The organism is Streptomyces sp. NPDC002809, from assembly GCF_040295435.1.
GTDB lineage: Bacteria > Actinomycetota > Actinomycetes > Streptomycetales > Streptomycetaceae > Streptomyces.
In genome coordinates this window covers 1-206,611 of record NZ_JBEOVJ010000005.1, presented here as the reverse complement: position 1 = coordinate 206,611, position 206,611 = coordinate 1, and the positions used below count along the sequence as shown (strand labels likewise).

Here is a 206,611-nt window from a genome sequence, read left to right as displayed (position 1 = left end):
GTCCCCCCCCCCAACCCCCCCCCCGACTCTCTCCGCCCACCCCCCCCCCCCCCCCCGCCCCCCCCCCCCCCGCCCCCCCCCCCCCCCCCCCGCCGCCCCCCCCCGGCGTTCGCCGTTCCCGGAGCTCCGACCCCGTAACCCCGCTCCCCGATCACCGCAAGGGCTTGATCCGCGTCCCTTCCATCGAACCGGTGACAGCACAGGTGAGTTCCCCCACAACGACACTCCCCAGAGGAGCGACCAGCTCTTTCGCGCCTTACGCTCAACAAACCGCTCCACGAACCGCACGAACCCTCCCCGTTCCCACGTCTCGGAGGTTCACGCTCCATGAAGCTCACCGTCGTCGGCTGCTCCGGCTCGTTCCCGTCCGCGGGATCGGCATGCTCGAGCTACCTCGTAGAGGCCGACGGCTTCAGGCTGCTCCTCGACATGGGCAACGGCGCCCTCGGCGAGCTGCAGCGCCACGTCGGTCTCTACGACCTCGACGCCATCTTCCTCAGCCACCTCCATGCCGATCACTGCATCGACATGTGCGCGTACTTCGTCGTCCGGTACTACCCGCACGGCGGCGGACGCCCGGCCCGCATCCCGGTCTACGGCCCCGACGGCACGGAGCAGCGGCTCACCACCGCGCACGCCGACACCCCGTCCGACCACGCGATGAGCGAGGTCTTCGACTTCCACACCCTGAAGCCGGGCTCGTTCGAGATCGGCCCCTTCTCGGTCCGTACGGAGAAGCTCTGCCACCCCGTCGACACGTTCGGCATCCGCATCGAGCACGGCGGCAGCTCGCTCACGTACTCCGGCGACACCGGCGCATGCGAGGCCCTCGACGAGCTGGCGGAGGGTGTCGACCTCTTCCTCTGCGAGGCGTCGTTCGTCCACGGCAAGGAGGACATCCCGGACCTCCACCTCAACGGCCGCGAGGCGGGCGAACTCGCCGCCCGCGCGGAGGTGGGCCGCCTGGTCCTCACGCACATCCCGCCGTGGACCGACGCAGCCCGCAACCTCTCCGACGCCCAGGAGGTCTTCGACGGCCCGACGGAGCTGGCGGTGCCGGGCGCGGTCTACGAGATCTAGACCGCACCCGCACCCCACGCACGACGAAGCCCTCACCTTCCGCCGGGAAGGTGAGGGCTTCGAGCTGTCGTCGTACGGGTTATTTGGCCTCGGCCTTGAGGAGCTCCGCGAGCTCCTCGTCGGACTCACGGCCCGGCGTCGGCAGGTTGAACCTGGTGATCGCGAAGCGGAAGACCACGTAGTAGATCGCCGCGAAGCAGAGACCGACCAGCACCAGCAGCCAGGGCTTCGACGCGATGCCCAGGTTCAGCAGGAAGTCGACGAGACCCGCGGAGAAGCCGAAGCCGTCCTTCATGCCGAGTGCCCAGGTCAAGGCCATCGAGACACCGGTCAGCACCGCGTGGATCGCGTACAGCACCGGGGCGATGAACATGAAGGTGAACTCGATCGGCTCGGTCACACCGGTGACGAACGAGGTGGCGGCGAGCGAGAACATCATGCCGCCGACGACCTTGCGGCGCTCGGGGCGGGCACAGTGCACGATCGCGAGGCAGGCCGCGGGAAGCGCGAACATCATGATCGGGAAGAAGCCGGTCATGAACTGTCCGGCCTGCGGGTCGCCCGCCAGGAAGCGGGCGATGTCGCCGTGCTTGCCGTCGAAGTCGCCGGCCTGGAACCACGGGAACGAGTTCAGCAGGTGGTGCATGCCGACCGGGATCAGCGCACGGTTGGCGACACCGAAGATGCCCGCGCCGACCGCGCCGGAGCCGACCAGCCACTCGCCGAAGTTGTGCAGACCCGCGCCGAGGACCGGCCAGATCAGACCGAAGACGATACCGATGAGCAGGCCGGCGAAGGCGGAGAGGATCGGGACCAGGCGGCGGCCGCTGAAGAAGCCCGCCCAGTCGGGCAGCTTCGTCCGGTAGAACTTCTGGTACAGCAGGGCCACGACTATGCCCATCACGACGCCGCCGAGCACACCGGCGTTGACCGGGGCGTCGTTCATGACGATCTTGCCGTCCACGACGCTCGCGACCTGCGGCAGGTTGCTGTCGGTGAAGGTGGCGAGCACCTTCTGGAAGACGAGGTAGCCGGTCACCGCGGCGAGCGCGGTCGAACCGTCCGACTTCTTGGCGAAGCCGATCGCGATGCCCACGGCGAACAGCAGCGCCATGTTGTCGAGGAGGGCGCCACCGCCTGCGGCCATGTAGCCCGCCAGCTTCGTGACGAAGGTCGGGAACGACTCGCGGCCGAGCATGTCGGCGTTGCCGAGCCGGACCAGCAGCGCGGCTGCGGGCAGCACCGCGACCGGCAGCATGAGGCTGCGGCCGATGCGCTGCATGACCGCCATCACGCCGGCGCCCTTCGATTTGGTGACCGCGGGAGCGGTGCCAGCCGTGGACATCAACTTCCTCCATTGGGCAAGGCGCCGCCAGGGACAGGGTGTTTGGGTGGGCGACGACTCGAGAAACGCGCCGCAGAAACGGCACGTGGTCTGGACCACTGAGTGGTGTAGACCAGTTGTAGCACGGTGAGGGTTAGATAAGGAACCTGCAAATTCCGACTACTTCGCAGCAGCCGTCACACACGCACAGTGACATGCCGAAGCCCCCGGACCGGAGGTCCGAGGGCCATGGCCGACCAGGGCATAAGCCCTGGTCGGAGCAGCTACTTGGTGAGGTCCTTCTCGATCTCCTCCTCCACCTCGTCGGGCTCACGGCCCGGCGTCTGGAGGTTGAACCTGGTGATAGCGAACCGGAAGATCACGTAATACAGAACGGCGAACGCCAGCCCGATCGGGATGATCAGCCAGGGTTTCGTCGCCAGACTCCAGTTGATGACGTAGTCGATCAGACCCGCCGAGAAACTGAAGCCGTCCTTCACCCCGAACGCCCACGTCACCGCCATCGACACACCGGTCAGCACCGCGTGGATCGCGTACAGAAGAGGCGCGACGAAGAGGAACGAGTACTCGATCGGCTCGGTGATCCCCGTCACGAACGACGTCAGACCGACCGAGACCATCATGCCGCCGACCGCCTTGCGGCGATGCGGCTTCGCGCAGTGATAGATCGCCAGCGCCGCCGCAGGCAACGCGAACATCATGATCGGGAAGAAGCCCGTCGTGAACTGACCCGCCGTCGGGTCACCCGCCAGGAACCGGTTGATGTCACCGTGCACCATCGTCCCGTCCGGCTTGGTGTAGTCACCGAACTGGAACCAGACGAACGTGTTCAGGAACTGGTGCAGACCGATCACCAGCAACGCACGGTTCGCCACACCGAAGATGCCCGAACCCGCCCAGTCCAGGTCCACCAGCCACTTCGAGAAGCTCGTCAGACCGTCACCGATCGGCTGCCACAGCCACGCACACAGCGCCGCGAAGAGCAGACCGACGAACGCCATGATGATCGGAACCAGCCGACGCCCGTTGAAGAAGCCCAGCCAGTCCACCAGCTTCACCCGGTGGTACCGCTGCCAGAACCAGGCCGACAGCAGGCCCATCACGATGCCGCCGAACACCCCCGGGTTCTGGTACTCGGCCGCCGTCACCTGCGCGTCACCCGTGACACACGTACCGAACCACGTACCGCCCGAGGTGAACGTCGAACCGCTGGGGCAATCCACCGGAAACGCGTGCAGCACCGCGTAGAAGACGAGGAACCCCGTCACGGCGGCCAGCGCCGTCGACCCGTCCGACTTCTTCGCCATGCCGATCGCGACACCCACGCAGAACAGCAGCGGAAGACCCAGCCCCGAGTCCAGCAGCGCACCACCGGCCGCCGCGAACACCTTGGCGATGTTGTTCCAGCCCAGACCCTCGTCACCGAACACGTCCGGCTGGCCGAGCCGGTTGAGAATTCCTGCCGCCGGCAGGACGGCGATCGGGAGCTGAAGACTGCGCCCCATCTTCTGCAGGCCTTGGAAGAGGCCGTTCCACCACTTCTTCTGTGGGATCGCTGCGCTGCTTGAGCTCATCGGCGTCCTCCCGGAACAGGCCACGTTTGGCGGGTGTTGCAAACTGGTGTAGACCAGTTGCGGTACGGTGCGGAGCCCAGCCGGAAGACAGGGCGCCGGTGATCGTCATCATTGGTGATGGCCCGACTGCTCGCTCGCGAAGTTGGGCCAACCGTGCGTTACCGTGACGAAACGGACCCATGGTGGGCCGTCACATGTACGTGAAGAACCAGGGAGAAGGCCATGGCCAGCAAGGCTGAGAAGATCGTCGCCGGGCTCGGCGGAATCGAGAACATCGAAGAGGTCGAAGGCTGCATCACCCGCCTCCGCACCGAGGTCATCGACCCGAGCAAGGTCGACGAAGCCGCGCTCAAGGCCGCCGGCGCCCACGGCGTCGTCAAGATGGGCACCGCGATCCAGGTCGTCATCGGCACCGACGCGGACCCCATCGCCGCCGACATCGAAGACATGATGTGACCCACCGCTGAACCCGCACCGCTGAACCTCTCGGGCCCCACCCCGAGCCCCGCAGGCCCCGCCCCACCAGGGCGGGGCCTACGGCGTACACGACACCCCGCACCGGAACGGCCCACACCCGGCACCGGAACGGCCCACACCCCGCACCCGATAAAGTCGACGCCATGTCTCGTATCGACGGCCGCACCCCCGACCAGCTCCGCCCCGTCACCATCGAACGCGGATGGAGCAAGCACGCCGAAGGATCCGTACTGATCTCCTTCGGCGACACCAAAGTCTTCTGCACCGCCTCCGTCACCGAAGGCGTCCCCCGCTGGCGCAAGGGCAGCGGCGAAGGCTGGGTCACCGCCGAGTACTCCATGCTGCCCCGCTCCACCAACACCCGCGGCGACCGCGAATCCGTACGCGGCAAGATCGGCGGCCGCACCCACGAGATCAGCCGCCTCATCGGCCGCTCCCTGCGCGCCGTCATCGACTACAAGGCCCTCGGCGAAAACACCATCGTCCTGGACTGCGACGTCCTCCAGGCCGACGGCGGCACCCGCACCGCCGCCATCACCGGCGCCTACGTCGCCCTCGCCGACGCCATCACCTGGGCCCAGGGCAAGAAGATCATCAAGCACGGCCGCAAGCCGCTGACCGGCACCGTCTCCGCCATCAGCGTCGGCATCGTCGACGGCACCCCCCTCCTCGACCTCTGCTACGAGGAAGACGTCCGCGCCGAGACCGACATGAACGTCGTCTGCACCGGCGACGGCCGCTTCGTCGAAGTCCAGGGCACCGCCGAGGCCGAGCCCTTCGACCGCAAGGAACTCAACGCCCTCCTCGACCTCGCCACCGCCGGCTGCGTCGACCTCACCACCTTCCAGAACGACGCCCTCGCCCGCACCCTCGGCGAATAGCCGAGCAGGAACGCAGCCAGGTAAAAAAGCAACCAAGTCCCCACGCACAGCGTCGATACGAATACGGGCGCACGGGTCGAACCGTGCGCCCGTCCACGTGTCCGCACCCGGGGAGGGACCCACCATGGCCACACGCCACCGACACCACCGCACCGCACTGGCCATCACCGCAGCGCTGCTCACCGTCACCGCCGCAGCCGGCTGCAGCGCCCTCGACAAGACACTCGACTGCGTCCGCACCGCCGACGCCATCGCCACCAGCGTCGACAACCTCCAGCAGGCCGTCGCCAACGCCTCCAGCGACCCCACCCAGGCTTCCGAAGCACTCGACGAGATCGAGAAGGAACTCGGCAACCTCGGCGACAAGACCGACAACGCCGACCTCAGCAAGGCCGTCGACGACCTCCAGTCGGGCGTCGGCAACGTCCGCGACTCCATCGACAAGGGCGACGCCACCCCCGACATCACCCCGGTCACCGACGCGGCCGCGGAGATCGGCAAGGTCTGCACTCCGTAACAGCCTCACCCGGGCACGGCGATAATCGACCCATGACCCGCCTCATCCTCGCCACCCGCAACGCCGGGAAGATCACCGAACTCCACGCGATCCTCGCCGACGCAGGCCTCACCCACGAACTCGTCGGCGCGGACGCGTACCCCGAGATCCCCGACGTCAAGGAAACCGGCGTCACCTTCGCCGAGAACGCCCTCCTCAAGGCCCACGCCCTCGCCCGGGCCACCGGCCACCCCGCCATCGCCGACGACTCCGGCCTCTGCGTCGACGTACTCGGCGGCGCCCCCGGCATCTTCTCGGCCCGCTGGTCCGGCACCCACGGCGACGACCGGGCCAACCTGGACCTGCTCCTGGCCCAGCTCTCCGACATCGACGCCCCGCACCGCGCGGCCCACTTCGCCTGCGCCGCCGCCCTCGCCCTGCCCGACGGCACGGAACGCGTGGTCGAGGGCCGCCTGCTCGGCACCCTGCGCCACACCCCGTCCGGCACGGGCGGCTTCGGCTACGACCCGATCCTCCAGCCGGAGGGCGAGACCCGGACGTGCGCGGAGCTGACCCCGGCGGAGAAGAACGCGATCAGCCACCGGGGGAAGGCGTTCCGGGGGCTGGTGCCGGTGGTGCGGGAGTTGGTGGGGTGAGCGCAGCGGTGCCCGGCCCCTCGGGAGGGGCCGGGCACCATACTGTCGGGTGCGCCCGGTCGGATTCGAACCGACATACACGGCCACCTAAAGACCGCCGCTCAAACCAGTTGGCGTGCGGGCGCATGCCGCCTGCAAGCTTACCGCCTCAGGGTAACTGGACGGGTGCGATTGGAGAACGTAGCTGTTTGGCTGTGACATGAAGGGCAGAGGTAACGAAGGTTCTGGAGACGGTTGTCCAATCTGTCGCCATTGATGTGGTCGATCTCCAGGACAAGATGCTGGCCCTGCCACACGTTGCCCAGACCGCACTCGTCGCAACGCGGCGGTACTCCGGTCTCATCCAGCGCCCGCCGCAGCAGAACCGTCTTCGTGCGCGACGATCCCGGTGGGAGCCGCCGGAGAATCGCCGCAGTTGTCTTGCGGGTGAGCGATGGGCGGCCGGAGTTGTGCCCCTGGCCGACAAAGTGGTCGGTGGAAAGCCCGTACGCTGCGATGCTGCGCCTGGCCTTCGCTCTTCCTGCCCCGCCGAACGGGTGCAGACTCATAGCCCGCATTACTCCGGCCATGCTTTGTGATTCCGCGACAGCCCTGGACAGTTCCTCCCTGGGGAAGAACTGGTCGCATCTTCGGTTGACCGGCCTGCTGAAATGAGTGACGTCGATTCGGAAGGCGTCGAGCCTTCGGGCGATATGGGAGTACAGGCTGTCGTAGGGCGCGACCTCCATGTAGTCCAGCATTTCTCGGATGCTGTGGGAATTGGCTGCTGCCTCGCTGAGTATCTCCCGTGTGTAAGTGCGTGGCGCCCGCGTGGGAAGTTGCTCATTCTCGAAATGCGAGCAGTCGACTCCGTAATGTCTCAGCCTGATCCGCAGATATCGGAGGGCGCTCCTGGTAAGCGGAGTGTCGAGTCGGCGCATCAAGTCGACGAGGCTGTTCGCCTCGGATGCCTTCTGGGTCAGCAGTTCGCTGGTGTACCGAGGCTTGGTCATCGCACTGTCCGCCGCTTCCGACCTCGGTATGTGTCGGTGATCGCATGGCAGTTCGGACAGAGAAGGCGAAGATTCGCCGGTCGATTGTCCCACCAGTCACCGTTCACGTGGTCGACCTGGAGCCGGAGAGGTCTGCCGTTCCAGACGGTGGCGGTGTCGCACATCGCACATTCTTCCGCTGTCCCCAGGGCGATGAGTTCCCGACGGAGTATTTCCCCGGATGTACGCCCATGCTCAGGCGAGTTCAGGACGAGAAGGTCTTGAGTGCCCCTTCTCGGCTGACGGGCAGGTGCCGTGAAGTGTGTGGTGGTGATGCCCAAGGCGGAGATCCGGCGGCTGATGTGTGTGTGGTTTCCCCCGACCGGGCTGATTCCCAGGTGGCGGAGAACGCCTTTGATGCTGGTGGACTCGCTGACGGCCTTCCGTAGTCGCGCCTCGCTGTGGCGTGTTCCCCCAGGCGCGAAGTGGGAGACATCAATGTTCCAGTTCGCCGCCCTCATACGCAGGTAGCTCCGGCTCCCCGGCGTAGGCGTCCCCCCGCACCACCGCACAGCATCATTGGTGTTCGTCGTCTCGCGCGCTGCCTCTTCGAGCAGTTCGCGCGTATACCGAACCGGCACTTTCCCCTCCGCATCCGGCCGCCCGTTCGCGGCCTCGTACGGAGTAACGAACTGTTTATCGGAGAGTCACGTCCGATATCCGACAAGATGCGGAATGGCCCGCCCCGCTTCGGTGACAACCGAAGCGGGGCGGGCCATTCCGCATACAGGACTGGACATGACGGGACGGGTCAGAACTTCGGGTCCGGTGTCTGGGCCGCGACCAGTTCCTCCGCCTCCGCGCTCGTCTCCACCGACGGAGGTGACCCCGCCAGCGGCTTGTTCGCGGTCTCCTTCATGCAGGCCACCGCGATCACGCCCACCAAGGCCGCCGCCATCGCGTAGTACGCCGGCATCAGGTTGCTGCCCGACCAGCTGATCAGGGCCGTGATCACCAGCGGGGTCGTACCGCCGAAGATCGACGCCGACAGGTTGTAGCCCACCGACAGGGACCCGTAGCGGACGTTCGTCGGGAACAGGGCCGGGAGTGCCGCGGACATCGTGCCGAGCATGCAGACCAGGGAGAGGCCCAGCATCAACATGCCGATCGTGATGGCCGGGATGCCGCCCTGGCGGATCAGGAGGAAGGCCGGGAGGGAGAGGACCAGGAAGCCGACCATGCCGGTCATGAGGAGGGGCTTGCGGCCGAAGCGGTCCGAGAGCTTGCCGACCTGGCTGATGATCAGCATCAGGAACACCATCACCGCGAGCAGGATCAGCAGGCCGTGGGTCTCGCTGTAGCCGAGTTCGTCGGAGAGGTACGTCGGCATGTACGACAGCAGCATGTAGTCGGTGATGTTGTACGCGCCGACCAGGCAGATGCAGAGGATCAGCGTCGGCCAGTAGTTGCGGAAGATCTTGGCGAGGTCGCCCTTGGCGGTGGTCTCGACGCCGTCCGCGGCCTCGGTGGCGTGTGCGGTGCCGCCCTCCAGTTTCTGGAAGGCGGGGGTCTCGTCGAGGCGCAGTCGCAGGTAGAGGCCGACGAGGCCGAGGGGTCCGGCGACGAGGAAGGGGATGCGCCAGCCCCAGGCTTCCATCTGGGTGTCGTTGAGGAGGGCGTAGAGCGCGGTGACGAGGCCGGCGGCGCCGACGTAGCCGGCGAGGGTGCCGAATTCGAGGAAGCTGCCGAAGTAGCCGCGTCGTTTGTCGGGGGCGTATTCGGCGATGAAGGTGGAGGCGCCGCCGTACTCGCCGCCGGTGGAGAAGCCCTGGAGCATCCGGAAGAGGATGAGGAGGACGGGGGCTCCGACGCCGATGGTGTCGTGGGAGGGGATGACACCGATCGCGAAGGTGCCGACTGCCATCAGGATCATGGTGAGGGCGAGGACCTTCTTGCGGCCGATCTTGTCGCCCATGGGGCCGAAGAACATGCCGCCCAGGGGCCGTACGAGGAAGGCGACGGCGAAGGTGGCGAAGGAGGAGAGGAGCTGGGTGGTGTCGTTCCCGGACGGGAAGAAGACGTGTCCCAGGGTGGCGGCCAGGTAGGAGTAGATGCCGAAGTCGAACCACTCCATGGCGTTGCCGAGCGACGCGGCCTTGACTGCGCGCTTGACCGCCTGGTCGTCCGTGATGGTGATGTCCGTCCGGCGCAGCTTCGGGTTCTGGCGCTTTCGGATGGCACGGAAGAGGGCGGGGTGGCGTTTGACCGCTTCGGGGTCGGCCGCCTGGTGGGGGTCGGAGGCCGCCATGGCCGGGTCCTTTCCTCGGTGGGTGTTCCAGGAAAGGCTTCTGCGCGGTCATGGCGGGTGCAAACCGATTCGCCCGGGGATTGGGATGTCCATCACATGATTTCGGTCGTTCGGCCCAGTCCCCGGGTGGATTCCTGTCGGTTCGGCCGTGGGTCAGATGCCGAGGTCCTTGATGATCTTGGCGACGTGTCCGGTGGCGCGCACGTTGTAGAAGGCGTGCTCGACCTTGCCGTTCTCGTCGACGACGATCGTGGAGCGGATGACGCCCATCACCGTTTTGCCGTAGTTCTGCTTCTCGCCGTAGGCGCCGTAGGCCTCCAGGGTCTCCTTGGCGGGGTCGCCGACCAGGGTGACCTTGAGGTTCTCCTCGTCGCGGAACTTCGCCAGTTTCTCCGGCTTGTCGGGGGAGATGCCGATGACGTCGTAGCCGGCGGCGGTCAGGAGGTCGAGGTTGTCGGTGAAGTCGCAGGCCTGCTTGGTGCAGCCGGGGGTGAGGGCGCGCGGGTAGAAGTAGACGATGACCTTGCGGCCCTTGTGGTCCGCGAGCGAGACGTCGTTCCCGTCGGCGTCGGGGAGGGTGAAGGCGGGGGCGGTGTCGCCGGGCTTGAGTCGCTCGCTCATGGTTCTCCTCGTTGGTACGTGGGGTGTACGGGACCGAGGGTAATAGGGGTGCCGCCGGGTGCGGGAGCGGTCGAGCTGACAGACTGTCGATGAAGGTTTACCGGACGAGGACCACGGAGGCGGCGCAGTGTCGGATGCCAGGAGCCCTGCGCAGATCGAGGCGGACATCATCAGCAGGCGCGAGCAGCTCGCGGTGGTGCTCGATGAGATCGGGGTGCGGGTGCACCCGAAGACGATCGTTGGTGACGCGAAGGCCAAGGCGGCCGAGGTGGTGGACCGGACGGCCGGGCGTGCGTTCGTCGCGGTGAATCGGACGGTGTCGGATGTGAAGGCGCAGTTCGTGTCCGAGGACGGTGCGCCGCGTCTGGAGCGGGTGATTCCGGCGGCGTTGCTCGCGGTCGGTGTGGTGGGTCTGGTTGTCGTGTCCCGGCGGCGCGGGAAGCGTTGACCCCCGAGGGCGCGCGCCCGCCTCGCGGCCAGGTAGGTTGCGGGGCGTGAGCGAGAACACCGACGACAAGTTGCCCATTCGGATGCTGCACGACCGTGTGCTGGTCCGGTCCGATTCGCCCGAGGGTGAGCGGCGTTCCGGCGGCGGCATCCTGATTCCGGCGACGGCCGCGGTCGGCCGTCGGCTGGGCTGGGCCGTGGTGGTCGCGGTGGGGCAGAACGTGCGGACGGTGGAGCCGGGTGACCGGGTGCTGTACGACCCGGAGGACCGTGCCGAGGTCGAGGTGCGGGGCGTGGCGTATGTGCTGATGCGGGAGCGGGATCTGCATGCGGTGGCCGCGGACCGGTTCGAGGGTTCGGTGGATTCGACGGGGCTGTATTTGTAGCTCCGGTGGCTCCCTCGTTCCGGTGGCTCCCTCGTTCCGGTGGCTCCCTCGCTCCGGTGGCTCCGGTACGGGTGGGCCGGGTGTGCGGGGCCTTGGGGGAGTGCCGTTCCCGTATGTGCGGTCCTGGCACGTGGGGCCCTGGCACGTGGGGTTCCGGCTTGTGGTGCGCTGGGCCTGGTGACTGTTGTCACCAGGCCTTTTGCCTGTTCTTTGCTACGGTGGTGGGACCCCGACGAGACGCGCCGTACCGGGTTTCCGTAAAGACGACGCACCCGTGTTGTTCGTGTGTTCTGTGTCGTCGGAGGTGCTGTCGTGGCGTGGGTTCTGTTGGTGGTCGCGGGTCTGCTGGAAGTGGCCTGGTCGATCGGGATGAAGTACACCGAGGGGTTCACCCGGTTGTGGCCGAGTGTGTTCACCGGGCTGGGGATTGTCGCGAGCATGCTGTTGCTGTCGCATGCGGCGCGGACTCTGCCGATCGGTACGGCTTACGGGGTGTGGGTCGGTATCGGTGCGGCGGGTGCGGCGGTGCTGGGCATGGTGGTGCTGCATGAGCCGGTGACGGCGGCGCGGATCTTCTTCGTGTGTCTGCTGTTGGTGGCCGTGGTGGGGCTGAAGGCGACTTCGGGTCACTGACGGCCGGTGGCGGTGGGGGCCCGGGTGCCGCGGGCGCCTTCGAGGAAGCCTCCGCCGCTTCCGTTGTCGCCTCCGTCGTTGTTTCCGCCTCCGTTGTTCCCTCCGCCGGTGAAGCCTCCGCCGGTGCCGGTCCCGCCGGACGCTGTTCCGCCGGTACCGGTGCCGGTGCCGCCGACCGGGCTGTCGGTGGTGCCGGGGGTGGTCTGTGGGGTGGAGGGGGTGGTGGGCGGTGTGGTGGACGGGGTGGTCGGGGGTGTGCTGGAGGGGGTCCGGGAGGGCTGTCCGGTGTCGCCGGGTGTGGTGCTCGCCTGGGTGGGCAGCTCGGTCTCGTCGGTGCCGCTCTCCAGGTCGAGGTGGAAGTTCTCGACGGGGGTGCCGCGCAGGGCGGTCCTGGTGTACTGCGCCCAGGTCTGGGCGGGGGCGCCGCCGCCGTTGATGCGGGGCAGGCCGAGTGCTCCGTAGAGCGGCTTCTGGGCGCCGGTGTCGGGGTCCTGGCCCATGACGGCGATGACGGTGGCGAGGTCGGGGGTGTAGCCGGCGAACCAGGCGGCCTTGTCCTCCTCGGCGGTGCCGGTCTTGCCGGCGGAGGGGCGGCCGGACCCCTGGGCCGCGGTGCCGGTTCCGCCGTCGACGACGCTCTGGAGGATCGAGGTGGTGGTGTCGGCGGCTTCGCGGGTGACGGCTTGTTCGGTGGCGCGGTCGGGGAGTTTGATGCTCTCGCCGTCCTTGGTGACCTTGTCGACGAGGGCGTGGGCGCCGTGCTTGCCGTGGTTGGCGAGGGTGGCGTAGGCCTCGGTCATGTCGAGGACGCTGGCGGTGGCGGGGCCGAGGGCGATCGACGGGGAGGCGGTGAGGTCGGGGGTGTCCTCGGGGATGCCGAGGTCGATGGCGGTCCGGCGGACCTTTTCCGGGCCGACGTCCTCGGCCATCTGGGCGTAGACCGCGTTGACGGACTTGTCGGTGGCGGTGCGGACGGTGATGGGGCCGTAGCTGACGTCGTCCTCGTTGGCGGGGGCGTATCCGGTGGGTCCGTCGGGTCCTTGGACCATGCGTTTGTTGGTGCCGTCGTAGATGGTGCTGGGGGTGATGCGGCGGCCGTCCTGGGTGGTGGAGCGGTTGGCGACGGCGGAGGTGAAGACGAACGGCTTGAAGGTGGAGCCGACCTGGTAGTCGCGGCGGGTGGCGTTGTTGACGTACTGCTTGGTGTAGTCGATGCCGCCGTACATGGCGAGGACGCGGCCGGTGGCGGGGTCGATGGAGGCGCCGCCGACGCGGACGTTGCGGTCGGTCTTGTTCTTCTTGCTGGTCTTGGACATGACGTTGTCGTCGACTGCTTCGACGAGGGCGTCCTGCTTCTTCTTCTCCAGTGTGGTGGTGATGCGGTAGCCGCGGGTGGCGAGGGTCTTCTCGTCGAGGATGTCGTTCTGGACGAGATAGTCCTCGACGGCCTGGACGATGTAGCCGCGCTGTCCGGAGAGGCTGTTGGCGGGCTTGACGGGGCCGGGTTCGGGGAAGGTGAGGGCGGCGCGTTCGCCGGCTTCGAGCCATTCCTCCTTGACCATGCCGTCGAGTACGTAGTTCCAGCGGGCGACGGCGGCGGGTTTGTTCTCGGGGTGGGTGACGACGTCGTAGGCGCTGGGGGCGTTGAGCAGGGAGGCGAGGTAGGCGCCTTCGGCGGTGGTGATGTCGCCGATGTCCTTGCTGTAGTAGGCCTGGGCGGCGGCCTGGATGCCGTAGGCGTTGCGGCCGAAGTAGCTGGTGTTGAGGTAGCCCTCGAAGATCTGGTTCTTGGACTCTTCGCGGTTGAGCTTGATCGCGATGAAGAATTCCTTGATCTTGCGGACGACGGTCTGCTCCTGGCCCAGGTAGTAGTTCTTGACGTACTGCTGGGTGATGGTCGAGCCGCCCTGCTTGCCCTTGCCGGTGAGGGTGTTCCAGCCGGCGCGGACCATTGCCTTGATGTCGACGGCGCGTTCGGAGTAGAAGTCGCGGTCCTCCGCGGCGAGGACGGCGTGCTGGACGGTGAGGGGGACCTGGGCGAGTTTGATGTTCTCCCGGTTCACCTCGCCGTCGCGTGCGATGACGCTGCCGTCCTTGTAGAGGTAGACGTTCGACTGGGCGGTGGCGCTGGCGTTGGCGGGCGGGATGTCGACGAGTTGGTAGCCGGCGATGAAGCCGCCGATCAGGACCAGTGCGATGAGGAGGAGGCCGCCGAGGACCATGCGCCAGGTGGGGATGGCGCGGCGCCAGCCGGTGCGTTTGGGGCGCTTGGGCTTCTTCTGCTTCTTGGTACCGGTGTCGCCGGTGCCGGCCGTGGTGCCTTGTTCCGCGCGGGCGGCAGCGTCGGCAGACAGGTCTCTGGGATTCCAGCCTCGGTCGCCCGGGTCCCCGTTCTGCTGCTGTGGCTCGTCGCTCATGTCGGTGCAGACTCCTCGGCCGCGGTCAGTTCCCCCATAGTGCACTTTTGTGCCGAATAACCATCGGATCGACCTTCGTAAAGCGGTCGCGGCGGTTGCCCCGGCTGGACTAGGCTCCTGCGCTTTGGTGCCCGCGCGCGGCGGGGCAGCCGATCTCGGGGGGTGATTGCTGTGCGGCTCTATGCGGTGGTGGCGGCGGGCGGGTTCCGGCGCTATGCCACGTACCGGATCGAGACGGTCGCGGGGGTGTTCACCAACACCGTCTTCGGGTTCATCCTCGCGTACACGTATGTGGCGCTGTGGGACGAGCGTCCGCAGCTCGGCGGTTACGACATGTCGCAGGCGCTCACGTACGTGTGGCTGGGGCAGGCGCTGCTGATGACGTGCGTGATGATGGGCGGCGGCTTCGAGGACGAGCTGATCGAGCGGATCCGTACGGGTGATGTCGCGGTGGATCTCTACCGGCCCGTCGATCTGCAACTGTGGTGGCTGGCCGGTGACTTGGGCCGGGCGGCGTTTCAGCTGCTGGGGCGCGGCATCGTGCCGATGGTTTTCGGCTCGCTGGCCTTCGATCTGGTGATGCCCGCGTCGCCGGGGACCTGGGTGGCGTTCCTGGTCGCGGTGGCGCTGGGTGTCGTGGTGAGTTTCGCGATCCGCTACCTGGTGGCGCTGTCGGCGTTCTGGCTGATGGACGGGGCGGGGGCGGCGCAGATGGCGTTCCTGGCGGGGATGTTCTTCTCGGGCCTGCTGCTGCCGCTGAATCTGTTCCCGGGGCTGTTGGGCGAGGTGGCGCGGGCGCTTCCGTGGTCGGCGCTGCTGCAGGTGCCGGCCGACGTGTTCCTCGGCAGGCACACGGGCTGGGGGCTGGTGCGGGTGTACGCGTTCCAGGCGGGCTGGGCGCTGGTGCTGCTGCTGGCGGGGCGGTTGCTCCAGTCGGTGGCGACACGGAGGGTGGTGGTCCAGGGTGGCTGAGCTGGTGCACGCGGGGGACGCGGCCGTGGAGGAGGCGGCCGGGGCGGCGTTCGTCCCGCGGTCGCGGGTGGTCGAGGGGGTCCGGGCGTACGGGCTGATCGTCGCGATGTGGCTGCGTTCGACGATGGCGTACCGGGCGTCGTTCGTGATGACGACGTTCGGGAACTTCCTGGCGACGGCGTTCGACTTCGTCACGATCCTGCTGATGTTCTCGCACGTCGACGCGCTGGGCGGTTACACGCTGTCGGAGATCGCCCTGCTGTACGGGGCGGCGGGTACGTCGTTCGGTCTGGCGGATCTGCTGATGGGTTCGATGGACCGGTTGGGCCGCCGGGTGCGGGACGGGACGCTGGACACGTTGCTGGTGCGGCCGGTTCCGGTGCTCGCGCAGGTGGCGGCGGACCGGTTCGCGCTGCGCAGGCTGGGCCGGGTGACTCAGGGGTTGCTGGTGCTCGGCTATGCGCTGGTGACGCTGGACATCGACTGGACGGTGGTGAAGGTGCTGCTGGTGCCGTTGATGCTGCTGAGCGGGGCGGCGATCTTCGGGGCGGTCTTCGTGGCGGGGGCGGCGTTCCAGTTCGTGGCGCAGGATGCCTCGCAGGTGCAGAACTCCTTCACGTACGGAGGAGCGACGCTGCTCCAGTACCCGCCGACGGTCTTCGCGACGGACCTGGTGCGCGGGGTGACGTTCGTGGTGCCGCTGGCCTTCGTGAACTGGCTGCCGTCGTTGTATGTGCTGGGCCGGGAGTATCCGCTGGGGCTGCCGGACTGGGTGGCGTTCCTGCCGCCGCTGGTGGCGGGCGTGTGCGGGGCGGTCGCGGGCCTGGCGTGGCGGGCGGGGCTGCGGGCGTACCGGAGCACGGGAAGTTGACGGGGTTCGAGGGAGAAGGGGCAACGGGCATGGACACGGAAACAGACACGGGTACGGGCACGGGTACCGGCGCGGACACGGGCACGGACTTCATCGAGCTCGACGGCGTCGAGAAGGTCTTCGACGTCCGCCGCAGGACGGGCTTCCTGCGCAGCGAACGGCGTGAGGTGCGGGCCGTCGACGGGATCAGCTTCCGCGTGGCGCGCGGTGAGATGGTCGGCTACATCGGCCCGAACGGGGCGGGGAAGTCGACGACGATCAAGATGCTGACGGGAATCCTCACCCCGAGCGCCGGCACGTTGCGGGTGGCGGGCATCGATCCCTCCCGGGAGCGTACGAGGCTGGCGCAGCGGATCGGTGTGGTCTTCGGGCAGCGCACCACGCTGTGGTGGGACCTGCCGCTGCGTGACTCGTACCGGCTGGTCCACCGGATGTACCGGATTCCCGACGCCCGCTTCCGCGCCAACATGGACCGCTGCATCGAACTCCTGGATCTGGCCGAGCTGTTGGACGTGCCGGTGCGGCAGCTTTCGCTGGGGCAGCGGATGCGCGGCGACATCGCGGCGGCGCTGCTGCACGATCCGGAGGTGCTGTACCTGGACGAGCCGACGATCGGCCTCGATGTGGTGTCGAAGGCCAAGGTCCGTGGATTCCTGCGGGACTTGAACGCGGAGCGTGGCACGACGGTCCTGCTCACCACGCACGACCTGACCGACATCGAGCAGCTGTGCAAGCGGGTCATGGTGATCGACCACGGGCGTCTGATGTACGACGGTGCGCTTGCCGGGCTGCACGAGGTGGGCGAGAGCGAGCGGATGCTCGTGGTGGACCTGGAGCGTGAATTCCCGCCGATCCGGCTGGAGTCGGAGCCTTCGGTGCGCACGGTGAAGGTGGAGGGGGTGCGGCAGTGGCTGGCGTTCCCGGCGTCGGCTTCGGCGGCTCCGCTGGTGGCTCGGATCGCCGCGGACTACCCGTTGATGGACCTGTCGGTGCGGGAGCCGGACATCGAGGCCGTGATCGCGAAGATGTACGCGTCGGCGGGCGGCCTGTAGCCCGGTGACGGGAGCGTACGGGGCGGCGAGCGGCCTGTCGGCCGATGACGGGAGCGTGCGCGTTCAATAGGCTGCGGGCATGACAAGCGAACTTCCGGATATGCGTGCCTCCGACAGCGAACGTGAACGGATTGCCGAGATTCTGCGCGAGGCGGTGGCCGAGGGCCGGTTGCAGATGGAGGAGTTCGAGCACCGGCTCGACGCCGCCTACAAGGCACGTACGCATGGTGAGCTGGAACCGCTCGTCCGTGATCTCCCCGCCCCCGGCGGAGCCGTGGCGCCGGTGGCCGGGGGGCAGCCCCGGACGGGTTCGATGGCCCGCTGGTCGGACCGGATCGGCAAGCCGGCGACGTCCGGCGGCGGCTTCGCGCTCTGGGGCGGGTTCCGGCGGCAGGGGAACTGGACCATCGGCCGGGTGTTCACCGCGTTCGCGATGTGGGGCGGCGGCAACATCGATCTGCGCGAGGCGAATTTCGAGGCTCGTGAGGTGGTCATCCGCTGCTTCACGATCATGGGTGGCATCAGTGTGACGGTTCCCCCGGACCTGAACGTGGACGTCCGTGGCATCGGCGTCATGGGCGGTTTCGGGGAGCACTCGCATGACGCCGGGGACGCCGCGCCGGACGCTCCCCGGGTGCGGATCACCGGCTTCGCGCTGATGGGCGGGGTGGGGGTGGAGCGCAAGCGGAGCAAGGCGGAGAAGCAGCGCCTGAGGGACGCCGAGAAGCAGCGCCTGAGGGACGCGGAGCGCCCGCGGTTGGTGAAGGGCGACGACGGCCCGTAGGGCCCGGCCCCTGGAAACCGCCGACAGGCCCGGGGCCGTTCCTGGGCCCCCGCGGGGCTCACCTGCCGGCCCTGCCGCAGCCCCGTCCGGGGCTCCCGCAGTCCTGCCGCAGCCCTTCCCGGCCGCCGCTGCGCCCCTGCCGTCTCCTGCAGCGCGCCCGCGAAGGCGGCGGCTCCGCCGTCCCCTACAGCGCGCCCGAAGGCGGCTGTACGCGCAGCAGGTCGGCCACGTCGGCCAGGGAGCCCAGGCGCTGGTAGCCGGCGTCGTTCAGGTGGACGTGGTCGCCGGAGTCGTAGGCGGGCAGCAGCCGGTCCGGTCGCGCCGGGTCGCGCACCGCGTTCTCGAAGTCGAGCACCTGGTCGAAGACCCCGCCGGCCCGGATCGTCTCGTTGACCCGGGCGTGCACGGCGTTCTGGGCGGGGGTCCAGTTGCGGTAGCCCTCGTACGGCATCAGGGTCGTGCCGATGACCCTCAGGCCGCGGGTGTGCGCGCGCTGGGTCAGGGCGCGCAGGGCGTCCGTGATCCGTGCGGGGTCCGTCTCCTGGGGGAAGGCCTGGATGTCGTTGATGCCGAGGGCGATGACGACGGTCTTCGCCCCGGTGACGCTCAGGACGTCCCGCTCGAAGCGGTCGAGGGCGCGTGGCCCGGTGCCGTTGCGCAGGATGCGGTTGCCGGCGATGCCCTGGTTGACCACCGCGTACCGGCCGTGCAGCCGGTCGGCGAGGACGTCGGGCCAGCGGCTGTTCGCGTCGGTGGTGGAGCCGCTGCCCGCGGTGAGCGAGTCGCCGAACGCCACGAGGGTCCCGGCGGCGGTCCTGCCCCGTACGTCGACGGCGGTGAGGTAGCGCCAGTCGGTGGTGCTCCGGGTGCCCTGCGGATCGTCGGTGAAGGACGTCTGGTGGCTGTTGGGGTGGACGGTGACCGGGCCCCGGGCGGTGGGGGTGCGCAGGGTGACGACGAGATCGGTGTCGGCTGCGACCGGGACGACGACGGGGTCGCTGACGATCTGCCCGCCGGCGGCGACCGTCACGGAGGGTGCGCTGCGGAACGTGACCGGGACGGAGTTCACGGTGACGCGGTCGATGAGCAGCGGATGCGTACCGAAGAGGTTGGAGAGGGTGATGCGGGCCCCGTCGCCGCCGACGCTGGTGTGCACGACGTTACGGATGGTGCGCAGGGCCGGGTGTGTGCCCTGGTCCGGTTCGATCTCCCCGCGAACGGGGGCCGCGGCCCAGGTGGCGAGCCAGAGGCCGGTGGAGTGGGCGGGTGCGGCGGGGGTCCGGGCCACACCCTGCGGGCCGGGGGCGGCGGCCGTCTTCACCCGGGGCGGCCCGGAGAACAGCAGGGAGCCGGCGAACGCGACGACGGCGGCGAGCGCAGCGGTGCCCACCATGAGTGCTATGAGCAGTGCGTACTCGTGGCGCCTGGGCATGGACGGTGTGTCTCCTCGTGTGGTGGTGGGCCGCAACCATGATGCGGCAGGGCGCGGGGAACTCGACGTGCGGCCCGGGAGTAGGTCAGGTAGGGACAATGCGTACGGGGCGCCGGGGGCGACGGTTACGCGGACGGGTGGAGCGGATGGAACGGATCGAAGGCACGGCCGAGGAAGCGGCGGCCGGCGGGGCGGACACCGGTACGGGCGCGGGTGACCCCGGGCCGGGGCCGGGGCAGGGGCCGGGGCAGGGGGCGGCCCCCCGCCCGTCGGCGTCCCTCGCGTCGTTCGCGTACACCGCGGCGGATGAGGAGAAGCGTCGCGGCGTACGCCGTATGAAGACCACGGCCACCGGCCTCCTTCTGCTGGTCGCGCTGGTGTACGTCCTCGCCACCTGGGCGAAGAACGAGGGGGTGGGCGGCTGGCCGGGCTTCGTCGCAGCGGCCGCCGAGGCGGGAATGGTGGGTGCGCTGGCCGACTGGTTCGCCGTCACGGCCCTCTTCAAGCGTCCGCTCGGACTGCCGATTCCGCACACCGCCATCATTCCCACGAAGAAGGACCAGCTCGGGGCCTCGCTCGGTTCCTTCGTCGGCGAGAACTTTCTGTCGGGCGGGGTCGTCCGTGACCGGATCCACTCGCTGGCCATCGGTGGCCGGCTGGGTGCCTGGCTCGCGGAGCCGGAGCACGCGGACCGGGTCACGGCGGAGCTGTCGACCGCGCTGCGGGGTGCGCTGACCGTGCTGCGCGACTCGGACGTGCAGGCGGTGGTCGGTGAGGCGATCACCCGGCGGGCGAACGCGGCGGAGGTCGGCCCCGGCCTCGGGAAGATGCTGGAGAAGGTCGTCGCGGACGGCGGCCACCGCAAGGTGGTGGACCTGATCTGTGTGCGGGCGCACGACTGGCTGGTGGAGCACAACGACTCGGTGATGGACGCGGTGCAGGGCGGGGCGCCGGGCTGGACCCCGCGGTTCGTCGACAAGCGCGTGGGCGAGCGGGTCTACAAGGAGCTGCTGCGGTTCGTCACCGAGATGCGTGACATGCCGGGGCATCCGGCGCGCGGCTCGATCGACACGTTTCTGACGGACTTCGCGGCGGATCTCCAGACGGATTCGGAGACCAGGGCCCGGGTGGAGCGGCTGAAGTCGGAGATCCTGGGGCGCGGCGAGGTCCAGGACGTCATCGCCTCGGCCTGGTCGTCCGTACGCACGATGGTGATCGCGGCTGCGGAGGACGAGCGGAGCGAGCTGCGGCTGCGGGCCCGCGCCTCGCTGATGGCGCTGGGCGCCAGGCTGGCGACGGACGGGCGGCTCCAGGCGAAGCTGGAGGGCTGGGTGGAGGACGCGGCGGTGTATGTCGTGACGACGTACCGGGCGGAGATCACGTCACTGATCAGCGACACGGTGGCCGGCTGGGACGCGGAGCAGACGTCGAAGAAGATCGAGGCCCACATCGGCCGTGACCTGCAGTTCATCCGGATCAACGGCACGGTGGTGGGTGCGCTGGCGGGGCTGGTGATCTATTCGGTGTCGCGGGCGCTGGGGGCGTGACGCACGCGGTTCGGACGGTTCGGCGCACCGGACACCCGGCGACCGGTGCGCCCGCTGGCGGCGCCGCCTCCGGCCGCCGGACGCACCCAGCTTCGGGGCGGGCGCTCCGCGGGGACCTTCTGCGGACTTCTCTGCGGCCTTCTGCGGGTCTTCCGAGGACTGCCCCTGACGCGGACATCTCCTGAAAACGGCGTCTGCCGGTGACCGAGGGGCGTCTTCAGGCGGCTGAAGCCGGTGACTGAACGGCGTAGGCCAGTGACTGAAGCCAGGTGACTGAAGCCGGTGACGGACGGCGTCCGCCGCCGACCGCATCCGGTGACCGAACGGCGTCACCGGTGACTGAAGAGCGTCTGCCGGTGGTGCAGGCCGGGTGCGTGTCCGTCCTGTCGATCGGTTCGGACACGCACCCGGGTTACGCGGGGGAGTACCTCTCAGTACGGACCCCGCCCCGTCGGCGTTCAATCCGGCGGGAGGAACTTCTCCTCAGGCCGCGCGCCGGGTGACCGCCCACGACGCGGCGGCCACCGTGCCCGCCACGGTGAAGACGGCGGGCCAGGCGCCGATCTTCTTGGCGAGCGGGTGCGAACCCGCGAAGGCGGCGACGTAGGCGGTGGTGAGACCGACGGCGGCGCGCGGCCCGGCCTGCCGGTTCCACTCGTACGCCGCGACGCCGCCGGCCGCCGCGAGCGCGACCCCGCCCAGCGGACGCTTCCGGGTCCACCGCGCCACGGCGTAGCCGCCGACCAGTCCGCCCGCTGCCACTGCCGCTGCCGGAACCTTCGCCATCGCAGCCACCTCCGCCTGTTCGTCGTCCGTCGTCCGGTACTGCTTCTCGGCTCCGAGGCTAACGCCGCCTTCGGCCGTCCCGTCGCCGAGGGGGTGCACAAGCGTTTACCCTGGGGGTGAACAGACGTGCACCCCCTTCGCTCCCTTGCCGCCGAGCACCGTACGGAGACACATGTCCGCGGACATCCCGGTTCCAGCCGCCCCCGCGACCCCCGACGTCCGGCCCCCGCACCCCCGCTTCGCCGTCGGCGTGCTCGCCTTCTGCGGAGTCGTCGTCGCGGTCATGCAGACGATCGTCGTTCCGCTGCTCCCGCACATCCCCGAGCTGACCGGCGCCACCCCCGCCGCCGCGAGCTGGCTGGTCACCGTCACCCTCCTCACCGGCGCGGTCTTCACCCCGGTTCTCGGCCGGGTCGGTGACATGTACGGCAAGCGCCGGGTGCTGGTGGCCTCGCTCGGGGTGCTGGTCGTGGGCTCGGTGCTGTGCGCGGTCAGTTCGCACATCGGGGTACTGATCACCGGCCGCGCCCTGCAGGGCGCCGCGATCGCCGTGGTGCCGCTGGGCATCAGCATCCTGCGCGACGAACTGCCGCCGGAGCGGGTCCTGTCCGCCGTCGCGCTGATGAGCTCGACGCTCGGGATCGGCGCGGCCGTCGGCCTGCCCGTCGCCGCCCTCGTCGTGGAGAACTTCGACTGGCACACCATGTTCTGGGTCTCCGGCGTGATCGGTCTCATCGACATCGCGCTGGTGCTGCGCTGCGTACCGGAATCCCCCCTGCGCAGCCGCGGCCGCTTCGACGCGCTCGGCGCGCTGGGCCTGACCGCCGCCCTCGTCTGCCTGCTGCTCGCCGTCACCCAGGGCGCCGACTGGGGCTGGGGCTCGACCCGGACGGTCGGCCTGCTCGTGACGGCCGTGGTGGTGGCGCTGCTCTGGGGCGTGTACGAGCTCCGCGTGCCGACGCCCATGGTCGACCTGCGGGTCTCGGCGCGTCCGGCCGTCCTGCTCACCAACATCGCCGCGCTGCTGATCGGCTTCGCGTTCTACGCGAACTCCCTGGTCACCGCCCAGATGGTGCAGGAGCCGAAGGCCACGGGTTACGGGCTCGGCGCCTCGCTCGTCGTCAGCGGCCTGTGCCTGCTGCCGGGCGGGGTGGCGATGGTGGCCCTGTCGCCCGTCTCGGCCCGGATATCCGCCGCGCACGGCCCGAAGGTCAGCCTCGCGCTCGCCGCCGGGATCATCGCCGTCGGCTACGGGGTGCGGTACTTCACCAGCCACAGCCTCTGGCTGATCATCGCCGGCGCCACCGTCGTCGCCTCGGGTACGGCCATCGCCTACTCGGCCCTGCCCGCCCTCGTGATGCGCGGGGTCCCGGTCGGCGAGACCGGTGCGGCCAACGGTCTGAACACCCTCATGCGGTCCATCGGGCAGGCCTTCTGCAGCGCGACCGTCGCCGCCGTCCTGGCCGGCATCACCTTCCGGGCGGGCGGCAGGACCGCCCCCACGCTCCACGCGTACCAGCTGGTCTTCGTCATCGCGGCGGGCGCGGCACTCGCGGCCCTGACCGTCACGTTGTTCCTGCCGGGCAGGAAGCCGGCCCGGACGGGTACGGTCGAGGAGAGCCGCAAGGCGCCGGGCACCCGTAAGGAGGGTGTGCGGACGGCAGAATTCCGGGAGGGCGCATGACCGGCGGCCAGGCCATCGCGACGGCCCCCGTTCCCGCGGACGCGGGCAGTGGCCGGGACGCGATCCTGCGTGCCGCGCGACGGGCGTTCACCCAGCGCCCGTACGCCGAGGTGACGATCCGTCAGATCGCTGCGGATGCCGGGGTGAGCCCGTCCCTCGTGGTCAAGCACTTCGGCCGCAAGGAGGAACTCTTCAACACCGTGGCCGACTTCGGCCCGGCGGCGGCGGAGCTCTTCGACGCCCCGCTGGACGTGCTGGGACGCCACATGGTCGTCACGCTGGTGACCCACCGCCGCGCACTCAAGTCCGACCCTCTCCTGCGCGTCGTTTTCTCCCTCGGCAACCAGGACGAACGCTCCCTGCTGCGCGACCGCTTCCACGAACAGGTCACCGACGCCCTGACCGCCCGGCTCCCCGGACGCGACCGCGCCCTGCGGGCCGAACTCCTGGCCGGCCACCTCCTCGGCCTCGGCGCGACGCTCGGCCTCCACCGCGAGGGCGCGGGTGCGCACGCCACCCCGGAACGCATCGCCGACCTCTACGCGCCCGCACTCCAGAAGCTGATCACGGGCTGATCACCGGTGCGGTGCCGAGTGGAGCGGAGCGGTATGGTCTGGGCCAACCGACGAGGGGGGCCTCACATGTCTGTTCGCATCCGCATCCGCATGTCCACCGCCGCACTGGCCACGACAGCCGCGCTGGTGGGTGCCCTGGCCGGCTGCACCGAGGCGAGTACGTCACAGGGCCCCGGCGGCGATGTCCCGTACGTGGCACCGTCGGTGAACGCCGCGGCGGCGAACAAGGAGATCGAGCGGGACGAGGCCGCCGCGAAGGCCGAGGAGGCGGAGAAGGCGAACGCCGAGCAGCAGGCGGCGGCCGACGCGGCCGCGAGAGGGCCCGTGGACGTACGCGACGCCTTCGCCGGCCTCCAGGCCACGTACCAGGACGGCTGCGCCCCCGGAGGCGCCAACTGCGCCTACTTCCTTGGCCGGGTCAACGACGAACTGGCCCGCCTGGACAGGTCGATGAATGCCGACAACGGCGGGCCGAACCACTTCAAGGAGCCGATGGGCTGGATCGCCGCACTGCGCACCACGCTGGCCGGTGACACCTCCACGGCCAACCTGGAGAAGCACCGCAAGCAGCTGATCGGCACGCGCGACCGCATCAACGTCTGGATGCAGGGCCACCCGGAGGACTACCGCTGACGCGCGGTCACCACCCCGGTTCACCAGATGGCCCGGCCCGTCCCCGGCGCTTGCGGGCCGGGGGACGGGGGTGGACCGTGAGCGGCGCGGCCGGTGAGGTCGTCATGAACGGCGGCGGGCCGGGCTGCCCGGGATCCGCCACCGTCCCGCAGGCGCCGGCTCAGCCCTTCGCGTTGGGCCAGACGGTCACGTCCACCATGATGTACGTGCTGGGTGAGTCGTCGGGAGAGTGGCCCTGGTAGGTCAGCAGGGCCATGTGCCCGGATGCCGTGGTGATGCAGACCTGACGGTCCTTGCCGAGCTGGTTCACGTAGATGCTGTCGGTGAACCGGGTCTCCGCGCGGCAGACGGCGAGCGACCCTTCCTGGCCCGGATCGAGCCGTACCAGGGTCCCGTCGGTTCCCGCGTCGAGGTGTCCGCCGGTGCTGTAGTAGATCAGCTCGGACTCGCTGTCCTGACCGTCCTTCGGCTTGAGCTCGTCGTCCTCGAGCGTCAGGTTGTATCCGGAGGTCAGGTTGATGCCCGTGAACACCTTGGGCTCGGGGTCCGGCCTGGTGGAAGGCGCCGGATCCGTCGTGGTGCCCGCGCCCGTGTCCTCCCCGTCCCCCTCGGTATCGGCGCTCGGAGACGAATCGGCCTGCTGCGGAGTGCTGCCGCCCTTGGGGGAGTCGCTGCTCTGCGACGACTTGCCCTCGTCCTTGAGCATGACGTACGCCGTCCCGCCGCCCGCGATGCCGACGACGAGCGCGACCGCGATGGCGATGGCGGCGACCCGGCCGCCACGGCGCTTCGGGGGCTGGGTCGCGGCAGGACCCTGGGGCGGCAGCTGTCCGGGTTGCGTAGGGGACTGCGCCGGGTACGCGTTCGGGAACGGGGCCGGGGTGTGCGCGTGCGACGGGGGATACGGCTCCGTGGCCTGCCCCTGGACCGGATACGCGGCCTGCGGGTACGGGTTCTGCGGAGCCGGGGTGTGCGGGGCCGGGGTGTGCGGGGCCGGGGTCTGCGGGGCCGGGGTGTGCGGGGCCTGGCCGGGCGGCGGTGTGACCGGCGGTCCGAACCCCGGAGGCGGGGTGCTCGGGGCCGCCTGGGCCGTGGGCGAGTAGGCGACTGCCGGGGCGGCGGCCGGAGGCGGCGGAGTCTGGACCGGGGCGGGCGCGGCCGCCCGGACGGTGATGTCGGCGGCCACCGGGCTCGGCAGCCAGTCCTCGGGGCGCCGCAGCACCGTCTCCGCGTTCGCGGTCTGGCAGAGCGCGATGACCTCGGCGACCGAGGGCCTGGCCTCGGCGTCCTTGGCCAGGCAGCGGCTGACGAGCTCCATCAGCCGTTCCGGCACACCGGTGAGGTCCGGCTCCTCGTGGACGATCCGGTAGAGCACCCCGTGCGAGGTGCCCTCGCCGAAGGCCGGCGACCCCGTGGCCGCGAACGCCGCGACCTGACCGAGCGCGAAGATGTCCGTGGCCGGAGTGACCCGGCGCCCCGCGGCCTGCTCCGGCGCCATGAACGACGGTGTGCCGATGGTGACTCCGCTGCCGGTGAGCGAGGTCGCGTCGGCCGCGTACGCGATACCGAAGTCGATGACGCGCGGCCCGTCCGCGGCGAGCAGCACGTTCGACGGCTTGAGGTCGCGGTGCACGATGCCCGCCCCGTGAATGACGTGCAGCGCCTCCGCCATGCCGGCGATCAGCAGCAGCACGGCCTCGACCGGCAGCGCGCCGTGCGCGACGACCGCGTCCGCGAGAGAGGGCCCCGGCACGTAAGCGGTGGCGAGCCACGGCTGCGCACCGTTGGTGTCGGCGTCGATCACGGGCGCGGTGAACAGCCCCTGCACACGCTGCGCGGACTGCACCTCCTGTGCGAACCGCCGCCGGAATTCCGGGTCTTCACCGAACTCGGGCCGGATCACCTTGATGGCGACGGGCCGGCCGCCGGGCGTGTACGACAGGTACACCTTGCCCATGCCGCCCGCACCGAGCTTGGCGGCGAGGCGGTATCCGGCGATGGTGGCCGGGTCGTCGCCGGCCAGTGGCTGGAAGACCTGGGAGGCGCTGGCCCGGTGTGGCTGCTGACCGCTCATGAACTCGTCACTCCCCCGAAGAACGCTGCTGTCGACAGGGCACCTTACCCAAATCCGGGCGTGCTTCCGTCGCGCACGGGAGCTGTTACCGGTTCCGTACGAAGCGTCGTACGCACAGCCGTTGAGGCCCTGGGGCGGGTGGTTGGTTCAGAGGGGCGTGAGGAACGTGAACCGTACGCCCGTGGCCTCCTCCGACAGTTCCCAGAGCCGCTGCCCGGTCCCGGCGTCGGCCGCCCCGGCTGACAGCTCCACTCGCGTCGGTGCGCCGCGCAGTTCCGCCATGCCGTCCGGTCCGATGAACTCGCCGCTCTGCGCTCCCGGTTCGGTCGCCGCGTACAACTGCGGCAGCGCGCCCCGGTCCGGTCGCTGCGCGAGCGGCGTGAGGACGCGCCCGAACAACACCCTCACCAGGGCTACGGGCCCGTCGGACTGCAGATTGGTCGCGGTGTAGCCGGGGTGGGCGAGCACGCTGCGCACCGGGCTGCCGACTGCGGTCAGCCGACGGTGGAGTTCGTGGCCGAAGACGGCGTTGGCGAGCTTGGACTGGTTGTAGTAGCCCATCGGCGAGTAACGGCGTTCGCCCGTGATGTCGTCGAAGAAGAGCCGGGCCTTGCGGTGATTGGCCGAACTCACCGTGACGACACGGGGGTCGCGCCCTGCCGACAGAAGACCGAGGAGCCGCCCGGTGAGGGCGAAGTGGCCGAGGTGGTTGGACGCGAACTGCGATTCGTGGCCCTGCGGGCTCAGGGACCGGGGCGGAGCCATCACGCCGGCGTTGTTGACGAGCACGTCCAGCCGTGCGCGGTCGGCGTGCAGCCGGTCGGCGAAGTCCCGTACGGAGTCGAGGTCTGCCAGGTCGAGGCGGCGCACCTCGAGGCGCGCGTCCGGCTGCCCGGCGGTGATCTCCGCGACCGCGCGACGGCCCTTGTCCTCGTCGCGTACGGCAAGGATCACGTGCCCGCCCCGGCGGGCGAGCGCCCGGGTGGTGGCCAGGCCGAGGCCGCTGTTGGCCCCGGTGACGACGAACACGCGCCCGGTCTGGTCCGGGATCTGCTCGGAGGTCCAGCGTCGCTGCGGAGTCATGCGGCACAGACTGCCCTTGCTGGCACCAAGTGTCAACATGGCACTCAATGCCATTCAGGGCATGGAGTACCGTGAGGGGGTGAGCAGCCGCCCCGTAGTGACCATGGCCCAGCGCAAGCGTCAGCTCGTGTCCGACGAACTGACCGAATCGGCACTGCAGTTGCTGGCGCTGAAGGGATTCGACGCCGTCACGATCGACGAGATCGCGACGGCCGCGGGCGTGTCCAAGCGGACGTTCTTCCGCTACTTCGCGTCCAAGGAGGACGTGGTCGTCCAGTTCCTGGCCGACATGGGCACCGGCATCCGCGCCGAGCTGGCCGCGCGCCCTGACGAGGAGCGGCCGTCCGTCGCACTGCTCCGTGCCGTATGGGTCCCCCTCGGCGAATGCGCCGACCACGGGGACCGGGCGCTGCGCGTCGTACGGCTGATCCTCGGAACCCCGGCCCTGCACGCCCGCTTCCTGGAGCGCCAGGCGCAGTGGCGCGACGACCTGGCACGGGAGGTGGCGCGGCGTCCGGGGACCGACGCCGCGGCGGACCTCTATCCGGAGATGGCCGCGGGCATGGCGCTCAACGCCTTCGACGCCGTACTGCATCGCTGGAGCGCCGGCGACGGCAAGGAGTCCCCGGCCGAGCTGCTCGACCGCGCCTTCGCGGTGATCGCCCCGGCGCTGGACGCGGCCTCGGGAGGGCGGCGCGAGCCCTCCTGATCCCAGGGTGCATCGAGAGGACGGGGGATCGCGCAGGTGCTGGGCGCATGTCCACCACCCCGCGCGGAAGCGACGATTCCCGTTGCACGGCGGGAACGCCTGCTTGATCATGATCCGACGGTCGCCGGCGCAGCGGCGGCCGGTCAACGGACGGAAGGCCCTTCGTGCGCAAGCTCGTGTACTACATCGCCTCCAGCCTCGACGGCTTCATCGCCGGCCCGGACGGTGCCGACCCCACGGGACCGGACGGATTCTGGCCGGTACCCGAGGACTACATCGGGCACATGATCGCCGAGTACCCGGAGACCCTGCCGGGACCGGCCCGGGCCGCGCTCTCGATCACGGCGGAGGGCACGCACTTCGACACGGTCCTCGAAGGCCGGCGGTCCTACGGGATCGGCATCGCGGCCGGCGTCACCGACGCCTACCCGCACCTGCGGCACCTCGTGTTCTCCCGCACGCTGGGCGAGAGCCCCGACCCCGCGGTGGAGATCGTCGCCACCGATCCGGTGGCGCGGGTGCGGGAGCTGAAGCAGGAGGAGGGCAAGGACATCTGGCTGGTCGGCGGCGGCGAGCTGGCCGGTTCCCTGTACTCCGAGATCGACACCCTGATCGTGAAGCTCAGCCCGATGACCATCGGCGCGGGCATTCCCCTCTTCTCCCACAAGGCCACGTTCGACCCGACCGCCTGGACACTGGCGGATCACACCGTCCTCGGCAGCGGGGCGGCGTTCCTCACGTACGAGCGCGCCACGACCGCCGCCGCCGTCACCGACTGACCCGGGTGAGCTCCGCGAAATGTGGCGGCCGAACAGGGCCGCTTGCGCGAACGCATACCCGTACCCGGACACCCGTACCCCCGCACCCCGTGGACACAGCACGCCGACCGGCCGAGGCGATGGCCCCGGCCGGTCGGCGCTACGCGCTCCGGCGCTGCGGTGTCCTTGTCACGGCGCGGCGTCAGGCCGTGGCGCAGGTGGCGCCGCTGAGGGTGAACGCGGACGGGGCCGCGTTCGTACCGCTCCGGCTGCCGGTGAAGCCGACGGTGACCGAGCCGTTCGCGGCGATCGTGGAGGTGTACGACGCGGGGGCGACGCTCACCGAACCACCGGTCTGCGTGGGGATTCCGCCCCACATGTTGGTGACGGTCTGGCCGTTGGCGAAGGCGAAGCCCAGCGTCCAGCCGTCGATGGTGGTGGTGCCGGTGTTGCGGATGGTGATCTCCCCCTGGAAGCCGCCCGACCACTCGTTGACGACGCGGTAGCCGACGGAGCAGCCGACGCCCGGCGTGGTGCCGCCCTCGGCCGTGGTGACGCCCACCGTCGCCGAGCGTGCCGAACGGTTCCCTGCCGCGTCGCGGGCGTACACGGCGAACGTGTACGCGGTGTCGGCGGTGAGACCGGTGACGGCGACGCTGTTGGTGGTGGAGGCGGCGACGGTCGTCTCCGAGCCGCCGTTGACGCGGACGACGTCGTAGCCGGCCACGGCAACGTTGTCGGAGGCCGCGGCCCAGGTCAGCGAGGCAGAGGTGGCGGTCACCGAGGAGGCGGCCGGGGTGCCGGGCGCGGTCGGGGCCTCGGTGTCCTCGGAGGTGCCGCCGCCGTAGACGGTGGCCTCGTGCGAGGTCTGGGCGATGCCGTTGGTGCCGTGGAAGATGCGCTCACCCCACGAACTGAGCTGTGTGGGGTCGAAGCCGATCGTCAGGTCGAGGATCGGGTCGGTGTTGCCGCTCCAGGACCAGGCGATGTAGCCGAGCTTCAGCTCCTCGGCGGTGGCCATCATGGTGTCCTCGTCGGGGTCGCCGTACTGGTCGGCCGGACCACCGAACTCACCGATGAGCAGGGGCAGTCCGGCGTCCACGAAGGCGTGGAGGTAGTCGGTGACCTTCTGGGCGGTGTTGTAGACGCTGTACATGTGGATCGAGAAGATCAGGTTGCCGGTGGTGTCGGCGTCGTACACCGCCTGGGCGTTGTCCCGCATGACGCCCTGCCAGTCCTGGCCCCAGTTGGGCGCGTCCACCATGATCGTGTGCGCGAACCCGGCGCCGCGCAGCTTCTGGATCGCGGCGGTCGTGGGTGCGGTCCAGCCGGCGGGGTCGGTGTTGCCCCAGGGCTCGTTGCCGATGTTGATGACGACGTAGTCCTCCTGGCCGGCGAGGACGTCCTTCAGGCTGATCCAGTAGTCGGCGGCGTGATCCAGCGTGCCGGCGGCGGAGTCCTCTCCGTACCCCGTGGTGTCGTGCACCTCGAGTACGCAGATGAGCCGGTTGGCCTTGCACTGGGCGATGACGGCGGCCACGTCGGCGGGGCTGTTCCTGCTCCAGCGGAAGCCGTCGGAGAGAACGACGCGGACGGTGTTGGCGCCCGTCGCCTTGATGTCGGCCAGTGACTGGGTCTCGCCGGGGTACCAGGTGTGGGCGTGGTTGACCCCGCGCATGACGAAGTCGTTGCCGTTGCCCTCGACCAGGCGGCCGTCGCTGATGTGCAGCCCGGTCGCGGCGGCACCGGCCGCCTGTGCCGGGGCGAGACCGCCGAGGGCGAGGAGCCCGATGAGGGTGGCCAGGACGGTCAGGAGGACGGTGACGGGACTCTTGTGCCTTGCGCTTCTCGCTGTGCTCCGTGCTGTTCTCACTGCGGCTCCAGGGGGTGGAGGGATCAGGAACTGAGCATCGACAGACGTTCATCGGCTTCGTGGGAGCGCTCCCACGTTTGCGCGCTCCCATGAAGCCATTCAGTCAGGGGCACGTCAAGAGATCGGACAGGGTCGGATGCGGAGGAGTGCGGTCGCGTGTGTCCGATTCCGTGGTCGTGTACGGAAGTTGGGGGCGATGCGCCGCTGCCGTCGGTGCTGCCTCGGTGGCGCCCCGTGGTGCCGGGGCGGGCTCCCTCGTGGGTCGGCTCCCTCGTGGGTCGGCGCTCTCGCCGGTCGGCTCCCTCGCAGGTATGTCCCGCCACGTATTCGGGCGCCGCCCCGTGGGCTCACGGTTTGGTGTGCGGCCCGGGCGGGCCGCACACCAAACGGGCTTCAGGGCACGAGGACCAGCCGCCCCCGAAGTCCGCCCTCGGCCAGCCGGTAGTGGGCCCGGACCGTCTCCTGGAGGGGCACCGTCCCGGCGACGCGCAGGGTGAGCTGCCCGGTCCCGGCCAGTGAGGAGAGCCGGCCGAGGGCGGCACCGTCGGCCGCGACCCACTGCTCGTGCACACGGATCCCGCGGAGCGGGAGGGGCGCGGCACCGGCGACGACGGAGACGAAGGCGCCGCGGTTGCGTACGGCTCCGAGCGCGGGCGGCCCGACGACGGCGGCATCCAGGGCGGCGTCCACGCCGCCGGGAACCAGGCCGCGCACGGCGTCGGCGAGATCGGCCGACCGCGGAACGAACCACCGGGCGCCCGCACTTCGGACGAACGCCTCGTCCTCCGCCGCGGCACTCGCCACCACCCGCACCCCGCGCAGGGCGGCCAGCTCCACCGCGTACCCGCCGACCGCCCCCGCCGCGCCCGTCACCAGCAGGGTCGCGCCCGGCTTCGGATCGAGCAGGTCCAGGGACTGGAGGGCGGTAAGGCCGTTGAGGGGGAGGGTCGCAGCCTCGACGGAGGACAGCCGGTCGGGGGCGGGCGCGACGGCGGACGCGTCCAGCACGACGAACTCGGCATGGGTGCCCAGGGAGACGTCCAGCCGGTCCCGCAACCCGATCACGCGGTCCCCGGGCGCGAACACCCCCGTACCCGCACCCACTTCATCGATGTGCCCGGCGACGTCCCACCCGACGCCGATGACCTCCCGCGGGGCCATCAGCCCGGCCGTGACGAGGTCCCCGGAACGCGTCGCGGCATCCACCGGGTTCAAGGCCGCGGCCTCGACACGTACACGCACCTGACCGACACCGGGCACCGGCACCGGGACCTCCGCCACCTCCAGGGCCTCGGGTCCGCCCACCGCTCTCACCACGACCGCGCGCATGCGCGACTCCTTCCGTTCGGCTCCCTTGGTGTTCACGACCTTATGGAGAGCTACTCTCCATAAGGAAGAAGGCACTTCAAGGTGCCCAACGCACGGAAGGTGCGCCATGTCGACGACAACCACGCCATCCGAGGCGCACGGCGCCCGTGCCGCCTACGACGCCTACCTCGCCGAGTGCCCCGCGAGGCACCTGCTGGACCGGATCAGCAACAAGTGGGTCAGCCTGATAGTCAACGCGCTCGCCGACGGGCCGCAGCGCTACTCCGATCTGGCCCGGACCCTCGCGAGCGTGAGTCAGAAGATGCTCACCCAGAGCCTGCGCGCCCTCGAACGGGACGGCCTGGTCACCCGCACCGTCACTCCGTCGGTGCCGGTCCGTGTCGACTACGCGCTGACGCCCCTCGGCAGGAGCCTGGTCCCGGTGATGCAGACGATCAAGGCGTGGGCGGAACAGAACATGGACGAGGTCCTGGCGGCACGGACGGGCTACGACGCGGCACCCTGACCACCGGACGGGACAGCCCTCAGCGCCCCCGGTCGGGCCCCCACCACGGCTCGGGCCGCTCGGTTCGGGACATCGGGAGCCGCCGCAACTTCACCGGTCCGGGATCAGGCGTGGCGCTCCACGGGCCCGTCATCTCCTCGCCGTTCAGGTAGCGGCGGAGCCATTCGGCGAAACCCATGCGGTACTCGGTCCAGATCCGGTTCTCGTCCTCGACGAGAAGCCGGGGAGTGGTGGATCCGGCGTCGAGGAAGAGCGTGTCGTCGTCGGCCCTCGCCAGCGGCCAGAGCCCGTCGGCGGTACCGAAGCCCAGCGCCCTCGGCGCGACGAGGGGCCGGGGGTCCTCGTCGGCTTCGAGATGGAGCTGCTCCCAGGGGATCTCGGAACAGCTCCGGACCGTCTCCTGGATCCACTCCCCTAGGTTCCATCGGCCGGTCGCCGGATGGGGCAGGTACAAGTTGTCGTTGAGCTCGATCGGCGCGTACGCGTCGACGAGGACCCGGTAGTCGGCGGGCAGCCGGATACCGAGTTCCGAATGGAGCCGGTCCCAGGCGCCCGGGTCGGCGTAGCGGTTCTCGGCCGGGCCGAGCATGGCCAGGACGGCCGTCAGGTGATCGGACACGGAGCTCCCGGTACGGCAGGGCAGAGGCGAAACGGCAGGCAGCGGCGAAGAGGCGAAGAGGCGGTCAGGGTGGCGATTCTCCAGTGGTGGAACCTGGCGGGGCACCTCGGGTGTACCGGGAGGGAAACGGAACCCTGAGCGAATTACCTGGAACCGACCACCGGAAGCGATCACCGGAACCGACCGACGGAACCCACCGACGGAACCCACCACTGTCATCGATCCTCGGAACCGACTGCCTGAATTGATCACCGGAATTCGGACGCGGATCTCGGCTCGGCATCATGGCGTGAGCGAAGCCGTACCGACCGGTCCTTGACTGCTACTGTCGCGCGGCATTGTCCCCCAAGGTTAAGGACCCACGTCGGTGATCAACCAACTGTCGCGATATACCCGGCATATGGCCATGCTGGTCATCCTCGGTGTTCTGATGATTCTGCTTTCCCAGATGGGTTCGTCGTCGTCCGGCTTCCTTCTGACGGGAATCGTCACCGCCCTGGTCGGGGTGGGTCTCATCGTGCTCACGATCGTGGGCGGACGTCGGCAGCGCCGATAGGCGACGCCCGTTGCCCCGTACCGGTCTCCCCCGCAGGGGGATCCAGGGACGGGCGGAGCACAATCGACTTCACGGCCGAGCTCTGACGGAGTCCTTCAATCGCCGTGCGGTGCCGCGCCGTTCCGTGTCCTGCCCTGTCTTGTCCTGTCCGTCCTGCCCTCAGATACGGAGGTCGGGTGGGAACGCCGTCGAGCGAAGCTCTGCGGGCAGATGCCCGGTGTCGTTGTAGAGGAGCACGACGGCGGGCCGGCCGGGTTCGTACTTGATGACGGTCAGGGCGGCGTTGGCGTGATAGAGCCCCATCCAGCGCCACTTCGGAGCGTCGAGGGCGGCTCGGACGAGCCAGCCGACGAGGAAGTTGTGCGTCACGACCAGCTCATGGCGGGGCTCGTCACCGGCCACGGGACCCGTGAACCGGGCGAGGGCTGACCGGGCCAACTCCGGGCCCTGTTCACGCTCTTCGGCCGGGAACTGGGCCAGCCGGCCGAGCATGGCGTCGGCCGGCTCAGGGGGAAGCTCGTGTCGTTGGGGCAGGTAGGGGATGTAGTCCCCTGCCGCCTCGGACACGTGCAGGGGTACGCCGTCGAGCTGCTCGCGGATCAGCTGAGCGGTCCGGGTCGCCCGGGGGAGCGGCCCGTGGTGGATGGCCGTGAGCGGGCTGCGACGGAGCCGCTCACCCAACAGGACGGCTTGCCGGCGGCCGATGCCGGTCAGCTCGCTCTCGTCCGGTGAAGCCTCTCCGTGCCGTGTGAGGTAGAGATAGCGGGTGGCTGTTCCAGTCATCGGGGCGAGATCCTCTGTCTGCATCGGTGATCTTGCGAGTGTCTGGACGGACGCGGACACGTGCCGCGTGGTTCCCGCCGCGGACGGAGGCATCGCGACGAGGAACCCGCCGCCCAGGGCCGGCCGACGACCCCACCCGACAGGGCTTGACGTTGCCCCCGGGGGAAGGGTTTACGGTCGTCGCACCATGAGGATCAGCGAAGTCGCGCGGCGCGCGGGTGTGACGACGAAGACAGTCCGCTACTACGAGTCGCTGGGGCTGGTGGCCCCCGCCCGGCTCGCCAACGGCTACCGGGACTACTCCGAACACGACGCCCGCCTGGTGCGCGAAGCCCGGGAGCTGAACCGCCTGGGGATTCCGGTCGAGCGAACGCGCCCCTTCCTCGAATGCCTGACCAAAGGCCGGGACCACGTGGACGACTGCCCGTCCTCCCTGGCCGGCTACCGCGACGCCATCGACGACCTGACCCTGCGGATCGAGGAACTCACGGCACGCCGATCCGTACTGTCCCGGCACCTGCACGAGGCCGCCCACCGCAACACCGTTGCCGACGGATCCGGCGCCGAAGGGAACACCGTGAACGCTGCGAGTCACCTGGCCGGTCTTCCCGCAAACCTCCCCGTCCCCGAGGACGACGGGGCGGCCGCGCACCTCCCGGGGCGGGCGTTGCCGGACATCGAGCTGCCCGACACCGCGGGCGGTGCCGTCTCGCTGCGCGCGCTGGGGGAGGGGCGGTCGATCGTCTACTGCTACCCGCTCACCGGACGCCCCGACACCGACCTCCCCGAAGGCTGGAACAGCATTCCGGGAGCCAGGGGCTGCACCAGCGAGGCATGCGACTTCCGCGACCACCACGACGACCTCGAAACCGCCGGAGCGACCCACGTGTTCGGCCTGTCCAGCCAGGACACCGCCTACCAGAAGGAGGTCGTGGACCGCCTGCGACTGCCGTTCCCGATGGTCTCCGACACCCGCTTCCGCCTGTCCGCGATGCTCGGGCTTCCGACGTTCGACGTCGGCGGGGTGCGCCTCTACAAACGCATCACCCTCGTCGTCCGTGACGCCCGGATCGAGCACGTCTTCTATCCGGTCTTCCCGCCGAACACCCACGCCCAACAGGTACTTGGATGGCTGCGGGCCAACCCGCTGTAGCCGCGTCCACGTGGACGCGAGGACCTCCTGAGGTGTCGTACGGCGACGTTAGGCTGTGGATCATGCCGGATGACTCCCCTCTCATACAGAGTCTGCGTACCGCGGTCGCCGCCGCACCTGCCGATGTACCCCTGCGGCTCCACCTGGCCGAACTCCTGCTGGATGAGGACCGGTCCGAGGCGGCCGTCGCCGAGGCGGCCGTGGCCCTTCAGCACGCGCCGGGCGACGCCCAGGCCCGAGCCCTGATGGCCCGGGCGATGGGTGCACCGGCCCCGGCCCCCGCGTCGGCCCCGGCACCGGCCCCACCTCCGTCCCCGGCCTCACCTCCGTCCCCGTCCCCGGAACAGCTCCCCGCCCCGTCCCCGTCCCCGTCCCCGGAGCAACCTCCGCGCCCGCGCACCGGGTTCGACTGGAAGGCCGCCGAGGACCAGGTCGGGGACGCAGTACCGCCGCGGTTCGCCGAGACGCCGGTCCGCGCGGATGGCCAGGACGACTCCGCGGACGCCGACGCGTGGGACGTGGAGGAGCCCGGCACCGTACGGCTGGCGGACGTCGGCGGCATGCAGGACGTGAAGGACCGCATGGAGGCCGCCTTCCTCGCCCCGCTGCGCAACCCCGAGCTGCGCAAGCTGTACGGCAAGAGCCTGCGCGGCGGGCTGTTGCTGTACGGCCCGCCCGGCTGCGGCAAGACGTTCATCGCGCGGGCGGTGGCCGGTGAACTCGGCGCCGCCTTCCTGTCCGTGTCCGTGAACGACGTGCTCGACATGTGGATCGGCAACTCCGAGCGCAACATGCACGAGGTCTTCGAGACCGCGCGCCGAAAGGCGCCCTGCGTGGTCTTCCTCGACGAGCTGGACGCCCTCGGCGCCAAGCGCAGCCGTACCGCCCACGGCGGCATGCGCAACGTGGTCAACCAGCTGCTCAGCGAGCTGGACGGCATCGACTCGGCTGCGAACGAGGGCGTGTTCGTCCTGGCCGCCACCAACGTGCCCTGGGACGTGGACAACGCCCTGCGCCGGCCCGGCCGCCTCGACAGGACGATCCTCGTCCTTCCGCCCGACGGCCCCGCCCGGGAGGCGATCCTCCGCTACCACCTGCGGGACCGGCCCATCGAGAACGTCGACCTGGGCAAGCTCGTCAAGATCACCGACGGTCTGTCCGGCGCGGACCTGGCTCATGTCTGCGAGTCGGCGGCCGAGCGGGCACTGCTGGACTCGGTGCGCACCGGAACCGTACGGATGATCGGCATGAAGGACCTGGTGGCCGCCGCGAAGGATGTCGCGCCGTCCGCCGAACCGTGGTTCGCCTCCGCGCGCAACGTGGCGATGTTCGCCAACGAGGGCGGCATGTACGACGACCTGGTGGCGTACCTGAAGAAGAGGCGCAAGCTGTGACCACGACCCTGCACCCCGCCGTGGAGCGGGCCGATCTGCTCAACGATCTCAAGCGGTTCGAGGAGGCCAGGGAGCTGCTGGCCAGACGGCTCGCGGAGGACCCCGAGGACATCCGGGCCTGGGTCGAACTCGCCCGGAGCCATGTCGAGGACAAGGAGGACGGCGCGAAGGCGCTGGAGGCGACCGAGCGGGCTCTCGCCCTGAACGCCGAGGACATCGGGGCGCTTCTCATGCATGCGCGCGCCCTCCGCGTGGGAGGCCGTTTCCCGGAGACCGAGGGCGTGCTCCGGGAAGTGATCCGTCTGGCCCCCGACTACTGGTTCGGTTACGCGCGTCTCGCCGACTGGCTGTGGCGCATCCGGGCGGTCCGGTCCGGACAGGGCAACGGCGGCGAGATCCGGCGCGAGGACCTGCAGGCCGCCCTGCGGGAGGCCGACCTCATCGCCCAGGAGGCCATTCGGCTGGGCCCCGAGAAGGTGTACGCCTACGAGGTGGCGTGGCTCATCGCCGACATGTCGGCCGACCGGAGCGTCGCCGACCGGATGGACGAGGCCATCCTCCGGCTCGACCCGCAGCACGAACTCGCCCTGGCGCGACGGACGAAGAAGGCGGCGACCGCCCCCGGCGTCAAGGCGAAGGAGGCCGCCACCCTCTACGCGGACGCACTGGCCACCGCCCCCGGTTCCGCGCCGATGCAGCGCGGCCTGGACGCGGCTTCCTACCGCCTGCTGCGCGGCGTCCGCTGGCTGGCCCTGCTCTGTCTGGCCCTCGCCGCCGTGGGCATCGACCTGTTCGCGACGGACGGGGAGACCCGGCGGGAGCTGCCACTGGTTGTCGGCCAGCGGCTGTGGGACCTCGTCCCCATGGCGGCCATCTGGGCCCTGGGCGCGCTGCTGCGGTACCGGCGCCTGCGCGCCGGCATCCGGGTCAACCTGCACTCGCTCATCCGGCGTTTCACCTGGTCCCGGGTCGTCCTGGGGCAGGCCGCGTGGGCCATGCTCTGTGCGCTGCTGATCACCCAGATCCCCTGGACGGAACGCACGGTCCCGCTGGTGCTCTTCTGGGCCGGCCTCGTGCCGGCGGTGGCGACGATGTGGTTCGACCGGCCGAAGACCCGCTGAGCCGAGCCGCGATCCTCAGAGCGACGGGAGTTCGAAGAATGACAGTGATGACGACGACCGAGCCCTGCGTCGTCCTCGACATCGGCGGCGTGCTGGAGTTCACACCGGAGACGGGGTGGGTGCAACAGTGGGAAACCCGTCAGGGGTTGCCTCCGGGCACGGTGCACGAACGGATGCACGACGTATGGCAGGCCGGCAGTCTCGGGAGCGTCACCGAACGAGACGTCCACGAGCAACTGGCAGCCCGCTTGCGGCTCGACGCGCCCCAGGTCGACGCCTTCATGGCCGGCCTCTGGACGGAATACCTGGGCACCCCCAACGAGGAACTCATCGCGTATGTGCGAGGACTCCACGGAAAGTGCAGGCTGGGCATCCTGAGCAACAGCTTCGTCGGGGCCCGGGAGCGGGAGACTGAGCTGTACCGATTCGACGAACTGGTCGAGCAGATCGTCTACTCCCACGAAATCGGCATCGAGAAGCCGGACCCACGCGCCTTCGAGGCGACCTGCGCCGCCCTGGGGGTGGAGCCGGAGAGCTGCCTCTTCGTCGATGACGTCGCGGTCAATGTGGAGGCCGCCGAAGCGGCGGGTATGCAGGCGCACTTGTTCGAGGACAACGCCCGGACGATCGCGCGCATCGCGGCACATGTGAGCCGGAACGGCAGCAACGACTGACAGGACGCCAGCCCGGGCGAAGTGGCCGAACCCGGTCCTCCGCCCGCTCGCCCGGCCGGGCGCAGCCCGGGCGCACGAGGAGAGTGGCCCTCGGGTTCCGAGCGGCACGACCGAACGGTAGGTTCAGGCCAGGGGGGGGCATGAGCGATCGCGACTGGTACGACGACAGTGAGTACCACGACGCAGTCCAGCGGGCAGAGCGTGCGACGCGGTTCGGCCGGGCGGCGATCGCCGGTACGGCGGGGGCGCTCGGCTGCGCGCTGGTCGCCCTGGCCGTTGTCTGCGTCGCCGCGCTTGTCGCGTTCTTGTACGTCGTGGTGGCAGCGGACTGGCGGGGCGTGTCCGGCTGACCGTCGTGGGAACAGAGAGCGGCAACTCGCGATCCGTCATGCGCTGCCCTCACTGATCCCCGACACGGCGCGGCGGGACAGACACTCGGCACGCGCCGCGCACGATGCGCACGGCCAACAGGGCCGGCGACCGACGAGGAACAGGAAGGTGCCATGGGGTCCATGTGGACGGGCGAGAAGGTACGCCTGCGAGGCGTCGAGCCCGAGGACTGGGAGGGCTTTCGCGACCTGGCCCAGGACACCGTGGACAACCGCAACGCCGACCTGATCACCCCTCCGCGATCCGCCGAGAGCTTCCGTTCGTGGACAGCCGAGCGGGCGGGGCGGGCGCCGGGCGGTGAGGCGTTCCGCCTGGTGGTCGAGGGGCTGGCCGACCGCGCGTTCGCAGGGTCGGTGACCGTCGGAGAGACCGACGGCCGAGCGGGACGGTTCCGTACGGGCATCGAGATCGCCCGCGATCACCGCCGCAAGGGATACGCGGCCGAGGCGACCCGACTCGTCCTCACCTACATGTTCGCCGAACAGCGCCACAACAAGTGCGAGGTCGAGGTCTACGCCTTCAACGAGGCCTCCCTCGCCCTCCACCTCGGGCTGGGCTTCGTCGAGGAGGGGAGGCTTCGCCAACACGAGTTCTTCGCCGGCAGCTACCACGACGTGGTGCTGCTCGGCATCACCGCCGACGAGCACTGGGCGACGCACCCGCGCCCGTCGGTACGGTGATCCGCGGACGACAGGGCCGCGGGAACACCGCCGTTCAGCTCACCGACCGACGACGTCCGGGCCCCCTGGGCCCTGCGGGTGCCTCAGTAGTGCCACCGGTTCGCGCTTGCTTCGTAGCCACACGTGATCCTTCGCCCGGCCGCGTCCGTGGTCGTCGCCCCGACGTCGGCCTTCCGGCAGAACTGTCCGGCGCGGTAGCAGTTGCCGGCATTGGACCGGATGCTGCAAACCTGCGTCGTGTCGGAACTGCCGCCCGCCGACGTACCTCCGCCCGAGCTGCCGCTGCCACTACCGCTGTCCCCGCCGGACGAGGACGACCCGCCGCTGGTGGACGTACCGGTGGACGAGGCGCGCGGTGGGTGCGCGCATGACTCGTTCGCCTCCACGATCTCGAACGCGAGCTTCGTCGCCGTGCTGTACGTGCCGGCTGACGGCTTCTGCGTGCACACCTTCCAGTTGGAGGTGTGCACCACGGAACGTCCCAGTTCGCTCGCGTCAACGTACGAGACCGACTTGACGTGGTGTCCGCGAGCTTCTGCCACGGCCTTCTGGAGGTTCCACCCGGAGTAGTCGCTCACCGTCTCCATGACGACAGGCTTCTTCGAGGGAGTGGCGGAGGGAGATGCCGAAGCGGTGGCGGGAGGGGCGGACGGCGAAGCAGACGTGCCGGCCGAAGCGGAAACGGACGCCGAAGCGGAGACCGACGAGGCGACCGACGCGGAGTCCGAAGCCGTGTCCTCGTTCCCGCCGGAGCACGCCGAGATGCCGAGGGAGAGGGCCATGAGCCCGACGACCAGGGCTCCGTAAGCCCGGCGCGCTTTCCCCCTGCCCCGCATGTCCTTGGCGCCGTTGGATATGGAAGACCTCGGCGCATTGCGAAGAGACATGCGACCCCCTGGTTCTTGTTCTCGATCACTGCTGTTCGCCCCGCACCGGCATGCGGTGGGGCGCCGTGGATACGGGCCGCCTCTGAGGTGTGACCACTTGGAGTGCCGGACCGGTGAGAGCCGAGCCTAGGCCGGTTGTGAGGATTCTGTGTAGCTGATCTCGATATTTCGTGATGACGTTTTGGCTTCTCCGGTGCTCCAGGTGTCAGCCCCTGCAGGAGGGGCGGTGCCGTGCCGCACGACGGCCCGGCCCCACCGACCCACGGGAGCCAGCTGGACCGTGCCGGACCGGACGGACGGACCGGATCGGACCGGACTGGACCGGACGGATCGGACCGGACAGGACGGTCCGCTGGTCGTTCCGTGACCGAATCGGTCGTCATTCGTGCTCCCCGCCGGCAGCGTGCCGGTACAGGGTGGTGCAGGGGTTCTGATGCGACGCAGGCTGCTGGGTCTTCTGGTACTTCTTCCTCTGTTGGCCGGTTGCTTCGCGCCGTCGCCGCCGCGGATCGAGGCGCACGAGGGCATCGAAGAGGCGTTCCGGGTGCCGTTGCCGGTGCCGACGGACGCCTCGGGCGGTTGGACGCTGGTGAACCGTCGCCTGGGGATCATCGGCCAGGACAGGGTGGCGGCGAAGATCGACGAGGACGGGAAGGTTCTCTGGCGTACGACGCTGCCGGCTGAGTTCGCACTCACCGGACGGGCGGGGCGGCCGCAGGCCGTCGCCACCCCGTCCAGCAGCGGGATCACGCTCGTCGGCGCAGCTTCGTCCGGCCGCTTGCCGCCCCTGGCGACACTCGATTCCGTCACCGGCAGCGTCACGAAGCTCGCCGCGCCTTCGGTCCGTCCCCCCGGGAAGTTGCGGTTCGTCACAGTCATCTCGACAACAGCGAACCCAGGGCAGGCGGTGGCCGCTACATGCCTGCCCGGGGCCACATGCACGGTGACCGCCTGGGACACCTCCACCGGCCTGGTCCTGTGGAAGCACCGCACCCGCGGCCCGGCCGTCTTCGCCGACCCCTGCAACCAGGAGGGGGAGCGGGACGGTGTGGCCGGCCGCTGGGCGTGCGATCCGCTGACCTTCGTCGCCGACGGCCGCCTCGTGCTCCTGCGGCGCGGTGAGGACCGGCTCCGCTCAAGGCCCGTCGACCTGCCCCGAGGTGACATCGGGCAGGTGATCCCCACCCTCTACCGCGTCCTCGTGATGACGGCCCCGCACGGGCCCGGCTGCCGGGCCCAGGCGGCTGCGTACGATCTCACGACCGAGTCGCCCACCCCGGTCTGGCGGCGCAACTTCACCTGGGACCAGCCCCAGGCGGCCCTCCATGAAGGCTGCCGCAGGGATCCGTCGATCCCGCTCCTCATGGCCTACCGACTGACCCTGCCGGACGCGGCGGGCGCCCTGGTCGGTAGCTACTACGACGGCAAGTTTCCGTTGCGTCTGAAGCCCGGCGAGTATCCCGTGGCCGACGCCGGCCGCGTGTTCGCCTGTCGCGGAGACGGCAGTTACCGCGACCCGAAGCCCATGCCGTCTCAGATCCGCCAACGTCACCCGAAGGAACTGGGCTCTACGGCGCGGGAGTTGGGGCAGGGAGCCTGGTACGTCCCCGGGAGAGGCCGGAAGGGCGAGATCATCGCCGTCGACGTCTACGGCGAGATCACCTGGAGGCGTGCCACCAACGGGACGCCGTTCTTCCTCACGGACAACCGCCTTGTATATGCGTACGGTTCGAACCTCATCGCGATCCGCGCCTCCGACTGAGCTCCCCCGGTTCCCGGTACGGCTCGCGCGCTGAAGGAGAACGTTCCTCTTGCTCGATTCGTCGACTATTGAGTACGCGGTATTCCCGAAGGGCAGGACTGCGGCGGAGGAGGATGCCGTCGTGGTTGGTGGAGCGGATGCCGACCGTGACCGGCCTACCCCACCATCCGAGGAATGACCGTCAGCCCACGTGAAAGGCCCCGTTTCTGCCGCGGCAGAAACGGGGCCTTTCACATGGAGCGCTGGGCAGGCCTTGCACCTGCATCTCCCCGCAGGAAGCGGGGCGTCTTTCCTTGGACGACCAACGCACAGGCAACCGCCCCGTCGAAACGGAACGCGCCCTCAAGATCAACTATAGCCCAGGTCTCCGATCGTGGAGCCTGAGCCTGCCGGGGAGGCGAGGACGCCACGACCGCAGGCGGCGCAGTCGGTCACCATCGCGTGTACGAGAGCTGCGGGAGCCTCTCCCCGAAGTGCGCGGGGCGACCGAAGTCCTCGGAGTAGTCGTCGAGCCCGAGGCGCAGACCCGGGCCGTCGGTCTGTGGGCTAAGCATCGGGAAGGTCTGCCTTGGCCGCAGCGGCTGTCCTGCGGGGGATGACGACGATCCGTTCGTCCGGGGCGACGACGAGCCCCGGGGGAAGGCTGGGCAGATAGGAATCGGTGAGGTCGCGGCCAACGACGGCGATGTCCCCGTTCTCCAGTTCCCAGATGTCCGGGCATCCCTGCTCGCCGCCCGTGGTCCCGAGCTCGGAGGGGGATTTGCCCAAGCGGCGCACCAGCGACGAAGAAGGATCGGCTTCCCAGCCCCGAATCATCACGGTTCTCCATTCAGTCCCCCCGAAGGTAACCGAGCTCACACCTGGCGCAATGTCGGGCAGCGGCTTCCGGCCACCCGAACGCGACGGCTGATCCCCCTGCACGTACGGGACAGCCAGGCGGATCACGGTGGAGTCGCCCGACCCTTCGTGCCGTCGCCTGCGACTACGAGGGGGTGGTACCCGGCCGCAGCCAACCGGTGCCGTGCAAGGCGGACCGGGCCGGGGCCGACATCCACACTCACTACGCGAACCTCTCGGCACGACAGAAGCTACTTACGCGTCGGAGTGCTCCGGCAGGGTGAGCCAGTCCGACCAGGAGATCTCTCGGCCGAGGAAGCGCGGCTGCTCGAACGGCCAGTCAGCGGCGATCCACTGCGGCACCAGCTCATCGAGGGCCCGCTCGACCTTGCTGTCCACCAGCTCGTCCACCACCCACCAGCAGATCTCGCCGTCCGCGCCGGCCCTCTCCGGTGGATCGATGTAGACGCAGCCGAGCAGAGCTGTCTCCGCCGCGTCGAACAGCGCGTAGTTGAAGGACTGGTGTGCGGCGATCTCCTTCTCGTGCCGCAGCAGGTCGGCCTGGTCGGCCTCATAAGTCATGGTGGCCGCAGGCCAGCCCCAGGCTGGGCCGAAGATGGTCCACAGCCGCTCGCGCGAACCCATCACAGCCGGATAGTCGAGCGGGGTGTCCGCCTCCCGGATCGGCCGCAGGTGATGACCACTGCCCGGCAGCGGTACCAGGACTGGATGGACGAAGTTATCGGGGAGCCAGCTCATAGCGCCCGACCGTAGCAGCGTGCGGCCTTCCGTTCCTCTGGGTTTTGCTCGCATACCGCCGGGACCGGCTCTCATGCCGGGCAGTACCCGCGATCAGCCGATCGAGACTCCCGTTCGATCGACTGACTCCATGATCGGTATGGCAACGGCTTCTGAAGTCGAGCTCTGAGGACGGCCGGAAACCGGGCAAAATCAGGAGTTGTGGATGAGCCGACTTCAGCTCTCGCTGCGGTGCTTGAGCCCGATTCTCGCTGTGTTGCGAATCCGCTTGGTGCGGCCGTCTTCGGCGAGGATTTTGACGGCTTCGGTGTTCGTCCCGGCGGCGGTCTTGAGCTGGAGCCAGTTGGAAGACGCGAGCAGGTTTGCCGGCTGCCAGGGCAGCTTGAGTGTGATTGCGCGGAACAGTGACCACTCCCGCACGCGCTGAGCCAGGAAGGGGTGGTCGATCGTGGCCGGGGTCAACCTCTGCGCCCACCCCTCGTAGGCGGGACCGCTGAAGAAGCCGGCGGCTCTACGATCCAGATGCCGCAGTACAGCAGACCGGGCCATCGGCAGGTCCGGATCAGTGAGTACGCGGCTGACCAGGTCAACCTCGTTCGCGTCGGCAACGTGTCCCAGCTTGTCGACATAGGCCGCGAAGCGTACGTGCTCGTCCGGGCTCTGCAGGTCGTCGTGGACGTTCATGCGGCTTGCTCCTCGCGATGGACCGGGACGCTGTTCTCGAATCGTGCGCCGGCGCGGACCAGGGATCCTGAGCACTGCCCGGCGCACGACGCTCGGTCGGCCGGTCAGATGTCTGCTTGGACAGGCACAGCATCCGTACGACCGTAGCCGAGCACCTGGGCAAGGGCTTCACGGAAGGGGGCGATGTCCTCGGACGGTGCTTCGATGGCGGCCTCGATCTCGCTGTCGGTCAACCGAAGGTCGTCCAGAGCTTCCGGATCGAGGGAGAGGCGGAGGATATTGCCTGTCAGAACAGCCTTGCGCACACAGCCATATGCGGTGCCTTGCCGAGCAGTGACCAGGCAGTGCGTGTCCATCCCCAGGCCGACCTCTTGGTCATCCGGCTCCTCCTCGCCCGCCATGAACATCAGGATGAAGCCGCTTCCGTCCTCGCCCTCGGCAAGGGCGGCTTCGGTGAAGTAGCCGGCAGGGTCGATCGCGGTGGTGGCCGCGCGGGCGGTGAATCGGAACGTCATGACCGGGTTCTATCAGCACTCCGTGCCCAGCATGAGACGTGTACGGGGTGGTGCTTCATCACAGATCGTGTGATTTCACGACGCGGCCGTCTCACCGCCCTTCCCGATCCTCCGAGGCGCGCTTGACCGCATAGCAGCAAAGACGGGTGCCGTAGAGGTCCAGGGCGTCGTCGGGGCCCGTGGCGTAGTGGTCGGCGATCTCCGCCCAGCGGTCCCAGCCGTAGAGGCGGGCGTGGCGGCGGTCGTCGTCGGTGCGTTGCGGTTCGCGGAGCTCCGTCGCCGTGGCGCGTTGCCGCAGCCATGCCTGCCATGCGGAATTCCCGGTGGGCTCGGCGGCGTGCGGGTGGGCATCGACCGACAGGTCTTCGTTCGGAGCGTCAGTCATCCGGTTACGGAGTTGCGCGGTGATGTACGCGGCGGGACTTGCCGGGCGCCAGGTGAGCCACCAGGACGTCAGCTCGGCGGCGATGTCGTGAGCATCGAGGCCTTGGTCGATCAACGGCCGTAGTGCGTAAGCGAGTCTACGTAACCCTTCGCCCTGGGCCCAAGGGATGTGCGGGCGGACCCGAGCGGCGATCCGGATGTCGGCGGCGACCCGTAGCGGGCTCCTCGGCGTCGAGGTTCTGGGGCGGGAGGAGGGCCGTGACCTCGCGCGCCTGCGCGGGGTGTCTGTACACCTCTCGTCTGCCTCAGCTACAGGTTTGCGGGGGCGGGCAGCGAGAGATTGGGGCTCACGCACCCGACCGCGAGAACCGTCCGCCGCTGAGGTGAGCACGGGCGGCACAGACACCCCGACAACCCGGGCCCGGAACCCCTGACCCTCGAGCCGGTTACCGTGCGCCCTGTCGTAGACGTACGGGATGGTGGCCGCGTAGATCGTTGCCGTACCCGAGTACGGACGTCCCGGAAGCCGCAGATTGCGTCGCGACCCATGCCGCACCCAGGCCAACGCCCCCAACTCCCGCAGATATCCGACGTGTCGCTTTACCGTCGCCCTCGACAGAGCGCAGCGGGCGGCCGTCCCGTCGAGGTCGTACAGAACGGTGCCCGCGGTGTAATCCATCCGCCCGGCCAGGTCCCGCGCGATGCGTAACGTCGCCTCCCCGGCCCTCGGATGAAGCCCGGCCTCCTCGACCAGCCACACCACAGCACGCAACCACGCCCGGGGCTGCGCATGCCGGGCGGCGGTCGTGGACGCCTCCTGGAACGGGCCAGGGACGGGCTGCCAATTCGGGTCCGGGCATGACTGAGAGACGCGGCACGGGGCCGCGTCGAGAACACGGCGCATCACAATCCAGGGAGTGGTGAGAGGGGCAGTCCACGGCAGGAGCGCCGGGTGCATGACGGGAGGTTCGACAGAAGGGCGTTACACGTTCGGCTTCAGCGCAGGAATGACCTCGTGACAAGGTCAAATATGTGGCCGGTCAGGGAGATGAGACAGGAGTGACGCCTCTGTCCTCCTGCGACCTCTCGGTATCTTTGCGTGCACGACGCGGAGGCAAGGGAGACGCATGGACAGCCCATCCGAGCGGTTGCTCGACACCGGGGGCGTCGCGGAGATCGCGGGGATCACGGCAGCCACTGTCCGCCTGTACCTCAAGCGCACCCGCAGGCGAGTGACCGACGGTCTTCGCCTCAGGCCGGCGGATTTCCCTCTCCCCGACGATCAGTTCGGCCGCTCGCCCGCCTGGCGGGAGAGCGCCATCAGGGAATGGCTCGCCGTTCGGCCGGGGCGGGGGCGCGCGACTCCGGGCGTGTAGAGGAGTCGCGGCGGGCTACGGCTCGGTCGGACCGGGCGGGGCTCTGACCCAGGACGGAACAGCTCATCCGCGCCTCAGCGACGTCACGAACGCCGACCAGGAACTGCGGGCCACGGATATGTGAGGTCCTCCTCGTTCCTTCGAATCCCGCACGCCGACCGAGTCGTGCAGCTCAGCCACTTCGACGCACTCGCCCCCCGTACCGTTGCTGTAACTGCTCTTACGCCACTGGGGGAGGGGCGGGGATTGCGTCATCGGTCATGCTCCTTCTGGATCGCACGCATCAACGAGGCCGATCGTTCAGGGCTGAGGGCCAGGGCCCTGAGATGGTCGAACGCCTTGGTGTACAGGCTGACATCCGATGCAGCCTCCAGGTAGACCGAGTCGGTCAGGCCCTCTCGGTAGACGACGTCCGGGTCCTCCTGCTCGGGAAATCCCAGGATGGTGAACGGGCCCGTCGCAGGATAGGCGCCGGCGTCGAAGGGCAGGACCTGCACGGTTACGTTGCGCAGGGCTGTCGTGCCCAGAACATGGCCGATCTGTGCGGCCATGGTGGAGCGGCTGCCCACGACGTGCCTGAGGACACTCTCGTGGATCACCGTCCAAAGGTCGGGTGAGGGGGCGGTGGTGAGTAGCTGCTGCCTGCGCATGCGCACTTCGACGAGGTTGCCGATCTCGTCCTCGGAGTGGTCGGCGGAGGCTCTGCTCAGCTCTGCCGCGTACTCAGGCGTCTGGAGCAGACCGGGGACGAACTCGCCCTGATAGCTGCGCAGGTCGGACGCTGCCTGTTCAAGACCCACGTAGACGGAGAACCAGGCCGGGACCGCATCGCCGTGGCCGTGCCACCAGCCCTTGGTCTTCGACTCCTTGGCGAACGACTTGAGCAGGTCGCGGAGTTCTGTCGTCGTCCCGTAGAAGCGGCAGAGCGCGTCGATGTCTGAAGGTTGCACGCGGCCGAGGCCCGTCTCCAGCCGGTTGACCTTCGATCCGCTCCAATCGAGCTCCTTGCCGACATCGTTGCAGGTGAGACCGCTCTCTTCGCGGAGCTTCTTCAGCTCGATGGCCAGGCGGCGCCGACGCGCTGTGGGGGAACCGGACACTTCAACTCTCCTTGTTCCAGTGAGGGTTCCATCTCATCCCGAACCGGCTCCGGGTGTCATCACTCGTACGAGCGAATCTCTTCGTGCACATTGCACCGCGGGATTTCAAGGCGACATTCTTGGCATGAAGCAACCGTGAGTCACGCTCCATCGCGAAGGGTGATGGACGTGCTCGCTCGGTGGGAGGTGTCGGCTCGTGGTGAGTGGAACCGGAATCGGAGCTTGCATGATGCGAAAGCCCTGGGAGCTGCCGTTCCTGGCGGAGTCCGCTGAGGTGGCCGGTCTGAGGCGCGTAGTGCGGCGGCATCTGCGGCTGTGGGGTCTCTCGGATGTGGTGGACGCTGCCGAGATCTGTGTCAGCGAGCTCGCGGCGAACGTCATCAGGCACGTCGGCGAAGGAACGCCGGTGACACTCGTTGTCGAGATGAACGGCACTCATCTTCGGGTTGCGATTCGGGACCCGGACACACGCGCACTTCCGACGCTTGTGCACGCGGGGCCGGACGACGAGTCGGGGCGCGGCATGTCGTTGCTGAATGCTGTGTCGGACCGGTGGGGCGTCATCCTCGGTGCCGAGTCGAAGCTGGTCTGGTGCGATCTCGCCACGTCGCTCGCCACCCCGGACGGTCATGTCGACGACCGTCGGGTTGCCAAGGGAGAGGCGTGTTTGAGGCTCTACTCGGGCGCCGACGGCGACGAAGGCGGGCGGGCGAGTGTGGCTGTCATGGAAGAGGCGGCGATCAGGCTGATCACCGACCTCCTCCGTTGGCTACGCGTTCACGGCTCCGACGTGGACGAGGCACTTGACCGGGCCCAGAGCCGCTTCGAGGGGGAGACCGGCGCGGCCTTGTGGCGATGAGCTGGAGTACACGAACTATGGGGGAATTGTGCTGGTTGCATCCTGGAGGGGGGCTACCTGGCGCAGTCTCCTCCCGCCGAAAGTTCGATTTCAGTGCGCAGGGACGCCGGCGTTCGCCATGTCGTGCCGCGATGGCCTCTGTGGCACATGCGGTGGCAGTTGGCGCAGAGGAAGGCTAGGTCCTCTAGCGCGGTCTCGCGAGGGCCTGAGAGGTGAAGGGGAAGCACATGGTGCACCTCGATGTACCCGTCGCCGAGGGCTCCGTACCGATGGCCGAAGTTGAACGCACACACTGAGCACTGAAGCGGGTGTCCGAGCCTGATTGCCTGGGCGATCTTACGTCGGCGGAGTGCCGGATTCCGCTCGCGAAACGTTGCCCAGCGGGTCAGGAGACGCCCCTCGGCGGCCGGGACTCCGTCCTCGTCCACCTCGCCGGGTTGTTCAGGGATGAGTGCGATCGCGCCGGAGGATATTCCGCTCTCGATGGCCTGGGCGGCGAGCAGCATTTCGGCCTCGCGTTCCATGAAGGCTTCGGTGACGAGCCTGGTCAGCCGACCCCCTCGGGTGGCGGGGCCGGCGTAATCGCGGCGGCTTGTGATCAAATCCGCGCTCTTGCGGCTGACGCTGGCGACAGACCGAAACTCGGGCACGTCGCGAGCCGCGGCTCCGTGGATGGGCAAGGCCTGGAGGAGTTCAGCGAGGTCGTGTGTGGACTGCTGGTAGGCCCTGAGCTGGCGCCAGTCGTTACTTACGACACGCGAGCAGATCAGCAGCAACTCGTCCCAGGTCCAAGAGGGGCTGCGCATAGGCAATATCGTATGTGTGTTCGTGACGGTGCGAGTGGTGTCTGGCGTGAGCCGACTTGTGCCGCACACTGGAGGACGGTCGTGATGTCAGTAGGGTCTGTCACCCTCTGTGAGGGCGGAGTGCGAAGAGTATCCGCCAGGCGAGTTCGTAAGGAGGGTGTGTGACCAGCACTGAGAGCAAGTTCACCTCGGTGGAGATCTGCGCTGGGGCGGGGGGCCAGGCGCTAGGCCTGGAGCGCGCCGGCTTCGATCATGCGCTGCTGATCGAGATGGATAAGAGTGCGTGCGAGACTCTTCGTTATAACCGCCCGTCGTGGGAGGTGCACGAGGGGGATCTCAGGGAATATGTCGAGAGCGGGGAGGCGGTGGCTCTCGCCGGCAAGACCAAGATTGACCTGTTGGCCGGGGGTGTGCCCTGCCCGCCTTTTTCCTTGGCGGGCAAGCAGCTCGGCCGAGAGGACGACAGGGATCTCTTCCCGACCATGATCCGCCTGGCGGGTCAGCTGGACCCCTCGGCCATCATGATCGAGAACGTCCGCGGGCTGATGCAGTCGAAGTTCGATGGGTACCGCGAGGAGATCATCTCCGAGCTTCGCGAGCTGGGATACGAGTGCGACTGGCGAGAGCTGCAGGCTGGAGATTTCGGCGTCTCGCAACTGCGGCCAAGGAGCATCCTCGTAGCGATGAAGCCGAAGTACTGGAAGTACTTCGATGTGGACAACTGGTACAGGCCTCCCGCTGGCCAGGAGCCGGCGCTATCCGTCGGTGAGCTCCTCTCGGATTCTATGAGCGATCGCGGGCTGAAAGGGAAAGCTTTCGACGACTGGTTCAAGAAGGCGTCGAGCGGTATTGCCCCAACCCTTGTTGGTGGTTCCAAGAAGCACGGTGGTGCTGATCTCGGGCCAACGCGGGCAAAGAAGGCATGGGCTGATCTTGGGGTTTGCGGCCTCGGTGTAGCTGATGAGCCGGACGAGGAGACGGGATCGACTAAGAACCCCAGTCGGGATCTCGGTACCGGTACGAAGAACGGCCCCATGCTCACGGTTCCTCAGGCAGCTATGATCCAAGGATTTAACCCAGAGCCAGAAGAAAAACAATGGGAATTCATGGGCCGCAAGACAGCTGCGTATCGGCAAGTGGGAAATGCTTTCCCTCCGCCCGTAGCTAAGGCAGTCGGTGTGCAAATCAAGAAGGCGCTTTCCGCACATCGAGTGCAGACGGATTCTCTCTCAGTTATTCCCGCTCCGGCTGAGCCTGCTCAAGACGAGGGAGATTTCGTCAGCACACGCCAATGGTGACTCGTGCTCCCAAAAGCGGAGAACGGTCCAGCCCGCAGCGGTTAGCTGATTATTTGTGTCGCGGTCGCGAGCCATGTTCCGGGCTACCTTTTCAGACCAGTAACCGGGATTGGTCTTGGGTGGGACGTAGTGTGCGGGGCAACCGTGCCAGTAGCACCCGTCGATGAATACGGCGACCTTCGCCGGACGGAAGACCATGTCGGCCGTCCGGCGAAGGCCTGGCAAGGGCTTCGCTGCCACCCGGTAGCGGAGCCCTTTCGCGTGCACCAGGCTGCGAATCAGCTTTTCTGGTCTCGTGTCACGACTTCGGATCGCCTGCATGTTGCGGCGCCGTGCGGCCGATGAAGCCCAGGAATCCTTTGGTGGAATCCAGTCCTCTTCGGTACTCACCGTGACCACCCTTCGCTATTACTATTCTGATGAATTCTTCTTCGTCTCAGGGAGAATAGGTGCCTCTTGTGATTCTTCGTCTGAATCGGCAATTACCCAGTAGCGGCCATCCATGCGTGTGCGAACGCGATCGCCATGCTTTGGTCCGGCCTCCACGACTCGCGCGCTGACGAACTCGCCCTTCCGGGGGACAGGAAGCTCTAGCTGGGCGGCAGCGGCCTGATGGTTCGGGTAGTCGCCGAAAATCAGGATTCCTTCCTTGCGGAGTGCAGTCCGTGCGCCACCGTTATAGCGGACTCGCTTCATGTAATCTTTCTGCTGGGCGAGAGTGCGAACGACGGTTCGGTTGATGCGTCTCTGCTGAACCCTTCGAAATAGCTCGGAAACTTTTGCTTGCCCCGGGCTTCTGCGGGAGGCGGACCCTGCTTCCAGGATGAATTGGAGGGAGTCCGGCTCAATGTGCAACAAGAGGTTCTCTTCTAGTGCCTCATCTTCCCAGATCCAATGTACCAATGAGTGATGCTCCTTGGTCAGACGGAACTTGCCGTCGCGGTTTCCCTTCTTGGTGATCTTTCCGCTGGTTGTGAGTTTTTCGCGGTCGGCGCGCAACAGGCCGACACTCCATTTCCCTTTGTGGTCGTCGGCCCAGACCACCAGGCAGATTTCGCCGAGTGCCTCAGGGGGAATCATCCATTGATAATTCCTCTGCGAGAACTTGCAATCGACCTCGATGCCCTCGATGAGGTAATCCATATCGTGGCCACTACTGAAGCCAAATTCATGTAGTAGGTTGATTTCGATAAGAGTGCCGGCGTGCGTTTTCTCGGTCTTATGCAGTTCGTTCCAGTCGAAACGTCCGGTGTGCTCGCCGTCTAGTAGTTGATCGATGGTGGCGCGGAGTACTTTCGCAAATCGTTCTCCTTTTGGGTCGAGTTTAAGGATATGCTCCCGAATGGTCACCATTTCGGTATTGTCGCCTCCCGGCGAAGTCGACGAGATGGCCTTCGCGGCTGAAGAGTCCTGAGGGAACAGGGGGAGCAAGGGGAAGCACCTCTTTTGGTGTTGATCAGTTACAATGATATTTTTTCGGTGGGTAATTGGGCAAGATATGTGCATGGTGCATAGTCAGGAAGGCGCCGTGAAGCTCACGAGGAACCGGCGGAGAGACGTCCGGGGCCATGTGTCCAGTGCGGTCGCGGTCATCCGCGCGTTGGGCGATCGGCTCGACCCGAGTGCTACGCAGCCTAGACCGCATCACTGACATGTTCCTGGCCGCCCAGTTCCCGCACGTACCCGACCCCCCGCTTCCCACCCAGCAGCAGTTCCTCGCCCGTCGGGACGAATCCCGTCCGTGTCAGGACCGACCGTGAGGCTGTGTTGGTGAGCGTGGCACCCGCGCGCAGCTTCGTCAGGGCGTACGTCGTGGTGCAGAGCGTGAAGAGATCCCGGACGGTCGTCGTGGCCAGGCCCCGGCCTGTGGCCTTTTCGGCCAGGCGGAAGCCCAGTTCCGCCGCGCTGTCCGCCACGTCCACCAGGTTGAACCGGCCCAGGATCTCGCTACCGTCCTCCGCCACCAGCACGTGGAAGTGGCAGGCGCCGGTTGCCTGTTCGGCCAGGCGCTCCGCGTGGCGGGCTGCGAAGTGGGTGAAGTAGTCGTCGCCGCGGTCCGGTACGGAGGCGGCGAAGAAGGCGCGGTTCTCCTGCTCGAACGCGAGGAGGGCCGGGGCATGCTCGGCTCGCAGGCGCTGGAGTTCGGGCATGGCGGCAGGGTAGGCAAGCAGGGCGTCCGAAGGCATCGGGGATTCGGCGGAGGCGGAGGACGACAGCAACGGGGCGGCGTCGAGGCCGGTTTCTCGGGCTTCTGGTACTGGCCGCCGATCCACGGGATGGCGGTGGCCGGCCGACTCACAGCATCCCGGATCGGAACCGGGGGTTTCCGACATCAGGTGAACTCCGCCCGGCGGTCGGTCCCGACTGCGTCGGACGGTTCGTCGCCGCGTTGTCGTAGGGCGGCGTTGAGCAGGGTGTCGAGCGCCTGTTGGGACGACTGGAGCTGCGCGATCGCCTCGGTGGCGCGACGGCTCTCTCGTTGCAGGTGCGTGATCATGCCGGGGCAGGCCGACGGTATGAGTCGCTCATCCTCGTCGTGGACGCAGTGCAGCAGCTGGGCGATGACCGTGGTGGGCAGTCCGGCGGCCAGCAGGGTGCGGATGTGGCGCACAGCGGCGACGTCCGAATCGGAGTACTCGCGATAGCCGTTGCTCAGTCGCACCGGCTGGAGCAGCCCCTGCTCCTCGTAGTAGCGCAGTAACCGTGGGCTGACCCCTGTGGTGTCAGCCAGGGCACCGATCCGCATACGGATCCCTCGCTTCGAGGTTGACCTTCACATCGATGTCACACCTTAGCGTTCTGGCTGACAGCCACTATTCCAGTGAGGGAGCCGGTCATGCCGGGAGTCGTAGTCATCGGAGCAGGCCCGGGGATCGGTCGTTCGGTCGCCCGGCGATTCGCGCGAGAGGGCATGCCTGTCGCGCTCGTTGCACGGACCGCCGGAACACTGACCGCCGCAGCCGAAGCGGTCTCCTCCCATGGAGTGCCCGTCATTTCCCTGATCGCCGACAGCGTCGACGAGGCGGCGCTGCGTGCCGCCCTCGACGCTGCGGCCGATGAGTTCGGCTTTCCGGACGTCGTGGTCTACAACGCGGCGATCATCCAACCCGACGCGCCAGGACAGCTGCCCGCTCGCGCACAACTGGACGCCTGGGCCGTCAACGTGGTCGGAGCGCTCACCGCCGCCGCCCACATCGCGCCCGAGATGGCGCGGCGCGGGGGCGGTTCGTTCATCATCACCGGCGGAATGCCCGAACCGAAGCCGCGATACGTGAGCCTTTCGCTCGGCAAGGCCGGGGTGCGGACCCTGGTGGCCCTGCTCGATCAGGAGTACGGGTCGTCGGGGGTCCATGTGGCCAGTGTCACCGTGGACGGTCCTGTGGCTCCAGGTACGGCTTTCGACCCGGACCGCATCGCCGAACACTACTGGCGGCTGCACACCCAGCCTCGACACGAGTGGCAGCAGGAAGTCGTCCACAGCGGCCTCACGACCAGGATCTGAACCGTCGGCACCTGCCGCACCCGCACCCGCACCCGTCCAGCGGGACCGGGGCTGTCCTACGTGCTCCATGCCCCCGCCCCGCCCCGCCCCGTACGACGGCTATGCGCCGCCGTGGCAGTCCCGGTACGGCCGCCCCGTGCCGCACCAGCACGCCGCGCTTCTCGCCGGGGGCCACGGGACCGCGCGGCCTCGGGCTGCCAGGGTCGTCGCGTACTGGGGGAGCAGGTCCGGGTCGGACGGGGAGGCGGCCTCGGAGGCGGCGAACGCCTCGTACGACGGGACCGTGCCCGTCACTATGCCGAGGTTCGGGGTCCCCGTCGCATGGAGGTCGCGCAGGGCGGCCTCCAGGCGGGCCAGGTGGTCCGGGTGCGAGGCGTACTCGCTGCCGAGGCCCGGGTACGCGGTGAGGAGCTCGCGCAGTTCGGGCTCCGGCCAGTGGAGCACCGCCACCGGGAACGGGCGGGACAGGGCCGTGCGGTACGTGCCCAGTTCGGCGCGGAGACGGGTGATCTCGGCCTGGAGCTCGCCCGGGTCCGAGGAGCCCAGCGCCCACAGCCGCTTCGGGTCGTGGAGTTCGTCCAGCGGGACCGCCGCCGTGTGGAGGGCGTCGGCCAGCTCGTCCCAGGCGTCGTGTGTGACGCCCATCAGGCGGCGTACCCGGTGGCGGCCGGTCAGCAGCGACTGGGTGGCGTACGGGACCTCCTCGCCCGGGGCGATGAGCAGGGTGAGGGCCGTCGAGAAGTAGTCGTGGGCCGACTCCAGCTCGTCGTGGGCCTCCAGGGTCTCGGCCGCGATCTCCCAGGGGGCCGCCTCCAGCGGGCCGGCCGCACGGATCCCGTCGATGATCGCGCGGGCCTCGGCCTCGTGGCCGTACTCCCACAGGTTGGCGGCGTTGAGCGCCTTCACCAGGTGGGGGTGTTCGGTGTCGGGGTCACTGAGCAGGGCGTCGTAGAGCGTGGTGGCGCGGGCGCGGTCCCCGGCGAGTTCCAGATGGGCCGCCGCCTGGAGGAGCAGCGGTTCGTGGTCCTCGGGGTACTGCGCCGCGGTGCGCAGCAGGCGCTCGGCTTCGGTGGTGTGGTCGGCAGGCGTGTCGGGGCGCATGAACCACACGGTACTGCCGTCGAGGTGTTGTACGGAGGCCTGTTCCGGCCCTGGTGAGTTACGGGGCTTGGGCCTATCGTGCGGGCCGTGCGTCAGCGGATACGTGAGCGGATACCGGTGGTGGTGCAGCGGGACCGGCGCGGGAGACGGCTGGCCGCGCGCGGGCTGTGGACGGGCGCGGAGCTGGTGGTGACCCTCGGCGTCGTCCTGCTGCTGCTCGTCGCCCATCAGCTGTGGTGGACCAACCGGCAGGCCCGCGCCGAGGCCGCCGACACCGTGCAGGCCCTCCAGCGGGACTGGGACGAGCCCGACGGCGCCGAGGCGTCGGATCCGCCGGCGGAGGCGTCCCAGGAGCCGGCGGACGACAGCCCTGCCGTGGGGGCGGCGGACGACGACGCCCCCGCCGCCGCGTCCGCGCCCCGCCGGTCCCAGGCGTACGCCGTCATCCGTATCCCGCGCATCGGGCTGACCGCGCCCGTCGCGCAGGGCATCAGCAAGCGCGGCGTCCTCGACAAGGGGTACGCCGGCCATTACCCCGGCACCGCGCAGCCCGGCGGTTCCGGGAACTTCGCGCTCGCCGGGCACCGCAACACCCACGGCGAGCCCTTCCGCTACATCAACCGGCTGCGGTCCGGCGACCGGATCACCGTCGAGACCCGGGACGCCGTCTACACGTACACCGTCGACAAGACCCTCGCCAGGACCCAGCCGGGCGACGGCGGGGTCGTCGCCGCCGTGCCGCGCAGCAACGTGAAGCCGTACGTGGGCTACCGGGCGCCCGGGTCGTATCTGACGCTGACGACGTGCACGCCCGAATTCACCTCCCGCTACCGGCTGGTGGTGTGGGGGAAGCTGACGGATGTGCGGGGGCGCTGACCGGCGCGGGCGCGGTCGCGCATGTGATCACGCGGGTGGTGTGGGTGTGGTTGTGGGGCGGCGGGTCGTGCGGGTGTGGTCGCGGGGCAACGAGGTCGTGTGGGTGTGGTCGCGGGGCGGCGGGGTCGTGCGGGGGAGGTCGTAAGGTTCTCTGACGTGCTCAGACGACGTCCGCAGTTGTTGTGGTTGCTGGTTCCCTACGTGCTCTACCTGGGGGCGCTGCCGTTCGTGAACCGGGTCCGTCCCGTTGTGTTCGGACTGCCGTTCCTCTTCTTCTGGCTGCTCGGGGCGACCCTGCTGACCCCCGTCGCCGTATGGCTCACCCGGCGGGGTGACCGCCGGTGAACGCCGCCGTCGCGACCTCCGTCTTCGGGGTCTTCATGGTCGCCACCGTCGCTCTCGGGCTGCTCGCCGTGCGCGGCCGGCGCGGGCCCGGGCGCGGCGGGCTCGCCGAATGGTCGGTGGGCGGGCGCAGCCTCGGGACCGTCTTCATCTGGGTGCTGATGGCCGGTGAGGGCTACACCAGTTTCAGCTATCTCGGCGCCGCCGGCTGGGGTTACAACTACGGGGCGCCGGTTCTGTACGTGGTCGCGTACATGTCCTGCGGTTACGCCGTCGGCTACGTCGTCGGGCCCATGCTCTGGGCGTACGCGCGCAAGCACGGACTCGTCGGGATCACCGACATGGTGGCCCACCGCTTCGGCCGGCCCTGGCTCGGCGCACTCGTCGCCGTCCTCGCGACCGTCTTCCTGCTCCCGTACATCCAGCTCCAGATCACCGGCATGGGCGTCGTCGTCTCGACCATCTCCTACGGTGCCATCAGCCTGAACTGGGCCTACTTCATCGCCTTCGCCGTCACCACCGGCTTCGTCGTGGTGAGCGGGCTGCGCGGCAGCGCGTGGGTGTCCGTGCTGAAGGACGTGATGGTCATCGCCACGCTCGGCTTCCTGGCGATCTACGTACCGCTGCACTACTTCGACGGCTACGGGCCCTTCCTCGACCGGCTCGTCACCGAGAAGAGCGAGTGGCTGACCTTCCCCGGGCACGGGGACAGCGGCCTCGGACAGGCCTGGTTCATCACCACGTCCTTCCTCAACTCCCTCACCGTCGTGATCTTCCCGACCACCGTGGCCGGCTACCTCGGCGCGAAGAACGCCGACGTGCTCCGGCGCAACGCGATGTGGCTGCCCGCCTACAACGTCCTGCTCTTCGTTCCGATGCTGCTCGGCATGGCGGCGCTCTTCGTCGTCCCCGGGCTCGTCGGGGCCGAGTCGAACCTGGCGCTCTTCAAGCTGGTCGTGGACTCGCTGCCGGCCTGGTCGGTCGGGATCATCGGCGTCGCCGCCGCGCTCTCCTCGATCGTGCCGATGGCCGTCTTCATGCTGGTCATCGGGACGATGTGGGGGCGCAGTGTGCTCTCGCTCGTACCGCGCTGGGAACGGCGGCAGAAGGGCGCGGCCCAGGTGGTCGTCGTGGTCGCGGGGGGCTTGGCCCTGCTGCTCACGTACACCGCACCGAACACCCTCGTGCGGCTCTCGCTCATCTCGTACGAGGGCATGGCGCAGCTGCTCCCCATGGTGCTGCTGGGGTTGATGTGGCGGCGGCTGACCCTGGTCGGGGCGATGAGCGGGCTGGTCGTCGGGGTGGGTGTGGTGTGCGGGTTCGTGTTCACGGAGAACGATCCGGTGTGGGGTGTGAACGCCGGCATCGTCGCGCTGGGCGCCAATCTGGCCGTCGCGCTGGTGGTGACGTACGCGGGGCCGCGCGAGCGTGACGAGCGGCCGGACGACGAGGTGCTCGCGCGGGACGAGATCGAGGACGAGGACGAGCTCGTCCCGGCGGGCTGAGCGAGGGCGCACGGGGCCGTTCCCGCGTGGCGTTCGCGTACGGGAGCCAGGCCATGCGGGCCGTCAGGGCCGTTCCGCGTGGCGTCCGCGTACGGAGAGCCAGGGCCGTTTCCGTGGCGTCCGCGTACGGGAGTCAGGCCACGCGCTCGGACGGGGCCGTTTCCGCACGCGGCCCCGTACCTCAGTCAGGTCCGGTCGCGCAGCAGCAGCACGCTGACCGTCGCCACCAGTGCCAGCCCCACCGACAGCAGCAGCGCGCCGTCCGCCCCCGAGCCCGACGTCGCGATGGCGATCGTCACGGCGACGCCCGCCGACGAGCCGATGTACCGGGCGGTGTTGTTCGCGCCCGAGCCCATCGCCGCCCGCTCGTGCGGCACCGACTCGATCGCCAGCCGGGGCAGCGCGGCGTTCAGCAGACCGCTGCCGGCGCCGGACACGACCAGGGCCGGGATCAGCCGGAGCCATACCGTCGCGTCCGGACGCCCTCCGGCGTCCAGCGTGCCGAGCAGGGACACCACCCCCACCGTGTGCAGGACGAAGCCCGCGGCCAGTTGGTGGCGGGCCGGCACCCGGCCGGCCAGCCGGCGCGACTGCAGGGCCACGACGAACGCGGTGCCCGACCAGAGCAGGAACAGCCATGCCGCGTCGATCGTCGACAGCCCGAGCGCCCGCTGGAGCAGCGTCGGCAGGAAGCTGAACAGGCCGATCACCGAGAGGCCCGTGAACAGACCGCCGGCCGACGAGGCGAGGAACGGGCGGCTGCGCAGCAGCGCCGGATCGATCAGCGGGGCCGACGCCCGGCGCTCCACCGCGAGGAACACCAGGGCCAGTGCGACGGCGGCGAGCAGCAGCAGTGCGACGGGGGCGCGCAGCCAGCCGTCCCGGCCGAGCGTCAGCGCGGTCAGCAGCGCTGTCATCGACAGGCCCAGCACTGCCGCGCCCGCCAGGTCCGGGCGGCCGCCGCGCGGGGCCCGGGACTCGTCGAGCGTACGGAAGGCGAAGGCGGCCGTGAGGAGGGCGGCGAGGCCCAGTACGACGTACGTCAGCCGCCAGTCGACCGAGCCGAGCGACCCCGCCAGCAGCGGGCCGAGCGCGATTCCCACGCTCACGAACGCGCCCCAGATCCCCGTCGCCCTGATCCTGGCCGCACCGGCCGGGAACGCCCCGACGAGCAGCCCCAGGCTGGTGGCCAGGATCGCGGCGCTCGCCGCCCCCTGGGCGACCCGGGCCAGGGTGAACGTGAGGGTGTCGGTCGCCAGGGCGCCGAGTGCGGTGGTGAGGCCGAGCGCGAGCGTGCCGATCAGGAACAGTCTGCGTCGGCCGTAGTCGTCGGCGAGGCTGCCCGCGACCAGCAGGACGACGGCGAGACCGAGCGGGGTGCCGTTGAGCAGCCAGGCCTGGCCGGAGGGCGGGGTGGCCAGGGCGGCCGAGATGCCGGGGAGCGTCGTCATCGGCGCGGTGTAGTTCATCAGCGCCACGGCGGTCGCGACGGAGGTGATCGCGAGGGTCGGTCCGGGGCGCGGGCGAGCGGGCGCAAGGGGTGCGGAGCCGGTCGGTGGCGCGGGGCGGGGGCGTACGGGCTGGGCGGGCTGGGCCATGGCATCGCTCCGGGGTTCGCACGGTCGTTGCGCGATCGGGTCGCGGCACGTCCGTAGTGGGTTCAGTGAATGAACTCGCGTCGACGGTGCCGACGCTAGCACGGTCAGTTCATTCATCGAACCGTGAAGGAGTAAAGTGATCCCATGGCACTCGGCAAGGACTACGCGAACCAGCAGTGCTCCATGGCCCGCGCACTCGAAGTGGTCGGCGAGCGCTGGACCCTCCTCGTGGTGCGCGACGCCTTCTACGGCGTACGCCGGTACAACGACTTCCTCGTGCACCTCGGCATCCCGCGCGCCGTCCTCGCCACCCGGCTCCAGACCCTCACCGAGGCCGGGGTCCTGGAGAAGCGCCGCTACCAGGAGTCGCCGCCGCGCGAGGAGTACGTCCTGACCGACAGCGGCAAGGCGCTCTGGCCCGTCCTCGGCACCCTCGGGATGTGGGGGCGCGAACACCTCCCCGGCACCCTCCCGATGCGTGTCTTCGTCCACGCCGACTGCGGTACGGAACTGGGCGCGTACGGCACCTGCCCGGCCTGCTCCGTCCCCGTACCGCCCGAGGACGTCGAGATGAGGCCCGGCGACGGGCTCGACAGGGACACCGACAATCCGGTCAGCCGCGCACTGCTCGCTCCCCGCCGACTCCTCATGCCCCTGGAAGCCGATCGTGTATAACGGTTAACGGTTGAAGTTCCGCGCGCGACCGTGCGGACGCCGGAGACGTGGGAGGGGAGGAATCATGGACGCACGCGCCATGAACCGCCTGCGTGGTGGCCTCGCCCGGGTCCTGAGGCCCGCCGGGATCCTGCTCTTCTTCCTCACCGAGGTCCTGCTCGCCGAGGGCGGCAGCCTCTCCGCCGCCGTGGCGCTCGCCGCCACCGCGGCCGCCAGCACCGCGCTCGTCGCCTGCTCGGTCATCAGCGCACGCTGCGCCGCCCCGGTGCCCCGCACCCGGGTGCGTACCGCCATGCGCGACCGGGAGAAACGCACCGCGTTCCTCCCGCAACGGGACCCCGACGCCAAGGGGCGCCGCCGCCCCCGAGCCCCCGGCCATGTCCTCCTGACGGCCGCGTAGGGCTCTCTCCTCCCTGCTTTTCCGCCCCAGGTACGTACCCGCCCTGTGCGTGTACGTACGGGCGCCCCGCGCGGATCGTCATGCCGAAGCTGATCCACTTCCCGGCACGACGAGACCCCCGGAGGGCTCATCCATGTCCGCCTTCATGTCCGCATTCGCCAGCCTGGTCGGCGCCCTCGCCGACGCGCTCCACCCGCTCTTCCAGAGCGCGTCCATGGCCGCCGCGATCGTCCTGTTCACCGCACTCGTACGACTCGCCGTGCACCCGCTGTCGCGGGCCGCGGCGCGTGGGCAGAAGGCGCAGCGGAGGCTCCAGCCGCAGATCGCCGAGCTGCGCAAGAAGCACAAGAAGAACCCCGAGCGGATGCAGAAGGCGCTCATGGAGCTGCACAAGGAGGAGAAGGTCTCCCCGCTCTCCGGCTGCCTGCCGAGCCTCCTGCAGATGCCGGCCTTCTTCCTGCTCTACCACCTCTTCTCCAGTACGAAGATCGGCGACGACGCCAACCAGCTCCTCGGCCACCAGCTCTTCGGCGCCCCGCTCGGCGAGCGCTGGCGCGACGCACTCGCGGACGGCGGGATGTTCGGGGCGCAGGGCCTCGTGTACGTGGGGCTGTTCGTGATCGTCGCCGCCGTCGCCACGTTCAACTACGGGCGGACCAAGCGCCAGATGGCCGCCAACCCCGTCACCCCGGCCGCCGGCCCCGACGGACAGCCGGTCCCGGGCATGGGCGCGATGACGAAGGTGATGCCGCTGATGTCCTTCTTCACGCTCTTCACCGTCGCCTTCGTGCCGCTGGCCGCCGCGCTGTACGTCGTCACGAGCACCACTTGGACCGCGATCGAGCGGGCCTACCTGTACCGCGACATGCCGGCCGCCGGTGCCGCCATGGCCACGGCGGCGTAGTCCGGGACGCGAGTGCGCCGGTCCAGTGTGTGAACAGGGTCTTGCGGAGTGATCGGATCTCTTGGAGGATCGGACAAGCCTGCGATGGCCGAAACCATCCGACGGGCCCGATCTCGACCAAGGAGAGAAAGACCGTTGAAGCTGCTTCGTGTGGGTACTCCGGGCGCGGAACGACCGGCGCTGCTGGACGAGGACGGAACCCTGCGTGACCTGTCGGGGATCGTCACCGACATCGACAGCGTGCTGCTCGCCGACGAGGACGCGCTCGCCCGGGTGCGGGCCGCCGCGGCCGCGCCCGGGGAACTGCCCGCGCTCGACGCCGAGGGGCTGCGGGTGGGCCCGCCGCTCGCCCGGATCGGCAAGATCGTGTGTATCGGGCTGAACTACCACGACCACGCCACGGAGACGGGCGCCCAGATCCCGACCGAGCCGATCCTGTTCTTCAAGGCGCCGGACACGGTCGTCGGACCCGAGGACACCGTGCTCGTGCCGCGCGGCAGCGAGAAGACCGACTGGGAGGTCGAGCTCGCCGTCGTCATCGGCCGCACCGCCCGGTACCTGGACTCCGCGGAGGAAGGGCTCGCGCACGTCGCCGGATACGCGGTGGCGCACGACGTCTCCGAGCGCGAGTTCCAGATCGAGCGCGGCGGCACGTGGGACAAGGGCAAGAACTGCGAGACGTTCAACCCGCTGGGGCCCTGGCTGGTGACGGCCGACGAGGTCGCCGACCCGCAGGCCCTGCCGCTGAAGCTCTGGGTCAACGGCGAGCTGAAGCAGGACGGCACGACGGCCGACCAGATCTTCCCGGTCGGCGAGGTCGTGCGCTACCTGAGCCACTTCATGACGCTCTACCCGGGCGACGTGATCAACACCGGCACGCCGGCGGGTGTCGCGATGGGGCAGCCCGAGCCGAAGCCGTATCTGCGGGCGGGGGATGTCGTGGAGCTCGAGATCGCGGGGCTGGGGCGGCAGCGGCAGGAGCTGAAGGGGGCGTAGGGAGCGAGGCCCGTCCTTGGTTCCTTGGCCCCTTGGCCCCGGGTGCGACCGGGGGCCGCTTCGTCCTCAAGCGCCGGACGGGCCCGACTGTGCTGGGCTCGGCCTGACTGTGCCGGGCCTCACTTGCTTCGCGATGGTGCCGGGCACGGCTTGATTCGCGCGTTGACCGGGCCGGTGGACGCGCGCGGCGCACGCGCTGGACGCGTAAAGATCGGAGGGGTGGGTGCTGCCGGCGGCGGCACCCACCCCTCCGTGCGTGTCGGAGGGTCCGGCCCCGGTCAGCCGCTGATCTTCGTCGCGAACTGTTCCAGCGCCTCGACCACCAGCGCGTGGTCCTCCGCCTGCGGCAGCCCCGACACCGTGACCGAGCCGATGACGCCCGCGCCCTCGACCGCGATCGGGAACGAACCGCCGTGCGCGGCGTATGTGTCCGGGTCCAGGCGCGAGGCCTCGTCGAACGTCGTTCCCTTGGCCCGGAACCGCGTCCCGACCAGGTACGAGCTCTCGCCGTAGCGCTCGACGACCTTGCGCTTGCGGTCGATCCACGCGTCGTTGTCCGCGCTCGAACCCGGCAGCGCGGCATGGAACAGCTGCTGGGCCCCGCGCCGGATGTCGATCGCGACCGGGGCGTGCCGTTCCCGGGCCAGGGTGACGAGCAGGCCGCCGAGCGCGTACGCGTCGTCGTAGCCGAAGTGCGGCAGTGTCAGCCGGCGCTCCTGGGCGATCAGCTCGGAGATGGTCGGAGCGGTGGGGTTCATGCGGACTGCTCCTCGGTGGCGGGTGCGGAGGCGTGGGCGGTGGCCGTGGGCAGGGTGACCGTGACGCCGTCGCGGGCCGAGCGGCGGGCGGCCTCCAGGACGTCCAGCGCGGCAGCGGCCTGGAGGGCGGTCACCGGATTCTCGCCCTTCCCGCGCAGCGCGTCGGTGACCGCCGCGTAGTACGCGGGGTAGTCGCCCGGCAGCGTACGGACCGGGGTGCCGCCGCCCGTGAGCGGGGACTCGCCCGAACCGAGCCGGCCCCACAGCGCCTCGTCCTCCACGCCCCACGGGCCGTCCGCCGACGGGCGCGCGCCCTCGCGCAGGGCGGCCTCCTGGGGGTCGAGGCCGTACTTCACATAGCCCGCCGTCGATCCGAGCACCCGGAAGCGGGGGCCGAGCTGGGCCGTCGTCGCGCTGACGTAGAGATGCGAGCGGACCCCGTTCGCGTGGGTGATCGCCAGGAACGTGTCGTCGTCGGCCGCCGCACCCGGGCGGCGTACGTCCGACTCCGCGTACACCTGGACCGCAGGACCGAACAGGTCGAGGGCCTGGTCGACGACATGGCTGCCCAGGTCGTACAGCAGTCCGCCGATCTCCTCGGGGTCGCCCGACTCGCGCCAGCCGCCCTTCGGCTGCGGGCGCCACCGCTCGAAACGCGACTCGAAGCGCTGCACCTCGCCGAGCTCACCGTCCGCGATCAGTGCGCGCAGGGTGAGGAAGTCGTTGTCCCAGCGGCGGTTCTGGAAGACCGAGAGCAGCAGCCCGCGCTCCTGGGCCAGCGCCGCCAGCTCCCGGGCCCCGGCGGCCGTACCGGCGATCGGCTTGTCCACGACCACCGGCAGACCGGCCTTCAGCGCGGCCGTCGCGATCGGGACATGGGTCTTGTTCGGCGACGCGATCACGATCAGGTCGAGCTCGTCCGCGCGCTCCCACAGCTCGTCCGGCGATGCGGCGAACCGCACACCGGGGAACTCGGCGCGGGCCTGGTCCCGGCGCTCCTCGTTCGACGTGACGACCGTGTCCAGGACGAGGCCCTCGGTCGCGGCGATCAGCGGGGCGTGGAAGACGGAACCCGCCAGGCCGTAGCCGACGAGTCCGACGCGCAGGGGGGTCCCGGACGATCCGGAGGTCTCGTGAGTCGCGTGGTCAGTCATGCGTTCCACTTTGGCAACGCTGTTGCCAAAGTGCAAGCGCGGGAGACAATGGGGCCGTGAACAGGAGTAACAGCGGCGCGAACCTGCCGGCACTGCGCAGCCACAACGCGGCGCTCGTGCTGGACCTGCTGCGTGCGGCGGGCGAGCGCGGCATCAGCCGGCTCGAACTCGCCGGCCGTACCGGGCTCACCCCGCAGGCCGTCAGCAAGATCACCGCCCGGCTGCGGGCGGAGGGCCTGGCCGTCGAGGCGGGCCACCGTGCCTCGACCGGCGGCAAGCCGCGGACCGTGCTGCGGCTGGTGCCGGACGCCGGTCACGCGGTGGGGCTGCACCTGGACCGCGACGAGCTGACCGTGGTGCTCGTCGACCTCGCGGGCGCGGTGGCCGCGAGCCGTACGGCCCCGCTGGACTTCGGTGCCCCGGCGGACGAGGTGCTCGGAGCGGCGGCCGGGGCGGTCGCCGCGGTGCGGGGCGACGGTGCGCTGCCGGTGCTCGGGGTGGGGGTCGCCGTGCCGGGGCCCCTCGACCACCGGGGCGGGGTCCTGCACCGCGTCACCGGCTTCCCGCAGTGGGACGGCTACCCGCTCCGCGACGGCCTTGCCGCGCGGACCGGGCTGCCCGTCGTCATCGACAAGGACACCAACGCCGCCGCCCTCGGCCTCGCCCTCCAGGAGCCTGGCCCCGCCGACTTCGCCTATCTCCACCTGGGCACCGGCCTCGGTTCCGGACTGGTGCTCGGCGGGGCGGTGCACCGCGGGGCCCGTACCGGAGCAGGGGAGTTCGGCCACCAGACCGTCCAGCTGGACGGGGTGCTGTGCAGCTGCGGCGGGCGCGGCTGCATCGAGGCCCTCTGCCTGGCCGCCGTCGAGCGGGGCGACATCGCCGAGGCCTCGCGGGTGCTAGGCACCGGCGCCGCCAACCTGGTCGGGCTGCTCGACATCGACCGGGTGGTGCTGGGCGGGCGCACCGTCGCCGCAGACCCGGACGCGTACGTCCGCGGGGTACGCGCGGTGCTCGACGAACGGGCCCGGCGGGACGGGGCCGACGGGATACCGGTACCGGTCGTCGCCGCCGGCGGGGGCGACCGGCCGGTCGCCGAAGGAGCGGCGCAGCTGATCCTCGCCCCGCTGTTCGGCCGTGTCGGCGGCGAGGACCCGCAGGCCGGCGCGGACGCGCAAAGCGGCGCGGACCCGGACAGCGGCGGAAGCGGGGGCGGAGGCCGGACGGCCGACCCCGCCGGGCCGCTCCCCGGTCGTGCGGAAGCGGGCTGAGCGTGGGTGTACTCCCGGTCTGTACGGAATCGGGCTGAGCGTGGGGATGCTCCCGGGCTGTCCGGAGCCGTACGGGCGGGGTGCCGCCGACCGTCCGGAGCCGTACGGAACTGGGCTGATCGAGCGGTTCGGTGCGGGCGGGCGGGCGGCCTGTCGGCATGTCTGCGGTGGGTGGCACCTGCCCGTGTGGCAGCGTCGCCCATCAAACCGGTGAACTCCGGGGCCCGGGGCGAGCCGACCGATTCCGCGAGAAGTCGAGAAGTGAAGGCTGCCCCACGATGCCCCCCACACCGCCCCCGGCGAACCCTTCCCCCGAACCCTCCGCACCGGCGCGCCCGCCGTCGCCGCCCCCTGCGGGCAGCCGGCCCCGGCACGGTCTCGTGCTCGGGCTGGCCGCGGCGAGCGTCATGCCCGCCGTCGTGCTCGGCGGCCCGGCGGCCGCGTCCGCCGCCCCGCAACGCAACACGGCCGCCACCCCGACCTCCGGCCTCGCCCCCGTGCCGGGCTCCGTCGCCGCCGACCAGCGGCCCGGCTGCGGTGACCCGGGGGCCGCCGACTTCCCGATCGACACCCGTATCCACGGCGGTCCGGACACCTACGCCTCGGGCGGTGGGTACGGCACCTGGTTCCTGGACCTGACCAACACCACCACCGAGCCCTGTCGCGCCATCCACCCGGTCCTGGTCCTCACCGACGAGGACCGCACGCTGACCTCCGACCAGATCCAGCTGGAGTTCTCCGAACGCGCCCACCCCGGCGTCGAACACCGCGTCAGCTGGGAGACGACCGACCGCGACGAGCACATCGGCGTCTTCGGCGGTGAGGGCGACGGCTCCTTCGCCGGCTTCACCGTGCCGGCCGGCCGGACCGTCACCGTCCAGGTCAGGCTGGCGTTCACCTCCGACACCAGCCCCGGCCGGATCACCGCGAACGCCGCGATCGTCCAGCGGCAGCGCGGCGAGAACAGCCAGGACGGCGGCACCACGAGCGAGAGCCTCGACGGGGAGTGGGTCGGTGAGTCCGAGGACTACCCGTTCACCGTGGTCGAGGACGACGGCAGCGGGACCGGGACGGACGACGGGACGAGCGACGTACCCGATGAGACCGGTGAGACCGGTGAGGTGGGCGGGGAGCAGGAGGGCGACGGCCGTGTCCCCGACAGGCCCGACTCCAACCCCACCACCGGAACCACCGGCACCCCGCGCCCGCTCGCGCCGGGCCGTGACCCGGCCGGAGTTCCGGAACTCGCCAGGACCGGGATCTCCGTACCGGTCCCGCTGTCCGCCCTCACCGTCTCCGGCCTCCTGATCGGCGGCGGAGCCATCGTCATCAGGGCCCGCAGGACGCGCCGCGCCCCACACTGACCCGGCCAGGCCTCTCACCGGCGGCTTCCGGCCGTCGAGCACTGCCGCGACGACCGGTGTTCACGTCCGTCTGCCACCATCGGTCCGTGGACTACCCGCACGACCAGGCACCTGGCGCACCCGTCCGCTCCGGCATCCCGGAGCACGGCCGTATTCCCAAGTACTAAGCGGTCAAGGCCCATGTCTCCGCCCTCATCGACGAGCTGGACGAGGGCGGCTCGCTGCCGCCGGAACGCGATCTCGCCGTGCGCTACGCGGTGTCGCGCGAGACCGTGCGCCAGGCGCTGCGTGAACTGCTCCCGGAGGGACGGCTGGCCCGGCAGGGCCGCGGCACGGTGGTCGCCGGACCCAAGCTGGAACAGCCGCTCTCCCTCGCGAGCTGCACGGAGGGCGTCCGACGTCAGGGCCGCACCCCGGGCCGCCGTCTCATCGGCCTGGAACGGTTCCCCTGCCCCGAGGCGCTCGCCCCCGAGATCGGGACGGAGCGCGGGGAGCCGGTCCGGCACCTGGAGCGGGTGCTGCTCGCCGACGACGACCGGGTCGGTCTGGAGAGCACGTACGTCAGCGTCGCCCGGGTACCGGACCTGGAGGAGAAGTTCGACCCGGACCGGTCGGAGATCGGGACCAGCCTGGACACGTACGTGGACGCCTGGAAGACGGCCGCGGGCAGCTGACCCCGCATGCCTTCGTCACGAATGGACAACGGGTACGGCCCGTAGTGTGCGGAGGCCCCCCGGCACATGATCAGGCAGTACCTTCCGGTCGAACGGACAGCCTAAAATCGGGGACGTCGGCGCTGCACAACGCGGTGCCGCCGGCGTCCCCGCACCTGGCGTACGGCAACTGGAGTCCCACATGGCAGAGCGCAAGCCGATCTCGTCCTGGCTCACCGACATGGACGGAGTCCTCATCCACGAGGGGACGCCGATCCCCGGCGCCGATGCCTTCATCAAGCGGCTGCGGGAATCGGGGCTGCCCTTCCTGGTCCTCACGAACAACTCGATCTACACCGCGCGCGACCTCCACGCCCGGCTGAAGCGCATGGGCCTCGACGTCCCCGTCGAGAACATCTGGACCTCCGCCCTCGCCACCGCCCAGTTCCTGGACGACCAGCGGCCCGGCGGCACGGCATACGTCATCGGCGAGGCCGGGCTCACCACCGCACTCCACGACATCGGCTACGTCCTCACCGACCACGAGCCCGACTACGTGGTCCTCGGCGAGACGCGTACGTACTCCTTCGAGGCGCTCACCAAGGCGATCCGGCTGATCAACGGCGGCGCCCGCTTCATCTGCACCAACCCGGACGAGACCGGACCGTCCGCCGAGGGCCCGCTGCCCGCGACGGGCTCCGTCGCCGCCCTCATCACCAAGGCGACCGGCAAGGCCCCGTACTTCGCGGGCAAGCCCAACCCGCTGATGATGCGCACCGGGCTCAACGCGATCGGCGCCCACTCGGAGTCCAGCGCCATGATCGGCGACCGGATGGACACCGATGTGCTGGCCGGTCTGGAGGCGGGCATGCAGACCTTCCTGGTGCTGACCGGGCTCACCACGGTGGCGGACATCGACAAGTACCCGTTCCGGCCGTCCACGGTCGTCGACTCCATCGCCGACCTGGTCGGCCTGGTCGAGCCGGCCGGGGCGACCGAGGCGGGCTGACCCGGTTCGGGGCGGGGGGCGGGCCGGTCGGGCCGCTTCCCCGCACTCCACCGGCCCAGTGTCCGGCCCCCTGCGGATGCGGAAAGCCGCGGCGCGCGTGAACCTGCCATAAGGAGGTTCACGATGCGTTCAATACCCCTCACGTTCTGTGCCGCCGCGGTGGTCGCGGCGACCCTGATGCCCGCTTCAGCCGCACTGGCCGATTCCGAATCCGACCACGAGGACTCACGGTCCCGGGTCACGCTCACCGTCTCCCCGTCCTCCGTCTCCCCGGGCGGCGAGGTCGACCTGGAGGTCGCCGGCTGCAAGGGCAAGGAGGCCAAGGGGAGCTCCGACGCCTTCGTCTCCGAGGCGCGCTTCTCGCCCGGCGGCGACCGGACGCTCTTCGCGGAGGCCCGAGTCCGGTCCGACGCCGAACCCGGCGACTACGACGTCCAGGTGGTCTGCAAGGGCGACAAGCACGCCAAGGCGACCACCGTCCTGACCGTCGTCCACCGCAGCCGGCCCATGCCCGTGGCCCCCGTCCGCGCGGGTGGCGGAGGCACCGCGGTGCTCGCCGACCAGGCCGCCCAGCAGGAGGGCCCGGGCACCGTTCACGCGGTGGTCGGCCTCGCTCTGGCGGCCGTCGCGGCCGTCGCCGTGGCCTTCCGCAGCGTGCGACGCCGCCGCCCGGCCGCCGACTGACGTGTCAGCCTCGGACCGGCCGGCGGGGCACGGCAGGCTGCTCACCGGAGTGGCCTGGGCCGTGCTGCTGCTGGGCCTGTGGCTCTGGGGTCGCGGTATCACCGGCGGCTCCGGCGCCAGTTCCGCCCCGACCACCGGCGACGTCGCCGCGGTCGGGCGCCCCCTCGGCGTGCCACTGCCCCCGGCCCATGACCCGATCGAGGGGGTCGCGCCGCGGAGCGTCGAGGTCCCGTCGATCGGGATCCGTGCCCCCGTCGTCCCGCGGGAGCTGGACAAGGAGGGGGCGATCGAGCCGCCGTCCTTCGACACACCCCAGACGGTCGGCTGGTACGGCAGTGGCACCGAGCCCGGTGCCAAGGGGCCGGCCCTCTTCGTCGGCCACGTCGACACCGAGACCAAGCCGGCTGTCTTCTACGGGCTCAGCGCGGCCCGCCCGGGCGCCAAGGTCGAGGTGACCCGGACCGACGGCACCGTCGCCGAGTTCACCATCGACGACGTCCAGGTCTTCACCCGCGAACGCTTCAACGCCCGCAAGGCGTACGGCCCCCGCAAGGACGGCCGGGCCGAACTCCGGCTGATCACCTGCGGCGGCACGTACGACCGCGCGTCGAAGTCGTACACGGCCAACGTCGTCGTCTCGGCCTATCTCACGGGCGAGAAGTCACGGGAGAAGGCGCAGGAGGAGGCGCGGGAGAGCACCAAGGAACAGGTGAGCGGGAAAGCCGGTGCACCGGGCGGCGGCTGACCTCTTCGGTATCCGGCCCGGCCGGCTGCCCGGTTCTCCGGGCGCCGGCCGGGCCGTCCTCGACCGCTGGGCGCGGGCCGCGGGAGTGGCCCGGCGCGGACACGGGAGGTCGGTGGCGTCCGGGTCCGCCGCACGCCCCACTGTAGGGGCGCGAACTCCCGGCGCACAGTCCATTTCTGACGGTACGTCGATAACCGGTCACCCTCCGCACGCGGGCGGGCCGGGCAGAGTGTGGTGAATCCGGCGTAACGGCTCCTCGACGAAGTCGTGAGGGGCCGGGCCGGCGCCGGGCCCTGTGCCAGGATGGACGGCGATGCGGCAGCGCACAGCCGTCGCACCCGAGGGGGCGTGGATGTACGGCAGCCACAACGGCCGGTTCGGCATGCGGGTGGTGTGCGCGGCCGCGGCCGGCGCCGCGCTCCTGCTCGCGGGATGCAGCTCTTCCGGCGACGGCGACGGCGACGGCGAAGGCGAAGGCCCGTCCGGGGGCACGGGGAAGAACCCCGCGGCCGTCGGACAGCAGCCCGGTGGCGGCGATCCGTACTGGGTCAACCCCGACGGGAACGCCGCCAGGCAGGTCGCCCGCTACACCGAGGACGGCAACGAGAAGGACGCCGCCCTGATCCGCCGGATCGCGCGGCAGCCGGTCGGCGAGTGGGTCGGCCCGGACGATCCCGAGGCCGAGGTGAAGGGCTTCACCGAGGCGGCCGAGAAGGCCGGCCGGGAGGCGCTGCTGGTGCTGTACAACATCCCGCACCGCGACTGCGGGCAGTTCTCCAAGGGCGGTGCCGCCGACGGCGACGCGTACCGCGCCTGGCTGGAGGGTGTCGCCAAGGGCATCGGCGACCGGGGCGCGACCGTGATCCTGGAGCCGGACGCGGTGCTGCACCTGGTCGACGGGTGCACCCCGCAGGAGTTCCGAGAGGAGCGCTACGACCTGCTCAGGGGTGCGGTGGAGCGCCTCAAGAAGGCGCCGGGCACCCGCGTCTACCTGGACGCGGGCAACGCGGGCTGGCACACCCCGGACGCACTGTTCCGGCCCCTGCGGCAGGCGGGCATCGGCGCGGCCGACGGGTTCGCGGTCAACGTCTCCAACTTCCAGACCACCGCGGTCAGCCGGGAGTTCGGCAAGCAGCTGTCGGCGAAGGTCGGCGGCAAGCCGTTCGTGATCGACACCGGTCGCAACGGCAACGGCCCGTACACCGGGGGCACCCCCGAGGAGAGCTGGTGCAACCCGCCGGGACGGGCCCTCGGTGAGACGCCGACGACGGCCACGGGCGACGAGCTGGTCGACGCGTACCTCTGGATCAAGCGGCCGGGCGAGTCCGACGGCGACTGCCGGGGCGGTCCGAAGGCGGGCGCGTGGTGGCCCGCGTACGCACTCGGACTGGCCCGCGGCACCGCATAGGAGCAACCCTGTCCGGTGCCGCGAACGCGCCTACGGCACCTCCACCCACATCCCCTCGGACGGCGTGCCCCTGCCGTCGGTGACGAACAGCATGTACCAGCCCGACGGCACCAGCGCCCGGTTCGCCGGCACCGTCACCGAGATCCCGCCGTCCGTCCGCTTCAGGCCCAGCGCCACCGAGCGCTGGTCGGTGTCCGTGACATGGGTGACCGCGCTCGGCCGCATCAGCCTCGCCGACTTGACGGACGAGGCCCGGTTGGCCGTGAACACCGCCGTGCCGCCGCGCTCGATCCTCGTCGGTCCTGCGGTGAGCTCCGGCCGTGAGCCGCGGTACAGGTACGGCGGGGTGTAGATCTCGATGCGCTGCTCGAAGACTCCCGGCCGGGTGTTGGCCTTGTCGGAGTAGAGCGGGTCGGAGCCGAAGATCATGACCCGGCCGTCGGGCAGGAGCACGGACCCCGAGTGGTAGTTGCGGCCCACCGCGGGGTCGGCGACCCGCTCGTACGTGTCCGACTTCGCGTCGTACAGCCGGGCCTGGAGCACGTCGGAGCCGCCGCGGCCCCGGTAGTCGTTCGAACCGCCGGTGACGAGCAGGGAGTCGTCGGGCAGCAGGGACGCGCTCGGGTAGCGGGTGCCCTCGTCGAGGGATGCGCCGTCCTTGAACTCCGGTTCGGGGTCCGACAGATCGACCAGCCGGGACTTCTCGCTGGACCTGTCGGACTCGCCGACGCCGCCCCCGCCGATCACCATGAACCTCTCGTCCTGGGCCGGGGGCAGCCGCACGGTCGCGGAGGTCTCCATCTTGTCCGGGTCGCTCAGGCCGGGGATCCTGGTGAACCTGTTCGTCGCCAGGTCCCAGACGCCGGGGTCGCGGCCCACGTCGGCGGGGCCGTAGCCGGCGTTCGAGCCGGAGTAGAAGAGCTTGCCGTCGTTCAGCAGGAAGACCGCCGGATACGTGGGGAACTTCCGGACGATGCCGGTGTACGCCCATTTCCTGGTGGCCGGGTCGTAGATCTCGTCCTTGCCCGGGACGATCTGCCCGATCTCGTCCAGGCCGGACAGGGCGAGGACCTTGCCGTCCTTCAAGGTGGTGAGCGTCGGGTACCAGCGGGCCTCGTTCATCGGGTCGACGGTGATGTACTTCTCCGCCACCGGGTCGAACTCGTAGGCCTCACGGATGCCCTGGAAGTCCTTCTTGTCGAGGGCCAGCTTCTGGGCGATCCCGTAGACGTTACGGGTGTCGGAGCCGGACAGCCCCGCTATCCGGTAGTTGTCCTCGGTGCCCGTCCCGTGCTCCGTGCCGGACTGCTGCGCCTCGACGTAGATGCGGCCGAGCCCGGGGTCGTTGCGGAGGAAGGCGCCGGTGTTCCTGTCGAAGACCTTGGTCGCCCTCTCCACCAGCACGGGGTCCTTGGTGACGAAGGTCCTGCCGTTGGCCTTGCCGGTGAACCGGGTTCCCGCAGGCAGGGTGACCGGCTTGTCCGGGTCCTCGTTGTGCACGATCATCAGGCCGCCGGCCTTGGTGACGTCGCCTTCGAGTTTCTCGTACCGCTTGGTACCGCCGGCTATGAGCAGTCTGCCGTCAGGCAGTTGGGTGTGGCCGGCGCAGAACATGTCCTTGGGCGTGGGTATGTTCCGGAACGCGTTGGTCTCCGGGTCCCACAGGACCGACCGGAAGCTCTTCGCGTCGAAGTTCTTCTGGTTGTTGCCCGAGCCCGCGACGAGCAGCACCTTGCCGGTGTGCAGCAGCGCCGCGTGGATCGTGTTGATCCGGAACCCGGAGGGGACGTCCAGGAAGTCCCAGTGGCCGTTGGCCGCCTTGTACTCCGGCTGGTTGATCCTGTACGCGTGGTAGCGGTCGGTGCCGAAGCGGTACAGCCACGGCCCGTTCGCCCCCGCGAGCGCGAGAACCACCGCCGTACTGATCGCCATGCGGCGGGTACGGCGGCTCGGACGGTACTTCATGGTTTGCGTCCCCCAAGGGCGATCTGCATGGTCTGTTCGTCGCCGGCCCGGCGGGGCCCGGTCCGCCGGGCGTTGTCCGGTTGGCCGCTCACCGGCGGCGGGCCCGCCCTGCGCCGCTTCTTCTGGGCCCGCACGGTGTACTGCCAGCCGAAGACCGGCGCCGCGGTGATCAGCAGGGCCAGGGCGGCCCAGGTGAGCATCGCCGGATGGCTGTGGCCGAGGACGAAGGAGGCCGCGATGGAGCCGGCGAAGACGAGGATGAAGAAGAGGTGGATGCGGAAGGTCCCGAAGAGGGTGTCCGGGCTGGAGGAGTCGCCCTTGGGCGTCACGACGAACGAGCTCTTGCGGCGCAGCACGGCGTCCATGAGGGAGCGTGCGTAGACCGGTGCGGAGAGCGCGGACATCATCATGCCGGCGAGACCGCCGGAGCCCTCGGGCTCGTGCGGTGAGACGTTGTGCCGGCGGTTCCAGATGTACAGGCCGATCTGGAGCGCCGAGGCGTTCCCGTACAGCATCATCCAGACGGTCGGGTCGATCTGCACACCCGAGGCGCCCATCCCCAGGAACAGTGCGCAACTGAGCGCCGCGAGGATCCAGTTCAGGGCGGACATCGGGTAGAAGATGATCATCATCGTGTAGTTGAAGAGCTTGCCCACGGGCAGCGAGAAGAAGCCCTTCCAGTACTGCTTGAGGATCGTCTCGTACGTCCCGCGCGACCAGCGCAGCTGCTGGGTGAAGAAGTCCGTCCACGCGGTGGGGCCCTCGCCCACGGCCAGCACGTCCGGCGTGTAGACCGAGCGCCACGTGCGGCCGGTGCGCGGGTTGCGGGCGCGGTGCATCTCGAAGCCGGTCGCCATGTCCTCGGTGATCGAGTCGTACAGGCCGCCGATCTGCTTGAGGGCCGGGATCCGCACCGCGTTGCTCGTGCCGACGAACATCGGGGCGCCGTAGCGGTTGCCCGCGCGCTGGATCAGCGCGTGGAAGAGGAACTGCTGCGACTCGGCGGCCTTGGTGACGAAGGTGTCGTAGTTGCCGTAGACCTGCGGGCCGATGACGAAGCCGACGTCCGGGTCGCGGAAGTAGCCGAGCATCCGCTCCAGATAGTTGGGCATCGGGACGTGGTCGGTGTCGACCGAGGCGAAGAAGTCGTACGTGTCACCGTGGGCGTCGAGCCAGGCGTTGTAGTTGCCGTGTTTGGTCTTCGCCCGGTGAGGGCCCTCGGCCTGGTTCCAGTGCGCCACGCCCTTGCGCGAGAAGTGGCGCACGCCGAGCCTCAGGCAGACCTCCTTCACCGCCGGGTCGTCGCCCTCGTCGAGGAGCCAGACGTGCATCAGGCCGCGGTGGCGGATGCGGACGGCGGCCTCCAGGGTCTTCGTCACCATCTCCAGGGGCTCCTTGCCCGGGACGAAGGAGGTGAGGAAGGCGACCCGGGTACCGGTCTCCGGCACGACGGGGACCGGATCGCGCGCCACCAGCGTGGCGTGCGCGTTGGAGAGGACGTTCAGGGTGCGGAAGAGCTCGATCAGGCCGATCGAGACCAGCATCACGATGTCGAGGACCAACAGCGTGTCGTTCTTGGGGTTCGGGTCGCGCTGGGTCCAGTGACCGGGCTGCATCAGCCAGGCGAAGAGGCCGAGCGAGACGAGCGGGGCCGCTCCCAGCAGGAGGGCCGCCCGGATCCGGTGGGGCTCCTGGGAGAGGAGCGAGCGGTACTTCACGGTGTACGGCCTGGCGGGGTCGGGCAGGGTCAGAGGCCCGGCGAGCCGGCTGTAGTGCTCGTAGTCGTACCGAGGCGGCGCGTTCTTCTGCGGCCGCCGCCGCCCGGTCCGTGGCTGCGGGGGTATCCGAAGCCGCGTGGTCCGGGACGGGTCGTGGTCCTGCCGGGCGCCTGACGGCGTCGACGTCATGGGTCATCCCCCTGCACGCAGGCGGGGCTGCGTGGTCGGTCGGTTGTTTTCGTCTCGCCCGCCGCATGTCCCCCTGGACGCGGCCGACGGTTCGGTGGCGGGTCACTTCCCTGAGACAGGCAAGGCCGTCCGTCCGGCTGCACAGCGCCTGTTCGGTGTTTGCTTGTGCACGACGCCATCCCCTCGCATCGAACACAACCGGAACAATCCCCTCTGGTTTCCCCCCAACTGTGGGTCTCACCGGCGTGGTTGGCGCCGATGACCCTCAGACAGACTGGCCGACCCCGGCCGCGATCGCAAGGGTGAAAGGGGTTAATACCCGCTCAAATGCGCGATTTGTGCGGCTCTTGTGGAGAGGTGGTGCGGAGGCGTATGAGGGGGTGCGCGGGGAGTCGTCGCGCCGTCGGCCGGACGGTTGGTGCGCACCTGTCAGGCGCGTGCGAGGCGTGCGTGAGGTGTGCGTGAGCAAATCGCTCAACGAGTGACGCCTGCGCGGGGCGGCGAGGTGTGCGGGAACGAGCAAGGCCCCCTCACGCGTGGTGAGGGGGCCTTGACTCTGCGTGCGCCGCCAGGGACTCGAACCCCGGACCCGCTGATTAAGAGTCAGCTGCTCTAACCAACTGAGCTAGCGGCGCCTGCTGACCTGGAGAACTCTACCCGATCTCCGGCCGTGCTCCTGACCATTTCCCCTCCGCCACGGCCTGTCGGATGGTCGTTTTTTCTCTTCTATCCGTCAAAATGCGATATGTCAGGAGAGTTGAGACACTGACGCCCGTACAGATGCGCCCAAAGATCTTGACGAGTGCGGAGGGAATCGCATGACTGTGCCGGCCTTCGAGGACTACGTACCTGCCATCGACTGCACCTGTGCGGGATGCGCCGTTCAACGGCGCACCGCAGCCGGGGGACTGCCGACGCGCTATGGAGGACATCCCGCCGCGCACGGCGCGCGGCGGGCGATGGTGCTGGTCACCGCTGCCGGGGTGGTGCTGAGCGCCGGTCTCGCGGAGGCGGCGGGCGCGGCGGCCGACCCGGCCCCGGTGACGGACCCGGGCCGGGCGGCCGACCCGGCCCCGGTGACCGGCGTGGCGGCCGACCCGGTCGAACCGGGGCCGGACAGTCCGCAGGGCGGACCGGGGCCGTTGCAGGGTGCGGGGGCCTCGGGACCACCGGCGTCGCAGGCGGGCGCACCCGCGCTGCGCACGACCACTCGGGCCGACATCATCAACCGGGCGAAGAAGTGGGTCACCGCGCAGGTCCCGTACAGCATGGAGAAGTACTGGTCGGACGGGTACCGCCAGGACTGCTCCGGCTACGTGTCGATGGCCTGGAACCTGCCCGGCAACGAATGGACCGGCAGCCTCTCCACCTACGGGACGCGCATCGCCCGGGAGGAACTCCAGCCCGGCGACATCCTGCTCTTCCACAACCCGGCCGACCCCGGGAAGGGCTCGCACGTCACGATCTTCGGCGGCTGGACCGACTACACACACACCCATTACACGGCGTACGAGCAGACCAAGCCGCACACCCGCAAGCAGACGACGCCCATGGCGTACTGGACCAACTCGGGCAGCTACGTCGCCTACCGGTACAAGGGGCTGACGACCGGGTCCGGTGGCAGCGACTCGACGAAGACCCTGTTCCCGGGTGCCGGGAAGTTCGGCGCAGGCGCGAACAACGCCTACGTCACCCGGCTCGGCAAGATGCTCGTCGACCGGGGCGGCAAGCGCTTCTACAAGATCGGGCCCGGCCCCGTCTGGAGCAGCGCCGACCGGCTGGCGACCCAGGCGTTCCAGAAGGCCCAGGGCTGGACGGGCAAGGAGGCCGACGGCATCCCCGGCCCCGACACCTGGCGCCTGCTGGAGAACGGAACCGGCCATGACATCCCCGCCGCGGGCAGCAAGGCCGCAAACGGCGGCTCCGCGGCGGTCCCGGCCTTCCCCGGGCGCAGCTATTTCAGGCCGGGTCAGTCCAACAGCCATGTCGAGAAGCTCGGCAAACAGTTGGTGAAGAAGGGATACGGCAAGTACTACCTGTCGGGACCCAGCTCTCGGTGGACCGAGGCGGACCGACGCAATGTCGAGGCCTTCCAGAAGGCCCAGGGCTGGCGAGGCACGGAGGCCGACGGCTATCCGGGGCCGGAGACCTGGCGGCGACTCTTCGCGTGACACGACGCACATGACGGAGGCGGTAATGCGATCCACGGTGTCGGACAGCTCCGGGAACCCGGAGAACCGGGAGGACTCGGAGTACGGGGAGGAGAGGTACGGGGCGGTCCCGGTACGGGAGTGGGTGGGGCCGGATGGACCGGGCCGGGTCACGGACGCCTGGGCCGCGGCGGGGGAGCGGGCCGGGTCGGGCGGCTGGGCGGCGGAGTACGGGCAGGCGGGTCCGGGCTTGGGTACGGATGCGGGGCCGGGCATGAGTCCGGGCTTGGGCCCGGATGGGGGGCCGGGCGTGGGCCGGGACGCGGGTCCGCACACCGGTTCCGGCTTGACCGCTGCCGGTCCGGCCGAGGTGCCAGGCGTGGTCGACATGCCCGGCGCTCCGGTGCCGGGGCCGGACTCCGTCGTCGACCTCGTGCTCGACCTGGTGCCGGGCGAGGGCGAACGCGCGGGCTCCTCCTTCGGCGCGACCTCGGCCTCGGTGTCGGTCCCGGCGACGGACCGGGGTCCGTGGCCCGCGCCGCCGGCGGTCGCGGCCGCGGATGCGGTGTCGGACAGGGCGAAGAGCGACCCGGTGCCGACGATGCCGACAGTGCAGACGCTGTCGACGGCACCGACGATGCCAGAAGCGCCGAAGACGGCGGAGATCTCGGAGGCGTCGGAGATCTCGGCGGCCTCCGGCCTCGGTCCGGTGTACCGGCCCGCCGCCGGCGCGCCCGCCGTCGGCCGGCCGTCGCTGCGCGACGCCCGGCCGAACGCCTCGGACCTGGTGCCCGCTCCCGCGCCGGAGGCCGATGCGTCGTCCGCCGGCGATCCGCAAGGCGACGCATCGGCCGAGGCTGCCGAAGCCGGTGTGCTCGTCATGGCGGGGGCCGCATCCGGAACGTACGGGTCGGAAGCAGCCTCCGCGCCCCGGACCCGCGACGCCGCCGTGTCCGCTCCCGCCCGGGGCGATGTGCAGGACACCGACGTGCAGGACACCGATGTGCAGGACACCGTCGTGCACGACACCGATGTGCAGGACACCGATGTGCAGGACACCGTCGTGCAGGACGCCGTCGTGCACGACACCGCGCCCGTGCCCGGGCCGGGGCTCGCCCCCGCGTCCCTCTCCGTGGTGTTCACCGGCGAGGACACCGGCGAGTCCCGCACCGACACCCGTGTGGACACCGGCGAGTTCCGCGCCGACGCCCGTGTGGACACCGGCCGGCACCAGGCGGTCATCGCCAACGAGCGCACCGCTTCCATCCCGGTGCACCTGCTCTTCCGTGAGGAGGCCGAGGCCGGGGAGGACGCCACGGCGCTGCCGGCCACCGTCGTACGACGGGCACCCGTGGGTGAGCAGCCGGCCGGTGTCCGGCGGCCGCCGGTGCCGAGGACTCCGCAGGTGCGGCCCCCGACCCGGCCCGCGCCGGTCGCCGACCCCCGGCTCCACGAGCGGCCCGGACCGGCGCTGCCCGGCTGGGTCGCGGTGCTCACCGGAGCCGGCGGGATCGCCGCCATCGGTGGGGTCCTGTGGTGGGCCGGTGCGTTGCCGGCCCGGGTCCTGTCGCGGATCGGGGTCGGCCCGCGACCGTACGACGGACTCGGTATCGGCGCCTGGGCGGCGCTCGCGCTGCTGGTGACGGTGGTGCTCTTCGCGTTCGGCGGTCTGACCCGGGGGCGCGTCGGGTACACGTGGGTGCTCACGCTCTTCGGCCGGTACCGGGGCACCGTGCGGCGGACCGGGCTGATGTGGGTCAGCCCGCTGCTCCTGCGGCGCCGGGTCGACGTCCGGCTGCGGCACTGGCGCAGTGAGCCGCTGCCCGCGATGGACGCCAACGGGACCGCCCTGCGGGTCGTCGTCCTCGTCGTGTGGCGGGTCGAGGACACGGTGCGGGCGACGTTGGGGGTCGAGGACCACGAGGAGTATCTGCGTGAGCAGGTCGAGGCGGCCATGGCGCGGGTCCTGTCCCAGCTGCCCGCCGACGCCTTCCACGAGGACGCGCACACCCTGCGCAACGCGGAGGCGGTCGGTGACGCGCTGACCCGGATGCTGAAGGCGGACTGCGAACCGGTCGGCATCGAGGTGTACTCGGCGCAGCCGACCGGAATCGAGTACGCACCGGAGGTGGCGGCGGCCATGCAGCGGCGTCGGATCGCCGCCATCGACGCCAAGCACCGGGACAGCGTGCTGACTTCGGTGGTGGACGCCGTGGACGACACCGTGAACCGGCTGACCGCCCGGGGTCTCGTGGAGCTCGACGACTACGAACGGAAGTCCCTGGTCAAGGACTTGACGGTGGCCTTCTACACCGGCCGCAGTGGTGGGGACAGCGCCTGAGACGTTCTGCCCGGCACCTCGGAGGCAACCGGAATCCAGCTCTCATTGGTCTGGACATGTTCATGATGCGTCAATAATCTAGGCCTTGGTCTAGACCGCACGACACGCGCGTAGCAGTGCTCATGGAACCTCCCCCACGTCTCCGAGGAGCGGCAGCAATGCGTAAGAAGACAGGCGCGGCCCTGGTCGGCCTTGCGGTAGCGGGCGTCTCGATGTTCGCGACCAGCAGTGCCGGCAGCCACGGCTACACCGACAACCCCATCAGCCGTCAGAAGCTCTGCGCCAACGGCACGGTGACGAACTGCGGCAACATCCAGTGGGAGCCGCAGAGTGTCGAGGGCCCGAAGGGCTTCCCGGCGGCCGGTCCCGCCGACGGTGCGATCTGCTCCGCCGGTCACGGCGAGTTCGCCCAGCTCGACGACCCGCGCGGCGGCAACTGGCCCGCCACCAAGGTCACCGCGGGCCAGGGCTTCAGCTTCCGCTGGCAGTTCACCGCCCGGCACGCCACGACGGACTTCCGCTACTACATCACCAAGAACGGCTGGGACCCCACCAAGCCGCTCAAGAGGTCCGACCTGGAGTCCCAGCCCTTCATGACGGTGCCGTACGGCAATCAGCAGCCGCCGTCGACCCTGACCCAGCAGGGCACCATCCCCACCCAGAAGACCGGGAAGCACATCATCCTGAGCGTCTGGAACATCGCAGACACGGCCAACGCGTTCTACTCGTGCTCGGATGTTCAGTTCTGACGCCTGGTCGGTTACCGTGCGGCGCCATGGGGAGCGCAGGCACCGTCGCGGAGCTCGTACAGCGCCAATGGGGCGACCACCGGCCCGGTCTGAGACATGAGGGCACCGTCCTCAGTCACCACCAGGTCGCCTCGGGTGCTGCCGCACGGGCCGCGCTCCTGGCGGATCTGCTGCCGGCGGGCAGCGAGCCGCACCTCGGAGTGCTGCTGGACAACACTCCCGAATTCCCGTTGTGGTTGAGCGCGGCGGCCCTGGCCGGGGCCGCCGTCGCGGGCATCAACCCCACCCGCCGCGGCGCCGAGCTGGCCCGCGACATCCTGCACACCGAATGCCGGGTGCTGATCACCGAGCGCGCCCATCTGCCGCTGCTCGACGGCCTCGCGCTGCCGGGCGTACGGGTGCTGGTGACCGACACGGACGCGTACGCCGCGCTGCTCGCCCCCTACGCCGGGGCGCGGCCGGGTGACACGGTCCTGAACCGGCCCGTTCCCGCGACCCGGATGCTGCTGTACTTCACCTCGGGGTCCACCGGTGCGCCCAAGGCCGCGATCTGCACCCAGGGGCGGCTGGCGGCGGCCGGACGGTCCCTCGTCGGCCAGTTCGGGATCCGGGGCGAGGACGTCCACTACATCTGCATGCCGATGTTCCACGGCAACGCGGTGATCGCAGACTGGTCCCCCGCACTGTCCGCCGGGGCCGCCGTCGCACTGCGCCGCCGCTTCTCGGCGTCCGGCTTCCTGGCCGACGTACGAGCTCACGGCGCCACGTACTTCACCTATGTCGGCCGTGCCGTGCAGTATCTGCTGGCCACCCCCGAGCGCCCCGACGACCGCGAGCACCCGCTGCGGCTCGGTTTCGGCACCGAGGCGGGCGCCGTGGACGCGGCCCGCTTCCGGGAGCGGTTCGGCGTGCGTCTGGTCGAGGGGTACGGCTCCTCGGAGGGCGGGGCGGCGATCCAGCGGACGCCGGACACCCCACCGCGTGCGATCGGCCGGGCGTCCGACCGGGACGACCTCGCGGTCGTCGATCCTTCGAGCGGCCGGGAGCGGGTCGCCGCGGTCTTCGACGCGGGCGGCACTCTCGTCAACGGAGCCGCCTCGATAGGTGAGTTGGTGAACCGGGGCCGGACCCCCTTCGAGGGGTACTGGCGCAACGAGGCGGCGGACGCCGCCCGGGTGCGCGACGGCTGGTACTGGACCGGAGACCTCTTCTTCCGGGACGCCGACGGTTTCCTGTACTTCGCGGGCCGTACGGAGGACCGGCTGCGGGTCGACAGCGAGAACCTGGCCGCCGCGATGATCGAGAACATCCTGGCCCGCTGGACCGAGGCTGCGGCCGTGGCCGTCTACGCGGTGCCCGACCCGGTCGCGGGGGACCAGGTCATGGCGGCGCTGGCGCTGCGCGACGGGGTGCGGTTCGATCCGGAGGCCTTCGCCGCCTTCCTCCGGGACCAGCCCGACCTGGGGACGAAGATGGCCCCCCGGTTCGTGCGCGTCGTCCGGTCGATGCCGGTGACGGCGACGAACAAGGTGCACCGGGTCGGGTTGCGGCGCGAGGGATTCTGGTCCGGGGGACCGCTGTGGTGGAACGGGGCCGGCGGGGCGTACGTACCGTTCGGCGACGGACAACTGAGCTCGCTGGTGCGGGAGTACGAACAGCACGGGCGCCAGGACCTGCTGTCCTCACACGGCGGAGGGCTCTGAGACGGCGGGCTTTGAGGCGGCAGCCGGTTCCGAGGCGGCGGCCGGTTCCAGGGCAGCGGCGGGTTCCGAGACGGCGGGCTTTGAGGCGGCGGGCTTTGAGGCGGCAGCCGGTTCCGAGGCGGCGGCCGGTTCCAGGACGGCGGCCGGTTCCAGGACGGCGGCCGGTTCCAGGGCAGCGGCGGGTTCCGACGCGGCGGCCGGCTGCCGCAGGCGCGTCACGGCCAGCACGGCCCCCACCAGCAGGAGCAGGCCGCCGGCCACCGAGGCGTACTGCATGCTGTGCACGAACGCGTCCCGCCCGACCGCGATCAGTGAGACGTCACCGGTCGACAGCGCCCCCGGCAGCGTCTTGCGGGCCACCTCGGGCGCCGAGTCCGGCATGTCCGCGGCGTAGACCGCGGTCGCCACCGCACCGAGCAGTGCCATCCCCATCGCCCCGCCGAACTCCTGCCCCGTCTCCAGCAGCGAGGCCGCCGAACCCGCCTTCTCCGGCGGGCTGGTGGACAGGGCCAGGTCCGAGACGAGCGCCATGACGGTGACGATCCCGCAGCTCATCACGGCCGAGCTGATGAGCAGGACGGCGAGCGAGTCCGTGCCCGACAGGGCGAGGACGCCGAAGCCGGCGGCCGCGATGACGAAGCCGGCGCAGATCACCCGGGTGCGCTCGGTCCGCTGGGCGATCGCGGTGGCCGCCGGTGCGGCAGCGCCGACCGCCAGCGACGGGGCCAGGCTCCACAGCGAGGCCTCCATCGTGCTCATCCCGAGCACGGACTGCAGGTACTGCGTGGTGAAGAAGGACGCGCCCATCATGGCGAACGCGGCCAGCGCGTTCAGCCCGATTCCCGCGGCGAAGTTCCGGTCGCGGAACAGGTCCCTGCTGATCATCGCGTCGTTGCGGGTGCGCTGGCGCCGGACGAAGACCAAGCCGACGGCCAGCCCGGCGGCGGTGATCAGTCCGTTGCGCAGGTCCATCCCCTCGGCGGCGGTCTCCTTGACCCCGTAGACCACCGGGAGCACGGCCGCCATGGACAGAGGAACGCTCAGGAAGTCGAAGCGTCCAGGGTTCGGGTCCTTGAACTCCGGGACCAGCAACGGAACCAGGACGAGCAGCAGCACCATCGCCGGCACGTTGACCAGGAAGACCGAACCCCACCAGAAGTGTTCCAGCATGATGCCGCTGAGCACCGATCCGAGCGCGATGCCGCCCGCCATGGCACCGGACCAGATGCCGATGGCCCGGCCGCGCTGCTGATCGTTGCGGAACATGTTCCGCACCAGGCCCATGGTCGACGGCATCAGCGTCGCACCGCCGATCCCGAGCAGCGCCCGGGCCGCGATGAGCATTTCGGGGCTGGAGGCGTAGGCGGCGCCGACCGATGCCGTGCTGAAGGCGACAGCGCCGCACATCAGGAGCTTGCGGCGCCCGATCCGGTCACCGAGTGAGCCCATCGTGATGAGGAGGCCGGCCAGCGCGAAGGCGTACACATCGAAGATCCAGAGCTGCTGGGTGGCGCTGGGTGCGAGGTCCCGGTCGATGGACGGGATCGCGAAGAAGAGGACGGACACGTCCATCGAGACCAGGAGGAGAGGGAGGAGCAGGACCACGAAAGCGGTCCACTCCCGACGGCCGGCGAGATCCCCGGAGGCAGCTGTGGTGCGCGAAGAGGTTGGCATGCCAGGAAATATACGAGCGTGTAAAACAGTTGTCTAGTACGCACGTGTAAAACACCTGTACATCATCGCGGGCAGCACAAAACACACGAGGCGGTCTCCGTTGAACGGAGACCGCCTCGTGTGGTGTCTGTGCGCCGCCAGGGACTCGAACCCCGGACCCGCTGATTAAGAGTCAGCTGCTCTAACCAACTGAGCTAGCGGCGCTTGCTGACTCGAAAATAATACCTGCTCTCCAGGGGTGCTGACGACACGCCTTCGCGACCCTCCTGACCTGCGCATTTGTGACTTCTGCGGCGGTGTGGCGCCAGCGTGGAGGCGGGTGGTGCCACATTTCACTCGCAGTGGCGCCATTGATGTGCCACTATGGCGCCACGAAGGAAAGAAACTTCGGTCTCGCGGAGCGAAAGGCTCGTGCCGGACGTGGTGGGCGATCAAGGGGGACGGGTCATGGAGGCAATACGGCGGCAGCGGCAGCCGGCGGCACCTACCGCCTTCACCGCCTTCGTCCGCTTCGTGCTCTGCGGTGGCGGAGTGGGGATCGCCTCCAGCTTCGCCGTGGCGGCCCTGGCCTCCTGGATCCCCTGGGTTCTGGCCAACGCCCTGATCACCGTGGTCTCCACGCTCCTCGCCACCGAACTGCACGCCCGCTTCACCTTCGGCGCAGGCGGTCGTGCGACCTGGCGTCAGCATGGTCAGTCGGCCGGTTCGGCGGCGGCGGCGTATGTGGTGACCTGTCTGGCGATGTTCGCCCTGCCGCAGTTGGTGGAGGCGCCCGGGGCCGTGCTGGAACAGGCCGTCTACCTGTCCGCCTCGGCGCTCGCCGGCGTCGCGCGGTTCGCGGTGCTGCGTCTCGTCGTCTTCGCGCGAAACCGCTCGGCGGCCGCGGTCACCGCCTGTCCCGCCCATGCGGTCGTGGCCCACGCGCTGGCGCCGGCCGATGCCGCGGAACTCTGCCGCGCCGCCTGACCTGCCCGGGCGGCGGGCGGGGCTCCGGGGCGGTGGTGACTACAGGGCCAGTGACAGCAGCACCGGCGCGGCCCGCCGGTTCAGCGCGTCCGCCGCCGCGCGCAGGCGGTGTGCGTGCTCGACCGGCAGGGACAGCGCCAGGCATCCCGCCGACGCACCCGCCGTCAGTGGCACCGCGGCGCACACCGTGCCGACCGCGTACTCCTGGAGGTCGAGCATCGGCACCGTCGCCGGCTGGCTGTCCAGCTTGGAGAAGAGGACCTTCTCGCTCGTGATCGTCCGCGACGTCAGCCGGGCGATCTTGTGCCGGGAGATGTGGTCGCGCCGCCCGTTCTGGTCGAGCTGGGTCAGCAGGCACTTGCCGATCGCCGAGGCGTGCGCCGCCGACCGGAAGTCCACCCACTCGTTGACCGCGGGCGTCCGCGGGCCGTCGGCGTACTGCGTGACCCGGATCTCGCCGTCCACGTACCGGCTGATGTAGACCGCGGCGCCCACCGAGTCCCGCAACTGGGCCAGGGTCTGCTGGAGCTTGGCCTCCAGGGCCTGTCGACGGGCCGCGCCGGAGCCGAGAAGCAGCAGTGAGGCGCCGGTGACGTAAGCGCCGTCGGTGATCTGCTCGACGTACCCCTCGCGGCGCAGCGTCAGCAGCAGGGAGGTGAGATGCCCGACGGGCAGTCCCGTCTCCCGGGCGATCTGGGTGTCCGTCACACCGTTTCCGTGCTTGGAGACCGTTTCGAGAACACGAAGGGCGTACTGCACCGAATGGAACGGCGCGGTCGGTTCGGGCTTCAACGCCACGGTTTCCCCCTACCAGGTTGTGACCGCAAGCTCTGCCCTCACGATAGCCGCCAAGAGGCCGTTGAGGGGCGGCTGTTGACTACTCGTTGGTGCGCCCCGGCCCCGTCAGCTGGGGCGCACCCGTCTGGCATATGCCAGAGTCAATTACGATCGACGGATGGCGAGGTCACAGCACCGCGTTGAGGAATTCGCGAGTACGTTCGTGTTCGGGATCGGAGAAGATTTTTTCCGGCGAACCCGCCTCCACGACCCGTCCCGCGTCGAACATCAGTACCTTCTCCGAGACGTCCCGGGCGAAACTCATCTCGTGGGTCACGCACAGCATGGTGATGTCGGTGTTCCTGGCGATGTCGCACAGCAGGTCCAGCACCCCCGCCACCAGCTCCGGGTCCAGCGCGGACGTCACCTCGTCCAGCAGCAGGATCTCCGGCTCCATCGCCAGCGCCCGCGCGATCGCGACGCGCTGCTGCTGGCCACCGGAGAGCTGGGACGGATGCGCGTCGACCTTCGCTGACAGCCCGACGAGGTCGAGCAGCTCCCGGGCCCGGGTCTCCGCCTTGTCGCGGTCCATGCCCAGGACGTTGACGGGCGCCTCGGTGATGTTCTGCAGCACCTTCATGTTCGGGAAGAGGTTGAACTGCTGGAAGACCATCCCGATCTTCTTCCGCGCCTCGCGCAGATGCTTCTCGGACGCCGGCCTGAGCGTGCCGTCGGCCGCCTGCATGTGGGTCAGTGGATCACCGTTGATCCGGATCACGCCGTCGCTGACCTTCTCCAGCGTCATCAGCAGTCGCAGGATGGTGGTCTTGCCCGAGCCGCTGGGCCCGATCAGCGTGACGTGCTCGCCGCGCTCGACCGTGAAGTCCAGCTGGTCGAGGACGACATGGTCGCCGTACCGCTTGACGACCTTGTCGAACCGGACCAGCGGATGCGCGGTGCTCCGGGGGGCGGGGACCGCGACGACGTCCTCGGGGGCCGTGGCCGCGGTCTTCTGCAGGGGGAGAGGTTCAGTGGCCAAGGCGCTTCTCCAGCTTCCTCATCAGGAGTGACGTGGGGTAGCTCGCGACCAGGAAGACCAGTCCGGCGAGTGTGAACACCTCGGTGTACGCGAAGTGGTCACCCCCGTACTTACGGGCTTCGAAGACCATCTCCTGCACCGTGATCACGGCGAGGAAGGGGGTCTCCTTGAACATCGAGATCGCGTAGTTCCCGAGTGCGGGCAGCACGTTGCGCACCGCCTGCGGCAGGATCACGGCCTGCCAGGTCCGCCGGGGTGTCATCGACAGCGCCCGGCAGGCCTCCCACTGGCCCTTCGGCACACCGTCGATCCCGGCGCGGTACACCTCCGAGGTGTACGTGGCGTAGTGGATGCCCAGCACCACGATGCCGATGGTCAGCGGCTCCACCGAAGTGAACAGCGCGGCCGCGCCGACCAGCTGGACCAGCAGCGGGGTGGAGCGGACGAACTCCATCACCACCTTCACCGGCACGGTCACGAACCGGCTCGGGGCCCTTCCGGCGACCGCGATCGCCAGCCCGAGCACCGCGGCGACGAGCGTTCCCAGCAGTGTGGCGAGCAGGGTGACCTTGAACCCCTGGAGAACCAGGGGCAGGGCCTCCCCGGCCGCGTTCCAGTCGAAGCCTTCGTTCACCGGGCACCTCCCGCGGCCGGGGCCGTCACCGCGCTGCGGGACTTCAGCAGACTTCCCCCGCCGGTCGCCAGGCCGAGCCGCCGTTTGGCGGACCGCTCCAGCAGGTTCATCAGCAGGGTCAGCGCGTAGGCCAGCACGAAGTAGCAGGCCAGCAGGGTCAGATACGCGGTGAGGGTCTCACCCGTACGGCTGCGCAGCTTCTCGATCGCGGTCATGAGGTCGGCCGCCGAGATCAGCCACAGCAGGGGCGTGCACTTCAGCAACTGGATGAAGAGGTTGGTGAAGGACGGGATCATCTGCACCCACGCCTGCGGGAGGATCACCTTGCGCATCCGGTGCAGTGGCGTCATGTTCAGCGCGACCGCCGCCTCGTACTGGGCCCGCGGTACGGAGTTGATGGCACCGCGCACCACCTCGGCGCCGTAGGCCCCGTAGTTGAGGCCGAAGGCGACGACACCGCAGAGCAGCGGCGACAGCTCGTACCCCGTCAGCGGGGGCATCGCGTAGTAGAGCCAGAACAGCTGGACATACAGCGAGGTGCCGCGGAAGAACTCCACGACCACGCGTGAGACGCCCCGCGAGACCAGCAGCCGGCTGATCGACATCAGGCCGAGGACGAACGAAAGGAACAGCGCCAGGAGCGCGCCAAGGACGGTGGCCTCCAGGGTCACCCACAGGCCCGAGCGCAGCTGTGGCAGGTCGTCGGCGAAGGCCGAGAAGAAATCACTCATGCGGTGGGTCCCGTCCCTGTCAGCCCTTGCACAGATCGGCCGTCTTCAGCGTGGCCGGCGGGAGCTCGGTGGCCCCGAAGCCGTAGTCCCGCAGCAGCTCCACGTAGCGCGACTTGTCGGAGACGATCTTCTTCAGCTCGCGGTTGAAGGCGTCCCGCAGCTCCTCGTTGCCCTTGCGGAAGACGGCGCCACCGGGGCTGTACTGCTTCACGCCGTCGAGCTCCGGCAGGAAGGCCTCGGTGACCTCGGTCTCCGGGTTGGTCTTCGCCAGCCAGCGCAGCGAGATGCCGGTGAGCAGGAACGCGTCGACCCGGCCGCCCTTGACCGCGTCCGCGCCGTCCTGCGGCTTCTGCAGCGACTTGATCCTGTCCTTGGATATCCCCGCACCCTCGGCGTACGAGCCCTCGACCGCGCCCGCCATCACGCCGACGGTGATCCCGGCGGCCTTCGCGGAGGCGAGGTCGGTGACCTTCTTCGGGTTGCCCTTCTTCACCATCAGCGCGGTCGGCGAGATGAACTCGGGTTCCGAGAAGAGGGCGTTGGCGCAACGCTCGGGCGTGATCGCCATACCGGCGCTGACCACGTCGTACTTGGCGGCCTGCAGGCCGGGGATCAGCCCGTCCCACTCGGCGAGGGTCGGGCGCAGTTCGTCCACGCCGAGCGCCTTGAAGATCTCCCGGTGCAGGGTGGGCGCCTCACCCTTGAGGACCTTGCCCTCCATGTAGCCGTACGGGGCCTCGTCGGCGTACGCGACCCGCACGAATCCCTGCTTGCGGAGCTTGTCGAGCGCCCCCTCGCCGTCGGCGGAGTCGGCGCCGGTCTTGCTGCACGCGGCGAGCAGGCCGGGGACGACGAGCAGACCGCCCACGGCTGCCGATCGGTTGAGAAAGCCCCGGCGGGACAGGTTCGGGAAGTCAGCCATGGTTCGCAGTCTCCTGGAGGGGTCGAACAGTCCGGACAGGGTTGACGCCTGCCCGATCCCGTACGTCTATGCAGGAGGAGGGCGCATGTAACCGAACGGTGGCCGGAGGGTGACCTTCCCGTGTCCGGACATGGGCGGAGTGCGACGGACCGTGTGCGGGGCGTATGTCGTTGCGCGGTGCGGTGGATGACGGGTCGTTATCCGCAGATGTCCTTCATGGGGTGGTGAAGTGGGGTGTGAATGGCCCGGGTTGGGTTCATCCCTCCTTGTCCGTGCCGGGGATGTAGCCGAGCCGCTTGTCCACCACGTTCGGCAACGGCTCCCCTGCCGCCCACCGTTCGTACATCGCGACGAACTGCTCGCCCAGCCGGTCCCGCCAGCCCGCCGCGGCACCGCTCATGTGCGGTGACACGATCAGGCCGGGCACGTCCCACAGCGGACTGTCCGGGCCGAGCGGCTCACGCTCGAAGACGTCGAGCGCCGCCCCCGCGATCCACCGCTTGCGCAACGCACCGACGAGATCGTCCTCGACCACCATCGGGCCCTGGCCCACGTTGACGAACCGGGCCGACGGCTGCATCAGCCCGAAGAAGCGGCTGTCGAACATGCCGTACGTCTGCGGGGTCAGCGGTGCCGCGCAGATCACCCAGTCGGCGCGGGCGGCCAGCCGGTCCAGATCGCCGGCCCCGTGGATCGTGCGCCGGGCCGTGCGTCCCACCAGGGCCACCTCGACGCCGAGCGCCATCAGCAGCCGGGTGATCTCGCGCCCGACCGGACCGGCGCCGACGACCACCGCACGCGACCCGGCGACCCGGGCGGTCTCGCGGGGGCGCCACCGCCGGCGCCCCCGGAGCTCCAGGGTGCCGGGGAGGTCCTTGGCGAACGCGAGCACGAGGCCCGCCACGTACTCGGCCACCGGCTGCTCGAAGACGCCCCGCGCATTGGTCACCACGGTGTCGCCTGCCACCAGCTCCGGACAGAGCAGCCGGTCCACGCCCGCGCTCGCCGTGTGCACCCAGGCGGGGCGCGGCCCGCCGCCGGGCCAGGCGGCTCGTACCGCGTCCGAGGTGAAGTCCCACACCAGCAGGACGTCCGCCCCGGGGAGTGCCTCCGCCAGGCCGGCCCCGTCGGTGTGCCGCACCTGCACCCGCCCGGTCAGCGCGCCGAGGCGGGGCGGCGGATCGGCGTCCAGGACGAGCAGGACGGGCTCCGGCATGGGGGCGGGTTCCTCCGCGTCGGCTGGGGTCGGCTGAGGCCGCGGACGCACCACGCTCGCAGCCGCACCCCACCCCGTCAACAGGCCGGAGCGGTGACCGGGCGGATGGGGGAATACTGGAACAAGGGCGGGGAAAACGGCCAGTGCGGTCGCCCGCTCCGTGGCGGCCGGTTCGCCGCACCGGACAGGAAGGGTGACATGACGACCGTCGGATTCCTCTACCCGGGCCACTTCGCGGAAGACGACTACCCGCGCATGGAGATCCTGCTCGACAGCACCATCAGACTCGTCGTCCGGCACACGGAGAGCCCCGACGACGCCTACCGCGAGGACGCCCTGCGCGAGCTGGGCGCCCCGGGCCGGCTCGCCGCCGGTGTCGGGGAGCTCCAGCGCTCCGGGGTCCAGTCCGTCGTCTGGGCCTGCGACGCCGGCAGTTTCCTGTACGGCCCGCAGGGCGCCCACGACCAGGTCATGGCCGTGGCGAGGGCGGCGGGCGTCCCCGCCTCCAGCACGTCCATCGGCTTCATCCACGCCGTACGGAAGCTGGGTGCCAACCGGGTCGCGGTCGCCGCGACCTACCCCGAGGGCATCGCCGCGCAGTTCACCGCGTTCCTCCGGGCCGCGGGCATGGAGGTGGTCGCCACCCACGCGGCGGGCGTGGCCGGCGCCGCCGAGGCCGCTGCCTGGGAGTTCGACCGGGTGAAGGAGCTGGCCGTCGCGGCGGACCGCCCCGAGGCGGACGCGGTCCTGCTGCCGGACACGGCCCTGCACACGGTCGCCCACCTCACCGAACTGGAGGAGTTCCTCGGCAAGCCCGTCCTCACCGCGAACCAGGTGGCCGCCCGCGAGGCCCTGCGGCTGGCCGACCGCCCCGCCTGGTCGCCCCGGCTCGGCACCCTCTTCGAGGCCCGCGAATCGCCGCCGGCCCCGGTGGAGTGGGGGAGCGGACGGTCGTACGCGCACGGCAACCGGTCGTGACGGAGGTCCCGCCAGGGAATAAGCGGAGTCAACCTCCTGTTGGTGTGCTGCGGACCGAAGGACAGCTGAGCACCACCGGAGAGGCCAGGACGTGGACGAGATTCGAGGCGACGAGATCCGTGGCAAGGCGGAGGGGACGGCACCCGTGCCCCTCTCCGTCCTTGATCTCGTGACCGTGGGCCAGGGCCGCACCGCGACCCAGGCCCTGCGTACCGGTGTCGAGATCGCACAGCTCGCCGAGCGCCGCGGCTTCCACCGCTACTGGGTCGCCGAGCACCACTCCATGCCCGGCGTCGCCTCCTCGTCGCCTGCCGTGATCCTGGCTCACACCGCAGCCCATACCGAGCGCATCCGGCTCGGCTCCGGCGGCGTCATGCTGCCCAACCACGCCCCGCTCGTCATCGCCGAACAGTTCGGCACCCTGGAGGCCATGGCCCCCGGCCGCGTCGATCTCGGCCTCGGCCGAGCCCCCGGCACGGACGGTGCCACCGCCGCAGCCCTGCGCCGCACCGAGCGGCTGAACGAGGGTGCCGACGACTTCCCGCAGCAGCTCATGGAGCTCACCCGCTTCCTGGACGACGACTTCCCCGACGGCCACCCGTACGCCCGCATCCACGCCGTCCCCGGACCCGTCCAGGCCACCTCCGAAGGCGGCGTCCAGTCCCCGGCCCGCCCGCCGCTGTGGCTGCTCGGTTCCTCCGGTTTCAGCGCCCGGCTGGCCGGCATGCTCGGCCTGCCCTTCGCGTTCGCCCACCACTTCTCGGCCCAGAACACGATTCCGGCCCTGGAGCTGTACCGGGAGTCCTTCAAGCCGTCCGCGGTGCTGGACGCCCCGTACGCCCTGATCGGCGTCGCCGCCCTGGCCGCCGACGACGAGCGCGAGGCCCGCCGCCAGGTCCTGACCGGTGCCCTGTCGATGCTCCGCCTGCGCTCCGGCCGCCCCGGCCTGGTCCCGACGCCCGAGGAGGCCGAGGCGTACGCCTTCAGCCCGATGGAGCGGGAGTTCGTCGACAGCTGGCTCGTCAACATCGTCCACGGCACCGCGGACGAGGTCCGCACCGGCCTCGACGACCTGGCCAAGCGCACCGGCGCCGACGAACTGATGATCACCGCCAACGCCCACGGCGGCGAGGTGCGCCTGCGCAGCTACGGCCTCATCGCGGACGCGTACGGCCTGCCGGGGGCCTGACCTCCGTCGTCACGTCGCGGAAGCCGGTCCGGCCCCTGCGCGAGGGGCCGGACCGGCTTCGGCGTACCGGGCCGTCACTGCCGCGGCCCGGCGAAGGAAGAAGACGAGTGGCGTGGCCGCGTACACCGGTTGTTCCGGACGCGGTCCAGGACTTCGTGCGCAGCTGTGTGGAGCCGCGGCCGGGCGGGGGCGCCGCCCCCCCAGCGGCGGCGGCCGGCCGCCCGCTCAGGCCTTCAGGGCCCGGGCGCCGAGCAGTTCCGTGATGCGTTCCGGGGCGACCGCGCGGGAGTAGAGCCAGCCCTGCCCGGTGTCGCAGCCGATCCGGCGCAGCCGCTCCGCCTGCCCGGCCGTCTCCACGCACTCCGCGGTGACGGTCAGGCCCAGCCGGTGGGCCAGCTGGACCATGGCCTCGACGATGGTCTCGTCGGCGGGGCTGGGATGCGTGCCGTCCTCGTACCGGAAACCGCGGACGAAGGCGCCGTCCAGCTTCAGTACGGAGACCGGCAGGCGGCTCAGATAGGCGAGGTTGGAATAGCCGGTACCGAAGTCGTCGATGGCGATCCGGACCCCCATGTCGCTGAGTGACTGCAGGGCCTGCAACGGCCGGCCCGCCGACCCCATCACCGCGGACTCGGTCAGCTCCAGTTGCAGCAGCGCCGGGTCCAGACCGGTCTCCGCGAGGATCTCCGCGACATCGGTGACCAGGTCGGAGTCCCAGACCTGCCGGACGGCGACATTGACGCTGATGAACAGCGGCGGCTCGTCCGGGTGGTCGAGCTGCCACTGCCTGGCCTGCCGGCAGGCCGCCCGCAGCACCCACCGGCCGAGCTGCACGATCGAGCCGTCCTCCTCGGCGATCGCGACGAACCGATTCGGCGAGAGCAGGCCGAACTGCGGGTGGTTCCAGCGCACCAGCGCCTCCACACCCCGTACGACACCGTCGGCCAAGCAGACCAGTGGCTGGTACTCGATGGTGAACTCACCGCGCTCGACCGCCGGGCGGAGATTGGACGACAGGGCCTGACGAGTCATCCGGTGGGCGTTGCGTTCGGGGTCGAAGAGGGTCCAGCGGGCCTTGCCGTCCGCCTTCGCCCAGTACAGGGTCGTGTCCGCCGCCTGCATCAGGCCCGTGGCCGAGGTACCCGCGACGGGGCGTTCCACCACGCCGATCGACGCCGAGACCGAAAGCCGCTGACCTGCCAGGTCGAAGGGCTGCTGCAACGCGGCGAGCACCGTGCGGGCGAGTTCGGTCAACTGCTGCGTACCGGTGGACTCCTCGACCAGGATCGCGAACTCGTCCCCGCCCAGACGCGCCACCAGGTGGGCGCCGGTGGAGTGCGGGCCCTCCTGCTCGGCACAGTCCGTGAGCCGGGCGGCCACGGCGGCCAGCAGCCGGTCCCCGATCCGGTGTCCCAGGGTGTCGTTGACGGCCTTGAAGCCGTCCAGATCGAGGTAGCAGAGCCCGATCCGGCGCCGTCCGGGCACGCTGTCGTCCTGGTACGGCGCCGTCTCCAGGACCGCCGAGAGCCGCTCGAAGAACAGCGTCCGGTTGGGCAGCCGGGTCACCGGGTCGTGCATCTGGAGGTGCCGCAGCCGCTTCTGGAGCTCGCGCCGGTCGCTGACGTCGGCGACGGAGAGCAGGACCTGGCCGGGTGCGGCTCCGTCCCCCTGCCCCGGCGCGGCGGCCATCGGCACGACGGTGATCTCCGCCCACAGCGAGCGCCCGTCGCGGTGCTTGAGCCGCCGCGTGCAGCGGAAGCGGGAGCGCCGGCCGTGCAGCACCTCGCGGTACGCGTGCCAGGTGCGGCCGTCCGCGGCGAGGTCGACCAGATCCGATGCGGACTGCGCGGTCAGCGCCGCCGCCCCGACACCCGTCAGTGCGGCCAGCGCCTCGTTGGCGGTGACGATCAGGCCTTCGTGGTCGACGACGGCCATCGGGAGCGTGGCGGCCCGGAACGCGGCCCGGTAGTCGTGCGGCTCGGAGGGGGCCCCGGTGGACGGCCACGCCTCGTCACGTTCCGTGACGGATGGCGGTGGGGAAGAGAGTGCTGTGCCCGCCGCGGGCCTGGGCCCTTCGGAGGTTCCGCTCACCGTTCGCTCCCGCCGTGCAGTTCTGTCCCGGACACCTGTGGTCGGACTGGCCCGCCGCGTGGAGCGCCGTCGTCAGAGGCGGAAACCGCGCAGGAAAGCGAGGTGAAGCATAGAGGCTGGCACCTCGGCCGTTCCAGCGCCCCGACCGTTACGGGCCCCGCGTCCGCTGCACTTGAGCCATTCGCGGGGTGATCCAGTTTGCCTGCGACTGATTGTTTCTGTGCGGCTTCGTTCCCTCCCGTTGCATCGGTGATCGATTGTGACTGAGTGTGAAGGATGCGCAGGGTTCGGCCGCTGACCCGACTGGGGCAGCTCAACAGGACGTACTTCCCGAAACGCCAGAAGGTGGTCAGGAGGGTCCTGGAGCCCGCACCCCGTACCGGAGGTAGATGTGCCGCGTCAGCAAGGGCCCGGAGGGATGGAGAGACCGAGTCCGCGCGCGGTGGCCGCCGGGCTGATCTCCCTCCTGGCGCTCGCCGCCACCTCTCTCGTCGCAGGCCCCGCCGCGGCCGCCACGGGGGAGGCGACCCCCTGCGCGCTGCCCCGGACCGAGGCCCACCACTCGCTCGGTCTGGACGAGTGGAACGGCGCCTATCCACGCCCCGACCACACACTCGACGCGGTCATGGTCTTCCTCTCGTTCCCCGACGCCCGGCCCGCCACCACTCCCGCCGAACTCGCAGCCGACCACTTCCCCGCCACCACCGACTTCTTCAGGCGCGCCTCGTACGGGAAGTTCAACCTGCGCCCGCACCCCTTGCAGCACTGGATCCGGATGCCCAAGCCCTCGGTCTGGTACGGGATACAGCGCGACTGGGACGACGACCGGCGCAGCGCCTACCTGCGCGACGCGATCGACGCGGCCGACCCCGAGGTCGACTTCTCGGCGTACGACATCGTCTACCTCGTCGCCGACCCGGACGCCCCGGGCGTCGACTCCGACGCCACCAAGGTCGTCAACTTCGACCGGCCGCTGCACGCCGACGGTACGGACATCAGGCGTGTGGTCACCGTCTTCGAACAGCACCCGCCCGACCACAACGTCCTCGCCCACGAGACCGGACACGTCTTCGACCTGCCCGATCTCTACCACCGGCCCTCGGACGGCAAGGGGGACTGGGACACCTACGTCGGGGACTGGGACGTCATGGGGAGCCAGTTCGGCCTCGCCCCGGACCTCTTCGGCTGGCACAAGTGGAAGCTGGGCTGGCTCGACGACCGGCAGGTCACCTGCATCCAGAGCAGCCGTGTCGTCACCCTGGAGCCGATGGCGGCCGTACCCGTGACCGGTGAGTCCCTCGGGACCCGGCTCGCCGTGATCAGGACCGGCGAGGGCAGCGCCGTGGGCATCGAGGCCCGCAGCGCCACCGGCAACGACAGTGCGACGTGCACCGAAGGTGTGCTGCTCTACCGGATCCGCAACCGGACGCCGTCGGGCGGCGGGCCCGTCGACGTCCTCGACACCCACCCCGACACCGACGCCTGCTGGGACCGGTCGGTCTACCCGCCGCTCGCGGACGCCCCGCTGAAGGTGGGCGAGACGTATTCCGTCCCCGGCGGGCACACCACGGTCGAGGTCGCCGACCGGACACCGTCGGGCGCTTGGACGGTCCGGATCACCACGGGAACCTGAAGCGGCGGACGACAACGAAGAAGCCCCCTCGCTCTCGCGAGGGGGCTTCTTCCGTCTGTGCGCCGCCAGGGACTCGAACCCCGGACCCGCTGATTAAGAGTCAGCTGCTCTAACCAACTGAGCTAGCGGCGCCTGCTGACGTCGTAGACATTAGCACCCTGATCCGGGGGAGGAAAAATCGAAATCCGGGGCGCCGGAGCGGGCGCCGACCGCGCCACCCGGACGCAGGCCCAGAGCAGGACGTCAGGCCCCGGGAGCCAGGGATCACGCGTGTCGGGGGCGACCAGCCAACGGGGCCCGGCGGAGGCCGTCCCGCAGGTCAGGGGCGGGACCGTCACCGCGTCCCCGGCGCCGTGGCAGAGCAGCGGGGGCACCTTCGGGCCGCTCTCGTCCGGACCCGCCAGGTCCCGCCCGGACCGGGTACCCGGTCCGGATCCCCACTCCTCCCAGTCCAGCAACGACGGCAGTCGCTGGGCGGTGCCGGGGGAGGCGAAGAGCAGCATCCGGCCGCGGTGCGTGGCGACCGGGCCGGAGCCCGGACCGTCGGCCCACAGGTGCTCCAGCATCCGGCGCCCGAACAGCGTCGGCACGTTCACCACGTCGAAGGCGGAACCGCACGGCAGGACCCCGGGCGCGGAGGGGTGCGACTCCCACTGGGCCAGGGTGCTGCGCGGATACGCCGCGGCTCCGGCCAGCCAGGCGGCGCCGGCCGCGGTCACCTGAGCCGTCTGGTTTCCGGCCTGCTCGCGCAGAACGGCGAAGATGTCGGCGTCTTCACCGGCGTGGTGGCGGGGCCCGTCGCCGTGGTGCAGGGTCGTTTCGTCTGGCAGCCATGCGGTCATGTGCACAGGTCTACCCGGAGTGATCACCCGGATTCCGAGAGTTGCCGGAAATCGGGACAGGTTGGGGTAGTGGGGAGTATCTTGCGCACCTGGCATATGCCAACGGTTGTACCCGGAGTCACCGCAGGGTCGGCCGCGTAGGCCGCGCCGCGACGGCGGGTGCTCGGCCCGTTCGGGCGGCGGGCCCTCGGGTCGTTCGGGCTTCAGGCCCTCGGCCTGTCGGGGTGGTGGGCCCCCTCGGCTCCCGGGGCCCCCGCGGCTTGTTCGAGCGGCGGGGGCTCGGCCCGTTCGGGCTTCAGGGCCTCGGGTCGTTCAGCAGGGTGCGGCCGAACTCGACCATCTTCGTCGCGTAGTCCTCGGTCCACTCCGCCCGCTGAGCGATGTCCGCGGTCGTCAGCCGGTCGAACCGGCGGGGATCCGCCAACTGCGCCGCCGCGATCGCCTGGAACTCGACCGCCCGGTCCGTCGCGGCGCGGAAGGCCAGCGTCAGCTCGGTGGCGCGGCTCAGCAGCTCCTTCGGATCGTCCATCGACTCCAGGTCGAAGAAGTGCTCAGGATCCGCGACCGCCGCCGACGGCTCGAAGAGCAGGGGTGCGGGGCGCAGCCGCTGCTGCTCGTTCCGCTCGGGTTGTGCCATGTGGTTCTTCCTCCTCCGGTGGGCCCGACGGCCACCCTCCATTGTCCAGCCCGCCGCAAGGGCGCTCGGGGCGTATCGCGGAAGTCGTGTTCGCCCCCATGCGCCCCCGCCGTCAACGTCCCCGGCGCGCCCGGTGTTCCGCCGCTGCTGCGGGGCGTTTCGGGAGTGGAGGCTTGCGGCCCGCCCGCCTGCCCTCGCGCCTGCCCGCCCGCCTGCCCTCGCGCGAAGCGGGGCGGGCGGGCGGGCCGGGGAGGTGGGGCTACGGGACGAAGACGAGGCGCTCGTTGGTGCGCTCGTTCCATACCTGTGCGATGTCGGCCAGCGGTACGGCCCTGGCCCGGATGTCCAGGGCGCCCTCGGTGACCGCCTCGGCCAGTTCCGGCAGCTCCGCGATGAAGTCGCGGGGCGAGACCGAGCCGATGCCGCTGCCCAGGATCTGCAGCCGCGCCGCACGCAGCGCCGAGGAGGGGACGGGGGCGGTCGGGCCGGCCATGGATCCGATCTGGATCCAGGTCAGCGGGGCGGAGCGATCGGCGCGGGCGGTGAGCATCGGGAGCATGGCGCCGGCGGCGGGCTCGCCCCACACGAAGTCGAGGACGACGTCGACGTCGGCCGCGACCCGGGCCTCGTCGAAGGTGATGGTCCGGTCCGCGCCGAGGGCCTCCAGTTCCTTGAAGCGGGTGGTGTCACGGCCTGCGGCGACGACCTGCGCGGCGCCGAACCGCTTCGCGATCTGGATCGCCATGCTTCCGGCGCTGCCGGTGGCGCCGAGGACGAGCACGCGCCCGCCTTCGCGGAAGTCGATGCGCCGGCGCATCGCCACCCAGGAGGCCATGCCCGGATTCATCGCGGCGGCGATGCGGACCGGGTCGATGTTGTCCGGCAGCAGCACGCTGCGGCGGGCGTCGATCACGGTGCGCTCCGCGAACGTGCCGAGATCCGTGTCGTCCATGGCCGCGTAGCGAAGGCGTCCCGAGCCGTCGCGCACGACTCCGTCGACGCCGGGCACGAGCGGGAAGGTGCCGGAGCTGGAGTAGTGCGTGCCGTTCGCCTTGGCCCGGGTGAGGTGGTGCAGGCCCGCGGCGAGGACCTCCACCACCATGTCGTGCTCGCCGGTGGCGACGGGATCGGGGTGCTCGCCGTAGGCCGGCGGGGCGTCGAACGAGGTGATGACCGCAGCATGCATGAGGGGCTCCCACTCGGATTCGTTTGTATTACCAAGCAAATCCAGGGTTGTTGGTAATGCAAACAATGTCAAGTAGGGTGGTGTGCATGACCACCGACGACTCCGCGGACGCCCTGGTCGACGGACTCGTGCGCAGCGCGTTCCAGGTCATGGGCGTGCTCACCCGTATCGGCGCCGAGCAGGACCTGTCCCTCACGCAGTTGCGGGTCCTCGGCATCGTCAGGGACAGGCGCCCCCGCATGAGCGAGCTGGCGGCCTTTCTCGGGCTGGACAAGTCGACGCTGTCCGGCCTGATCGACCGCGCCGAGCGGCGTGGTCTCCTGACGCGCGCCGCCAACCCGGACGACAAGCGGGTCGTCGATGTCGTCATCACCGACGCGGGCCGTGAGCTCGGCGAGCGGGTGTACCAGGAGGTCAGGGACGCCCTGGCTCCGGCGACGGGCCGACTCGACGCGCCGCGGCGCCGCCGGCTCGCCGAGCTGCTGGAACCCGTTCTGACCCCGCCTCTGCCGTCCGCCGCGCCGCGCCCCACCGGTCAGCGCTGAGGGGTCTTCGCGCCCGCAGGCCGTCCTCCCGCACGGCCTGGTGCCGCAGCCCGCGGGCCGGCCGGGCTGCGGCGTGCGCGCCCAGCGGCCACCAGCGGGGGCCCGTGGCCGCCCGCGAGACCCGCGGCCACCCGCGAGGACCGGTGGCCGGGGCGGGTCTACGTGGTGGGCGGGTGGAGGGTGGTGATGCCCGTGAGCACCAGGTTGATACCGGTGAGGAACTGTTCGCGGTCGTCGTGTTCGCGCATCTGGTCGGCGATGGCCCGGACGAACGGGTAGTCCTCGGGGTCCAGGTCCAGCCATGCCCGGGATGCGGCGTCGAGGAACTCGGTGCGGTCCGTTTCCGAGCCGGGGGCGTCGTCGTCGGTGTCCAGGCGGCTCTGGGTGGTGGCGCCGAGGATGTAGTGGGCCAGCGTCGAAGTCGTGGCGAACCATTCGCCTCGCGGTACACCCAGCGCACGGACCTGCCGGCCGATGCTCTCGAAGATCCTCAGCGTGACCGGTCCCCGGGACTTGCGGATGAGCTGGGTGGCGAGCTGGCCGGCGAGCCAGGGGTGCTCGGTGACCGCGTCGAACAGCCCGAGCGCGATGTTGCGGATCCCGTCCTGGGGTGAGCCCGCCGGCCCGCCGGTCCTGCCGTCTTCGGCTACATCGGGCGTCGCGGCCAGGGCGGCGACGACGACCTTCTCGGTCGCGGCGTCCAGGAGGTCGTCCATGGTGCCGATGTGCCAGTAGACCGCGCCGGGTCCGGTGGCCAGGCGCTCGGTCAGTGCCCGGACCGTCAGGGCGCCCTCTCCCGCCGCGTCCAGCAGTTCGACGGAGGTCCGGACGATCTGCTCCAGGGTGAGCGCCTGCCTGCGCCGCGGTGATTGACGTGTCCGTGTGGCCATCCGTCCATTCTGTCATGTTGGAGCATCGATCCATCATGGAGCGCCGATCCATCATGGAGTACCGTTCCAGTATTGGAGCGTCGCTCCAGAAGGGGTGCCCGGGTCTCGCCCGGCACCCTGCTCCGAGAAAGGTTCAACATGTTTGACGTGATGATCGTGGGTGCCGGACCGGTTGGGTTGTTCCTCGCCGGTGAGCTCGCGCTGGCGGACTGCTCGGTCCTGGTGCTGGAGCGGGACCCGGAGCCGGACTCGGCGTTGAAGGCGCTCCCGCTGGGGTTGCGGGGGCTGAACGCCGGATCGGCCGAGGCGTTCCACCGCCGCGGGATGCTGGAAGCGCTGATGAAGGCCTCGGGTGCCGATGCCCGCGCGGTCGGTGCGGACCCCGGCGCGCAGGAGGCTCCGGCTCCTCGTGACGTGAGCCATTTCGCCGGCATACGGCTCGACCCGGCCGCCATCGATGCCGCCGCCCTCCCGTCCCGTCTGCCGGGCCCGGCGATGGAGGGCTTCATGACGAGCCTCGAAGCCGTCGAGTCGGTGCTGGCCGAGCGGGCGGCCGGGCTCGGCGTACAGGTTGTGCGGGGCGTGCCCGTCCAGGCTGTGACGCAGGACCGCGACACCGTCGTCGCACGAGCGGGCGGCCGCGACCACCGGGCGCGCTGGCTGGTGGGATGTGACGGCGGACGCAGCACGGTGCGTGCGGCGGCGGGCTTCGACTTCGTCGGGACCGAGCCGCTGTTCACCGGCTACGTCGCCCGCGTCACCTTCGCCGATTCCCGGAAGCTGGACCTGGGCTTCAACCTGACGCCGACCGGCATGTACCTGCGTACGCCCTTCGAAGGGCACCTGGGAATGATGGACTTCGACGGGGGTGCCTTCGACCGCTCGCAGCCGCTGACCCGCGACCGTCTTCAGGAGGTCCTGCGCCGCGTCTCCGGCACCGACGCGACACTGACCGAGGTCCATCTCGCGTCCAGTTTCACCGACCGCGCGATGCAGGCCACGACATACCGGAAGGGCCGCGTTCTGCTGGCCGGTGACGCGGCCCACATCCATTCACCGCTCGGGGGCCAGGGACTCAACCTCGGCATCGGCGACGTCATGAACCTCGGCTGGAAACTCTCGGCCACCGTCCGCGGCGACGCGCCCGACGGCCTGCTCGACACGTACACCGCCGAACGCCATCCCGTCGGCGCGGCGATCCTCGACTGGTCGCGTGCCCAGGTGGCCACGATGAATCCAGGTCCCCACGCCCCGGCCCTGCGGCACATGGTCCGTGATCTGCTCGGCACCCGGGACGGAACCACGCACGTCTTCCGGAACACCGCCGGGCTGTCCCACCGTTACGACCTGGGCAGCGAAGAGCCGCTGGTGGGCCGGACCGCCCCTGACTTCCGTTTCGACGACGGCAGCCACCTCGGCGACCTGCTGAGGGAAGGTCACGGCGTCGCGCTCGACTTCACCACCGACCACCGTCTGCACGACGCGGTGACGGGCTGGAAGGGCCGGATCCGTTACGCGGCCGGGCCGGTCAGCAACGACCTCGGACTCGGCGCCCTGCTGATCCGGCCCGACGGCATCGTCGCCTGGACCGAGGCCCACGCCCCCGGCCCGGTTCCCGCCCCCGACTCCGCCCCCGCCCCCGACTCCGAAGCATTCCGGCACGCCGCGACCCGCTGGTTCGGCAGCCCGACCGCCTGAGACGCGGAGCCCGACGACACGCAGCGGGCGGACCGGCTCCAGCGCCCCGGGCCCATACCGATTCCGGGGCACCTTCCACGGAACGGGAGTGCCATGACGAGCGACAGCCCGACCCGGGCCGACCTGAACAAAGAGGTGGTCCGCCGCTTCTACCGAGCCGTTCTCCGAACACCCGGCGGCCCGGACTTCGCGACGATCGAGGAACTGACCGACGAGCAGGAGGTCGAGCTCAACTGGGGACACCCCGACAGCGGGGTCCACACGGGTGCTCGGATCGGACCGGCGCGGCGCAGGATGCACGAGCTGACCGGCCTGGACCTCACGACCGTCACCATCGACGAACTCACCGCCGAGGGCCCCACCCGCGTGGTGGTCGTGGCGACGAACACCGGCAGCGACATCCACGGCAACCCGTGGAGGATGACCGTTCTCGAACTGGTCGACGTCGTGAACGGCAGGATCACCAGGAAGCGTTCCTTCTGTCAGGACACCGCGCTGCTGCGTGACATCTCCCTCGAACGCGAGGCCGCAGGCCTGCACGCCGACGGAGACACCCCCTAAGGCCGCCACGACACCCGATGGTTGGACAGGTGGTCGTACGTGGCCATCATGGCCTCCCAGCCGTCCGGGAACTTCACGGTCACGCCCAGCTGGACCGGCTCCGTCGACGGGTGCTCGTCCAGCAGGTCCGTGACCCCCTCGCGGCACACCACGATGCAGGCGTGCCGGTGGCGGGAGGCCAGCACGCACAGCCGGCCCGTCTCCAGATGGAACGCGGTGGCGTCCGGACGGCCGGACAGCGGGTGCAGGACCACCGTCACATCGAACTCGCGGCCCTGGAGCCGGTTCGCCGTGTCCACCGCCACGCCCGTGACCCCGAGCTCGGCGAGCGCCGCCCGTACCGCGGCCGCCTGGTCGCGATGGGCCGTGCCGACCGCGACCCGGTCCGCCGTCACCGGCGCCGGGTCCGGGGAGCGCTCGCTGGTCGCCGCCCCGCCCCGGTCGAGCAGCCGGCGTACCACCTGGGCCACGGCCCGCACCGCCTCCGGGTCGGTGCGCGGGGTGTGCCGGGCGGGCAGCTCCAGCAGACCCCAGCCGGACTCCGCCGCCTCGTCCAGCACCCGGTCCGCCGCCGAGCCGTCGGACGCCACCCCGAACGACAGCAGCCGGTCGCCGTGGTCCGTACCGCTGCGGAACGGGGTGTACGGGTAGAACGCGTCCGACACCAGCGGAGCCGCCGAGGCCGGCAGCCGCCAGGAGACCGGCAGCCGGTGCTGCGGCAGCTCCGGGTTGTGCGCGAGCAGCGTGGACACCGCGCTGGCCGACGGGTCGTAGCTCAGCCCCGCCCACTGGTCCGCGCCGACGATCGAGAACGGGTCCAACTGGCCCGGATCGCCGACGAACAGAGCCCGCTCGAAGAGCCCGGCGACCGCCAGCAGCGCGTCCGAGCGCATCTGGTACGCCTCGTCGACGATCGCGTGGCCCCACGGCTCCACGTTCTTCACATGGGCCCACTTCGCAGCCGTCGAGACGACGACGTCGAGACCGGCCAGATCCGCCGCCTTCGCCGACTTCCGTACGTTGTCCAGGCCGTCCAGCACCTTGTCGTACGGATCGGAGTCGTTGCTGTGCAGCCGGCCGACCGGCAGGCCCGGGTCCTTCTCGGCGAGCCGTACCACCAGGTCGTCGACCTGGGCGTTCGTCTGTGCGACGACCATCAGCGGGCGCCCGGCCGCCGCGAGTTCGAGCGCGGCGCGCACCACCAGGGTCGACTTGCCCGCACCCGGCGGGGAGTCCACCACGATGCCGCGGGCCGTGCCGTTCAGAGTGTCGTCCAGGATCCGGGCAGTGGCCAGGCCCGCCGCCGCGCCCGGGTCGAATACGGCCGTCACAGCAGGTCCTCCGTGGTCACGGGGTCAGGGCGCTCGGCAGCTCCCGCGCCGCCCGGCGGGCCGCCGTGGGTCCACGGCGTCTCCTCCGGGTCCGGCAGCTGAGGGCCGCCGCGCTGGTCGTGCTCGAAGAGTGTCCAGGCGATGACGTCACCCGGCTCCGGCACCGATCCCGGGGCGGGCTCCTTGCCCCGGCCCATCCGGTCGGTGATCCGCAGCACCAGCGACGGGACGCCCCCGTCGCCGCTCTCCTCCGGCGCCCCGTACCCCGCGAACTCGGCGGTCTGCGGCTTGCCGTCCAGCGAGCGGTAGACCTTCACACGCTCGCCCAGGTGCGGCTGCTCGGCCGTGCGGACGGTGACCAGCGGGCGCGGGGAGGGCCGCTTGGACTCGCTGTACGCCATCTCCACCGCGGTCACCTCGCCGAGGAACGCCTCGCCGGCCAGCCGCCGGCCGGCCAGCACCAGCGGATCGTCCAGCGCCTCCTGGGCCTCCAGCTGGGCCTGCGCCGTCTCCCGCGCGGCCAGCTTGCGGGCCGCCGTCACCGCGTCGTCCCGGCGCGGCTGCGGCGGCTCACCGGCCCGCACCCGGTCGCGGTGGCCGGTGAACGACCAGCGGTCGCGGGTCCAGCGGTCCTCGGTCCTGGACCCCGCGGGCAGTTCCCGCAGCAGGTCCAGGCCCTGCCACACCGCGTCCCAGGTCGGCCGCAGGACACCGGCCAGCAGCCCCCGGATCTCCCGCTCGGCCGCGGTCAGTTCCGCGAGCCGGGCATCGGCTGCCAGACCGTCCTCGGCGGCGGCCAGCGACGTGCGCGCCCGGTCGTACTTCTCGATCGCGGGGGCCAGCAGCCGGTTGTCGAAGTCCGGGTCGGTGGCCGGTCCGGCCGGCGGGCACAGCAACTGGCCCCCGGCGTCCCTGCCCAGCTCGGCGCGGAGCGCGGCCTCTGCCCCGGACCCGCCCGCCGGCGGGTCGATCCAGGCGAGAAGGGCGCCCAGATGCTGGTCCTCCAGGGAGGACTGGCCACTCGCCCAGTGCCGGTTGAGGAGATCGGTGCCGGCCAGCAGCAGCGAGGAGCCCGGCACCCGGGCCCGCTCGCCGTAGTGAGTCAGCCAGCGGCCCAGCAGCGGGACCCGGGCGGGCGCCGGATACGGGGTGTCGGGGTCGTCCTCGGCGGTGCGCCGGAACCGCATGGAGCGGCCGAGCAGCCGGACGAACTCGATGCCCGCCCGGCTCGGCACGATCAGCTGAGCCGCGTCTGTGCACAGCTCGGTCTCCACCTTGACCTTCTTGCCGGTCGAGGGGTCGGTCTCGCTGCGCTCGGCCGCCTCGATGACGTCGGCGTACGACTCGATGTACGGCAGGACCGTCTCGGCCAGCTCCGCGAGGAACGCGAACCGCAGGTCCCGGTCGCGCGGCTGGGCCACGACCAGCAGCCGGGGCGCGTCCCGGTCCGTGCCGACGAGCGCGCCGAGCGGGGCGCCGGCCTCGCCCGCGGTGGTGAGCGGAACCAGCACGAGCGGCCGGTCGCCGAGGTGGCGGTGGCGGACGGTGGCCATCGGCTGGGCGCGGCCGCTCTCCACGGCCTCCAGCCGGGCCAGGGTGCCGATCAGCGACATGCGGTGCTGCCCTCCAGGGCCTCGGCGCGCAGCGCGGCCGCGCGGAGCAGTGCGGCGACCGTCGGGTCCGCCGGATCGCCCTCCTTGCCCGCGGCCGCGGCGAGTACCCCCGCGACCGTGGTGAGTCCGCCGAGCTCGCCCCGCACGCTCCGGCCGAGCGCCTCGACCGCACCGGCGGCCCGGGCCCTGGCCCGGCAGTGGAAGGCGAGCTCGCAGGCGGCCAGGCACTCCGGTGCGTACGCCGCGGAGACGGACTCGACCGCGGTGTCCAGCTCATCGGGGGAGCATTCCGGGTCGAAGGTGGTGCCCTCGGGCAGCGCCGCCGCGATGTCCTCGATCCGGGTGAGGCGGGTCAGCTGCCTGCGGGTGACCGCGCGCTGCTTGCGCACGTCGACGACGGAGGCGGTCGGCAGGTTGGAGAAGTCCTTGGGGCAGACCAGCAGCACCCGGTGGCCGACCTCCGCGCCGTCGGTCACCGCGGCGACCCGCTCCAGCGCCAGGACGTACACGGCGGACTGGCGGGCGGCCGCGCCGACCTTCGCCGCGTCGGCGGAGCCATCGATCATGGGGAAGGACTTGATCTCGACGACGGTCCAGGTGCCGTCGGGGTGGACGACCACCGCGTCCGGTTCCAGATAGGCGGGGGAGCCCGCCACCTCCAGGGCCAGCATCGGGTGGTCGAGCAGCGCCCAGCCGCCGGACGCGGTGGCCTCGCGCAGGGCCAGCGCGGTGCGGGCGGCGCGGCCCTCGGGGCCGGCGGCCGTGAGATCGGGTACGGGGACGTCCGCGGGCGGTTCGCCGGGCTCACCGAACCCCTCGTGCAGCAGGCGCATCAGCTCCGTACCCCCGTCGGCCTTGACCTTGGCCTCGAAGGCGTTGCCCCGCATGAAGGCGAACTGGGACTGGCCGAAGGCGGCCGGTGAACCGAGTGCGGCGGCGAGTGCGCCCTTGTCGACACCGGCGCCGTCGAGCAGGGCGCGCCGCTTGCAGCCGGGGTTGGCGGCCAGGGCGGCCAGGGCGCGTGCGTCCAGCGGACGGGGTGCGACGGCCGGGCCCCTCAGCTCAGCGAGCCGCCTTCGCAGCGTCACCGCCTGCGCCTCTTCCCGCGGGGGCCGGGACGTCGGCCGGGGCAGGTGGGCCGGCCGGTGCTGCTGCATCGGTGGGATCTGCGGAGGTGGTCCGCTGGCCGGGGATTCGCTCACCCGCGGAAGTCTTGCATCCGGCACTGACATCCGGGGACTTCATGGCCGGGGACACCCGTGCGAAGCGGGTCAGGACGGAGTCCTTGACCCGGTCGGCGAGGCGCGACACGGGCCTGGCGAGCAGCGCTCCGGCACCCATGACGGCGGCGCCGGCGACGGCGTCGAGGAAGTAGTGGTTGGCCGTGCCCATCACCACGATGACGGTGATCAGCGGGTAGGCGATGCCGGCGGCCCGCAGGAGGGGGTGCTTGCAGTGGCGCCAGATGAGGATGCCGCACCAGAGTGCCCAGCCGACGTGCAGGCTCGGCATCGCCGCGTACTGGTTCGTCATGCCGCCCATGCCGCGCGGTGCGCTCGCCTCGGTGCCCCACCAGCCGTACGAGCTGTACTGGGCCATCGTGTCGACGAAACCGTGCCCGGCGGCCAGCAGCCGCGGCGGGCAGGTCGGCATGAGCGTGAAGCCTATGAGGCCGAGCATCGTGGAGGTCATCAGCCAGGTCCTGGCCCGGCGGTAGGCGGCCGAGTGGCGGCGGAACATCCAGATCAGGACGGCCGGGGTGACGAGGTAGTGCAGGGAGGCGTACGCGAAGTCGGCGGGTATGCCTATGGAAGGGTGCGCGGTGAACAGCCGGTTGAGCGGGTGCTCGGCATTGAGGAAGAGGGCCTTCTCCAGATGCAGGATGCGCAGCCCGTGGTCGACGGCGGTGGACACGTCCCCCCGGACCAGGAGCCTGCCGCCCGAGTACGCTGCGTACACCAGGGCCAGGAGCGGGAGCTCGGTCCACCAGCGGGGCCGAGGGCGCGGCACGGGCGCGGTGGTGGCATGCGGCATCCGGAAGTTCTCCATCATGTGTTCATGCGGCCGACGGCGGGCGTTCAACCGTACGGTGCAGGCCGGCTGCGGTTCGCCCGGGGTGTCCTATGGAGGGCACCTCAGCTGCTCGGATTCGTCTGTGGTCATTGGGACGCCGGTACGGCCCCCCAGGTTGCCTCTCGCGAAGGTACGCGATGATGGAAATCCGGACGATCCGTTTCCCCGCTCCGCCCGTTGTATCCGTTCCGTCCCGGACGGATTCGTCCCCATCGATGTCCAAGATCTCAGATACCGCATCTCAGGTCCCAGTTTTTCAGGGAGAGCCTTCACATGGCACCGCGCATCCTGCTGGCCCGGCACGGCCGGACGGAATGGTCCGTCAAGGGCAAGCACACCGGCAGGACGGACATTCCGTTGCTCGACTCGGGGCGCGAGGGGGCCAGGCTGCTCGGTGAGCGGCTGCACCTCGGGCCGTGGGCGGACCTGCCCGGTCTGGAGGTCCGCACCAGTCCGCTCGTGCGGGCGTCCGAGACGTGCGGGATCGCGGGGTTCGGCGACGGGGCCGAACCGTGGGACGCGCTGATGGAGTGGGACTACGGGGCGTACGAGGGGATGACGCCGGCCGAGATCAAGGCGGCCCGCCCGGGCTGGTTCATCTGGCGCGACGGGGTGCCGGAGGGGGAGACCCTGGCCCAGGTGTCGGCCCGCGCCGACGAGGTCGTCGAGTGGGCGCGCTCGTCCGACCGCGACGTCCTGGTCTTCGGCCACGGCCACATCCTGCGGGTGCTGGGGGCGCGGTGGCTCGGTGAGGACGCGTCGTTCGCGGCGCGGCTGCGGCTGGAGCCGACGTCGCTGTCGGTCCTGGGATGGGCGTACGGGGCGCCGGCGCTGGAGTGCTGGAACGACACGGGGCATCTGGAGGCGTAGCGCCCTTCGGCCCGTCCGGGGACCGAGGACGGAACCGGTCGCCCGTTGCCGGGCGCGGGTCTTCGCCCCCGAGCGCCGGGCGGGCTGGAATCGGGGTTCTCAGCCGCCCGCTGTGGACATGGCGTGGCGGTCCAGGAAGTCCTTGACGTCCACCGAATCCCGGCCCCGGGGGCGCAGGACCGTGACCGCGTCCGCCAGCATCGACCGGATGCGGGAGGACTGGACCTGGTCCAGCAGGTCGAGCACCCGGTGACCCGTCGCCGCGGCCTCCTCCGTGAGGCCGGCCAGGGCCAGGTCCGTGGTCAGCTCCGCGCGGTACAGCGCCAGGTTCCGGGTGAAGTGCGGTTCCTGGAGTCGCGTCGCGCGCCGCGCATGGCGTGCGGCCCGCGACCAGTCGCCCAGCGCCGACCAGCACTGTGCCTCCAGCATCTCCAGCTCGGCCTCCCGGAAGAAGGTCATCCACTCCGGGTCCGCCGCGGACGGCCCCCGTCCGAACGCGGTGTGTGCCCGGCCCAGTGCCCGCTCGCAGCCGGTACGGTCCCCGAGTCCGGCCCGGCCCCCCGCCTCCCGCAGCGCGAGCAGCGCCAGGAGCCGCGGCGAGCCCAGGGGCTGTGCGGCCCGCAGGCCCGCCTCCGCCGCGCGTACGGACTCGCGCGGCCGGCCCGTGTCGCGGGCCAGGAACGACGCGTTGCAGAACGCGTGCGCCTCCAACGCCGGGTCCCCGGCCACCCGCGCGGTGGCGAGCGCCTCCGCGTAGTGCGAGCGGGCGTCGTCGAACCGGCCCGAGTCATGGGCCAGCCAGCCCACCGAGATGGCCAGCTCACCGGCGCCCGCGTGCAGCCGGTCCGCCGTGGAACGCCGGGTCGCGATGCCGGAGTCGAGCAGTGCGTACGCCGCCCGCAGCGGCTGAGAGGCCCGCCGGTAGAGGCCGTCGCCACCGTGCCGGTCGTCCAGCAGGCGGATCTGCCGCACCGCCTTCTCGACGGCGCTCACCTCCGCCTCGCCGACCCGGCGCTGCGCGGGCACGGACGCGGCGGCCGTGCCGCCGAGACCCAGGCCCAGGGAGACGGCCGCCACCGCGGTGGTGCCGCTCGTCATGAATGCGCGACGCAGCACGTCGCTCTCCTCGTCGGTGTCGCTGCCGGGCACCAGCAGCGGGGAAGTCGGGGGTGGCGGGGCGTCCGCCGTGGACCGGGCCCCTCGGCCGCGTACCGATTCGCGCGGTGAGAAGCCCAGGTCCGCCAGGGCCGCCCCGGGGAACATGTGCAGGAAGACCCGCTCGTACGCGTAGTTGGGACAGCGGATCTCGCCGGACTCCACGCGTCCGATGTACCGGGCGTCGCACGCGACCTGCTCGCCGATCTCGCGAGCCGACCTGCGTACTGCGGCAGCGAACTCTCCGGCGGAGCGCTGTCCGCGCAGCCGCCGGAAGGCGACGTTGGGAACTGCCGGTGTCGTCACCATGGCGGGGCCCTCTCTGCTGCGAGCCGGGCGCCTGTTTCCGGTGTCCCGGCGGAGCAAGAACGTACCTGCTGTGACGAGTCACACACACAGCGTTTGCTGACAAATCGGATATCTCGCCCACGATCCGCCATGAACTGCCACCCTTTGCGGGGGTGCTGCACCGTAGCCCTTGACGTGGTCGGCGCGTTGGTCCATGCGGAGACGGAGTCCGGCTCCGCCCGGCGATGAGAGGAGAGGTCCCTTGTTGCACCTCGGCATGGCGACCGGATCGCGATCGACCGCGACGACCGGGACGACGGCGGCCACCACGGCGACGACAGGCACCACGGCAACAGACACCACGGCACCCGCCGGGGGGCCCGGTGTTCCCGGCGTGCACTCCGGGCCCGAACCCTGCGATCTCGTGACCGTCCCCGCCCGCCAGGGGCTGGAGGCCGTCGACATCCTGCGGCGCGGCGCCGACCAGGAGGCGGTCGGACCGGTCCTCCATGACGGCGCCTGCGCCACCCTCGGCTTCCTGGTGCCTCCCGGCACCGCGCAGGCCTGGGACGTACCGGGCAGCGCCTGTACGCAGACCGACGGCCGCGGGCTGCGCATCCCCGCCGAGCCGCCGGCCCCGGGCAGCGGCTGGCTGCTGCCGCCCGCCCACGACACCCCGGTCACCGACCCGGCCGTGCTGCGGGCCGCGCTCGACCAGGCGGCCCGGCTGATCGAGGCTGCCGACAACTGCCGCTGAGAAGGTGCCGGGTGGCCCCGGAGCTCATAATGGCCGGGTGGCGGGCGCCTTGATCAGCCCGTCGCGGCCGGTTCCGACCGGCCCGGACACGGTGAGCAGTGAAGCAGGGACGAGTAGCAGTGGCACGTCGAGGAGCGGCCGGCGGTGCGGGCGACCGCAAGCAGCGCGCGGACCGCAGGACCGACCGCAAGGCGGCACGCGGCTCCGAGCCCCCCGGGGGCAACGTCACCGAGCCGGTGGACGGCGGCCTCGCAGAGCTCGTGCCCGACCGGGAACGCCGGCGAGCCTGGACCCTGACGATCGACGGTGCCCCGCAGTCCCATGTGGACCTGGACGATCCGACGTACCTCTCGTTCGAGTACCAGCGCCGGATCGGCCACATCGCCGATCTGGTCGCGCCCGCCGGACAGCCGCTGCACGTCGTGCATCTGGGCGGCGGCGCCTTCACCCTCGCGCGCTACGTCGCCGCGACCCGCCCCCGCTCCACCCAGCAGATCGTCGAGGTGGACGCGGCCCTGGTCCAGCTGGTGCGCCGGGAGCTCCCGCTGGACCCGCAGGCCAGGATCCGGGTCCGCGCCACCGACGCCCGCGCCGGGCTCGGCAGGATCCAGGACGGCTGGGCCGACCTCGTCATCGCCGACGTATTCAGCGGGGCCCGGACCCCTGCCCACCTCACCAGTACCGAGTTCCTCGCCGAGGTGCGCCGGGTCCTCAGACCCGGCGGGAGTTACGTGGCCAACCTCGCCGACGGGCCGCCGCTCGCCCATCTGCGCGGCCAGATCGCCACCGCCGCGACCGTCTTCCCCGAACTGGCGCTCGCCGCCGACCCGACCGTGTTCCGCGGCCGCCGCTTCGGCAACGCCGTACTGCTCGCCTCGGACGTGGCACCGAAGATCGCGGAGCTGACCCGCAGGGTGGCGACGGACCCGCACCCGGGGCGCGTCGAACACGGGCGTGCGCTCGCCGACTTCACCGGTGGCGCGGCCGCGGTGCACGACGCCGGCGCCCGGCCGTCACCCGCACCACCCGCGTCCGCCTTCGACTGAACTCCGTCACGACTTCACGATCTCGACCTGCGGCGGATGATCGTTCCAGGTGCAGTAGACCGACACCGTCGTGCCGTCGTCCTTGGTGAAGTTCACCCGGATCCAGGTCGTGTTCGTCCAGACCTGCACCGACCAGCCCTGCTCCGGAGTCGCCGAGACCAGCTTCGCCGAGTCCGTGCCGAGCTCGAAGACGATCCGGCCGCCGTCCGTCGCGTAACTCCTCGCCGTACCCGACGCGGTGGCCGTTGCCGTCGGCCGCGGAGTGCCGGCGGGGGTGTGCGACGGTGTCCGGGACGCGGTCGGGGACGGCTTCGGGGTGGTCCGGGGGGTGGCCCGGACCGTCTTCGACGGGGACGGCTCCGGGCGATGGGTCGAGGACGACAGGATTCCGGCGCCGGTCCGGTCGCCCCGGGGCTCCGCCGCGATCGGCACCGCGCGCGGCGGGTCGTACGCCGTACCCGCCATCACGGTGTGCACACCCCACCACGACAGCGTGACCGCGGCGCCGGTGGCGAGCGACCACGCGAGCGCGTGTACGAGACCTCGTTGCATCCGGCACATCCTGCCCCACGGCCGCACCTCTGTCCCCACTACCGCCACCGGGCGGACCGCGCGGGGCCCGATGGCGTACGGTGCCGCCCATGCCAAGTGTGCTCGTGGTCGAGGACGACCAGTTCGTACGTTCCGCCCTCATCCGGCACCTGACCGAGGCCTCCCACACGGTACGGAGTGTCGGCACCGCGCTCGAAGCGCTGCGCGAGGTGGCCCACTTCAGGTTCGACGTGGTCATCCTCGACCTCGGGCTGCCCGATCTCGACGGGGCCGAGGCACTGAAGATGCTGCGCGGCATCACCGACGTGCCGGTCATCATCGCGACCGCGCGCGACGACGAGAGCGAGATCGTCCGGCTGCTCAACGACGGCGCCGACGACTATCTGACCAAGCCCTTCTCCGTGGAACACCTCTCGGCCCGGATGGCGGCCGTGCTGCGCCGCTCGCGGGCGGCCGGCGGCGAGGCCCCGCCACCGCGCGTCATCCAGGTCGGCGGGCTCTCCATCGACCCGCTGCGACGCCTTGCCGAACTCGACGGTGCGGAACTCGACCTCACCCGGCGCGAGTTCGATCTGCTCACCTTCCTGGCCGGCCGGCCGGGCGTCGTCGTGCCGCGCAAGGAACTCCTCGCGGAGGTCTGGCAGCAGTCCTACGGGGACGACCAGACCATCGACGTCCACCTCTCCTGGCTGCGCAGGAAACTGGGCGAGACCGCCGCCCGGCCCCGCTATCTGCACACCCTGCGCGGCGTAGGCGTGAAGCTCCAGCCGCCCGCCGCACCCCCGGAGCAGCCCGCATGAGATGGGCCCTGGTCAAGGTCTGTCTGGCCGTCACCGCGATGGTGGTCGTCGCCTTCGCCGTCCCCCTCGGACTCGTCATCAAGGAGATGGCACGCGACCGCGCCTTCTCCGACGCCGAACGGCAGGCCGCGACGATCGGCCCCACGCTCTCCATCACCACCGACCGCGCCGAGCTGGAGACGGCCGTCCTCACCACCGAACCGGGAGCCGCGGGCCGGATGGCCGTCCACGTGCCCGCGTCCGGCGAGGCCGGCGGCGTGGCGGTGGAGATCGGCACCCGGCGCGCCACCCGCAAGGACCTGGAGACCGTACGGGAGTCGGGGCGCGCCTCCATCACGGAGGTGGCGGGCGGCTCCGCGCTGCTCCAGCCGACCGCGCTGGGTTCCAGGGGCACCGTCGTCGTCGAGGTGTTCGTGCCGGAGGACGAGGTCTCCAACGGCGTCGCCACCGCCTGGCTGATGCTCGCGGGCGTCGGCATCGCACTGATCGTCGGTTCGGTCGCGGTGGCCGACCGGCTCGGCGTACGCATGGTGGAACCGGCCCGGCGCCTGGCGGGCGCCGCACAGGACCTGGGGGAGGGGCGGCTCGGCACCCGGGTTCCGGAGGAGGGACCGACCGAACTCCGGTCCGCCGCAGCCGCGTTCAACTCCATGGCCGACCAGGTCGTCCAGCTCCTCGCCAACGAGCGCGAACTGGCCGCCGACCTCTCGCACCGGCTGCGCACCCCGCTCACCGTGCTCCGGCTCAACGCCGCCTCGCTCGGAGAAGGACCGGCCGCCGAACAGACCCGGGCGGCCGTGCAGCAGTTGGAGCGCGAGGTCGACACGATCATCAGGACCGCCCGGGAACAGCGCCCCCAGTCCCAGGGGCAGAACGGAGGCCCCGGGGCCGGCTGCGACGTCTCCGAGGTGATCCGTGAGCGGATGGACTTCTGGTCCGCGCTGGCGGAGGACGAGGGCCGCGAGGTGCGCCTCGCGGGAGTGGACCGTACGGTACGCATCCCGGTGGCCCGCCCCGAACTGGCCGCCGCACTCGACGCGTTGCTCGGCAACGTCTTCCGGCACACGGCGGAGGGCACCGCCTTCGCCGTCGACGTCCACCACAGCGGGGGCGCGGTGATCGTCCTCGTCTCGGACGCGGGCGGCGGCATAGCGGACCCGAAGGCGGCGCTGGCGCGCGGCAGCAGCGGGCGTGGCGGCGCTAAGGGGGCGGTGGGCTCGACCGGTCTCGGCCTCGACATCGTCCGCCGGGTCGCCGAGTCCACCGGCGGCGACGTGCGGATCGGGCGCTCCGTGCTCGGCGGCACCGAGGTGCGCATCTGGATCGGGCTCGACGGGCAGCAGCCGCAGCGGCGCGGGCGCGGACACCGGGTGGGGCGGCAGCGGCGCGGAGCGGCCGGCCGGGGTGCAAAGCGCCCATTCCGCTCCGGCGCGGGCCCGAACCTTTAGACCGGCCGATGCGCTCCTTAAGCCAACCCTAAGAACATCAACCCGGGTCCGAATCACACTGTTTGTCGGATTCGGTGCCGCTAGCGTGCTCCCGCATCCCCACTTCCGTACGACGAGGCAGGAACGCGATGGGCACCAGCACGCACCGGCGCACGGCGAGCACCAGGACCAGGGCGATCGGCGCAGTCGTCGCCGCGGCCGTGATCGGCGGCACGGTCTTCGCCCTCACCGGCACGGCCCAGGCGGCAGCGGTAGGCGCCGCGTACACGAGGACCAGCGGCTGGACCGGCGGATACACCGGGCAGTACGTCGTCACCAACGAGACCGACGCGGCCAAGTCCGGCTGGACGCTCGAATTCGACCTGCCGGCGGGCACGAAGCTCAGTTCCCTGTGGAACGGCGAGCACACCGTCAGCGGAAGCCACGTCACCGTCACGCCGGCGAGCTGGGACAAGGAGCTCGCGCCCGGCAAGTCCGTCACCATCGGCTTCGTCACCAGCTCCGCCGGCACGGCCGCCGACCCCACCGGCTGCCTCATCGACGATGCCACGTGCTCCGTCGACACCGGCGCGACACCGGAGCCGAGCGGCCGCCCCACCGAGACGGCAACCCCCACGCCGACCGCCACGGCCACCCCCACCGAAGAGCCCACCGCCACGCCGACCCCCACGCCGACCCCCACGCCGACCCCCACCGAGACCGACAGCGGCGGCGGCACGGCGGGCGGTGCGGGCTTCGCCCCGTACGTCGACACCTCGCTCTACCCGGCGTTCGACCTGGTCGACACCGCCGCCAAGACCGGGGTGAAGCAGTTCAACCTCGCCTTCATCACCTCCGGCGGCAGCTGCGCCCCGCTCTGGGGCGGGATCACCGGACTCGGTGACGACCACGTCGCCTCCCGGATCGGCGCCCTGCGCGCGGCCGGCGGCGACGTCCGGGTCTCCTTCGGCGGCGCATCCGGCTCCGAACTGGCGCTGAACTGCACATCGGCCGCCGATCTGGCCACGGCCTACGGCAAGGTCGTCGACACGTACAAGCTGACCAAGGTCGACTTCGACATCGAGGGCGGGGCGCTGCCCGACACGGCGGCCAACTCGCGGCGCTCCCAGGCCATCGCCCAGCTCCAGAGGTCCCACCCCGGCCTGGACGTCTCCTTCACCCTGCCGGTGATGCCCGAGGGCCTCACCCAGCCCGGCGTGGACCTGATCGCGGACGCGAAGAAGAACGGCGTGGACGTCGGCGCGGTCAACGTGATGGCGATGGACTACGGCGCCTCCTACAGCGGCGACATGGGTGCGTACGCGATCCAGGCGGCGACGGCCACCCAGGCCCAGATCAAGGGCGTGCTGGGCCTCTCCGACGCGGACGCGTGGAAGGCCGTCGCCGTCACGCCGATGATCGGCGTGAACGACGTCAGCACCGAGATCTTCAAGGTCGAGGACGCCACCCAGCTGGTGGCCTTCGCCAAGGAGAAGGGCCTCGCCTGGCTCGCGATGTGGTCCGGGACCCGGGACAAGGAGTGCGCGGGCGGGCCGAAGTCCTCCGCGGACGCCTCGTGCAGCTCGATCGCGCAGGAGCCGCTCGCCTTCACGAAGGCGTTCGGCGCCTACAAGTAGCCACCTTCCCCCGCCCGTGCATCCCGGCCGGCCCCCACAATCCCCCCACCCGGCCGGGGTGTGCGCCCCATGTGTCGCCCGTACCGCGTCAGCCCCGCGCCCGGTTCACCGCCGACAGCACCGCCGCCGCCGACGCGGCCACACTCGACGCGTCCTGGCCCGCGCCCCAGCACACCCGCTCGCCGACCCGGCACTGCGCGTACGCGGTCACCGTCCCCCCGGGCGCCCCGTGCTCCGCGAAGTCGAGGATCCCCACCTCCACCCCGGCGGCCGCCAGCGCGTGCGTGAACGCCGACACCGCGCCGCCGCCCGTGCCCTCGTGGTCGCCCTCGCGCCCGTCCACCCGCAGCGTGCAGACGAAGCGGCACTCACCGGCCGGCCCGCTCTCCGCGGACCAGGAGGCCAGGGCGATCGAACCGTCCCGGCCGGGGGTCAGATACGTCGCCTCGAACAGGTTCCACAGGTCCTTCGGCGTCGCCTCCAGACCGCTGTCGTCCGTCGCTTCCTGCACAGTGCGGGAGAAGTCGGCCCGCATCCTCGCCGGCAGGTCCACCCCGTGGTTGCTCCGCAGCAGGTGGGCGATGCCGCCCTTGCCCGACTGGCTGTTGACCCGGATGACCGCCTCGTACGTACGCCCCACGTCCGCCGGGTCGATCGACAGGTACGGCACCGCCCACAGCTCGGAGTCGCTGCCCTCCCGGTGCGTGAACCCCTTGCTGATCGCGTCCTGATGGGTGCCCGAGAACGCGGTGTAGACCAGGTCGCCGCCGTACGGATGGCGCGGCGGCACCGGCAGCCGGTTGCAGTGCTCGACCGTACGGCGGATCTCGTCGATGTCCGAGAAGTCGATCATCGGGTCGACACCCTGGGCGTGCAGATTGAGGGCCAGGGTGACCAGGTCGACGTTGCCGGTGCGCTCCCCGTTGCCGAACAGGCAGCCCTCCACCCGTTGCGCCCCCGCCAGCACGGCGAGCTCCGCGCAGGCCACGCCCGTACCGCGGTCGTTGTGCGGATGGACGGAGAGGATCACGGAGTCGCGCCGGTCCAGATGGCGGTGCATGTACTCGATCTGGTCCGCGTACACGTTCGGTGTCGCGATCTCCACCGTGGCCGGCAGGTTGTGGATGACCGGCCTGTCCGGCGAGGCGTCCCACAGCTCCGTGAGGCCGTTGCAGATCTCCAGGACGTAGTCGGGCTCGGTCAGGACGAAGACCTCGGGCGAGAACTCGAACCGGATGTCGGCGTCCGGCCTCGCCCTCGCCAGCCGGTCCATGTGCCGCCCGGCGTTCCGTACGACACCGTGCACCTCGGCCCGGCTCCGCCCCAGGACGACGTCACGCCAGACGGGCGCGGTCGGGATGTACAGGTGGACGACCACCCGGCTCATCCCCGCGACGGACTCGAAGGTCCGCTCGATCAGCTCGGCCCTGGCCGGGGTGAAGACGACCACGGTCACGTCGTCGGGTACGGCTCCGCTCTCCGCCAGATGCCGTACGAAGTCGAAGTCGGTGCGGCTCGCGGACGGGTAGCCGACCTCGATCTCCTTGAAGCCCATCGCGACGAGCAGATCGAACATCAGGCGCTTGCGCGGGGTGTCCATCGGCTCGGAGAGGGCCTGGTTGCCGTCCCGCAGGTCGACGGGGACCCAGAGCGGGGGGCGGTCGATACGGGCCTGCGGCCAGCTCCGGCCGGTCAGCGGGATGTCCACCCGGTCGAAGGCCGACCGGTAACGGTGCGACGGCATCGAGCTGGAGCGCTGCGGGTTCCAGGGCGGCGCGGTCTCGGGGACGGGCCCGCGCGGGGTGCAGATCGTGGGGAAGCCGTGCGTCGGTGACAGGACGGCAGACATGGACTCGGACGTGAGCTCGGACATGAACGTGGTCTCTTCTCGCATCGCCGGACGCGACCGGCACAGCACGGCACCCCGCGGCGGGGTGCCGATCGCTTCAGGCCCCGCCGCGGCAGCCGAGAAGAAGGAGACCGCGGTACGTCATGATCGGTACACTAGCCAGAAAACAAGTCCTCAGACAACCTGACAGGTGAATCCCGTGTCCTCGCTCGGTCCGCTCCGCCCCAGCCCCCTGGTCGAACAGGCCACGAGCCATCTGCGCGCGCAGATCACCGAGGGGCACTGGCCGGTCGGTACGAAGATCCCCGGTGAGACCACGCTCGCCAAGACGCTGGGCGTGGGCCGCTCGACCGTGCGCGAGGCGGTGCGGACGCTCGCCACGCTCGGCCTGCTCCAGTCCCGCCAGGGCGCCGGGGTCTTCGTCATCGCCGACCACGCGACGGAGGAGTGGCCGGTCAGGCTGCGCCGGGCCTCGGTCACCGACGTCTACGAGGTGCGCATGCTCATCGAGGTCCAGGCCGCCCGGCTGGCCGCCCGCCGCCGCACCGACGAGGACCTGATCGCGCTCGACGCGGCGCTCACGGCGCGCCGGGCGGCGGGCGCCGGCCCGGACCCCGGCTTCGTGGACGCCGACATCGCCCTGCACCGGGCGGTCGTGGCGGCCGCCCACAACCCCGTACTCACCGATCTCTTCGGCGAGTTCGCCCCCGCGCTGCGGCAGGGGCTGATCGACCTCGTGGAGCTGCTCGGACTGCGCCGAGACGACCCGAACCACGGTGAGGCGCAACACCACGCGCTGGTCAGGGCGGTCGTGGCGGGCGACGCGGAGTCCGCGGGCCGGGCCGCCCAGGCGGAACTGGAGCACACCCTGGCCCGCCTGCGCGCCGCCTGACCGGGCCGATCCGGCCGGATCGCCCTACGCCGCCCCGGCCCCCGAGTCCCGCCACTCCTGCGCGTACTCGTCGAAGATCGCCCGCAACTGGTGGCCGATCTACAGGTAGTCCAGGTCGTCCAGATTGGCCAGGGAGACGCGGACCGACCACTCCGGTCCGTCGAAACCGCCGCCGTTCAGCAGCACCACGGACGTCTGCTCGGCCAGCCGGAACAGCGGGTCGACCGGCTCGTAGTTCTGCTCCAGGTAGTCGGCGAACTCCTTGCCCTGGGTGCGTTCCGCCTCGGCCAGCAGGTCCAGCTCGATGTAGTACGAGGCCCGCTTGGGGTCCTCGGAGATCTTCATGTGGGCGCCCTCCAGCAGGAGTTCGAGGCGCTGCCGCACGATGGACCGGATCCGCTTCTTGTACTCCTGGCCCTCGTCCAGCATGTCGAAGAGGGAGAAGAGCGTCATCATCACCTGCTGCGGCAGCGAAAGCCCCGCCGTGTGGTTGAGCGCCACCTGACGGGAGTCCGCGACCAGCCGATCGATGAATCGCATCTCCTCCGGGTGCAGGGACAGCGACCCGTACCGCTTGTCCAGGCGGGCCTTCTCCTCGGCGCCCTGCGCGGCCAGCAGGTCGTCGATCACGTTGTCGTCGTGCAGTCCGATGACGCCGAGCCGCCAGCCGGTGGCGCCGTAGTGCTTGGAGTACGAGTACACGAGCAGGGAGTTGCGTGGCAGGTCGGCGGCCAGCGAGCGGAAGCCCTCGACGAAGGTCCCGTAGACGTCGTCCGTCACCACGATGAGGTTCGGGTTCTGCTCGGCGACGATCCCCACGATCTGCTCGGCGACCTTCGGAGCGAGCGCCAGGGACGGCGGATTGCTCGGGTTGACGCAGCAGACCATCCGGACGGCAGGGTCGGCCAGCTTGGCGATCTCCTCCGGCGGGTAGCGCCACTGCCGCACACCGGTCTCGGTGAACAGGTTCGCCTCGACGTGCACGACGTCGAATCCGTACGTGTCCAGCTCGGGGATCTCCAGGTACGGGGTGAACACGGGCACCATCAGGGCGATGCGGTCGCCCTTGTGCAGGATGCCGTTCTTCAGCAGCGAGTCGAAGATGTAGCACATCGCGGCCGTTCCGCCCTCGGTCGCGAACAGGCTGAGGTTTTGCCCCTGCGGCGGCCGGTGGTCGAACATCTCGTCGGCCACGTACCCGCGCACGATCTGCTCGACGTGCGGCAGGATCCGCCCCGGAACCGGGTAGTTGTCCCCGATCGAGGAGTCCGTCAACTCGTGGACGAACGCGTCCGGCACGAAGCCGAAGCGCTTGACCGCCAAGTCGACGCTTGCCTGCAGCAGCTCGATCCCGGGCAGGTCCGGATGCGTACGCACGAAATGGGCGAAGCGGTCCGCGCAGCCGGCCTCCTCCGGCATCCCGCCCAGGTTGTCCGCCGTCCAGACCCGGCGGGACTCGGCGAGCGCGAAGTAGCCGAGTGCGTGGTACGCCTCCCGGGGGCCGGTGGCGACCCAGTTCGGGTTGCCGCGGCCCGCGTTCAGCATGGCCCGGATCGTCTTGCCCTTCTGGCCGGGCTTGTCGCTCTGCTCGGACTGGGCGATGGTGATGAACTTGTCCTTCAGCTCGAACGGGCTGAGCTGGGCGAACGAGCGGATCTCCGCACGGCTGAGGCTGGCCTTGGGCATGTCTGCGCTCCCGCGGTTCAGTGGTTGAGGATGACGATGACGGCGCCCCACACGGTCAGCAGCACATTGCCGACGGCGTACGGGATCGTGTAACCGAGCGTGGGGATCTGGGACTTGGAGGTCTCGTTGACTGCGCCGATCGCCGCCGTGGTGGTCTGGCCGCCGGCCAGCACCCCCATCAGGATCGGGAACCTGATCTTCTGGACGTAGTGCCCCACCAGGAACCCGACGAGCAGCGGGACGACGGTGGCGACGGCCCCCAGGAGCAGCAGCCCCCAGCCCGCCGATGACAGCCCGCTGGTGAAGCTGGGGCCGGCGTTGATGCCGACCACCGCGACGAACATGCACAGGCCCAGGGTGTCCATGAACCACTGGGCGCCCGGCGGTACGTTCCCGTACGTCGGGTACTTGCCCCGGATCCAGCCGAAGACCAGACCCATGACGAGCCCGCCGCCCGACGTGGAGAGCGAGATCGGCACCCCGCCCGCCGTCAGCGCCGGAATGCCGATGCAGCCGCCGAGGAAGATGCCGAGGCCCACCCACACCATGTCCGTCGCGAAGCTCGTCGGCACGGGCTTGCCGAGCTCCTTGCCGGCCGGGCCGACGAGCCGCTCCGGACCGGTCAGCACCAGGGTGTCGCCGCGCTCCACCGGGGTGGAGAGCCGGAAGGGGAACTCGGCGCCCGCCCGGTACAGCTTCTCGATGTAGACACCGGCCATGAACGGCTCCCGGCGCAGCTGCTCCACCGTCCGCCCCAGCCGGGCCTTCTCGGACGCCACCACGTGCAGGGTCTCGGTCCGGTACCCGAGCAGTGCCACGTCGTCCGCCTCCGGGCCCACATGCGTACGGGCGTCGAAGTCCACCAGGTCGTGCCGCAGCGCGCTGACCGCGATGGTGTCCCCGTCCCGCAGCACGAGGGACTGGGACTGCGGCAGGATCGCCCCCTCGCGCCGGACCTGGGTGATGTAGACGCGGCGGCCGAGCGCCTGCTGCTGGGTCTCGAAGTCGGCGATGCTGCGGCCGACGAGGTCGTGGCGCGCGATCGTTTAGGCCCGCAGCACGGTCTCGTAGTAGCCCTCGCCCTCGTCCGGGTCCTCGTCCGGGGCGTCCAGCTCGGCGGCCAGTTCCGCGCTCTCCTTCGCCAGGTCCCGGCGGTAGAGCCGGGGCAGCACGTTGGCGAGGAGCATCGCGCAGAGGATGGTGCCGAGCGGATACGTGACGGCGTACCCGACCGCGACCAGGTTCTGCTCCGACTTCACCTCGGCGGAGGAGAGACCGGGCAGGGTGCCGATGGCGTCCTGGGCGACACCGATCGCCGCCGACTGGGTGAGCGCGCCGCTCATGAGGCCGGCGCCGAGCCCTGGTCCGTAACCGAGCAGGACGGCGAAGAGCCAGGAGACCAGCAGCCCGGTCACACAGACCACGACCGCGTTGACGACCTGCGGCAGCCCGTCCTTCCTCAGCCCCCGGAAGAACTGCGGGCCGACCCGGTAGCCGAGTGCGAACAGGAACATGATGAAGAAGAGGTTCTTCACCGTGTCGTCGATCTGGATCTTGAACTGCGCCCCCAGCACCAGGCCCGCGACCAGACAGCCCGTCACGGCACCGAGCGCGATCGCCTTGTAGCGGACCTTCCCGATCAGGAACCCCAGCGCGACGACCAGGAAGACCAGCAGTTCGGGATGGGGCGTGAATATGTTGCGGTTGAGGAAATCGATCATTCAGGCTCCCAGGACGCCGACGAGGATGGGACCGGTCAGAGGCAGCAGGAAGTTGGAGAGCGCGTACGTGATCGTGTAGCCGAGCAGCGGCACCGAGCTCTGCGCCACCTGGGTGATGGAGGTGATCGCCGGGGTCGAGCACTGCTGGCCCGCGATGGCGCCGATCAGCAGGGGCTTCTCGATCTTCAGGACCGTCAGTCCGACGATCAGGGAGATGGTCGCGGGGATCAGCACCATGGCGATCCCGGCGAAGGGCAGGAGCGCGCCGTACTCCTTCAGCAGCGGCCACGCCTGGGGCCCGGCGGTCAGTCCGGTGCAGGCGATGAAGATGGCCAGACCCAGGTCCTTCATCGTGTTCGCGGCCTGCGGGGGGAAGGCCCCGAAGGTCTGCCGGCGGGAGCGGAACCAGCCGAAGAGCAGCCCGGAGACCAGGCACCCGCCGCCGGTGCCGAGCGACAACGGGATGTCGCCGATCCGGACGACGATCTGGCCGAGCAGCGAACCCGCCACGATGCCGAGGCCCAGGTAGATGAAGTCCGTCGCGTCGTTCTTCACGACGGCACCGATCTTCGCGACGAGCTTGTTGAGACCCGCGCGGGCACCCACCAGGGTCAGCACGTCGCCGCGCTCCACCCTTGTCTCGGCGGACGCGGGCAGATGCTGGTCGTTGCGCAGCACGTCGGTGATGTACACGCCGTCCCGGCGGAACTCGGGGTGGTCGCGCTCCAGCTCGGCGATCGTCGACCCGGCGGTGGCCTTCTCGGTCACCGCGACCTGACGGGTGGCCAGCGGGGTGTCGAGGCCGGGCACGGCCGGCGTCTCCGGGCCGATCATCCGGCCGGCCGCGATGATCCCGCGGCGCCGGCCCACCAGCTGGACCAGGTCGCTCAGGGTCAGCTCCAGATCGGGGGACGGGTCCAGCAGCACGCTGCCGCGCTTGACGCCCTCCACCGTGACGCCGCCGAGGGAGGCCTCCAGCTCGCCGATCCGGCGGCCGTCCGCCGAGGTCACCAGGAAGGTGCGGCCGACCGTCCCGGGCAGTGCCTCGCGCTCGTCCGACTCCAGCCCGGGGACGCCGCCGCGCATCTTCTCCCAGAGTTCGCGCGAGGCGTCCGCCAGGTTGATGCGCAGCAGCATCGGCATGATCTGGCTGGTGAACAGCACGATGGTGACCAGGCCGAAGAGGTAGCAGACGGTGTACGCGGTGGCGACGTGCCCCTGGTACTGGGTGATCTGGGCGGCGGTCAGGTCGTCGAGCTTGCCGATGGCCTCGGTGGCCGTACCGACCACGGCGGACTCTGTCGCCGCCCCCGCCAGGATGCCCGAGGCCGTTCCGACGTCGAGGTCGAAGGCCTTGGCCAGGCCGAAGGCGATGCCGAGCACACAGACCAGCTCGATCAGGCACAGGGCGAAGAAGCGCAGGCTCCTGCGGTTGAGGTTGGCGAAGAACTGAGGCCCGGCCAGATAGCCGAGCGAGAAGATGAACAGCGCGAAGAAGACCGTCTTGACGTCCTCGTTCACGCTCACGTGCCGGGTGCCGATCAGCAGCGAGACGATCAGGGTGCCGCAGATACCGCCGAGCGCGATCGGTCCGACGCGGATCTTGCCCACGAGGTAGCCGAGGGACAGACAGAGGAAGAGAGCGAGTTCGGGATGGTCGCGGACTACTCCCATCCGGCGTCACTCACCCTTGGCTGCAAAAGTGATCATTAGGCATATAAGGGTGAAATCAACAGAATGTGAGATGACCGGCATGTCTGGTTCGCTGCCGTCGTGCGGAACGTAACGGGTCTCCTGTGGGGCGTTGTTCCGGTCATCGGCCCGGCTGCTGTTCTCGGCCACCGTCCGGCGCTCGGCTTCGGGGAAAGAACGCGGAGGTGCCTCCGGACGGCCCCTGGGTGCGAGGTCCCGTTCACCTTCCGGCGGGCGTCGGCGAAGGAATCGTGGGTGGTGGTGGGTGTTTCGGGGGTGTGCCGGAAATCCGGCTCGATCAGGCCCGCTTCCCGGAACCACCTACAAGATCCACTCCCAACAGGGCTGTCACCTGCGGGAATTCAGGAATTGCCGCGTCCGCTTCCTCTGGTTGCCCGCTTTGGCAAGCCTTCGGCCGGACACGGTCTCGTGACTTGCAGGACACGCTCGCGCAACGGAAGCGTCTTCAACTCTTGACACCCACCCCTCCCAGGCAGCAACCTTCCGACATCGACGCATGGGAGCGCTCCCACATCGCACGAGGAAATCTCGTGCGAACGGCACTGCCCGTGTCCTCCCCCCTGAACCATCCGGCACCCGCACTCACCAGCGCGTATGCCACGCAGTGAGCCAGTCCCACCCTGGAACAAGGAGTAGTGGAATGCGTATCACCCGCACCGTCGCCGGTCGCAGCCGCAGAGTCGCGGTCATGGCCACCACGGGCCTGACCGCTTCGGCCCTGCTGCTGACCGGCTGCAGCAGCGACTCCGACTCATCGGACACGTCCTCCGATGCGAACGGGAAGATCACGCTGACCGTCGCCGACTTCGGGCAGTTCGGCTACAAGGAAGCCGGCCTCTTCGCGAAGTACCACGAGCTGCACCCGAACATCACGGTGAAGGAAGACACCACCGCCGATGAGAAGGTCTACTACCCCAAGCTGCTCCAGCAGCTGAACTCGGGCAGCGGTCTGGCCGACGTCCAGGGCCTCGAGGTCGGGCGCATCAAGGAGCTCGTCGACACGAAGGCGGACCAGTTCGCCGACCTGAGCAAGGTCATCGACGTCAACGAGTGGGTGTCCTGGAAGGCGAAGCAGGCCACCGCCAAGGACGGCACGGTGATCGGCGCGGGCACCGACATCGGCCCGATGTCCCTCTGCTACAACACCGAGCTCTTCAAGAAGGCCGGCCTGCCGACCGACCGCAAGGAAGTCGCCGCGAAGATCGCCGGCGGCTGGGAGGACTACCTCAAGCTCGGTGAGGAGTACAAGAAGAAGGCGCCCGCGGGCACGTACTTCATGGACTCCGCCAGCGCCATGTACAACGCCGTCGTCAGCTCGAACGCGAAGCAGTACTACGACGAGAGCGGCGAGGCGATCTACAAGGACAGCCCCAGCGTCAAGCAGGGCTGGGACCTGGCGGCCGAGGCCGCGGACAAGAAGCTGACCCAGGGTCTTGCCCAGTTCAGCGACCCGTGGAAGGCCGCGCTGCGCAAGAGCACCATGGCCACCGTCGCCTGTCCTGCCTGGATGGCCGGTCAGATCTCGGTGAACGCCGGTGACGCCAACAAGGGCAAGTGGGACATCACCACCGCCCCGGGTGCGACCGCGGCCAACTGGGGTGGCTCCTTCCTCGGAGTCCCGAAGGCCGGCAAGCACGTCAAGGAGGCCGGTGAGCTCGTCAAGTGGCTGACCGCCCCCGAGCAGCAGGCCGCCGTCTTCAAGGCGATCGGCAGCTTCCCGTCCAACAAGGGCGCGTACGACCTGCCCGACGTGAAGACCGCCAAGCTGGAGTACTTCAACAACGCGCCGATCGGTGAGCTGTACGCCGACGAGGCCAAGTCCATCCCCGAGACCATCCTCGGAGCGAAGGACGGCATCATCAAGGACACCATCTCCACCCAGATCAACAACATGGAGCAGCGCGGCACCAAGCCCGACGACGCGTGGGACGCAGCGACCAACGCGATCGACAAGGCGATCGGCTGACGGTCGTAGCAGCGGGCGGCCCCAGGGCCGCCCGCACCTGCGTGTCCCCACCCCATGGGGCGCCGGGGCCGAGCGGACGGTAGGCCTCGCGGAGGGCTTGCACGGGGCGACCGGGTACCTCCCGGCCGCCCCGTGGAAGCCCACCGCACACGCTTGTCGCCGACGCCCCGGCCCATCCGGCCCGGCCCCGTACCCGGGTAACCAAGCAATCCAGGGAAGGACTCCCGCCCGTGGCCACCTCGACTCCCACCCGGGACGCATACACCCCGCCACCCCCGAAGAATCCGGTGAGCACCCGTCGGCAGGCCTGGCGCAGCCGCCTCTGGCGGTTCGACGACAAGGCATCGCCGTACGCCTACATAGCCCCGTTCTTCCTCGTCTTCGGCGCCTTCGGGCTCTACCCGCTGATCTACACCGGCTGGATCGCCCTGCACCGGGTCGAGATGACCGGACTGGACCAGATGGAGTGGGTCGGCTGGGACAACTTCGACAAGATCCTGCACGACTCGGAGTTCTGGACGGCCGTCAGCAACACCTTCCTGATCGGTGTCATGTCGACGGTCCCGCAGCTGCTCGTGGCCCTGGGCCTGGCGCACCTGCTGAACTACAAGCTCCGCGCCAGCACCTTCTGGCGGACGGTCATCCTCACCCCGTACGCCACCTCGGTGGCCTCCGCGGCCCTCGTCTTCGCCCTGGTCTTCCGGGCCGACGGCGGTCTGCTGAACTGGGCGCTGGAGTTCGTCGGCCTCGGTGACACCAACTGGGCCAACGGCCACTGGACGTCCAAGATCGCCATCTCCGTCATCGTGATCTGGCGCTGGACCGGCTACAACACGCTGATCTACCTCGCCGCGATGCAGGCCGTGCCGTCCGATCTGTACGAGGCCGCCTCGCTCGACGGAGCTTCGCGCTGGCAGCAGTTCCTCAAGGTGACCATTCCCTCGCTGCGGCCCACGATCCTGTTCACGATCGTCATCTCGACGATCGGTTCCATGCAGCTGTTCGGCGAGCCCCTGCTGCTGGAGGGCGGCACCCTCGGCGCGATCGGCGGCAACGAGAACCAGTACGAGACCCTCAGCATCTACCTCTACAACTACGGCTGGAACCTGGGGCATCTCGGTCCGGCCGCCGCAGTGGCCTGGGCGATGCTCGCCCTCCTGCTGATCATCGCCGCGGTCAACTGGCTCATCGGCCGCTTCGTACGCAAATCCGCGGTCTGACCGGGAGCGATATCCATGACCATCACCAGCCCCACCAAAGCCCCGGGCTCCGTCCTCCCGGCACGCACCGTGCACCGTGCGCCGAAGCGCGCGAGCCGCTTCAAGCCCGGTGCCGGGCAGCAGCTGAAGGGCGGCCCCTTCGCCTACATCGCGCTGACCGTCGTCGGGATCGGCTCGCTGCTGCCGCTGTACTGGACCCTGGTGGCCGCGTCCCACACCCAGGACGAAGTACTGGCCTCCACCCCGCCGTTCCTGCCCGGCGACCGGCTGTTCCACAACCTCGACGCCGCCTGGAACCAGGCCCACCTGGGCAAGGCGATCCTCAACAGCTTCATCGTCTCCAGCTGCATCACGTTGGCGACGCTCTTCTTCTGCACCCTGGCCGGCTACGCCTTCGCCAAGATGCGCTTCCGCGGCCGCGGCGCGCTCATGACCGGCGTCATCGCGACCCTGACCATCCCGCCGCAGCTCAGTGTCGTCCCGCTGTTCATGATGATGTCCGACCTCGGCTGGAGCGGAAGCCTGGAGTCGGTGATCTTCCCGACCCTGGTCAGCGCGTTCGGCGTGTTCTTCATGCGGCAGTACCTGACCGAGGCGCTGCCGTACGAGCTGATCGAGGCCGCCAAGATCGACGGTGCGAGCAACTTCCGTATCGTGCGAAGCGTCGTGCTCCCCGTGGCCCGCCCCGCGATGATGGTGCTGGGCATGCTCACCTTCGTCCAGGCGTGGAACGACTTCTTCTGGCCCTACCTCGCGCTGAACCAGCAGAACCCCACCCTTCAGGTGGCCCTCGGTCAGCTGAAGGCCTCCTACACCCCCGATGAGAGCATCGTGATGGCCGGCGGGCTGATCAGCACGCTGCCGCTGCTCGTGGTCTTCGTCGTCTTCGGCAAGCAGATCGTCGGCGGGATCATGTCCGGTGCCGTCAAGGGCTGACGACTCGTCGGCCCGTCTCCTCACCTCCCGGCAGCCCCGCACGGCCCGCGCCCGCCCCGCAGACCGTACGGGCTCCGGAGTTGCCCTTCCCGTCCCTGTCCGTCCACCCCTGGGAGCGCTCCCGCATGACTGCCGTACGACCTGACATCGCCCCGAAGCAGGCGCCCGAGGCAACGCAATTCCCGACGGGCTTCGTCTGGGGAGCGGCCACCGCCGCCTACCAGGTCGAGGGCGCCGCTGCCGAGGACGGCCGCACCCCCTCCATCTGGGACACCTTCAGCCACACCCCCGGCAAGGTCCACAACGGTGACACCGGTGACATCGCCGCCGATCACTACCACCGCTTCCGCGACGACGTTGCGCTGATGAAGCAGCTGGGTCTGAAGGCGTACCGTTTCTCCATCTCCTGGTCCCGGGTGCAACCCACCGGCCGCGGCCCCGCCGTCGAACGCGGCCTGGACTTCTACCGCAAGCTCGTCGACGAGCTGCTCGAAGCCGGCATCGCCCCCGTGGCGACCCTCTACCACTGGGACCTGCCCCAGGAGCTGGAGGACGCCGGCGGCTGGCCCCAGCGGGTCACCACCGACCGGTTCGCCGACTACGCCGCGATCATGGCGGGCGCGCTCGGCGACCGGGTCGCGACATGGACCACCTTCAACGAGCCGTGGTGCTCGGCCTTCCTCGGATACGGCTCCGGTGTGCACGCTCCCGGCCGCACCGAGCCCGCCTCCGCCCTGCGGGCGGCCCATCACCTCAACCTCGCCCATGGCCGGGCGATCGAGGTCCTGCGCGATCAACTCCCCGCTGGCGCGCAGACCTCGGTCACCCTCAATCTCCACCAGGTCCGTCCGCTGACCGCGAGCGCGGCCGACGCGGACGCCGCCCGCCGGATCGACGCGGTCGGCAACCGGATCTTCACCGGCCCGATGCTGCGCGGCGAGTACCCCGCGGACCTGCTCGCCGACACCGCGCACCTGGTGGACTGGTCGAAGCTGGTGCAGGACGGCGACCTGGCCGCGATCTCCCGTCCAGTCGACGTCCTGGGCGTCAACTACTACACGCCGACGCTGGTCTCCATGCCCGAGAAGGGCGAGAGCGGCAGTGGCAACGATGTCCACGGCGCCAGCGAGTTCTCCCCGTGGCCCGGCTCCGAGCACGTCGCCTTCCACCTCGCCGAGGGGAAGGAGCGCACCGCGATGAACTGGTCGATCGACCCCAACGGGCTCTACAGCCTGCTGATGGACGTCACCCGCGACCACCCGGGCCTGCCGCTGATGGTCACCGAGAACGGCGCCGCCTTCGACGACTACGTCTCGCCCGAAGGGCGGGTGGAGGACCCCGAGCGGATCGCCTACCTGCACGGCCATCTCGACGCCGTGCAGCGGGCGGTGGCCGACGGAGCGGACGTCCGCGGCTACTTCCTCTGGTCGCTGATGGACAACTTCGAGTGGGCGTACGGCTATTCGAAGCGCTTCGGCACCGTGTACGTCGACTACGCCTCCCAGCGCCGCATTCCCAAGTCGAGCGCGCACTGGTACTCCGATGTGATCCGCCGTCACGCGCTGCCGTCGGGTGGCCTTTCCTGACCGTCCCCCCTCCCGGCGGACACCGCCGGTCGCGGTACCCGCACCACCTCTGAGACCCGGCCCCGTGCCGGGTCTCGGTCATGTCCGCGACGGTATTGGCCGCGCCCGCCCCGGGCCGAGGCAGGTCGCTTGACCACGCGCGTAGAGTGGGAGCGCTCCCATGCTGCGGGCCGGGAGCGACCGGCCGGTCCCGTTGAGTGTCAAGGGATCCCACATCAGGACTTGGTTTGGTTATCCGACTGTGAGAAATTGACCGCGAACGGGAGGCAGCCATGGCGGCAGCGCGAGTACGGAGCGGGGGCCGGCCCACGCTCGAAGAGGTCGCGGCACGGGCGGGGGTGGGGCGCGGCACTGCCTCGCGGGTCATCAACGGCTCACCGCGCGTCAGCGCGCACACGCGGGAGGCGGTCGAGGCGGCCGTCGCCGAGCTGGGGTACGTACCCAATCGCGCGGCCCGCGCCCTGGCCGGGAACCGGACGGACGCCATCGCGCTCGTCGTGCCCGAGTCCGAGAGCCGCTTCTTCACCGAGCCGTACTTCTCCGACATCGTCCGCGGGGTGGGTGCCGCCCTCGCCGACACCGAGATGCAGCTGCTGCTCACCCTCGTGGGCAGCGACCGCGAACGCCGAAGACTCGCCCAGTACCTGACCGCGCACCGTGTGGACGGCGTGCTGCTGGTCTCCGTGCACGCCGACGACCCGCTGCCCGATCTGCTGGAACAGCTGGGCATGCCCGCCGTCATGAACGGCCGCAGGTCCGCCACCGAGCCGCTGCCCTCGGTCGACTCGGACAACTTCGAGGGTGCCCGCGGCGCCGTCGAGCATCTCGTCTCCCGGGGCCGCCGCTCCATCGCCACCATCACCGGACGGCTGGACGTCTACGCCGCCCAGCGTCGCCTCGACGGCTACCGCAGGGCCCTGGCCGACGCAGGCCTCGAACCGGACGAGCGGCTGATCGCCCCCGCGGACTTCTCCGAGGAGGGCGGCGTCCGGGCCATGCGCGAACTGCTGGCCCGCCGCCCCGACGTGGACGCCGTCTTCGCCGCGTCCGACCTGATGGCGGCGGGCGCCCGCCAGGTGCTGCGCGAGGCGGGCCGGCGCATCCCGGAAGACGTGGCCCTCGTCGGCTTCGACGACTCGTCCGTGGCCCGGCACATGGACCCCGCGCTGACGAGCGTGCGGCAGCCGATCGAGGAGATGGGCCGGGAGATGACCCGGGTGCTCCTGGCGGAGATCGCGGGCGAGAACACCGAGCGCCCGCAGATCGTGCTGCCGACGGAACTGGTGGTCCGCGACTCGTCCTGAGGGCGGCTGCGCGGCGGGCCTGATCGGTCAGCGGCCTCCGGCGGCCGGCCCCGGCCACGGCCCCGGCCCCCGGCCCCGGCCCCCGGCCCCGGCCTCTGAGCGGTCACCGGCTCTCGGCGGTCGGCCCCCGGCCCCCTGCCTCTGATCGGTACCGGACCGGGTGGTCGGTCTCCGGCCCCTGCCCGCGATCGGTAACAGGCCCCCGGCCCCCGGCCTCCGCCGGTTGGCCCCCGGCCCCCGGCCCCCGGCCCCCGCCGGTTGGCCCCCGGCCCCCGGCCTCCCGGCCTCTGATCGGTCACCGCTCCCGGTCAGCCCCCGGCCGAGTCGGTGACCGTCCGCCCGTCCCGCAGGCCGATCACCCGGTCGCAGGTCTCGGCGACCTGCTCCTCGTGCGTGGCGATCAGGACCGTGGTGCCGTGGTCGCGCCCGAGCCGCACGATCAGATCCATGACCGCGGACCCGGTGGCCGAGTCCAGGGCCCCGGTGGGCTCGTCGGCGAGCAGGAGCCGGGGCGTGGCGATCAGGGCACGGGCCAGCGCGACGCGTTGCTGCTGTCCACCGGAGAGCTGCGCGGGGTGGGCCTTCTCGCGGTCGGCCAGCCCCACGGCCTCCAGCAGTTCACGGGCTCGCGCGGGGGCGTCGAAGCCGGCCCGGCGGGGCAGTACGGGGGCCAGGACGTTGTCGATGACGGTCAGGGCCGGCAGCAGATGGAAGCGCTGGAAGACGAATCCGACCGTACGGCGGTAGGCGGCGAGCCCGCGGGGGCGCAGGGCCGTCACCTCGGTGTCCCCGACGCGTACCGAGCCCGAGTCGGCGCGTTCGATCGCGCCCAGCAGGTGCAGCAGCGTCGACTTGCCGGACCCCGAACGGCCGGTGAGGGCGACGATCTGCCCCGCGGGGACGGTGAGATCGATGCCGTCGGCCGCGGTGATCGCGGCTGCGCCCTTGCCGAAGACCTTGCTGAGCCCGACGACCTCGACGGCCGCCCCGCCGGTCTCCGCCCGTTCGCCGGCAGGTGCCGTTCCCTTGTCTGACATGGCTTCCTATTCCTCCTGGAGGAGCACGCTGGTGGGGCTCCGGGTGAGCATCACCGAGGGGACGAGCGAGGCCGCGGTGGCGAGGACGACCCCGGCCGCCGCGGCGAGCAGCGCGGTGGCGACGAGGGCTGCGCCGACGGTCCCGGTGAGCCAGGCGATGAGGCCGATGCCGGTGGCGGCCCCGGCGGTGGCGCCGAGCGCCCCGAGGACGGCGCCCTCCGTCAGGACGAGCCGGGTGAGTTCGCCGTCCGACCAGCCGGTGGCCTGCAGTACGGCGAACTCGGCGGCCCGTTCGCGGATGCCCAGGTAGATGACGTCGGCGGCGGCGAAGGCGCCGAGCAGGGCGGTACCGGCGGCGGCCGCGATGTCGACGCCGCGGGCCTTGAGCGCGATGGCGTCGCCCATCACGGTTCCGACGACATCGTCCTCGAACGACCAGAGGATGGCGGCGACCGCGGTGACCGCCGCGACACCGACGGCGAGAGCGGCCGCGCCCAGGAGCGTCCGGCCCGGCACCCGGGCCAGGTTGGCGCAGGCCAGACCGGTGACGGTGCGGTGCCGGCGCGGACGCCGGGCCGCGCGGATCGCCGGGCGCAGGCTCGTGGCCGGGTGCCCCGCCGAAGCGCGCAGCGCGGGCACGGCAGCGGCGAGGACGGACAGGACGAGCGCGATGGGGACGGCCGCGGCCGCCCGCAGGGGCGAGACGCCGAGGCCGGCGGGCCCGGCGAGCAGCAGGGACAGGAGCGCGCCGAGGACCCCCGCGACGGTGCCGAGCAGGGCGGTCTCGCCGATGACGAGCGAGGTGACCCGGGCGCGGGACCAGCCCAGGCAGGCCAGCACCGCGAGTTCGCGCCGACGGTCACGGACGGCGGCGGACGCGGAGTTGACGAGGAACAGGGCGCAGACCCCGAGGACGAGCCCGAACAGCAGCAGGCTCTTGCGGTCGGCCGCCTCGACGATGCGGGCGGCGACGCCCTTGCGCGACCAGCCCTCGGACAGGGTGAGTGCCGGACGTCCGTAGTCGCCCGCCGGCAGGTGGACGGTACGGGGAGCGGGGGAGGACCCCATGGTGAGGTCGACACCGAGCCCGGTCTCCTTGCCGATGCGCTCGGCGACGAGACGTACGCGCTCGCGGGACCGCGCGTCGGTCCCGGTGACGCCGTCGACCCGGACCCGGATCGCGGAGATGGGTGCCGCGGCCTGCTCCGAGGCGGGATCGAGGACGCGGGGGAGCGCGGCGAGCGTGGTGAGGAGCTGGGGCGGGGTGGCGAGGTAGCCGCCGGGGTTGGAGTTCGGCATCAGCGCCCGGTCGCCCAGCAGCTTGCGCGCGGCGGCGTCGGCCCCGGTCGCCTCGACGGGCTGGTACGTCTCCATCGGGACCTCGGACAGGGCGGAGAACTCGGTCAGCCGCTCCGGGTCGTACGTCCCCACCGCCAGCCCGTCCCCCGACCAGTCGCCCGACCGGAAGTCGGGCGCCTGGTACTCGGGGACGCGGGTGAGCGGCCGCTGCTTGGCGTCCCGCGCCAGCCAGGGGGTCGGCCACCCGGTGTGGTTGCTGTTGGCCCACAGCTCGTCGATGTCGGCCGGGACCGTCCGAGGAGTCAGGCTGCCGTCCGCGGCGGTCCGGTAGGAGGGCGCTCCGGACTGGATGATCCGGTACAGGTCGGCGCCCTTGCGGTTCGTCCCGTAGACCTTGTCGACGGAGTAGGAGCGGTCGGTGACGCGGCTGCCGCGCTTCTCGTCGATCGCCGTGTCGAGGGCCCGGCGGGCCAGGCCGGCGATGCCCACGGGGCCTGCGGGCGAGCGGGAGACGGCGACCGACAGCTGCTCGTCGACCTGGGGGTCGGAGGAGATCAGCACGGGCACCGACCGGCTCCGCCCGTCCGCGGCCGGGGCGACCGCGGTCTCCGTCTGCCGCAGGTAGCGGCCGGACACGAGCGCCTTGTCCAGCCCGACCAGCTTCGCCTCCTGGTCCGGGTCGATCGCCGCGAGCAGCATGGAGACCGGCCAGGAGATGTTCACGGTGAGCCGGGACGAGGTCTCCCACTCCGTCCGGAAGGACCCGTCGTCGGCCAGGTGGACGGCCTCCAGGTGGCCGCGGCTGCTCGCGGACCCGGCTATGGAGGCATCGGTGGCGCAGACCGGCACGGAGCGCCCGTCCGGCATCACCTCCAGGGGCGGCAGGGACTGTCCCGGGTTGTCGCAGACGGCCAGTGCCTTCCTGGTGTCGAAACCGTTGGGGTAGGAGGGGGGCGGGGACTGCCAGGAGGGGTCCGACCGCTCCCTCGCCAGGTCGACGTGGGATTCGGGCCACACGACCTTGTTCCTCGTCACGTAGACGAAGTTGGGCAGGTCGTCGTCGAGCGTGCTGAGTCCGCGGTCGGTGTGCCATGTCGGCTTCACGGTGATCAGCTGCTGGGTACGGGTACGGTCCACCTGGTCCGTGACGTCGACGGCGGCCTTGCTGTTGGCGAGGACGTAGCCGACCATGGCGACCGGTGCGGCGACCTCCACCCCCGTCATCCGCGCGATCCGGTCCTGCTGGCCCCGGGTGATCCCGCCGAACTGCCCGGACAGGAAGTTGGGCCGCACCAGCCCCTGACCGCTCTCCTGGGCGCTGCGCGACCCCGCGGGCCGGACCAGGATGTCGTACGCGCCGCGGAAGTTGTCGTTCACGGTCCCGGTGGTGCGCAGCTGCGAGGTCTCGGCGGTGGACGTCAGCAGCGTGAAGCCCGTCGTCGCGGCCATCACCCCCGCGACGAGCGCCAGGCTCCGCCCGGTCCTGTGCCGTACGTGACTGAAGGCGGTGCGCAGCACCCGGTCCCCCTCGCGGAATGCCGGTGTGCGGACACGGGTGTCCGTGTCCGCACACCGGCGGCTCGTTCGTTGATCAGTTGCAGGCTTCGCCGGTGTACTCCCAGCCGTTGCAGAACGAGCTGTCCCAGCACTGGTTGCGCTGGATCTTGCCGTTGTAGCAGCGGTACTTGTACCACCACACGGCCTCGCCCGTGACCTCGGGCGCCAGCCGGTCCGCCAGCTTGTCGGCCATCTTCCGGAATGTGCGCATCGCGCTCTCCCTCTCCCGCCGACCGCTCGCTGCGATCGGATGGTGCGGCACGCTAACTCCCCTGCGTACACCGGACATCCAGGCTCGTGGGTATGTCGCGTGTATGTCCGCCTTCTAGGCTGCGCACCCCGTCCGGAACCGCCGGACGGGCGATGCGGCCGCGTCCCGGACCGGCCGTCCAGGGGGAGCCGTGCCGTATCTGGTTGTCGCCTGTCAGGTGCTGAGCGCCCTCACTTTTCTGGCGGCGGCAGCCGGCAAGCTCCGCTCCCGTGCCGCGTACGCGGGCTTCGTCGCGGAGCTCGACGCCTGGCCCCTGGTGCCCGCCGGGCTCCGGCCCGCCGTCGCACGGGCGGTCTGCGCCGCCGAGGCGGCCGTGCCGGTCCTGCTGGCCGTGCCGGTCACCCGCCGCGCCGGATCGGCGCTGGCGGCGCTTCTTCTCACCGCGTTCCTGACCGCCATGATCCTGCTGCGGATACGGGGCACCGCCGCACGGTGCACCTGCTTCGGCCGGAAACCCGCGACGCTCGGTGCCCGCCATCGCGTACGTACGACGGTCCTGCTCGGCGCGGCCGGGGCGGCGTTGCTCGGGCAGGGCGTCGGCGGGCCGGCCACGGTGGGCGGAGGGCTGATCGCGGCCGGGTTCGGGGCGCTCGGTGCCCTGGTCGCCGTGACCCTCGACGACATCGCCGACACGCTCGGGCCGGTGTCCGCCCACGACGTCACACACACCTCAAGGAGCTGACGTGTCCCTCATGGGCGCGGCGGTCGCCCTCGTCGGAGCGATCGCCCTGTTGAACCTGACCCTGACCTACGGCCTGATCCGCAGACTCCGTGCGGGTTCCGGGCCCGGCCCGGGGGGTGGCCCGGGCCCGGATCACGAGGCCGGAGTCGCTCCCGCCGTCCGTGACTTCGAGGCTGTCACCACACAGGGCCGGACGATCGGGCCCGGCGATCTGCCCGACGGAGCACTTGTCGCCTTCTTCAGTACGGGCTGCCCGCCGTGCGCCGAGCTGCTGCCCCGGTTCGTCGCCGCCGTGCCCGGCCTCGGGCTGCCGGTCTCCGCCGTACTGGCGGTCGTCGCGCCGGGGCCGGAGGAGCAGGAGTACGTGGACGCTCTGGCGGAGGTGGCGACGGTGGTGTCCGGGGAGCACGCGGACACGGTGGCCGAGGCCTTCGGAGTGGCCGGCTATCCCGTGGTGTGCAGGCTCGCCGCCGACGGGGCGGTGACGCCGGTCGAGCACGAGCGGCCGGGATCCTTCGTGCCGGTGGCCCCGTGAGGCAGCCCCGACGCCCCTTCGGCACCGTGCTGGGCCTGGCGTCGCGCTTCGCCTGGCCGCAGCTGGCCGGAGTCGTGCTCATCAGTCTGACACTTGCTCAACTTCCCGTACTCGTCGCCTGGTTGATGAGCTCACTCATCGACATGATCGCCCATGAGGGCGGTACGCCCGCACAGGTCACAGGACCGGCCCTCGCGATGGCCGTCGCCGGTCTGGCGCTCGCGGTGCTCCCGCACGTGGAGACGCTGCTGCGCGGCGAACTGTCCCGCCGGGTCGCGCTGGCCGCACAGGACCGGCTCTACGCGGCGGTCAACGGATGGAGCGGGCTGGGCCGCTTCGAGGACCCGGCGATGCTGGACCGGCTGCGCCTGGCGCAGCAGTGCGGGCAGCAGGCACCCCCACAGGTGGTCATGGGCGTCATGGGACTGCTGCAGGCGGTGGTGACGGTGCTCGGCTTCCTCGGCTCGCTCGCCCTGGTCAGCTGGTGGCTGGTGGCGGCCGTGTCGCTCGCGGCCGTGCCCGCGCTGGTCGTGGAGCTGCGGATGGCACGCATCTGGGCGGACACCGAGCTCCGGGTGACTCCGCTGGAGCGCCGTGAGTGGTTCTACTCGAACCTGCTGGGCAGCGTGCAGGCGGCCAAGGAGATCAGGCTGTTCGGCACCGGTGACCATCTGCGGGCGCGGATGCGGCGCGACCGCCAGGCCATCAACAAGGCGCACCGGACCACCGAGACGCGCAACGCCCTGCTCCAGGGGCTCCCGGCGGCACTCTCCGGTGCCATCGCCGCGCTGGGCCTGCTGTGGGCCGTACGCCAGGCGGCGCGCGGGGCGATGTCGGTGGGCGAGGTGTCGCTGACCGTTGCCGCGATGGCATCCGTACAGGGCAGTTTCGGCACCGGCGCCGCCCAGTTGGCGGTGGTCCGGCGCAGCCTCCTGCTGTTCGCGCACTTCACGACGGTCGTCCAGGCACCGCCGGACCTGCCCGTGCCCCGGTCGTCCGTCCGGCCCGCCCGGCTGAGCGCGGGCATCGAGCTGCGGGACGTGTGGTTCCGGTACTCGGACCAGCACGACTGGGCCCTTCGGGGCGTGAGTCTCACCATCCCCGCCGGTTCGACGCTCGCCCTGGTCGGCGACAACGGGGCCGGGAAGTCGACCCTGGTCAAACTGCTCTGCCGGTTCTACGACCCCACCCGCGGCACGGTGCTGTGGGACGGCCAGGACATCCGTACGTTCCCTCCGGCCGAACTGCGTCGCAGAATGAGCGCGGTCTTCCAGGACTTCATGCGCTACGACGTGTCGGCGGCCGAGAACATCGGGCTCGGCGACGGAGACGACGCGGCACGCCACCCCGACCGCATCCGGGCGGCGGCAGGCAGAGCCGGCGTCGACGGCCTCCTGGAAGGACTGCCGCGCGGCTACGACACCCTGCTCAGCCGCGCGTTCACGGAACCGTCCACCGACGAGGGCGAGGACGGCGATGCGGACGACGGGGTGGAGCTCTCCGGAGGCCAGTGGCAACGGGTGGCGCTCGCCCGCTCCCTGCTGCGCGAGGACCCCGATGTGCTGATCCTCGACGAACCGGCCTCGGGGCTGGACCCCCAAGCCGAGGACGAGGTGCGCCAGGCCCTGCGGCGCCACCGCCGGGGCCGCACGAGCATCCTCGTGTCACACCGCCTGGGCACCGCCCGGGAGGCCGACAGGATCGTGGTGCTGAGGGCCGGCTGCGTGGTCGAGCAGGGCAGTCACGACGAACTGATGGCGAAGCCGGGCCGCTATGCCGATCTCTTCGGGCGCCAGGCCGCGGGCTACCGGGAGAGGGAGCGGCCCCCGGCTCCTCCCGCGCAGGAGACGGAGCGGGTATGACGCCCTGGGCCTTCGTGGCAACGGCACTCACGGCGACGGCGGCAGTCGCGGTCACCGGTTTCGCGGCCGTATGCGTCCAGGTCCGCCGCAGCCGGCTGCGGGTCACGGTCGCCGGCGAGAGCATGGCGCCCGCGCTGATGCCCGGACAGGTGGTGATCGCCCGCCGGGTGAAGAGCCCCGGAGGGCTGCGCACCGGCGACGTGGTCGTCCTGGTCAAGCCCGAGCGCCCCGGCAACTGGCGGTGGCCTGCGGCGGGGGAGGGAGCCCGGCTGCTGAAGAGACTGGCGGCACTCCCCGGGGACCCGGTGCCCACCCCGGTGGCCTCCGCCCTCGGGCTGAGCGGCCCCGTACCGGACGGCTTCGCCGTGGTCCTCGGGGACAACACGACGGCGAGCGTCGACTCCCGCGACTTCGGCCTCGTCCCGGTCGACCGGTTGCTCGCCCACGTACCGGACGCGCCACCCGCGGCGGCAACCCTGAGTTGAGAGCGAAGCAGAGGTGAATGGGGCGCCCCGGGACACCCATATGCGCCCAGATCGCTCTCACCCAGGGTTACGCGGAGGGGCCGGAGGCTCAGGACGCCTTGAGCGTGTGGTGGAGCCGGTCCAGCTCGGCACCCGGCCTGGCGCCGAGCTGATCCTGGAACGCCCGGACGGCGGCCCGGTAGCTGTCACTGACTCCGCCGGGTTCCCCCAGGCTGTGGTGGGCCCGCATCCGCAGCGCCCAGCCCCTGCCGCGCAGTGGATCGGCGGCCAGCAGGGCATGCAGCTCGCGCAGCGCAGAACGGGGCTCGCCCGCCTCCACGCAGGACTCGGCGAGGTCCTCGACCACGCGTCTGCGTTCCTCGTCGAGATGATCCAGCGGCCCGGCCTGCCAGCCGTTGCGCGGCACCCCGTCGGCAGCCGCGTCCGTGGTCCACAGCGCCAGCGCCTGCCCCAGCAGCGGGGCCGCACCTTCCGGATCGCCGCTCTGCAGGGCACATCGCCCCTCCGCCGCCAGCCGCAGGAACCGGTGGTGGTCGCAGTCGTCCTCGGGCACGACGAGTTCGTATCCACCGGGACGGGACAGGAGCGTGGCCGCGTCGGCCGTGTGCCGGCGCAGTGCGCTGATGTGCGTACGGACGTTGGCCACCGCCGACCGCGGGGGCTCACCGTCCCACAGGGCATCGGCGATCCGGTCCAGCGAAACGGTCCGGTTGGCCTCCAGCAACAGAGCCACCAACAGAGCGCGCGGCTTCGCTCCGGGGACCTCCTGATCATCGATCCGGACCTTGCCGAGGACCCGGAACGGGCTCGGCCGGCTCTCGCGTGCGTACACACCCACCCCCAGTGCAACGCCACTCGTCCCCGGTGGCGCGACCTCCACAGCATCCCCCGGGGCAGATATTGTTTCAATAAGTTTCATGTAATTGCAGAAAACTCTTGCTGCTCCCGGTTTCGCACGGCTCAAGGCCGCGCCGGGGGGACAGTGGTTGGCGCCGAGCTCCCGGTGGAACCTCTGCCTGTGCCAGGTGCCGGTCAGTTCGTCTGGGTGTCCTGTGGCGCAGGATCCCCCGGTGGCCCACGTGCTCGGCCGCCACATCGAGATGACGAGCGAGTGGGGCCGCGATTCCCCCCTCGGCGCCACCTGCCAGCCCGACGAGCGCGGGCTCCGGCTCGCTGCGGCTGATCTCGTCGCCGTCCGGGATGCCGCCGAGGGCGTCGCCGGCCGGCGCGGCATCCACCGGTTCGACGACTTCGTCGTCTGCAACGAGCCCCGCCCGGTCGACCAGCTCCGTCTGATGGCCCGGGGACTGGCCCACAAGCTCCGCTCGGCGCTCACCGGGGCCGTCGGACGGGCGTGAGCCCCGGGTCAGGCACCGGGCACCGGCAACGCGTCACACGTCGGTACCGGCCTCATGGACAGGGGCGGGTTCGGCGGTGAGGAGCGCGGTGATCTCCTGGGCGAGCTCCGGGCCGAGTTCGCCCCAGCCGTCCTTGTAGCCGTAGACGCTCGCCAGGGTGCGGGCGTCGTAGTCGCCGTTCATGATCTCGATGTCGTTGGTGGTGATGAGCGCCGGGTGGGCGACGCCGACAGCGCCCGAGATCTTCAGCAGCTCCTTGCGCAGGGTGCGCAGGTAGACGGCGGCCCGAGTGGCCTTCGAGGGCGCGTCGACGCCGCGCACCAGCCACGGGTCCTGAGTGGCGATGCCGGTGGGGCACTTGTCGGTGTGGCATTTCTGCGCCTGGATGCAGCCGATGGACAGCATCGCCTCGCGGGCGACGTTGATCATGTCGACACCCAGGGCGAACGCGACGACTGCGTTCTCGGGCAGACCGAGCTTGCCGGAACCGATGAAGGTGATGTCGTCCGTCAGCCCCCGCTCCGCGAACGCACCGTAGACGCGGGAGAAGCCCATCCGGAACGGCAGCGACACCGAGTCGGAGAAGATGAGGGGTGCCGCCCCGGTGCCGCCCTCGCCTCCGTCGATGGTCACGAAGTCGACCCCGCGATCACCCCGCGCCATCAGAGTGGCCAGCTCCTCCCAGAAGCTCATCTCCCCGACAGCGCTCTTGATCCCGACCGGCAGACCGGTAGCCGTGGCGAGCAGCTCGACGAAGTCGAGCATCGAGTCGACGTCGTGGAACGCGGTGTGCCGAGAAGGTGAGGCGCAGTCCTCGCCGACCGGGATGCCGCGGATCGCGGCGATCTCGGGAGTCACCTTCGCGCCCGGCAGCAGCCCGCCGAGCCCCGGCTTCGCGCCCTGCGAGAGCTTGATCTCTATCGCCTTGACCGGGGCGCCCGCGACCACGTCCTTGAACTTGTCGAGGTTGAAGGTGCCGTCCTCGTTGCGGCAGCCGAAGTACGAGGTCCCGATCTGGAGGACGAGGTCCCCGCCGTTGCGGTGGTACGGAGAGAGGCCGCCCTCTCCCGTGTTCTGCATCGTGCCGGCCAGTGCCGCGCCCTTGTTGAGCGCCGTGATGGCCGGGCCGGACAGCGATCCGAAGCTCATCGCCGAGATGTTCACGACGCTCGCAGGCCGGAATGCCCTGGCGCGCCCGCGCGGGCCGCCCAGCACCTTGGCCGAGGGCAGCGGGCTCTGCGGGTCGTGCAGATCGGGCAGCGCACCGGCGAACGTCCGCTGCTTCACGTACGCGTGTCCCTGCACGTGCTCGACGTCCACGTCGGTTCCGAACCCGAAGTAGTTGTTCTCTTCCTTCGCCGACGCGTAGATCCAGGTGCGCTGGTCACGGCTGAACGGGCGCTCTTCCTCGTTGGACGTCACGACGTACTGCCGCAGCTCCGGCCCGATCGTCTCCAGCAGGTACCGGGCGTGTCCGACCACGGGGAAGTTTCTGAGCAGTGCGTGCTTCTTCTGGACGAGGTCGCGGGCAGCCACCAGGGCCAATGCCGCGGCGGCGGCCGCACCGATGCTCCGAGCGCGCATGAAACGTTCCTCTCGTCGACTGCTCGATACCCGACTCCACCGCTGCGCGGCGGGCGTCGTGACGTTGCGCGGCGGACGCGATCAGACAGGAGACGGCGTCCGACGACGAAACGCCACATGATGCTAGAAGTCTCGCGGACGGGAGGACGCGGCAGGGTGTGCGAGTGGAACCTCTGCGGGGTGGCGTGACTGGTCACGACACCGCTCGCGGCGCAGGAGTACGTGACTCGCGCATGAAGAAGGGCCGACCCGTTCTCACGGATCGGCCCTTCTTCGTTCAGGGTGAGTAACGGGACTCGAACCCGCGACATCCTGGACCACAACCAGGTGCTCTACCGTCTGAGCTATACCCACCATGTCCGGGCGTTTCCGACCGGCCGAGAAAAAGTGTACAGGGTCTGAGAGGGTGCTCGCGCCCTCATTGATCTGCCGCCGGTCCCGGCCTCCGAAAAGGCCGTGACCAGCGACTTTCCCGAGGAGCTAGGCCGGGGGCTGCGACAGGCGCGCAGCGATCGACTTCGCGCGCTCCGAGTCCGGACCCGGCTGCGGGACGAAGACGGCCTCGCGGTAGTACCGCAGCTCCGTGATGGAGTCACGGATGTCCGCGAGCGCGCGATGGTTGCCGTTCTTCTCCGGACTGTTGAAGTACGCCCTCGGGAACCAGCGGCGGGCCAGCTCCTTGATCGAGGAGACATCGACGATCCGGTAGTGGAGGTAGCCCTCCAGCGACGGCATGTCCCGCGACAGGAAGCCACGGTCGGTACCGACCGTGTTCCCGCAGAGAGGGGCCTTGCCGGGCTCCTTCACATGCTCGCGGACATAGGCCAGGACCTTCTCCTCGGCGTCGGCCAGGGTGGTACCCGCGGCCAGCTCGTCGAGGAGGCCCGAGGCGGTGTGCATCTGCCGCACCACCTCGGGCATGGTCTCCAGCGCCGCGTCCGGCGGGCGGATCACGATGTCCACCCCTTCGCCGAGCACGTTCAACTCCGAGTCGGTGACCAGCGCGGCCACCTCGATGAGTGCGTCTTCCGTCAACGAGAGCCCGGTCATCTCGCAGTCGATCCACACCATGCGGTCGTTCATACGCCCCACCCTACGGGGCGCTCCGCTGGCCCGGCAGGGCCGGGCGGCCCGCGGCGTACGCCTCGGAGCCCGGTTTTCCGTGCTCCCCGCGGCCCACGTCCGCGGTGGCCGCGGACGGACCCCCCGGAGCCGGCAGCGGGGCACGACGGTTCGCGGAGGCCTGGGCGGGCACCACCGGTTCGGTCGCCGTGACGACCTGCTCCGGGCCACCGCTCTGCGGACGACGAGCCCGGTACGCGGCCCGGTACGCGGCAGGCGAGGAACCCAGCTGACGCCGGAAGTGTCCGCGCAGTGCGACCGGCGAGCGGAAGCCGCAGCGGCCCGCGACCTCGTCGACCGAGTAGTCGGACGTCTCCAGCAGCCGCTGCGCCTGCAGCACCCGCTGGGTGATCAGCCACTGGAGCGGTGCGCTGCCGGTGAGTGAGCGGAACCTCCGGTCGAAGGTCCGCCTGCTCATGTAGGCGCGCGCGGCCAGCGTCTCCACGTCGAACTGCTCGTGCAGATGCTCCAGTGCCCAGGCGACGACCTCGGCGAGCGGGTCGGAGCCGATTTCCTCCGGTAAAGACCTGTCGAGATAGCGCTCCTGGCCGCCACTGCGCCGCGGCGGCACGACGAGCCTGCGGGCCAGTGCCCCGGCGGCCTCCGTGCCGTGGTCCGAGCGGACTATGTGCAGACAGAGGTCGATGCCTGCCGCCGTTCCGGCGGAGGTGAGCACGTCGCCGTCGTCGACGAAGAGCTCGCGCGGATCGACGTGCACCGACGGGTAGCGCTTGGCCAGCGTCGGTGCGTACATCCAGTGCGTGGTCGCCGGGCGGCCGTCCAGCAGCCCGGCCGCGGCGAGCACGAACGCCCCCGTGCACAGCCCCACGATGCGCGCGCCCTCTTCGTGGGCGCGGCGCAGTGCGTCGAGCGCCTCCACGGGCGGCGGCGAGGTGATCGAGCGCCAGGCGGGCACCACGACGGTGCCGGCCCTGCTGATCGCCTCCAGCCCGTAGGGCGCGGTCAGTTCGAGTCCCCCCGTGGTGCGCAGCGGTCCCTCTTCGCCGCTGCACACGAGCAACCGATAACGCGGAACTCCCGCGTCCTGGCGGTCGATCCCGAACACCGAGAGCGGAATGGAGCTCTCGAAGATGGGGCCACCGCTGAACAACAGAACGGCGACCACCTCACGGCGTCGGCGCCCGCTCAGCTTCCGTACAGCCTCCGTTGCGGTGGCGGAGTCCTGGCTCATGACGCTAAGCCCCCCTCGGTGTTCGCGTCTTCCTGGTCCTTACGGGCCTGTCGCACCTGCACATGTCCCCTCGGTCGTGCACGAGTCCCCAGCCTTCGACACCCAAGATCGAATCTACTGCGTCCCGTGGTGCCGTCGTGACAAGTTCACCAACCGGCTTTATGTCGACAAGGCAACCTGGCGGGAAGCATTCGATCACGAAGCGTTTCACTCGTGAGTCGTGCAGGGAAGTGCGCCTGACGTTCATGGCCCGTCCCCATGGGGTGGAAGCGTACCGCTTGGTCTCTTCCTGCCTGCTGGCAAGGGGGTTGATCGGCCATTTCGGCAAGGATTCGACCGAGACTAGAAGTTGGCTGAAAACGTACGGTCGCGTGTGCGGAAATCAGTCGTTCTACCGGCGCACGACCCGAGAGGTGCGGTCACTCCTGTGCGCCCCCTCGGTCGGACGGAACGCGGGACCGGAGGCCGAATCGGACACCGGACGGGAGGCGGAACGGCCGTCCGCGTGCGTGGCTGGGCCGGCGGCCGTGCGGGCGGACCGGCGGAGCAGTAGCCGGCAGACCGCGGTGACGGCGCCCGGGCCGAGCGAGACGGTCGCGGCGCCGCCGGCGGAGTCCCCGTGGGCGAGGAGGGTGACGGGTGCCGGCAGGCAGCCGAATGCCCTCCGGCGGACCACATCGGTCACCGGTCGCGAGGCGGGTTCCGGAGGCGTGGGCGGGGCGGGTGCGGGCACGGGGTGCTCCTTGGGCGGCTCGGGCGCCGCTCCGGTCGGTACGGAGCGGAGGAGGGCGCCGCGACAGGTGTGCGGGGCGTGGTCGCGTGGCTGACGGGCCGGGCTCCGGCCGGTCACCGGTTGCGGCCGTCCGGGGCCCGTGACGTCGGTGTACCGCGCAACCGGCATTGCCATAGGGGCCCGGTCTCGGGCATGCTCCGTGAAACGTCGCACGCGCTTTGCGCGGGTCTGGCAGCGGAGGAGTGGCGCCGTACCCTTGGGGGTAAGGGGTTGGGAAGATGATTCCCGGACACCACTACACCGCCCGCTGACGCACCTTCTCCACGTCGCTCTCCTCACGAGGACTCTCTTCGCCGAGACACCGATGGCCGGTCACGAAATCCCCGAACCCGCGGACCGCAAGCAGGTAGCCGACCCTCTGTCGGACCAGCAGGCGGCCGAAGAAGCATGTCATTCCTGCGATCCCGCCTTCCGGCACGGTGTCGTCGTCGGCTTCGACGGCTCGACCTCCAGTGAGCGGGCCCTCGCGTACGCCATCGGCATGGCCCGGCGGACGGGCTCCGGCCTGATCATCGTGCACGTCGCCAACCGGCTGCCGACCACCGTCTGGGCGGGCTGTGAGCCGCCCGTCTTCGTGGACGTCCCCGATCACCGCACCGAGGTCCTCGGCCTGGAGCTCGCCTGCGCGGACTACCTCTCCGAGGTGCCGTGGGTGCTCGTCGAGCGCGGCGGGGACATCTGCCACGAGCTGGAGGAGGTCGGCCGGGAGTACTCGGCCGACGCGATCGTCGTGGGCTCCACGCACGGGATCGTCGGCCGGATCTTCGGCTCGGTCGCGGGCCGGCTGGCGCGCCGCGCACAGCGCCCGGTCGTCGTCATCCCGTAGTTGTCCGTTGACCGGGTGGCGGTCTGCTCCGGTGGCGGTCCGCTCCGGCAGTGCTCCGGTGGCCGCCCGCTCCGGTGGCCGTCCGTGCCGGCAGTCGCCCTCGTGCTTCCGCGCCCTGGACCGGTGGCCGCCTCCGTGACCCCGTACCGCTGACCCCACGCCGCATCAACTGCCGCCGCCCGCGGTCTCTGTGGGACACGTTCCTTACGCGCCTTCGTTCCTTCCGTGCCCTCGCTCCTTGCCGTGTCGCCGGAACGGGCGGTCTGCTTCGGGTCGGTTCCGTGCCCGGGGGTGATCGACTTCGGCCAACGGCCGGTCTCTTTCCGTCGGGGCTGAGCGGACATGGCGTCAACTCGACTACGGAAACAGCGGAAAATGCGAAGCTACCGGTCCGTAGATGTGGATTGTGCGTTTGTGAAGGGTACATAAACGCCACTGGAAACAGCACGATTGCATGTGAAGGGAGCCCGCCGTGGACAACGACGTCTCTGCGGGAAACACCAGCACCTCCACCCTCGGCCATCTCGCCCTGGGACTCACACTGTTGGCATTCGGGATCGGTCACACCGGGGCCGTGGACGGGGTGACGGCGGCCGATGCCGTCTCGCTCGCGCTGTATGTCGGCGGTATCGCCCTGTTCGTCGCCGGACTCCTGGAGTTCCGCGGCGGCAACGGCTTCACCGGCACCGCCTTCGCCGGACTGGGCGCCTTCTGGTTCACCTGGGGCACCGGTGCCGACGCCCGTGTGTCGGACCATGCGGCAGGGCTGTTCCTGCTGCTCTGGGCCCTGTTCGCGCTCACGCTGACGCTCGGGGCGTCCGGGCGCGGCCTGCTCGGGCAGGGGACGTACGGACTGCTGTTCGTGGCCCTTGTGCTGCTGGGCGTCGGGCAGTTCGCGGACAGCGGCTTCCTGGGCAAGGCGGGCGGCTGGTTCGCCGCGGCGGCCGGTCTCGCCGCCTGGTACGGAGCGACGGCGGCCCTGGCCCACTGGCCGACGGCGGTGCCGAAGCGTGCTGCCGGCCGAGGAGTGACGGCCACCGGCTGAGGCAGCGGCCCGCGGGCCGGTCCGGGGCGGCACCGGCCCGCACGGGAGAGCGGCCCCGTACCCACGACGGAAGTGGGTGCGGGGCCGCTCTCGGCGTCCTGGGCGTCGTGACTACTCGACGGTGACGGACTTCGCCAGGTTGCGCGGCTTGTCGATGTCCCGGCCCATGGCCAGCGCCGTGTGGTACGCGAAGAGCTGGAGCGGGATACCCATCAGGATGGGGTCCAGCTCGTTCTCGTTCTTCGGGACGAGGATCGTGTGGTCGGCCTTCTCCTGCTCGCGGTGGGCCACGGCCAGGATGCGGCCGCTGCGGGCCTTGATCTCCTCCAGGGCCGCGCGGTTCTTCTCCAGCAGGTCGTCGTCCGGGACGATCGCGACCGTCGGGAGCGCCGGCTCGATGAGCGCGAGCGGGCCGTGCTTGAGCTCCGAGGCGGGATAGGCCTCGGCGTGGATGTACGAGATCTCCTTGAGCTTCAGGGAGGCCTCCAGTGCGACGGGGTAGCCCCGGACGCGGCCGATGAACATCATCGACTGCGCGCCCGCGTACTCCTCGGCCAGCTTCTTGATCTCGTCCTCCGACTCGAGGATCCGACCGATCTGCCCGGGCAGCCTGCGCAGCCCCTCGATGATCCGCTTGCCGTCGGAGACCGACAGGTCGCGGATGCGGCCCAGGTGCAGGGCGAGCAGCGCGAAGGCGACCACGGTGTTGGTGAAGCACTTGGTGGAGACGACGCAGACCTCGGGACCCGCGTGCACGTACATGCCGCCGTCGGCCTCGCGGGCGATCGCCGAGCCGACGACGTTCACGACGCCGAGGACACGGGCGCCCTTGCGCTTGAGCTCCTGGACGGCGGCCAGTACGTCGTACGTCTCACCGGACTGGGAGACGGCGACGTACAGGGTGTCGGGGTCCACGACCGGGTTGCGGTAGCGGAACTCGGACGCGGGCTCGGCGTCCGCGGGGATGCGGGCCAGCTCCTCGATGAGGCCGGCGCCGATCATGCCTGCGTGGTACGAGGTGCCGCAGCCCAGGATCTTGATCCGGCGGACCCCGCGGGCCTCGCGGGCGTCCAGGTTCAGGCCGCCCAGGTGCACGGTGGAGAAGCGGTCGTCGATGCGGCCCCGCAGTACGCGGTCCACGGCGTCGGCCTGCTCGGAGATCTCCTTGTGCATGTACGTGTCGTGGCCGCCCATGTCGTACGACTCGGCCTCCCACTCCACCGTGGTGGGCGTGGCCGTCGTGGTCGAGCCCTCGGTGGTGTACGTACGGAAGTCGTCGGCCTTCAGGGTGGCCATCTCGCCGTCGTCCAGGGTGACGATCTGGCGGGTGTGTGCGACCAGGGCCGCGACGTCGGAGGCGACGAACATCTCCTTCTCGCCGATGCCGAGCACGACCGGGGAGCCGTTGCGGGCGACGACGATGCGGTCGTTGAAGTCGGCGTGCAGGACGGCGATGCCGTACGTGCCCTCGACGGACTTCAGCGCCTCGCGGACCTTCTCCTCCAGGGTGTCCGCCTGCGAGCGGGCGATCAGGTGGACCAGCACCTCGGTGTCGGTCTCGGAGAGGAAGACGATGCCGTCGGCGACGAGCTTCGCGCGGAGCTCGGAGGCGTTGTCGATGATGCCGTTGTGGACGACGGCGACCTTGCTGTCGGCGTCCAGGTGGGGGTGGGCGTTCTCGTCGCTCGGGGCGCCGTGGGTGGCCCAGCGGGTGTGGGCGATGCCGGTGGTGCCGGTGAATCGCTTGGGGACGCGGGACTCCAGCTCGCGTACCCGGCCCTTGGCCTTGACCACCTTCAGCGCGGCGGGCTTCCCGGCCGCCGGCTTTCCGGTGATGACGATGCCCGCGGAGTCGTAGCCGCGGTACTCCAGCCGCTGCAGGCCCTCCAGCAGCAGCGGGGCCACATCACGCTTTCCGATATAGCCGACGATTCCGCACATAGAGTCTCTGCCTCTCCATCGACGTACAGATGTGAACGAGTAAGGACGTACAGGTACAAACAGGTGAATGGGTGACCTGCCGCGGGCGGACCGGTCTCAGCCGTAGACGATGCGGCGCAGCTGGCGGAGCGAGAGCTCCGGCGGCGCGACCGCCCGGTGCGGCAGCTCGGCCGAGATCCGTTCGAAGATCTCCGTGTTGACCAGGCCGCCCGACTGCAGTTCACGGTGGCGCCGGCGGACGAAGGCATCGGTCGTCTCGTCGAAGTAGGCGAGCACGTCGAGGATCACCCGGGCTGCCTCGCCCCGCGGGAGCGCGGTGCTGCGCACCAGGTGGTCAATGAGGTCGTCGTACGACGAGCGGCGTTCGAGCACTCGTCGATATTGCGGCGGAAGCGGCTCTGACGCAACAATCCTGCCCGATATCGGGCAGGATCCGGTCAAGCGGTGCTCCTTTCGGTGCGCTGGACGACTTCGGTGCGCCCGCTCCGGCATGTGCGGCACCCTCCGGGGGCGTCGAGTGCGCAGGGGTGCGGGGGAGGCGGGGCCGATTCGGCCAGATGCCCCCGGGGGCTCGGCCACGTTCAGGCGCGGGCAATGCGGGGAAGTGGTCTACACCTTGACCATCCGTGAGGCACGCGGTACGCATGGTGACGGTTCGAATGGTCAGGAGATCCAGGTGTGGACCAGTAGAAAGGGACCCGGCTTGTGAGACTGCACACGACGCAGCGCAGTGCTCTTCCCCGTGCTCTACCCCGTCTTCTCGGCTCGCTGCTTCTCGTCACGGCGGCCGGTATCTCCACCGCGTGCGTGGCTCCCACGGCGTCCGCGGCGAGCAGTGGCCCGGCCGCGTCGGCGCCCCGCCCGCTCGGCCAGGTCGTGCCCGCCCCCGCCTCGGTGCGGCCGGGCGGATCCCCGTACTCCATCACCGGCGCCACCAGGATCCGTGTCGACGGCTCGTCCGGCGAGGCCCGGAAGATCGGCGAGTACCTGGCGGGCGTGCTGCGCCCCTCCACCGGATACGCCCTGCCGGTCACCGAACGGGCCGGCTCCGACGGCATCCGGCTCCGGCTCGGCTCCCACGACAGTGCGCTGGGCGCCGAGGGCTACACCCTGACGGCAGGCCGGGGCGCCGTCACCATCACCGCCCGCAAGCCCGCAGGGCTCTTCCACGGCGTCCAGACGCTGCGTCAGCTCCTGCCGGCCCAGGTGGAGCGCGACAGCCGCCAGAAGGGGCCGTGGAGGGTCGCGGGCGGCAGCATCACGGACACGCCGCGCTACGCCTACCGGGGCGCGATGCTCGACGTCTCGCGGCACTTCTTCTCGGTCGCCGAGGTCAAGCGCTACATCGACCAGATCGCGCTGTACAAGATGAACACGTTCCACCTGCACCTCTCCGACGACCAGGGCTGGCGCATCGCCGTCGACTCCTGGCCGCAACTGGCCACGTACGGCGGTTCCACGGAGGTCGGCGGCGGACCCGGCGGCTACTACACCAAGGCCCAGTACAAGGAGATCGTGCGCTACGCGGCCTCCCGCTATCTGGAGGTGGTCCCGGAGATCGACATGCCAGGTCACACCAACTCCGCCCTCGCCTCGTACGCGGAGCTGAACTGCGACGGAGTCGCGCCACCGCTCTACACCGGGACCAAGGTCGGGTTCAGTTCGCTGTGCGCGGCCAAGGACGTCACGTACCGGTTCATCGACGACGTCATCCGTGAAGTGGCCGAACTGACGCCGGGTAGGTACATCCACATCGGCGGTGACGAGGCCCACTCGACCAGCCACGAGGACTACGCCAAGATCATGGAGAAGGCGCAGGCCGTCGTCGGGAAGTACGGCAAGACCGTGATGGGCTGGCACCAGCTCACCGGGGCCGCGCCGGTCGAGGGCGCGGTGGCCCAGTACTGGGGCTATGACAAGACGAGTGCGGCGGACCGGCAGCAGGTGGCGGACGCGGCGAAGAACGGCACCAGGCTGGTGCTGTCGCCCGCGGACCGGGTGTACCTCGACATGAAGTACAACGATCAGACCGAGCTGGGCCTGAAGTGGGCCGGTCTCGTCGAGGTGCAGCGCAGTTACGACTGGGACCCGGCGACGTATCTCGCCGACACCCCGGCGGACGCGGTGCTCGGGGTCGAGGCGCCGATCTGGGCGGAGACGCTGACCGACAGCGACGACATCGACGTGATGGCGTTCCCGCGGCTGCCCGGCGCGGCGGAGCTCGGCTGGTCCCCGGCCGAGACGCACGACTGGGACACGTACAAGCTGCGGCTGGCGGCACTCGGGCCGCGGTTCACCGCGCTCGGGATCGACTACTACCGCTCGCCCCAGGTGCCGTGGCCGGCGGAGTGAGCGGGCCCGTCCGGCGGCCGGGGGCGAGATGCCCCGGCCGCGGGGCGGGCCGCCGGAAGACGCCCTCCGTCGCCGGACGGGTCTGGTCTCGCCGGAGGGGCTCGGTCTGCCGGGCGGGCTCGGTGCGTTGTTCCCGGGCGCCGGACGGGCGCCGGACGGGCGCGGCGTGTTGTCGGCGGAGGCGGACCGCCGTGTTGTCCCCGCCGGCCGGTCCGAGCGTTGAGGACATCGCCGGGGAGGCCGCGGCGGCGGACCGGCGGCAGGCCGGGCCACGGTCCTCGTGAAGCGCGGAATCGATGTCGACCGCGCAGCGCCGCACCCCCTGCGGTGCGGTGCGGCGCCGCGCGCGGACCGTGTACGAGCGCAGCACGGCCCGTACCTCGGCCGGAAGTGCACGCCAGGGGGTGAACCGGTTGCCCTCGTTATCGACCGGAACGACTGGTTCCGCCTGTCCGGGGTGCGGAAGGAACGTCGAAAGGCTCTGATCGCGGCCCCCGAGGTGACCCCGTCGGCCCCCGCTCCGCCGAACGTGACCCGGAGCACGGACGGTCCCTGCCGCCCGGTGCGCAGGACGGTCAGCCGAAGAGCCGGAGGGGATCTTCGCCGGCCGCGGCGGCGGTCGTCATGGTCAGGCGGTCTTCTTCGCGTCCTCGATGGCCTTCGCGAGGTCCTCGAGGATCGGGGCGCACTTGTCGTAGCTGTAGATCGGCTCGGTGGTGCGCGGGACGACCTGGCCGGCCTTGACGGCGGGCAGCTGCGTCCAGGTCGGCTTGGAGGTGAGGGCGTCGGGCTGCAGGGCCGAGGAGCGGTTGTCCATCATGATGATGTCGGCCCCGTACTTGTCGACGTTCTCCCAGCTCAGGCTCTCGAAGAAGCCCGCCTCGTCCACCTTCGGCTCGACGAACTTCACGCCCAGCTCCTGGAAGTACAGGGTGTCGGCGGACATCTTGGCGAGCGAGACGTAGAAGAGGTCCTGGCTGGCCGAGCCGATCATGACCTTGAGGTTCGGCTTGGACTTCGCGGCGGCGCGCAGCCGGGCCGCGGCCTTCTCGAAGCGGGCCTTCGCGTCGGTGACCGCCTTGGCCTTCACGTCGGCGCCGAGCGAGGCGGCGAGGTCCTCGTGGCGCTGGATGGCCTTGGGGATCGTGGTCTGGGCGGCCCACAGGGCGACGCTCGGGGCGAGCTTGAGGATCTTGTCCTTGGACGCGTCCGGCACGTACCAGAGGGCGTCCTTCTCCCACATCGCGGTGACCAGCAGCTCCGGGCCGAGCGCCGCGTACTTCTCGACGTTGAACTCGCCCCAGACGTTGCCCAGGATCTCGACCTTGCTGATGTCCAGGTCGCCGGCCTGCACGTCGGCCTTGCCGTCCGTGGTCTTCGTCGGGCCGAAGACGGCCTTGACCTCGATGCCGTAGTCGTGGAGCGCGGCGGCGACACCGGTGAAGGCGACGATGTTCTTCGGGACGGACTTGGCCTCGGCGGTCTGCCCGCGGTCGTCCTTGAAGCTCCACGGCCCGGCGTCGGCGCCCTTGGAGCCGGTGGAACCGGAGTCCTTAGAGTCGCTGTCACCACAGGCCGCCAGCACGGCGCCCAGGCCGACGGCGCCGCCCATGGCCAGCAGGCCGCGGCGGGTGGGACGGGACACTCGGGCAGTGCGCATGACGGAATCCGCTTTCGTACGAGCCGGAGTCCGGCCGATGACAAGTTCGAGCAAGTTCGAGCGAAGGTTAGCCTAACCTCACGAACTGCCGAACCTGTGGACGCCCCCGAGCCCCGGCCCCCGCTCACCAGACGATGACGCCACCGCCCACGTCCAGGGCGCGCACGGCAGCCGCGGTGATATTGGCCAGCCGGGCCGCCACGTAGTCGTCGGCATGGCCGCTGTGTGCGGCGAGCGCCGCGATGTGCCCGCGCAACATCTCGCACTCGGCGAGGAAGGCCGGGACGTCCTCCGGTTCCACGGTCAGGTCGGTGGTGGCCAGCTGCGGGAGGAACCGTGCCCCGAGGCCACGTACCGGCTGCGATCCCCACAGCTCGGTCCGGCTGCTCTCGAACCCGGCGAGGGTGAGGCCGTGTTCGGGATCCTCCAGGAAGTGGTCGGTGCCGCTGCGGCCGCGTATGTACGTGTGCACCAGCAGGCTCATCCGAACATCTCCCGGCAGTCGTCCAGCCCGTCGACCGTGACCTCGGCCGTGCGGTGCTCCTCCCAGCGCGCCCGCTCCAGCCGCAGCCGCTGCAGCGTGACCCGGTCGCCCCGCAGCGCGGCGACCTCCAGCCCGTCGGGGAGGTAGCCGAGCCGTCGCGAGACGCCCAGTGAGCGCGGGTTGTCCGTCATCGCGGCCGAGACCGCCGCAACGGCGCCGAGACCGGCGAACGCCAGATGGAGGGCCGCGGCCCGCATCTCGGTGCCGATGCCGCGGCCCTGGTGCGCGAGCCCCAGCCAGGAGCCGGTGCTCACCTGACCGGTCACCGCGAAGTCCCTGGCCGTCACGTCCTGCCGCCCGACCACGCGGCCCTCGTGCAGCACCGCGAGACTCAACGACCAGTCCCGCACCGACCAGTTGGCGACGGTGCTGAGCACGTGCTGGAACACGGCCCGCCCGCGCTCGGCGGGCGGGCAGTCGGTCCAGGGGACGGTGAAGGGCATGACATCCGGGGCGTGCACCCCGTCGGCGGCGACGGAGGCCAGGTCGTCCAGCAACTCCAGGTCCGGAAGGCGGAGTTCCAGCCGAGGGGTTCGGATGCGGAGCCCGTACGGGGGCCAGTGCTGCGGTTTCATGAAGGAACTCTGCCGGGGGCGGCCGGCTGCTGTCGAACGGATTGCCTGGCAGCGGGTGCGGCAGGCCGAGGTCACCCGGTTGCGGCGGGCCAGTCGCCGGGCAGCTCGTACCGCCGGCCCGGACGCCAGGCCGGTGGTGACTGGAGCAGGTCCTCCAACGGCGTGCCCGTGAGGAGGTGTTCCAGCGCCCATTGGTTGGCCGAGTGGGCGATCACCAGGATTCTGCTGCCGTCCCGGCCGGTGGCCAGGTCGTGGAGGAAGGCATGGGTGGCCGCGACGACCTGGCGGTAACTCTGGCCGCCGGGGAACGGGACGTCGATGTGCTGGAGACGGCGGGCGGCGATGTGGGCGCGGGGGGTTCCGTTGAGGTCGCCGTAGTCGCACTCGCGCAGTCGGATGTCCTGGTGGATCGGGAGCCGGCCGCCTGGGTACGCGGTTCGTGCCGTCTGGACGGCCCGGCGCAGATCGGAGGTGAACACGGCCGCGAAGCCGTCGCCCGGCCGGCGCTCGCCCAGTTCACGGGCCTGACGGCGGCCCAGGTCCGAGAGTTCCCCCGGCAGCCAGCCGGTGGCGAAACCGGCCTCGTTGTCCGTGGTGGTGGAGTGTGTCTCGTACACGATCTCTACTGTCATCAGGGCTCCTGCCCGGCTACTGTCCGCCGTCGTGCGGGTGAGGGCGCCAGGCCGTCACCCGGTACGTCGCTCATGACGCGCCCGCGCGAGGTCGTACGCGCCGCGGAGCAGCTCGTAGGTGGCCCCCTCCGTCCGCGGTCCCGGATTCACCACCGCGAGCCACCCGGCGGTGCCGTGGACGGGGTGCGCCCTCACAGCATCGGTGGTGCCGGAGGCGTCGTCGAGGGCCGGTTCGTTCGGCGCGTGGCCGGTCCGTTCGATGAAGGCCTCCCTGCCGGCGGCGATGCTGACGCGGAACGTGTCCGGGCGGTCCAGGCGCGAGCTCTCGTCGCCCGGGTAGTTCTTCGTCACGATCGTTGCGAACGGCTGAGCCGTTGTCGGTGCGGCGACGTCGGGGGAGTACGAGAAGAAGGTGTCCCCCCAGCTGATCTCGGGCGAACCGTCGCCGGGTTCCGGGCTGAGGACCAGGACTCCGTCGAGGTCCTGCATGAAAGCGATGATCTGGTCGATGGTCATGTGCTCAAGCGTTTCATTAAGGTGCTTGTGGAGACTTCGAGCCGATCAGCCAGGGAGGACGGGTGCCCACTCTCGAATCGTCGGCAATGCGCATGCGCACCGTCGACGTCGCGCGGCGCGCCGGGTGCTCGGTTCAGCAGGTGCGCAATCTCGAACGCGACGGCGTGCTGCCGGCTGTGCCGCGTACCGCCGCCGGCTACCGGGTCTACCGCGAGGTCCACCTGCGTTCCGCGCTCGCCTATCGGGCCCTCGCGGCAGGGACGGGACCGGTCGAGGCCAAGAGCCTGCTGCGGGCCGCCCATCAGCGTCCGGTACCGGAGGTGCTCGCCCGCCTCGATGCGGCACACGCCCGGCTCGACCGGGAACGTACGGACCTCGCGCTCTCCCAGGAGGCGGCCGAGTGGATCTCCGCAGAGCCCGTCGAAGACATACGCCCCTCGGACGCGATGAGCGTCTCCGCACTCGCCGTCGCGCTCGGTGTGCGCCCCTCGACCCTGCGGCACTGGGACGCCGAGGGGCTCGTCGTGCCCGACCGGGCCCCGCCACGCGGCACCCGACGCTACTCACCGGCCCAGGTCAGGGACGCCCGGATCGTCCATCAGCTGCGCGGCGCCGGGTATCGCATCGAACACCTCCGGACCCTCATGCCGGTCCTGCGCCAGGGGCACCGGCCGGAAGACGTCCGGGCCGCGCTGGCGGCCCGGGACGCGAGCATCACGGCTCGGTCCCGGGCCCTCTTCGATGCGACCGTCGCACTCGGTGCCGTACTCGCGGCTCACGACGCTGCGGCGTGGTGATGTCTCAACGGTCGGCGCCGACTTCGCCGATCGGGATGGCCGTCTTCTGCCGAGCCCATGACATGGTCGGCGTTGTTGACTCGTTCGGCGGGCCGATGGTCACGTTGTCGCGGCCCACCGGTCTCTCCTGGCAGAGCCGGTCGGCGTTCCTGTGGTCCGGTACGGCATAGGAGCATCGGCAACTGTGGCCGATCGCCGCACTGTGGAAGCAGCGGCACGAGGGCCTGGCCCGGTGGTCGCGACTACGGGTGGGGGCGGCCCGGCACCGGGACCCGCCCCCCCCCGCCGCACCCTCCCCGGTGTCAGGCCGGCAGCCCCAGCTCCCTCGCGATCAGCATCCGCTGCACCTCGCTCGTGCCCTCGCCGATCTCCAGGATCTTGGAGTCGCGCCACATCCGTGCGACCGGGTACTCGTTCATGAAGCCGTAGCCGCCGTGGATCTGGGTCGCCTCGCGGGCGTTGTCCACCGCCACGGTCGAGGAGTACAGCTTGGCGATCGCGGCCTCCTTCTTGAACGGCTCGCCCGCCAGCAGCCGCGATGCCGCGTCGCGCCAGCCGATCCGGGCCATGTGGGCCCGCATCTCCATGTCCGCGATCTTGAACTGGATCGCCTGGTTGGAGCCGATCGGCTTCCCGAACGCGTGCCGCTCGGCGGCGTACTTCACCGACTCGTCCACGCAGCCCTGCGCCAGGCCCGTGGAGAGCGCCGAGATGGCGATCCGGCCCTCGTCCAGGATCCGCAGGAACTGCGCGTAGCCCCGGCCCTCCTCGCCCAGCAGGTTCCCCAGCGGGACGCGGACGTCGGAGAAGGACAGCTCCCGGGTGTCCGAGGCGTTCCAGCCGACCTTGGAGTACGGGGCGGCGACCGTGAAGCCGGGGGTGCCGGACGGGACGATGATCGAGGAGATGAGAGGTGCGCCGTTCTCCTTGCGGCCGGTCACCGCCGTCACCGTCACCAACTCGGTGATGTCCGTACCGGAGTTGGTGATGAAGCACTTGGAGCCGTTGATCACCCACTCGCCCGTCGCCTCGTCGCGCACGGCCGTCGTCCGGGTGCCGCCCGCGTCCGAACCGCCGTCCGGCTCCGTCAGGCCGAACGCGCCGAGCGCCTCGCCGGAGCAGAGCTTCGGCAGCCACTGCCGCTTCTGCTCCTCCGTGCCGAAGCGGAACACCGGCATCGCACCGAGCGAGACCCCGGCCTCCAGGGTGATCGCCACCGACGAGTCGACCCGGGCCAGCTCCTCCAGGGCGATGCCGAGGGCGAGGTAGTCGCCGCCCATCCCGCCGTACTCCTCAGGGAACGGCAGCCCGAACAGGCCCATCCGCCCCATCTCGCGCACGATCTCGTACGGGAACTCATGGCGTTCGTAGAAGTCGCCGATCTTCGGCGCGACCATGTCGTGGGCGAACTCCTCGACAGTGCGTCGCAGTTCCTCGTGCTCGGCGGTCAGCCGGTGGTCCAGGGACATGGGGGCGGTCACTCCTTGTGGGGTGTTCAAGGTGTTCACTGCGCCGCGAGTGCGCGGACTGTACGGGACGGGCTCGGCCGGCCCAGGTGTCCGGCGAGCCACACGCTCGTGGCGGTGAGCTCGTCGAGGTCGACCCCGGTCTCGATGCCGAGGCCGTCGAGCATCCACACGAGATCCTCGGTGGCGAGATTCCCGGTCGCGCTCTTCGCGTACGGGCAGCCGCCGAGGCCGCCCGCGGAGGCGTCCACGGTGGACACACCGTGCTGGAGCGCGGCGAGGGTGTTGGACAGCGCCTGTCCGTACGTGTCGTGGAAGTGCACCCCGATCGTGTCGGTGTGTACGCCTTCCTCGTTCAGCTGGGACAGCAGGTTCTGTACGTGGCCGGGCGTTGCGACGCCGATCGTGTCGCCGAGCGAGAGCTCGTCGCAGCCGAGGTCCATCAGCGCCTTCGCGACCCGGACGACCTGATGGACGGGGACCGGGCCCTCCCACGGGTCGCCGAAGCACATCGACAGATAGCCGCGCACATGCACCTTGTCCGCCTTGGCGCGGGCCACGACGGGCTCGAACATGGCGAGCGACTCGTCGATCGTGCGGTTGAGGTTGCGCGCGGCGAAGGTCTCCGTCGCGGAGCCGAAGACGGCGATCCGGCGGGCCCCGAGAGACAGGGCCCGGTCCAGGCCCCGCTCGTTCGGCACCAGGACCGGGAGCGCCACGTCCCCCATGTCACCGAGCATCGGGAACAGCTGTTCCGCGTCGGCCAGTTGGGGTACCCACTTGGGGTGGACGAAGCTCGTCGCCTCGATCGTGGTCAGGCCGGCGACCGCGAGCCGGCGGATGAACTCCGCCTTCACCTCGGTCGGCACGACCGTCTTCTCGTTCTGCAGCCCGTCGCGTGCCCCGACCTCGTGGATGCGGACCCGGGCGGGCAGGTCCGGTGCGGCCACGGTCATGGGCAGGGGGCGGTCGGTGGTCGTCATGCTTCCTCCCCGGTGGCGGACGCCGGCACGACCACGGCCAGTACCTGGTCCATGGCCACCGTTGTCCCGGCGGTGACGTCGAGCTCGGTCACGGTGCCGGCGTGCGGGGCGGAGATGACGTGCTCCATCTTCATCGCCTCCACGACGAGCAGGCTCTGCCCGGCCACGACCTCGTCCCCGACGGCCACCTTCACCACGGTGACGGTGCCGGGCATGGGCGCGGCGAGCGTGTCCGCCCCGGAGCGGGCGGCGCCGGACAGTGACGCCTCCACCGGGTCGTGGTCCCGCACGTGCCAGGTGTCGCCGTCCCGGCCGAGCCAGTGGCCCTCCGGGGAGGCGGCATACGCGAACGCGTGCGTGACTCCGCCGAGTTCGAGGGTGATCCGGCCCCCGTCGGCGGACAGGGTCCTGGCGGTCTCCGCGCCGCCCGGCAGCGGGCCCAGCGGTCCGCAGGCGCCCGAGGCGGGGGCCGGTGGCCGGGCGCCCTCGCCGACGTGGCCGAACGTCAGCTCCACGCCCGCGCCGCACGGCCGCAGGCCGACCTGGACCGGGTCGTGGCCGGGGATCCGGAAGTGCCGCACCGTACGTGCCGGGGTGCCGCCGAGCCGCCAGCCGTCACCGGCAGAGAAGGGGTCGGTCCAGGCGCCGGCCTTCCGGGCACCGGCGGGGGAGTGCTGCCGCAGCAGTGCCGCGGCCGCGTAGACCTCCTCCGGGACCCCGTCCGGGACCAGCGCGTCCACCTCGCGCTCCACCAGCCCGGTGTCCAGGTCGCCCGCCACCACGGCCGGGTGGCCGAGCAGCCGGCGCAGGAAGCCCGCGTTGGTGGGGACGCCGAGGACCACCGTGTCCGCGAGCGCCGCCCGCAGCCGGCGCAACGCCGTCGCCCGGTCGGGGCCGTACGCGATCACCTTGGACAGCATCGGGTCGTACAGGCTGCCGACCTCGCCGCCCTCGGCGAGCCCCGAGTCCGTCCGCACGCCGCCGCCCTGCGGCTCGTGCAGGGCCAGCACGGCGCCGCCCGAGGGCAGAAAGCCGCGGGCCGGGTCCTCGGCGCAGATCCGGGCCTCGACCGCATGCCCGCTGAGCGTGATGTCCTGCTGCGCGTACGGGAGTTGCTCGCCCGCCGCGACCCGTAGCTGCCACTCCACCAGGTCGAGGCCGGTGATCAGCTCGGTCACCGGGTGTTCGACCTGGAGGCGGGTGTTCATCTCCATGAAGTAGTACGAGGCCGGGTCGTTGCCCGGGACGATGAACTCCACCGTGCCCGCGCCGACATAGCCGCAGGAGCGGGCGGCCTGCACGGCCGCCTCACCCATCGCCGCCCGGGTCCTCTCGTCGAGCAGGACCGAGGGCGCCTCCTCGATGATCTTCTGGTGGCGGCGCTGGAGCGAGCATTCACGCTCGCCGAGGTGCACCACGTTGCCGTGCCCGTCCGCCAGCACCTGGATCTCGATGTGGCGCGGCCGGTCGATCCACCGCTCCACGAGCAGGGTGTCGTCGCCGAAGGAGGCGCGCGCCTCGCGCCGGGCGGCGGCGATCTCGTCCGGGAGCAGTGCCGCGTCGCGGACCAGGCGCATGCCCTTGCCGCCGCCGCCCGCGGAAGGCTTCAGCAGGACCGGCATGCCGATCTCATGGGCCGCTTCGGCCAGTTGGCCGTCGGTCAGCTCGCTGCCCGTGGAGCCGGGCACCACCGGGACACCGGCCGTGGCGACCGTCTCCTTGGCCCGGATCTTGTCGCCCATCAGGGAGATGGCGGCGGCGGGCGGCCCGATGAAGACCAGCCCGGCGTCCGCGCACGCCCGTGCGAAGCCCGCGTTCTCGGCGAGGAAGCCGTAGCCGGGGTGGACGGCCTGCGCGCCCGTGCGGCGGGCGGCCTCCAGCAGCCGGTCCGCCGAGAGGTAGCTCTCTGCCGCCGGGGCGGGGCCGATCCGTACCGCCGTATTGGCCTCGCGTACGTGCCGGGCGTCCGCGTCCGCGTCGCTGAAGACGGCGACGGAGCGCACCCCGAGCTCGCGCAGGGTCCGGATGACCCGGACCGCGATCTCGCCGCGGTTGGCGACGAGAACCGTGTCGAACATCGTCATCTCTTCCTCACATCCGGAAGACGCCGAAGCCGGCGTCGCCCAACGGGGCGTTGGCGCACGCGGTCAGGGCGAGCCCCAGTACCTGCCGGGTCTCCAGCGGGTCGATCACGCCGTCGTCCCAGAGCCGGGCGGTGGCGTAGTACGCGTTGCCCTGGGTCTCGTACTGCTCGCGGATCGGGGCCTTGAAGGACTCCTCGTCCTCGGCGCTCCAGTCGTCGCCCAGCTGGTCGCGCTTGACCGTGGCGAGGACGGACGCGGCCTGTTCGCCGCCCATGACGGAGATCTTCGCGTTGGGCCACATCCACAGGAAGCGGGGGCTGTAGGCCCGGCCGCACATGGAGTAGTTGCCCGCGCCGTAGGAACCGCCGACGACCACGGTCAGCTTCGGCACACGGGTGCAGGCGACGGCGGTGACCATCTTGGCGCCGTGCTTGGCGATGCCGCCCGCCTCGTAGTCGCGGCCGACCATGAAGCCGGAGATGTTCTGGAGGAAGACGAGCGGGATGCCCCGCTGGTCGCACAGCTCGATGAAGTGCGCGCCCTTCTGGGCGGACTCGGAGAACAGGATGCCGTTGTTCGCGACGATGCCGACCGGGTGGCCGTGGATGTGTGCGAAACCGGTGATCAGCGTCGTCCCGTACTCCGCCTTGAACTCGGCGAAGCGCGAGCCGTCGACGACCCGGGCGATCACCTCGCGCACGTCGTACGGGGTGCGCGAGTCGACGGGCACGGCCCCGTACAGACCGGCGGGGTCCACCTTCGGCTCGTCGACCTGCTGCACGGACCACGGCAGCGCGCCCCGGTCCGGCAGGGTGGCCACGATGTTGCGCACGATGCGCAGCGCGTGCGCGTCGTCCTCCGCGAGATGGTCGGTGACGCCCGACGTGCGGGAGTGGACCTCGCCGCCGCCCAGCTCCTCGGCGGTCACGACCTCGCCGGTCGCGGCCTTCACGAGCGGCGGCCCGCCCAGGAAGATCGTGCCCTGGTTGCGGACGATCACGGCCTCGTCGCTCATCGCGGGCACGTACGCCCCGCCGGCCGTGCAGGACCCCAGCACCGCAGCGATCTGCGGAATCCCGGCCCCGGACATCCGGGCCTGGTTGTAGAAGATCCGCCCGAAGTGCTCCCGGTCCGGGAACACCTCGTCCTGCATCGGCAGGAAGGCGCCGCCCGAGTCCACCAGGTACAGACAGGGCAGCCGGTTCTCCAGCGCCACCTCCTGGGCCCGCAGGTGCTTCTTCACGGTCATCGGGTAGTACGTGCCGCCCTTGACGGTCGCGTCATTGGCGACGATCACGCACTCCCGGCCGCTGACCCGGCCGATTCCCGCGATGACCCCGGCGGCCGGTGCTGCGCCCCCGTAGAGCCCCTCGGCCGCCAGCGGGGCCAGCTCCAGGAAGGGCGAGCCCGCATCGAGCAGGGTGTCCACCCGCTCCCTGGGCAGCAGCTTGCCGCGTGCCACATGCCGGGCGCGGGCCTTCTCACCCCCGCCGAGCCTGGCCGTGGCGAGCCGCTTGCGCAGCTCGTCGGTGAGCGCGTGATGCGCCGCCTCGTTGGCCTGCCAGGCCTCCGAGGCGGGATCGGCCGCGCTCGCCAGCACCGGTGCCTGCTGCATCCTGTCGAGCCCCCTTGCCCGTACCGCAGTGGTTAATGGTCGTTAACACCATCAGGTTAACGACCGCTAACGCCTCTGTCTAGAATGGTTGCTCATGAGCACCCATGCCGCCGCCCGCGTCGCGGCCCCCACCCGCCGCGAGCAGATCCTCAAGGAGGCCGCCCGCCTCTTTGCCGAGCGCGGCTTCCACGGCGTCGGCGTCGACGAGATAGGCGCCGCCGTCGGCATCAGCGGCCCCGGCCTCTACCGGCACTTCCCCGGCAAGGACGCGATGCTCGCCGAGCTGCTCGTCGGCATCAGCGAGCGGCTGCTGGCCGGCGGCGAGCTCCGGGTCTCCGAGGACGCGGCCTCCGGCGACGGGTCGCCCGAGGCACTGCTGGACGCGCTCATCGAGGGCCACATCGACTTCGCCCTCGACGACCGCCCCCTGATCACCCTGCACGACCGTGAGCTGGACCGCCTGCGGGACACCGACCGCAAGCGGGTGCGCAGGCTGCAGCGCGAGTACGTCGAGGTGTGGGTGACCGTCGTCCGCGACCTCTACCCGGCGCTCCCCGAGCACGAGGCCCGCGCCACCGTCCACGCCGTCTTCGGCCTGCTGAACTCCACCCCGCACCTGGGCCGCCCCGGCGCGCTGCCCGACCGCACGGACACGGCGGCGCTGCTGCACCGGCTGGCGCGGGGCGCCTTCGCCGCGGCGGGGGAGCACAGGCCGGCCTGAGCGGCCCGGGCGACAGACCGCCCACCAGCCCGGGCGGCCCTCCGGCCGGCAGGCCACCCACCCCTCAATACGCCCGGCACGCTGCGCACATCCCACGGCACAATGGGTTCATGCCGATACCCAGCCGCGCCGCCCTCGTCGACCACCTCGTCCGTACGCGCATAGCGGGAGACGTCGCGACCCCGCGCGACAACAACCTCTCCCACTACCGCAAGCTCGCCAACGGCGACCGTCACTTCTGGCTGGGGCTCGAGCTCGGCGACCGGTGGCGCGACGAGCAGGACGTCCTGGCGGTCATGGCCGAGAGATGCGGCGTCAGCGACGACCCGGAGCACCGGTTCGGCCAGGACACCATCGACCCCGAGCTCACCGTCGCCGCCCTGGACCGGGCCGCGGCCCGGCTGCGGAAGGCGGCCGACGGGACGGAGCGGGTGCTCTTCGCCACCGGGCACCCGGGCGGGCTCCTGGACGTGCACCGGCAGACGGCGGCGGCGCTGCGGGCGGCCGGCTGCGAGATCATGCGGATCCCGTCCGGACTGATGGCCGACGAGGGCATGGTCTTCCAGTTCGCCGACGTCGCCGTGCAGGAGCGGGGCGCGACCCTCTGGCACACCCACTCCCCGGCCCCCATGGCCGCCATCCTGGACGGTCTGGAGCGGGAGGGGCGCCCCATGCCCGACCTGGTCGTCGCCGACCACGGCTGGGCCGGGTGCGCGGCGCAGCGCGGACTGGACGCCATCGGCTACGCGGACTGCAACGACCCGGCCCTGTTCCTGGGGGAGTCCGAGGGCACCCTCCAGGTGGCCGTCCCGCTGGACGACCACGTGCTGGACCCGCGGTTCTACGACCCGATGACGGACTACCTGCTGGACGCGGCGGGGCTGCTCTGAGCAGGAGGCGGCCGGCACGGAGGCTGTCGGGTGACCCGCGACCGGGCGGACCCGGGTCACCCGAAAGCCTCTCAGACCCCGGCCGCCGGGGGAGATCCGGCGGCCCGGGCCCGGCGCCGCTGCTCCAGACCCGGCGTCGGGTCCAGGTACACCCGCCGGATCGACGGATACCGCTCCCGCAGCTGCTGCTCCGCCTCCTCGCAGGCCCATTCGACCTGCTCGGCACTGGCCACGTCGCGGAAGTCGACCTTCGCGGCGATCAGGATCTCGGTCGGCCCCTGGATGAGCGTGGTCAGTTCCAGTACGTCGATGATGTGCGGCACCGAGAGCAGCTCCTCGCGCACCCCCGCCCGCATCGACTGCGGAATCGGCCGTCCGATCAGCAGCTGGGCGTTGGACCGGCCGAGCACCCAGGCCACGTACACGAGCAGCGCACCGATCAGGATCGACGCGACACCGTCCCAGACGCCGGAGCCCGACAGCTGACCCCCGAGCAGCCCGCCCGCGGCCAGCAGCAGACCCGCCAGCGCAGCGGAGTCCTCCATCACGACGGCCTTGACCGCGGTGTCCGGGGTGAGCCGGAAGTAGCGCGTGGCGGGGGTGTTCAGCCGGACGGCCTCCCGGCGCACCTGCCGAAGCCCGGTGCGCAGCGAGTAGCCCTCCAGCAGGAAGGCCACGGCGAGCACGATGTACGAGACGAGGGGGTCGCCGAGATCCTCGCCCGCGACCAGGGTGTGGATGCCGTCGTAGATCGAGAAGACGGCGCCGCCGACGAACGTGGCGACGGAGGCGAGCATCGCCCAGATGTACCGCTCGGGGCCGTAGCCCAGCGGGTGTTCCTCGTCGGCGGGCTTCTCGCTGCGCTTGAGCGCGGTGAGCAGCAGCACCTCGGTGACGGTGTCGGCGACCGAGTGGGCCGCCTCGGAGAGCATCGCGCTCGATCCGCTGATCAGTCCCGCGACGGCCTTCGCCACGGCGATGCCGAGGTTGGCGACCGCCGCGACGATGACGGTGAACGTGGACTCGCCGCCGTTCGCCGCACCTGACCCGGCACCGGACCCCCCGCCATCAGCCCCATCGGCTTTCGCGTCACTCATGGTGGGGAGTATGTCCGAATCGACGGGGTGCGGCCCGTTCAGTCCTTCCGGGGGACCCGGACGACGCCCTCCTGGATGACGGTGATCGCCAGCCGGCCGTCCTGGGTGTGGATACGGGCCTGGCCGAGACCGCGCCCGCCCGACGCGGACGGTGACTCCTGGTCGTACAGCAGCCATTCGTCGGCCCGGAAGGGCCGGTGGAACCACATCGCGTGGTCCAGGCTCGCCCCCACCACGTCGCCGACCGCCCAGCCGCCGCGCCCGTGGGCGAGGAGCACCGAGTCGAGCAGCGTCATGTCGGAGACGTACGTCGCCATGCAGACGTGCAGCAACGGGTCGTCCGCCAGTTTGCCGTTGGTGCGGAACCACACCTGCGAGCGGGGCTCGCGCGGCTCCCCGACCGTGCCGAACGGCGGGGCGTCCACGTACCGCAGGTCGACCGCGGCCCGTGCCTCGACCAGCCGGTCCACGACGTCGGGGCTGCTGAACCGGTCCGCGTACCGCGGCAGCATCTCGGCCGCGGTGGGCAGCGTCTCGGGATCCGGCGCGGACGGCATGTCCGCCTGGTGCTCCAGCCCCTCCTCGTACGTCTGGAAGGACGCCGAGAGGTGGAAGATCGGCTGCCCGTGCTGGACGGCGACGACCCGGCGGGTGGTGAAGGAGCGGCCGTCCCTGATGCGGTCGACGCTGTAGACGATCGGCGCGCCCGGGTCCCCCGCCCGCAGGAAGTACGCGTGCAGGGAGTGGGCGGGCCGGTCCGCGGGGACGGTCCGGCCCGCGGCGACGAGCGCCTGGGCCGCGACCTGTCCACCGAAGACGCGGGGCACGATCGCCGAACGGCTGGTGCCCCGGAAGATGTCCTGCTCGATCTGCTCCAGGTCGAGGAGATCGAGCAGATCGAGCAGGGCGGCGTCTGGTGCTGAGCTCATGGAGAGAACGTAGCCGCTCTACAGACCCATGGACTTGGCGATGATCGACTTCATGACCTCGCTGGTGCCGCCGTAGATGCGGTTGACCCGGTTGTCCGCGTAGAGGCGGGCGATCGGGTACTCGTTCATGAAGCCGTAGCCGCCGTGCAGCTGGAGGCAGCGGTCGATCACGCGGTGCGCGACCTCGGTGCAGAACAGCTTCGCGGATGCGGCCTCGGCGGCGGTCAGCTCACCGGCGTCCAGCGCCTCCAGCGCGCGGTCGGCGACGGCCTGGGCCGCGTCCACCTCGGCCTGGCAGGCGGCCAGTTCGAACTTGGTGTTCTGGAACGAGGCGACGGTCTTGCCGAAGACCGTGCGGTCCTGCACGTACTCCTTGGCGAACCGGACGGCGGCCGCGGCCTGGGCGTACGCGCCGAAGGCGATGCCCCAGCGCTCGGAGGCCAGGTTGGTGCCGAGGTAGCCGAAGCCCTTGTTCTCCTCGCCGAGGAGGTCCTCGACCGGGACCTTCACGTCGACGAACGCCAGCTCGGCCGTGTCGGAGACGCGCAGACCCAGCTTGTCGAGCTTGCGGCCGATCGAGTAGCCCGCGGACTTGGTGTCGACGGCGAAGAGGGAGATGCCGAAGCGGCGGTCGTCCTCGCGCGGGGCGGAGGTGCGGGCGCAGACGATCACACGGTCGGCGTGCACGCCGCCGGTGATGAAGGTCTTGGAGCCGTTGAGGACGTAGTGCGTGCCGTCCTCGGAGAGCTTGGCGGTGGTCTTCATGCCCGCGACGTCGGAGCCGGTGCCCGGCTCGGTCATCGCGAGGGCCCACATCTCCTCGCCGGTGGTGAACTTCGGCAGCCAGCGCTTCTTCTGCTCGTCGGTGGCGAGCATCTTGATGTACGGGAGGCCCAGCAGCGTGTGCACGCCGGAGCCGCCGAAGGAGACGCCCGCGCGGGCGGTCTCCTCGTAGATGATCGCTTCGTACTTGTGCGAGTCGATGCCCGCGCCGTCGTACTCCTCGTCCACCGTGATGCCGAAGACGCCCAGCTCACCGAGCTTCAGGTAGAAGTCGCGCGGCGCCTGGCCGGCCGCGAACCAGTCGTCGTACACGGGTACGACCTCGGCCGCGATGAAGGCCCGGATGGTCTCCCGGAACGCGTCGTGGTCCTCGTTGAATACCGTACGGCGCACGGGGTGCCTCCCTGGTCGGCTTCGCTCGGCTTGGCTAAGCGCTTGCTCAGCCTTGGGTAAAAGTTACCCGGCGGTCACCGGAGCTGTCCAGGGTGATGCTGAGCACGCCGACGGGGAGGGCGTCGATGCCGTGCTCGGTGCTCGGCCTCCAGGTGCCGGATGTCGTTCGCGGGGATAAGGGGATAGGGGCCCCGGGTGTCGGAAGCTGCTCGCGGGATGGGGTTCCGGGCGGCGGGTGTCGTTCGCGGGGACGGCGGCCCCGGTCGTCGGCGGCCGTTCGCGGGGCTGGGGCCTCCGGTTGGTGGACGCCGTTCGCCGGGTCCGCCCCCTCGGGTGCCGGAGGGGCGTTCCCGGGTGCCGCGTCAGATGCCGAACCGGGCGGCGATCCCGTCGAGCACGCAGTCGAGACCCGTCTCGAATGCCCAGGTCGCGTCGTCCTTGCGGGTCGCCCGCAGCCCGTAGCGCCGGTACGTGGGGTAGCGGCCGGTCTCCATCAGGTACATCATCTGCGGCGCCAGGCCGAGCCGTGTCTCGTCGCCGGACGACCAGCCCGCAGACTCCGTCCACTCCTTCAGGGCCACTTCCGACTGTCCGGCGCCGTGCGCGAAGGCGCTGACGGTGCGGAACGCGACCATCATCGCGTCCTCGTCGAGTCCGAGTCCGTCGAGCGCCGCCAGCTGCCGTTCGGCGATGGCCAGCCGGCCGGGCGTGAGCACGAAGAGGTGGGTGGGCAGCTGCCCCACCCACGGATGCCGCAGCATCGTGTCCCGGGTCAGCAGGCCGAAGGCGCGCAGCACCTCGCGCCACTCGGTCACCTCGTCGGGGATCCGCATCTCCGCGGCGACCCGCTCGGCCATCAGCGCCCACAGGTCGTCCTTGCCGGAGACGTGCCGGTAGGCGGCCATGGGGGCGACGCCGAGTTCCGTGGCGAGCCGGCGCATGGTGACGGCCGCGAACCCGTCCGCGTCGGCGATCTCCACGGCGACGGCCCCGATCCGCTCCAGGGTGAGCGAGGCACGGGGCGCGGCCGCCGGCTGCTCCAGGCGCTGCCAGAGGGAGGTGTCGGGCCCCGCCCCGCCGGCCTTGCCGCCTTTGCCGCTGTCCTTCTTCTGGTCGGCCACGGACGGGCTCCTCGCGGTGGGCGGTGGGCGGTGGATGGTCGACAGTCAGCGTACAGCGTATCTCTGAGTAGACGCTGTACACACTGGCGTGTACGTTGTACGCGTCGAGATACGCAGTACACATTCACCGATCCCAGGGGGATCCCATGCCCGGCACCCGCCCGCAGCTCCGCGTCGCCGTCGTCATCGGCAGCACCCGCGAGGGCCGATTCGCACCCGTCGTCACCCAGTGGCTGAAGGGGCACCTGGCCCAGCGCGACGACATGACCGTGGATGTCGTCGACTTCGCCGAGACCCCGCTGCCCACGGTCTTCCCCGCGTTCGGTCAGCCGCCCGCACCCGGTACCGAGGAGGCCCTCGCCCTGGTGTCTCCGCGCCTCGCGGCAGCCGACGCGTTCGTCTTCGTCACGCCGGAGTACAACCACAGCTTTCCCGCGTCCCTGAAGAACGCCATCGACTGGCACAACGAGCAGTGGCACGCCAAGCCGATCGCCTTCGTCTCCTACGGCGGCCTCTCCGGCGGCCTGCGCGCCGTGGAACAGCTCCGCGTGGTGATGGCCGAGCTGAACGCCACGACCATCCGCAACACGGTCAGCTTCCACAACGCCTACGGCCGGTTCGGCGCGGACGGCACCGTCGACGACGTCCAGGTCGACGCCGCGGCCAAGGCGCTGCTGGACCAGCTCGCCTGGTGGGCGCACGCACTGCGGGACGCCAGGGCCGTTGCCCCGTACGCGGCCTGACGAACCATCACCGAACCGGGGAAAAGCCATGAGCCAGGACACGAAGGACACGCACGACCGGCCGGAACCGGAGGCCGCCCCGCCACCAGCCGAGGAAGGCGGAGGCCCATCGAAACTCGTTCTCTTCGGCCTTCTCCTCGGCCTGATGCTCGGCCTGCTCGACGGCACGATCGTCGGCACCGCCCTGCCCACGATCGTCGGCGACCTGGGCGGCCTCGACCACCTGTCGTGGGTGGTGACGGCCTACCTGCTCACCGCCTCCCTCTCCACCCCCATCTGGGGCAAGCTCGGCGACCTGTACGGGCGCAAAGGCAGCTTCATCTGGTCGGTCACGGTGTTCCTCGCCGGATCCGTACTCTCCGGACTGGCCCAGGACATGGGCCAGCTCATCGCCTTCCGTGCCGTGCAGGGACTGGGAGCGGGCGGACTCATGGTCGGCGCGCTCTCCATCATCGGAGTCATGCTGCCGCCCTCCCAGGCGGGACGTTCGCAGGCGATGATCGGGGGCATGATGCCCGTCGCCCTGGTCGGCGGGCCGCTGCTCGGCGGCTTCCTCACCGACCAGCTGAACTGGCGCTGGGTCTTCTACGTCAACATCCCGATCGGCGCCCTCACCCTTCTCATCATCGGGCTGTGCCTGCACCTGCGCACCGAGCGGGTGAAGGCGCAGATCGACTACGCGGGCGCCGGCCTGCTCTGCGCCGCGATCCTGGCGCTCACCCTGCTGGGCAGCTGGGGCGGTACGACGTACGCCTGGTCGTCACCGCAGATCATCGGCCTCGGCGTGACGGGCGCCGTCACCCTTGTCTGGTTCGCCCGGGTCGAGCGCCGCGCCGCCGAACCGATCATCCCGCCCCGCCTGTTCGCCGACCGCAACTTCACGATCGCCCAGGTGCTCACGTTCCTGACGGGCGCCGCCATGCTCGGGGCGTCCGCCTATCTGCCGCTGTACATGCAGTTCGTACGAGGCGCGTCCTCGACGGCCAGCGGCATGCTGCTGCTTCCGCTGATGGCGGGGATGTTCGGCGCACAGCTCCTGCTCGGCAAGCTCCTCGCGGCCGGCGGCCGCTACCGCCGCTACCCCATCCTCGGCGGCGCACTGACGGTCGCGGGCGCGCTCGCGCTGCTGACGACGACCACCACCACCCCCACGGCGGTGACCTCCGCGCTGACGCTCGTCCTGGGCGTGGGCATGGGCCTGCTGATGCAGAGCACGCTGCTCGTCACCATCAACAGCGCGACGCCGCGCGACATGGGCGCCGCGACGGGAACCGCCACCCTCGTCCGTACGATCGGCAGCTCACTGGGCATCGCGGTGCTCGGCGCCGTGTACACGAGCCGGCTCCACGCGGCCGGAATGCCGGAGGGCGGTACGGCCTGGACGCCCGAGGCGGTACGCGGCATGCCGGACGTGGTCCGGGACGCGGTAAGGACAGCGGTCACCGAGGGCCTGCACGGGGTGCTGCTGGGCGCGGCGCTGCTCGGGGCCGTGATCTTCCTGGTGGCCTGGCTGATGCGGGAGGTGCCGTTGCGGGGTAAGTGACCGGGGCCGGGGCTCCGCCACCCGGCCGTTCCGCAGCAGGGCCGTCCGGCAGTGGGTCGCGGTTCCGCCACCGGCCCGGCCCGCGGCCGGTCGGTCAGTTCCCGGCACCCTCCACGTTGGCGATCACCCTGCGCAGCACCTTGAGCGCTGCCACGTACTCCTCGTCACTGATGCCGTCATGGACCACGGCGCGCAGCCCGGTCACCAGCTCGCGCACCCGCACCCGGGCAGCCTCTCCGGTATCGGTGAGGCACAGGAGCTGTCCGGCGTCGACCGAGAGCCAGCCACGGTGGACCAACTGGTCCACGGCCCGTGCGATCTCGTGTGGCCCGTCAGCGAGAGGGGTCAGCTGACCGACGACCTCCTCGCGGCACGGCGCCGCGGGCCCGCCGTTCACGCGGTTCAACACCCAGTACTGCGGCTGCGTGACGTCGATCGCGGCCATGGCGTCACGCAGATGCCGGGTGACAGCTGCATGGGCGAGGCCACTCCAGTAACCGATGGGCTGGGTGGCCAGTGCGTCGTCGGTGGCGGTCGGATCGGCCGGGGCCTGGTCGGTGGTGGTACCGGTCGGCGGTCTCATGAGGGCGACGCTACCCGCCGTACGCGCCGGGGCTGTCGGATCCCGGGCAGCCCCTCCTCAGCGGGCCGCCGCGAAGGCGTCGACGCCCGTGAAGCCGGCCGACAACGCCCAAAGCCGAGCGGCCTGTTCGGGGTCGACCGCGTGGGCGTGCACGCCGCCCTCCGCGCCGTCGGAGGCCGGCTCGGCGATGTCGCAGTCCTCGCAGTACACGCCGCCCATGCCCGCCAGTTGAGGTGAGACCGCCGCCCAGACATGCGTTGCCGCACCCTGCGCGGGCGTCTTGAAGGTGGGGTCGGTCGGGGTTCCGTGTTCGTCGATCCAGCCCGCGTCGACCATGTCCGCCTTCGCCAGGTGGCGTTGGAGCGGAGTGAGGATGCTGCCGGGATGCACCGCGAATGCGCGAACTCCGGCGTCGCGGCCGAGTGCATCGAGGTGCACGGCGAACAGCACGTTCGCCGCCTTGGCCTGCCCGTACGCCTCCCATCGGTCGTAGCCGCGCTCGAAGTGCACGTCGTCCCAGCGCATACCCATGCCGTGGGCCCCGGAGGACACGGCGACCACGCGCGCGCCGCCGCGGGCGACGGCCGGCCAGAGATGGTTGATCAGCGCGTAGTGACCGAGATGATTGGTGGCGAACTGCGCCTCCCACCCCGGACCGACCCGCGTCTCGGGGCAGGCCATGATCCCCGCGTTGTTGATCACGATGTCGACGTCGCGCCCCGAGGCCAGGAACCGCTCGGCGAAACCGCGCACGCTTTCGAGGTCGGCCAGGTCGAGATCGTCGACCTCCACGCCGTCGACGCCCGCGACCGCCTCCTGGGCGACCGCCCGTCGCCGGGCGGGGACGATGACGCGAGCTCCGGCGGCCGCCAGGGCACGGGTCGCCTCCAGGCCGAGACCCGAGTAGCCGCCGGTGACGATCGCGGTGCTGCCGGACAGGTCGATGCCGCTCAGGACGTCGCCCGCGGTGCTGCGGGCGCCGAAGCCGGATCCGATCTTGTGCTGAGGTGTTGTCATGAGGGGGACGCTAGGTGTTGAACTGCGCTCTAACGCAAGGGCAGTTGGCGGCGAACGTCCGGCGTTCCGCCCATGAGGGCGACGGGGAGCCGCGGGGGCGTCCGTGCCGCCGCCGTGCGAGGTCACTCCTGCCGAAGGGCGAGCCACAACTCCGTACGTACGTCCATGTCGTCCAGGTCCACCCCCAGCAACACCCCGCACCGCGCGATGCGTTGGCGGACGGTGTTGCGGTGGACGGACAGGGCCACCGCCGTACGGTCCCAGCTGCCGTTCAGGGAGAGCCAGCAGCGCAGGGTCTCGGCGAGCGGCGCGGTGAGCGGGGCGAGGAGGGCGCGGGCATGTGCGGCCGCCGGGCCGGGCGGGAGCAGGGCGGCGAGGCCGGAGACCGGCTCGTCCGCCGCCAGCGGGGTGCGGGTCGCCTCCGCGCGGCCGAGTGCGCGCGCGGCCTGGGTGTCGGCGGTGTCCAGGGCGTCGGCAGGGGCGAGGGCCGAGACCCCGAGCGTCCATCCCGGCTGCGGGGTGACCGGGGCGCCGCCGGGGACCAGGACCCGTACCGCCCCGGCGCCCCGGCCCGCGTCCACGAGCGCCGATCCCAGGGCCGCACCGAGCGCTCCCGCCGCGAGCGGGTCCACCGCTTCGCCGCCGCTGCGGCGCGCGTGCACCACCGTCCACCGCCCGTCGCCGCCCAGCAGCGGCGCGACCCCGGCCGGGTCTGCACCGAGGAGCAGCCGGACCAGCGCCGCCGAGCGGTTCGCCGCGTCGGCGCCCTGGTGCGGGGCGGTCAGCAGGGAGAGCAGGACGACGGCGACCCCGGCGACGGTGTGGTCGCCCGGCTCGCGGTGGTCCGTGGCCAGGGTCAGGGCGAGCCCCTGCCCGCCGCCCAGTGCGTACGCGGACAGGTGGGCGGGGCCCAGGGTGTCGGTGGCCGAGGTGGGGGCGGGGGCCGGGTGGACGGCGGGGGAGACCACCCGGGAGAGCCTGGCCAGCGCCGCCCGGACCTCGGGTGCCGGCTGCCGGCCCGCCGCGTGCAGTTCCTCGCCGTCGGCCGTCAGCAGGGCCGCCCGCCCCGACAGCCGGACCGCCAGCTGGTGCAGCACCGCGGGAATCGGGTCCGGCCGGGCCGCCGCCGTCGCCAGGGCCTGCTGGGCCCGGGTCACCCGGCGCAGTTCGCGGTGGCGGGCCTCGGCCATCAGCCCCCACACCGCCCGCGCGATCGCGGTGAACGGGGTCCCGGGTCCCACCTCCACCAGCGGCAGCCCGTGCCGGTCGCACGCCGCGACCAGCTCCGGCGGAACCGTGTCGTGGACCGGGCGCACCCCGAAACCGAGCGCCGCGGCCCCGGCCTCCACCAGCCGGGCCACATAGGTGTCCGGGTCCGTGAGCAGCACCCCGGCGCTCAGCAGCAGCTCGCCGCCGAGCAGATACGGATACGGGTCCGCCATCTCCGAGGTGTGCACCCACAACAGCTGGGCGTCGGCCGGCCCCGCGATCCTGCGGAGCCCGAGCTCCTCCAGGGCCAGCAGCGCGGCCAGCGGAACGGGCGGGGTGGGCGGCCCGGCGGGGTGGCCGGGCGGGGCGGGCGGTCCCGGGGGGACATCGGACATGGACGTTTCATCCGTTCGATGGGGTAAGAATGGATGAAACATACACTTCAGGGTTGCTGCCCCGACGCCTAGCGTCGTCAGCGGACCCGTGCGCGTGCTTCCGTGCCGTCGTGGGGGATCCGGCACACTCGAAACAGCGCGTCGCCGAAGGAACCGAAGGAAAGGCCCCCACCCCATGAGCAGCAACGACACGCCGCGCGGCCCCGTCGACTCCTCCCGCGTCCCGCGGTACGCCGGGCCCGCGACGTTCGCCCGGCTGCCCCGCCTCGACGAGGTCGGCACGACGGACGTCGCCGTCGTCGGTGTGCCCTTCGACTCGGGCGTCTCCTACCGCCCCGGCGCCCGCTTCGGCGGCAACGCGATCCGGGAGGCCTCGCGGCTGCTGCGGCCCTACAACCCGGCACAGGACGCCTCGCCGTTCGCCCTCGCGCAGGTCGCCGACGCCGGGGACATCGCCGCGAACCCCTTCAACATCAACGAGGCCGTCGAGACCATCGAGGCCGCGGCCGACGACCTGCTCGGAACCGGCGCCCGCCTGATGACGCTCGGCGGCGACCACACCATCGCGCTGCCGCTGCTGCGCTCCGTCGCCAAGAAGCACGGCCCCGTCGCGCTGCTCCACTTCGACGCGCACCTCGACACCTGGGACACCTACTTCGGCGCCGAGTACACCCACGGCACCCCGTTCCGCCGGGCCGTCGAGGAAGGCATCCTCGACACGTCCGCGCTCTCCCACGTCGGCACCCGCGGCCCCCTGTACGGCAAGCAGGACCTCACCGACGACGCCAAGATGGGCTTCGGCATCGTCACCTCCGCCGACGTGATGCGACGCGGCGTCGACGAGATCGCCGACCAGCTCCGGCAGCGCATCGGCGACCGGCCGCTCTACATCTCCATCGACATCGACGTGCTGGACCCGGCACACGCCCCCGGCACCGGCACCCCCGAGGCAGGCGGCCTCACCTCCCGCGAGCTGCTGGAGATCGTGCGCGGGCTGTCCTCCTGCAACCTGGTCTCCGCCGACCTGGTCGAGGTGGCCCCCGCGTACGATCACGCCGAGATCACCTCCGTCGCCGCCTCGCACACCGCGTACGAGCTGACGACGATCATGACCCGGCAGATTGCGGAGGCCCGCCAGAAGTGAGCCACGACCACCACGACGAGCGGCCCGAGCTCACCCCCGGGCAGATCGCTGCCGCGCTGAACCCACCGCCCGGGCGCAACGGCGGCGACCTCGTCGTCGAGACCCTCCAGGGTCTCGGTGCGACCACCGTCTTCGGCCTGCCCGGGCAGCACGCGCTGGGCATGTTCGACGCGCTGCGCCGCTCGTCCCTCACCTACGTCGGCCTGCGCGTCGAGAACAACGCGGGCTTCGCCGCCGACGCCTACGGGCGCATCACCGGCGAGGTCGCCCCGCTGCTCCTGTCCACCGGACCGGGTGCCCTCACCTCGCTCGCCGCACTCCAGGAGGCGGCGTCCGCCTCCGCCCCCGTGCTGGCGATCTCCAGCCAGATCCCGACCGCGGGCCTGGGCGGCGGCCGCCACGGCTACCTGCACGAGCTGCGTGACCAGAAGGCGTCGTTCCGCGACATCGTGAAGTCCGTGCACACCGTCCGTACCGCCTCGCAGATCCCGTCCGCGATCGCCGCCGCCTGGGAGTCCGCGCTCACGGCCCCGCACGGCCCGGTCTGGATCGAGATCCCGCAGGACGTGCTCATCACCGCCACGACGCTGCCCGTCGTGACCGCGATGGACGCCACCCCGCGCGAGGTGCACGCCCGCCCCGAGCTCATCGCGGTGGCGGCCCACCTGCTGTCGAACGCCGAGCGTCCGGCGATCATCGCGGGCGGCGGAGTCGTACGCTCCGACGCGTCCGGCAAGCTGCGCGCCCTCGCGGAGAAGGTGGGCGCCCCCGTCGTCACCACCTACGGCGGCAAGGGCGCCTTCCCGTGGGAGCACCCGCTCTCGCTCCAGTCCTGGATCGAGGACCGGCACACGACGGACTTCCTGGAGGACGCCGACGTCCTGCTCGTCGTCGGCTCCGGCCTCGGTGAGCTCTCCTCGAACTACTACACCTTCGCCCCGCGCGGCCGGGTCGTGCAGATCGAGGCCGACGCCGGGAAGCTGGAGTCCAACCACCCGGCCCTCGGCATCCACGCCGACGCCCGCGACGCGCTGTCCGACCTCCTCGAAGCGGTCACCCCGCGCGAGGACCCGGCCGCCGCCGAGCGCGTCACAGCGGTGCTCGGCCGGGTACGGGACCGGATCGCCGCCCAGGAACTCACCCTCGAACAGCACCTCGTCGCCGGGATCCGGACAGCCCTGCCCGACACGTCCCCCAGTTTCTGGGACATGACGATCCTCGGCTACTGGGCCTGGGCAGCCTTCGACGCCCGACACCCCAACACCATGCACTCCGCCCAGGGCTCCGGCGGCCTCGGCTACGCCTTTCCCGCGGCCATCGGTGCGGCCGCCGCCGACGTGACGAAGCCGGTCCTCGCGGTCTCGGGCGACGGCGGCGCGATGTACTCGATCGCGGAACTCGCCACCGCCCGTCAGTACGACCTCCCGGTCACCTGGCTGATCATCGACGACGGCGGCTACGGCATCCTGCGCGAGTACATGACCGATGCGTTCGGCGAGACCAGCGCGACGGAACTGTCCCGCCCGGACTTCGTCGCCCTCGCCGAGTCCTTCGGCGTCCCCGCGGTCCGTACGAGCCCGGAGACGATCGCCGACGACCTGGCCGATGCGATCGCGAAGCCCGGCCCCTCGGTCGTCGTGCTCCCGGCGCTGCTCAGGATGTTCGAGCCGACGCACCTGTAGGACGCCGCCGCACCGCGTCCGGGACCGTCGGTGAACGCCGCGCCCGTCCGGGCGGTCGACGCCGGGCCCCATGGCGTTCACCGCCCGGCACCTGCCACTCCCCGGCCGCCCGCGGGCCCACTTCGGCGGGCGGGCCGCAGGACCTACGACGAAGGTCCCGTATTTGTTGCGGCGGGATGAAATCCGCAGTCCACCGCGTTGGTGCCTTCCGTCGGAGCAGGTCGATCGGGAGGCACCGGGTGTCGGACGCAGGGGAGCAAGGGAGCGACGGGCAGCCGGGCGGCTGGGCGCGGAGGCTGTGCGGTTACGCCTGGCGCTACCGGCGCAACGTGCTGCTCGCCCTCGGTTCGTCGCTCGCCGGAATGGCGGTGATGGCCCTCGTCCCCCTGGTCACCAAGGTGATCATCGACGACGTGGTCGTCGGCCACACCCGGTCCCTGGCCGTCTGGACCGGACTGCTGATCGTCGCGGCCGCGCTCGTGTACGTCTCCACCTTCATCCGCCGCTACTACGGTGGCCGGCTCGCCCTCGACGTCCAGCACGACCTGCGGACCGAGATGTACGGGACGATCACCCGCCTCGACGGCAGGCGCCAGGACGAGCTCTCCACCGGGCAGGTCGTCGGCCGTGCCACCAGCGACCTCCAGCTGATCCAGAGCCTGCTGTTCATGCTCCCGATGACCATCGGGAACGTGCTGCTCTTCCTCATCTCCCTGGTGATCATGGCGTGGCTCTCGCCACTGCTGACCCTCATCGCCGTCGCCGTCGCCCCCGCCCTCTGGTTCATCGCCCGCCGCTCCCGCTCGCGGCTCTTCCCCGCCACCTGGTACGCCCAGTCGCAGGCCGCCGCCGTCGCCGGAGTCGTCGACGGTGCCGTCTCCGGCGTCCGCGTCGTCAAGGGCTTCGGGCAGGAGGAGCAGGAGACCGGCAAGCTGCGCGAGGTCGGGCGCAGGCTCTTCGCGGGCCGGCTGCGCACCATCCGCCTGAACTCCCGCTACACCCCCGCCCTCCAGGCCGTCCCCGCCCTCGGCCAGGTCGCCATGCTGGCCCTCGGCGGCTGGCTCGCCACCCGCGGCGAGATCACGCTGGGTACGTTCGTCGCGTTCTCCACCTACCTCGCCCAGCTCGTCGGCCCGGTCCGGATGCTCGCCATGGTCCTCACCGTGGGCCAGCAGGCCCGCGCCGGTGTGGAGCGCGTACTCGAACTGATCGACACGGAGCCGTCACTCCAGGACGGCACCAAGGAGCTCCCCGCCGACGCCCCCGCCAGCGTCGAGTTCGACGACGTGCGCTTCGGATACGACGAGTCGCGCCCCGTCCTCGACGGCTTCTCGCTGACCATCGAGCCCGGCGAGACCGTCGCCGTGGTCGGCGCGTCCGGCAGCGGCAAGTCCACCGTCTCGCTGCTGCTGCCCCGCTTCTACGACGTGACGCACGGTGCCGTGCTCGTCGGCGGACACGACGTGCGCGAACTGACCCTCGACTCGCTGCGGGCCGCCGTCGGACTCGTACCGGAGGACAGCTTCCTGTTCTCCGACACCATCCGCGCCAACATCGCCTACGGGCTCCCCGGCGCCACCGACGAACAGATCGAGCAGGCCGCCCGCTCCGCCCAGGCCGACCGGTTCATCGCCGAGCTGCCCGCCGGCTACGACACCAAGGTCGGCGAGCACGGGCTCACCCTCTCCGGCGGCCAGCGTCAGCGCGTCGCCCTCGCCCGCGCCATCCTCACCGACCCCCGGCTGCTCCTCCTCGACGACGCCACCTCCGCCGTCGACGCCCGCGTCGAGCACGAGATCCACGAGGCGCTGCGACAGGTCATGGCCGGCCGCACGACCCTGCTGATAGCCCACCGCCGCTCCACCCTCAACCTCGCGGACCGGATCGCCGTCCTGGAGGACGGCCGGCTCGCCGACATCGGCACCCACGAGGAGCTGGAGCGCCGCTCCGCGCTCTACCGGCGCCTCCTCACCGACCCGGACGAGCTGGGCGGCACCTCGCCCGGCCATCAGGCAGCCACCGTCACGGACCCCGCCGACGACCGCGCACTCCAGGAGGAGCTCGACGCCGAGTTCGACGCCGAGCGCGGCATCACCCCCGAGCTGTGGGTCCGCAAGGAGGAGGAGCGCGAGACCGACGCGGCCGGCACACCCGCCACCCCCGAGCTCCTCGCCCAGGTCGAGGCCCTGCCCCCGGCGACCGACACCCCGGACATCGACGAGGCCCGCGCCGTGCACGCCGAGGAGTCCTACGGGCTCCGCCGGCTGCTGCGCGGCTTCGGGCTGCCGCTGCTGGTGAGCCTGGCGCTGGTGGCCGTGGACGCCGGGGCGGGCCTGCTCCTGCCGGTGCTGATCAGGAACGGCATCGACGAGGGAGTCACCCAGCTGGCGCTCGGCGCGGTCTGGACCGCCTCGGCCTTCGGCCTGGTGGTCGTGCTCGTGCAGTGGGCCGCCCAGATCGGCGAGACGCGGATGACGGGCCGCACCGGCGAGCGGGTGCTCTACTCGCTGCGGCTGAAGATCTTCGCGCAGCTCCAGCGTCTCGGCCTGGACTACTACGAGCGTGAACTGACCGGCCGGATCATGACCCGGATGACGACCGACGTGGACGCCCTGTCCACGTTCCTCCAGACCGGTCTGGTCACGGCCTTCGTCTCCGTCGTCACGTTCTTCGGCATCATGGTCGCGCTGCTGGTCCTCGACGTGGAGCTGGCCCTGGTCGTCTTCGCGACCCTGCCGGTCCTCGTCGTCGGGACGTTCTTCTTCCGCCGCAAGAGCGTCAAGGCGTACGAGCTGGCCCGTGAGCGCATCGGCGTCGTCAACGCCGACCTCCAGGAGTCCGTCTCCGGTCTCCGCATCGTGCAGGCCTTCCGCCGCGAGCAGGACGGCGCCGACCGGTTCGCCGCGCGCAGCGACCACTACCGCGAGGCCCGGGTCCGCGGCCAGTGGCTGATCTCCGTGTACTTCCCGTTCGTGCAGCTGCTGTCGGCGGTGGCCGCCGCCGCGGTGCTGATCGTCGGCGCGGGCCGGGTCGACAACGGCACGCTCACCACCGGTGCGCTGGTCGCCTACCTGCTCTACATCGACCTGTTCTTCGCGCCCGTGCAGCAGCTCTCGCAGGTCTTCGACGGCTACCAGCAGGCCACCGTCTCCCTCGGCCGCATCCAGGAACTCCTCCAGGAGCCGGCGTCCACCACCGACCGGAACGAACCGCTGGACGTGCTGTCGCTGCGCGGCGAGATCGCGTTCGAGGACGTGTCCTTCGCGTACGGCGGCGAAGAGGCCGCGCTCACCGGCATCGACCTGCACATCCCGGCCGGGCAGACGGTCGCGTTCGTCGGGGAGACCGGCGCGGGCAAGTCCACCCTCGTCAAGCTCGTCGCCCGTTTCTACGACCCGACGGGCGGCCGGGTCACCGCGGACGGCACCGACCTGCGCGACCTCGGCCTCACCGCGTACCGGCACCGGCTCGGGGTCGTGCCGCAGGAGGCGTACCTCTTCGCCGGCACGGTGCGTGACGCCATCGCGTACGGGCGTCCGGACGCCACCGACGCCGAGGTGGAGGCGGCGGCCCGGGCGGTCGGCGCGCACGACATGATCGCCACCCTGGACGACGGCTACCTCCACGAGGTCGCCGAACGGGGCCGCAACCTCTCGGCAGGCCAGCGCCAGCTGATCGCGCTCGCCCGCGCCGAGCTCGTCGACCCGGACATCCTGCTGCTCGACGAGGCCACCGCGTCCCTGGACCTCGCCAGCGAGGCGCTGGTCAACCAGGCGACCGACCGCCTCGCGGGCCGGCGCACCACCCTCGTCGTCGCCCACCGCCTCACCACCGCAGCCCGCGCCGACCGGGTCGTGGTGATGGACCACGGCCGGGTCGTCGAGGACGGCACCCACGACGAACTCCTCGCCCGGGACGGGCACTACGCCGTGCTGTGGCGCACCTTCATAGGGGAGGACGAGCCCGCCGGGGTGTGACGGGTCACCCCGGTGCGGCGGGGGTGCGGGCATCGCGCCACGCGCGGGCTGCCCCGCTCCCGGGCGCCGGGGTTCCGTCCTCGACCGCCGGACGGGCTCGGTCGTGAGAAGACGCCCCGGAGGGGCGCCATCCCCCATCCCGCACATTCCGCGTCCCACGAGGAACCCGCGCCCACATCAAGCCCGTCCGGCGATCGAGGACGGAACCTTCGCCCCGGGCAACCGCAGAAGGCAGCCCCGCGTCGTACACAGACACACGTGTGTGCGCTCATGTGTCGGGTAGGGGCATGGATGTTCGGCGAGGCGATGGGGCTGCTGGTGACCAGAGGGACCGAAGGAAGCGGCGATCGCACAGGACGCGGGGTCCCGCCCCGCCTGCTCGCCCTCGCGCTGACGACCGCCCTCGCGCTCGTCGTCGGCGGCGTGGAGGCGAGCAGCGCCGACGCCGCCTCGGTGTGTGCCGGACGGCCCGCCAAGACGGTGAAGTTCGCGACGGGAGAGCTGCGCGTCTACCGGACGCGCGGCTACGCCTGCGCCACCGCCGTCGCGGCGAAGCCCGGCAAGCGCCGCCGGATGTCCGTACAGATCCAGGCCCGTGGCGGCCGGCCCGTCGTCGACAGCGGCGGCTTCACCCAGCTGGCAGGACCGGTGACCGTCCACGCGCTGAACCGGTGTGTCCGGGCCTCGGGCACTGTCGCGGGGAAGACCGGAACCACGGACTGGATCCTGTGCTGACCGGGTGACGCGAGCGCATGCCCCGGCAACAGGGGCTGGTGGTGCAGGTATTGCCCCGCTAGGTTCACGACGTCTGTTGTGAATCATGGGGAGGGTGTAAATGCGTAAGGCGCTCAGAGGGTTCCTGTCGCTCGCGGTGCTCATCGGCACAGTGAGTGCGACGGGCGCTTCGGCCACCGCCGCGGAACCGGCCGCGGTTCGTACCGCCGTCAGTGACAGCGGTACGAGCACGGACATCAAGGACCGCATCCTGGCCATCCCGGGAATGAGTCTCATCGAGGAGAAGCCGGCCGCGGGATACCGCTACTTCGTCCTCAACTACACCCAGCCGGTGGACCACCGGCACCCGTCCAAGGGAACGTTCCAGCAGCGCATCACGCTGCTGCACAAGGACACCTCCCGCCCGACGGTCTTCTACACCAGCGGCTACAACGTCTCCACCAATCCCGGCCGCTCGGAGCCGACGCGGATCATCGACGGCAACCAGGTCTCGCTGGAGTACCGGTTCTTCACCCCGTCGCGCCCGTCGCCCGCCGACTGGTCCAAGCTCGACATCTGGCAGGCCGCCAGTGACCAGCACCGGGTCTTCACCGCGCTGAAGCGCATCTACTCCAAGAACTGGCTGACCACCGGCGGTTCCAAGGGCGGCATGACCGCCACGTACTTCGAGCGCTTCTACCCGAAGGACATGGACGGCGTCGTCGCGTACGTCGCTCCCAACGACGTGGTGAACAAGGAGGACTCGGCATACGACCGGTTCTTCGCGAACGTCGGTACCAAGGAGTGCCGCGACCGGCTGGAGGGCGTGCAGCGCGAGGCGCTGGTCCGCCGGGAGCCGCTGGAGCAGAAGTACGCGCAGTACGCCGCCGACAACGGCTACACCTTCACCACCGTCGGCACCCTCGACAAGGCCTACGAGGCCGTCGTCATGGACTACGTCTGGGCGTACTGGCAGTACAGCCTGCTCGCCGACTGCGACACCATCCCGGCCGACGCCGGGACCGCCACCGACCAGGCGATCTGGGACTCGATCGACTCGATCTCCGGGTTCTCCGCCTACGCGGACCAGGGCCTGTCGAACTACACGCCGTACTACTACCAGGCCGGCACCCAGCTCGGCTCGCCCGACATCGAGCAGCCCTGGCTCGGCGGGCTCAGCCGCTACGGCTACCAGCCGCCGCGCAACTTCGTGCCGAGCTCCATCCCGATGAAGTTCCAGCCCTCGGTGATGCGCGACGTCGACACCTGGGTGAAGAACCACGCCAGCCACATGCTGTACGTGTACGGGGAGAACGACCCGTGGGGCGCGGAGCGCTTCCGGCTCGGCAAGGGCGCCCGTGACAGCTACGTCTTCACGGTGCCCGGCGGCAACCACGGCTCGAACGTCGCCGGTCTGGCCCCCGCGGAGAACGCCACGGCCACCGCGGCGATCCTGCGCTGGGCGGGCGTAGCCCCGGCCGCCGTCCAGGCGGACCCGGCGAAGGCCAAGCCGCTCGCGAAGTTCGACGCACGGCTCGACAAGAAGGACCTGACGACCGAGCACCGGCTCGGCACCAGGCGCCCGTAGCGGAACCCCGCACCGGCGGCCGGCCCGTTGAGGGGCCGCCGCCGGCGCGGGAACCTGCCGGGCCGTGTCCGCGAAGCCCCGCCCGCCCTCCGGGCGTACGGCGACTTCGCGGACACCGCCTAGTACGTCAGCCCGTAGCCCACCGGGTACAGCACCTGCGCGGGATCGTCCGCGCGCTGCACCGGCACCGGCAGCGTCCCCTGCGGCTCGGCCCGGCCCGCGATCACCCGGGCGGCCGCCCGTAGTTCGACATCGGTCCAGGAGTACGAGGCCAGGCTCGCCGCGTATCCGGTCCCGGCCAGCCGGGCGATGTCGTACGGGTTGCGGATCGCGACCGTGATCACCGGGACACCGGTCGCCGCCAGTTCGGTCACCAGGGTCCGCTGCGAACTGGTCGCCGTGACGTTGTACGTCCCCACGACCACCGCGTCCTTGCCCTGCGCGGCCGCCACCGCCGCGTCGATGGCCGCCCTGGTCGGGGCGGTGCCGGTGGACAGGGCCGTGGCCGTGTACCCCAGCTCGTTGAACGCCTCGGCGAGGGTGGTGGTCGGCGGCCCCGTCGTACCGGACGGTGAGGCCGGATCGGCGCCCACCACCAGCAGGTTCTTGTGGGAGCGGCGCGAAAGCGGCAGCAGCGCACCGGGGTTGTCGAGCAGCGTGGTGGTGTGCTCGGCGATGCGGTCGGCGGCGGCGAGGTGCGACCGGGTGCCGACGGTACGGTCCACGCCCCGGTGGGTGACGAACGGGTCGTCGAACAGACCCAGCTTCGTCTTCAGCCGCAGAATGCGCAGGATCGATTCGTCGAGGCGGGCCTCGCTGACCTCGCCGCCCTTCACGGCGGCCAGGAGGGCGTTCCAGGACACCTCGAGGCTCGGCGGGTTGAGCAGCTGGTCGACGCCCGCCTGCAGGGCGAGCACCGGGACCCGTTCGTCGCCGTACTTCGTCCGTACGCCCTCCATGCCGAGCGAGTCGGTGACCACGACGCCGTCGTAGCCGAGCTCCTCGCGCAGGATGCCGGTGAGGATGGGCTTGGACAGGGTCGCCGGGTCCTCCGCCGGGTCGAGCGCGGGCACCACGATGTGCGCCGTCATGATCGAGTCGATGCCCGCGGCGATCGCCGCCCGGAACGGCGGCTCGTCCAGCTCGGCCCACTGCTCGCGGGTGTGGGTGATCACCGGCAGGCCGGTGTGGCTGTCGGTGCTGGTGTCGCCGTGGCCGGGGAAGTGCTTGGCCGTGGAGGCGATCCCGGAGCTCTGGTACCCCTTCACCTGGGCCGCGACCATCCCGGCCACCGACTGCGGGTCGGAGCCGAAGGAACGGACGCCGATCACCGGGTTGGCCGGGTTGACGTTGACGTCCGCGTCCGGGGCGTAGTTCTGCCGGATGCCGATCGCCGCCAGTTCGGCGCCCGCGATCTGCCCGGCCCGCCGCGCGTCGGAGCGTGAACCGCCCGCGCCCAGCGCCATCGCGCCCGGCATCAGCGTGGCGGGCTCGCCGACCCGGCACACGATGCCGTGCTCCTGGTCGGTGGAGATGAGGAGCGGCAGGGCGTTGGTGCCCGCCAGGCCGGCCCGCTGGATGCCGTTGGAGAGATCGGCGATCTGGTGCGGGTCACGGGTGTTGTGCGCCCACGCGAAGTAGATGATGCCGCCCACGTGGTACTTGGCGATCATCTCGGCGGCGGTGCGCACCCCGATCTCGGCGAGGTTGGCGTCGATGTCCGCCTGGTCGGGCTCGGTCGCGGAGTGTCCGTAGACCCGCATGACGAAGAGCTGGCCGACCTTCTCCTCCAGGCTCATCCGGGAGATGAGCCGCTTCAGCCGCCGAGTCGTGGCGGCGGAGGTGTGGCTGCTGCTGCTTGCGGACTTCTGGGCGGCGACGGCGCCGGGGGCGACTGCCATACCCGCAGCCGCCGCGACAGCGGTGGCTGCGGTGGCGGTGAGGAGGGTGCGTCTGGAGGTGCGGTCGTGCACGTGAGCTCCTTCGGCCGTACTCGGTGACGAGAGGTGGTGAAAGCAACTGTGCTGAAAGAAACTTCCAAGGATCACGGATATCCAGAAAATAACTTCCGGTCAAGGGTCCGGACCATTTTGAGCGCGTCCCGGCACAGGGCGAACCGCCCCGGCTAACGCAGCCCCACGCCCGCCCCGTGCGCCTGAAGTGCCGAGACGGCCGCCGTGATCGCCGGGCGCCTGGCCGCCTCCGTGCGCCACAGCGCGTACAGCCGCCGCACCGGTACGGGATCGATCCGCACCGCCACCACTCCGTCCGGCAGCGGCCCGCGGCCCAGCCGGGGGATCATCGCGACGCCGAGACCGGCCGCGAGCAGGGCGAGTTGGGTGTGGTTCTCCTCGGCCTGGTGGCGGATGTCCGGCTCGTAGCCCGCCGTGCGCAGCGTCCGTACGAGCCAGTCGTGGCAGACCGTCCCCGGCGGCTGGCAGATCCACCGCTCCTTCGCCAGCTCCTCGCGGCGCACCCCGTCCCGGCCCGCGAGCCGGTGGCCCGCCGGCACCAGCAGGTCGCAGCGGTCGTCCCCGATCACCGCCTGAGCCACACCCTCCGGGGCGGGCAGCGGGGCGATGTCCCAGTCGTGCGCGACGGCCAGATCGATCACGCCCTTGGCCACGAGGTCGACGGAGAGGTGCGGGTCGACCTCCGTCAGGCGCACGTCCACCGACGGGTGCTCGCGGTCCAGCTCGGCCAGCACCCCGGGCAGCAGCCCGCGCGCCGCGGAAGCGAAGGCGCCGATCGACAGCCGCCCCGTCGGCAGCCCCCTGCGCTCCTCCAGCGAGGTCTCGGCGCGCTCCACGATCGCCAGCAACTCCTGTGCGGTTGCAGCCAGGCGGACCGCCTCCTCGGTCAGCGCGACACCCCGGCCGCGGCGTTCCAGCAGCGTCGTGCGGGTCTCCCGCTCCAGCTTGGTGATCTGCTGCGAGACCGCCGACGGGGTGTAGCCGAGCGCGGCGGCGGCGCCCGCGACCGAGCCGTGGACGGAGATGGCGTGCAGCGCGCGCAGCCGGGCGAGATCGAGCACCGGAGCCTCCGGGGTTCCATTGGCGCATGAGCCGTTGATCCGTCGGTCCATGCGCCATTCATTAGCAACGCTCAATTCCACCATGAAGAAATCCGCGCTGGTGCTACATGGTCCGCGCACGCGATCCTCGGTGCATGCGTCCCCTCCACATCGCCCTGGCCGTCCTGGTGGCCGCCCTCTGGGGTGTCAACTTCGTCGTCATCGAGCTCGGGCTCGACCACTTCCCGCCGCTGCTCTTCTCCGCCCTGCGCTTCCTGGTCGCGGCGCTGCCCGCGGTCTTCTTCGTCGGCCGGCCGAAGGTCGCCTGGAAGTGGATCGTGGGGGTGGGGCTGGCGCTGGGCGTGGCCAAGTTCGGCTTGCTGTTCATCGGCATGGACCGGGGGGCGGGCGCCGGACTCTCCTCCCTGGTCCTTCAGGTGCAGGCGGTCTTCACCGCGATCTTCGCGGCGCTCGTGCTGGGTGAACGTCCGGGAAAAGTACGGGTGTTGGGGATGGCGGTGGCCCTCGCCGGTATCGGTGTGGCGGCCGTCGACGAGGGGGCGAGCGGGCCCGTGCTCGCGTTCGTCCTGGTGATCGCGGCGGCCGCCTGCTGGGGTGTGTCGAACGTCCTGACCCGCAAGGCCGCTCCGCCCGACTCGCTCAACTTCATGGTCTGGGTCTCGACCGTGCCCGTCCTGCCGCTGCTCGGGCTCTCCCTGCTCTTCGAGGGCTGGGACCGCGACCGGGACGCGCTCGCCGCGCTCGACTGGAGCGGCGCCGGAATCATCGTCTATGTCGCCTGGGTCGTCACGATCTTCGGCTTCGGGGCGTGGGGCTTCCTGCTGAGCCGCTACCAGGCCTCGTCCGTGGCCCCGTTCACCCTGCTCGTGCCGGTCTTCGGGATGTCGTCGGCCGCGCTGCTGCTCGACGAGTCGGTGAGCCCGCTGCGGTGGTGCGCGGCCGCGCTGCTGGTCGGCGGGGTGGCCCTGACCTCGCTCGCGGGGGCGCGGCGGGCCCGGGTCGCTGCGCCGGGGACGCACGATCCGGCCCCCGCGGGTGGGCAGCCGGAATGCGTCGGAAACATGCCGTAGGCCGTCGGCGCCGGCTGTCCGGGGCAATGGGGTGGGGTGCTGCGACCGCCCCCGTTCCGAGGATCCTCCGATGAGTCGCAGCGTGTGTCGTCCGGGCGCTTCTTCCCTGGTCACGTAATCGTGATGCGCTGGCCCGAGTTCTGACTGTGTGCACCGCACGGGTGGCTGGAGATGTTCTGTGACGGCGAACCCGGACCGTCTGCCATCGAAGCCGGACCGTGGATCCGTCCGGCAGCGCAGCCTCGACGGCACCGAACAGCCCACGTCTCCGAGGGGCTCAGGGCTGACCGGCACGGGGCTCACCGATCCGTCATACGTGAGGGGGGCCTCTCCGGGCGGAGTGCGCGAGCCGTTCGGCGAGAGCCTCGACGAGGCCGCGGAGCTCATCCGGACGTTCGATGACGAACGGCCGGTCCAGCGAGGCGAGCACGGCAGGCAGCCAGTCGAGCCGGTCCACACGCAACTCGACACGTGACCAGCGCTCGGTCTTCGGATCTGCGCCGCTCCGGGACGGCAGTTCCTCCACGATCGCGACGCCGGCGGGAAGGCGGGTGTGGATCTGCCCGGCCGTCCCCTGGACCCGCAGGGTCACCTCATGCCGGTACGGAGCCGTGGCGAGCCCGGTCAGAACGCGCTGCGCCGGGTCGGGTCCAACAGGTGGTTCGAACGAGCCGGGCAGGGTCCTCACACCGGTGATGCGATCCAGCCGGAACGTCCGGTCCTCACCCGTCGTGAGATCCGCAGCCGTTACGTACCACCTGCCCGAGTGGGCGACGACCCCGTGCGGGTGCAGTGTGCGTTCGCTGCGCCGGCCGTCGGAGTTGGTGTACCCGATCGAGATCGGCCGGTGATGGTTCACCGCGTCGGCGACCGAGAGCAGGACCGTGGATTCCGGGGCGACCACCTCGCCGGGCGGAGCAGTGAAGGCAAGGGACCCGAGCACGGCGTCGAGTCTGCGGCTCAGCCGCTCGGGCAGCACTCGCCGGATCTTTGCCGCCGCCGTCTCACTCGCCGTCCCCGTCGCCGTGGTCAGGCCTGCCCGCCGACCCGCCACCAGACCGAGCAGCACGGCGAGCGCTTCGTCGTCGCTCAGCATGAGCGGAGGCATGCGGTAACCGGGGGCGAGCCGGTAGCCGCCGTAGCGGCCGCGTACCGACTCGACGGGCACGTCGAGGTCGACGAGATGGCCGGCATAGCGCCGTACGGTGCGCTCGTCGACGTCGAGCCGATCGGCGAGCTCGGTCACGGTCCGGATGCCGCCCGACTGCAGGAGTTCCAGCAGGGCGAGCACACGAGCAATGGGTCGAGGCATGCCCCGAAGTCTCCCGCACATACCGGGCGGATTCCGCCCGGTATTCGCCGTAGCGTGCGATCGGAAACACCGACCGACCAGGGAGAGAACCCATGGACTTTGTCTCTGTCCGCATCATCACGGGCGACGTCGCCCGCCTCGTCGACTTCTACGAGCGCGCCACCGGAGTACCTGCCGACTGGTCCAACGAGGACTTCGCCGAGCTCAGGACCACCTCCGCCACCCTCGCGATCGGCAGCACCCGTACCGTCCCCCTGTTCGCGCCCGGCTCCGCCCGCCCGGCCGACAACCACAGCGTCATCCTCGAATTCCTGGTCGACGACGTGGACAGCGTGCACAAGAACCTGACCGGCTTCGTGAAGGACTTCGTCAACGAGCCCACCACCATGCCCTGGGGCAACCGCGCGCTCTTGTTCCGCGACCCTGACGGCAACCTCGTCAACTTCTTCACCCCAGTCACCCCTTCCGCCATCGAAAAGTTCGCTCGCTGAGGTCGCTGAGGTCGCTGAGGCCGCTGAGGGCCTGCGGTCCGGCCTGCTGCTCGTGGACGCGGACTCTCCCCGTACCCGCTTCAGCCCTTCGGCGCCCCCAGCCGCAACAGGTGCTCGCGCCCCGCAGTGAGCATCCCCGGCAGCTCCGCCGCCCCCGGATACCAGCGCTTCTCGTACTCCCAGCAGACCCAGCCGTCCGGGTCCAGCGTGTCCAGGCACGCCCGCAGCGGCAGCACTCCCGCACCCAGGGCCACCGGCGTGGTGTCCTCGGTGGAGGCGATGTCCTTCACCTGTACGTATCCCAGGTGCGGGGCCAGCACCGCATGGCTCGCCACCGGCTCCTCACCCGCGAGCCAGGTGTGCATGATGTCCCACAGTGCACCGATGCTCCCGTGCCCCACCGTGCCGGCCACCCTGGCCACATCGGCCCCCGCGCGGTGCGAGTCGTGGGTCTCCAGCAGGACGCGTACGCCCATGTCGGCGGCGTACGGGGCGGCGGCGCCCAGCCGGCGGGCGGCGGCCGCGTCGGCCGTCGCGGGGTCCTGGTCGCCGCCGCCCGGGAACACCCGGACGTTGTGCGCGCCCAGGTCATGGGCCAGCTCGATCAGCCCGGCGAGCTCGTCCAGCACCGGCTGGTCGTCGCCCTCCGCGGCGGCCCGTACATAGCCGGCCACGGTCAGGATCTCGACCCCGCCCCGCTTGAACTCCTGCACCACATCGGCACGTTCGGTCTTCGAGAGCCCGGGATGCACCGGCTCCTCGGGGTGGGCGCGCAGCTCCACCCCCTGGTAGCCGTTGTCGGCGGCCAGCCGGACGACCTCGGCCATCGGCAGTCCCGGAACCCCGAGGGTGGAGAAAGCGAGCTTCACGTGTGTGTTCCTTCCGTCGGTCTGTTGCCCATGGACGGTACGGACCGGGGCGCGTTGGGCGCGTACCCCCTCCCCGCCGCCCGACTCATCCCCGGGGCGCGGCCGTCGACCCCCGCACCATCAGCTCAGCGGCGATCGTCGCGATGCCGCCGGGCGGCGGGGCTTCCTTGCCGGTCGCCAGCCGGCCCGCCCGGGCCCCCGCCTCGACGAGCGGCAGCCGTACGGTCGTCAGGGCCGGGACCACGTCCACCGAGAACGGCAGGTCGTCGAAGCCGGCCACCGAGATGTCCTCGGGGATGCGCAGTCCGCGGTCGCGGATCGCCGCGGCGGCGCCCAGGGCGACCGTGTCGTTCGCCGCGACGACGGCCGTGATCTCCGGTTCGCGGCGCAGGAGTTCGACCGTGGCTTCGTAGCCGGACCGGCGGTCGTAGGAGCCGTGCACGGTGAGCCGTTCCTCGTCGCCCACGAGCCCCACGGCCTTCATCGCGTCGCGGTGGCCCTCCAGCCGGTGGCGGGTCGTGGTGCGTTCGACCGGGCCCGCGACATAGCCGATGCCGCGGTGGCCCAGCGAGAGGAGGTGCTCGGTGAGGCGCCGGCCGCCGCCCCGGTTGTCGAAGGCGAGTGCGGCCACCACGGAGGCGTTGTCCGGCAGCGGGGGCCGCCCGCACAGCACCACCCGGGTGCCCGCGTCCGCGAGTTTCGCCAGCTTCGCGGACATCGCGGCCTGGTGGGCCGGGTCCTCGACCGCGCCGCCGGTGAGGACGACCGCGGCGGCGCGCTGGCGCTGGAGCAGGGTGAGGTAGGTGAGCTCGCGTTCCGGGGTGCCGCCGGTGTTGCAGACGATCGCGAGCTTCTCGCCGCCCGCCCGGCCCGATCCGTCGCCCGGACCGCCGATCTCCGTCTGGGCCGCGCCCGCCATGATCCCGAAGAACGGGTCGGCGATGTCGTTGACCAGGATCCCGATCAGGTCGGACGTGGCCGCCGCGAGCGAACTCGCGGGCCCGTTGAGCACGTAGTCCAGGTCGTCCACCGCACGCAGGACCCGCTCCCGGGTGGACGCCGCCACCGGGTAGTTGCCGTTCAGTACGCGGGAGACGGTGGCCGGGGACACCCGGGCGCGAGCCGCCACGTCCGCCAGGGTGACTGTCATCGCATCCTCCGAGAAGTGATGAGGGGGAGTGGACCGGCGAGTGGACCAAACCAATCAGCGCGCCCCCTCTTGTCCAGGCCGCTGTCGGCAGGCTAGCGTCATACCGCATAGAAAGCGCTTGCTACGGCTGTATGGAGGAACTTTCGTGACACGCAGGACAGTGCGCATCGCCATGAACGGCGTCACGGGTCGCATGGGATACCGGCAGCACCTGGTGCGCTCGGTCCTCGCGATCCGCGAGCAGGGCGGCCTCGATCTCGGCAACGGCGACGTGCTGTGGCCCGAACCGGTCCTCGTCGGCCGCCGCGCCCACGCGCTGGAGGAGCTCGCCGAGCGCCACGGTCTGACCGAGTGGTCGACCGACCTCGACGCGGTCCTCGCCGACGACACCATCGACATCTACTTCGACGCCCAGGTCACCTCGGCCCGCGTCGAGGCGATCAAGAAGGCCGTCGCGGCGGGCAAGCACATCTACACCGAGAAGCCCACCGCCACCGACGTCGAGGGCGCCCTCGACCTCGCCCGCCTCGCCCGGGACGCCGGCATCAAGCACGGCGTCGTCCAGGACAAGATCTTCCTGCCGGGCCTCCTGAAGCTGAAGCGCCTCATCGACGGCGGCTTCTTCGGCGAGATCCTCTCCGTGCGCGGCGAGTTCGGCTACTGGGTCTTCGAGGGGGACTGGCAGGAGGCCCAGCGCCCCTCCTGGAACTACCGTTCCGAGGACGGCGGCGGCATCGTCGTCGACATGTTCCCGCACTGGGAGTACGTGCTCCACGAGCTGTTCGGCCGGGTCACCACCGTCCAGGCGCACGTCCAGACGCACATCCCCGAGCGCAGGGACGAGCACGGCAAGCCTTACGCCGCGACCGCGGACGACGCCGCGTACGGCATCTTCCAGCTGGAGAGCGGCGCGGTCGCCCAGATCAACTCCTCCTGGACGGTCCGCGTCAACCGCGACGAACTCGTCGAGTTCCAGGTCGACGGCACCCACGGCTCCGCCGTCGCGGGCCTGCGCAACTGCCGCGTCCAGCACCGCTCGGCCACCCCCAAGCCGGTCTGGAACCCCGACCTCCCGGTCACCGAGTCCTTCCGCGACCAGTGGCAGGAAGTCCCCGACAACGCGGTCTTCGACAACGGCTTCAAGGCCCAGTGGGAGCTGTTCCTCCGCCACATCGTGCTCGACGAGCCCTACACCTGGGACCTGATGGCCGGCGCCCGCGGCGTCCAGCTCGCCGAGCTCGGCCTCAAGTCCTCCGCCGAAGGCCGCCGTTACGACGTCCCGGAGCTGAACCTGTGACGCAGCCCCGCGCCGCCGCCCACGTACCCGCCCCCGTCGCACCGGAGTGGACACGATGACGATCCACCTCCCGCAGGGCCCCTACGAGCCCCGTGCCACCCCGCTCGACCTCGCCCCGGGCGGCGCGCCCCTGGCCTCCCGTACGGTCTTCTCCGCCGCCCATGTCGTCGCCGACCCGTACGCCGACATCAGCCCCGACTCACCGGCCGCCGTCGACTGGGACGCCACCCTCGCCTTCCGCCGCCACCTCTGGTCGCACGGCCTGGGCGTCGCCGAGGCCATGGACACCGCCCAGCGCGGCATGGGCCTGGACTGGACGGGCGCGGCCGAGCTGATCCGCCGCTCGGCCGCCGAGGCCAAGTCCGTCGGCGGTGCCATCGCCTGCGGCGTCGGCACCGACCAGCTCCCCGCAGGCCCGGCCACGCTCGCCGAGGTGCGGTCCGCGTACGAGGAGCAGCTGGCCATCGTCGAGGAGAGCGGCGCCCGGGCCGTCCTGATGGCCTCGCGCGCACTCGCCGCCGCGGCGAAGAGCCCGCAGGACTACCTGGAGACGTACGCGCATCTCCTCCGCCAGGCCACCGAACCGGTCGTCCTGCACTGGCTGGGCCCGATGTTCGACCCCGCCCTGGACGGCTACTGGGGTTCGGCCGACCTCGACAAGGCCACCGACACCTTCCTCCAGGTCATCGCCGAACACCCGGACAAGGTCGACGGCATCAAGATCTCCCTCCTCGACGCGGAGCGTGAGATCGACGTCCGCCGCCGCCTCCCGAGCGGGGTGCGCTGCTACACCGGGGACGACTTCAACTACCCCGAACTGATCGCCGGCGACGACCGCGGATTCAGTCACGCCCTGCTCGGAATCTTCGACCCGCTCGGCCCGCTGGCCGCGCACGCGGTACGGGTCCTGGACACGGGCGACACCAAGGGATTCCGCGAACTCCTCGACCCGACGGTCGAGTTGTCCCGGCACCTCTTCCGGACGCCGACCCGCTACTACAAGACGGGCGTGGTCTTCCTCGCCTGGCTGGCCGGCCACCAGGACCACTTCACGATGGTGGGCGGCCTCCAGTCGGCCCGCTCACTGCCGCATCTGGCCAAGGCGTACGAACTGGCGGACCGCCTGGGGCTGTTCCCCGACCCGGAACTGGCCGAGTCGCGGATGCGCGCCCTGCTCACCGTGCAAGGAGGCTCCCGATGACCGACACCCGTACCGACATCTCCCGGCTCTCCATCAACCAGGAGACCATCAAGCAGTGGTCGCTGCCCGAGCTCGCGGAGGGCTGCGCGAAGGCGGGCATCGGCAAGGTCGGCCTGTGGCGGGCCCCCGTCCAGGAGTACGGCGTCGAGCGCACGGCCCAGCTCCTCGCGGACTCCGGACTGTCCGTCACCAGCCTCTGCCGGGGCGGCTTCTTCACCGCCCTCGACCCGGCCGAGCGGGCCCGCGCCCTGGACGACAACCGCGCGGCGCTCGACGAGGCGGCGGGCCTGTCCACAAACACGCTGGTGCTGGTCTCGGGCGGCCTCCCGGAGGGCAGCAAGGATCTGTACGGCGCCCGCGAACGCGTCGCCGACGCGCTGGCCGAACTGGCCCCCTACGCGGCCGAACGGGGCGTACGCCTGGCCATCGAGCCGCTGCACCCGATGTTCGCCTCGGACCGCTGCGTCGTCTCCACGCTGTCCCAGGCACTGGACATCGCGGAACGCTTCCCGGCCGACCAGGTGGGCGTGGTCGTCGACACCTACCACCTCTGGTGGGACGACCGGGCCCCCGCCCAGATCGCCCGCGCGGGTGCGGGCGGCCGCATCCACTCGTTCCAGCTGGCCGACTGGATCACCCCGCTCCCGGCGGGCGTCCTGCTGGGCCGGGGCCAACTCGGCGACGGCAGCGTGGACTTCCGGGCCTTCCGTACGGCGGTGGAGGCCACCGGCTTCGACGGCCCCATCGAGGTGGAGATCTTCAACGAGGACCTCTGGGCCCGCGACGGCGCCGAGGTCCTGGCGGAGGTCGCCGCCCGGTACGTGGAGCACGCCTGCTGAGTCCGTGACCCGGCCGCCCCGGCCTCCGGGGCAAAAAGATTGCCAAGGCGTACAACCCTTGAGCACCTTGCCGGGTCTTATCTGCCGTCGGACGCTTCCGGGGAGGGATCCGGGGGGATCGGGAAGCCCCGACCGAGGGGGAAAGCGAGTGGGGTCCGGTCGAGAGACCGGGCCCCGTTTCGCTGTCCGCACAGCCTGGCTCGGCTTCACGAACAGACTGGCTCGGCTTCACGCAAAGCCTGGCGCGGCTTCACGCACCGGGTGGCGCGCTGTGCTCTTGCGTGTGGACGCGAGGGACCCGGAGCGCCGCCGCCGACCGGCAGCGGCGGGGACCGAGGGTCCCGGCCGCGGGCCCGTCGGGACGGTCCGTCAGACCTTGGCGAGCCGGTCCACGAGCAGCCTCACCCGCTGTGCGGCGTCCTCCGGCAGCAGCCGTCCCGCCCGGGTCAGGGTCGCAAGGCCGTGCAGGGACGCCCAGAACACCTCGGTGAACAGCCCGGGGTCGACGCCGTCCCCGGCGACCTCGCCCAGGCTCTCCAGCAGCGCGGCGAACGCGTCCTTGAGGGGTTGCGGGGTTTCCTCGTCCGCGAAGGCCAGGCCGCCGTCGAGCTGGAACAGGGCGTCGTAGACCGCCGGGTTGCGTGCGGCGAATTCGAGGTAGGCACGGGCGAGCGCGGCGACCCGGCCGCGCGGGCCGTCCGCGGCGGCTGCCGCGGCCCGCACCGCCACCGCCATCTCGACGGCCCCCTCCAGGGCGACGGCGCCGATGATCTCGCGCTTGCCGCGGAAATGGCTGTAGAGGACGGGCTGGCTGTATTCGATGCGCTCGGCGAGCAGGCGGGTGGTGACCGCGTCCCAGCCCTTCTGCTCTGCGAGTTCGCGGGCTGTCGCCACGATGAGGCGCTCTCGCTCCGCCCGTTCGCGCTGCTTGCGTTCCTGTACCGACATGATTCGATCCTAGCATCGCTAGACAACGGAGCGGCAGCAGTACTAGCGTTGCCTCGTCAGCTAGCGGCACTAGATGCGAAGCGGGTCACCATGCTCAATGCAGTCGAGGTCGTCGCCACCGTGGTCGTCGGCGTGATGGTGGGGGTGGAGTTCTCCGTCGCCTTCGTCATCAACCCGATCCTCAATGCCCTCCCGGAGGACAGCGGCCAACTCGGCCGCGCTCACGGGGGCCGGATGCTCGGTGCCGTGATGCCGGTCTGGTATCTCACTTCGCTCGCCCTTGTCGCGGTCCGGGCCGTCGCGGGATGGCACCACCACGGCACCGGTCTCGTCGTCACCGCCGGCGCGCTGCTGATCCTCAGCGTGATCATGTCGCTTCTGCTGCTCGTCCCGATCAACAACCGGAGCAGGACGTGGACCCCCGGAAACCGGCCCGCCGACTGGAAGGAGCAGATGAACCGCTGGGACCGCTTCCACTACGTCCGCGTCGCCGTCATCGTCGCCGCCTTCGCCCTTCTGGTCGCCGCCCTCACGTGATCCCGCCGGCTCACCCGCCCGTCGTCGGCCGCAACCGCCCGGACGCGGGTCCGAAGTGCGGCACTGCCGCCTCCATCCACATCCGGGACCGGGAACCAACAGCCTCGAACTCCGCCGGAATCCCCGGATCGAGGCCCCGGCGACACCCACTGACCCGACAGCGAGAGGAAGTGCCGAAAATGGCCGAACTGCAGAGTCTCGACCCGCACACGCAGATGTTCGCGCAGTTCAAGGAGAAGACCGGGCCCATCGTCCTGGCCAACACCTTCTTCGTCCCGAAGGAGAGGGCTGAGGCGTTCCTGGCCCTCTTCCGGAGGCAGTCCGATTTCATGAGAGCTCAGCCGGGATTCGTCTCCCTGCGGATGCACAGGGGGACGGCGGGCAGCCGGCTGCTGATGAACATCGCGGTCTGGGAGTCGACCGAGGCGCTCGCCACGGCCTTCGGCAGCACGGAGTTCCAGCGCATGGCGGCCGAGTTCCCCGACGGCATCGTGTCGTACCCGCACATCTTTGAGCAGATCGACGTATGACACGGCGGTTGAAGCCCGAGATGGGCAGCCGGAGGAGGGCGGACGGAGAAGACCTGCCTCCGCCCGGCCCGATCAAGCCCCGCGCGACTCGGCAGGCTCCACGAAGCTCGCAAGCTGACGAAGACTCGCAAGGAGAAGAGCAATGCCGCTGAAGAAGATCAACACCGCCCTGGTTGCCGCCTTCATCCTCTTCATCCTCTGGTTCGGGACGGAGTACATCCTGAGCCCGGAGACGACGGCTCCCGGCTACGGCCTGCCGAGCTGGCCGTCCGGCGACGGCGACGGCTTCCTGATCATCAAGGGAATCCGCGACGTCGTCCTGGCCCTGGTCCTGGGCATCCTGCTCGTGACGGGTCACCGCCGGGCGCTGGGCTGGGTGCTACTGGTGGAGGCATTCGCCGCGTACGGCGACATGACCAACGTGCTGGCCCACCACGGCTCCGTGGCCACCGCGCTCGGCGTCCACTGCCTGACCGCGACACTGATGGCGGTCACCGGCCTGCTGGTCATGCGCGAGACCCGCAAGGTCGCGGCCGCTGTGGCAACGCCCGCCCTGCAGCCGGCCTGACGCCATCGAGGGGGGTCTCTCCACCCGAGCCAGGTATGCGCACCTCCCGCGAAATCCTGCCCGGGGCCTTTGCGCGGGAGTTTCAGGTGTCGCCAGGGATGTGCTGCTTCATGGGTTCAGAGCGCGGCCATGGTGCCGGGTCCGCTCTGAACCCAGGTCAGGGGCCGCATCCCCCGGCAACGGGCGCCGCGCGACGAAGACGAACTCCCGGCCCGGCCTGTCAGGTGCGTCGCGTACGTCCTCCACCGTGAACCCCTGCATGGTCAGGTCCTTCTCGACCTCCTGGCGCTCGCGGAACCGCAACGTCGAATCCGATGTCAGCACGTGCCCGTCCGCCGCGAATGCGCAGGTCCCGCGGAACGTCACCAGCGGCCCGTTCACCTCGACGACCTCGACCCAGCTCTCGACCGCTCCGGTGCCCGGGACATCCGTCACCTTGTACGAGGCCTCACGGGTCCACTCCTCCCAGGCGCGCCCGGCCGGTACGCGGGTCTCGAACACCAGGTAGCCACCGGGCCGCAGGGCTTCGTACGCCGACCGGAGGGTCGCCCGCCATGCCTGCGGATCGGCGATCGCCTGCGCTACGTTCGCCGTCATGGTCGCGAGATCGGCCTGGAGCGGCAGCGCCGCGGCAGCATCCCCGTCCACCCACCGCACCTGTCCGCCACCGGGCTTGGCCCGGGCCACGTCGACGGAGGCGCGGGCGGGATCGACTCCGACGACCTCGATCCCCCGCTCGGCCAGCAGCAACGCGAACACACCCGTTCCGCACCCGATGTCCAGCACGCGCCTGGCCCCGAACTCCTCGGCGATCCGGAGATAGGCGTCGAGATCACCACGGTCCGGGTCCAGCGGATCGTAGAGCGCGGCAAGCCGTGGGTCTCCGTAGCACGCGTCAGTCATGAGGACGAAGATACGGGGGCCCGGAAGCGGGCCACCACCGGATTCGGGGCCGGCTCGCAGCGCGCTGACGAGGACGGGGGCGGGGCGGGACAGGTACGCCTGCAGGGGCGAGGCGGGTACGCGTACAGGGGGGTGGGGTGCGTACGGGGCGGGGGTGGGGCCGGGGCCCGCCGAAGGGGCAGTCGCCCTCATTTGTGTGATGCCTGGGTCTGACAGGGTCCATCGGCGGAGGTACGTCCAACTGGTACTGGAGCTGCATGTGTTGGAGGGAGCCGAAACCTAGATTCGACTGAATGAACCCCAGACGTCGCAGAGTCGCTGTGGCCACTCTGCTCACCTTCGCCCTGTCCGTCCCGCTTTCGGGTGCCGCGTCGGCCGTCCCTGCCGGCCCCGCGCGGAGCGCACCCCAAGCCACCTACAGCGGCAGCAGGTTGGAACTGCCGCCCCTCACTGGCCCCTACCCCGTGGGCCGCCGCACCCTGCACATGGTCGACCGGAGCCGCGTCGATCCGTGGGTGCCGGCCTCCGGCAACCGCGAGTTGATGGTGACGGTCTCCTACCCGGCACGTTCGGCGAGCGGACCGTCGGCGGCGTACATGACCGACGAGGAGGCCCGGCTCCTGCTGGAGGCGAGAGGCCTTGGCGGCGTCGTGCCCCAAGCGACGGTTGCCGGGGCGCTTACCCACGCGCACGTGGGAGTCCGCCCGGCGCCAGGGAGATTTCCCCTGGTGCTGCTCTCCCCGGGCTTCTCGATGCCGCGCGCCACACTCACCTCCGTGGCGGAGGATCTCGCGAGCCGTGGCTACGTCGTCGCCTTGGTGGACCACGCCTACGAATCCGTCGGCACTGTCTTTCCGGGGGGCCGGATGCTGCCCTGTGTGGCCTGTGAACGGGTCGGCACACGTGAGGAGCAGGCCGCCGTGGTGGCCGGCCGGGCCGAGGACCTGTCCTTCGTCATCAGCGAGCTGACCCAGGGCGGAGGGGCCGGAGGGCTGTCCCGGGTGATCGATCCGAGCCGCATCGGAATCGGCGGGCATTCCATCGGGGGCGCGGCTGCGGCGGCGACCATGGCCGCCGACCGTCGCGTGCGGGCGGGGGCCGACCTGGACGGTGACTTCTTCGTGCAGCCTGCCGCGACAGGGCTCGGCGGGCGCCCGTTCATGATGATCGGCGCCGCATCCACCCACAGCCCCGGGGACCCCACGAGCGACTGGTCCGGGGCGTGGGACCACCTGAACGGCTGGAAGCGCTGGCTGACCGTGGACGGCGCTGAACACTTCTCCTTCACGGACCTGCCTTATCTGGCGGGGCAGTTGGGGCTGTCGGACCCCTCCGTACCGCTCTCCGGGGAACGGGGGTGGCGCATCACCCGCGACTACGTTTCCGCCTTCTTCGACCTCCACCTGCGAGGCATGGCGCAGCCGCTCCTCGACGGCCCCGCGGCCGCGTATCCCGAGGTCGTGCTTCAGCAGCCGGGAGGTGGCCCCCGGCTGTAGAGCCTGTCCGGCGGGTCGCGGCGCAGGGAAACGGTGATCGCGTCCTGGCCGACCCCGGCGCGGGAGTCGCCCGCATCAGCGCGGGATCCTCCATCGCCGAGGCGGCCTACGGGCTGGTGCGACGAGCGGCCCGCGAGCTGCTGACCCAAGGGCGCGACGGCCACATTTGAAGGCGGATACGACTACGCCGCCCTCAACGCCCTGCTCCTGGCCGAGCCGACGCGCTGAAGCGCGGCCGGGAGCGCAGTCCGGCCGACGTGGCCGGGCCGGGTCAGGGACCGCCCCGCAGTGGCCGGGTCATCCGGATCCGGTCCAGGCCGTCGACCGGATCCGGCTCCAGAAGCGAACGCCGGCCATCAATCCGGTGCGGCCTCCTGTTCAGCGCGTCGCGGTTCCCTCCTGCGGGAGCGCCGGGACCAGGTCCCCCTCGTACGCCTCCCGCGCATCCCGCAACCGCGGCAGATGCTCCGCCGCCCACGCGCAGCAGGCGGCCATCGGCGCGAGCAACGTACGCCCGAGGGCGCTCAGTTCGTAGTCGACCCGGGGCGGGACACCGCCACCGACGGTACGGGTGACCAGGCCGTCCCGTTCCATCGACCGCAGCGTCTCCGTCAGCACCTTGGGCGTGATGCCGTGCAGCGGGACCTCCAGTTCGGAGAAGCGCCGGGGGCCGGCTTCCAGGCACCTGATGATCTTCGGGGTCCATTTGCCGCCGATCCGGAACGGCGAGGTGACATGGGAGCAGCCGGTGAACATTTCGGGATCAAGTGGTTGGCTCACCCTGGCGAGCGTACGTAACTATCGTTGCGGAAACCATGGGGTGCGCGGCTAGCGTCCGCTGCATCGGCCGGCGGTCCGCGGGCCTTGGCGAGGGGAACCCCATGAGCAGCAGAATCGTCGTCTTCGGAGCCGGCGGACGCGCCGGAAGGCGTGCGGTCGCCGAGGCGGTCGCCCGCGGGCATCAGGTCACCGCGGTGGTGCGGGACGTGGCCGCGTACGCAGGTCCGACCGGCGACGACGTCAGGGTTGTCGCCGGAGACGTCACCCGGGCGGACAGCGTCGCGGAGGCCGCCGCCGGGCACGACGCCGCGATCAGCGCGGCCGGCCGGATGGACGTGCCGTCCCGGGACTTCTACGTGAGCGCCGCCCACGCCCTGCTGGACGGTCTGGCCCGTGCGGAGGTCGGGCGGCTGGTGCTCATCGGGATCGGGTCCGTACTGGAGACCGCGCCCGGCGTGGCCGTCCACGATGCCCCCGGCTTCCCCGAGGAGGCACGGGCCTTCTCGCTCGGGCACTCCGCCGAACTCGACGTGCTCCGCGCCGCCGAGACGGAAATCGACTGGCTCGTCATCGCCCCGCCGCCGGTGATGCTGGACGACGAGTCCCCGAGGACCGGCCACTACCGGACGGGCGGTGAGCAGGTGATCGCCGACGGAGCCCCGTCCTTCTCCTACGCGGACCTGGCGGTCGCACTGATCGACGAGATCGAGACCCCGAAGCACGGACGCTCGATCACCGCGGTGGCCGGCTGACGGGGCGGCCGAGGATCGCGGCGACCTCCGCCCGTTCCACTTGGGCCGGTTCGATCTCGTCGCTGAGCCAGGCGCCGGAGCCGGCGTTCTTGTCGGCCTCCTCGACTTCGCCGGCCGTTATCGACATGACGAACCTCCTCCTGCCGCGAGCCACTGGTACCACTCAAGGTGCCAGTGGTTCTTCATGCGTGCGGCCCCCGCGCTGTCAGCCCCGCCCGGTACCGTCACGGCCATGTCCACCATGTCCTCCACGACATCGTCCACACCGAACATGGCCGTCCTGGAAGGCGTACTCGAACGCATCACGTACGCCAACGAGGAGAACGGGTACACGGTCGCGCGCGTCGACACGGGGCGGGGGAGCAACGACCTGCTCACCGTCGTCGGGTCGCTGCTCGGGGCGCAGCCCGGCGAGTCGCTGCGGATGGAGGGGCGCTGGAGTTCCCACTCGCAGTACGGCAAGCAGTTCACCGTCGAGAACTACACGACGGTCCTCCCCGCCACCATCCAGGGCATCCGCCGCTACCTCGGCTCCGGGCTGATCAAGGGCATCGGCCCGGTCATGGCCGACCGGATCACCACGCACTTCGGCGTGGACACCCTCGACATCATCGAGCAGCAGCCGAAGCGCCTGGTCGAGGTCCCCGGGCTCGGGCCGAAGCGGACGAAGATGATCGCCGCCGCGTGGGAGGAGCAGAAGGCGATCAAGGAGGTCATGATCTTCCTCCAGAGCGTCGGTGTCTCGACCTCCATCGCCGTCCGTATCTACAAGAAGTACGAGGACGCCTCGATCTCCGTCGTGAAGAACCAGCCCTACCGGCTGGCCGCCGACGTCTGGGGCATCGGCTTCCTCACCGCTGACCGGATCGCGCAGGCCGTCGGCATTCCGCACGACAGCCCGGAACGGGTCAAGGCCGGACTGCAGTACGCGTTGTCGCAGTCCAGCGATCAGGGGCACTGCTTCCTGCCCGAGGAGCGGCTCATCGCGGACGCGGTCAAGCTCCTCCAGGTCGACACCGGGCTCGTCATCGAGTGCCTGGCCGAGCTCGCCGCGGAGCCGGAGGGTGTCGTACGGGAGAAGGTGCCCTCGCCCGAGGGCGGTGAGCCGGTCACGGCCGTCTACCTGGTGCCGTTCCACCGGGCCGAGATCTCCCTCGCCTCGCAGGTGCGGAGGCTGTTGCGGACGCCGGAGGAGCGGATGCCGGCCTTCGGCGACGTGGACTGGGACGCCGCGTTGAAGTGGCTCGCGGGGCGTACCGGCGCGACGCTGGCACCCGAGCAGGAGGCCGCGGTGCGGCTCGCGCTCAGCCGGAAGGTGGCCGTGCTGACCGGAGGGCCCGGCTGCGGCAAGTCGTTCACCGTCCGGTCGATCGTGGAGCTGGCCCGTGCGAAGAAGGCGAAAGTGGTGCTGGCCGCGCCGACCGGCCGGGCGGCCAAGCGGCTCTCCGAGCTGACCGGGGCCGAGGCCTCCACCGTGCACCGGCTGCTTGAACTGAAGCCGGGCGGCGACGCGGCGTACGACCGGGACCGTCCGCTCGACGCCGATCTGGTCGTCGTCGACGAGGCGTCCATGCTCGATCTGCTGCTCGCCAACAAGCTGGTCAAGGCCGTGGCACCTGGTGCCCATCTGCTGCTCGTCGGCGATGTGGACCAGTTGCCCTCGGTCGGCGCGGGGGAGGTGCTGCGGGATCTCCTCGCCGACGGCAGCCCCGTTCCGGCGGTCCGGCTGACCACCATCTTCCGTCAGGCCCAGCAGTCCGGCGTCGTCACCAACGCCCACCGGATCAACTCCGGCCTGCCGCCCCTCACCCAGGGGCTCAGCGACTTCTTCCTCTTCGTGGAGGACGAGACGGAGGACGCGGGTGTGCTGGCGGTGGACGTCGCGGCCCGTCGTATCCCGGCCAAGTTCGGGCTGAATCCGCGCCGGGACGTGCAGGTGCTCGCCCCGATGCACCGCGGACCGGCCGGGGCCGGTCATCTCAACGGGCTGCTCCAGCAGGCCATCACCCCGGGCCGCCCCGATCTGCCGGAGAAGCGGTTCGGCGGCCGGGTGTTCCGTGTCGGCGACAAGGTCACCCAGATCCGCAACAACTACGACAAGGGGGAGAACGGTGTCTTCAACGGGACCGTCGGTGTCGTCACCGCCCTTGACCTGGACGAACAGAAGCTGAGCGTGCTCACGGACGAGGACGAGGAGATCAGTTACGACTTCGACGAGCTCGACGAGCTGTCCCACGCGTACGCCATGACGATCCATCGCTCCCAGGGCAGCGAGTACCCGGCCGTCGTCATCCCCGTGACGAAGAGCGCCTGGATGATGCTCCAGCGAAACCTGCTGTACACGGCCGTGACGAGGGCCAAGAAGCTCGTCGTGCTGGTCGGTTCCCGGCAGGCGATCGGTCAGGCGGTCCGCACGGTTTCCGCAGGCAGACGCTGTACGGCGCTGGATCACCGGCTGCGCGGAGGCACCGAAGGAGGATCCTCGGAAAAAATGATCGATCAAATCGGTGGGAAACATCACGCGGGTCTTCCGCAACCGCAGTCAAGGGGGCAGGATGAATAAGTTCGCGGCACTCAGTGCCGCGAGTAGGTCCAATGGACGACCCCGAGTGCACTCTCCTGAGCCAAATGGGGGAGGGTGGAGACAGTCAGGGAACCTCGAAGAAGAGGCACTACGTCGGTGAGGGATGACGTGAGCGAGCACACCAGTAACGCTGTAGTACTGCGGTACGGCGATGACGAGTACACCTACCCGGTGATCGACAGCACCGTCGGCGACAAGGGCTTCGACATCGGGAAGCTCCGGGCGAACACCGGTCTGGTGACGCTGGACAGCGGATACGGCAACACCGCTGCCTATAAATCGGCCATCACCTATCTCGATGGCGAGCAGGGCATCCTGCGGTACCGCGGCTACCCCATCGAGCAGCTCGCCGAGCAGTCGACGTTCCTTGAGGTCGCGTACACGCTCATCAACGGTGAGCTTCCGAATGTCGATGAGCTGTCGGCCTTCAAGAACGAGATCACCCAGCACACGCTGCTGCACGAGGACGTCAAGCGGTTCTTCGACGGCTTCCCGCGCGACGCCCACCCGATGGCCATGCTGTCGTCGGTCGTCAGCGCGCTGTCCACGTTCTACCAGGACAGCCACAACCCGTTCGACGAGGAGCAGCGTCACCTCTCGACGATCCGGCTGCTGGCCAAGCTGCCGACCATCGCGGCGTACGCGTACAAGAAGTCGATCGGTCACCCGTTCGTCTACCCGCGCAACGACCTCGGCTACGTCGAGAACTTCCTGCGGATGACCTTCTCGGTCCCCGCCCAGGAGTACGTGCCGGACCCGGTCGTCGTCTCGGCGCTGGAGAAGCTGCTCATCCTGCACGCGGACCACGAGCAGAACTGTTCGACCTCCACCGTGCGTCTGGTCGGTTCCTCGCAGGCGAACATGTTCGCCTCGATCTCCGCCGGCATCTCGGCCCTGTGGGGCCCGCTGCACGGTGGCGCCAACCAGTCGGTCCTGGAGATGCTCGAGGGCATCCAGGCCAACGGCGGCGACGTCGACAGCTTCATCCAGAAGGTGAAGAACAAGGAGGACGGCGTCCGCCTGATGGGCTTCGGCCACCGGGTGTACAAGTCCTTCGACCCGCGCGCCAAGATCATCAAGGCCGCGGCCCACGACGTGCTGTCCTCGCTCGGCAAGTCCGACGAGCTGCTCGACATCGCGCTCAAGCTGGAGGAGCACGCGCTCAACGACGAGTACTTCGTCTCGCGCAACCTCTACCCCAACGTGGACTTCTACACCGGTCTGATCTACCGGGCCATGGGCTTCCCGAGCGAGATGTTCACCGTGCTCTTCGCGATCGGCCGCCTTCCGGGCTGGATCGCCCAGTGGCACGAGATGATCAAGGAGCCGGGTTCGCGCATCGGCCGCCCGCGCCAGATCTACACCGGCGAGGTCCTGCGCGACTTCGTCCCGGTCGAGGGTCGCTGACCCCCGCACCACCCCCGCACCACCCCGGCCCTCCGGGCCGGCTGCCTTCGCCCCGACTGCCGCGCTTTCGCACAGAGCGCGGTGTCCGGGGCGATTTGCTTGCCCGGAGCGTGCCTCACCACACCTGCTCGCGCCGTCGGTACGGGCCGCCTGTGCCGACGGCGACGGGAGGAAGCGGCCGTCCGTGCGGGATACGGGAGGAGCGTGCCGTCCGTCCGGGAGCGCTCCCCTGGAAAAGCGAGAAGCGCCTCGCCGTCGATCCCCCCACGGGCCGACAGCGAGGCGCTTCCCATATCCCGGAGCGGATTCCCCCCACGGGATCCGGCCGGGCGTTCAGTGGGAGCCGAAGCTCCTGGGTTCCTCGGGTACTGCTCGGTGCTGCGCTTTTCCTCGTACTGCGTACTGCGGTCTGCCGGGGCACGTACCGACGGGAGGGCCGCTCAAAGCTCCCCGGTGCACGTCCCCCGGCCCACGCTTGCCCGGAGCATCCCCCAAGACCCTCCGTCGGACGTCCCCCAAGACATCCTTTGGCATCGCACTCTTAGACTCACGAACCCACCGAATGGTTACCCCTGAACCGGTGTGATCTAGGTCTCTTTGTGGAAGTTACGTGAAGGACCGCAGGCGCAGGCTGTTCGTCACGACGAAGACCGAGGAGAAGGCCATCGCCGCTCCCGCAATCATAGGGTTGAGCAGGCCAAATGCCGCAAGGGGTAGAGCCGCAACGTTATAGCCGAATGCCCAGAAAAGGTTGCCCCTGATGGTGGCCAGGGTGCGCCGGGAGAGCCGGATGGCATCAGCGGCCACCTTGAGATCTCCACGAACGAGGGTCAGATCGCTCGCCTCGATCGCGGCGTCCGTGCCGGTTCCCATCGCCAGACCGAGGTCGGCGGTGGCCAGCGCCGCCGCGTCGTTGACCCCGTCGCCGACCATCGCGACCGCTCGCCCCTGAGCCTGCAACCGCTCGATGACGTGCGCCTTCTCCTCGGGCAGCACCTCGGCGCGGACCTCGTCGATCCCGACCGCGCGGGCCACCGCCTCCGCCACGGCCCGGTTGTCGCCGGTCAGCAGGATCGGTTTCAGGCCGAGCGCGCGCAGCCGCCTGATCGCCTCCGCGCTGGTGTCCTTGACCGCGTCGGCGACCTCGAGGACGCCGCGCGCCTCGCCGTCCCAGGCGACCGCGATCGCGGTACGGCCCTGGGCGGCCGCCTCCGTCATCGCGGCGGCGAGTGCGTCGGGGAAGTCGATTCCGGCGTCGGTGAGCAGCCGGGGGCGGCCGACGAGGACGGTGTGGCCTTCGACGGTGCCCTGGACGCCGAGGCCGGGGATGTTGGTGAAGTCCTCGGGGGTGGGGAGGGGTGCTCCGGTGTGTTGGGCGGCTCCGGTGGCGACGGCCTGGGCGATGGGGTGTTCGGAGGCGTGTTCCAGGGCGCCGGCGAGTCGCAGGACGTCGGTCTCGGTGACGCCGTCGGCGGTGTGGACGGTCTGGAGGGTCATCCTGCCGGTGGTGACGG

Annotated in this window: 190 protein-coding genes, 5 tRNA genes, 3 pseudogenes and 1 riboswitch; of the genes and pseudogenes, 99 read left to right on the top strand and 99 right to left on the bottom strand. The window is 70.7% G+C overall.

What is annotated here, in order from left to right; translation table 11 throughout:
- Positions 1-327 precede the first annotated feature (327 nt).
- Positions 328-1,080, top strand: a complete 753-nt coding sequence (locus ABT025_RS05665; protein ID WP_350990188.1) for an MBL fold metallo-hydrolase — start codon at positions 328-330, stop codon at positions 1,078-1,080.
- 79 nt (positions 1,081-1,159) lie between these two features.
- Here ABT025_RS05665 and ABT025_RS05660 read toward each other — a convergent pair whose 3' ends face one another.
- Positions 1,160-2,425 (bottom strand): PTS transporter subunit EIIC, encoded by a 1,266-nt coding sequence (locus ABT025_RS05660; protein WP_350990186.1) that lies wholly within the window; start codon positions 2,423-2,425, stop codon positions 1,160-1,162.
- 263 nt (positions 2,426-2,688) lie between these two features.
- Positions 2,689-3,999, bottom strand: a complete 1,311-nt coding sequence (locus ABT025_RS05655) for a PTS transporter subunit EIIC (RefSeq protein ID WP_350990184.1) — start codon at positions 3,997-3,999, stop codon at positions 2,689-2,691.
- Between the two features lie 222 nt (positions 4,000-4,221).
- On the opposite strand from ABT025_RS05655, the gene ABT025_RS05650 reads away from it, so the two are divergent.
- The 4 genes from ABT025_RS05650 to rdgB all read left to right on the top strand — a co-directional run bounded on the left by ABT025_RS05650 (position 4,222) and on the right by rdgB (position 6,509).
- Positions 4,222-4,455 carry a PTS sugar transporter subunit IIB gene (locus ABT025_RS05650; RefSeq protein ID WP_018517946.1) on the top strand — a complete coding sequence of 78 codons (234 nt, stop codon included), beginning with the start codon at positions 4,222-4,224 and terminating at the stop codon, positions 4,453-4,455.
- Positions 4,456-4,619: 164 nt separating this feature from the next.
- Positions 4,620-5,357, top strand: coding sequence for a ribonuclease PH (gene rph, locus ABT025_RS05645; RefSeq protein ID WP_350990182.1), 738 nt, complete (start codon positions 4,620-4,622; stop codon positions 5,355-5,357).
- 124 nt (positions 5,358-5,481) lie between these two features.
- Positions 5,482-5,874, top strand: a complete 393-nt coding sequence (locus ABT025_RS05640; RefSeq protein ID WP_350990180.1) for a DUF8711 family protein — start codon at positions 5,482-5,484, stop codon at positions 5,872-5,874.
- 32 nt (positions 5,875-5,906) lie between these two features.
- Positions 5,907-6,509, top strand: coding sequence for an RdgB/HAM1 family non-canonical purine NTP pyrophosphatase (gene rdgB / locus ABT025_RS05635; protein WP_350990178.1), 603 nt, complete (start codon positions 5,907-5,909; stop codon positions 6,507-6,509).
- A 50-nt stretch (positions 6,510-6,559) separates the two neighbouring features.
- On the opposite strand, the gene ABT025_RS05630 is transcribed toward rdgB, so the two are convergent.
- The 5 genes from ABT025_RS05630 to bcp all read right to left on the bottom strand — a co-directional run bounded on the left by ABT025_RS05630 (position 6,560) and on the right by bcp (position 10,409).
- Positions 6,560-6,634, bottom strand: a tRNA-Leu gene (locus tag ABT025_RS05630).
- Positions 6,635-6,649: 15 nt separating this feature from the next.
- The gene (locus ABT025_RS05625; protein ID WP_350990176.1) at positions 6,650-7,249 is read right to left on the bottom strand and encodes an HNH endonuclease signature motif containing protein; all 600 of its coding nucleotides are present in this window, start codon (positions 7,247-7,249) and stop codon (positions 6,650-6,652) included.
- A gap of 248 nt (positions 7,250-7,497) precedes the next feature.
- Positions 7,498-7,665, bottom strand: a complete 168-nt coding sequence (locus ABT025_RS05620; RefSeq protein ID WP_350990174.1) for an HNH endonuclease — start codon at positions 7,663-7,665, stop codon at positions 7,498-7,500.
- A gap of 626 nt (positions 7,666-8,291) precedes the next feature.
- Positions 8,292-9,788 (bottom strand): glycine betaine/L-proline transporter ProP, encoded by a 1,497-nt coding sequence (gene proP / locus ABT025_RS05615; RefSeq protein WP_350990172.1) that lies wholly within the window; start codon positions 9,786-9,788, stop codon positions 8,292-8,294.
- A gap of 153 nt (positions 9,789-9,941) precedes the next feature.
- A complete protein-coding gene (gene bcp, locus ABT025_RS05610; protein WP_350990170.1) occupies positions 9,942-10,409 on the bottom strand; it encodes a thioredoxin-dependent thiol peroxidase in 468 nt (155 codons plus the stop codon).
- A gap of 127 nt (positions 10,410-10,536) precedes the next feature.
- Between bcp and ABT025_RS05605 the strand changes: the two genes are divergently transcribed.
- The 3 genes from ABT025_RS05605 (at position 10,537) to ABT025_RS05595 (ending at position 11,875) form a co-directional block, all read left to right on the top strand.
- The gene (locus ABT025_RS05605) at positions 10,537-10,857 is read left to right on the top strand and encodes a DUF3618 domain-containing protein (protein ID WP_350990168.1); all 321 of its coding nucleotides are present in this window, start codon (positions 10,537-10,539) and stop codon (positions 10,855-10,857) included.
- 46 nt (positions 10,858-10,903) lie between these two features.
- Positions 10,904-11,242, top strand: coding sequence for a GroES family chaperonin (locus ABT025_RS05600; RefSeq protein WP_266779271.1), 339 nt, complete (start codon positions 10,904-10,906; stop codon positions 11,240-11,242).
- Positions 11,243-11,449: 207 nt separating this feature from the next.
- A riboswitch (guanidine-III (ykkC-III) riboswitch) is annotated at positions 11,450-11,515 on the top strand.
- A gap of 39 nt (positions 11,516-11,554) precedes the next feature.
- Complete coding sequence (locus tag ABT025_RS05595; protein WP_018555875.1) at positions 11,555-11,875, top strand: DMT family transporter; 321 nt, start codon at positions 11,555-11,557, stop codon at positions 11,873-11,875.
- On the opposite strand, the gene ABT025_RS05590 is transcribed toward ABT025_RS05595, so the two are convergent.
- Positions 11,869-14,292: a transglycosylase domain-containing protein gene (locus ABT025_RS05590; protein WP_350990166.1), complete on the bottom strand. Its 2,424-nt coding sequence runs from the start codon at positions 14,290-14,292 to the stop codon at positions 11,869-11,871. The genes ABT025_RS05595 and ABT025_RS05590 overlap by 7 nt on opposite strands.
- 171 nt (positions 14,293-14,463) lie before the next feature.
- Here ABT025_RS05590 and ABT025_RS05585 point away from each other — a divergent pair, with 171 nt between their 5' ends.
- The 4 genes from ABT025_RS05585 to ABT025_RS05570 all read left to right on the top strand — a co-directional run bounded on the left by ABT025_RS05585 (position 14,464) and on the right by ABT025_RS05570 (position 17,971).
- A complete protein-coding gene (locus ABT025_RS05585) occupies positions 14,464-15,264 on the top strand; it encodes an ABC transporter permease (protein WP_350990164.1) in 801 nt (266 codons plus the stop codon).
- Positions 15,265-15,289: 25 nt separating this feature from the next.
- Positions 15,290-16,135, top strand: a complete 846-nt coding sequence (locus ABT025_RS05580) for an ABC transporter permease (protein ID WP_502971889.1) — start codon at positions 15,290-15,292, stop codon at positions 16,133-16,135.
- A 29-nt stretch (positions 16,136-16,164) separates the two neighbouring features.
- Entirely contained in the window at positions 16,165-17,187 is a 1,023-nt protein-coding gene (locus tag ABT025_RS05575; RefSeq protein ID WP_350990162.1) for an ABC transporter ATP-binding protein, read from the top strand.
- Between the two features lie 100 nt (positions 17,188-17,287).
- Positions 17,288-17,971 carry a DUF1707 SHOCT-like domain-containing protein gene (locus ABT025_RS05570; RefSeq protein WP_350990217.1) on the top strand — a complete coding sequence of 228 codons (684 nt, stop codon included), beginning with the start codon at positions 17,288-17,290 and terminating at the stop codon, positions 17,969-17,971.
- A gap of 184 nt (positions 17,972-18,155) precedes the next feature.
- Here ABT025_RS05570 and ABT025_RS05565 read toward each other — a convergent pair whose 3' ends face one another.
- A complete protein-coding gene (locus ABT025_RS05565) occupies positions 18,156-19,403 on the bottom strand; it encodes an SGNH/GDSL hydrolase family protein (RefSeq protein ID WP_350990160.1) in 1,248 nt (415 codons plus the stop codon).
- Positions 19,404-19,549: 146 nt separating this feature from the next.
- On the opposite strand from ABT025_RS05565, the gene ABT025_RS05560 reads away from it, so the two are divergent.
- Positions 19,550-20,950 carry a DUF445 domain-containing protein gene (locus ABT025_RS05560; protein WP_502971887.1) on the top strand — a complete coding sequence of 467 codons (1,401 nt, stop codon included), beginning with the start codon at positions 19,550-19,552 and terminating at the stop codon, positions 20,948-20,950.
- Positions 20,951-21,433: 483 nt separating this feature from the next.
- Here the strand turns inward: ABT025_RS05560 and ABT025_RS05555 are convergent, their stop codons facing one another.
- Positions 21,434-21,736 carry a hypothetical protein gene (locus ABT025_RS05555; protein WP_350990156.1) on the bottom strand — a complete coding sequence of 101 codons (303 nt, stop codon included), beginning with the start codon at positions 21,734-21,736 and terminating at the stop codon, positions 21,434-21,436.
- A gap of 172 nt (positions 21,737-21,908) precedes the next feature.
- Between ABT025_RS05555 and ABT025_RS05550 the strand changes: the two genes are divergently transcribed.
- The 3 genes from ABT025_RS05550 to ABT025_RS05540 all read left to right on the top strand — a co-directional run bounded on the left by ABT025_RS05550 (position 21,909) and on the right by ABT025_RS05540 (position 24,628).
- Positions 21,909-23,420, top strand: a complete 1,512-nt coding sequence (locus ABT025_RS05550) for an MFS transporter (RefSeq protein WP_350990154.1) — start codon at positions 21,909-21,911, stop codon at positions 23,418-23,420.
- On the top strand, positions 23,417-23,995 hold the full coding sequence (locus ABT025_RS05545; protein WP_350990152.1) for a TetR/AcrR family transcriptional regulator: 579 nt from the start codon (positions 23,417-23,419) through the stop codon (positions 23,993-23,995). The genes ABT025_RS05550 and ABT025_RS05545 overlap by 4 nt, the downstream gene beginning before the upstream one ends.
- A gap of 66 nt (positions 23,996-24,061) precedes the next feature.
- On the top strand, positions 24,062-24,628 hold the full coding sequence (locus ABT025_RS05540; RefSeq protein WP_350990150.1) for a hypothetical protein: 567 nt from the start codon (positions 24,062-24,064) through the stop codon (positions 24,626-24,628).
- 160 nt (positions 24,629-24,788) lie between these two features.
- Here ABT025_RS05540 and ABT025_RS05535 read toward each other — a convergent pair whose 3' ends face one another.
- Both ABT025_RS05535 and ABT025_RS05530 read right to left on the bottom strand, forming a co-directional pair.
- On the bottom strand, positions 24,789-26,702 hold the full coding sequence (locus tag ABT025_RS05535) for a serine/threonine-protein kinase (RefSeq protein ID WP_350990148.1): 1,914 nt from the start codon (positions 26,700-26,702) through the stop codon (positions 24,789-24,791).
- Between the two features lie 147 nt (positions 26,703-26,849).
- Positions 26,850-27,785, bottom strand: coding sequence for an oxidoreductase (locus ABT025_RS05530; RefSeq protein WP_350990146.1), 936 nt, complete (start codon positions 27,783-27,785; stop codon positions 26,850-26,852).
- A 61-nt stretch (positions 27,786-27,846) separates the two neighbouring features.
- Between ABT025_RS05530 and ABT025_RS05525 the strand changes: the two genes are divergently transcribed.
- Together ABT025_RS05525 and ABT025_RS05520 are read left to right on the top strand one after the other, a co-directional pair.
- Complete coding sequence (locus ABT025_RS05525) at positions 27,847-28,494, top strand: TetR family transcriptional regulator (RefSeq protein WP_350990211.1); 648 nt, start codon at positions 27,847-27,849, stop codon at positions 28,492-28,494.
- 164 nt (positions 28,495-28,658) lie between these two features.
- On the top strand, positions 28,659-29,273 hold the full coding sequence (locus ABT025_RS05520) for a dihydrofolate reductase family protein (protein WP_350990144.1): 615 nt from the start codon (positions 28,659-28,661) through the stop codon (positions 29,271-29,273).
- 181 nt (positions 29,274-29,454) lie between these two features.
- Here the strand turns inward: ABT025_RS05520 and ABT025_RS05515 are convergent, their stop codons facing one another.
- The gene (locus tag ABT025_RS05515) at positions 29,455-31,125 is read right to left on the bottom strand and encodes a cellulase family glycosylhydrolase (protein ID WP_350990142.1); all 1,671 of its coding nucleotides are present in this window, start codon (positions 31,123-31,125) and stop codon (positions 29,455-29,457) included.
- Positions 31,126-31,518: 393 nt separating this feature from the next.
- The gene (locus tag ABT025_RS05510; RefSeq protein ID WP_350990209.1) at positions 31,519-32,454 is read right to left on the bottom strand and encodes an NADP-dependent oxidoreductase; all 936 of its coding nucleotides are present in this window, start codon (positions 32,452-32,454) and stop codon (positions 31,519-31,521) included.
- A gap of 106 nt (positions 32,455-32,560) precedes the next feature.
- Between ABT025_RS05510 and ABT025_RS05505 the strand changes: the two genes are divergently transcribed.
- Positions 32,561-32,959: a winged helix-turn-helix transcriptional regulator gene (locus ABT025_RS05505; RefSeq protein ID WP_350990140.1), complete on the top strand. Its 399-nt coding sequence runs from the start codon at positions 32,561-32,563 to the stop codon at positions 32,957-32,959.
- Positions 32,960-32,978: 19 nt separating this feature from the next.
- Here ABT025_RS05505 and ABT025_RS05500 read toward each other — a convergent pair whose 3' ends face one another.
- Positions 32,979-33,578 (bottom strand): SMI1/KNR4 family protein, encoded by a 600-nt coding sequence (locus ABT025_RS05500; RefSeq protein WP_350990138.1) that lies wholly within the window; start codon positions 33,576-33,578, stop codon positions 32,979-32,981.
- 367 nt (positions 33,579-33,945) lie between these two features.
- Here ABT025_RS05500 and ABT025_RS05495 point away from each other — a divergent pair, with 367 nt between their 5' ends.
- A complete protein-coding gene (locus tag ABT025_RS05495) occupies positions 33,946-34,134 on the top strand; it encodes a hypothetical protein (protein WP_350990136.1) in 189 nt (62 codons plus the stop codon).
- Between the two features lie 159 nt (positions 34,135-34,293).
- Here ABT025_RS05495 and ABT025_RS05490 read toward each other — a convergent pair whose 3' ends face one another.
- Positions 34,294-34,917: a histidine phosphatase family protein gene (locus ABT025_RS05490; RefSeq protein WP_350990134.1), complete on the bottom strand. Its 624-nt coding sequence runs from the start codon at positions 34,915-34,917 to the stop codon at positions 34,294-34,296.
- 187 nt (positions 34,918-35,104) lie between these two features.
- Here ABT025_RS05490 and ABT025_RS05485 point away from each other — a divergent pair, with 187 nt between their 5' ends.
- The 6 genes from ABT025_RS05485 (at position 35,105) to ABT025_RS05460 (ending at position 40,329) form a co-directional block, all read left to right on the top strand.
- Positions 35,105-36,070: a MerR family DNA-binding transcriptional regulator gene (locus ABT025_RS05485; RefSeq protein WP_350990132.1), complete on the top strand. Its 966-nt coding sequence runs from the start codon at positions 35,105-35,107 to the stop codon at positions 36,068-36,070.
- Between the two features lie 62 nt (positions 36,071-36,132).
- Complete coding sequence (locus tag ABT025_RS05480) at positions 36,133-37,464, top strand: ATP-binding protein (RefSeq protein WP_350990130.1); 1,332 nt, start codon at positions 36,133-36,135, stop codon at positions 37,462-37,464.
- Entirely contained in the window at positions 37,461-38,585 is a 1,125-nt protein-coding gene (locus tag ABT025_RS05475; protein ID WP_350990128.1) for a tetratricopeptide repeat protein, read from the top strand. The genes ABT025_RS05480 and ABT025_RS05475 overlap by 4 nt, the downstream gene beginning before the upstream one ends.
- Before the next feature lie 47 nt (positions 38,586-38,632).
- Entirely contained in the window at positions 38,633-39,259 is a 627-nt protein-coding gene (locus ABT025_RS05470) for an HAD-IA family hydrolase (protein WP_350990126.1), read from the top strand.
- Between the two features lie 140 nt (positions 39,260-39,399).
- Positions 39,400-39,609 (top strand): hypothetical protein, encoded by a 210-nt coding sequence (locus ABT025_RS05465; RefSeq protein WP_350990125.1) that lies wholly within the window; start codon positions 39,400-39,402, stop codon positions 39,607-39,609.
- A 153-nt stretch (positions 39,610-39,762) separates the two neighbouring features.
- Positions 39,763-40,329, top strand: coding sequence for a GNAT family N-acetyltransferase (locus tag ABT025_RS05460; protein ID WP_350990123.1), 567 nt, complete (start codon positions 39,763-39,765; stop codon positions 40,327-40,329).
- Between the two features lie 83 nt (positions 40,330-40,412).
- Here ABT025_RS05460 and ABT025_RS05455 read toward each other — a convergent pair whose 3' ends face one another.
- Positions 40,413-40,916 (bottom strand): hypothetical protein, encoded by a 504-nt coding sequence (locus ABT025_RS05455; RefSeq protein WP_350990121.1) that lies wholly within the window; start codon positions 40,914-40,916, stop codon positions 40,413-40,415.
- On the opposite strand from ABT025_RS05455, the gene ABT025_RS05450 reads away from it, so the two are divergent.
- Both ABT025_RS05450 and ABT025_RS05445 read left to right on the top strand, forming a co-directional pair.
- Positions 40,915-41,136, top strand: coding sequence for a hypothetical protein (locus tag ABT025_RS05450; RefSeq protein WP_350990116.1), 222 nt, complete (start codon positions 40,915-40,917; stop codon positions 41,134-41,136). The two genes, ABT025_RS05455 and ABT025_RS05450, sit on opposite strands and share 2 nt — an antisense overlap.
- 513 nt (positions 41,137-41,649) lie before the next feature.
- Positions 41,650-42,978 (top strand): hypothetical protein, encoded by a 1,329-nt coding sequence (locus tag ABT025_RS05445; protein ID WP_350990114.1) that lies wholly within the window; start codon positions 41,650-41,652, stop codon positions 42,976-42,978.
- Between the two features lie 431 nt (positions 42,979-43,409).
- Here ABT025_RS05445 and ABT025_RS05440 read toward each other — a convergent pair whose 3' ends face one another.
- The 6 genes from ABT025_RS05440 to ABT025_RS05415 form a co-directional block, all read right to left on the bottom strand.
- Positions 43,410-43,532: a hypothetical protein gene (locus ABT025_RS05440; RefSeq protein WP_350990112.1), complete on the bottom strand. Its 123-nt coding sequence runs from the start codon at positions 43,530-43,532 to the stop codon at positions 43,410-43,412.
- Complete coding sequence (locus ABT025_RS05435) at positions 43,525-43,794, bottom strand: hypothetical protein (RefSeq protein ID WP_350990207.1); 270 nt, start codon at positions 43,792-43,794, stop codon at positions 43,525-43,527. Before ABT025_RS05435 ends, ABT025_RS05440 begins: the two co-directional genes overlap by 8 nt.
- 276 nt (positions 43,795-44,070) lie before the next feature.
- Positions 44,071-44,574 carry a GNAT family N-acetyltransferase gene (locus ABT025_RS05430; protein WP_350990111.1) on the bottom strand — a complete coding sequence of 168 codons (504 nt, stop codon included), beginning with the start codon at positions 44,572-44,574 and terminating at the stop codon, positions 44,071-44,073.
- Between the two features lie 216 nt (positions 44,575-44,790).
- The gene (locus ABT025_RS05425; RefSeq protein ID WP_350990109.1) at positions 44,791-45,258 is read right to left on the bottom strand and encodes a hypothetical protein; all 468 of its coding nucleotides are present in this window, start codon (positions 45,256-45,258) and stop codon (positions 44,791-44,793) included.
- 104 nt (positions 45,259-45,362) lie between these two features.
- Entirely contained in the window at positions 45,363-45,773 is a 411-nt protein-coding gene (locus ABT025_RS05420) for an Imm10 family immunity protein (RefSeq protein ID WP_350990107.1), read from the bottom strand.
- A 91-nt stretch (positions 45,774-45,864) separates the two neighbouring features.
- Positions 45,865-46,272 (bottom strand): hypothetical protein, encoded by a 408-nt coding sequence (locus ABT025_RS05415; protein ID WP_350990105.1) that lies wholly within the window; start codon positions 46,270-46,272, stop codon positions 45,865-45,867.
- Between the two features lie 1,012 nt (positions 46,273-47,284).
- Here ABT025_RS05415 and ABT025_RS05410 point away from each other — a divergent pair.
- On the top strand, positions 47,285-47,533 hold the full coding sequence (locus ABT025_RS05410) for a helix-turn-helix transcriptional regulator (protein WP_350990103.1): 249 nt from the start codon (positions 47,285-47,287) through the stop codon (positions 47,531-47,533).
- 63 nt (positions 47,534-47,596) lie between these two features.
- Here the strand turns inward: ABT025_RS05410 and ABT025_RS05405 are convergent, their stop codons facing one another.
- Both ABT025_RS05405 and ABT025_RS05400 read right to left on the bottom strand, forming a co-directional pair.
- On the bottom strand, positions 47,597-47,788 hold the full coding sequence (locus ABT025_RS05405; protein WP_350990098.1) for a DUF397 domain-containing protein: 192 nt from the start codon (positions 47,786-47,788) through the stop codon (positions 47,597-47,599).
- Positions 47,785-48,633, bottom strand: coding sequence for a helix-turn-helix domain-containing protein (locus ABT025_RS05400; RefSeq protein ID WP_350990096.1), 849 nt, complete (start codon positions 48,631-48,633; stop codon positions 47,785-47,787). The genes ABT025_RS05405 and ABT025_RS05400 overlap by 4 nt, the downstream gene beginning before the upstream one ends.
- 196 nt (positions 48,634-48,829) lie before the next feature.
- Between ABT025_RS05400 and ABT025_RS05395 the strand changes: the two genes are divergently transcribed.
- Positions 48,830-49,492, top strand: coding sequence for an ATP-binding protein (locus ABT025_RS05395; protein WP_350990094.1), 663 nt, complete (start codon positions 48,830-48,832; stop codon positions 49,490-49,492).
- 53 nt (positions 49,493-49,545) lie between these two features.
- On the opposite strand, the gene ABT025_RS05390 is transcribed toward ABT025_RS05395, so the two are convergent.
- Positions 49,546-50,298 carry an HNH endonuclease gene (locus tag ABT025_RS05390; protein ID WP_350990092.1) on the bottom strand — a complete coding sequence of 251 codons (753 nt, stop codon included), beginning with the start codon at positions 50,296-50,298 and terminating at the stop codon, positions 49,546-49,548.
- A 161-nt stretch (positions 50,299-50,459) separates the two neighbouring features.
- Between ABT025_RS05390 and ABT025_RS05385 the strand changes: the two genes are divergently transcribed.
- The gene (locus tag ABT025_RS05385) at positions 50,460-51,596 is read left to right on the top strand and encodes a DNA cytosine methyltransferase (protein WP_350990090.1); all 1,137 of its coding nucleotides are present in this window, start codon (positions 50,460-50,462) and stop codon (positions 51,594-51,596) included.
- Here the strand turns inward: ABT025_RS05385 and ABT025_RS05380 are convergent.
- The 4 genes from ABT025_RS05380 to ABT025_RS05365 form a co-directional block, all read right to left on the bottom strand.
- Positions 51,528-51,965 (bottom strand): very short patch repair endonuclease, encoded by a 438-nt coding sequence (locus ABT025_RS05380; protein WP_350990205.1) that lies wholly within the window; start codon positions 51,963-51,965, stop codon positions 51,528-51,530. The two genes, ABT025_RS05385 and ABT025_RS05380, sit on opposite strands and share 69 nt — an antisense overlap.
- A 42-nt stretch (positions 51,966-52,007) precedes the next feature.
- Entirely contained in the window at positions 52,008-52,949 is a 942-nt protein-coding gene (locus ABT025_RS05375; protein ID WP_350990088.1) for a NaeI family type II restriction endonuclease, read from the bottom strand.
- Positions 52,950-53,230: 281 nt separating this feature from the next.
- On the bottom strand, positions 53,231-53,746 hold the full coding sequence (locus tag ABT025_RS05370) for a GNAT family N-acetyltransferase (RefSeq protein WP_350990086.1): 516 nt from the start codon (positions 53,744-53,746) through the stop codon (positions 53,231-53,233).
- A gap of 182 nt (positions 53,747-53,928) precedes the next feature.
- Entirely contained in the window at positions 53,929-54,342 is a 414-nt protein-coding gene (locus ABT025_RS05365; protein ID WP_350990084.1) for a MerR family transcriptional regulator, read from the bottom strand.
- A gap of 90 nt (positions 54,343-54,432) precedes the next feature.
- Between ABT025_RS05365 and ABT025_RS05360 the strand changes: the two genes are divergently transcribed.
- Positions 54,433-55,098 carry an SDR family NAD(P)-dependent oxidoreductase gene (locus tag ABT025_RS05360; RefSeq protein ID WP_350990082.1) on the top strand — a complete coding sequence of 222 codons (666 nt, stop codon included), beginning with the start codon at positions 54,433-54,435 and terminating at the stop codon, positions 55,096-55,098.
- A gap of 99 nt (positions 55,099-55,197) precedes the next feature.
- Here ABT025_RS05360 and ABT025_RS05355 read toward each other — a convergent pair whose 3' ends face one another.
- A complete protein-coding gene (locus tag ABT025_RS05355) occupies positions 55,198-56,199 on the bottom strand; it encodes an SEC-C metal-binding domain-containing protein (RefSeq protein WP_350990080.1) in 1,002 nt (333 codons plus the stop codon).
- A gap of 87 nt (positions 56,200-56,286) precedes the next feature.
- Between ABT025_RS05355 and ABT025_RS05350 the strand changes: the two genes are divergently transcribed.
- The 3 genes from ABT025_RS05350 to ABT025_RS05340 all read left to right on the top strand — a co-directional run bounded on the left by ABT025_RS05350 (position 56,287) and on the right by ABT025_RS05340 (position 58,922).
- Positions 56,287-57,075: a class E sortase gene (locus tag ABT025_RS05350; protein WP_350990078.1), complete on the top strand. Its 789-nt coding sequence runs from the start codon at positions 56,287-56,289 to the stop codon at positions 57,073-57,075.
- 186 nt (positions 57,076-57,261) lie between these two features.
- On the top strand, positions 57,262-57,420 hold the full coding sequence (locus ABT025_RS05345; RefSeq protein ID WP_326740620.1) for a DUF3311 domain-containing protein: 159 nt from the start codon (positions 57,262-57,264) through the stop codon (positions 57,418-57,420).
- Positions 57,417-58,922, top strand: a complete 1,506-nt coding sequence (locus tag ABT025_RS05340; RefSeq protein WP_350990076.1) for a sodium:solute symporter family protein — start codon at positions 57,417-57,419, stop codon at positions 58,920-58,922. The genes ABT025_RS05345 and ABT025_RS05340 overlap by 4 nt, the downstream gene beginning before the upstream one ends.
- Positions 58,923-59,107: 185 nt before the next feature.
- Here the strand turns inward: ABT025_RS05340 and ABT025_RS05335 are convergent, their stop codons facing one another.
- Positions 59,108-60,520: an MFS transporter gene (locus tag ABT025_RS05335; protein WP_350990074.1), complete on the bottom strand. Its 1,413-nt coding sequence runs from the start codon at positions 60,518-60,520 to the stop codon at positions 59,108-59,110.
- A gap of 144 nt (positions 60,521-60,664) precedes the next feature.
- On the opposite strand from ABT025_RS05335, the gene ABT025_RS05330 reads away from it, so the two are divergent.
- The 4 genes from ABT025_RS05330 (at position 60,665) to ABT025_RS05315 (ending at position 63,495) form a co-directional block, all read left to right on the top strand.
- Entirely contained in the window at positions 60,665-61,195 is a 531-nt protein-coding gene (locus ABT025_RS05330; RefSeq protein WP_350990072.1) for a winged helix-turn-helix transcriptional regulator, read from the top strand.
- A 64-nt stretch (positions 61,196-61,259) separates the two neighbouring features.
- On the top strand, positions 61,260-61,595 hold the full coding sequence (locus ABT025_RS05325; RefSeq protein WP_350990070.1) for a DUF6412 domain-containing protein: 336 nt from the start codon (positions 61,260-61,262) through the stop codon (positions 61,593-61,595).
- 133 nt (positions 61,596-61,728) lie between these two features.
- Positions 61,729-62,499 carry a YidC/Oxa1 family membrane protein insertase gene (locus tag ABT025_RS05320; protein ID WP_350990068.1) on the top strand — a complete coding sequence of 257 codons (771 nt, stop codon included), beginning with the start codon at positions 61,729-61,731 and terminating at the stop codon, positions 62,497-62,499.
- 135 nt (positions 62,500-62,634) lie between these two features.
- Positions 62,635-63,495 carry a fumarylacetoacetate hydrolase family protein gene (locus tag ABT025_RS05315; protein ID WP_350990066.1) on the top strand — a complete coding sequence of 287 codons (861 nt, stop codon included), beginning with the start codon at positions 62,635-62,637 and terminating at the stop codon, positions 63,493-63,495.
- Positions 63,496-63,773: 278 nt separating this feature from the next.
- Here ABT025_RS05315 and ABT025_RS05310 read toward each other — a convergent pair whose 3' ends face one another.
- Together ABT025_RS05310 and ABT025_RS05305 are read right to left on the bottom strand one after the other, a co-directional pair.
- Positions 63,774-64,253 carry a heme-degrading domain-containing protein gene (locus ABT025_RS05310; protein WP_350990064.1) on the bottom strand — a complete coding sequence of 160 codons (480 nt, stop codon included), beginning with the start codon at positions 64,251-64,253 and terminating at the stop codon, positions 63,774-63,776.
- Entirely contained in the window at positions 64,250-65,407 is a 1,158-nt protein-coding gene (locus tag ABT025_RS05305) for a Gfo/Idh/MocA family oxidoreductase (protein ID WP_350990062.1), read from the bottom strand. The genes ABT025_RS05310 and ABT025_RS05305 overlap by 4 nt, the downstream gene beginning before the upstream one ends.
- Positions 65,408-65,463: 56 nt before the next feature.
- Here ABT025_RS05305 and ABT025_RS05300 point away from each other — a divergent pair, with 56 nt between their 5' ends.
- The 7 genes and pseudogenes from ABT025_RS05300 (at position 65,464) to ABT025_RS05270 (ending at position 72,541) form a co-directional block, all read left to right on the top strand.
- Positions 65,464-66,678: an ROK family transcriptional regulator gene (locus tag ABT025_RS05300; protein ID WP_350990060.1), complete on the top strand. Its 1,215-nt coding sequence runs from the start codon at positions 65,464-65,466 to the stop codon at positions 66,676-66,678.
- 278 nt (positions 66,679-66,956) lie between these two features.
- Complete coding sequence (locus tag ABT025_RS05295) at positions 66,957-68,042, top strand: hypothetical protein (protein ID WP_350990058.1); 1,086 nt, start codon at positions 66,957-66,959, stop codon at positions 68,040-68,042.
- Positions 68,043-68,128: 86 nt separating this feature from the next.
- Positions 68,129-68,656: pseudogene (locus tag ABT025_RS05290) on the top strand (GntR family transcriptional regulator); the annotation flags it as partial.
- Between the two features lie 241 nt (positions 68,657-68,897).
- Entirely contained in the window at positions 68,898-69,704 is an 807-nt protein-coding gene (locus tag ABT025_RS05285; RefSeq protein ID WP_350990056.1) for an HAD-IIA family hydrolase, read from the top strand.
- Between the two features lie 123 nt (positions 69,705-69,827).
- Complete coding sequence (locus ABT025_RS05280) at positions 69,828-70,388, top strand: hypothetical protein (RefSeq protein ID WP_350990054.1); 561 nt, start codon at positions 69,828-69,830, stop codon at positions 70,386-70,388.
- A 1-nt stretch (position 70,389) separates the two neighbouring features.
- Positions 70,390-71,133, top strand: a complete 744-nt coding sequence (locus tag ABT025_RS05275; RefSeq protein WP_350990052.1) for a class F sortase — start codon at positions 70,390-70,392, stop codon at positions 71,131-71,133.
- A gap of 352 nt (positions 71,134-71,485) precedes the next feature.
- Positions 71,486-72,541, top strand: coding sequence for a glycoside hydrolase family 6 protein (locus ABT025_RS05270; protein WP_350990203.1), 1,056 nt, complete (start codon positions 71,486-71,488; stop codon positions 72,539-72,541).
- A 30-nt stretch (positions 72,542-72,571) separates the two neighbouring features.
- Here ABT025_RS05270 and glxA read toward each other — a convergent pair whose 3' ends face one another.
- The 3 genes from glxA to ABT025_RS05255 all read right to left on the bottom strand — a co-directional run bounded on the left by glxA (position 72,572) and on the right by ABT025_RS05255 (position 77,048).
- The gene (glxA, locus tag ABT025_RS05265; RefSeq protein WP_350990050.1) at positions 72,572-74,506 is read right to left on the bottom strand and encodes a radical copper oxidase GlxA; all 1,935 of its coding nucleotides are present in this window, start codon (positions 74,504-74,506) and stop codon (positions 72,572-72,574) included.
- The gene (locus tag ABT025_RS05260; protein ID WP_350990047.1) at positions 74,503-76,413 is read right to left on the bottom strand and encodes a glycosyltransferase family 2 protein; all 1,911 of its coding nucleotides are present in this window, start codon (positions 76,411-76,413) and stop codon (positions 74,503-74,505) included. Before ABT025_RS05260 ends, glxA begins: the two co-directional genes overlap by 4 nt.
- Before the next feature lie 561 nt (positions 76,414-76,974).
- Positions 76,975-77,048 (bottom strand) — tRNA-Lys (locus ABT025_RS05255).
- A gap of 183 nt (positions 77,049-77,231) precedes the next feature.
- Between ABT025_RS05255 and ABT025_RS05250 the strand changes: the two genes are divergently transcribed.
- The 4 genes from ABT025_RS05250 (at position 77,232) to ABT025_RS05235 (ending at position 83,356) form a co-directional block, all read left to right on the top strand.
- Positions 77,232-78,584, top strand: coding sequence for a peptidoglycan-binding protein (locus ABT025_RS05250; RefSeq protein ID WP_350990045.1), 1,353 nt, complete (start codon positions 77,232-77,234; stop codon positions 78,582-78,584).
- A 367-nt stretch (positions 78,585-78,951) separates the two neighbouring features.
- On the top strand, positions 78,952-80,904 hold the full coding sequence (locus ABT025_RS05245; protein ID WP_350990202.1) for an SPFH domain-containing protein: 1,953 nt from the start codon (positions 78,952-78,954) through the stop codon (positions 80,902-80,904).
- Positions 80,905-81,062: 158 nt separating this feature from the next.
- Positions 81,063-81,653: a lytic polysaccharide monooxygenase auxiliary activity family 9 protein gene (locus tag ABT025_RS05240; RefSeq protein ID WP_350990043.1), complete on the top strand. Its 591-nt coding sequence runs from the start codon at positions 81,063-81,065 to the stop codon at positions 81,651-81,653.
- A 26-nt stretch (positions 81,654-81,679) separates the two neighbouring features.
- On the top strand, positions 81,680-83,356 hold the full coding sequence (locus ABT025_RS05235) for an AMP-binding protein (protein WP_350990041.1): 1,677 nt from the start codon (positions 81,680-81,682) through the stop codon (positions 83,354-83,356).
- Here ABT025_RS05235 and ABT025_RS05230 read toward each other — a convergent pair.
- Positions 83,336-85,030, bottom strand: coding sequence for an MFS transporter (locus ABT025_RS05230; RefSeq protein WP_350990038.1), 1,695 nt, complete (start codon positions 85,028-85,030; stop codon positions 83,336-83,338). The two genes, ABT025_RS05235 and ABT025_RS05230, sit on opposite strands and share 21 nt — an antisense overlap.
- A 130-nt stretch (positions 85,031-85,160) precedes the next feature.
- Positions 85,161-85,234 (bottom strand) — tRNA-Lys (locus tag ABT025_RS05225).
- A gap of 243 nt (positions 85,235-85,477) precedes the next feature.
- On the opposite strand from ABT025_RS05225, the gene ABT025_RS05220 reads away from it, so the two are divergent.
- On the top strand, positions 85,478-85,996 hold the full coding sequence (locus ABT025_RS05220) for a GtrA domain-containing protein (RefSeq protein ID WP_350990036.1): 519 nt from the start codon (positions 85,478-85,480) through the stop codon (positions 85,994-85,996).
- Positions 85,997-86,035: 39 nt separating this feature from the next.
- On the opposite strand, the gene ABT025_RS05215 is transcribed toward ABT025_RS05220, so the two are convergent.
- The 6 genes from ABT025_RS05215 to ABT025_RS05190 form a co-directional block, all read right to left on the bottom strand.
- A complete protein-coding gene (locus tag ABT025_RS05215; RefSeq protein ID WP_350990034.1) occupies positions 86,036-86,794 on the bottom strand; it encodes an IclR family transcriptional regulator in 759 nt (252 codons plus the stop codon).
- A 166-nt stretch (positions 86,795-86,960) separates the two neighbouring features.
- On the bottom strand, positions 86,961-87,812 hold the full coding sequence (gene ehuA / locus ABT025_RS05210; RefSeq protein WP_350990033.1) for an ectoine/hydroxyectoine ABC transporter ATP-binding protein EhuA: 852 nt from the start codon (positions 87,810-87,812) through the stop codon (positions 86,961-86,963).
- Positions 87,802-88,446, bottom strand: a complete 645-nt coding sequence (gene ehuD / locus ABT025_RS05205; RefSeq protein WP_350990032.1) for an ectoine/hydroxyectoine ABC transporter permease subunit EhuD — start codon at positions 88,444-88,446, stop codon at positions 87,802-87,804. Before ehuD ends, ehuA begins: the two co-directional genes overlap by 11 nt.
- Entirely contained in the window at positions 88,443-89,177 is a 735-nt protein-coding gene (gene ehuC / locus ABT025_RS05200) for an ectoine/hydroxyectoine ABC transporter permease subunit EhuC (RefSeq protein ID WP_350990031.1), read from the bottom strand. Before ehuC ends, ehuD begins: the two co-directional genes overlap by 4 nt.
- A gap of 19 nt (positions 89,178-89,196) precedes the next feature.
- Positions 89,197-90,099 carry an ectoine/hydroxyectoine ABC transporter substrate-binding protein EhuB gene (gene ehuB, locus ABT025_RS05195; protein WP_350990029.1) on the bottom strand — a complete coding sequence of 301 codons (903 nt, stop codon included), beginning with the start codon at positions 90,097-90,099 and terminating at the stop codon, positions 89,197-89,199.
- 256 nt (positions 90,100-90,355) lie between these two features.
- Positions 90,356-91,315, bottom strand: coding sequence for a D-2-hydroxyacid dehydrogenase (locus ABT025_RS05190; RefSeq protein ID WP_350990027.1), 960 nt, complete (start codon positions 91,313-91,315; stop codon positions 90,356-90,358).
- Between the two features lie 198 nt (positions 91,316-91,513).
- On the opposite strand from ABT025_RS05190, the gene ABT025_RS05185 reads away from it, so the two are divergent.
- Both ABT025_RS05185 and ABT025_RS05180 read left to right on the top strand, forming a co-directional pair.
- On the top strand, positions 91,514-92,293 hold the full coding sequence (locus tag ABT025_RS05185) for a maleate cis-trans isomerase family protein (RefSeq protein WP_350990025.1): 780 nt from the start codon (positions 91,514-91,516) through the stop codon (positions 92,291-92,293).
- A 91-nt stretch (positions 92,294-92,384) separates the two neighbouring features.
- Positions 92,385-93,482 carry an LLM class flavin-dependent oxidoreductase gene (locus tag ABT025_RS05180; RefSeq protein WP_350990023.1) on the top strand — a complete coding sequence of 366 codons (1,098 nt, stop codon included), beginning with the start codon at positions 92,385-92,387 and terminating at the stop codon, positions 93,480-93,482.
- A 225-nt stretch (positions 93,483-93,707) separates the two neighbouring features.
- Here ABT025_RS05180 and ABT025_RS05175 read toward each other — a convergent pair whose 3' ends face one another.
- Complete coding sequence (locus ABT025_RS05175; RefSeq protein WP_350990021.1) at positions 93,708-95,573, bottom strand: putative bifunctional diguanylate cyclase/phosphodiesterase; 1,866 nt, start codon at positions 95,571-95,573, stop codon at positions 93,708-93,710.
- Positions 95,574-95,991: 418 nt separating this feature from the next.
- On the opposite strand from ABT025_RS05175, the gene ABT025_RS05170 reads away from it, so the two are divergent.
- Positions 95,992-97,206 (top strand): M6 family metalloprotease domain-containing protein, encoded by a 1,215-nt coding sequence (locus ABT025_RS05170; protein ID WP_350990019.1) that lies wholly within the window; start codon positions 95,992-95,994, stop codon positions 97,204-97,206.
- 58 nt (positions 97,207-97,264) lie between these two features.
- Here the strand turns inward: ABT025_RS05170 and ABT025_RS05165 are convergent.
- The 4 genes from ABT025_RS05165 to ABT025_RS05150 form a co-directional block, all read right to left on the bottom strand.
- Positions 97,265-97,338, bottom strand: a tRNA-Lys gene (locus tag ABT025_RS05165).
- Entirely contained in the window at positions 97,329-98,048 is a 720-nt protein-coding gene (locus tag ABT025_RS05160; protein ID WP_350990017.1) for a bifunctional DNA primase/polymerase, read from the bottom strand. The genes ABT025_RS05165 and ABT025_RS05160 overlap by 10 nt, the downstream gene beginning before the upstream one ends.
- A gap of 295 nt (positions 98,049-98,343) precedes the next feature.
- Positions 98,344-98,685, bottom strand: a complete 342-nt coding sequence (locus ABT025_RS05155; RefSeq protein WP_350990015.1) for a DUF8844 domain-containing protein — start codon at positions 98,683-98,685, stop codon at positions 98,344-98,346.
- A gap of 259 nt (positions 98,686-98,944) precedes the next feature.
- The gene (locus ABT025_RS05150) at positions 98,945-99,871 is read right to left on the bottom strand and encodes a quinone oxidoreductase family protein (protein WP_350990013.1); all 927 of its coding nucleotides are present in this window, start codon (positions 99,869-99,871) and stop codon (positions 98,945-98,947) included.
- Between the two features lie 86 nt (positions 99,872-99,957).
- On the opposite strand from ABT025_RS05150, the gene ABT025_RS05145 reads away from it, so the two are divergent.
- Positions 99,958-100,416 (top strand): MarR family winged helix-turn-helix transcriptional regulator, encoded by a 459-nt coding sequence (locus ABT025_RS05145; protein ID WP_350990011.1) that lies wholly within the window; start codon positions 99,958-99,960, stop codon positions 100,414-100,416.
- 158 nt (positions 100,417-100,574) lie between these two features.
- On the opposite strand, the gene ABT025_RS05140 is transcribed toward ABT025_RS05145, so the two are convergent.
- The gene (locus tag ABT025_RS05140) at positions 100,575-101,306 is read right to left on the bottom strand and encodes a TetR/AcrR family transcriptional regulator (RefSeq protein WP_350990009.1); all 732 of its coding nucleotides are present in this window, start codon (positions 101,304-101,306) and stop codon (positions 100,575-100,577) included.
- A 138-nt stretch (positions 101,307-101,444) separates the two neighbouring features.
- On the opposite strand from ABT025_RS05140, the gene ABT025_RS05135 reads away from it, so the two are divergent.
- Entirely contained in the window at positions 101,445-103,004 is a 1,560-nt protein-coding gene (locus ABT025_RS05135) for an FAD-dependent oxidoreductase (protein WP_350990007.1), read from the top strand.
- Between the two features lie 93 nt (positions 103,005-103,097).
- The gene (locus ABT025_RS05130) at positions 103,098-103,565 is read left to right on the top strand and encodes a nuclear transport factor 2 family protein (protein ID WP_350990005.1); all 468 of its coding nucleotides are present in this window, start codon (positions 103,098-103,100) and stop codon (positions 103,563-103,565) included.
- On the opposite strand, the gene ABT025_RS05125 is transcribed toward ABT025_RS05130, so the two are convergent.
- From ABT025_RS05125 to ABT025_RS05110, 4 genes are read right to left on the bottom strand one after another with little or no spacing between them, the layout of a single operon-like run.
- Positions 103,562-104,896, bottom strand: coding sequence for an AAA domain-containing protein (locus ABT025_RS05125; RefSeq protein ID WP_350990000.1), 1,335 nt, complete (start codon positions 104,894-104,896; stop codon positions 103,562-103,564). The genes ABT025_RS05130 and ABT025_RS05125 overlap by 4 nt on opposite strands.
- Complete coding sequence (locus ABT025_RS05120) at positions 104,893-106,509, bottom strand: hypothetical protein (protein ID WP_350989998.1); 1,617 nt, start codon at positions 106,507-106,509, stop codon at positions 104,893-104,895. Before ABT025_RS05120 ends, ABT025_RS05125 begins: the two co-directional genes overlap by 4 nt.
- Entirely contained in the window at positions 106,500-107,666 is a 1,167-nt protein-coding gene (locus ABT025_RS05115; protein ID WP_350989996.1) for a hypothetical protein, read from the bottom strand. Before ABT025_RS05115 ends, ABT025_RS05120 begins: the two co-directional genes overlap by 10 nt.
- Entirely contained in the window at positions 107,572-108,543 is a 972-nt protein-coding gene (locus ABT025_RS05110; RefSeq protein WP_350990200.1) for a phosphatase PAP2 family protein, read from the bottom strand. The genes ABT025_RS05115 and ABT025_RS05110 overlap by 95 nt, the downstream gene beginning before the upstream one ends.
- Positions 108,544-108,855: 312 nt before the next feature.
- Here ABT025_RS05110 and ABT025_RS05105 point away from each other — a divergent pair, with 312 nt between their 5' ends.
- The gene (locus tag ABT025_RS05105; protein ID WP_350989993.1) at positions 108,856-109,452 is read left to right on the top strand and encodes a histidine phosphatase family protein; all 597 of its coding nucleotides are present in this window, start codon (positions 108,856-108,858) and stop codon (positions 109,450-109,452) included.
- A gap of 99 nt (positions 109,453-109,551) precedes the next feature.
- On the opposite strand, the gene ABT025_RS05100 is transcribed toward ABT025_RS05105, so the two are convergent.
- Positions 109,552-110,916: an NsdA family TPR-like regulatory protein gene (locus ABT025_RS05100; protein ID WP_350989991.1), complete on the bottom strand. Its 1,365-nt coding sequence runs from the start codon at positions 110,914-110,916 to the stop codon at positions 109,552-109,554.
- 241 nt (positions 110,917-111,157) lie between these two features.
- Here ABT025_RS05100 and ABT025_RS05095 point away from each other — a divergent pair, with 241 nt between their 5' ends.
- A complete protein-coding gene (locus tag ABT025_RS05095; RefSeq protein WP_350989989.1) occupies positions 111,158-111,652 on the top strand; it encodes a hypothetical protein in 495 nt (164 codons plus the stop codon).
- A gap of 119 nt (positions 111,653-111,771) precedes the next feature.
- Positions 111,772-112,698, top strand: coding sequence for a spermidine synthase (locus tag ABT025_RS05090; RefSeq protein ID WP_350989987.1), 927 nt, complete (start codon positions 111,772-111,774; stop codon positions 112,696-112,698).
- A gap of 6 nt (positions 112,699-112,704) precedes the next feature.
- Here ABT025_RS05090 and ABT025_RS05085 read toward each other — a convergent pair whose 3' ends face one another.
- On the bottom strand, positions 112,705-113,250 hold the full coding sequence (locus ABT025_RS05085; protein ID WP_350989985.1) for a hypothetical protein: 546 nt from the start codon (positions 113,248-113,250) through the stop codon (positions 112,705-112,707).
- Positions 113,251-113,339: 89 nt separating this feature from the next.
- Between ABT025_RS05085 and ABT025_RS05080 the strand changes: the two genes are divergently transcribed.
- From ABT025_RS05080 to ABT025_RS05070, 3 genes are all read left to right on the top strand, one after another.
- On the top strand, positions 113,340-114,050 hold the full coding sequence (locus ABT025_RS05080; protein WP_350989983.1) for a response regulator transcription factor: 711 nt from the start codon (positions 113,340-113,342) through the stop codon (positions 114,048-114,050).
- Positions 114,047-115,498: a sensor histidine kinase gene (locus ABT025_RS05075; RefSeq protein WP_350989981.1), complete on the top strand. Its 1,452-nt coding sequence runs from the start codon at positions 114,047-114,049 to the stop codon at positions 115,496-115,498. Before ABT025_RS05080 ends, ABT025_RS05075 begins: the two co-directional genes overlap by 4 nt.
- A gap of 128 nt (positions 115,499-115,626) precedes the next feature.
- Positions 115,627-117,114: a glycoside hydrolase family 18 protein gene (locus tag ABT025_RS05070; protein ID WP_350989979.1), complete on the top strand. Its 1,488-nt coding sequence runs from the start codon at positions 115,627-115,629 to the stop codon at positions 117,112-117,114.
- An 88-nt stretch (positions 117,115-117,202) separates the two neighbouring features.
- Here the strand turns inward: ABT025_RS05070 and ABT025_RS05065 are convergent, their stop codons facing one another.
- Entirely contained in the window at positions 117,203-118,987 is a 1,785-nt protein-coding gene (locus ABT025_RS05065; protein ID WP_350989977.1) for a 2-isopropylmalate synthase, read from the bottom strand.
- 166 nt (positions 118,988-119,153) lie between these two features.
- Here ABT025_RS05065 and ABT025_RS05060 point away from each other — a divergent pair, with 166 nt between their 5' ends.
- A complete protein-coding gene (locus ABT025_RS05060) occupies positions 119,154-119,855 on the top strand; it encodes a FadR/GntR family transcriptional regulator (RefSeq protein WP_502971886.1) in 702 nt (233 codons plus the stop codon).
- Positions 119,856-119,957: 102 nt separating this feature from the next.
- On the opposite strand, the pseudogene ABT025_RS05055 reads toward ABT025_RS05060, so the two are convergent.
- From ABT025_RS05055 to aspT (ABT025_RS05045), 3 genes and pseudogenes are all read right to left on the bottom strand, one after another.
- A pseudogene (locus ABT025_RS05055) lies at positions 119,958-121,541 on the bottom strand (bifunctional aspartate transaminase/aspartate 4-decarboxylase); the annotation flags it as partial.
- Between the two features lie 17 nt (positions 121,542-121,558).
- Positions 121,559-123,262 (bottom strand): annotated as a pseudogene (gene aspT / locus ABT025_RS05050) (aspartate-alanine antiporter).
- The gene (gene aspT / locus ABT025_RS05045) at positions 123,263-124,936 is read right to left on the bottom strand and encodes an aspartate-alanine antiporter (RefSeq protein WP_350989973.1); all 1,674 of its coding nucleotides are present in this window, start codon (positions 124,934-124,936) and stop codon (positions 123,263-123,265) included. It lies immediately after the preceding pseudogene.
- Between the two features lie 679 nt (positions 124,937-125,615).
- On the opposite strand from aspT (ABT025_RS05045), the gene ABT025_RS05040 reads away from it, so the two are divergent.
- The 5 genes from ABT025_RS05040 (at position 125,616) to ABT025_RS05020 (ending at position 131,987) form a co-directional block, all read left to right on the top strand.
- Positions 125,616-126,941 (top strand): ABC transporter substrate-binding protein, encoded by a 1,326-nt coding sequence (locus ABT025_RS05040; protein ID WP_350989971.1) that lies wholly within the window; start codon positions 125,616-125,618, stop codon positions 126,939-126,941.
- A 230-nt stretch (positions 126,942-127,171) separates the two neighbouring features.
- Positions 127,172-128,161: a carbohydrate ABC transporter permease gene (locus tag ABT025_RS05035; RefSeq protein WP_350989969.1), complete on the top strand. Its 990-nt coding sequence runs from the start codon at positions 127,172-127,174 to the stop codon at positions 128,159-128,161.
- A gap of 15 nt (positions 128,162-128,176) precedes the next feature.
- Positions 128,177-129,097 (top strand): carbohydrate ABC transporter permease, encoded by a 921-nt coding sequence (locus ABT025_RS05030; protein WP_350989967.1) that lies wholly within the window; start codon positions 128,177-128,179, stop codon positions 129,095-129,097.
- A gap of 125 nt (positions 129,098-129,222) precedes the next feature.
- Complete coding sequence (locus ABT025_RS05025; protein WP_350989965.1) at positions 129,223-130,683, top strand: GH1 family beta-glucosidase; 1,461 nt, start codon at positions 129,223-129,225, stop codon at positions 130,681-130,683.
- A gap of 272 nt (positions 130,684-130,955) precedes the next feature.
- On the top strand, positions 130,956-131,987 hold the full coding sequence (locus ABT025_RS05020; protein WP_350989963.1) for a LacI family DNA-binding transcriptional regulator: 1,032 nt from the start codon (positions 130,956-130,958) through the stop codon (positions 131,985-131,987).
- 308 nt (positions 131,988-132,295) lie between these two features.
- Here the strand turns inward: ABT025_RS05020 and ABT025_RS05015 are convergent, their stop codons facing one another.
- From ABT025_RS05015 to ABT025_RS05005, 3 genes are all read right to left on the bottom strand, one after another.
- A complete protein-coding gene (locus tag ABT025_RS05015) occupies positions 132,296-133,024 on the bottom strand; it encodes an ABC transporter ATP-binding protein (RefSeq protein ID WP_350989961.1) in 729 nt (242 codons plus the stop codon).
- 6 nt (positions 133,025-133,030) lie between these two features.
- The gene (locus ABT025_RS05010) at positions 133,031-135,841 is read right to left on the bottom strand and encodes an FtsX-like permease family protein (RefSeq protein ID WP_350989959.1); all 2,811 of its coding nucleotides are present in this window, start codon (positions 135,839-135,841) and stop codon (positions 133,031-133,033) included.
- 73 nt (positions 135,842-135,914) lie between these two features.
- Positions 135,915-136,091, bottom strand: coding sequence for a hypothetical protein (locus ABT025_RS05005; RefSeq protein ID WP_350989957.1), 177 nt, complete (start codon positions 136,089-136,091; stop codon positions 135,915-135,917).
- 190 nt (positions 136,092-136,281) lie between these two features.
- Here ABT025_RS05005 and ABT025_RS05000 point away from each other — a divergent pair, with 190 nt between their 5' ends.
- From ABT025_RS05000 to ABT025_RS04985, 4 genes are read left to right on the top strand one after another with little or no spacing between them, the layout of a single operon-like run.
- On the top strand, positions 136,282-136,833 hold the full coding sequence (locus tag ABT025_RS05000; RefSeq protein ID WP_350989955.1) for a MauE/DoxX family redox-associated membrane protein: 552 nt from the start codon (positions 136,282-136,284) through the stop codon (positions 136,831-136,833).
- A gap of 1 nt (position 136,834) precedes the next feature.
- Positions 136,835-137,368, top strand: a complete 534-nt coding sequence (locus ABT025_RS04995; RefSeq protein WP_350989953.1) for a peroxiredoxin family protein — start codon at positions 136,835-136,837, stop codon at positions 137,366-137,368.
- Positions 137,365-139,230 (top strand): ABC transporter ATP-binding protein, encoded by a 1,866-nt coding sequence (locus ABT025_RS04990; protein ID WP_350989951.1) that lies wholly within the window; start codon positions 137,365-137,367, stop codon positions 139,228-139,230. The genes ABT025_RS04995 and ABT025_RS04990 overlap by 4 nt, the downstream gene beginning before the upstream one ends.
- The gene (locus ABT025_RS04985; RefSeq protein ID WP_350989949.1) at positions 139,227-139,715 is read left to right on the top strand and encodes a S26 family signal peptidase; all 489 of its coding nucleotides are present in this window, start codon (positions 139,227-139,229) and stop codon (positions 139,713-139,715) included. Before ABT025_RS04990 ends, ABT025_RS04985 begins: the two co-directional genes overlap by 4 nt.
- A gap of 88 nt (positions 139,716-139,803) precedes the next feature.
- Here ABT025_RS04985 and ABT025_RS04980 read toward each other — a convergent pair whose 3' ends face one another.
- Positions 139,804-140,547, bottom strand: coding sequence for an AfsR/SARP family transcriptional regulator (locus tag ABT025_RS04980; protein WP_350989947.1), 744 nt, complete (start codon positions 140,545-140,547; stop codon positions 139,804-139,806).
- Between the two features lie 238 nt (positions 140,548-140,785).
- On the opposite strand from ABT025_RS04980, the gene ABT025_RS04975 reads away from it, so the two are divergent.
- Complete coding sequence (locus tag ABT025_RS04975) at positions 140,786-141,073, top strand: hypothetical protein (RefSeq protein WP_350989945.1); 288 nt, start codon at positions 140,786-140,788, stop codon at positions 141,071-141,073.
- A gap of 33 nt (positions 141,074-141,106) precedes the next feature.
- Here ABT025_RS04975 and ABT025_RS04970 read toward each other — a convergent pair whose 3' ends face one another.
- The 5 genes from ABT025_RS04970 to ABT025_RS04950 all read right to left on the bottom strand — a co-directional run bounded on the left by ABT025_RS04970 (position 141,107) and on the right by ABT025_RS04950 (position 145,704).
- Positions 141,107-142,657: an FMN-binding glutamate synthase family protein gene (locus ABT025_RS04970; protein WP_350989943.1), complete on the bottom strand. Its 1,551-nt coding sequence runs from the start codon at positions 142,655-142,657 to the stop codon at positions 141,107-141,109.
- A gap of 281 nt (positions 142,658-142,938) precedes the next feature.
- Positions 142,939-143,011, bottom strand: a tRNA-His gene (locus ABT025_RS04965).
- Between the two features lie 126 nt (positions 143,012-143,137).
- Positions 143,138-143,740, bottom strand: coding sequence for an oligoribonuclease (orn, locus tag ABT025_RS04960; protein WP_350989941.1), 603 nt, complete (start codon positions 143,738-143,740; stop codon positions 143,138-143,140).
- Positions 143,741-143,750: 10 nt separating this feature from the next.
- Positions 143,751-144,971 (bottom strand): helix-turn-helix domain-containing protein, encoded by a 1,221-nt coding sequence (locus ABT025_RS04955; RefSeq protein WP_350989939.1) that lies wholly within the window; start codon positions 144,969-144,971, stop codon positions 143,751-143,753.
- A gap of 391 nt (positions 144,972-145,362) precedes the next feature.
- On the bottom strand, positions 145,363-145,704 hold the full coding sequence (locus ABT025_RS04950; protein ID WP_350989937.1) for a hypothetical protein: 342 nt from the start codon (positions 145,702-145,704) through the stop codon (positions 145,363-145,365).
- A gap of 364 nt (positions 145,705-146,068) precedes the next feature.
- On the opposite strand from ABT025_RS04950, the gene ABT025_RS04945 reads away from it, so the two are divergent.
- Complete coding sequence (locus tag ABT025_RS04945) at positions 146,069-146,590, top strand: universal stress protein (protein WP_350989935.1); 522 nt, start codon at positions 146,069-146,071, stop codon at positions 146,588-146,590.
- 472 nt (positions 146,591-147,062) lie between these two features.
- Positions 147,063-147,635, top strand: coding sequence for an acetate uptake transporter (locus tag ABT025_RS04940; protein WP_350989933.1), 573 nt, complete (start codon positions 147,063-147,065; stop codon positions 147,633-147,635).
- Positions 147,636-147,746: 111 nt separating this feature from the next.
- Here the strand turns inward: ABT025_RS04940 and glmS are convergent, their stop codons facing one another.
- Both glmS and ABT025_RS04930 read right to left on the bottom strand, forming a co-directional pair.
- Positions 147,747-149,576 (bottom strand): glutamine--fructose-6-phosphate transaminase (isomerizing), encoded by a 1,830-nt coding sequence (glmS, locus tag ABT025_RS04935; RefSeq protein WP_350989931.1) that lies wholly within the window; start codon positions 149,574-149,576, stop codon positions 147,747-147,749.
- A gap of 96 nt (positions 149,577-149,672) precedes the next feature.
- Positions 149,673-149,948, bottom strand: a complete 276-nt coding sequence (locus ABT025_RS04930; protein ID WP_136325395.1) for a hypothetical protein — start codon at positions 149,946-149,948, stop codon at positions 149,673-149,675.
- 333 nt (positions 149,949-150,281) lie between these two features.
- Here ABT025_RS04930 and ABT025_RS04925 point away from each other — a divergent pair, with 333 nt between their 5' ends.
- Positions 150,282-151,928 carry a beta-N-acetylhexosaminidase gene (locus ABT025_RS04925; protein WP_350989928.1) on the top strand — a complete coding sequence of 549 codons (1,647 nt, stop codon included), beginning with the start codon at positions 150,282-150,284 and terminating at the stop codon, positions 151,926-151,928.
- Here the strand turns inward: ABT025_RS04925 and ABT025_RS04920 are convergent.
- The 6 genes from ABT025_RS04920 to ABT025_RS04895 form a co-directional block, all read right to left on the bottom strand.
- Entirely contained in the window at positions 151,870-152,526 is a 657-nt protein-coding gene (locus ABT025_RS04920; protein ID WP_350990198.1) for a siderophore-interacting protein, read from the bottom strand. The genes ABT025_RS04925 and ABT025_RS04920 overlap by 59 nt on opposite strands.
- Positions 152,527-152,556: 30 nt before the next feature.
- A complete protein-coding gene (locus ABT025_RS04915) occupies positions 152,557-153,540 on the bottom strand; it encodes an ABC transporter substrate-binding protein (protein ID WP_350990196.1) in 984 nt (327 codons plus the stop codon).
- Positions 153,541-153,712: 172 nt separating this feature from the next.
- Complete coding sequence (locus tag ABT025_RS04910) at positions 153,713-154,072, bottom strand: hypothetical protein (RefSeq protein ID WP_350989926.1); 360 nt, start codon at positions 154,070-154,072, stop codon at positions 153,713-153,715.
- A complete protein-coding gene (locus ABT025_RS04905; protein WP_350989924.1) occupies positions 154,069-154,707 on the bottom strand; it encodes a GNAT family N-acetyltransferase in 639 nt (212 codons plus the stop codon). The genes ABT025_RS04910 and ABT025_RS04905 overlap by 4 nt, the downstream gene beginning before the upstream one ends.
- 71 nt (positions 154,708-154,778) lie before the next feature.
- Positions 154,779-155,339 (bottom strand): histidine phosphatase family protein, encoded by a 561-nt coding sequence (locus tag ABT025_RS04900; protein ID WP_350989922.1) that lies wholly within the window; start codon positions 155,337-155,339, stop codon positions 154,779-154,781.
- 54 nt (positions 155,340-155,393) lie between these two features.
- Complete coding sequence (locus tag ABT025_RS04895) at positions 155,394-155,855, bottom strand: DUF6194 family protein (protein ID WP_350989920.1); 462 nt, start codon at positions 155,853-155,855, stop codon at positions 155,394-155,396.
- Between the two features lie 62 nt (positions 155,856-155,917).
- Between ABT025_RS04895 and ABT025_RS04890 the strand changes: the two genes are divergently transcribed.
- Positions 155,918-156,652: a MerR family transcriptional regulator gene (locus ABT025_RS04890; RefSeq protein WP_350989918.1), complete on the top strand. Its 735-nt coding sequence runs from the start codon at positions 155,918-155,920 to the stop codon at positions 156,650-156,652.
- A gap of 302 nt (positions 156,653-156,954) precedes the next feature.
- Here ABT025_RS04890 and ABT025_RS04885 read toward each other — a convergent pair whose 3' ends face one another.
- From ABT025_RS04885 to ABT025_RS04870, 4 genes are read right to left on the bottom strand one after another with little or no spacing between them, the layout of a single operon-like run.
- Entirely contained in the window at positions 156,955-158,121 is a 1,167-nt protein-coding gene (locus ABT025_RS04885) for an acyl-CoA dehydrogenase family protein (RefSeq protein WP_350989916.1), read from the bottom strand.
- Between the two features lie 35 nt (positions 158,122-158,156).
- Positions 158,157-159,101, bottom strand: a complete 945-nt coding sequence (locus ABT025_RS04880; RefSeq protein WP_350989914.1) for a hydroxymethylglutaryl-CoA lyase — start codon at positions 159,099-159,101, stop codon at positions 158,157-158,159.
- The gene (locus ABT025_RS04875; protein WP_350990194.1) at positions 159,098-161,179 is read right to left on the bottom strand and encodes an ATP-binding protein; all 2,082 of its coding nucleotides are present in this window, start codon (positions 161,177-161,179) and stop codon (positions 159,098-159,100) included. Before ABT025_RS04875 ends, ABT025_RS04880 begins: the two co-directional genes overlap by 4 nt.
- Before the next feature lie 13 nt (positions 161,180-161,192).
- The gene (locus ABT025_RS04870) at positions 161,193-162,800 is read right to left on the bottom strand and encodes a carboxyl transferase domain-containing protein (protein WP_350989912.1); all 1,608 of its coding nucleotides are present in this window, start codon (positions 162,798-162,800) and stop codon (positions 161,193-161,195) included.
- Between the two features lie 94 nt (positions 162,801-162,894).
- Between ABT025_RS04870 and ABT025_RS04865 the strand changes: the two genes are divergently transcribed.
- Entirely contained in the window at positions 162,895-163,521 is a 627-nt protein-coding gene (locus tag ABT025_RS04865) for an SACE_7040 family transcriptional regulator (RefSeq protein ID WP_350989910.1), read from the top strand.
- Positions 163,522-163,631: 110 nt separating this feature from the next.
- Positions 163,632-164,411: a phosphatase gene (locus ABT025_RS04860; RefSeq protein WP_350989908.1), complete on the top strand. Its 780-nt coding sequence runs from the start codon at positions 163,632-163,634 to the stop codon at positions 164,409-164,411.
- Between the two features lie 71 nt (positions 164,412-164,482).
- Here the strand turns inward: ABT025_RS04860 and ABT025_RS04855 are convergent, their stop codons facing one another.
- From ABT025_RS04855 to ABT025_RS04840, 4 genes are all read right to left on the bottom strand, one after another.
- Positions 164,483-165,508 carry a cation diffusion facilitator family transporter gene (locus ABT025_RS04855; RefSeq protein WP_350989906.1) on the bottom strand — a complete coding sequence of 342 codons (1,026 nt, stop codon included), beginning with the start codon at positions 165,506-165,508 and terminating at the stop codon, positions 164,483-164,485.
- A gap of 38 nt (positions 165,509-165,546) precedes the next feature.
- Positions 165,547-166,437, bottom strand: a complete 891-nt coding sequence (locus tag ABT025_RS04850) for an acyl-CoA thioesterase (RefSeq protein WP_350989904.1) — start codon at positions 166,435-166,437, stop codon at positions 165,547-165,549.
- A gap of 18 nt (positions 166,438-166,455) precedes the next feature.
- The gene (locus ABT025_RS04845; protein ID WP_350989902.1) at positions 166,456-167,613 is read right to left on the bottom strand and encodes an acyl-CoA dehydrogenase family protein; all 1,158 of its coding nucleotides are present in this window, start codon (positions 167,611-167,613) and stop codon (positions 166,456-166,458) included.
- Positions 167,614-167,975: 362 nt separating this feature from the next.
- The gene (locus ABT025_RS04840; protein ID WP_350989900.1) at positions 167,976-168,734 is read right to left on the bottom strand and encodes a TetR/AcrR family transcriptional regulator; all 759 of its coding nucleotides are present in this window, start codon (positions 168,732-168,734) and stop codon (positions 167,976-167,978) included.
- Positions 168,735-168,880: 146 nt separating this feature from the next.
- Here ABT025_RS04840 and ABT025_RS04835 point away from each other — a divergent pair, with 146 nt between their 5' ends.
- Complete coding sequence (locus ABT025_RS04835; protein WP_350989898.1) at positions 168,881-169,477, top strand: NADPH-dependent FMN reductase; 597 nt, start codon at positions 168,881-168,883, stop codon at positions 169,475-169,477.
- Between the two features lie 28 nt (positions 169,478-169,505).
- Positions 169,506-171,020 (top strand): MDR family MFS transporter, encoded by a 1,515-nt coding sequence (locus ABT025_RS04830; RefSeq protein WP_350989896.1) that lies wholly within the window; start codon positions 169,506-169,508, stop codon positions 171,018-171,020.
- A 94-nt stretch (positions 171,021-171,114) separates the two neighbouring features.
- Here the strand turns inward: ABT025_RS04830 and ABT025_RS04825 are convergent, their stop codons facing one another.
- From ABT025_RS04825 to ABT025_RS04815, 3 genes are all read right to left on the bottom strand, one after another.
- Positions 171,115-171,603, bottom strand: a complete 489-nt coding sequence (locus ABT025_RS04825) for a MarR family winged helix-turn-helix transcriptional regulator (RefSeq protein ID WP_350989894.1) — start codon at positions 171,601-171,603, stop codon at positions 171,115-171,117.
- Between the two features lie 57 nt (positions 171,604-171,660).
- On the bottom strand, positions 171,661-172,620 hold the full coding sequence (locus ABT025_RS04820; RefSeq protein WP_350989892.1) for an SDR family NAD(P)-dependent oxidoreductase: 960 nt from the start codon (positions 172,618-172,620) through the stop codon (positions 171,661-171,663).
- Between the two features lie 122 nt (positions 172,621-172,742).
- A complete protein-coding gene (locus tag ABT025_RS04815) occupies positions 172,743-174,224 on the bottom strand; it encodes a PucR family transcriptional regulator ligand-binding domain-containing protein (protein ID WP_350989890.1) in 1,482 nt (493 codons plus the stop codon).
- A 175-nt stretch (positions 174,225-174,399) separates the two neighbouring features.
- On the opposite strand from ABT025_RS04815, the gene speB reads away from it, so the two are divergent.
- The 5 genes from speB (at position 174,400) to ABT025_RS04790 (ending at position 183,329) form a co-directional block, all read left to right on the top strand.
- A complete protein-coding gene (speB, locus tag ABT025_RS04810) occupies positions 174,400-175,368 on the top strand; it encodes an agmatinase (protein ID WP_350989888.1) in 969 nt (322 codons plus the stop codon).
- The gene (locus ABT025_RS04805; RefSeq protein WP_350989886.1) at positions 175,365-177,050 is read left to right on the top strand and encodes a thiamine pyrophosphate-binding protein; all 1,686 of its coding nucleotides are present in this window, start codon (positions 175,365-175,367) and stop codon (positions 177,048-177,050) included. Before speB ends, ABT025_RS04805 begins: the two co-directional genes overlap by 4 nt.
- A 239-nt stretch (positions 177,051-177,289) precedes the next feature.
- Positions 177,290-181,027: an ABC transporter ATP-binding protein gene (locus ABT025_RS04800; protein WP_350989884.1), complete on the top strand. Its 3,738-nt coding sequence runs from the start codon at positions 177,290-177,292 to the stop codon at positions 181,025-181,027.
- Positions 181,028-181,318: 291 nt separating this feature from the next.
- Positions 181,319-181,762 carry a hypothetical protein gene (locus ABT025_RS04795; protein WP_350989882.1) on the top strand — a complete coding sequence of 148 codons (444 nt, stop codon included), beginning with the start codon at positions 181,319-181,321 and terminating at the stop codon, positions 181,760-181,762.
- A gap of 100 nt (positions 181,763-181,862) precedes the next feature.
- Positions 181,863-183,329 (top strand): S28 family serine protease, encoded by a 1,467-nt coding sequence (locus tag ABT025_RS04790; protein WP_350989880.1) that lies wholly within the window; start codon positions 181,863-181,865, stop codon positions 183,327-183,329.
- Positions 183,330-183,448: 119 nt separating this feature from the next.
- Here the strand turns inward: ABT025_RS04790 and ABT025_RS04785 are convergent, their stop codons facing one another.
- Positions 183,449-185,302: a glycoside hydrolase family 3 protein gene (locus ABT025_RS04785; RefSeq protein ID WP_350989878.1), complete on the bottom strand. Its 1,854-nt coding sequence runs from the start codon at positions 185,300-185,302 to the stop codon at positions 183,449-183,451.
- A 152-nt stretch (positions 185,303-185,454) separates the two neighbouring features.
- Positions 185,455-186,363, bottom strand: coding sequence for a LysR family transcriptional regulator (locus ABT025_RS04780; RefSeq protein ID WP_350990192.1), 909 nt, complete (start codon positions 186,361-186,363; stop codon positions 185,455-185,457).
- Positions 186,364-186,497: 134 nt separating this feature from the next.
- Here ABT025_RS04780 and ABT025_RS04775 point away from each other — a divergent pair, with 134 nt between their 5' ends.
- Positions 186,498-187,433 (top strand): EamA family transporter, encoded by a 936-nt coding sequence (locus ABT025_RS04775; RefSeq protein WP_350989876.1) that lies wholly within the window; start codon positions 186,498-186,500, stop codon positions 187,431-187,433.
- A 310-nt stretch (positions 187,434-187,743) separates the two neighbouring features.
- On the opposite strand, the gene ABT025_RS04770 is transcribed toward ABT025_RS04775, so the two are convergent.
- On the bottom strand, positions 187,744-188,745 hold the full coding sequence (locus tag ABT025_RS04770; protein ID WP_350989874.1) for a helix-turn-helix transcriptional regulator: 1,002 nt from the start codon (positions 188,743-188,745) through the stop codon (positions 187,744-187,746).
- A 92-nt stretch (positions 188,746-188,837) separates the two neighbouring features.
- Here ABT025_RS04770 and ABT025_RS04765 point away from each other — a divergent pair, with 92 nt between their 5' ends.
- The gene (locus tag ABT025_RS04765; protein ID WP_306070128.1) at positions 188,838-189,236 is read left to right on the top strand and encodes a VOC family protein; all 399 of its coding nucleotides are present in this window, start codon (positions 188,838-188,840) and stop codon (positions 189,234-189,236) included.
- A gap of 80 nt (positions 189,237-189,316) precedes the next feature.
- Here the strand turns inward: ABT025_RS04765 and ABT025_RS04760 are convergent, their stop codons facing one another.
- Together ABT025_RS04760 and ABT025_RS04755 are read right to left on the bottom strand one after the other, a co-directional pair.
- Positions 189,317-190,105, bottom strand: a complete 789-nt coding sequence (locus tag ABT025_RS04760; RefSeq protein ID WP_350989867.1) for a sugar phosphate isomerase/epimerase family protein — start codon at positions 190,103-190,105, stop codon at positions 189,317-189,319.
- Between the two features lie 85 nt (positions 190,106-190,190).
- Positions 190,191-191,255, bottom strand: a complete 1,065-nt coding sequence (locus ABT025_RS04755) for a LacI family DNA-binding transcriptional regulator (RefSeq protein WP_350989865.1) — start codon at positions 191,253-191,255, stop codon at positions 190,191-190,193.
- 145 nt (positions 191,256-191,400) lie between these two features.
- Between ABT025_RS04755 and ABT025_RS04750 the strand changes: the two genes are divergently transcribed.
- From ABT025_RS04750 to ABT025_RS04740, 3 genes are read left to right on the top strand one after another with little or no spacing between them, the layout of a single operon-like run.
- Positions 191,401-192,552 carry a Gfo/Idh/MocA family protein gene (locus tag ABT025_RS04750; RefSeq protein WP_350989863.1) on the top strand — a complete coding sequence of 384 codons (1,152 nt, stop codon included), beginning with the start codon at positions 191,401-191,403 and terminating at the stop codon, positions 192,550-192,552.
- A 55-nt stretch (positions 192,553-192,607) separates the two neighbouring features.
- Positions 192,608-193,753 (top strand): dihydrodipicolinate synthase family protein, encoded by a 1,146-nt coding sequence (locus tag ABT025_RS04745; RefSeq protein ID WP_350989861.1) that lies wholly within the window; start codon positions 192,608-192,610, stop codon positions 193,751-193,753.
- A complete protein-coding gene (locus ABT025_RS04740) occupies positions 193,750-194,592 on the top strand; it encodes a sugar phosphate isomerase/epimerase family protein (RefSeq protein ID WP_350989859.1) in 843 nt (280 codons plus the stop codon). The genes ABT025_RS04745 and ABT025_RS04740 overlap by 4 nt, the downstream gene beginning before the upstream one ends.
- A 369-nt stretch (positions 194,593-194,961) precedes the next feature.
- Here the strand turns inward: ABT025_RS04740 and ABT025_RS04735 are convergent, their stop codons facing one another.
- Positions 194,962-195,540, bottom strand: coding sequence for a TetR/AcrR family transcriptional regulator (locus ABT025_RS04735; protein ID WP_350989857.1), 579 nt, complete (start codon positions 195,538-195,540; stop codon positions 194,962-194,964).
- A gap of 90 nt (positions 195,541-195,630) precedes the next feature.
- Here ABT025_RS04735 and ABT025_RS04730 point away from each other — a divergent pair, with 90 nt between their 5' ends.
- The 3 genes from ABT025_RS04730 to ABT025_RS04720 all read left to right on the top strand — a co-directional run bounded on the left by ABT025_RS04730 (position 195,631) and on the right by ABT025_RS04720 (position 197,175).
- Positions 195,631-196,077, top strand: a complete 447-nt coding sequence (locus tag ABT025_RS04730; RefSeq protein ID WP_350989855.1) for an anthrone oxygenase family protein — start codon at positions 195,631-195,633, stop codon at positions 196,075-196,077.
- A gap of 179 nt (positions 196,078-196,256) precedes the next feature.
- The gene (locus ABT025_RS04725) at positions 196,257-196,607 is read left to right on the top strand and encodes an antibiotic biosynthesis monooxygenase family protein (protein ID WP_350989853.1); all 351 of its coding nucleotides are present in this window, start codon (positions 196,257-196,259) and stop codon (positions 196,605-196,607) included.
- A 142-nt stretch (positions 196,608-196,749) separates the two neighbouring features.
- Entirely contained in the window at positions 196,750-197,175 is a 426-nt protein-coding gene (locus tag ABT025_RS04720) for a DUF4267 domain-containing protein (protein WP_350989851.1), read from the top strand.
- Positions 197,176-197,283: 108 nt separating this feature from the next.
- Here ABT025_RS04720 and ABT025_RS04715 read toward each other — a convergent pair whose 3' ends face one another.
- On the bottom strand, positions 197,284-198,078 hold the full coding sequence (locus tag ABT025_RS04715) for a class I SAM-dependent methyltransferase (RefSeq protein ID WP_350989849.1): 795 nt from the start codon (positions 198,076-198,078) through the stop codon (positions 197,284-197,286).
- 293 nt (positions 198,079-198,371) lie between these two features.
- Between ABT025_RS04715 and ABT025_RS04710 the strand changes: the two genes are divergently transcribed.
- On the top strand, positions 198,372-199,574 hold the full coding sequence (locus ABT025_RS04710; protein ID WP_350989847.1) for an alpha/beta hydrolase family protein: 1,203 nt from the start codon (positions 198,372-198,374) through the stop codon (positions 199,572-199,574).
- A 378-nt stretch (positions 199,575-199,952) separates the two neighbouring features.
- Here ABT025_RS04710 and ABT025_RS04705 read toward each other — a convergent pair whose 3' ends face one another.
- A complete protein-coding gene (locus ABT025_RS04705) occupies positions 199,953-200,330 on the bottom strand; it encodes a winged helix-turn-helix transcriptional regulator (protein ID WP_502971888.1) in 378 nt (125 codons plus the stop codon).
- 125 nt (positions 200,331-200,455) lie between these two features.
- Here ABT025_RS04705 and ABT025_RS04700 point away from each other — a divergent pair, with 125 nt between their 5' ends.
- Positions 200,456-201,106, top strand: a complete 651-nt coding sequence (locus ABT025_RS04700; RefSeq protein WP_350989843.1) for an NAD(P)-dependent oxidoreductase — start codon at positions 200,456-200,458, stop codon at positions 201,104-201,106.
- On the opposite strand, the gene ABT025_RS04695 is transcribed toward ABT025_RS04700, so the two are convergent.
- Positions 201,087-201,233: a hypothetical protein gene (locus tag ABT025_RS04695; protein WP_350989841.1), complete on the bottom strand. Its 147-nt coding sequence runs from the start codon at positions 201,231-201,233 to the stop codon at positions 201,087-201,089. The genes ABT025_RS04700 and ABT025_RS04695 overlap by 20 nt on opposite strands.
- A 114-nt stretch (positions 201,234-201,347) precedes the next feature.
- Here ABT025_RS04695 and recD2 point away from each other — a divergent pair, with 114 nt between their 5' ends.
- Together recD2 and ABT025_RS04685 are read left to right on the top strand one after the other, a co-directional pair.
- A complete protein-coding gene (gene recD2, locus ABT025_RS04690; RefSeq protein ID WP_350990190.1) occupies positions 201,348-203,669 on the top strand; it encodes an SF1B family DNA helicase RecD2 in 2,322 nt (773 codons plus the stop codon).
- Positions 203,670-203,798: 129 nt separating this feature from the next.
- On the top strand, positions 203,799-205,097 hold the full coding sequence (locus tag ABT025_RS04685) for a citrate synthase (RefSeq protein WP_350989839.1): 1,299 nt from the start codon (positions 203,799-203,801) through the stop codon (positions 205,095-205,097).
- A 606-nt stretch (positions 205,098-205,703) separates the two neighbouring features.
- Here the strand turns inward: ABT025_RS04685 and ABT025_RS04680 are convergent.
- Positions 205,704-206,611 (bottom strand): heavy metal translocating P-type ATPase (locus ABT025_RS04680; RefSeq protein ID WP_350989837.1); only part of this gene is annotated, 908 nt, incomplete at its 5' end.

Excerpts from the sequence above, each read along its gene's own strand:
- ABT025_RS05665 (WP_350990188.1), top strand. The coding sequence starts at position 328 with ATGAAGCTCACCGTCGTCGGCTGCTCCGGCTCGTTCCCGTCCGCGGGA.
- ABT025_RS05660 (WP_350990186.1), bottom strand. The coding sequence starts at position 2,425 with ATGTCCACGGCTGGCACCGCTCCCGCGGTCACCAAATCGAAGGGCGCC.
- ABT025_RS05655 (WP_350990184.1), bottom strand. The coding sequence starts at position 3,999 with ATGAGCTCAAGCAGCGCAGCGATCCCACAGAAGAAGTGGTGGAACGGC.
- ABT025_RS05650 (WP_018517946.1), top strand. The coding sequence starts at position 4,222 with ATGGCCAGCAAGGCTGAGAAGATCGTCGCCGGGCTCGGCGGAATCGAG.
- rph (WP_350990182.1), top strand. The coding sequence starts at position 4,620 with ATGTCTCGTATCGACGGCCGCACCCCCGACCAGCTCCGCCCCGTCACC.
- ABT025_RS05640 (WP_350990180.1), top strand. The coding sequence starts at position 5,482 with ATGGCCACACGCCACCGACACCACCGCACCGCACTGGCCATCACCGCA.
- rdgB (WP_350990178.1), top strand. The coding sequence starts at position 5,907 with ATGACCCGCCTCATCCTCGCCACCCGCAACGCCGGGAAGATCACCGAA.
- ABT025_RS05625 (WP_350990176.1), bottom strand. The coding sequence starts at position 7,249 with ATGCTGGACTACATGGAGGTCGCGCCCTACGACAGCCTGTACTCCCAT.
- ABT025_RS05620 (WP_350990174.1), bottom strand. The coding sequence starts at position 7,665 with ATGTGCGACACCGCCACCGTCTGGAACGGCAGACCTCTCCGGCTCCAG.
- proP (WP_350990172.1), bottom strand. The coding sequence starts at position 9,788 with ATGGCGGCCTCCGACCCCCACCAGGCGGCCGACCCCGAAGCGGTCAAA.
- bcp (WP_350990170.1), bottom strand. The coding sequence starts at position 10,409 with ATGAGCGAGCGACTCAAGCCCGGCGACACCGCCCCCGCCTTCACCCTC.
- ABT025_RS05590 (WP_350990166.1), bottom strand. The coding sequence starts at position 14,292 with ATGAGCGACGAGCCACAGCAGCAGAACGGGGACCCGGGCGACCGAGGC.
- ABT025_RS05575 (WP_350990162.1), top strand. The coding sequence starts at position 16,165 with ATGGACACGGAAACAGACACGGGTACGGGCACGGGTACCGGCGCGGAC.
- ABT025_RS05570 (WP_350990217.1), top strand. The coding sequence starts at position 17,288 with ATGCGTGCCTCCGACAGCGAACGTGAACGGATTGCCGAGATTCTGCGC.
- ABT025_RS05565 (WP_350990160.1), bottom strand. The coding sequence starts at position 19,403 with ATGCCCAGGCGCCACGAGTACGCACTGCTCATAGCACTCATGGTGGGC.
- ABT025_RS05560 (WP_502971887.1), top strand. The coding sequence starts at position 19,550 with ATGGAACGGATCGAAGGCACGGCCGAGGAAGCGGCGGCCGGCGGGGCG.
- ABT025_RS05555 (WP_350990156.1), bottom strand. The coding sequence starts at position 21,736 with ATGGCGAAGGTTCCGGCAGCGGCAGTGGCAGCGGGCGGACTGGTCGGC.
- ABT025_RS05550 (WP_350990154.1), top strand. The coding sequence starts at position 21,909 with ATGTCCGCGGACATCCCGGTTCCAGCCGCCCCCGCGACCCCCGACGTC.
- ABT025_RS05545 (WP_350990152.1), top strand. The coding sequence starts at position 23,417 with ATGACCGGCGGCCAGGCCATCGCGACGGCCCCCGTTCCCGCGGACGCG.
- ABT025_RS05540 (WP_350990150.1), top strand. The coding sequence starts at position 24,062 with ATGTCTGTTCGCATCCGCATCCGCATGTCCACCGCCGCACTGGCCACG.
- ABT025_RS05535 (WP_350990148.1), bottom strand. The coding sequence starts at position 26,702 with ATGAGCGGTCAGCAGCCACACCGGGCCAGCGCCTCCCAGGTCTTCCAG.
- ABT025_RS05530 (WP_350990146.1), bottom strand. The coding sequence starts at position 27,785 with ATGACTCCGCAGCGACGCTGGACCTCCGAGCAGATCCCGGACCAGACC.
- ABT025_RS05525 (WP_350990211.1), top strand. The coding sequence starts at position 27,847 with ATGGAGTACCGTGAGGGGGTGAGCAGCCGCCCCGTAGTGACCATGGCC.
- ABT025_RS05510 (WP_350990209.1), bottom strand. The coding sequence starts at position 32,454 with ATGCGCGCGGTCGTGGTGAGAGCGGTGGGCGGACCCGAGGCCCTGGAG.
- ABT025_RS05505 (WP_350990140.1), top strand. The coding sequence starts at position 32,561 with ATGTCGACGACAACCACGCCATCCGAGGCGCACGGCGCCCGTGCCGCC.
- ABT025_RS05490 (WP_350990134.1), bottom strand. The coding sequence starts at position 34,917 with ATGACTGGAACAGCCACCCGCTATCTCTACCTCACACGGCACGGAGAG.
- ABT025_RS05485 (WP_350990132.1), top strand. The coding sequence starts at position 35,105 with ATGAGGATCAGCGAAGTCGCGCGGCGCGCGGGTGTGACGACGAAGACA.
- ABT025_RS05480 (WP_350990130.1), top strand. The coding sequence starts at position 36,133 with ATGCCGGATGACTCCCCTCTCATACAGAGTCTGCGTACCGCGGTCGCC.
- ABT025_RS05470 (WP_350990126.1), top strand. The coding sequence starts at position 38,633 with ATGACGACGACCGAGCCCTGCGTCGTCCTCGACATCGGCGGCGTGCTG.
- ABT025_RS05465 (WP_350990125.1), top strand. The coding sequence starts at position 39,400 with ATGAGCGATCGCGACTGGTACGACGACAGTGAGTACCACGACGCAGTC.
- ABT025_RS05460 (WP_350990123.1), top strand. The coding sequence starts at position 39,763 with ATGGGGTCCATGTGGACGGGCGAGAAGGTACGCCTGCGAGGCGTCGAG.
- ABT025_RS05450 (WP_350990116.1), top strand. The coding sequence starts at position 40,915 with ATGACGACAGGCTTCTTCGAGGGAGTGGCGGAGGGAGATGCCGAAGCG.
- ABT025_RS05455 (WP_350990121.1), bottom strand. The coding sequence starts at position 40,916 with ATGGAGACGGTGAGCGACTACTCCGGGTGGAACCTCCAGAAGGCCGTG.
- ABT025_RS05445 (WP_350990114.1), top strand. The coding sequence starts at position 41,650 with ATGCGACGCAGGCTGCTGGGTCTTCTGGTACTTCTTCCTCTGTTGGCC.
- ABT025_RS05440 (WP_350990112.1), bottom strand. The coding sequence starts at position 43,532 with ATGCTTAGCCCACAGACCGACGGCCCGGGTCTGCGCCTCGGGCTCGAC.
- ABT025_RS05435 (WP_350990207.1), bottom strand. The coding sequence starts at position 43,794 with ATGATTCGGGGCTGGGAAGCCGATCCTTCTTCGTCGCTGGTGCGCCGC.
- ABT025_RS05430 (WP_350990111.1), bottom strand. The coding sequence starts at position 44,574 with ATGAGCTGGCTCCCCGATAACTTCGTCCATCCAGTCCTGGTACCGCTG.
- ABT025_RS05425 (WP_350990109.1), bottom strand. The coding sequence starts at position 45,258 with ATGAACGTCCACGACGACCTGCAGAGCCCGGACGAGCACGTACGCTTC.
- ABT025_RS05420 (WP_350990107.1), bottom strand. The coding sequence starts at position 45,773 with ATGACGTTCCGATTCACCGCCCGCGCGGCCACCACCGCGATCGACCCT.
- ABT025_RS05410 (WP_350990103.1), top strand. The coding sequence starts at position 47,285 with ATGGACAGCCCATCCGAGCGGTTGCTCGACACCGGGGGCGTCGCGGAG.
- ABT025_RS05405 (WP_350990098.1), bottom strand. The coding sequence starts at position 47,788 with ATGACGCAATCCCCGCCCCTCCCCCAGTGGCGTAAGAGCAGTTACAGC.
- ABT025_RS05390 (WP_350990092.1), bottom strand. The coding sequence starts at position 50,298 with ATGCGCAGCCCCTCTTGGACCTGGGACGAGTTGCTGCTGATCTGCTCG.
- ABT025_RS05375 (WP_350990088.1), bottom strand. The coding sequence starts at position 52,949 with ATGGTGACCATTCGGGAGCATATCCTTAAACTCGACCCAAAAGGAGAA.
- ABT025_RS05370 (WP_350990086.1), bottom strand. The coding sequence starts at position 53,746 with ATGCCCGAACTCCAGCGCCTGCGAGCCGAGCATGCCCCGGCCCTCCTC.
- ABT025_RS05365 (WP_350990084.1), bottom strand. The coding sequence starts at position 54,342 with ATGCGGATCGGTGCCCTGGCTGACACCACAGGGGTCAGCCCACGGTTA.
- ABT025_RS05360 (WP_350990082.1), top strand. The coding sequence starts at position 54,433 with ATGCCGGGAGTCGTAGTCATCGGAGCAGGCCCGGGGATCGGTCGTTCG.
- ABT025_RS05355 (WP_350990080.1), bottom strand. The coding sequence starts at position 56,199 with ATGCGCCCCGACACGCCTGCCGACCACACCACCGAAGCCGAGCGCCTG.
- ABT025_RS05335 (WP_350990074.1), bottom strand. The coding sequence starts at position 60,520 with ATGGCCCAGCCCGCCCAGCCCGTACGCCCCCGCCCCGCGCCACCGACC.
- ABT025_RS05330 (WP_350990072.1), top strand. The coding sequence starts at position 60,665 with ATGGCACTCGGCAAGGACTACGCGAACCAGCAGTGCTCCATGGCCCGC.
- ABT025_RS05325 (WP_350990070.1), top strand. The coding sequence starts at position 61,260 with ATGGACGCACGCGCCATGAACCGCCTGCGTGGTGGCCTCGCCCGGGTC.
- ABT025_RS05320 (WP_350990068.1), top strand. The coding sequence starts at position 61,729 with ATGTCCGCCTTCATGTCCGCATTCGCCAGCCTGGTCGGCGCCCTCGCC.
- ABT025_RS05310 (WP_350990064.1), bottom strand. The coding sequence starts at position 64,253 with ATGAACCCCACCGCTCCGACCATCTCCGAGCTGATCGCCCAGGAGCGC.
- ABT025_RS05305 (WP_350990062.1), bottom strand. The coding sequence starts at position 65,407 with ATGACTGACCACGCGACTCACGAGACCTCCGGATCGTCCGGGACCCCC.
- ABT025_RS05295 (WP_350990058.1), top strand. The coding sequence starts at position 66,957 with ATGCCCCCCACACCGCCCCCGGCGAACCCTTCCCCCGAACCCTCCGCA.
- ABT025_RS05285 (WP_350990056.1), top strand. The coding sequence starts at position 68,898 with ATGGCAGAGCGCAAGCCGATCTCGTCCTGGCTCACCGACATGGACGGA.
- ABT025_RS05280 (WP_350990054.1), top strand. The coding sequence starts at position 69,828 with ATGCGTTCAATACCCCTCACGTTCTGTGCCGCCGCGGTGGTCGCGGCG.
- ABT025_RS05270 (WP_350990203.1), top strand. The coding sequence starts at position 71,486 with ATGTACGGCAGCCACAACGGCCGGTTCGGCATGCGGGTGGTGTGCGCG.
- glxA (WP_350990050.1), bottom strand. The coding sequence starts at position 74,506 with ATGAAGTACCGTCCGAGCCGCCGTACCCGCCGCATGGCGATCAGTACG.
- ABT025_RS05260 (WP_350990047.1), bottom strand. The coding sequence starts at position 76,413 with ATGACGTCGACGCCGTCAGGCGCCCGGCAGGACCACGACCCGTCCCGG.
- ABT025_RS05250 (WP_350990045.1), top strand. The coding sequence starts at position 77,232 with ATGACTGTGCCGGCCTTCGAGGACTACGTACCTGCCATCGACTGCACC.
- ABT025_RS05245 (WP_350990202.1), top strand. The coding sequence starts at position 78,952 with ATGCCCGGCGCTCCGGTGCCGGGGCCGGACTCCGTCGTCGACCTCGTG.
- ABT025_RS05240 (WP_350990043.1), top strand. The coding sequence starts at position 81,063 with ATGCGTAAGAAGACAGGCGCGGCCCTGGTCGGCCTTGCGGTAGCGGGC.
- ABT025_RS05235 (WP_350990041.1), top strand. The coding sequence starts at position 81,680 with ATGGGGAGCGCAGGCACCGTCGCGGAGCTCGTACAGCGCCAATGGGGC.
- ABT025_RS05230 (WP_350990038.1), bottom strand. The coding sequence starts at position 85,030 with ATGCCAACCTCTTCGCGCACCACAGCTGCCTCCGGGGATCTCGCCGGC.
- ABT025_RS05220 (WP_350990036.1), top strand. The coding sequence starts at position 85,478 with ATGGAGGCAATACGGCGGCAGCGGCAGCCGGCGGCACCTACCGCCTTC.
- ehuC (WP_350990031.1), bottom strand. The coding sequence starts at position 89,177 with ATGAGTGATTTCTTCTCGGCCTTCGCCGACGACCTGCCACAGCTGCGC.
- ehuB (WP_350990029.1), bottom strand. The coding sequence starts at position 90,099 with ATGGCTGACTTCCCGAACCTGTCCCGCCGGGGCTTTCTCAACCGATCG.
- ABT025_RS05190 (WP_350990027.1), bottom strand. The coding sequence starts at position 91,315 with ATGCCGGAGCCCGTCCTGCTCGTCCTGGACGCCGATCCGCCGCCCCGC.
- ABT025_RS05185 (WP_350990025.1), top strand. The coding sequence starts at position 91,514 with ATGACGACCGTCGGATTCCTCTACCCGGGCCACTTCGCGGAAGACGAC.
- ABT025_RS05170 (WP_350990019.1), top strand. The coding sequence starts at position 95,992 with ATGGAGAGACCGAGTCCGCGCGCGGTGGCCGCCGGGCTGATCTCCCTC.
- ABT025_RS05160 (WP_350990017.1), bottom strand. The coding sequence starts at position 98,048 with ATGACCGCATGGCTGCCAGACGAAACGACCCTGCACCACGGCGACGGG.
- ABT025_RS05155 (WP_350990015.1), bottom strand. The coding sequence starts at position 98,685 with ATGGCACAACCCGAGCGGAACGAGCAGCAGCGGCTGCGCCCCGCACCC.
- ABT025_RS05150 (WP_350990013.1), bottom strand. The coding sequence starts at position 99,871 with ATGCATGCTGCGGTCATCACCTCGTTCGACGCCCCGCCGGCCTACGGC.
- ABT025_RS05145 (WP_350990011.1), top strand. The coding sequence starts at position 99,958 with ATGACCACCGACGACTCCGCGGACGCCCTGGTCGACGGACTCGTGCGC.
- ABT025_RS05140 (WP_350990009.1), bottom strand. The coding sequence starts at position 101,306 with ATGGCCACACGGACACGTCAATCACCGCGGCGCAGGCAGGCGCTCACC.
- ABT025_RS05135 (WP_350990007.1), top strand. The coding sequence starts at position 101,445 with ATGTTTGACGTGATGATCGTGGGTGCCGGACCGGTTGGGTTGTTCCTC.
- ABT025_RS05130 (WP_350990005.1), top strand. The coding sequence starts at position 103,098 with ATGACGAGCGACAGCCCGACCCGGGCCGACCTGAACAAAGAGGTGGTC.
- ABT025_RS05120 (WP_350989998.1), bottom strand. The coding sequence starts at position 106,509 with ATGTCGCTGATCGGCACCCTGGCCCGGCTGGAGGCCGTGGAGAGCGGC.
- ABT025_RS05115 (WP_350989996.1), bottom strand. The coding sequence starts at position 107,666 with ATGCAGCAGCACCGGCCGGCCCACCTGCCCCGGCCGACGTCCCGGCCC.
- ABT025_RS05110 (WP_350990200.1), bottom strand. The coding sequence starts at position 108,543 with ATGCCGCATGCCACCACCGCGCCCGTGCCGCGCCCTCGGCCCCGCTGG.
- ABT025_RS05105 (WP_350989993.1), top strand. The coding sequence starts at position 108,856 with ATGGCACCGCGCATCCTGCTGGCCCGGCACGGCCGGACGGAATGGTCC.
- ABT025_RS05100 (WP_350989991.1), bottom strand. The coding sequence starts at position 110,916 with ATGGTGACGACACCGGCAGTTCCCAACGTCGCCTTCCGGCGGCTGCGC.
- ABT025_RS05085 (WP_350989985.1), bottom strand. The coding sequence starts at position 113,250 with ATGCAACGAGGTCTCGTACACGCGCTCGCGTGGTCGCTCGCCACCGGC.
- ABT025_RS05080 (WP_350989983.1), top strand. The coding sequence starts at position 113,340 with ATGCCAAGTGTGCTCGTGGTCGAGGACGACCAGTTCGTACGTTCCGCC.
- ABT025_RS05075 (WP_350989981.1), top strand. The coding sequence starts at position 114,047 with ATGAGATGGGCCCTGGTCAAGGTCTGTCTGGCCGTCACCGCGATGGTG.
- ABT025_RS05070 (WP_350989979.1), top strand. The coding sequence starts at position 115,627 with ATGGGCACCAGCACGCACCGGCGCACGGCGAGCACCAGGACCAGGGCG.
- ABT025_RS05065 (WP_350989977.1), bottom strand. The coding sequence starts at position 118,987 with ATGTCCGAGCTCACGTCCGAGTCCATGTCTGCCGTCCTGTCACCGACG.
- aspT (WP_350989973.1), bottom strand. The coding sequence starts at position 124,936 with ATGGGAGTAGTCCGCGACCATCCCGAACTCGCTCTCTTCCTCTGTCTG.
- ABT025_RS05040 (WP_350989971.1), top strand. The coding sequence starts at position 125,616 with ATGCGTATCACCCGCACCGTCGCCGGTCGCAGCCGCAGAGTCGCGGTC.
- ABT025_RS05030 (WP_350989967.1), top strand. The coding sequence starts at position 128,177 with ATGACCATCACCAGCCCCACCAAAGCCCCGGGCTCCGTCCTCCCGGCA.
- ABT025_RS05025 (WP_350989965.1), top strand. The coding sequence starts at position 129,223 with ATGACTGCCGTACGACCTGACATCGCCCCGAAGCAGGCGCCCGAGGCA.
- ABT025_RS05020 (WP_350989963.1), top strand. The coding sequence starts at position 130,956 with ATGGCGGCAGCGCGAGTACGGAGCGGGGGCCGGCCCACGCTCGAAGAG.
- ABT025_RS05015 (WP_350989961.1), bottom strand. The coding sequence starts at position 133,024 with ATGTCAGACAAGGGAACGGCACCTGCCGGCGAACGGGCGGAGACCGGC.
- ABT025_RS05005 (WP_350989957.1), bottom strand. The coding sequence starts at position 136,091 with ATGCGCACATTCCGGAAGATGGCCGACAAGCTGGCGGACCGGCTGGCG.
- ABT025_RS04985 (WP_350989949.1), top strand. The coding sequence starts at position 139,227 with ATGACGCCCTGGGCCTTCGTGGCAACGGCACTCACGGCGACGGCGGCA.
- ABT025_RS04970 (WP_350989943.1), bottom strand. The coding sequence starts at position 142,657 with ATGCGCGCTCGGAGCATCGGTGCGGCCGCCGCCGCGGCATTGGCCCTG.
- orn (WP_350989941.1), bottom strand. The coding sequence starts at position 143,740 with ATGAACGACCGCATGGTGTGGATCGACTGCGAGATGACCGGGCTCTCG.
- ABT025_RS04955 (WP_350989939.1), bottom strand. The coding sequence starts at position 144,971 with ATGAGCCAGGACTCCGCCACCGCAACGGAGGCTGTACGGAAGCTGAGC.
- ABT025_RS04945 (WP_350989935.1), top strand. The coding sequence starts at position 146,069 with ATGGCCGGTCACGAAATCCCCGAACCCGCGGACCGCAAGCAGGTAGCC.
- glmS (WP_350989931.1), bottom strand. The coding sequence starts at position 149,576 with ATGTGCGGAATCGTCGGCTATATCGGAAAGCGTGATGTGGCCCCGCTG.
- ABT025_RS04915 (WP_350990196.1), bottom strand. The coding sequence starts at position 153,540 with ATGGGCGGCGCCGTCGGCCTGGGCGCCGTGCTGGCGGCCTGTGGTGAC.
- ABT025_RS04910 (WP_350989926.1), bottom strand. The coding sequence starts at position 154,072 with ATGAGCCTGCTGGTGCACACGTACATACGCGGCCGCAGCGGCACCGAC.
- ABT025_RS04905 (WP_350989924.1), bottom strand. The coding sequence starts at position 154,707 with ATGAAACCGCAGCACTGGCCCCCGTACGGGCTCCGCATCCGAACCCCT.
- ABT025_RS04900 (WP_350989922.1), bottom strand. The coding sequence starts at position 155,339 with ATGACAGTAGAGATCGTGTACGAGACACACTCCACCACCACGGACAAC.
- ABT025_RS04895 (WP_350989920.1), bottom strand. The coding sequence starts at position 155,855 with ATGACCATCGACCAGATCATCGCTTTCATGCAGGACCTCGACGGAGTC.
- ABT025_RS04885 (WP_350989916.1), bottom strand. The coding sequence starts at position 158,121 with ATGTCCCTGGACCACCGGCTGACCGCCGAGCACGAGGAACTGCGACGC.
- ABT025_RS04880 (WP_350989914.1), bottom strand. The coding sequence starts at position 159,101 with ATGACGACCACCGACCGCCCCCTGCCCATGACCGTGGCCGCACCGGAC.
- ABT025_RS04875 (WP_350990194.1), bottom strand. The coding sequence starts at position 161,179 with ATGTTCGACACGGTTCTCGTCGCCAACCGCGGCGAGATCGCGGTCCGG.
- ABT025_RS04870 (WP_350989912.1), bottom strand. The coding sequence starts at position 162,800 with ATGCAGCAGGCACCGGTGCTGGCGAGCGCGGCCGATCCCGCCTCGGAG.
- ABT025_RS04865 (WP_350989910.1), top strand. The coding sequence starts at position 162,895 with ATGAGCACCCATGCCGCCGCCCGCGTCGCGGCCCCCACCCGCCGCGAG.
- ABT025_RS04860 (WP_350989908.1), top strand. The coding sequence starts at position 163,632 with ATGCCGATACCCAGCCGCGCCGCCCTCGTCGACCACCTCGTCCGTACG.
- ABT025_RS04855 (WP_350989906.1), bottom strand. The coding sequence starts at position 165,508 with ATGAGTGACGCGAAAGCCGATGGGGCTGATGGCGGGGGGTCCGGTGCC.
- ABT025_RS04850 (WP_350989904.1), bottom strand. The coding sequence starts at position 166,437 with ATGAGCTCAGCACCAGACGCCGCCCTGCTCGATCTGCTCGATCTCCTC.
- ABT025_RS04835 (WP_350989898.1), top strand. The coding sequence starts at position 168,881 with ATGCCCGGCACCCGCCCGCAGCTCCGCGTCGCCGTCGTCATCGGCAGC.
- ABT025_RS04830 (WP_350989896.1), top strand. The coding sequence starts at position 169,506 with ATGAGCCAGGACACGAAGGACACGCACGACCGGCCGGAACCGGAGGCC.
- ABT025_RS04825 (WP_350989894.1), bottom strand. The coding sequence starts at position 171,603 with ATGAGACCGCCGACCGGTACCACCACCGACCAGGCCCCGGCCGATCCG.
- ABT025_RS04820 (WP_350989892.1), bottom strand. The coding sequence starts at position 172,620 with ATGACAACACCTCAGCACAAGATCGGATCCGGCTTCGGCGCCCGCAGC.
- ABT025_RS04815 (WP_350989890.1), bottom strand. The coding sequence starts at position 174,224 with ATGTCCGATGTCCCCCCGGGACCGCCCGCCCCGCCCGGCCACCCCGCC.
- speB (WP_350989888.1), top strand. The coding sequence starts at position 174,400 with ATGAGCAGCAACGACACGCCGCGCGGCCCCGTCGACTCCTCCCGCGTC.
- ABT025_RS04795 (WP_350989882.1), top strand. The coding sequence starts at position 181,319 with ATGTTCGGCGAGGCGATGGGGCTGCTGGTGACCAGAGGGACCGAAGGA.
- ABT025_RS04790 (WP_350989880.1), top strand. The coding sequence starts at position 181,863 with ATGCGTAAGGCGCTCAGAGGGTTCCTGTCGCTCGCGGTGCTCATCGGC.
- ABT025_RS04775 (WP_350989876.1), top strand. The coding sequence starts at position 186,498 with ATGCGTCCCCTCCACATCGCCCTGGCCGTCCTGGTGGCCGCCCTCTGG.
- ABT025_RS04770 (WP_350989874.1), bottom strand. The coding sequence starts at position 188,745 with ATGCCTCGACCCATTGCTCGTGTGCTCGCCCTGCTGGAACTCCTGCAG.
- ABT025_RS04765 (WP_306070128.1), top strand. The coding sequence starts at position 188,838 with ATGGACTTTGTCTCTGTCCGCATCATCACGGGCGACGTCGCCCGCCTC.
- ABT025_RS04755 (WP_350989865.1), bottom strand. The coding sequence starts at position 191,255 with ATGACAGTCACCCTGGCGGACGTGGCGGCTCGCGCCCGGGTGTCCCCG.
- ABT025_RS04745 (WP_350989861.1), top strand. The coding sequence starts at position 192,608 with ATGACGATCCACCTCCCGCAGGGCCCCTACGAGCCCCGTGCCACCCCG.
- ABT025_RS04740 (WP_350989859.1), top strand. The coding sequence starts at position 193,750 with ATGACCGACACCCGTACCGACATCTCCCGGCTCTCCATCAACCAGGAG.
- ABT025_RS04735 (WP_350989857.1), bottom strand. The coding sequence starts at position 195,540 with ATGTCGGTACAGGAACGCAAGCAGCGCGAACGGGCGGAGCGAGAGCGC.
- ABT025_RS04730 (WP_350989855.1), top strand. The coding sequence starts at position 195,631 with ATGCTCAATGCAGTCGAGGTCGTCGCCACCGTGGTCGTCGGCGTGATG.
- ABT025_RS04725 (WP_350989853.1), top strand. The coding sequence starts at position 196,257 with ATGGCCGAACTGCAGAGTCTCGACCCGCACACGCAGATGTTCGCGCAG.
- ABT025_RS04720 (WP_350989851.1), top strand. The coding sequence starts at position 196,750 with ATGCCGCTGAAGAAGATCAACACCGCCCTGGTTGCCGCCTTCATCCTC.
- ABT025_RS04715 (WP_350989849.1), bottom strand. The coding sequence starts at position 198,078 with ATGACTGACGCGTGCTACGGAGACCCACGGCTTGCCGCGCTCTACGAT.
- ABT025_RS04710 (WP_350989847.1), top strand. The coding sequence starts at position 198,372 with ATGAACCCCAGACGTCGCAGAGTCGCTGTGGCCACTCTGCTCACCTTC.
- ABT025_RS04705 (WP_502971888.1), bottom strand. The coding sequence starts at position 200,330 with ATGTTCACCGGCTGCTCCCATGTCACCTCGCCGTTCCGGATCGGCGGC.
- ABT025_RS04700 (WP_350989843.1), top strand. The coding sequence starts at position 200,456 with ATGAGCAGCAGAATCGTCGTCTTCGGAGCCGGCGGACGCGCCGGAAGG.
- ABT025_RS04695 (WP_350989841.1), bottom strand. The coding sequence starts at position 201,233 with ATGTCGATAACGGCCGGCGAAGTCGAGGAGGCCGACAAGAACGCCGGC.
- recD2 (WP_350990190.1), top strand. The coding sequence starts at position 201,348 with ATGTCCTCCACGACATCGTCCACACCGAACATGGCCGTCCTGGAAGGC.